We start from the raw sequence: 230,686 nt of genomic DNA, 5'->3' as shown, positions 1-230,686 counted from the left end.
TTATTTTAAGATTCCCATGGTGAATATATCCATCTATGAGCTCGCGAAGGTAGTAATGCATCAATGCACCACTACTAACATGTTTTCGTGATTTTAATAAAATTGTCTGATCTTTGTTCCTAACAATCGCATAAGATTTCTATAATTCTTAAACCTTTTATGCTACAACTGCTGCTATAATGCAAGATTTAATTGATGAAGACTCAGTGTTTTGCCCTTTCGAAGAAACAGCGGAAATAAATACACTGGCAGAAGGACTAGTCTTTTCTCTAAAAGAAGAAGTCGATCCACTTTGCTTACTTGCTGTAGATAAATTGCAATTTCACTTGCAGCATCAGCAAGATTGGATTCATAATTTTGGTTTATCTGAGGGGATTGAAGGAATGGTTATAGGAAAAATGTTTGGTGTATTAATTGTTCGGACAAAAGCTGGCAGACTTGGTTACCTTGCTGCATTTTCAGGGAAATTGGCTGGAAAAAATCATCACTCCAAATTTGTACCACCAATTTTTGATGGCTTGGAGCAAGGAGGCTTTCTAAATGCCGGAATGGAAATGTTGACACAGTTAAATGAAAAAATTAACCAACTTGAATCTTATCGGAATAATTCTTGTGAAGATGAGATTCATAGCTTAAAATCATTACGGAAACAGCACTCGCATTCGTTACAGAATAAAATTTTTGAACAGTATCATTTTTTAAATAAAGCAGGTGAATCGAAAAGTTTAATTCAAGCGTTTGAGAATACATCAGCCGGAAAACCGCCTGCAGGTGCCGGAGAATGTGCGGCTCCAAAATTATTGCAGTATGCTTTTAGTCATGAAATGGAGCCTTTGGCTCTCGCAGAATTTTGGTGGGGTTTATCTCCTAAATCAGCAAATTGGAAACACGGTCATTTTTATCAGCCATGTTTAGAAAAATGCGCTCCGATATTAGCTCATATGCTAAATTAATTGGTCTGATTGATTGTCTGATAATCGTTTTATTAAAAAAGAATCAATAAGTTTAAGTCTATTTGCCAGTATTCATTTAAATACATAAGAAATTAAACATTCCATAAAAATAAAGGTATTGCTACTGGTCTCATTTATGAGTGTCCAGGTATATGGCTATGGGCAAGTAATCGCATCCACAGATTCGGTTAAGAAGGATTCAACAGTAAAGGAGTATGATGTGGTTGACTTAGGCCGTAGTATTTTTCGCCCAGGGAAACCACCTAAACCAGCGCATAAAGCATCAGGTATCACTCCTATGCCAAGTATTGCTTATAATCCGAGTATTGGCGCTCAGATAGGGCTTAAAGCAGTAATTGGAAAGGTATTGGGACATGAACCAAAAACACTGATGTCGGTTGCTGCAACATCTGCTTCAATTACTACCAAAGGGATTATTTATTTTTACCTTAGCCACAACGTATACACTCCCGGCAATAGATGGAACTTACAAGGAAGTTTGGTAGCAGCTAAAACTGTTACTCCGGATTTTGGATTAGGTATTGGTAAACCCGCAACCGGTACGGAAGATGAAGTAATACTATCCAATCCAGACCGTAAAGGCTATGCTATCCATGGGGAGTACTATAATTTTAGAGAAAAAATTTATAAGCAAATTCAGGATCACTTATTTATTGGAGCTGGTGCATCATTTGAGATCAGAAGAAATCTTAAAGATCCGAATAATGCTGATGGCAAAACACCTTACCATGTGTATAGTGAACAACATGGTTTTGATAAAAACCACTATATGGCCAATGGCTTTTTAATGAACTTACAATACACTACTCGCGACAATCAGAACCGTGCCTTTAAAGGCATATATGCTGATGCGGGCTTTCGAGTGAACCAAACCTGGATTGGAAGTACAAAAAATGCAGTACAGGTAACAACTGACTTTAGAAAATACTGGAGCCTTTCTACCAGAAATCCCGAACATGTACTTGCATTTTGGAATTGGGGATCTTATCTGATAAGTGGTACACTGCCCTATCTGGAACTTCCGGGGACAGGAAAAGATGCTAATTTTAGGAGTGGCAGAGGGTATACCGTTGGTTACTTTAAAGGCACTCAGTACTGTTATTCTGAATTGGAATATCGCTTCCCAATAACTAGAAATAATTTTATTAGTGGTGTTACTTTCTTTAATGTTCAGACCGCTAACGATGAATCGGGCACTAAGCTGTTTCAAAAATGGCAACCTGCTGGTGGTGCCGGTTTACGTATCTTGTTCAACAAGGCTACCAGGACAAACTTATGCGTAGATTACGCTTTTGGTAATTTTGGTGCAAAAGGGTTATTTTTAGGGCTAAATGAAGTCTTTTAGCATAAATTAATCTTAAAAATCGATTTTGCACTTTAACTGAGGCAATGCTTTTGTTTTCTTCATAATAGAAAAATGAGAATAAAAAGTAAGTTTATGACAACCAGCAGGTTTATTTCTTTTCTATTGTTAAATACCTTTGAGTATAAGAGACCTGAATATTAATGCCGCTCACCTAATTAATTATCGCTGTTTCCTGCCTAGTATATAATATGCCATACATTGTTGAAACGTCCCTAGCGTTTGATCAAATGATTATTTAATAAAATAAAGTTATGGAACACAATGCCGGAGAAATTGTTGAACTTGCAGTTCGCAGAAAAAATGTAAACATCAGTGAGTTATCAAGACGATTACATGTAAACAGACGGACTTTATATAATTGGTTTAGCCAGAAGAAACTGCATACAGAAGTGATTGTGGAGATCGGAAAGGCTATTGATTATGATTTTTCGCGTGATTTTGAAGGAGAGCTTGTTGGTTTAACTTATATGGAAGACATGCCCGCATTCAAAAATGAGATCAATGCAGACCATTCGAATTCAGTATATTATTGGATGGAAAAATACATCGCATTACTTGAAGATTATAAAAAGTTGGTTAGAAAAATAGCATCCTAACTCGAATGGTCTTCCAACGTGCTTGATCGTAACTCAACAATGATGGGTAGCTATTATCCGAATTGTAAAACAAATCATAGGAAAAAAAGGTATACTACTTAGGTAATCTTTCTGAGTTAAATACGAATTAAAGTACTATGAAAATAAGCTCCTATTTCCATCTACTCTTTACAATTTTATTGCTTAGCTGTAACAGCAAATCGACTACTGATAAAGGCGATGCTATTTATTACGGCGGTTCAATTTTAACCATGGAAGATACGGATCCAACTGTAGAGGCTGTGGTTGTAAAAGCCGGAAAAATACTTTTTACCGGAAAAAAAGCTGAAGCCGACAAATTTGTCGGTGATAAAACGAAAATAATCGACCTTAAGGGTAAAACGCTATTGCCCGGTTTTATAGATGCACATGGTCACATTACCTCAAGGGCGGGGATGATACAGGCAGTAGATTTATCTCCTACACCTTATGGTACCGTAAATTCCATTCCGGACTTACAGCAGGCGATTAGAAAATATATCAAAGACAAGAAAATACCATCCACCCAGCCCATTATGGGGAATGGTTATGATGATGCTATTATGATTGAGCATAGACATCCAACACGCGATGAACTGGATGCAATCAGTACAACTAATCCTATAATTGTGATACATGCTTCTGGTCATTCCAGTGTTGCCAATTCAGCCATGTTGAAGTTAGTTGATATTGACGAAAATACAAAGGAGCCTGAGGGTGGGCATTTTGGGCGTGACCCAAAGACGAAAAAGTTAAATGGAAAATTAGAGGAGAATGCCAGTTTTGGGGCGCTCATTGCCTTGATGAAGAAAATGCCCGCAAGTAAGTCTGAGGGCGAATCTCAAGCGATTAAAGACTTAATGAAAGCGCAGGAAGAATGGTTGAGCTACGGACAAACCACAATCTGTGACGGAAGGACAATGGGCGAAAGTGTGTCACTTTTAAAAGAAGCTGCAGCTAAACATTTATTTAAAGCTGATGTTGTATATTTTCCTGATTACGAACAGTTCAAAAGCCAGCTGGATAAATTTAAGCCTGAATATATGAAGTACAACAACAGGCTAAAGTTAGGAGGTTTTAAATTCTCTGATGACGGCTCCCCACAGGCTAAAACAGCCTGGTTAACCAAGCCTTATTTTGTGCCTCCGGCTGGAAAAGGTCCAGACTATAAAGGTTTTCCAATATTCACCGATGATGTTCTGTATAATGACTTAAAAACCCTTTTCCAGAACAATATCACAGCTCAACTACATGTTAATGGGGATGCAGCTATTGATCAGGCAATCAGAGTAATTAAGAGATTAAAAGACGAGGGGATTTATAAGCCAGAATTAAGGGTGACGCTAATCCATGTTCAAAATAGCCGCCCTGATCATATACAGAAAATTAAAGATCTTGGTGTAATTCCCTCTTACTTCTCTACCCATGCTTACCTATGGGGAGATTGGCATTATTCCAGTGTTTTTGGTCCAGAAAGAGTAGCTTTCATCAGTCCTGCAAATTCTGCTCTAAAAGCAGGCATTCTCTTTACCATGCACCACGACTCCCCTGTTACGCCACCAGACCTCCTTACTGCTGTTTACGCTGCAGTAAATAGAAAAACACGGTCAGGAATGGTTCTTGGTCCTAATGAACGCATAAAGCCAATAGAGGCTTTAAAAGCAATTACCATTAATGCCGCTTTCCAGTACCATGAAGAGGACACGAAGGGGTCGTTAAAAGTAGGTAAATTGGCCGATATGGTGATTTTAGATCAAGACCCTACAACTATTGATCCAGAGAAAATAAGAGACATCAAAGTATTGGAAACTATAAAAGAAGGAAAAATTGTTTACCAGCGAGCAAATTAAAAGATTATTTTTTCGAGTATATTTATAGCCCAAAACATAAACCCTATGAATATTGAAATACACCAGGTTGGTGATGAAAAAATAGCAGAAGTAATTTCTGATGAAATACTGATAAAGAATGCTGAAGATGGTCTGCAAATAATGATTGACCTTTACTATCAGGATTTCGATAAGATTATCATTCTTGAAAAAAATATTACACCTGAATTCTTTGATTTGAAGACCGGAATAGCTGGAGAACTTTTACAGAAATTCTCTAATTATAGGCTGCGGTTGGTAATTGTCGGGGATTTTGCTAAGTACGATAGTAATAGCCTAAGAGACTTTATTTACGAAAGTAATAAGGGTAAACAGATTAATTTTCTGGCTACAGTGTCATTCCCTTAATTCCATTAAAGATTTCGTTTCATGTGTACCTCATTCGCTTTTTGTTAAATGAGGTACACGTGAAAATGATTTTATTTAGCCGGCGTAATCACTATTTTTTTGAATTCAATTGGGCCGTGATCTCCCTGTATATATATCGGTCCAGGTTCGCCCTCATTGCTGTCTAAGGCACCTCCTGTTATACCAGGGATTTCCTGATTGTTGATTACAGTTTTTCCGTTAACTACCACAGTAACCATTCGGCCAATTAAGGTAATGTCGTAAGTTTGCCAGGTGTTGGGGCCAAGAGCATTAATCTCGCTAGGTGTAAGAAAACCATAAATGCCGCTAAACAGTACATTTGATGGATGTTGGTCTTTCGGACTATCTTCAATCTGAACTTCATGACGGCCTCTTAAATATACACCACTGTTACTTCCTTTTTGGTATCTGAATTCTACGTGTAATTTGAAATCGTTAAATTTCTGGTTAGAAATTAAGTTGGCTCCCGATTTTGGACTGGTTAAAATGCCATTTCGTACTTCCCATTGGTTTTCTCCCATGGCTTTCCATCCGGTTAAGTCTTTTCCGTTGAACAGGTTAATGCTTTTTTCCCAAATCGGAGCAGCAGTTCTTTTTAAATATGGAGCCTTTACTCCTTTCCAGCTATATTTTTTTCCTTCACTTGTAGTCATAGTACCTTGAATTCCACTATTCACCACTTCTCCTGCTATAACGAAATCCTGATCTCCGGCTTCCCATTGTGGAGGAATAGTGAAACTGAATTTCCCATTGTCGAAATTTACTTTTGCAACTGGCCGAGCACTTCCACTGGGTGCCACAAAGTAACCTACTAATGTTTTGATTCCTGAAAGCTTTACTTCTAACCAGCCTGGTGCCGATTTTCCATTTTCATCAATTGTGATGTCCCAGCGACCGATTAAATCTTTAGGAGTTACTTCTGTTTTAGAGCTTAAAGCGGCATTGATTCCTGACGCTAATAAAGATTCAACCGAACCCAGCATCAACAACCAACTCATACCAAATACAAAGAGATTTTTACGCATAATTTTCTTTTAATAATATTATTTCTAATTATTTTAAAGTTAGTTTAAAAAGTTTAGCTTTTAAAATTAGGTTGGTTTTGGGCTTGAAGGTTTGCGCTGCTAATTAATCAGTCTTGTTGTTAGCATTCAAACTGATGTTTCAATTCTGTGTTTAATATTAGCTATCCTTTAGCAAGAATCGGGTTGAATACCTTTAATTTAACCGGTTACTTTGCTTTATAAACATCGAAAATATGAAATCAATAAATGAAAGAATTGTTGATCTTGACTGGCCAAGCATAAGGCAAGAGTTGCATGATAAAGGTTTTGCTATTGTAAAGAATGTACTTACAAAAGAAGAATGTGACAATCTGATCGCAACTTATAATAAAAAAGACACCTATAGGAAGACAATAAAAATGGAGCGTTATCGCTTTGGATTAGGAGAATATAAATATTTCAGCTATCCCCTTCCTCAAATCATTGTTGAATTGAGAGAGAGTGTATACACTCAAATTGTTCCGGTAGCCAATGCGTGGATGCAAGAATTGAGACTTGATAAGCGTTTTCCTTTAACTCACCACGAGCTTAAGGATATTTGCCGGGATCACGAGCAGACTAAACCTACCGTACTGATACTGAAATACGGTGAAGGTGGATTTAATACCCTTCATCAGGATTTGTATGGTGAAATCTATTTCCCCATGCAAATGGTTTTTATGCTGGATCAGATAGACGAGGACTATAAGGGAGGTGAATTTGTGATTACTGAACAAATTCCAAGAGCGCAATCTAAGGCAAATGTGTTAAAACCACTGCGAGGTGAGATGGTTGTCTTTACTACCAATTTCAGACCAGTGAAAGGAAGTGCTGCCTATTATCGTGTAAATATGAAACATGGTGTTAGTCCGGTTCATAGTGGCAATCGTCATAGCCTTGGGATCATTTTTCATGACGCCCTTAGCTGATCACAGAATCTGCGTTTTTGCGCAGTTAATCAGTATTTCTTGCTGAAATAATAGGTAGGAAAGCTAAACAAAGACTATCTTCACGGAAATATTTGATTCCCTATAAACCAAATACCTGTGATCGAAGAAATCAAACAGACCTATCCGAAGGCCTATGTGGCTATCAATGAGGCAACAAAGAATTCTGCATTTTCAATGGCATCTGATACATTAACTTGCTCCTTATTAAGAACACTGGCTTGTACTAAACCAAGAGGTAGTTTTTTAGAGTTAGGGACTGGAACAGGACTGTCAACTTCGTGGATTTTGGATGGTATGGATAAGGATTCGACCTTAATTTCAATCGATAATGACTATCAGTTTTTATCAATTGCAGCTCGTTTCCTTATTCAGGACAAACGCTTAGATTTGCATTGTATAGATGGAGGTGAATGGGTTGAAGAGAATAAGGGAAAGAAATTTGACTATATCTTTGCCGATACCTGGCATGGCAAATACCTAATGCTTGATGAGGTAATGGATATGCTAAATCCTGGTGCTTTGTATATTATTGACGATATGTTGCCACAGCCAAACTGGCCAGATGGACATCAGGAAAAGGCAACTAAATTGATTGAGGATTTAGAAAACAGAAATGATTTGATAATCACCAAGCAATGTTGGGCAACGGGAATTGTGATCGCCACAAAGAAAGCTTAACTGAATTAGCTTGATGAGGATTATAAATCATCAGTAAAATGCCGCTTCCCTTTCTCATTTGAAAATTTCTGTGCATTATAATCTGTAGATTTATTTCGGGCAATAGATAAAGTTTTCCATTCTTCATTTTTTCTCATCTTGGCTATAAATACAATTTGGCCGATATGGTAAGGATAATGGGCAAGTTGTCTATTGAGTGCTTCTGTGACAGTATGGCCATCATTCCTAATGTAGATAATGATACTGAGATCTTTATTGTCAAGCTGATTTATCGCACTCATCAAGCAACCCCATCCCTTATCCCAATTATTCATTAGCGCTTCCCTACCCCCTGCGTGTATTTCAAATTCAGCATCTCTGTTTCGCCATGGTTTTTCTCCATCTGAAGTTAAAAAATCAGTAAAGCGAGACAACATATTTCCTGATAAGTGATTAACTATGGTAGCGATGCTGTTGCTCTCTTCATTATACTGCCAAAATATATCCTCATCTGATAGTTGTGCTATGGCTTGTTCCCCTAGTTTTTTATAGTAAAGAAATTGCTTTTTTATACTTTCTAGATAATTGTCCATATCTCTATATTTTTCAGTAAGTTTTTGCTGGTTAAAACATTTAAATTCCCTAATAGTTCTTTCTTTCTGTGATTTATGAAGAGCTGGTTTTCTATTTTTGGATTAATAAATATGCACAATCTATGATGCATTAGGTAGTTTGTTTCGATATCTAAGGATTTAAATAAAAAACATTGCTTTAGAAAAACCAAAGCTCCATTGGTTTGCGTAAATGTTTTCAAATCAAAAGATAAAAATGAAAAAGATAATTCTATCTGTATTTGCTGTAACAGTTATGGCATTTTCAACACAAGTTTATGCGCAAAAAAATCCAATGGTTGGCGGAGCAGCTATGTATTCTACGAAAGATATTGTAGATAATGCTGTCAATTCAAAAGATCATACTACACTTGTAGCAGCTGTAAAAGCTGCAGGTTTGGTTGAAACGTTAAAAAGTGCAGGGCCATTTACGGTGTTTGCGCCAACGAATGAAGCCTTTGATAAATTACCGGCTGGAACAGTTGAAACATTGGTGAAACCAGAAAACAAAGCTACGCTAACTAAAATATTAACTTATCATGTGATTGCCGGTAAAATGGATTCTAAAATGATTGCTAAAGCTATCAAATCCGGTAATGGTAAAGCAGAACTTACTACTGTTCAAGGAGGTAAATTGTGGGCATGGATGGATGGTAAGAAATTAGTTCTTAAAGATGAAAAAGGTGGAATGAGCACTGTTACTATAGCAGATGTTTATCAGAAAAATGGAGTGATACATGTAGTAGATACGGTATTAATGCCTAATTAAGACAAATCAGTCTACCTTCGACGAAAAAACCGTCCATAATTTATTATGAGGCGGTTTTTTAGCTTTTTGTACTAGCTTTTTAAATGCACTATAACACGAATTGTATTAGCCAACGTAGTTGGAACGCTGTATCAATTTCATAATATCTAAAATCTGAATGATGCGACCAGTTGTGGAAATAATTCCTTCAGACTTGAAGTCTTTTAACAAGCGAGTAACATTTTCTGTTGCAATTCCAGCAATTCCTGCAAGATCGTTTCTGGATATATCTATTTGAATGACTTTATTTTCAATGGTGTCAATTTTAAACTTTTCACGAAGTATAATTAAGGCAATTGCCAATCGCTCTACGGCTGTTCGCTGACCAAATATTGAAATTTTATTGGCAAAGACTGCTAATTCATTACTTAAAACTTTAAGCAAACGTTTACTAAAAAGTGGTGATCTGTTTAGGATAGTTAAAAAGTCTTCTTTAGGGATAAAGCTAATTAGGCACGATTGCAGAGCTGATGTCGAATCAGTATATCTTTCTTCCGCCAGAATGGGATGATAACCCATCAATTCTCCTTTATTAATAATATAAAGAATTTGCTCTTTGTCATTTTGATCGGCTTTATACTTCTTTACTTTGCCATAATGGATGAAAAATAGTCCTGATGGGAAAACACCTTCTTTATAAATGACTTCTCCCTTTTTATACTTCTGTTTTTCTTGTCTTGAAATAAGAAAAGCATAATCCTCCTCAGAAAGTGAATCGAGAACAGACTGCGTGCTGAAATACCAATTTTTGATGGGAAAAATTGCATCGAGGCTCATTAGGCAAATGTACAAGATTTATATCTTTTCCGTGTATTCGAAAATAGAAGAAATTGTGTATCTGGAGAAATTGAATTTAGCATTGGCAAAGCCAAATAACCTCTTTAAAGTAGTTTCACTAACATTTCTGCTGGTCGCTTTATTAATTTCCAGAGATATTCTTTTGCAGTCTGCGGGAGTAATTGATCTAAGGCCGGCTTTAATACATATTTGCGATCTCAGTTCAGCTAAATCTAAATCACTCATTAAAATTGAAAATGTGGGTTTGATCGGTAATGCAAACACAAAATTGCATAGCGGAAACAACTCCATTGAGTGCTGCTACATTCCAATGGTGATAATTGCTCCAAATTCTTTTCTAACTCCGAAAAATACTCTTGAATAGAACGCTTATTACTTATACGCTCTATAGATTCATTAATTATAGAATCTACTTGCCCGTAGTTTTGTGCTTTCTCTAATTTTAGTTTAGTGAATGACACATATTCCTTTAACACCATTGCCGTTTAATTGATGAGGCAAAGTTACCGCTAAAATGATTTAGGTATTATAGAAATAAGTCAAGTGGAAAACTGATATATGTCAGTTTTTGGGACTTAATTAGGTTTTACTGAATGATGTACTGCATGTGATAATAGGTTCCGCCCATAAATTGTCGCTCATTAACGATTTGAAATCCCAACTTTGTGTATAGTCTTTCTGCATTTGGGTTATCTTTACTAACCAATAGTCCAGCTCTGGTATGTTTTGTTGTTTTTAATTGTTCAATTAGGCTATTGATTAACTTCTTACCAATACCTTGCCCCTGCTTGTCTGCTGCAACACTAATACAATCAATATAGTATTCCCCGGGTTGGGTTTCATCTTCAGGTTCGCCTTTAAAGCCATAGTTTAAAGCAATATATTTTAAGAATGGGGCTCTAAGAAGGTTGAGGTCTGCTCCATCATAACCACTTATAACTCCACATATTCCTGACTCATCTTCATACAGCAGTATGTTCTCATAGCTATATTGATTGCCTGGCAATGCTGCGAAATGTTCAAACAGCGGTATGGCTTTTAGCGGACCCGATTGTCCAACAAATTTTAAAGCCAAATCTTCCATAGCATGAATAATTAATCTTGCTATCTGAGCTGCGTCGGTAGGTATAGCTGGTCTTATCATATTGTAAATTTAAAAATAAAAAAGGTTACCTTTTAATGAAGGCAACCTTTATATTTCTGTAAATAAGTGTTTGTAAATTAGTTTCCTATGCCGATAACCTTATAAGTTACTTTATCTCCGTCCGCAATTTTTTCATAGTAAACACCATCCTCTGAAACGTAGTATTGAGCTCCTTTAATCATCACATCTCTAGTTCCGTCTGGAAGCTGATCAACGATATCTCCTACCTGAGGTAAGTTGCCTGCATCATCTGCCACGGTCGCATTGTCGGTATCTAATACTCCATCTTTACCTGCTACTGTATAAACTGTTTTGCCATCTGCATCAACCGATGTGCTGTAATAAACTCCTTTATACTCGTAATAACTTTGGCCATTAATAACTATTTGTTTTGCCTCTGAAGGGATGCTAGGTACTTGGGCACCTACGGGAGGCACCACAACTTTATATCCGTCGTCATATTGTCTGTAAAAGAATCCACCTGAGTAATAGAACTGATCAGATCCAAAATAAAACGGATAATATCCATATGGCAAAACACTTAAACTAATGCCTAAAAATGGTCTGTAGTAGTTATAAAAGCCATAGTAAGGTCTGCGGTAATTATACCCGGGTCTGTAATGATAGCCCGGACGGTATCCGTAGCCTGGCCTGTATCCATAACCCGGACGATTTGCCGGACGTGTTGGTCGGTTAGGCCTGTAATCAGGACGTGAGCCTGTTCCTATTGATGGTCTGGAAGGTCTATTTCCGGGAGATATCGCTCCCTGAGAAGGTCTGGAAGGCCTATTTCCTCCTCCAGCAGAAACATGACTACCTCCGCCTCCACCACCGCCTCCTCGTGCAGATCTTTGAGCCCAAACACTATCAGCAGTAAAACCACTAATAAGGATGATGGCTCCTGCTATAATTAACGATTTAAACTTTGAGGTTTCCATAATAATAAATTATATCAATTTTTACTATATGACATGATATAAACGAAAAGGATTATTCCTTATTTAGCAATTGCTTTAAACTGACAAATAAATGATAATCCTTTTCGTTCGGGTGAGTTTAAAACTCTCCTTTAATTTCCCAGCCTTTTCTATATTTTCGACGAAGATACTTATCGGCCTCAGGATAATTAGGAAATTTCATATTAGCAGCATCCCATTCTAAAAGTTGATTTGGAACTTTAATGGCTACAGTGCCAAGAAGTATTGCTTCAGTCATTGGTCCCGACTGCGCAAAATGAGACTCTGTTTTTTCTCCCCCTAAGCATGCATCTACGAAGTGATGGTAATGGTTGCGACTTTCAAATTTTTTGAAAGGTTTATCTTTAAATTTAGCTTCAGGTAAAAGTACTGGCATTTCACCACCATGCGGTATAAGCAGTGCACCCTCAGTTCCGATAAGCATCGAACATTCGCCAGGATAATTATCCAAGGAATAGAGCGCGCGAACTTCTGCTGGTGGATATATTTCTCCATCAAACCATTCTAGTGTAAGCTTATTTGATTCTGTGTAAGCATTACCGGGGAAAATCCAGGTCATATGATCTCCTTGTGGCCAGGTATCTCCTCTTCGTTCGGGAGAATCCTTCCAGCTTTGCTGAACTTCAGCAATTACAGAAATCGGTGCTTTTAGGCCCAAGCCCTTCCATACCGCATCAAATATATGACATCCGATATCGCCAGACCATCCGGTTCCAAAGTCCTGCCAAGCTCTCCATTTGGCGGGATGATAGATGGCTGGTGCATATGGACGCATTGGTGCTGAACCTATCCATAAATCCCAGTTCAGGTTTGCAGGAGCCTCCTGGCTTTCTGCTGGTCGAGGGCCAGCAAGACGATAATCTATAGCGCCAGGACGATTGGAACATAAATAAGCATGTTTGATTTTACCAATTACACCGTCTTTTATTAACTGAACCCCAGTGCGATCGCAGGCGGTAGACGCAATTTGCGTTCCGAGTTGAGTGATTACTCCTTTTTTTATTGCAGCATTAGTAAGTGAACGAACTTCAGCAACGTTATGGCACATTGGTTTTTGACAATAAACATGTTTCCCTGCTTTAATGGCTTGATAGGCAACAGAAAAGTGGGTATGATCAGGGACCGTTACATTAACCGAATCAATGTTTTTTCCTTCTTGCTTAAGAAGTTCGCGCCAATCTGTATAGGTTCTAACTCCAGGAAGACCTTCTGCGGCAGCTTTAAGAATGTTACTATCAACATCACAGATAGCAACAATTTCTACATCAGGATGAGATTTGAAATTGCCTAAATCGTGAGCTCCCATTCCTCCAACGCCAATACAGGCATGTCTGAGCTTACGAGCCGGGATCTTTGCCGAGGCTACAGTGTTCATTAAAAAAGATGGTGCGATAGCCGCGGCTGCGGCCGACATCAGGAAATTTCTACGCGAAAATTGTGGGTTTTGTTTGTTCATGTCCATTACAGATTTAGGATCGTTTAAAGCCAGTGGGGCTGGCTTTAAATCAGGGTTCATTTATATTTGGTTTAGGCTACTGTTTGGTTATTAGCGGCTTAACAACAAATATATATTATTTTGCTTCCTGTAAAGCACCACAATTACTATACTTTGTAACAATTTAAATCGATTGTTCAGCCGTAAAATATTAATTCTATTTACATTTACTTTCTTATGATACATGCAAACCTACTTCTAATCCTGGCATTATTTTTCGCAATGGCGCTGCTTTATCTTTTAAGTCAGCGTTGGAAAATATCTTATCCAATTTTTCTGGTTATAGGTGGTTTAGCAATTAGTTTTATTCCCGGGGTACCTTCAATAAGTGTCAACCCAGATATTGTATTCCTAATTTTTCTTCCTCCGCTCCTATTTGAAGCAGCGTGGTACACTTCATGGAATGATTTTTGGAAATGGAAACGTTCCATCTTTTTATTAGGCTTTGGACTGGTTTTAATTACCTCACTCGCTATCGCCTACTTCTCAGTAAGTATTATTCCCGGTTTTACCCTTGCGTTTGGTTTTCTCCTGGGAGGGATTATTTCTCCTCCTGATGCAGTAGCTGCAACCTCAGTATTAAAGGGATTAAATATGCCAAAAAGAGGGTTGACGATGCTGGAAGGTGAAAGCCTAGTAAATGATGCTGCTTCATTAACAGTGTTTAGATTTGCTATTGCAGCCATTCTGACCGGACAATTTGTTTTACAGGAAGCCGTAACCGATTTTTTCGTTTTAGCATTTATGGGAGTTGTAGTAGGTCTTGCGATTGCTCATATTCTTTATTTTGTGTTGCGCTACTGGGCTAAATCTTCAAGTATCACTACACCAATTACCTTAATTGCACCCTATCTGATGTATATCGTAGCTGAGGAGTTTCATTGGTCAGGTGTTTTGGCTGTTGTGAGTGGTGGACTATTCTTATCGTTCAGATCAAATGACTTTCTCAACTACCATACCCGTTTGCAGACTAAAGAAGTATGGGCTACAGTAGGCTTTTTACTCAATGGTTTTGTTTTTATTTTGATTGGATTAGAGCTGCCTGTGATTGTTCAGGGGCTGGAAGGTTATTCAATGGAAGAAGCAATAAAGGATGCATTAGTTATAAGTGCCATCGTGATTTTGGTTAGAATTATTTTGGTGTATGTTGCCGGTTATCTTCCAAGATTTTTGAGTGCAAAGATTAGAAAAAAGGAAAATAGTCCCGGTTTAAAATTGCCTTTTATTATAGGATGGGCAGGAATGCGAGGAGTAGTTTCTCTGGCTTCAGCACTTGCAATTCCTTTAACACTAAATACAGGTGAAGCATTTCCTCATCGAAACATGATTCTCTTCATCACTTTCGTAGTAATACTAGTCACACTTGTTTTCCAGGGGTTAACCTTGCCTTTGTTTTTGAAATGGTTAAAGATTGAGGAAACCGAAGAGCGTGTACCTGAGGATGAGCAGATTGAATCTATTCGTTTACAGCTTGCCAAAGATTGCGTCAACTATCTTAATGATAAATATGATAAGGAGATGAATCAGTTCGAAACCATTGCAAGAATTAAAGAGCAACTTGAGCGAAGTATCAGAGCAACAGAGCGAACATTAATTGAGCAAACTCAAAAAGAAGAGGTGGGATCCGTAAGGAAATTATACAGGAAGATTATGCTTGAGCTAGTTACACTGAGAAGAGTTGGCCTTGAGAGACTTAAAGCTACAAAGCAGTATGATCACGAAGTTCTTCGTGATATGGAAGATAACCTGGATTTAGAAGAAGCAAGATTGAATAAACACTAATTAAGCGTTAAGGGAAAAGATCATTCTTCTATCACAATTTTTGTTCTCTGAACTCCCAGGTTTTGAAGACAATCAACCATGGCAGCTGTAAATGCATCCGGGCCACAGATGTAGTACCATTTATTTTGATCCCCAATATATGCTTTTAGTAAAGCTTCATCAATAGTTTTACTTTGGTTTTCGGAATGTAATGGGGCTTTTAATACATTTATGTAGTTTTCACCAAGTATATATTTTAGCTCGGTTTTATTGATGATATCGTCCTCATTATGATTGGCAAACAACAACGTGTTGCCTGATAAGGAATTTTCAACCTTCAGCTGTCTGAGGATCGCTAAAAATGGAGTAATACCAGCTCCTCCTGCGATAAAAAGACCTGGCCCTCTATATTGTATTGTGCCAAATATATCATGAACAATCAGTTCATCCATTGGATTTAATGTAGATAGTTTTGCGGTAAGACCATCATGTTCTTTATAGATTTTAATGGTAAATTCGAGATACTCCGATTGATTAAGGGAAGTAAAAGTGAAAGGACCAACGTTAGATTCAAGACCTGGCTTGTTAATAGAAATATCAGTTGCCTGTCCAGGTATAAATTGATAGTTCAACGGTTTCTCAACAGTGAAACGTTTTACATTATGCGTTATATCTTCAATACTTAGTATTTTAACGATATGTCTGTCTTCCTTATTTAAATCTTCCATAACAATGGCTATTTTCTTATATTAGAGAGCAGTAACCAATAAAGGGTTACAAATATTGTGCTGCTTTATGATTAAAATTAAAAGAATTTATGACCCAGTGCAAAATGAAGATGGTTTCCGAATTCTTGTAGATCGATTATGGCCACGTGGATTAAGAAAGGAGAACGTTAATATTGATTTATGGCTTAAAGAAATTGCACCTTCAACAGCGCTACGTAAGTGGTTTAACCATGAGCCGCAAAAATGGCAGGAATTTAAAAATAAGTACTTAGATGAGTTGTCAGCTAATAAGGTAGTACAATTGATTCTTTCTAAATGTGAAAATAATGCTCCAGTTACACTTCTTTATGCAGCTCATGATCATCAATTTAATCATGCTATTGTGTTAAAAGATTATCTACTAAATGAGATTGGCTAATAGGGCCTTGGTTTAACTATTCAGAAATTAATGAATAAAAGAGCCGACTTAGAAGAGAAGGTTCATCAGACAAGTGAAAAGCTCACCAAATTAATTCAAGAATCAGAGAAACTACTCCATCCCGAAAAACGATCTGACCAAGCTTAAATTAGTTCATTCCTGTGCATTATGTGATTTTCTCCTGTACTGTGAATGAACGATATCGTCATGCAATAGCAATTTGTACCTTGTAAAATGATATATGAAACAAAGATCCTACTTGAACATTGGAATAGTTGTTATATTGTGAAGCAGATTAATTTGCATCTGGATACAATTGAAAAAGAAAACTAGATTAAAGAAAGGACTTGTTACCTCGTTTATTTTTGCACTCATTTTTTGTTTTGCACAAAGTGCTGTTTTCTTTGATTCAGGAATCATACCACAAGATCTAATTTCTGAAACTTGTTCTCATGATCCATTTTTTGAGGAGATCCCTATGGATTTCGGATACTCATTTTCTGTTAAAAAGATAAACCATTTCAAACAGCATCTCCACAGAATAAATGCTGATAGATGGTATTATAAGCATCTTTTTTCTATCTCAAAAGTAACTATAGCATCCTGGAGCTGGCCCCAGCATGGCGAGTACAAGTTCTTATTTAGATTTACTCCTTTTTAATTTTCTGAATGTAAAATTAAGGCTATTCTAGTCTTGTCAGCGCTGTTATTTTCAGCGAAAGAATTACTGTATTTAAAAACTACAGCAGAAGTTAATTAACTATTTTATATACAAAGAGATAAATTGAATTATGAATTGTCCAAACTGTCAGGAAACTTTACTAATGACTGTAAGAAACAACGTTGAAATTGACTATTGCCCTAAATGCAGAGGGATATGGTTAGACCGAGGTGAATTAGATAAATTGTTATCACAAGAAGGTACTAAAAGCGGGTATGTAAAAGACCATGAGTCTTTCAGACCACAACATAGCGATCAGCATAATTACCGGAATGGTCATGGATACCCTAAAAAGAAAAAATCCTTTTTAGAGGACCTCTTTGATTTTTAGTTAATTAAGCTTAAAGTTGTTTATTGAAGCAGGTTATCTAATTAGATGCCTGCTATCATCTTTAATTTATATAGAAATCTTCGAATATTTAAGCATAGAAATACACAAAAAAGCATATATATTTGGGCTCAAATTTTTAGAAATATATTTTTATGGCAAAGGCATCCGAAATTAAAGTTGGAAATATCTTACGTTTCAATAACGAACTGGTAACGGTTACAGAGATTTTACACCGTACACCAGGTAAAGGTGGTGCATTCTATTTGGGAAAATTTCGTAATATTAAAACAGGGAAAATTGTAGAAGCCCGTTTAGGAACTGATGAGCAAGTTGAAATTTGCCGCGTGGAAACTAATGATTTTCAATATTTATATGAGGAAGGTGATTATTTTGTAGTAATGGACAATGTTACTTTTGAACAATTCAATGTTCCTAAAGCATTATTTGGACCATCAGCTAAATTTCTAAAAGAAGGAATGGATGTAATCGTGTCTGTTGAAAGTGAAGAGCCTATTATGGCACAAGCACCGAACTTTGTGGAATTAGAAATTACATACGCTGAGCCTGCAGTTAAAGGTGATACTTCTTCAGGAGCGTTAAAATATGCAACTACAGAAAATGGTATTGAAATAAAGGTTCCTTTATTTGTGAATCAAGGAGATAAAGTAAAAGTTGATACACGCACTGGTGAATATGTTGAACGTGTAAAATAACGTGTACTAGTGAATAAGAAAACGGCTTAGAGAAATTTAAGCCGTTTTTTTTATTTCATTTTATCCTACATTTCCCAAGCAGATTTCATTTGGTAAACGTCGAGTTTTTTAACAGGCAAGATTTAAACTCTTATGGTATGTAAATGATGAATACTGACCGGAAGTTTCAAATTAACCTCCATATGTTTATTAAAACGACTTTTTATCTGACTGTTTACCTGACCGATTAACCCATTTAGTTTATCAATTTGTTCACGAAAATGTTTTTTTTCTTCTGGCGTTTTAGGGAGGTCAATTGTAGTCTCAAAATAAATGCTGGCATTTTCTTTAAATACATTTATATCATGATATGGGTTATTGCTTTTTAAAAAAAAGAGAATATGATTTACAAGGTGGTTATAGTGATAGTTAACAATATTATCATCAGGCATTGAAGAAGGTACGCTAAAGATCGAATGCGTATTTAACTTGACTTCGTTCTCACTAACTAGTTGATCGTTGAAATCTAATGTGTACAATTCTCTTTTATCATTAACTTCTTTAATGACAGTATAAATTTGATCACCTTTTGGGGTAAAATATATTACCCTGGTTGATTTCTTAAGTTTCATTTCAATACCTCCTTTAGAGGTAAAATAAAATAAACCGGAAAAAGTTTTAAATAAAAAAGAAAAGCTTCAGAAAATCTGAAGCTTTTCTTTTTTAGTACCCGCCACCTCCATTGTTTCCACCATTACCGCCTCCGGTACTGGCAGCAACTAGAACAATGTTACCTCTCATTTCGCCACTTGTAAAATTTGAACTATGAATATTAACATACCATTTGCCTGACAAGAGCTGACTGATCTCTGTTGAGTTTAATGCTCTTGTTGTTCCAGTTAGTGTGCCGGAACTGCCAGTACTAAAACCAGTGATTTCAATTACAATCGGAGAGCTTACCGAATTTGATCCGTTGTCTGCACCATGAAAGTGCATTCCTGTTGTAGTTGCAGTTGAAGAACCGAGTTGCCAGTTAATGGTATAGGCAATAGTTTTAGATTGTTCACTATAAGTAATGTTTGCTGTTCCCATACCAGTTGTGGTAACCATAGGCACCTCATTTCCACCAGTTAACTGAACCGTTGCTGAATAAGTCCGGTAGGTAATTTCAGGCATGTTGTTTTTCTTTTTACAACCTGAAAACACGGATAAGAAGATGGCTGCAATTGCAAAAATTGCAGTAAGGGGTTTGACTGAATAAGTTTTCATTGCGGATAAATTAAATTATCTATTAATTACTCCGATTGACAGTACAAGAAGGGCGATAATTTTAGCTGACTTTAAGGGCTGTGCTGTCATCCTCGCTTCACAATACAATACGGGATACCTTGTAAAAAGGTTGCCTGGAAACAATATCCATTTAAATAATTCTACAACAAAAGCCATATTCGCTTTTATTGTAGAATTATTTGGTAGTACCAGTTAGCTTTAGTCCTTTAAACTGTATACTACAATCAAATGTTCCGGGTACCTCCCACCCTAAATTTGTGCTTTCTATACTCATGTCACTGATGGAAGAAGTTTTTAAGTATCCTTTTTCTTTTGCCTGATTGAAAGCTGCCAGCAATTGAGGATAGATGTCTTTATTAATGAAAATCCATTGTTTATCATGTAAAGATCCGGAAAACAGCGTTTTTGACGCAACATTCAAAATATATTTTTTGGTAGCGTCTTCTTTGCCTAGATCTTGTGCGCCATACTCCTCCAGATCCCGATATCGGTAGTCATATAAAGGAAGACCAAACCAAAAATAGTCACCATGGCCTGTGGATTGATTATTAGTGTTTTGGATTAACAGATACACTGTGATATGGCAGGTGTGTAAACCCGGATTGTAATCTTCACCCATTTTATTGAGGACATAATTTAACTTGGCACCAATGCTATAAGTTAACTTTTTTAGGTTAACAAGTTTGATGGGATTGGTTTTTTGTTCTAACAATAAATGCGGCCATGATTCACCTTCTTTCCGAGGGGCTAAATATTCTTTTGAAGCATAAACTTCCATATTAACAATTGCCTCTCCATTTTTCAATAAAAAGGATACCTTTTTTCCTTCATTTTTATAGATAACACTGTCATTTTTCATCTCTGGTTTTACTCCCTGTAAGTTAAATCTACTAGCCCATTGCGGCATTTTCCATACTGGTTGTAAATTAGCCTTCCCAAAAGGATAAAGCACTTCAATAGGTTTTGGATCAGATGAGCTTACCCCAACCAAATTTATACCACCTGTAAAAAGATTATCAGTAATAATTTTTACGGTGTCAGTATTTTCATAATTAGTATCGATAGTAAACGACTCACTTTTGCAATTGCCTACTATTAATAAATTGATAAGAAGTATGAGGGAGATAATTTTTAACATGATGAAAGTTAGTGTTTTTCTCCATTCAAAGAAACCATATAAGACTTCAGGCTTCATGAAGCCTGAAGTCTTGCTTGGATGTAATTAGCTAAATAATTCTTGCATATCACGATCCGCTGTAGGTATTTTCTTAAGAAAATCATCAAATCCGGCATTTTCCTGCGAACTATACATCCCATAAGCATCCAAAATATAGCCTATCTGCTTATCCTTATCTTCCAGTAAATAAAGAATAGAGTTGTCAGCGGGATCAGAATCTCCTTCAAAGCGATAAGTCTTAATTATTGTAAGATCATCAGGATTATAAATTTTATTAATCCCTACACCTTGCATTTTACCGTGATCCGTCATCTTTATTTCGTTGTCTAAACCTTTGATCCTTAGTTTCTCTAAGATCTGACTAAGGGTGTTCATTTCTATCGGGTTTTCCATAATAAATCTTATTTGTTGCAAGTAGAACAAGAACCATTACAAATGGTTTTCTTTTCTTACCACCAACCGGCGTTGAAAACTATTAATATAACTTTATCCATATCTTGCAGGCATGATCCCCAGAGGCAAACTATACATCAGCAATAAAGATTTATTTACCGGCATTTATTATTGTTTTACTGATTATTTTAAACCTCAAAAAGTAGACATCGCTGAGCAAAATACAAGTAAGCTGTTCTGTCTTTCTTTACGCACAGGTTTCGACTTGGTTTTAAGTGCTTTAAATTTCCCTGATGGCTCTGAAATTCTAGTAACGGACATCAATATTCCGGATATGTTTAGGATCATCACCGCTCATAATTTAATCCCGATTCCTTTACCGGTAAATAAGCAAACATTAAACGTATCGCCAGCCAACCTGGAATCAGCAATAACACCAGCAACCAAAGCCATATTGATTACCCATCTTTTTGGTGGAATTATCGAAACTGATGAAATAAATGCTATTGCCAGAAAGCACAACCTAATTGTGTTTGAGGACTGTGCCCAGGCTTATGCAGGAAGTGCCTATGAAGGTAATCCTACATCAGATGTAGCAATGTTTAGCTTTGGCCTCATTAAAACTAACACTGCCATACGTGGAGCCGTAATTAACATAAAAAACCCTGCTTTATATGAAGATGTTTTAAATAGAAGTGAGCAGTATAAAAAGCAAGATGTTTCAAGCTTTTTAAATAAACTGTTTAAGGTTTTATTGATAAAGCTGATTAATACTAAAACGGTGTATACCGCTTTTTATCATCTTGTAAAAGCCGCTGGGAAAGATTTTGATGAAGTGCTGGCTAGCTTTACCAGGGGTTTTCCAGGTGATGATATTTTTAAACAAATTCGTTATCGCCCTTGCTTGCCAAACAATAAACTACTCCGTAAAAAACTGAGTAACTTTGGCATGAATAGCATTGTTGCCAGAAAGCAATTAGCGAATGATATTTTACCACATCTTCCTGACAATTCCAAAATTGGGATGCTCAATACAAAACATACCTATTGGGTTTTGCCTATTGAAACCGGAGACCCTCAGAAACTTATCAGTTTCCTACGCAGTAATGGTTTTGATGCATCACAAAAAGCATCCAGTTTAATAAAGCTGAGCGCGCCATCGACTATCCCGAATCCTGAAGATTTGTTGCTGGAGAATATTGTTTATTTGCCAGCCTACCCTGCTATGCGCAAGAAAGACAGAAATAAGCTAGTTCAACTATTGATCAGTTACGAATTGACTGCAAATTAATTTCCGAATGTCTAAAAAGTGGTCAGCTGAAAAAATTCATTTATCGCTTTTTTATCTTTGAAGATTTCCCCAAGCTGAAAATGTAGGCACTAATGTCTGCCAGGTCATTTTTGGAAAGCGCTAGTCCTCGTGGATCTGGCATAATGCTGGTGGTCAACTGTTTCTTTTCCTTCACTTTTTGAACATCTAAAACGTGCTGTTTCCCTGCCAGGTCTTTAATCACCAAGGTATTTCCTTGAGATAACATAAATCCAGAAACAACAGTTTCATCTTTCATTGTAACTACCCATGGTTCGTAACCAAAAACTATAGCAGCACTTGGATTAATGATGGCATCCAGTAAACTACCCTTATCATATTTCTTATTAATGTTAGTCAAGTCGGGGCCAATGGTTTTTCCGAAATCACCCACCTTATGGCAAATTGCACATTTGGTATTGAAAATAACGTTACCTTTTTTAATATTCCCGGCAATTTTATTGATCTCTGGTATAGAAAAGGTCATACTTTCATGATCCTTAGGCGAAGATCTTGTTTTTTCAAGATTAGCCTGCAGCTTCTCCAGTTCCTTATTGGTTTTTGAGTCAGTATCCTTCTTTTCAGAAATTTTCGACCAATCGTATAACGAAAACCAGTCATTGCTCTTCCGGAAATTGATCCAGTATCCTGCATTTTCTTTTACATCTGCAAGTGTGCTCTTCTGAAGTTCCAGCATAGATTCTACGCTTTCTGTTGTATTGATAAAGGCCAGCGCAGTTATTGCCCTCTTACGTTCTTCCTTACTTATTTTCAGACTCCCTGCCCTTGCAGTCAGGTCTTTGATAGCCGTAGCCGGATGGATCCTCCAGGCGATTTTAGCGAATTTATTACTCCATTGTAAGGGATCATCATTCCCAATGGCTTTTTTTATTGCGGTATACACCAGGTCTTCTTTTCCCGTAGCAGCAATCCCCAAAGCATTTAAATACCAAGGGTCATTTCCATCAGATCGGGTAGCAAGACTTACAATTAACTTTGTCGATTCAGCTGCAGGTAAATCCCTTAAAGCAATAGCTACTTCACGTCTTACAGCTGCAGAAGTATCGTTTACTGCAATCTTTAATAAGGCTGGTAATGTGGCTTTATCTTGCTTTAAGGCCCGGAATGCAGTCAAACGAATAGCTGCATCCTTATCATTTAATAACTGCTTTACTTCAGCTTTACCACTTTCACCTAACTGTGCCATCAGCCATACTGCACGGGCTCGGTGAAATGCATTAGTTGATTTCAGAACCTCTCTTACCTGATCAATCACCTGAGTGCCCTGAGCTTTTAATGCCACAAAGCCAGCATTTCTAACATTAATGGCGGGATTTAATAAAGCTTGAATTTGACCATTTACCGAGTTTAAATCGATATGAGGAAGCTTAAGGTTTTTTCCGGTTGGAGTAATTCTATAAATTCTGCCAAAACCTTTTGGGTCATCCATCTTATGTCCGCCTACAACCGGGTCATACCAGTCTGCGATATACAGCGCGCCATCTGTACCAACTGAGATATCACTAGGACGGAACCATTTACTTTCACTGGTTACTTTTTCATCCCATTTATAATTATCATCCACTGTTTTTAGTGTAGAAATGAAATTCTTCCTTTTGAGTTCAAAACCTGCCCCTTTAGGCTTAGGCTTGTATCCATAAATTACGTTTTTACCAGCTTCACAACTTAAAAGCATACCCCGGTATTGGTTACCAAAGGCGTCTCCCTCGTAAACTACCATTCCAGTTGGTGATCCGGCTCCTGTATTGTCACCAGCAGGCATTACTCCCGGATCTTCCTGATGCCAATGTGCTGTAAAAGTTGATTGTCCCGGACGTTGGTCTGCCTGCCAGTACCGATTGCCATCTGCGCTAAAATAACCGGCATTACCACCCTCCATTACATAACTAGTGCGACAGGTAACTACCTGATCATCGTTGTCACTTTGCCACATATTGCCATAAGAATCGAGGGCCAGCTCATAAGCATTTCTAAAGTTATGGGCCATAACCTCAAGTCCTTTTCCATCTTGCCCGATACGCATAGCCAATCCTCCTACCCAGATTTTGCCATCATCACTTTTTTGTCCACCTGTATTTTCTTTGTTATAAGGGCTTCCTCCAGTATAAAGGCTTCCAGAACGAAGGTTCCATCCCGCTTTGTCTTTTACCTCATGTGGACCAGCATTCCCGACGTTAAAATACCATTTTCCATCAGGACCGGCTACCAGAGAATGAAGACTATGGTCATGGTCTTTTCCGCCAAACCCGGTAAGAAATATCTCCTTTGAATCTGGTTTGTCATCCCCATCATTATCCGTATAAACAATAATTGAAGGTGCGCATGAAACGATTACTTTATTACCTATTACGGCAATTCCTAATGGCGACACTAAATCCTTATCCTCAACAAAAACTTTAGATCGGTCACTCTTCCCATCACCATCGGTATCCTCAAGTATCATTACCCTATCCCCTTTAGCATGATGAATGAACTTAGTAGAATCGTTGTTGTAATTACGATAATTTACCGCCTCAGTTACCCAAACGCGTCCTTTGGCATCTACATCCATATTTGTTGGGTTATAGAATTGTGGTGATTCAGCCCAAACTGTAGCCGTAAAGCCTTTAGGAAGGTATAGACCTGCATGAAGATTAGTCGAATCCAGGCCGGGAATATCCGAATGATCATCACGTTCTAACTTGAAAAATAGAAATGAGATGGCAATCAAAATCAGTAACAGATATTTTATCATAATAGTTTATTTCTTATTCGACCTGATAGTGGTCTCGTTTTATTTTGTTTCAGGAAAAATGGAATGTAAATAATCAAGGTTCTTTACATAGCTTTCAAAAATGGGCTGATTAGCCGGAACAGCACCTTCAATCTGGATCCATCCATTATAGTCAATGTCTTCAATAGCCGAGCGGACCTTTTTAAAGTCAACCTTTCCGGTCCCTAGCAAAAACCCATTCTCCTTCATGTGGAATTCACAGATCTGACCCTGATTACCTAGCCAGCGTATCTCTTTGTAGATATCATATCCCATTTGTTCAGAATTACACACATCATAATATACCTTTATACTTTTAGAACCGACAGCATCAATAATCCTCATGTGCTCTTCAGCGCTTAACCATGATTCTATACCAAGGACAATGCCCGCCCGTTCTGCTTTTTGAGCGACTCTTTTAAGCCGGTTTATCACCTCTTTTTGACCAGCGGCATCATTTTTTAAATCTCCCTTGTTAAAAAATGCCAATAGTACAACTTTAACTCCCAAATCTTTGGCAACATCAATGCTGTCGCTTACCCATTCTTCTGCTCGAGGATCAGATTTATAAGGAACCTCATTCAATTCTCCCAATGCCAGACCGGAAAACTGCATATTTAATTTAGCAGCAGCAGTCTTGTAATTTTGCTGCACAGCCTTTTGCCGTAAATGCATTTGATTGTCTGTATTCCCCATGCTCAATTGTACGCCATCCAGACCTATTTTTTTGCCCAACTCCATTGCCCCAACATCATTTGCCTTACCAATAGACCAATCGCAGGCACCTATTTTGATCACGTTTTTACTGGCTGCAAACAATTCAGCCAGATTGCCAAACGTACTCATACTAAATCCCGCTGCGCTCAACTTTAAAAGTTCTCTCCTATTCATTTTTATCTAGGAATTATTTTACATTAACAACCATTTGCCGATAGTTTTGCTTCAATAAATGCTTTGGCACGTGGCACATCACTTTCATCAAGGTGTTCTATAATCAAAGGAATGTCAGGATGATCATTACTCAAACGACGCAGGTACAAGTCATAATTCAACGACCCTAAACCGGGCGCAGGTAAATCTATCAAACCTACTCCCCTTAAAGCATGCGCTTCACTTGCATCAATGTCGGCCATCTTTACACCATTCATTCCTGAAGAACGTTTTACATCTTTTGCATGAGAAATTTTAATCTTATCAAATAGTGCATCGAAGATCTGGTTTAACGTAAGATCCATTTGGTCAATATTATGATCCTCAAAATAATTGGTAGGATCCATCAGCAGTCCCAGATGCGAATCATCAACATCGGCAAATAATCTAAGTGTTTCCTCAACAGAGCCAATCACATTGTTCACATAAGTTTCAGTCAAAAATGTAACCCCATGTGCTCTTGCATGCTCAACAAGATCAGCTATCACTGCCCTGCATTCTTCATATCCCTCCTCAGTTTTGTTTTTAGGATGATGTACCCAATCACTGTCAGGATCAAAGGTCCCCGTTTCACTGATCACATAAGGAGAACCCAGTTCATTTGCAAAACGGATGATCTGCTTCAAATGATCCAGATTTTTCTTTCTTTTAGCCAAATTTGGATGAACCAGGTTTGTATATCCCGAAATGCAGCTGATAGGCAGATGATATCGTTCAAAAGTATTGCGGATCAGCATACACTTTTCCTTAGTAATACTGTCAGTATCCAAATCCATATCTTTAAAACTCAGGTCGAGCTGAACGGTGTTAAAATTGAGTGCTTTTATCCGTTTGGCAGTCTCTTCCAAAGCGTAAGGGAAATACCCTGTAAATATGCCAGTTTGTATCATTAATCAGTTATTTCGTTTATTTCTACCGCCCTATGTTCTTTTGCAGAAAGATAGCAGGCGTCTACTAAGGCCATTGTTTTTAGATTGTCCTTTCCACTGATTTCCGGTTCACAATTTTCTTCTACTGCACAAAGTAACTGTGCCATTGGACCTGCAAATGCATCTGGAAACCATACTTCATCCCATCTGGGCTGTATCCATTGGCCAGGGAACTGAGTTGTTGTGAGGTCTAATGTACTTGGCACACGGTCAGGGTAAAATGGCCAGCCTATCGACCCCTTTGCCGTTCCTTCCGTACCTTCAACACGCCAGTTGATATAGTTGTCCTGCATTGCTCCCTCTCTTGAAGGACCTGTCCAGACATCGTCCCACGAAGATGCCCTGAATCCATTTTCATACTCTAAGATGTAAAGCGCTATTCCATCTTCATGATCAAACTTTTTGCTTGTCCTCGGGTCTTTACATACACTGGTAAAAACTCTTTCCGGATCACCAAACAGATATCTGAATGTATCCAGATGATGAATGCTCATGGTACGTAAGGTAACAAAGCCCAAAGCTTCCTGCCACGGTGCCCAGTGTGGTATAGCCCGCATATCAATGGAAGCAAATACCGGAAGACCTAAAAAGCCTTGATCCAAAGCCGACTTACATGCCCTGATGGACTGATCGTAACGCATATTTTGGTTCACACCAAGTTTAATTCCTGCTTCCTCACAAAGTGATACGATTTCCTTCGCCTCGGCATAACTTGTCCCCATAGGCTTTTGAATTAAAATTCCTTTGATGTGGTCAGCATATTTTACTGCATTACGAATCACTTCCAACTGAATATCAGGTGGCACAGCAATGTCTAAAACCTCCACTTCAGGATCTTTAAGCAGGTCAATATAAGAATCGTAAATTTTACTGATATCGTGACGTGCTGCGACTTTGCGTGTGTTTTCCGGAGAGCGGGATGAAATAGCAACTGGGTTAAATCCTGCCTGCCTATAAGCGACCAGCTGACAATCGGCCATAATAAAACCAGCACCGATACATCCAATTCCAAAATGTTTGTTTTTTGGCAATTGTGGCAGGTAATTTAAAACAACATCTGATGCAGAATGGATCATTAATTTTCTTTTAAAGTGATTTCGTTCTCTTTTTTAAGGAAGTCTGTATCGGCTGATAATCCGGTTGTACCTGATGCCAAAAATGCACCATCTGCTACAACCTTTACCGGAGTGATGCAGGATGTATTTTTTTCCCTGAAAGGTACATTATAACTTAAATTATACGCGGAAATAAGTGACCAGCGCGGCTTTTCTGATAAATTTGCTTCAGACATGTGCAACAGATTACTATGAAAAAACAAGACATCTCCAGGCTTTAGTACCACTTCTACCCTTTCAAACCGTTCAAGTGCCTGTTCTACAAAATTCATATCAGCACCTTGTTGTTCGCCTGCAAAAGAATGTTCCAGACGTCCCATTTTGTGCGAACCTTTTAAAACCTGTAAACATCCATTTTGACTGTTGGCTTCGGTGAGCGCAAGCATAACGCTAATCATGGCATCAGGATATAAAAATCCGTTCTTATACCAATATCCATAATCCTGATGCCATTCCCATGCACCCCCAACCTTAGGTTCCTTCTGCATCAATTTAGAATGAAAATGGCATACTTCGCCTTCACCTAGCAAAGTTTGTACTGCATTTATAATTCTTTCACTTCTGATTAGCAAACCATAAACATCATCACCAGGTGTAAACCATAAGGTCAGTTTGGTGCTTTTGTTCGATTGATCGTTAAAGTCCATTGCATTGGAGCGCATCACCTGATCTTCGGTTGCAATACTGTAAAGTAATTCTACACCTTTTGTACTAAGAAAATCCGGTATAATCAGGTATCCGTCATTCAGATACTGTTCCCGTTGTTGCTGCGTTAAAATTTCACCGGCCATCATTCAGGGTTTAAATTATAATTTAAACGAATATAAAGATACACCATCCTTGATTCTGATACTTTCTGATCAGTTGTTGCAATTTTCTTGCGCATACCTACCCGGCGCTTTCGAATCAGCTTGTCACTTTTCCCCGGTCTGATCTGCCTATGGCAAACTAAATAAAATATATTCGTAGCTTTAGCCTTAACCAAATATCCATTTTACAAGTCGTCTGAGTGTTACTCTTATGAAACCATTGCATGAAAAGTTAATTCTAGAGCCAAAGAATTCTTTTGTTCTACAGAAAGATATATACCCCTATTATCCTACACCATGGCATTACCATCCTGAATATGAACTGGTGCTTGTAGTAAAAAGTTCGGGAATGAGGACGGTTGGCGATCATAATGAACATTTCACAGATGGGGATTTGGTATTTTTAGGTCCAAACCTGCCACATTCATATCAAAATGATGCTATATATTATCGAGACGATTCTTCGCTTAAGGCTGAAGCTATAGTTATTCATTTCAAAGAGGACTTTCTGGGGAAAGACTTTTTTAATCTTCCTGAGATGATTCAAGTAGTGCAACTGTTTAATAAAGCTAAATATGGAATAAAGATTACAGGAAATACCCGTCAGCAGATTTCAGACATCATGCTTCAAATGCATACTGTGACCGGGCATAAAAAAATACTGCAATTACTTTCTATCCTTGAAATACTTTCCAATTCGGATGAAATTGAGCTCCTTAGCAATCCCGGGTTTGTTCAACAGCATCTGGTTTCGGATGATGACAGGATCACAAAAGTACACGAGTATATCATGAAAAATTTTCAAAAAGATATTTCATTGTCCGAAGTAGCTGAGATTGCAAATATGTCCATCCCATCTTTTTGTCGGCTCTTTAAGTCCTCTACCAGAAAGGCCTTCTCTAATTTTGTAAATGAGATAAGAGTAGGTCATGCCTGCAGATTGCTTCTCGAAGACAGGGAAAGTATAGCTCAGATCTGCTACAAAAGTGGCTTTAATAACATGTCCAATTTTAATCGTCAGTTTAAACGACTAAAAGAACGATCACCCTTGCAATATAGGCAAAGCGTATCCCGATGAGTTAAGGTTTGTTATTTTATGGATTTATAGGAAACCGCATAGGGTCAATTAAACTCAGGAAATATTCCGTTATATTTACAAGTAGATTTTTAACCTTTATGATCCCGAATGCCTCTAAATTTAAGGCCGTTGAACAAGCTTCAGCTAGTGCTGAAAAATTGCTGTTGACAAAAATTTCCTTAGGTGATGAACAAGCATTCCGGATTTTGTTTGACCGACATAGAAAAAAGGTATATACTTATGCGCTAAGAATTGTAAAATCCGAGGATTATGCTGAAGAAATTCTGCATGATGTTTTTATGAAAATTTGGCAACATAAAAATATTACCGAAATCGAGAACCTACAATTCTTTCTAAGAACAGTTACTAAAAACACCACATTTAAGGTACTACGAAGAATTAAGCTCGAAATAAGAGTAAATGATGAGTGGGGACACGATTGGGAAGAAGTCCATAATGAAACAGAAGACGCAATTCTCTTAAAAGACACAGCAGAAATTCTGAATCAGGGTATTAATCTCTTATCTCCACAACAGAAACTTGTTTATACCCTTTGCCGGGAAGAAGGTTTAAAATATGCTGATGTAGCACAACGATTGTCCATTTCTACCGAAACAGTAAAAAGCCACATGAAACAGGCTCTTAAATTTTTGAGAACCCATGTAGGTAAACACAACGATCTATCGATGCTGATAATTTTCTTACAAATCATTAGCGAAAGAAAATAATTAAAATTATTTTTCATTCCCCTCCCCCGAACCTTTTTCTCAAGGGTCTATGTAATAAAGGGGCAGGTACTGATAACCCAGTCTAGTTTCTTAAACCAATTATAAATGATGAACGAGTTACGACTGACCTATTTATATCGACAGTATATATCAAACCGTAGTTCTGCTGAAGAATTGCAGGAATTGGAAGCGCTGTTAAAAAACTTGGCCAATGAAGATGCTATTTCAGGATTACTTGATACAACATGGGATGATTTAGATACACTTAACGCTAAAGACATTTCCCAAGAACAAGCCGATCTGATCTATAATTCCATTATCAAAAGTAAACCTCAACAAAAAAGAACCTATAAGTTATGGGCCATACGCATCGCAGCAAGCATTTTATTGTGCATGAGTATTGGATTGATCATTTACCGTAGTTACACACCACAATCACAGCAAAAAACTGTAATCAATACAACAAAACCTAAAGTTCAAGACTTTTTGCCTGGGAAAAACAAGGCTGTATTGACACTTTCAAACGGCAATGAAGTAATTCTGGATGATACTCAAAGTGGAAGAATAGCCAATCAAGGCGGGGTCGTAATCAGTAAATTAAATGATGGACAGATTGCATATAGCTCGGCGCATTCCGGTCAAAAAAGTACATCTTCAGCCGATCAGTTAAATACATTAACCATACCCAAAGGCGGGCAATACCAGTTAACCCTTCCAGATGGCACGCTGGTTTACTTAAACTCTGCCTCTTCGCTAACTTATCCAACAAAATTTGCAGGTACAGACAGAAAAGTTACCCTCAGTGGAGAGGCTTATTTCGAAGTGGCTAAAAATCCTAAAATGCCATTTATCATTAATGTGAATAATAAACAGGAAATCCAGGTATTGGGAACTCATTTTAATGTAGAAGCGTACACCGACGAACGCGTTATCAATACTACATTATTAGAAGGCTCCGTAAAAATCCTATACAAAAACAAACAAGCCATACTCAAACCCGGACAAGTAGCCATTAATAGTATGGGCACTGATCTGGATATAAAACCAGCAGATATAGATGAGGCAATGGCATGGAAAAATGGTTTATTTATTTTTAACAACGAGAATATTACCACTGTGATGAAAAAAATCTCAAGATGGTACGATGTAGAAGTTGTATTTAAAGGGAACATGGAAAATGTGAACTTCCTTGGGAATTACTCCCGTACAAAAAGTCTGGCCAGCTTACTTAAAAATATAGAATTAATGGAAAATGTAAATATATCAATTGAAGGAAGGAGGATTACCGTTACCCGTTTGTAATAACCGGGTAGGCTCTTTAAAGAGCAAAAAAACGAGATGATCTAAAAAACCGGGAGTGTTGGAAGCACCCCCGGAGTCGACCGGCTTATCAAAGCTTGTCTGGATCAAAAAAATATTAATACGCTAACAATTTTCAACCTAACCAAATGTATAAAATTTTTACTGCACTTAAATGCGGCGAACTGCCTTGTGCTGCGCATAAATTCATTTTAACAATGAAACTAATTATTCTGATTTTAACACTAAACCTTTTGCAAGTTCATGCATCGAGCTATGGACAGCAAGTGAGCATTAATGTAAAAAATGCCACTGTTAAAGAAGTGCTTAGTCAGATTACCAAACAAACCGGCTATAACTTTATCTGTGATGCAAACATCATAAAACCAACAAATACCATCACCATCAATGTGTCCAATGTAGCGCTTAAAAAGGCACTGGATCAGTGTTTTAACAAACAAACTGTCGATATTATTTTCGGGACTGACAACACTATACTAATCAAACAAAAGAAACAACTAGCTGTAATCCCTTCATTACAGGTAATTAATGTAACAGGAAAGGTAATAGACAATCATGGTCAGCCTATTCCTGGTGTAAGTATCAAAGTAAAGGGTACTGCTGTTGGGGCCATGACGGATACAAACGGCGCATTTGCGCTCAGAGTTCCTGATGCAAAAAGTGTCCTTGTTTTTAGTTTTGTAGGCTATGTAAATCAAGAGGTTGAGGTAGGAAACAATACAACCTTTACCATTACACTTATAGAGCAAAGTCAAACCTTAAGTGATTTAGTTGTTGTGGGGTATGGTAAACAGTCAAGGGCTACAGTTACAGCATCTATTACCAGGGTTGATGGCCAAAGCATCGCGAACCAACCGGTAAGTACCGCAGGTGAAGCTTTAGCTGGTTTAGCTGCAGGTGTGCAAATTCAATCAGATCAAGGTGCAAAACCAGGTGCTGCCCCTACTGTACGGATACGTGGGGTGAGCTCTTTAAGTTCATCCAATGATCCTTTATATGTAGTAGATGGATATCCTTTGCAAAATCCGGCTAATTTCACCCTAATCAATCCAAGTGACATTGAATCTATTGAAGTATTAAAAGATGCGGCATCGGCAGCTATATATGGCTCTCGTGCTGCAAATGGTGTGGTACTGGTTACTACCAAAAGAGGCAAAGCCGGTAAAACTACGTTTGGTGTAAGCGCCTATTCCGGCATACAAACCGTAGATAGATATATTGATGTTTTAAGTAAGGATCAGTATGTACAGCAAGTTAAAGACCTAAGCCGTATTAAAGGCTTGCAATATCCTAGTATTTTAGATGGTGACATCTCTGGCCTTCCAGATGTCGACTGGCAAAAGGAAATATTCAGATCTGCACCAATCAGAAATTTGGAACTGAATGCTTCTGGTGGTAGCGAAAAAGTGCGTTACAACGTTTCAGCTGGTATTTTTAAGCAAAAAGGTGTACTAGTTGGTACTGATTACAGCCGCTACACTACCCGAGTAAATCTGGATGCAGACATTGTTAAAAATGTGAAATTTGGATTTTCAATTTCTCCATCTTACGCTGAGCAATTCAGACAGCCCTCATCGGGACAGGCTAGCGGTGCAGGTGCCAATCCTAGTGATTTTATCATGGGGGTACCGGGCTTAGTGGCTAGTTTAAATTTACCAAGTCCTCTTAACCAAGCTTTAACATTTCAACCGATAGTACCTGTTTACCGCGCTAATGGCGATTTTGCTCAACCTTACGATCGTGAACTGGGTTATAATCTATCACCGACTGCAGTTTTTTCTGCCAGTAACTTTTACAACCCTGTAAGCATTCTAAGCCAATCAATTAACCGCTCCAGAGCATTCCGTACTTTAAGTAGTGCTTTTTTGGAGTACAATCCAATACCAGCGTTAAAAATAAAGAGTTATATAGGCGCTACCCTGGAGAATGAGCAGGTGCACGGTTACATACCCGGCACTATGGCTTATAGCTCAGCACCTACTGCTGCTGCTTCAAATCCTCAGTTGGCTGGTATTTTCGCCTCAGACAATGTGCGTAATAGTTTTGACTGGGTTTGGGAAAATACAGTTACCTATGATAAACAAGTAGGAAAGCACCACTTTAATGTTTTGGGTCTATTTTCTGCCCAGAAATATGAGTCACAAATCAATTATACTGCAGGCTTACCTGGTACCTTTGTTACAACCACCGTACAAAGCCCATTAGCCTCACCAAATACCGTTGGTACAGAAGCGTTTGATGCCAATACGTTCCTGTCGTATGCAGGTAGGTTCACTTATGATTACAACCGTAAATACCTATTCACAGCAGCAGTTCGACAGGATGCCTCATCCCGTTTTGGCCCTAACAACAGATATGCCATATTCCCTTCATTTTCTATGGGTTGGCGTTTAGCAGAGGAAGCTTTCCTTAAAGAGAATCTCGCCAAACTCAGTATTAATGAATTGAAACTAAGAGGTGGTTACGGCCGCACGGGTAATGCCAACATTGGTAGTTTTACCTATGTAAATGCCATTGCCTTAAATAGAAACTATGCCTCTGGAAACAATCGTGTATTTGGCACGCAACAAACAGGCTTTGCAAACCCCGATCTGACCTGGGAAAAGAATGACCAGACGAGTATTGGTGCCGACATTGGTTTTATGCAAAACAAAATTGCACTTACCTTCGACTACTTTATCCGTAATTCAAACGGAATGTTATTGAATAAAGCACTGCCACTTGTTGTTGGTTATGCCACATCCAGCCAGCCTAACGTGGGCACATCCTATCAGGCAAACTTAGGTAAATTGCAAAACAAGGGCTTTGAATTTACGGCCAGTACCAATTTTAAAATTGGCGAGGTTACCTGGAACACGAATGCCAACTTCTCTACCTATAAAACTAAAGTACTGGATTTAGGTGGTCCAAAAGCATTACCTGCAGTTCAGGCTATTAACGGATGGAACAATGTTTATCAGGTACAAGTAGGTCAGCCTTTGGGTATTATGTATGGCTATCAAATTGCAGGTGTGTTTAGAAATGCCGACGATCTGGCCAACAACCCCAAAGTTGTATCAGGAAACAAAATTGGTGATTTAATGATCAAAGACCAAAACGGCGACAATAAAATAGATGTCAATGACGTGACTGCTTTAGGTCATGGTCTACCCGATTTCACTTATGGTTTAACCAATACTTTACAATACCAAAACTTTGACCTGAGCATATTGGTACAAGGCGTACAAGGCGTTAATATCATTAATGGTAACAACAGGCAAACCTTAACAGGTAACCATAACCAAAATTCATTAAGCAAGTATTTTAACAATTACTTTGACCCCGCTTACCCAACCAGAGATGTTTTATACCCTAGCCCTATTTCTACGGCCTCACTTCCGGGCCCTGCGTTATCGAGTTTAAGTGTAGAAAACGGATCTTACTTAAGGGTAAGAAACATTACACTAGGTTACCGTTTAAGCGATAACCTGTTGAATAAGCTTTTTGTAAAATCAGCAAGAATTTATGTGACAGCTCAAAATCCTTTTCTGATTACTAAATACACCGGCTATAACCCGGAGGCTAACATCATGGGAAGTGATCCCACTACTCCTGGTGTTGACCAAGGGACTTATCCTACAGCGCGTACAATTATTTTAGGTATCAATTTTGGATTTTAATTGCCTTAATACTAAAGATCATGAAAGTTAAAAAATTAATTATATATAGTGTTTCCATACTTATTATAAGTGTGGGTATAGCTTCCTGCAAAAAAGCATTTGTTGACATTACGCCAAAAGGCATCATTCCTGTAAGCACCTATTACAATACTGAAATAGACATCAAAAATGCACTTATAGGCACTTACAGTAGCCTTAGACCTATTTACAACGAGCAATATGGCTTTGGTGAACTCCCTTCAGATAATGCCCAGACTTATGGCGAAAGCGAAGTGCTGTATGGAGAACAAGATAAACTCACCTGGCAACCTACCTCAACAAATTTACAAAATGCTTGGACCCGTTTTTACGCCACTATAGCCTATGCCAACATTGTTTTAGAACACGTTAACACCCCTATTATGACTCAGGCCAACCGAGATGCTTATACCGGACAGGCCAAGTTTCTCAGGGCCTTAATGTACTTTAACCTGGTACGTATGTATGGTGGCGTTCCTCTGGTACTAAACGAAATCACTTCTGAGCAACAAGCTTACACATATAACAGGGCTAGTGCTGCCGAGGTTTATACCCAGATAGAAAAGGATTTAACAGAAGCTGCAGCGGTATTGCCGCCAAGCTATACTGGATCTGATATAGGCCGGGCAACCAGTATTGCAGCCAATGCACTTTTAGGAAAGGTTTACATGTTCCAAAACAAATTTCCTCAGGCAGAAAGTATATTAGCAACAGTTGCGGCTACTGCCGGTACACTGCTACCTTACGATCAGATCTTCGGGCTGGGTAAGGATAACAACAAGGACATTATATTTTCAGTACAATATCTTGGCGGTGGTTTTGGCGAGGGTAATACTTTCGCAAGGAGTTTTGTACCACAGCCATCAGGCACCACAATTACAGCCGTTACGGGCAATAGTAATAATGCCGGCACGCCTGATCTTTACAACTCTTTTGAAACAGGCGATAGCCGCTTAAACACTGCCATTGGGGTATACAGTGCCGGTACACTGATATATTATTATCCTAAAAAGTTCATCTATCAAAGCGTTGGAGCCAACAGTGAGGGAGATAATGACTGGCCAATACTACGTTATGCCGATATTATTTTATTGTATGCAGAAGCTTTAAACGAGAATAACAAAACACCTGATGCCCTTACTCAACTTAACCTGGTTCGTAAACGATCAAATCTTGCTGAAAAAACAGATCTATCACAAGCTGATGCAAGAACTGTTATTCGTCACGAACGACGTATAGAGCTTTGTTTCGAAGGAGAAAGATGGTTTGATCTTAACCGATGGAATATTATGGTGGAAGTTATGCAGGCACATAAAGCCAATTACACCCCGGCAAACGGAAGTATTGGTAACATTGTACCAACTTTAAGCCTATATCCAATCCCACAAAGGGAGCGTACGTTAAATCCAAAACTAACGCAAAACCCAGGATATCAATAATATATTACAAATCCTATCTGGAATCTATATCCAGGTAGGATTTTTCATTATTTTCAAAAAATATTACCTGATCAATTATGCGAAATACCCATTTTACCTTACGTTGTATCCTGAGCAGTTTCCTGCTCTTTTCTCTATGTTCATCAGCAAAGGCGCAAGACCTCGTACAATACGTACAACCATTGGCAGGTACTGCTGCAAGTACCACTACTGGCGCACTAAAACATGGAAACGGAACAGAACTGAACGCAAACACCATCCCTGCTGTAGGACTACCGTTTGGCATGACACAATATTCCCCGCAAACACGTCAATCAGAAACAAAATGCCAGCCACCTTATTTTTACAAGGATAACGTACTTACAGGTTTCCGTGGCACCCACTGGCTTAGTGGCTCCTGCACACAAGATTATGGAAGCTTTACCATTATGCCACTCATGGGTAGTTTAAAAACAACGGTTAAGAATTATGGAACAGGTTTTTCACATGAGCAGGAAATCAGCACTCCAAACTATTATAAAGTGACTTTATCCGCTTATGAGCTGGATGCAGAAATCACCGCTACCCTTCGTGCTGCAATGATGCAATTTACAGCCCAACGGGCAGATAGCCTGTACCTGCTGATTATGCCAAATAGTGATCAGGGCAAAGGTTACATAAGCGTAGATAAAAAGAATGGAGAAATCTGGGGCTACAACCCTGCTCATCGAATTTACCAGGGCTGGGGAAAGCCAGCAGGCTTCAGTGGCTTCTTTTACATCAAAATTCAACAGACTGTTAGCCAAAGCGGAACATTCAATGAAACAAAAGTATTTACAACAGATAGCATCAGCAATCAAAAAGACATTGGTGCTTACCTCGGATTTAAAGTTAACAAAGGAGATGTCTTACGCATCAGGATTGGCACCTCTTTCAGCAGTCTGGAAGGTGCAAAAAAGAATCTGGAACAAGAGATCAACAACTGGGATTTTGAAGCCTTATCTGCCAAAAACAAACAAGTCTGGCAACAGGCCCTAAGTCAGATCAAGGTAGAAACCAGGATTGAAAAAGACAAACGCATATTTTATACCGCATTTTATCATGCCATGCAACATCCCCGTTTATTTAGCGATATAGACGGCACCTATCCGCAGTTCGCTGGAGATTATAAGTTAAAGAAATTGACCAATGGCAATTATTACGATGACTTTTCAATGTGGGATATCTACCGAGCTCAGTTGCCGCTATTTGAATTGTTAAATCCCAAGCTCATCAATGACGCAGTTCAATCTATGGTTTTAAAGGGAACTCAAGGTGGTTGGCTACCCATTTTTCCCTGCTGGAACAGTTACACTGCGGCAATGATTGGAGATCATGGTACTGCATTTATAGCATCTGCCTACACCAAAGGTATCCGAAACTATGATGTTAATGAGGCTTATCGATTAATGCGACAAAATGCTTTTGAATTACCTAACCATGAAGATTATGTGAACGGAAAAGGCCGAAGAGCACTGGATACCTATTTGAAATACGGTTACATCCCAATGGAAGACAGCGTGCCCGAAGCTTTTCATAAAAAAGAACAGGTAAGTCGTACACTGGAATATGCTTACGATGATTATGCACTGGCAATGGTAGCTAAAGGCCTAAATAAAACGAGTGACTATACTACATTATTAAACAGAAGTAAGAATTACAGAAATGTATTTGATTCCGAAGTAAATATGATGCGGGGCAGGTATGTCAATAAAACCTGGTATCAACCCTTTAAAGCCAATACCAAAGAGCCTTACATTACCGAAGGCACTCCTCGGCAATATACTTTTTACGTGCCGCATGATGTTAGTGGATTGGCTACATTAATGGGTGGAAAAGCCAAACTGGAACAATCGCTGGATGAACTTTTTGAAACAGGCGAATATTGGCACGGAAACGAACCAGGGCATCAGATTCCCTTTATGTACAATTATACAGCCTCACCATGGAAAACGCACCTTAAGGTTAAGGAAATCCTGGCAAACGAATATAGTGACGGTCCGGGTGGTTTAAGTGGAAACGACGATGCAGGGCAAATGTCTGCATGGTATGTTTTTGCTTCTCTTGGTTTTTATCCAGTTGATCCGGTATCGAACAATTACCAGCTTACCAGTCCTTTGTTTGATGAGATTACCATTAAACTACCTTCAAATAAAACGCTAAGGATTGTTACGCACAAGAAGACCCAAACTTCAGGCCATATATCCGTTGTGAAATGGAATGGCAAGGTTTACGCTAAAAACTACCTTACTTATGAAGGCATACATAAAGGAGGATTAATAGAGCTATTTCTGCAGGACGAACCCAATAAACAATGGGGAGTTTTAAACTAGAAAAGAGCGTGTCCAGAAAAGTTTAATTACATAATCCTCGTCATCCTGACCTGCGTCCGGATGACGAGGATTTATCTGTTTTATGCATTATAAGCAAGAGCAAACTGCTTTGCAAAATCCTCTAGCTTTATCTTACCAATTGGAGCATTGTTATTCAAATCAAAATCTTCCCAAAGTACACCACTTCTAATGGCCGTACCCATCTCTTCATAATTCTTTGCTATTTCTGCAGGAAGTCCCGCTCCTACCATTCCTTCAAATGCCTGAGTATCATCAAATGCTATCCAAGGTAGTTCTGGCTTACCGATAGCTTTTCCTATCTGCTCAGCAACCTCTTTAAGCAAACGCCTGTCGCTTGCAATGTAAACAATGCTTTTTCCGCTAAAACCTTCCTGAATTTTACTTGCAGCAACGGCAGCGATATCTTTTGGATCTACCATAATAATCGCCTGATCTGCTCCATAGTTAGCACCAATGATTCCAGCATGTTTAATCATATCTATATTCCCATACAGGTTATTGTAAAAATAGGCCGGACGCAAAATCAGGATATCGATATTTTCAAGTTTAGCAAAGGTCTGCTCAACATCATAAAGTCCGGCAATGGGGCCTGTACCTTTAGGAAGATGCGCTCCTATACTACTCAATAAAACTACTTTTTTAACACCTGCAGCTTTTACTGCATTGGCATAATGCTCACCAATTTGTTTAATATGCCCCCTAAGGTCATTAGTAGAAAAATCATTGGGCACCATTAAATACACTACGTCTGCACCAGTAAAAACATCAGTCAAAAAGCGCTCATCAGTCACAGATCCAATTGCCGGTATACCGCCAAGATTTGTAATTTCATCTGCTTTATCTTTATTACTGCTAACTACAGTTACCTGATGTCCTTCAGAGATCAAGTTAATTGAAAGTGGTTTGCTGATATTTCCCAGCGATCCTGTTATAATTATTTTCATGATTATTCTGTTTTTATTTAATGACAAAGTTATATTTGTACTTACTTTTATACAAGTACTTACCCCAAAGTATGTAACATGACAGCAATCAAAGAAAGTTCAACATTAAACGCCAACAGAGAAAATAACAAGGCTACCTGCCCTATCAGTTTTGTAATGAGCAAAATTGGTGGTCATTGGAAACCGATTATACTTTACCACCTCATGAGTGGTCCAAAAAGATATAGCGAGTTAAAGAAATTGATCCCAGCAATAACCGAGAAAATGCTGATACAGCACCTAAAACAGATGCAGCAAGAGGATTTGGTTATCCGTAAAGCCGAAAACATTGTTCCTCCTTTTGTAACCTACAGCTTAAGCCCTGAAGGAGAAGAATTGAGGCCTATCCTGGATGCAATGGTTGAATGGGCATTTGCACGTGATTTTTTTGCCGCTTAAAATATTAACTGCAGCATATTCAGATAAACTTATTAAATAATGTACATTTTGGTAAAAGTGGGAAGAATGATTTCCGACGAAACACCAACACGAACTATTTAACTGGAATTGAAAATTCAATGGTTTGCTTAGGAAGACATCGAGTGTCATCACATACCATAAATTCAACCTCGCCCTTCACCGTCAAGGGAGCATTCTTTTTTAGCGTTACTTTTTGCTGAAAAACAACTGAATTTTCGTAATAACTTACATTTAAATCGAGATTCTTATCAAATTTCGTTACAGGTTTAGGCTGAGCGGTCTTGCCAATCACCTTGTAATCAGAATTAGACTTGAATGAAAAATTAGTCTGAATACCATCTCCTTTTGGTATATTCTGAGCATAAACGTGCCAACCCTGCTCAATATTAGCCTTGATATATAAAGTAGCTTCTTTAGCAGATGTCTTTTTTGCAAGATAACTCCAAGTAACAGGTTTAAGAATTTGACCTTGGACTGTCGCTGTTATGAAAAGGGCTAAGATGATAGAAAGTAAATTTTTCATTCTCTTTATTTTTTAATCTAAAGTTACAATTAGAATTGAAACCTCGAAGTAACTTAGTGATGGAGTATCTTAGTTTCTATAAAATCTTTACAATGCACAATAACCCGCCTAACACAACTACCACCAATATGATGAGATAAAAAATGGAGGGGTAAAATAGGCTGTATAGAGTCGGTTTTTCTTCAACAGTTGACAATGCACCAGTCTTGGTTTTTTTCTTCGCTAGAAGCCTTTGTTTGATTGAGTGTCCTGTAATTACAGATGGAGAGCGGTGTTGGAGCATTATCTAAATTACCAATATTTTTTGGTATCGATACGGTTTTGCCAATTTTAAACAGACAAGTATCTCATAAAAACCATTAGGGAGCACCCTTAGTAGGTAATGCTATCGGACTTAGATTACTAATGGTTTCGAAACTTTTCAATTTCTTGACTTGTTGCAGGAATCATTTCTGCAACTTCAGCTTGATTGTCTTTATAAACCTTCACCTTAACCGGAACATCAGCCTTATTTGCTTTTTTAATCAAATCGATGTATGAATCACTATTCTTTAATCCAAGATCAATATAGAAAAAACGGGCATGAGGATAAAGAGCTAACATAACAGTGTCATTCTTTGCGGTTCTTACTTCAGGAAAAACAAGACCAATTTCAATGGTTTCCCCCTCCTTTATCCGCTTCTCTTTTGCTTTTCCATTTTGCTTTGCACAAGAGAAAAATAACGAAAGAAAAACCATACTTAAGGCGCTAAAAATAAAAATACTAATTGTTTTGAACTGAAGCATATGACAAGCGTTTATGCCCCCAATTTATAAATTATTTATTGATCTGCATATAGGTAAAATGGAAATGTATATCACTCAAATTTGTTACAATAAAACAACTTGCTAAAGCCATACTCTTATACTTTTTTTACTAATTTAGAACGTTGCTAAAGAAGTTCCGGGAAATAAAGTAATGACATTTTCCAACACAATTATAAAATGTAACCAGCGTTTAGACTGATAATAATTAATGGGGAAACCCGATTCAATAACTTACAAAATCAGAATTCAATGAAAAAACTAAGGTCAAAAGTAGTAAAAGCACTGAAAAGAGAATTTACCTTCGAATGTACCATTTCATCAAGAATGAATCAGGTTATTCTAAACGTTAAAAACATTGATTTTGAACAGCACCTTGGGCAGTTGATACAACAGACTCAGCAAATCATCGACAAATACTTCCCTCAACGAGAAGAGCACCTTTGCCTGGTTATAAGGGAGATTGGTGGGAATAATCAGAATACATTTAAAATCTGGAAATCAGCATATTAAAAGAAAACGCCTGTAGCTTACAAACAAACTACAGGCGTTAATAATATTTGCTATGCTTTCTTTAAGCGGAAAACCTTGGTTTCATGAGCGCTTACTTTACCGGCCCATTTATTGCCTTTTCCAACAACCTTATGTTGCCACAAATCTCTGATTTCATATTTATCAGATAAGCCCAAATCGCTGAAAGCAACTTTTGCATTTTGAGTTGTTGCAGCCTTATTAAGTATCGCAACTGCAAAATCACCATTGGCAAGCGGACGAACAAACACATCCCATGTATCGTTTTTAATTTTTCGCTCTCCTTGTTTGCCTAATGAATCCTGATTCAAAGCAATAACTTCTTCGTTTAATAAAATCCGTTTAGTGGTTTCATTCATCGTTCTGATATCGCTGCTTGCATATAATGGCGAGTTTAACATACACCACATACTCATTTGACTTTGGTATTCTGCATCAGTACAGCCATTGGCACCAAACGCACCCGATGGACCCTTCACTCCTTTTAAACCTACATTTAGCATATCGCCATCATTCCAATGTCCGGGGCCGGAAAAGCTTGCCAAACCAGCATTTTTATCAATCACATTATAAATACCAACTCCACCCTTACCATCTGTATCGTTCCATTTATCTCTGATATCAAAAGTGGTACGCCAGCTTTGTCCACCAACTTCAGCACCCCAGTTCCAAGCCTCACGAGGTCCCCATTCGCAAATACCCAAAGTAATATCCCTGCCAGAGTTGCGTAAAGCCTTTGCCATTTTTCCGTAGCGCTGCTTTGCTGTAGCCACATCTTCTGGCGCGTTACAGTAATCGTATTTTAAGTAATCGATATCCCAGGAAGCAAATGTTTTTGCATCCTGCTCTTCAAAGTTTAAGCTCGCCGTATATCCTGCACAGGTTAACGGAGCCGCATCTGAATAAATACCCATTTTCATTCCTTTACTATGGATGTATCCTGCTAATGCTTTAATGCCTGAGGGGAATTTTTTAGGATCAGCGATAATGTTATTCTGGTTATCCCTTCCACCCTGCCAGCAATCATCCAGAAATATGTATTTGTAGCCGGCTTTTACCATACCGGTAGACACCATCGCATCCACCATTTCTTTAATGTCTTTTTCATTCGGGTTCTCAGACATAATGTTCCAGCTCATCCATCCCATTGGTGGTGTTGCTGCTAATTTTACCTGTTGAGCAAAGGTTGTTGCGCTCAATAAAAGCAGGGCAATACTTAATTTTATTTTCATTTATTGTTTATTGGTTTATTCTGAAAATAAAGGTAATGCTATTATCTATATAGTTATACATAATACTGAAATAGTCCGTAGATCATACTGAGTAGAATTAAGTAAACGATGTTTATCCGTAATTTAAAGATCAGTAGTATAGAAACTACAATCCACAACAAGGTCATTAAATCTATTTTTCCGAACGAAAGACCGTGAGGAAATAGTACATCTTTTCCTAAATAAAGTGCGAGATTTAAGATCACGCCAACAACTGCCGCAGTTACAAAAGTTAATACATCGCTGATCATTACACTACCTCTGGAATGCTCTAACACTGGTCCGCCGACAAAGATAAACAGGAACGAAGGTAAAAAGGTATAAAACGTAGTTGCAAAAAGCCCTACAGTCCCCATCAACAAAGAGCCATCAAAATGATTGAATCCAGCCATAAAACCAACATAACAAACCACAATGATTAAAGGTCCTGGTGTAGTCTCGGCAAGGGCAAATCCATCTACCATCTGTGATTTACTTAACCAGTTAAACTTTGAAACACTAAATTGGGCTACATAAGGTAAAACCGTATAAGAGCCGCCAATTGTAAAAAGCGCGGTTTGTGTAAAAAACAAGATTAAACCTTTCCAGAAGGAAAAATCTCCGCTAAAAAGGTAAAACAACAACAATGGCAATCCCCAAATCAGTAGAAAGATTAAACCTTGTTTGGTTAACAGCCTGGCATTGAAATCCTTGCCTAACCCTTCGGTATTCTTGTTAATGTAATACCCCTCCTCATTCAACTCCTCTTCAGCTTGATCCGTACGCTTTCTGTAAACAAGGGCAGGCCAGAAATACCTGAACAGCAAGGCCAAAATGATAGTGCCGACAATGATATAAGGCATCGAGATGTTAAAGAAAAAAATACAGGAAAAAGCTACTGCAGCCAGTAAATAATGTAAAATACCATGAAGCGCCTTATTACCCACACTCCAAACTGCATGAAAAATAATGGCTACCACCGCGGGCTTTAAACCACTAAAAATAGCATCCATCCAGCCCTGATTTCCGAATGTTACATAAAGTAGGCTAAGCCCCAGCAGGATAAACATAGATGGCAGAATAAAAAACAAACCCGCCAACAGCCCTCCACGCTTACCATGAAGCTGCCAGCCGATGTAAATCGCCAGCTGCTGTGCCTCTGGTCCCGGTAAAAGCATACACAAACTGAGCGCATGAAAGAACCTGCTGCTGCTAATCCATTTCTTTCTTTCAACCAGAAAATCATGCATAATGTTGATATGTCCAAGAGTCCCTCCGAAACTGATCCATCCTAATTTAAACCAAAATTTTAAAGCTTCTATGAAAGTGGGTTTGGATAAAGTATCTTCTTTTTGCATACGGGGATTTCGTGTTCAATAAAGCTTCCTTTTTAAACATAGAAATGTTTAAAGGATAGAAAAATAGATAAAATTTGTAGTGATTTTCTTGATGCTAAAGATACGAAAACTATTACTTACATGGTTGCTATTGCCTTTAGGAAGGATAGGAAATACATACATTTTAGGTCTAAATTTGAAACCAATTGACTTCCGGTGAAAATTTTATTTGGTTTGTAGTGAATACTTTATTGGTTTAAGCGGGATTTTAATTTGCAGATTCCCCTTAACTGTGACATATTGCAATACAATAGATTGCTGATGATAGATGTTACGGTACTTCCAATGATTGATGTGATGCCAAAACCAGGGACTCCTTTGGTGAAGGTAATGAATGATCGCCTTGCTGTTATGGCAGAAGAGCTTCAAAAATCTTTACAAAAGGAATTCTCTCATGAAAATACTTGCGAAGATTTGGTAATCTATATGAGTTATAACAGTAAGTATGCAGTGCGCTGGAAGATTGTTAATGATGTTCCTTCGTCAATTCAGAATAATGTTGCAAAGTGCTGTGGCAATTTAGGCTATATTCAGTGGAAAGAGCTTGACTTGTATAGCTATAAAGTGAAAAGGTAATGAATTTTAAGATCCTCCACCTTTTCGAAAGCGCTAAACTGGTGATTATTGAGATTAAGCGCAATGACTTACCTGAAGATGCAGTAAATGCGGAGATTTATCATTGGCTCTATCTGGATAAACAAAACGGGGCACTGTTAAAGCTATGGTTTCGTTCATTGGATTCTTCGGGCGAAATTGAAGAAAGATATTTCGAACAAGGTTTTTTAAAATTCAACAGCACTCAGGCTACCTTTATAGAAAAGTACAATTCCGCTCAGCATACATTAAACAACCATAGTATTAAGGAGCTCTCTGCTGAATTGGCAACGGTATTGGAAGACTATTTAAAGGAACCAAACCTCCAAAGTTTATAAACCCACTACTTTAAAGTTCTTATTTGGCTTTAATATAGCTCTTATTATAGCCTAATGCCTTTCTTTTTTCTTTGTAAGAAATAAAAAAAGGTATATAATGAAATACAAGTTTTATAAAAAGAAAGAACTGGGTGGAATATCAGCAATAAAGAATAAGCAAATCTATAACCTATTGCCTATGTTTTTCTACAATCCCCATACGCTAAAGTCACTTTCAACCGCTGTCAGCATTCATAATTGGGCTTACCCTAATGAGCATGTGGATGTGAAGAATAAAGTAGGGCAAATTATCTTAAAACTTTATGGGGAGAAAGGCAAAATGCTTATCCCCTTAATTTGATAATGAGGATTTACTATGTTAGAAGGCTTTATTTTAGTATTTTGGTTTTACTAAAGAATGTTATTATAGAGCCTATTTCATATGCACACACTTCTACCCTTTCTACTGGCTATGGTAGCCGCAATAGTACTATTGAATATGTGGGCTACGAAACTGAAAATCGCCTACCCTATTCTATTGGTTATCGCTGGGTTATTGATCAGCTTTATTCCTGGGCTGCCAGTCGTAAAAATCGATCCTGACCTCATCTTTTTCCTATTTCTTCCACCTTTACTGTTTGAGGCTGCCTGGTCAATCTCTTTTAAGGAAATGAAAAAATGGTGGCGGATCATAGGTAGTTTTGCCTTTCTGGTGGTATTTTTTACGGCACTCTCTGTAGCATTGGTTACAAATCACATCATTCCGGGCTTTACAATTGCCTTAGGGTTTTTATTAGGTGGTATTGTATCGCCTCCCGATGCGGTGAGTACTGGAGCAATTACAAAGTTTGTAAAAATTCCGAAATCCACTTCAGCCATTCTGGAGGGAGAAAGCTTATTGAATGATGCTTCTTCACTCATCATTTTTCGCTTTGCTTTAGTAGCAGTTGGGACAGGTCAATTCATTTGGCAAGAAGCAACACTCAGTTTTTTATGGATGGTAATTGGCGGTGTGGGCATTGGTTTATTATTGGGGTGGATATTTGTTCAGGCTCATAAACGCCTGCCGACGGATGCACCCTCAGACATTGCACTTACACTGATTGAACCATACTTTATGTATTGGATAGCCGAACAGGTTCATAGTTCAGGCGTTCTAGCCGTTGTAGCAGGTGGTTTGTTTATGTCTTCGAAAAGGTTGATTTTTTTGAACAGCGCCAGCCGGATCAAAGGCTACAGTGTATGGGAAAGCTTTGTGTTTATACTCAACGGTATCGTTTTTTTAATCATAGGACTTGAACTTCCGGAAATCGTAGATGGACTACGCTCAAAAGGCATCCCATTAGGTACGGCCATCGGCTATGGCTTATTGGTAACAGGCGTATTAGTCGGCGCCAGAATCATCAGCTCTTATGCGGCAATGGTGACCACCTTTATTTTTCGGCCTAGTGTAGCCCCACGTGCTACTTCCAGGAAAAGGCAAATGCTCATGCCACTCCTATTAGGCTGGACAGGAATGCGAGGGGTGGTATCTTTGGCTGCCGCATTAGCTATACCGGTTACGCTTGCCGATGGTACTGCTTTTCCGTACAGAAACCTGATCCTGTTTATCACCTTTGTGGTTATATTAGTCACCCTGGTGGTACAGGGGCTTACACTTCCCTATTTCATATCAAGAACACAATTGTTTGTAGGACTTAATGCAGGGAAGGAAGACGAAACGGGTCATGAAATAAAACAAAAACTAAGGCAACATATTTATCAGTTCCTGAAAAGCAAATATGACAATGAATTGCAGGGGAATAAGGGAATGGAGAAAATGTTACATCATTGGGAAGAAAAAACTAAAGCAGCTGATGACGATTGGATGAATGACAAGACCAAAGCTATATTTGTTGAGATGCTCGAAAGCCAAAGACAATTTCTGGCAGAACTAAATAAAGACCCTTCCATTAATGAAGAAACCATTCGTCAGCAATTGTACCAGATCGATCTGGAAGAAGAACGATTGAAAATAATTTAGTAAACAAGGTAAAATGGTATTGATAACATCAGCATATATATCTGAAATTATAAACAAGCTAACAGAGAAAAAGGCGTACGATAAAATATCGGGGCACTCAGATCTTAAAAGCTACATTGGCACCAAGTATGACCTCATTGGTCTGGCGGTACCAATGCAGCGATCAATTTTTAAAACCGGCTATACTTTCAACATCTTGTCTCTTGAGGATCAACTGTCTGTTTGGAATGCAATCTGGGAAAGTGCAGACGTATATGAGGTATTGAGCCAATGCATCTACTTTATCGAAAAAAACTGGTTGAGATTTGATACGAATAAACTCTGGGCGATCCTAAGAACCTGGGTAAAAAAGATTGACAACTGGGCACACTCTGATGGACTATCTGATATCTATGCGCATTTGATGGAAAAGATGCCAGAGGAAATATACAGTCAGTACCAAGTATGGAACAAGTCAGAAAATCCCTGGGAAAGAAGGCAGTCCTTAGTGGGTATGCTCCTTTACAGTAAAAAACGTAAGACCTTACTCCCAGCAATAAAACTACTGGATATGGTTGAACCTTTAATTACTGATAAGGACTATTTTGTTCAGAAAGGACTGGGCTGGGCACTCAGGGAAATTGGAAATGTTTATCCATATGAAACAATGGCTTTTTTAAGTAAATACTGTACAATTCTTCATCCCGTAGCATTTGCTACCGCTGTAGAGAAAATAAACCCCGAATTTAAAAACACGTTGAAGCTTCAGCGGAAACACAAAAGAAGTTTGACTACTTCTTCTGTGAAATTGGTTTAAATACAAAGAAACTGATCAGTGCCAGGGAGATTACCCCAATCCCGCTGGACAAAGTCAGCAGTTTAAAGCCGTTGGCCAATGCCTCATGTGTAATATCACCAGTTGGGTCTGCAGCTGCAATACCGGGTATTTTTTCCAGAATGTCTGTGAAATTGCCGGCTGCGATTTTTTCGGCTGCTAAATGGAGCTGAAGGGTGCTGAAAGTTTCCACAAATGCAAGCTTTAAATGGATGAACACACCTTTGCTTAACAAAAGTCCCATCAAAGCAATATTGATTGCAAGAGTGATCAGTCTCGCACTCATGTCTATCCCCGAGGCCATACCTGCACGGTCTTGACTTACTGAGCCTGTGGTGGTATTCGTAACTGTAGTATTGGACAATCCCAGGCCGATGCCGGACAACAGCATACCTGGCATCATACTCCAGTGCCCAAGATGCGCAGCATGAATGCCAAACCACATCAGTATAAATCCCAATCCGATGATAAAGAGGCCTAATGGAATGACAATACCAGGACGATATTTCAACAGAAGCCGCTCAGCCAGAGGTGGAATCACTAATGTAGGCAAAGTATAGGCCAGCAGTGCCGTACCAGCCATGAGGCTACTATATCCCAGGACGCCCTGAAAATAGATGGGAAGGTAGATCATAAAGGGCCAAAAACAGAAATTCATTCCAATAGAACCAATGATGGCTCCGGAAAAGTCCCGTATTTTGAATACGGTAAAATCAAACATAGGCTGAATACTTGTCTTTTCTGCATATAAAAAAAGTAGAAAGCAGACTGCAGATGAGCCAATGATCATTAGGCCGTGGATACTTGTAAAACCCACTTCAGGTCCTTGGGTAATGAAATAGATCAGTGTGAAAATGCTTATGGAAAGGCTAACCATCCCTAAGGTATCCAATCGCTGTATTTGAATGGACTTTGATTCCCGTACACCGGCCCATGCAAGTGCTATTGTAAGGATACTTAGTGGGACGTGTGCTAGGAAAACCCATTTCCAGCTTAAAAATGTGAGGATTAAGCCGCCAATTAGCGGTCCGAAGCCCAAGCCTATCCCAAAAACAATACCCCAGGCGGCAAAGGCGAAACTGCGTTCGCGCCCATCCTGAAACTGATGAGAAAGAATCGCAACCTGGCAAATCAGCATAATCCCCCCTCCGAGTCCCTGCAAGAAACGTCCGGCAATGAGTAAAGGCATTGCAGAAGCCAGTCCGCAAAGCAGGGAGGTTATACCAAAAAGTACAAGCCCGATTATGAAAACAAGTTTGCGGCCATAGCGGTCGGCAAGCGTGCCGGACGCCATCAGTACCGTGGTACAAGCAATAGTATAGGCATTCATAATCCATTGTACATCACTGAAATTACCCTTTAATATTTTTTCTAGTGTAGGCAGCAATATCGGTACACTTGAAATTTCCAATCCAAACATCAGTGAGGAAAGGCAAACGGCGGCCAGGGTTAATGTATTCTTTTTGTCTTTAAGCATATTCTTCTTCGAGGTAATTTTTAACAAAAATAGACCGAAATACTGACGTATGTTCGGTTCATTTCTATGATAAATAGGTATGTTTGCATTATGGTTCAACAGAATATGCACCAGCATGTAGAGCTGGAATACCTCAAAACTGATCATTGCCCGTTAAGTGATCGCCAGTATAGTTTTTTCGAAATGGTGTACCTTATTTCCGGTAAGGGCACCGTTAGCATCAACGGCAACCGCATGGCTTATCGTGATGGGAATCTGTTGTTGCTTACTCCCAACGACCGTCATACCTTCGAGATTACTGAAGTAACGGAGTTCCTGCTGATCCGGTTTAGTGATAGTTATATTCGAAGTTACCCCTGGAAAAGTATTCATCACCTGGAATGTCTGCTCTTTTATGCCACTCATTTGTCGGGTTGCGTAATGCGTTGCAAGGACGACAGCCGCTTGGTTGAAATGATTGTTGAATCACTCCTGTTTGGAATGAAGGTTGGCGGTGTTTATCAGCAGGATCTTGACATGAACCTGGTGAACGCGCTGATTGTTATTGCGGCAAGGAATATTTCAAAGGTAAGGCCTGAAAATGTCCGTACCAATACGGATAAGCGGATACTCCAAATCATCAACCATATTGAACGTCATATTTTTATGCCAGATCAATTGACTGCCGCTGCAATAAGTAAGACCTTTGGGATTTCACAGGCTTACCTGGGTGTCTATTTTAAAAAGCAATGCGGAGAAACGATTCAGCAGTTCATTTCCAGCTACAGAATCCGGTTGATCGAATGGCGGTTAAAGTTTAGTGACCTAAGGATTAATGAATTGGCAGATGAATTCGGTTTTGCCGATGGCAGTCACCTGAACAAATTCTTTAAGAAGCAGAAAGGCATAAGCTTAACCGGATATCGACAGCGCTTGGGCTAAAGCTTGGCAAGCTTTTCTTTCCGCCTATCGCTTAAATATTTCCTTACAGGAATATCATAAATTACCATAACTAAATACGCAGCGCCAACCAGAAGAATAAGTCCGACTACAATGATAAGAGTCAGTTGCATAGCATCTGGTTTATGACTGAGGTAATAATTACCGAACATCCATAACACGGCATAATGCGTCATGTACAATGGGTAAGAGATTTTTCCGGAAAATATGCAAAGCTTTTTTAAGCCAGGTGTTAAAGCAGCTCCGGCACCCAAAGCGATCAGCAAGGGAAAGTAAAACAGTACTACCAATGGTTCTGATAACCAATTCCATTTAGAGGATGGCATGATAAAGGCCAGCAGCAATAATATAGACAGCCCAACAAAACCCAGGTTATTTTTGATGATCCAGTTGGAACGATAAATAAGTAAGCCTGCTAAGAAAGAATAGGATATCCGGGCGCTCCCATCCCAAAAGGTCGGACCACTCCAGCCGCCTAATAAATTTCCTGAACGGTAAGCTACGAAGCAAATGGCCACCGCCGAAAGTAGCGTTAACAGCAGCAGATAGTTGCGTTTGATACGGTAAAGAATAAATGCGTAAAAGATATTGGCAACATATTCCCAAAATAAGGACCATGATGGTGCATTGAAGCTGAATAGGTTAAATCCACGGTCTTCTATTATTGGCAAGGGAATAAGTAATACTGAGCACAAAAATGTTAGAGCGATCTTCCCGGCGCTGTACAATTCAAGATGGCCGCCAAATGGGTCGAATAAAAATGCCAGCAATCCTAGTACCGATCCTGCTATAACCAAGGGATGCAACCTAATGATCCTTGATTTGAAAAATTCAAGAACGCCTATTTTTGCAATACGATCGTCATAGGCATATCCGATTACAAATCCCGAAAGACAGAAAAAGAAATCGACAGCTAAAAAGCCATGTCCGATAAAGTTCTGGCTGGGATCGGTGTAAACCCATTCCATGAAATGAAATACTACAACGGCGAGGGCTGCAACGCCCCTTAATCCATCTAGAAGTGTGAAATGCTGTTTTGTTTGAAGAATTGTGGTGGTAGTTTTGTTCGTATCCATTTAATGTGTATCCTATCAGGTTAAATTTAATGTAGCAATAGCCTGATGTGTTGGTGCGGCAAGATATTTAATATTAATAAAGCTGCCAAATTTATAATGATTGTTTAGGTAGATTCTATTTTTTTACAAAAAAGCTGAACTTTAATTTGTCAATCATCCATTCTTTTAATAGCTAATTTATATTGCACGGGGCTCTCGCCGGAGTGCCCTTTAAAGACATGACAAAAATGTGAACTCGATTTAAATCCGCAGAGATAGGCAATGTCATTAACTGATTTGTCCGTCTGAATTAACAATTCTCGGGCATGGGCAATCCTAAGTTCATTCAGAAATTGTGAGAAACTTTTCTTAAGCCTCCTTTTAAAGAAGCGACAGAAACTCTGTTCCGTCATACAGGCAATGTCAGCCACTTGATGCAAGGTAATCTGATTGTGAAGGTTATCTTTGATAAACTTAATTACATTCACTAATCTGTCAGGATAAAGGTCATCATAGTGGTCAGTATCATCATTAACAATAAAGCTCTTTTCTTCCGAAACAGAGATTAAGTTCATAATCTGCAATAATCCCTCTATTTTACTGAATCCTTGAAGTTCAGAAAGTTCCACTAACTTGTTTGCAATAATATTACGGGTCTCACCGCAAATCCTGATTCCCTTGGAAGATTGGCGGATCATATCCCTGATCTGATGAAATTCCTTAATGGAATCAAACATCTGGGTGAAGATTTTTGGGTTAAAATAGGTCACGATCACCCTAGATTGCAGGGTCGAATGCTCTTCATAAAAAACAGGGTCACTCAGCCACAAATGAGGGACATTTGATCCGATAAAGACCATATCTCCCGCCTCAAAAGGCTCTACAGTATTTCCAATTATCCGCTTTCCGAATCCCTCGATCACAAAAACAAGTTCAAGTTCCGGGTGCGAATGAAAAGCAGGTTGGTGATGAAATGGAGAAGCTAGAAAAGGCTGACTTCTCAGGTCAACCTTCATTAGATCATCTATCAAAGGCGTTAATTCCGTTTTCAATAACCTCATTTACATTTGGTTAAACATTAATCTCTTTACCTGTGATAAGTCTTCATCACTAAAAATACTTAAATTGGCCATAACGTCTTATTCCTTATTCAAAACTACTAAATATTCTAGTAAAAGTTACAAATCTCGGGACATCATGGCTGCATCTATGCCGGGCTGCTCTACATCACCGGCTTTCAGCTACTTTACTATTTAATTTTATTGGCTGCTGAATTGAAATAAGCCAATGCTTCTTTAACATCCTCAAGGTTATCACTCATGTTCTGTTCGCATTCAACGTTAATAAAGCCATCAAACTTTTGTTTTTTAAGTTCCCTAATCACCCCTGAGAAATTAATAGAACCGGTTCCAAGGTCAACATCTGTTCCAGATGGATCTACATCTTTAAGGTGCACTGCAAAAACATGACCAGCAAGAATTTCCAGGCATTTAACAGGATCTAAACCACTTCTAACCCAGTGACCCAAATCCGCACAGGCACCAATATTTGGATGTCCTTTTGTTGCAGCAAGCACTGTATCAGGATGCCAGTACGGACTACTTCCTTTAACATGCTGATGAATGGCAACTTTAATTTTATATACCCCTGCCAAACTATCGACCATATCGAGAAGATCCTGCCTTGGTTCACAAACCAGAAATTTCAGACCCAGTTTGCGGCCCATTTCAAAATATCTTTTCCATTCGGCTTCATTATTGGCATCACCAACATACATTGAGGACATGGTGAGACCTTTATCTTTCAGCATTTTTTGCATTAAGGCCGTTCCTTGTTCATCCAGATCCCCCATTGCTTTATTCCTGAAGTCGGGACCCAGGTTATAAAAAGAAAATCCCTCGACATATTTTACGCCACTTTGAGCAGCCATGGTCAATGCTTTATTCAGGTCATGCTGATTGAAAGAGTAAAGAGCCACTCCCGTTTTCCATTTTACATTTGCAGGTTTACCCACAAATTTGTCTTTATAAGTAAATGCCATAAAGGCGAATGCTGCCAATACCAGCAAGAGGTACTTAGATGTTGTTTTCATTGTTTTTTTAGGTGTTTATGAGTTAAAATTATTGTTCATGTAACCATTATTTTCCTGGCAAGGCAAATGCAACATAAGCATCACTTGAATTGCCACCCCATTTTGAACCTCCGCAGGCGATTACAACGAATTGTTTGCCAGCCACTTCGTATACCGCGGGAGTGGCTACTCCAGGAGCAGGAAGATCAGTCTCAAAAAGTATTTTACCGTTCTTCTTATTGATTGCCCTGAATTTACCATCAGCGGTTGCGCCAATAAAGATCAGCCCTCCGGAAGTGACAACCGGACCGCCATAGTTTTCACGTCCCGTAGTAGGTATTCCCTTTTTCTTCAATTCTTCAAACTCCCCAAAAGGAACTTTCCATACATACTTACCAGTTTGAAGATTAATCGCATTTAAAGTTCCCCATGGTGGGCTAATGGCAGGATATCCTTCTTTAGTAAGGAATTTATTATAGCCAGTTGACCCAAATGACGGTTTGGCTTTTTTAGTCGATTTCACATCTGAAGGTCCAGTATAGGGTTTCTCCTGCTCAGATTTCAGATCCAGTATAAAGGAGCCAATTGCAGTTTTTTCCTCTTTTGTCAGGTGGTTAAAACCAGGCATCATCCTTCTTCCTGTTGACAGCAATTCTGTGAACTGATTCAGGTTATATTTCTTGCCAACACCAACTATGGAAGGATAATCACCTGCTCCCAAACGTTCGGGGCCATGACAAACCATACAATGCTTGTTATAAAGTGCAGCTCCAGCTTCCAGATTTGTGCGTGCAGCAGTCTTCGGTGCCTCGTTCTCTATGAGGTTTAGCACCCAGGCCATTTCGTTCGCATTGACATATAAAATATTTGACTCAGGATCAAAAGCAGGCCCTCCCCACTCCCCGCCACCATCATATCCCGGAAAGATAATTGTTCCTTCTTTGGTAGGTGGCGTATATATACCTTGAGAGCGATAGGTTTTAAACCTTCTTTTTATATCCTGATAAGAGGAGTCACTCACCAGGGTGTTTAAATCATTTTCAGTTAATATCTGCCTTGCGAATGGCTTTGGTAAAACCGGAAAGGGTTGAGTTGGCCAAAGTTTCTCTCCTGGAATTGGGGTATTTGTCATAACCTTTCTTTCAACAATAGGAAACAGCGGCTTGCCTGTTGCACGCTCAAAAACAAAGATTAATCCCGTTTTGGTGGTTTGTGCAACGGCATCTACTTTTTTACCATTATGACTTATCGTTGCCAGAATCGGAGGGCTTGAGATATCCATATCCCATACATCATGGTGAACAGTTTGAAAATGCCACTTTAATTTCCCGGACACCGCATCAATTGCAAGCACACTATTTGCATAAAGTCCTTTTCCTAAACGATCACCACCGTAAAAATCATTAGTAGGGTTTCCTGTGCCGGCAAATAGAAGCCCTCTTTTCTCGTCCAAACTGAAACCCGACCAGCTGTTTGTTGATCCCATGCGTTTATAAGCCGTCTTATCTTCCCAGGTCTCGTAACCTGGTTCTCCTGGGTGAGGAATGGTATGAAAGACCCATTTCTGCTGTCCGGTCTTCACATCAAATGCACGGATATAACCGGGCGTTTCTTCTCCAACGTATCCGCTTAGAAAGAACAAATTCTTAAAGATCATTACCGGGGAAGTTGGGGCAATAAAAATTTTACTTTCATCCCTGCCCAAACCTTTTCTCAGGTCTATTCCTCCATCCTTTCCAAATGAGGAAACCAGCTTTCCTGTAATTGCATTTACGGCAAAAGCAATAGGACCCACCGTATAAATGATTCGTTTATCTGCCCCCTCTTCCCAGTACGCTACACCTCTGTTCATGTTCACGCTATTGCGGTGCCAGGTCTTATTCGCTATGGAATCCGCAGGATCGAAATGCCATTTTTCCTTACCGGTTGCTGCGTCAATGGCAAAAAGTTTCAGTTTGGGAGAAACACCATATAAAACATTATTGATGATAATGGGATTGCATTGAATGGAACCAAACCGGGATTTATCGTTATTTTCAGAATGGTAAACCCAGGCAACTTCCAGCTTACCTACATTGGTGGTGTCAATTTGCCGTAGATTGGCATATTTAATATTTTCCCTGCTCCCGCCGGTTACCTTCCAGCTTTTATACTTACCGGCGGTATCTGCAAAAGCAGTGCCGTAAGAAGAAATGGATATGGACCTAATTTTATCATTTTTATAAGCCAGGAGAACTCCTGAAAGAACTAGCAATCCCAAAAGATGCTTTTTACTAACCTTCATTTTTAAAATATTTGTATGTCAATGATCCAAATATATCCCAATACAAGCTCCTACATTATCGTGTAGTTACCATACAGTATAAAATTATTATCCTGTTTGAGTTAGAGCGCCGGTTTGCAATAATCGCCTACTCAATCAGGAATTAGTGAAGCGTAGCATCAACCTGGATATTCCAAATATTTTTGATTAGTTTTATCAAAAAAAACAGATATGAACAGAAAGAGTTGTCTTCCTCCCCCTACACCTTAATTATTAACCTACACTGTAAGGTCAAGGTTTTTGCGGGTCAATCGATTTGCAGCTATTGCCTTGGTATGCACATTTAGTTTATTTATTAATTTTTAGTTCCTGTTTTTAAGAACAGGCAGACAATTCTTTTATGAAAAAATCATATTTGGTACTACATTTCGCTGTATTACTTGCGGGCTTTACCGGGGTATTCGGTAAACTCATCTCACTTAACGAAGGACTCCTGGTTTGGTATAGAGTATTTTTCTCTTCTATTATCCTCTTATTGATTTTAAAACTGTTTAAAATCCGGTCTGCCATGACCTCCAAAGAGAAATTTGACATTGCAAAAATTGGGGTTTTCATTACCATACACTGGCTGTTTTTTTACGCTAGTATCAAGTACGCTAACATTTCTGTAGGTGTGGTATGTTACTGCCTGACCAGTTTTTTCACCGCTATTTTTAGTCCGATGATTAACCGGCAAAAAATCAATCTCAGGGAGCTTTTATTAAGCCTGTTCACCCTGGCTGGGATAGCCCTGATCTTCCATTTCGATTCTTCCTATCAGTTAGGAATAGTTCTGGGCATCATCTCCTCTGCTTTTGCCGCCTTGTACACCATTTATAATGAACGGCTGGTCAGAAAATACGACAGTAGGATCATCAATTACTACCAGATGATTGGAGGTACTGTTGCGTTAGGCGTTTCTCTTCCCCTGTATCTGCATTATTTTCCGGCACCCTCACTCCTTCCTAGTCTGAAAGATACCGTCTACTTGTTATTACTGGCTTCTTTTTGTACAGTAGGCCTTTATGTGCTATTTGCTGAAACTTTAAAACGCCTCTCTGCATTTACAGTTAACCTAAGTTTTAATCTGGAACCGGTATATGCGATCATCATTGCCTTTCTCTTTTTTAATGAGAGTAAGGAACTTAACATTTCTTTTTATATAGGTTTACTGTTCGTTATGGCATCAGTAATCTTACAGACGATATTTTCACTTAAACGATCTACCAAAGCAACTGAGTTTATTCGTATCGAGGACAGCTAGGTGTAGCTCATCACTTAGGCTGGTTCTTTTTCTCAAATTCTTCAAACGAAATTTTAATATAGTTCGCCCGATCGTAGTCCGACCATTTCTTCAGTTTGTCCAGCTTGGGAGTATAGTTCAGTTTGAACGCTTCTAGCTGACCGCTGTCTATTGGAACAGCCTGCTGAATAATAAGATCATTAAAGTATCTGTCAATTTCCTCTGCTTCTGCAGCTTGTTTTGCCAGCTGATTTAATCGTCTTACCCTGCGCCCGTCCTTGCCTAAAAGCTCGTAAAAAAAGGTAATAGGACTGCCGCCGAAAGGTAACAAGAGCCCTATCGGCGGCTTTCCACCATAGAATATCCCTTTTTCTTTACTATAGGCAGTGCTGATCTCCTTAAAGTTTTGTGAAGCAAGTTTACTAGTAATTGCAACTTCTCTAAGCTGATTGGTGAGTTTAAGATGAATAACCACATCAGTAAAATTCTGAACACCTATTTTTTGCGACTGGTATCCAATCCTTTCAATTTGCAGGGTGTCGCCTATTTTACAGATCAACACAAACAATCCAAGTTTATCAGAGTAGACCATCTGGCCACTGCGTTGGTTGCGAACTTCTACTTGCTCTATTCTTGCTTTTGTGCCGTCTTGTAAAATAACACCACGTATCCGATTGGCAGTTTGTGCCATGCTGTAAACAGAGACAAACATTAAGATAAATACAATCCTGAGTGCGAAATTTAGATTCATCACAGCCAAGTTACCAATCAAACTAACTTCAAAACCGTTATTTAACTTTTTTTAACATAGTTATTTATTTCTGGACATCCAACCGCTGTGGAGAAATGACGCCAATTGGAGAATTTAAAGATAATTTTGACTAATTTTAAGGTTAGAGTTCCTGTGCCAAAACTCCTTAAGTAAATGATTAGCCTATGGCCACTAAGCCGGTTAAGTACCAACTTAAATCTATTCTTGGAGTAGCTTTTGGAATAGCAGTAGGCATTGGAGGAACAATTGGTGTTGGTATTTTACGAACACCTGGAGATATTGCCGGGCTTTTAAATAATCCATGGCTGATTATTGCCTGCTGGGTATTAGGTGGCATTTATGTACTATTAGGTGTCGGTTCTTATGCAGAATTGGCAGCTATGCTACCAAAGGCCGGCGGAGCTTACAATTATGTAAAACGGGCATTTGGAGATTATGCGGGCTTTTTAACCGGCTGGTTTGACTACATTATAAATGCGATCAGTCCGGCTTATTTCTGTTTGGTAATTGGTGAATACCTGGTAATGTTATTTCCGCCGCTTAAAGATTTAAAGTTAATCATTTCGTTAACGCTCTTGATACTATTCACTTTAATTCACCTAAGGGATATAAAAACAGGAAGTATTATACAGCAAATCGCCAGTTTTACAAAGGTGATCTTATTTGCTATTCTTATCTTTTCACTTTTCGTTTTTTCAGGAGTAAAGTCTCATAATTTTTCTGATCAGGATGTATCCGGTTCAATAGTAAAAGGTGGAATTTTAATCGCTTTTCTAAAATCCCTGCAATTGATTGTAGGCACTTATGATGGATGGATGGGGGCTTGTTTTTTCGCAGAAGAAGATAAAAATCCTGGAAAAAATATTCCAAGATCTTTATTCTTTGCGGCACTTATTGTGATGTTTATTTATGTGTCTCTTAACCTTGCTTTCTTACATGTTAAATAGCTCTTGCAAAATAAGAAGCATAAGTGATCTGGCTCTGACGAGATGATACACCTGGCTTATCTGCCTGTCCGGCACCAAGATTGTAATACGAAATGGCATCTGATATGAAGTTCTGGTTACTGGCAAACAGACCACCGTTATTTTGCAACTGATAAGTATAACCTGCTAGCGCATCTAGCGATTGCTCTTCGCCAAGTGGTACTTTATAATTTAAGGTATAATCAAACTGTTTGGTATTCGAATAGTCGTTAGTAAGGCTCGCTATTCCATTTACCTGGGCGCCGTAAGAAAAAGTGGAAGGCAGGTAATTGTTGCGTTTTGCCGTAGCCTGGTCATAACTGAAGTTTGCTTTAGCCGTAAGCCCCTTAATAATTTCCCATGAACCATAAGCAGCTGCCAACAGACGCTGATTAATTATCTGATCAGTAATTGTAGTAAAAGAAATCGGGTTAGGCGTATTGGCATAGGTTGGGTTTAACGGATAAGAACCATCTGGTAGTTGAAGTGGTAAATTTGCAGGGTAGTACATAGCAGCAGTTATGATTCCCCCGTTCTCAAATGATCCTCCTGTTACCGCATTCTGTGAAGTGCCATTAGAGCCGATCAGGTTAATACCGACCTTGACTTTATCAGAGATACTCTGATCTAAATTTACTTTTCCATTCCACCTTTTGTAATTTGTGCCCATGATGCCCCCTTTTTGATCGTAATAATTACCAGAGATAAAATAAGAGGTTTTACCATTAGCTGCCGACACCGACAAATTGTGCTGTTGTGTATAGCCGCCCTGGGTAATCGCATCCATCGCATTTGGCTGTACCTTTGTATTGTCTATCTCCTGTTGTGTATAGAATGGCTTGAAGGGTGTTGTTACACTGTTAATGTCTACAGTTCCGTAATATGGGGCGATTTTGTTTTTGAACATCCACATTTCCTCATTTATCAGATTGCGCTGCTCCATATAGTCGCGTGTTCCTAGCACCTCATACATTTTATCAACTTTCTGTGTAGCATAATTTCCGGTATATTGAACAGTCGGTTTTCCGGTTTTCCCTCTTTTGGTTGTTACCAAAACCACTCCACTCCCAGCCTGGGCGCCATATATTGCCCTTGAACTGGCATCTTTTAAGATTTCTATACTTTCTATGTCATTTGGATTTATGAAGTTGAGAGGAGATTGGCTTACCCCTCCGCTGCCATACTTGGCGCCGCCAGGAGTACCGGGGTCATTGCTGACCACCACGCCATCAATAACAAACAAGGCACCCTGGTCTGCGTTTGAAGGATTACTCCTTATTTTTATGTTTACAGCTGCACCCGGTTGGCCGGTTGTTTGCATCACCTGGATACCCGTAGCCTTGCCCTGAATTGCCTGAAGAAAGTTGGACGAAGTACCTAGGTTTATGTCTTCGGATTTAATAGAGGATACAGCTCCGGTAACATCCCTACGTTTCTGACTGCCGTAACCAATAACCACAACATCATCCAGATTTTTAATCTGTTCTTTCATGGTTATTTCTAGTGTGGTCTTGTTACCAACCTGCAACTCTGTGGTTTGATACCCAATGAAAGAAATGACCAGAGTTTGTAACGGACTGGCATTAATGGAAAAATGACCCATTGAATCTGTCTGTGAAACTATAGTAGTTCCCTTAACCGCGATCGAGGCTCCGGGAATTCCCATTCCACTTTCATCAATGATTCGTCCTTTTATCAAAACAAAGGCAGACTTTTGCCAGGCATTTGGATCAAAAGGAACACGGTTAATAATAACTACATTCTGGCTAATGGTATAGGTAACCGGTTGGTTGGCGAAAAACTGGTCCAAAACATTTCGGACATCAGTGTTTTCTACGGTTATGTCTTTAGATTTTATCTGCTCAAAAATTCTGGAATCGCAAAGAACATTCAAATTGCTTTGTTTTCTGATCTCTTTAAGCAATTGCTTAAGCGATACATTTTTCCTTGACAGTGTAATTTTTTGTGCAAAGCTGTTTGCGTTTACCTGGAGCAGTCCGGTAATCATCAAAACTATTATGAGTCTCATAATTCTTAGAACTTTATGATATAATTCAGCTTTTTTACCGCGCTCAAATTGCGTATAAAAATTCATACATTTGGTTTGTTTAGGTCGTGAATATTTGGTTGACTAGATTAAATTTTAAAGGCCTGAATATTTGTCAGGGGCGTTACGAGCGCTCCTGGCTTTATATATTCATTTCTTTCTGTAGATTTCCATAATTAGTTTTAAGGCATTACAATAATCCTCCTTCCTTCAATTTTAAAGTGTACGGCATGGGTAAGTTCAAGCTGCCCGAGAACCTCCGATATATTTTTGTAACGTGAGATATTTCCCCAAAGAGAAATCTTTGAAAAGTCTCCCCTGTATTCTACATCTACATCATACCAGCGTGCCAGTTTTCGCATAATACGTTCTATGCTTTCATCTTCAAAAAGAAAATAACCGTTTTTCCATGCGATTACATCACTTGCGTCAACAGGAATTACATTTATCTGGACATTATTTTTATCAAACTGTGCCTGTTGATTAGGTTTTATTTTAACCGATCCCGATGGGCTCGAAACACTTACTGACCCCTCCAGTAGTGTTGTTTCCATAAAACGCTCGTTTGCATAAGCATTGACGTTAAAATGAGTACCTAGAACTTCTATGGTGCTGTTCTCAGTTTCTACCTTAAAAGGCATTGCTCGATTTTTAGCTACCTGAAAATAAGCCTCACCGGTTAACCGGACGTTTCTTTCCGTTCCTTTGAATACAGCAGGGAATCTTAATGAAGAAGCTGCATTTAACCAGACCTCCGTACCGTCTGGTAAATTGATTTTAAACTGTCCCCCGGAAGGTGTTTCAATGACATTGTAATCCGATGATGATGCCGTTGGTACACCAGTCACTTTATAGACTATTTGTCCATCCGCTGTTTTCGTAATACTTATCCCAGTCTGCTGAACGAGTTCTCCACTTGGCGCATCAGTCAGTGAGATTTTTTTTCCATTGGAAAGTGTTAATGTTGCTTTGTTTCCTCCCGATACAATCTCTTGTTTTTGGGTATACATTATTTTAGACTTGGTATCCTTTTTAAGGTAAAAAAAAAGCCCAACGCAACAAATCAATATTGCAGCAGCCGAAACAGTCTGTAGCCAGAGGCGGCGCCTTTTTACAGAAAGTGATAGCTTTTTATCCAGTAAGACCATCTCTTCCTGAAGTTCTGATTCCGAAATTTGGTACTCAGCAAACGTGCTGTCCGATATCCAGTTCTGTAGTAAATGCAATTCTTCGGAACTACATGTCCCCATCCGATATTTTTCTAATAATTCCGTTAACTTTTGTTCCTTCATACGAGTTCGTTTGGGATGATCTTGTAGTAAGACGGACAAGTGGAGAGGAAGGGTTAAAATATTTTCACATTTTTTGGATAAAACCCTTTTATTGTAATGTTGTACGTTTTATCATTTCTCCTTAATACCAGGTTCGAACAAGTGCTGACAGTAGCTGATGCGGATCATGTTGCACGATAAAAAGTAAAGCGGGCATCGCTTGGTGCGAACATCCCGCTTAATTAACGCTCTCATTGACTAATATAAAACAATATTTTCCTTATTGCCAAGTTCAGTTTGTTCAGTTTACAACTACAGGTTATGATCATTCCGAAATTTGAATACAATATGTATTTTTGATCCTTCCCTTTTTGCCAATTTTAGGTAGCGAAGGTGTTGATGGATTCAGGCTATGCAAGTATTCTACGATCAGGTATTTAATAAGACAATTGACATCCATGCCAGCCCTACGGCAGTATGGGAAGCACTCACAAACGTTAAGCTTATGCAACAGTGGATGTTTGATTCCGAAATTGTGATCCTCACCGATTGGGGAATTGGAAATTCAATCACCATTCAAATTGAGCCAGATGCCTACAAGAAGGGATTTGAGAATAAAGGGATAGTTTTAAAATATGAACCTGAACGCTTGCTTCAATATAGTCATTTGAGCTCATTGTCGGGACTACCAGATCTGCACCAAAATTATTCTCTGATCACATTTGCCTTAGTGCCAAATGAAGATCAGACCATATTAACACTCACGCTGAGTAATTTCCCAACGGAGATTATCTACAGGCATCTTGTGTTTTACTGGGAGGTCACGCTGGAATTATTTAAGCAATACACCCTTAGGGCGGTATAATTCACTTAGGGCATTAACCTTGATCAACCTGACTTTGAATATTCGTTAATTCCTCATCAAACAGCTCAAAAAACAGGTTTTGCAATTTATGAACATGCTGTAATGTTTTAAAATCACCTGTATCATCATTTGCCGGAACCTGCTTGTAGCATTCAAAATACTGATCTTCTTCAATATGGTATAAGAAGAAATTGTAATCCGGGTGTTGAAAGTAACCACCACCTTTGTCCTTAAAGCCAAACGTGTTCACCAGCCAATCTGAGGTCAATAAAATTGGTTCGAGAATTTCACTAGTGTCAATGTCCAACCCAGTGTTTACGGTATAGATCCTTGTATTCTGAGTAACGTAATTCCCTATCCTTAATTCGTTTGGCTTCATGTTTTATCTTGGTTTAAAATTACAAATAAATGCTGGTTGACTATTTTTTTCTGCCCAGAAACCTGATCACAGAACCAGTTCCATTATGATAAAGCCCCTCACTGAGCTGAACTTCAACTTCAGCTAATTCGAGGATTTCAAAATCAATGAAGTCATTCTTAATTTCCTCAATTGAAAACAGCATATCGGCATCTGTGGGACCACCCACATCCTTGTTTTTCGCAAGATAGCTGAGGTGATTTTTGCTGAAAGCTTCAAATATAACGTGACCTCCCTTGCGCAATTTTTCGCTTAATAGCTCGTGATATGCAGACTTTATATCAGCAGGGAAATGGGCATAGATTAGTGCTATGGCATCAAAATGCGCTTCTGTATATCCCAGATCCGGTAGAAAACCAATCTGATAGTCGATCTCTACATGATTTGCTTCTGCAAGTGACATCGCTTTTCTCTTCCCTTCAATGCTAATATCAAAAGCAGCAACCTTCCAGCCAAGACCTGCAGCAAAAACTGCATTCCTGCCCTCTCCTTCCGCAGCAAACAGGATTTTACCAGGCTCCAACTTTTCCAGCTGCGATTTTAAATAATTATTTGGTGCGATACCGTAGGCAAATTCATCCTGCCCATAGCGCTCTTCCCACTTTTGTAACCAGACCTCTTTCATATTTTAAACTGATGTCGCCCCTTTTTGGAACCATACTGACCTATATGCATTCCAACGATTGATGAACAAATGTATCTTAATTAATTTAAGAGACTGCCATTGCGTTGTCAGTAGTCAGATTTTTTTTGGATAAAAAATAAGAACAGCCACGAAATCTACCTCTCCGACTTTAATAAGACTGCATCTGAAAAATTGAGGACTATCTTAAGTGAGCCTGTTGTGGAAACCTAAAATTCTTATCCAGAGCCGGCGAAATGATATCGTTTTATTTACAACCGATACCGAAGTTTGATGTTTCTTCCTATAGCTTTAAGTAATTCAGGATGATCGTTTACAGTAGCATCAACAGCATCCCAATCTCCTTTTGAGTTGCAGGCAAGCTCATATTCCATGTCTTTCAGGTTAATCCGGATTGCATTGGTTTCTCTTGTTATGCCCTTCGTTAAAACAACATAGGTATAGTCTTTTTCATCAAAAGTGATGCGCATTTGTAAATTCATAATGCAAATATAGCGTAGGAAATGGGCTTTTATTGTGCTTGGTGCTATTTTCCAATACAATCTATTTAATATTAACCCTTCTGGTATATGTGATAATAGCTGTAAGATAGCTGTTAAAACAAAAATAAGTTAATATAGCTTATGAAATGGATAAACATGCTTGATGAAGCAAGCTTTTAAATTGCTTCTTTTGAATAACCATTATTGACCAAATCTTATGAAAAGAAGAAATCTGATTAAAGGGCTTGCAACTGTTATTCCAGCAATGGCTCTATCTAAATCAATAGCTGCGACCATTTATATTTTAGATCCTACGGGAAGTAAGGAATTCACCAAGGTGCCTTTTTCGCCGACCTGGGATTCTCTTAAAAAATACGTCGTTCCCCAATGGTACAAAGATGCCAAGTTTGGCATTTGGGCTCACTGGGGTCCGCAGTGTGAACCTGAACGCGGCGACTGGTATGCCCGAGGAATGTATGAAGAGGGTTCTGATCAGTACAACTATCATGTGGAAAAGTACGGACATCCAAGCGAATTTGGATTTAAGGACGTCATCCATAAGTGGAAAGCTGAAAAGTGGGACCCTGACTACCTGGTTGCACTCTACAAAAAGGCAGGAGCACAATATTTCGTCGCCCTGGCCAATCACCACGACAACATGGATCTTTACGACAGTAAATACCAGGAATGGAATTCTGTGAATATGGGGCCCAAAAAAGACCTCATCGGCGGCTGGGCCAAAGCTGCAAAAAAATATCAATTGCCATTTGGGGTAAGCGTTCATGCAGCACATGCATGGAGCTGGATGGAGACTGCTCAGCGAACAGACAAACAGGGTCCAAAGGCAGGTATTCCCTATGATGGAAAAGTCAAAACAGAAGATGGTAAAGGCACGTGGTGGGAAGGAAAAGATCCACAGGATTTATATGCACAGAACCACCCAATGAGCAAAAACAGTGAAAACAACAGCACCATACATAGCCAGTGGAGCTGGGGTAACGGAGTGGCAGAACCTTCAAAGGAGTATATTGAGAAGTTTTACAACAGAACCATAGATCTTATTGATAAATACAACCCTGAATTGGTCTATTTTGACGATACGGTCTTGCCATTGTGGCCAATCAGCGATGCCGGACTAAGGATTGCCGCCCACCTGTATAACAAAAGCATAAAGAAGAATGGCAAAGTTACCGCTGTCATCAATGGTAAGATTTTAGATGAACAGCAACGTAAGTGCATGATCTGGGACATCGAACGCGGGCAAAGCAATGAGATCGAACCATATACCTGGCAGACGGATACCTGTATCGGCGCCTGGCATTATGACCGGAGAATTTTTGACAATCACCATTACAAATCGGCTAAAACCGTAATTCATACCCTCTTGGATGTAGTCAGCAAAAACGGTAATTTGTTGCTGAATATACCTGTACGAGGTGATGGAACCATTGATTCTGATGAGCTCGCTGTAGTAGAGGAAATAGGAGAATGGATGAAAATCAACAGTGAGGCAATTTATGCGACTAAACCCTGGAAAATCTTCGGAGAAGGACCTGCAATAGAAAATGTTGCCCCACTAAGCGGCCCCGGATTTAACGAAGGCAAAGGAAAACCTTTTGAATCCAAAGATGTCAGATTTACCGCTAAAGGAGATGATTTGTATGCGACGGTACTTGGTTGGCCGGAGGACGGAAAAATCAACATAAAAAGCCTTGCAAAAGGAGGTCTCCTGTATGCGAAAGCCATAAAAAAAGTAAAGCTGCTAGGAACAGGAGCTATATTGAATTTTCAACAAACAACGGAGGGACTGGCGATTAAGGTTCCGGGTGTAAAGTCGAAACTGAGTTATGCGCTGGTATTCAAAATTTCATAAACCAATATTTTGCAAGTTCAAACGGTCTTGATCAATCTAAAAAATGAAGAAAGCCCAGGGTTAAAAAATGAACCCTGGGCTTTCTTCATTTTAGCTGTAGCCGAGAAAATAGTTGTCTATTTCAAACACCGTTTTAGGCTCTGTAAAGGTTGTTTAGTAGTGTAAGCTTATTTGTTCTGATTTTCGGATCCGATTGCAGTTTTGTTTGAATCGGGAACAGTAGGTGGTATGGTATCGGTACGTTTCTTATTTTTCTTTCTGAATAAATTATTCAGTTTTTCACTGGCCTTATTTAATGCTTTGTCGGTAACACCGTCAGCGGTTTTATTTACCGCCTTATCCACAACTTTGTCTGTTGATCGGTCAACCGAATTCCCTACAGCAGTTTTTGTTTTTGCCTTCAGTTTACTAAAGATCTGTGCTTGCGCTATCCCTCCTATACCAAGGGTAAGGAAGAGGATAAAAATAATTTTTTTCATAGTTTTACTTTTTTTCTAATAAAAGTAGCCTAGAAATACATGTAGGTCAATCATTAAAAAAGATGATTTTTTATCCAAACGGAATAATGTCCCTATCTACAAACCATTTACTGTAATCTATACCGTACGCACCACCATAATTAATACATATTTCGGTATGTGCCTTGATATTTTCGTGAGCAGTAAATATCATTTGTCTATTCTCTCTGTCGAGTAGATATACGGCATTGGGATATTGCATGTGGTTATAAATTGAACCAAAACCCATGGCTAAAGACAATGTATTATCCTCCTTATTAAAATAAAAGCTATAATCCATAAGAGCTGTGGTACTTAGTGCAGAAAATTCTTCAGCAGGAATAATAACAACAGGACATGATTCTATAACTTCTCCTTCAGCAATGTCTGTATTACAAAAAACACCCCTGCCCTTTCCCTTTACTGTTTTTAAGTACAACTGTCTATTCATGATTCATCCGAATTAGGAAAATAGACTTCACTATTATCACCTAGCCTGCCATTGTAGTTAATGGTTATTTCGCAATCCGGTTCAATGGTTTTGTAAGCGTAGATATTAATGGTATTTCTCTTTCCTGAAAATGTATAAAAGGCATTTGCTTCTGGAGAATGATTGTAAAACGAAGCATAGCCAAAACTAAATGCTGCAGGGTTTTCTAGGTTATCTAGTAAGAAATAATAATTAAAGAGCTTGGTAAACCGCAATATTTCCTTTTCCTGAGGAGATAAAAAAATAATGGGAGCCTGTTCTATAAGGCTCCCTTTTATTATTTTGCTTTTGGCAAATACACCCCTACCATGAAGTTGGCTTTCTCTTACTTCAATGTGCAGTGGTTGCTGAATCTTTACATTAAACCACATTAGTTCCCTTTTTGCTGTGTGTTCGCATTTTTGGCAGCTCTTTCTGCTGCTGCTTTTTGAGCTGCTTCAACTTTAGGATCAGCATGTGCGACTTTCGGATCTTTTGCAGGGATTGTTTTAGGATTAACCTGTTGCGCAATTTTTGCATCTTTCGCTGCTCTTTCTGCTGCTGATTTTTGAGCTGCTTCTACTTTAGGGTTAGTATGTGCGGCCTTCGGATCTTTTGCAGGGAGTGTTTTGGGGTCAACCTGATGGGCAATTTTTGCATCTTTCGCGGCTCTTTCTTCCGCAGCTTTTTTAGCCTCTTCTGCTTTAAGGTCAGTATGTGAAGCCTTGGGATCTTTTGATGAAGTAGCGGTGCTGGTTGTTTGACTACTGCCTGGATTTGTTGTTTCTTTTTTTACAACGGTTTGCGCTTTAACTGCTGTTATAAACAGCAATGAGCCTAAGATGGAAATGATTTTTTTCATGGTCAGGATTTTATAGTGTAAATTTTATAGCATGTTTCTCAGGGCATCAAAATCAAAATTTTCTGTGAAATTTTCGACAAGACTTTGGCCAAGTGGAGTTTTTACATACCTGTAGGTAAGCTCTATCATAAAAGGCTTTGCCGGATTTTTCTCAGCTCCTTTAAAATAGTCTGGATTATACTTATTTAGCATTACGCCTCCTTTATTGTCCCAAAAACCGCTAAAAGTAAATGAACCGGTTTTTTGGGCATCCTCCTTAGTGTCGGCATTATAGGTATCAATCCACACATTATCATTCGGGCCTGAACCATAGCTGCTTTTCCAGGAGAAGGTTTCAGCTTTAGGTTTCACTATTGCAGCTTGCGCCAACCAGGATACGGTGTTTTCTTTCAGTACTTTTAGTACAATGGCCTTTTTTGTTTCTATTTTATGTTGCCAATCGGGATATTTGGCTTTTCTAACCACAAGGTTTTTTTTGCCATTTTCATACAACTGAGGATACTTTTGAGGGTCTTTCATCACCCCTGCGCATTCAATTTCAATCTCCTTTATTTTATCGGCTATTAAAAGTTTTTCTCTTTCATAATAAACCAGCAGTGCTTCGAGGTATTCTTTACGTGTAACTGGTACATACACTAAAGCGCCTGGTTTTGTACAATACCAATGACGGGTCATATATACACTCCGGTTGCCTTGTTTTACACCCGCTTCTGGAATATCCTGAAAAAAGCCTGGATCAAAGTTGGTGTTTTTAGAGGTATCCATTTTTATGAAATTATATAATGCGATATACTTTCCATTATATTTTTTGGGTGTTTCATAATAGTAAGCTTCATCGGGAAAGGAAAAAGCATTTTCTATTCCTGTATAATGGTTTACATAGGCTCTAAAAACATTTTCGTATTCACTATTTACCATTAACTTATTTTTGATACAGATGTATTCATAGCAACCCATGTTAAGGTCATAAATTGCCAATGGATATTTGTTAGCTATGGTAGTTAATACCTTGCCCGAAAAGGAAGTTTTGAGAACACAGCCTTTAAGATTATAATTGGCTCGGCTTTGTTTTTCGAGCGTTTCTATTTTTGTAAGTACCGCATAAGCAGCAGATCTATTAGCCGCAGTACCCAACTCGTCTAACCAGTTTGACTTTTGCTGAGGCCATTCAAAATGGGCAGCATCTATTAGTTTTCCCTGAAGATTTTCGAGGTCTTTTGCCGACTGGCAATCCTGCGCATATAGGTGTTGCGTTAAAACAAGCAGTGCAATAACTGTTTTAAATGAAATTAGCTGTTTCATGATTACAAGGTTCTCTTTGTTATTGAGATAAAGTTTTATTTCAATTTATAAACACCTTTTAGCGTAATGCCATAAATAGCACCATCCTTATCAATGGTCCACATAGGAGTAGTGTCATTTACATTCTCAATATCCCATCCCGTGTTAGCATTACCCAGGCCTAAGTAATAGTCGGGATAGCTACCCGTCCAAAGTAAAGTTCCTGTTAGTCCGTCGAAACCCTGTAGCTGGTGGTCTTTATAGTTGTTATTGTCATCCGGAATTCGCTCGGCTACGTAAAAGGCGCCACCAGAGGAAGCCATAAGGCGGGCGTTTTTAGACACAGGGCGGCGCCAGGCAACAGTTCCATCACTAAGCCGGTAACCCCAAAGTTCCCTTTTGTTATTTAGCTGCACTTCGGTTACCAGTATGCTGCAAGCAGCTACACGATTAAAAATCTGTTGATCTGATACAGGTTTGGTAGTCCATAGAATTTTTCCGGTATTAGGATCTAATGCTTGTAGACCTGTAGTCCATGACCTGGGCCAATTCATTGACTGCACTCTGATGATGACTTTTCCGTCGGCTACCATAGGTATACCATCATCTGAGTAATAGGATTGTCCACTACGCTTTAATATAACAGCTTGTTCATTATGCTGCCAAAGGGTCTTCCCTGTTTTAAGGTCTATGGCATATAAATGGCGAGAGGGACCACTTTGATTCAGCCCCCTGGCTGTTTGAAACAAGATACCGTTGTACGATGCGGGTGCGGTAAAAGTGGGTGTATATAATGGATCAAGTTTGTCGGTCATTGCCAATCCAAATTCTTTATTTTGCCATAAAACCTTACTCAAATCGGCACTTAGGGCACTGATGTAGCTATAACCTTCCTTTGAACTTTGGTTCAGCACAGTAAATATGCCACTCCTATAGCGCATAGGACCTGTTTTTACAGGGCTAAGTGTACGTGTGATCTTACCTTCTTTTACATTCACTACATAGTAGTCGGTAGGCCCTCCATCTTCCCGAGGATATATCATTAATACTTCGCCTGATGGAAGTTCGTAAATCGCCACAGCACCCATCGAACCGCGACGGTTGCCAATAGCACAAATATTATCGATACGCCAAACAATTTTTCCCGTTTTTTTATCAATGGCCGAAAGCCCTGCATTAGTCTCGTTATTGCAACTGCCGGTAAGTATAAAATTGCCAATCGATACAGGCTTCCAGATACTCCACCAACCGGGGTTTAGCTCCCATTGGATTTTAGGAGTATTCAGTACCGGAGGAGCCTGAAACTCCCGACTGTTGCAGCTTGTGCCATAAGGCATAAACACTGCAGGAATATCATTGCACAATTTGCAGGGGCTAGCTTTTTGCAAGCGGGCAATCGCAGCTTCTCTTGCATCTACGTTGTCATTAGGGAGTTGTGCGTATAACCTAGTACCTGCACACAATGAGACGAACAGGATAAAAATTACCTTCTTCATTTTATTTGTTTTTACTTTCCAAACCCATTGATCGCGCCCGACATATTTCCAGAAATCAAACTCATACGACCAGAAGCGGAAACATTTGCCACCGATGCTTCGCCGCTTACATACACATCTTCCACACCATGGCTGGTAAACTCCATGCCCATACCTGCTTTGGCAGAGGCTTCTAACGGGCCTACGCCTATCGATTTGTCAATCACGGTTGCTTCTAAAGTGCCTTTTATAAACTTGGCATTTCCATTATTATCCATATTCCAATTTAGATTACCCGACAATTTTCCTGCAGTAAATTCTGTACGCATTTTACCACATTCCACTATTTGCTTATACATTACAAAATCCAAAGTAGAAATATGAGTGCAGTGCGTCTCGTCAAAATCAGCCAACTTATAGCGCGAGCCCTTGTTTTGAGGTGGTATACAATTGTTGCCGTATTTATTGGTAGCGATGTATCTTGTACTGCTGATGATCCCAAGCCATTCTTTCTTTACAGCTATTTTTGTCGCTTCAAATGCGGCATCATCTATTGTAAATTGTTGCCAATACAATTCTTCAGTAATTTTTAAATACGCCTGGTGCAGGTAGTTTTGATAGGCCGCTTCTAGCGGTTTATTATAATTTTCGTATACCCACTCACTATATTTCTGTTGTACTTTGCAGTTGTCATAGCCAGTATTTTCTCCTTTTTTAGCTAGCTCTGTTTCCTTGTCGGCGATGGTGCTGGTTTGTTTTTCCAAAGTTTTTCTTTGTGCCTCATCTTTCGCCATAAAATCTTTCATCAAGGAGTCAATTTGTGCTTTTGCTTTTTTTAAACGGTAACCTAGACCACCATCTTTATTCATTTCTTCCAGGTTTTTTTCAGCAACAATTCGATAAAGGTTATCAGGCAATATTCCATTTGCTTTCATTCCACTAATCTCTTTTACGCCTTTATTGTCGAATTTTTTATAAGCTTGTGCTGCCTTTGTTGCGGCCGCCTGTTGGTACGGAATCATTTCTTTTGCCAAAGCCATTGATTGATCACCTGCCTGTTGTTGAAAGGCATCCCAATCTACTTTCAGCCTTATTTCATCTTCATAGTTTGCCGGAACATCCGGACGTACAAAATTTCGCAAACCCAAAGGGTTAGGATCCGGGCGAAAAGGTTTCCGCATATCGCTGGCTTTAAGTTTGTAACCCAATTTGCGCAGCATGTTTATTTTATCTAATGAAAAACTATACGCTAAAGAGTTTTTCATTTTCTCAATAGCCTTTGGTGTATTGCCCTTGCTTTGCTGAATAAGACATTGGGTATAATTTGCCTGTGGATGATAGGCAAATGCTTTTACCACCTTTTCCAAGTTGGCATTGGCCTTATCCGTTTCGCCCAAATAAAACCAGGCCTGCCCTAAATTGTTCAGAATGGTTGTATTATCAGGATATTGTTTATTAAGATATTCCAGCAGCGGAATGGCGCGATGCGGTGCACCACCCATGCTTAGCATAGCAGCGAAGTTGCTGAGCAGGTCTGCATCAGAACCATTGTCGGCACAAGCTTTCCCCATGATGTACACCGCAATTTCAGGTCGACCTACTGTCCAAAAACCGACACTTTCATTACCTATTAATTCAGCTTTATATTTGTTGGTTTTAAAATAGGAGTAAACATTTTGTCCTATCTGCTTTTCATCATTTGCAATACCCTTTTCAATATAATCGTTTAAGGTTTTGATATAAGCGGGAATCCTAGCGGCAGTCAATGTGATTTGAGGAATAGCACCAATAAGTGTATTGTTTTTTGACGGCACATCAAATGCTCCACCTCCACTTACCGCAGCCTTCACATCTGCATCTGTAGCCCCATCAGACATTGAAATAACTTTGGTGGAGATGCCCATCTGCTCCATCATCTTTTTTTGCTCTGGTGTTAGCTTGTCCAACTGCTGTTGAGCTTGCTTTACTTTATCATCCAATTCCTTTTTATTGGTTGGATTTTTCGACTGGCCAAAAGCAACCGTTGCAATTACAGTAGCAATAATCAATATGTTGATCTGTTTCATAGGTGGAGGTTGTTTTTAAAGTTTAAACCCCGGAGGGTTATCAATTAATGACCCGAATTTTTCCCGAAGTGAATAGTGAAATTCATAAGGGTCATTGGCGTTATTGAAGCTTCCACCATCCCGTTGCGTTGGCTTTAGGGGTTTAAGGATGAGGGTGTGATCCTGGCTACCCGAAAAATATTTTAGCTCAAATGCATACGTTACTTTTTCCATTTTATAGTCGGCTGCTTTAAGCCGCGTTCCCCATGCATCAGATTGTTGGCCTGCTTTGCTCCACCATTCGCCCATGCCTTTTTTAGGATTAATAGTCAGCTGGTTGCCAGCCAAGGAGTAAGTGCCGGTTTCATAAACGAATAAAATTTCTTTCATACTGGTCATCCATTGTTTTCTGCGAAACAAATAAGTGCCATTGGGATAAAAAGCATATTCTTTTCTTGTATAACCTGCAGTGTATTGTGGATTGCCATTAACATAGTTCCCAGTTGTTTCTGCATTATAATCTATCCACAAACCTACCATAGCAGGATTTACAACATTAATTTTAGTTGCAGCTATTAAATTACCGGTTTCACTTTGTGTTGGCTTTGCCAGCTCCAATGAATTAATAAATGCCAAAATTTCTTCTTGAAATTTATTGTTGTTAGTCATCAATACCACACTTATGGTTTGCCTGCCAGCTGTTGCAGTAAGCAGAGTTGCCATACCGGTATTTGCACCATCGGTATAGTTTGCCTCGCCTGAAATTACCGCCCAGCCGTTTTGCTTTGTGGATTCCTGCATCATTGGTTCGGCATTTACCTGCACCGAGCCTTTTACCAGCCGGAGCCAGTCATTATCGAAATTTTCGGTTGTTGATGCATCTGATGCTTTTACTTTGGTAATAACCGCAATTGCATAATCGCCTGTTTTTTTATCGGTAAAGGATAATTGTATACCAGCATCGTTTTTTAATTCCTGCCAGCCTTTGGGCATGGCGTATGAAACCACGTCGAAAGTTTGTTTTTGGGCGAAGCTTGTGCAGCTCAATACGAACAACAGGGAAAACAGAAATAAAAATTTCAGCAGTTTCATATCAATTTTACATTTACAAATCAGCCACTTATAAGTATAATCTGAATTACTGAACGTCAATATTATCCATTGTAAAATGTATCACATTGTTGCTTAGGTTTTGATCGCCAATTTTATTCAAGGGATCAATTTTAATGCTATACATTCTGTGTGCCCCACCAGCACCAGTAGCTTTATTCCAAACTGCCCTATCAATTGCTAAAGCATAAGCAGATTCTCCTGGTTTAAGGATAGTATTAGTGTATATCATTTCACCAACGTTAACATTTGGGTCTCTGCTAAACGACGAAAACCAACTGCTTTCTTGCAATAAAAAACTTCTTCCATTTAAAGTATAAACCCCGCCACCTGGCAGCTCCGTTTCTAAATCGAAAGGGAAGTTTATATCGGGAGGGTATGTTGACGTATTCCACAAATAGGGATCAGTATTGGTTACTTCTGTAAGTAAGTGATTGGGTGCACCTGCAACAGCATACTTCAAAAGATTTAAATCTATATCGGTAGTACCGGAATTAAAAATTCTACATTTAAGAATATAACGCTTGTTTGCAGGCTCAAAGGCAATAGAAACTAATTCTATAGCAATGTCTTTTGCGAACTTTTGATTAGCAAGTATCTGAGCGTTCACTTTCATTTTTAAGGATTGTACCGGGATAACCTTTGCTTCTACTAGTCCAACCTTCATCGTTCCTACTGGCACCCTAATATCAATGGTTTTACCTGTATTTTGCCCCTTTGTTAAAATAGTATTTGTTTTTGTCTGTGCGCTTACTGCTATTGTATTTACCACAAACAAGCATAAAATGAGTAGTTTTTTCATTGTCTTAAGTTTTATGATATAAAAGTAGACCATTCAAACAGCCTATTTAATCGTTAAAAAGGATGATTTTTTGTACTTTTCTATTTCAAAAAATCGCTTCCAAATGCCGGTATGGATAACCCTTTAGGCAAGGCGTATGAAACCACATCGAAAGTTTGTTTTTGGGCGAAGCTTGTACAGCTCATCGCTACCATCATATTGAACAGTAAAAATATTTTTATAGGTTTTTGCCTATCGGATTATTGTAACAGTTTCCTAAACTCATCCAGGTTAAGTTGGTTGATAAAGGATTCATTTACTCCCGTTAAAAATTTGTCGCTTGGTCTAAATCGGAACATTACATCTATCAATGTCGGTTTGGCACCATTGGGCGGATATTTTTTCAGGTATTCCGGATTGATCTGGTATTGGCTGGAACCTTCGCTGCCGGTATAAAATTCGGTGAAGTAAAAATTGCCATATATTTCCTTTGAATTGATGTTGCGGTTAGAAGGAACGGTAAAAGCTTTATTATCCCCCTGAACAATTGCCTGCTGGTTTAACCATTTTTCATCTTTGGATTGCAGCAATTTAGTGACTGTTTGTTTTTTCTGTTCACTTATTCTAAGTATATCTTTGGCAGCTTGTTCCTGAACAACCTGCCTGTTTTTCTGGTCTTGCAAATAACTGCTGTTGTTCTTCTCCGATTCGGCTATTGTCTTTGCAAGGTTCTTTATTCTATTCTGCATATTCGCTATCAGTTCGGGTTTTTCCCGATCATAAAATTCAAGCAGGTCTGTAAGGAATTTTTTCCTTGTAATGGGAATGAAAAAAGGGATATCAGTATGCGCAATAAATGCATGGCGATATACCAAATCGTTATTTACTGTAACGAAGCCTGAATTGGGGAATGTGATCCCATATCCTTTGCCCGGTTTATTCTCAACTACCGGGTGATCACTCATGTTGCCGCCTACTACTTCACCATTCAGATCAATAAAGCCATCTCCTTTATTGATAGCATTTACTACCCTGCTATCTGCAAAACCATAGTAATTATATATGGCAATAAAAGGGTCATTGTTATTCTGTGTATTTGCAGGTATCCTGTAAGCAGCGACATTGCCTTCCATAGAATGAAATGACGTACTAAACCCCGGATTACCATTAACCCTAAGCACGCCATCGTATTCATCTACAATGGCCAGCTTATGTGTTTGCACATTACAAACAAACTTATGAAAGCCGAGATTGTATGTATAGCTGTTTACTAACTCCTGGTTATAAAATGGCTTTGAGTTTAATCCAAAACTGGCTTTTGCCAACCCGCCGGTAAATTGCAGTTTTGGCTTGCAAACGTTTTCATAAGCCTGCATCATTTTTTTTGCATTGGCAATTTCCACTGCAGAAAAACCCTGCTTGGGTCCACCTGTAGCACCACCGGTATGATTATCCCAAAACCTGCCCGGTTCTTTTAATACACTTTCTGCGGTACAATTATCTTTATTGATTTGCGCCTCCCATGCTTTAAAACTGGTCTGTGACTGAGCAACAAAACCATAAAACAACAAGCTGATAAAAAATATTTTTTTCATTTTTAATACATATTTCATTGTAAAAATAGAAAGGTTATCAAAGCATGTCAATCATTAAAAAGAATGATTTAACAGGCCATGAAATTTATAATCAACAGCGTGTCAACTGTTTAATTTTTCAAAAAACTGCTACCAAAACTTGTAAAGCCGGGACCAGCGGAATTGAAGCCACCATTTACACTTACTGTTACGGAACCTAAATCTGCAGAAGCACTTCCAAATCCGCCATCATTAATTTCTGCTCCTGCAGATCCTGTCACTATCAGATCTACCGGGTTCATATTGCCATCAAATTTTATAGTAGTCTCTACAGAAGCACCAACTTTTCCTCCAATATTCTTGGTTATCTCAAAGTCTTTGTCTTTACCTGCTTTTGCAGACAAACTATGCCCGGTAGTTTCCCATGTTACGGGGTCATAGTTTTGACTATAGGAAAATTCTCCGGCTTTAAAATCAGCTTTCATCTTCAATCCTTCACAATTAAACTTTCCGGCAAACACCATGGCATCAAATCCAAAATTCACTTCGCAATGCTCCCTTTCCCATACTTGTATTTTACCTTTTGTTATATTATCTGTTTTTAAATAATCTCCGCAAGGTTTTGACAAACCTCCATCAACATACACCGGAAAAAGTTTACGGAAACTATACAGATCGTTGAGGTATCCAACATAAGCCTGATAATTTACAGCTGTAGGGTCTTGCATAGACTGCATTATTATTGTATTCCAAAACAGGTATTCCTGCAAACGCTGATTCATCAGGTTTTCCATACTGCGGATGTATTGACTGTATATCTCCGCAGATTTTCTCAACCAGGTACTTTGTCTTTCTTTTTTTAGATTACAGAGTTCATTGTCAATTTGAACAGCCCTTGTATTTGCTGCACCTTTTCCTTCTCCGTCATCCAGTTTACTTTTCTCTTTTACAAGTGCATCAATTTTATTATCAAAACCCGTTGTTAATCCCTGTTTCAATTCTTCAATGCGTTGATTCGCACTAGCTGCTTCTTTTTTCATACGGCTTATATAAGAAACACTGTATTGTGAGTTATCAATAGCATTGAGCATAAGTGCGGCCTGAGCCATAAACGGACTGGCAAGTCCTGCCTTCATATCCTGAACCATTTTAGCGGCACCAGGTTTACCCACATTGGCAGCTACTTGTTGTGCTTGTGCCATTCGTTTATTCACGTTGTCTGTCAATTGTTTTTCATAATTCTTTTGAAATTGTGCACCTGCTTTTTTTGCTTCAGCAATAGTAGCATCGAGGTTCAAAAAAAAGCTATTTATAGCAGGATAAGCGGCTACTGCACCTTCATAACTATCCGGTATATCAGGTATAATAAATCGTTTGGTAATGCTATGGTCTTTGTAAAATTGTTTAAAATTATTGCGTATAGCCCGATACATAGCTGGCTTATCGGCTGTGGGCGATACCTGCTGTAAAAGGTTAATATTTTGTGTAGTAGCACCACCATGTGCAATGGCTTTCTCGAGATAACCAGCGCATAGCGACTTATCACCTTGCTTCTGTGCAATCAATGCCAATGACCTATATGCCTCGGAATTGGTCGAATCTTTTGTAACTGCAGCAACTAACATTGTTTTTGCTTTATCTACATTCCCTACACTAAGCAAAGCCTGTCCCGTGTTGTTGAGGACGGTGCCGCTATTGGGTAGCAACTTTTGGGCATACAATAAAACAGGAAGCGATTTATGTGCATAGCCCGAAATGGTAAGCAGGCTCCCCAGGTTATTTAAGGAAACCAAATCATCAGGATTGGTCATGCAGGCATTCAGCAAGAGATATAATGCTTTGTCCAATTCATTATTTGCCCAAAATACCATGGCATACTTTCCGGTTTTTTCGCCTTTGTTCATTAGGTTTTTTAGAGCGCCTTTACTTTCAGGTTTTATCAGTTTATCCGTTTCGGTAAAAATGGATGTAAGATAAGCCGTTAGCTGTGGCTTGGTCTGTGGTGTGGCGGCAATTTTAAGTTCAGAAATTTTATCCGGAACAAGATTAGGATCGGTACTCCGCAGCATTACATTCGTATTTCCCTTTGCATTATAGTCCAAACCCTGCTGTGCACTTTGCATGGCCTTATTGGCACCCATTTTCTCCATCATATCTTCAAAATTCTTTCTGGCCTCTGGGCTCATGGATGCTTTTTTGGCCTCCAGTTGTTTTTGGGCTTCGGCCATTTTTTTTCTGTCTGCCTCCATTTGCTCTTTAGAAGGCTTTTGGGCAAAAGAAATGCTGCTAATGAACATCAGCATGACTGCGATTAAATATTTCATACCTTGGTTTTGTTTTTATCCGATTAAGGAAGAATTAATTTTTTATTGCTGCTTTCCTGTTTCAAATTGGCATAGTAATTAAATCTTTTGAAAAGGAAATACCGTTTCTATTTTGTTTTGATCATAATCACCCTTATACAAATTCATTAAATTTCTCCATTCATTATTACCATATTTCTTTGAATAAAATCTAATGAAGTATTTACTTCCTGCACCTGAACTAGTTTTTCTTTCCAGTACATTTCCTTTAAAAGTAAACACACCCTCACCTTTAAATTGTTTGCTTTTAATTAGGTCATTGTAATAGTCATAACCCACCGTATAAGAAGATTGTGTTAACACATAGTATTTTCCTTCTGCGGTGTAACTGGTAGCAGCAATTAAACTATTTCCGTACGACCCGCTGCTTGAAGCCCAAGTGCCTGTCAGCTGTTTTTTATAATCCACATTTTTATCGGCAACACCATTTATTTTCAAAGTGAACAAAAGAAAATTTAGAGCCATTTCAGATTCACTGCCCAGTATCTTATCAGCAGTATTAATGATGGCTACGTTTGCACCTACCTGTATAATCAGCACGGTAGCTTTTATAACGTCACCCCCAGGTTTAGTAATGCTATTGCTTAACATATAATAGGGCAGCCCCTGGCTGGTAACCCCTTTTTCATGATCACCTTTTTCGAATAACTGGTTGTTAGAACTGTTATACAAACTCCAACCATCAAAAACCTCAAAGAAAATATGCTCCATATCATTTTCTAAACTCCCCGATGATTTTACCATGCTCATGAACTCAATGATTCTTTTTCCGGTATTTGTCGTTTTTTCTAACGTTAAACTATTTTGCCCCGCATTTAAACTCCAGGTGGGCGGAACAGTAATTGAATAAATATTTTTGCTATCTGAACCAGTTGTATAGCTTGTAGGCGAAGCTGTATTTTCAATAACAGGTTTTTCAGCTGCCGTTTCGTTTAGGTTGAGGGTTTTTATAAAATCCAATAGTTGGTTTTGATATTTATCGGTATTGGTCATGATTACCACATTAGCCATTTTGCCATTTCCTGTAGCACTTATCAGCGTTACCCATCCTTTATTGGAACCATCGGTATAACCCGCCTGCCCCGAAATGACACTCCATCCTTTTTCAGTAGCAGGTGCCTGCATGGTTGGTTCTTCAGAAACAGATACGGTGCCTTTTACTAGTTTTTCCCAGCTGGCAGTAAAGTTTTCGCTTGCCGGGGCTGTGCTTGCGACTGAACGCAGAATAATAGCAACTGCATAGTTTCCTTTACCATCGTTTTTGGTGGACAACTGAATACCGTTTGCCATTTCTGTTTTATCCCAACCACTGGGTAAGGTATAGTTTACTGCATCAAAAGCCTGCTTTTGGGCAAAACAAGTATAACTTACCATCAATAGCAGGTTAAACAGGAGCATGTTTTTTATAAGTTTCATCTTTTTAAGGTTATCATTTCTGAAAAATCATTTCAAAGTACCAGCAGTTATACATTAATAATAATAACATCAATCTTTTACACAGCGTACGGAATAGCCATTATATTTAAATCCAGATGAGATATCAACTTCTATATATGAGTGATACAATCGAATTTCATCGCCGGCTACTCCACCAGGTACTCCACTATCCTCTGTAGAAGCCCAGTAATAGCCAATCAAAGACAAGTTATCAAAGTTCCCATGGGCGAAACGGTATCCACCCGGAAGAGCCGAAAACCCGCTGCTGTTGGTTGCACCCACATTGGGCGTACTCCAATAAAGCAAGTCTTTTAAGGCCCCCCCTGCTGAGTATTTGCCATTTAAGAATGTTATCAATGTTATCCATTCATCCTTTGTAGGTACATGCCATCCTGCAGGTGCTATATTGTCGCTGTTGTTCACGGCATACCAATTATACAGTTTACCATAAGGATTATTATTTTTACTGTCATTGTTATAGTAACAATAGGCTCCTTTTGTAAAGGCATCCCATGTTTGCGAATCAGGAGCAGTTAGTATCTCAGCGCCGTTTCGGTAATGCGTAGTTTTCAGATTCTCCACCATCCAGCATTGTGTACCGATAGTAACGGTATGATACACGTTACCGTCCACATCAGTGACAGTTCCGCAATTAGCCAAGCCTGTTGTGGTAAAACTTATTTCATTACCATAAGCGGTACCAATGCTGTTGGTTGCATATGCCCGTACATAGTAAGTAGTATTACTGTTTAGGCCTGAAAGGTTGCTTGTAAAATTGCCTGCGCCGCTCCCATCTGTTGTTTTATCATTGGCAATAGTAGGATTGTTGTTTGTACTCCAACACACACCTCTTGCGGTAACGACACTATTGTCTATGCTACTGACCGTGCCGCCTGAAACGGCTGTCGTATTGGCAATGCTGCTGATGGCTACGGTGCTTACCATAGGCAACTGCGGCGCTACACTTACTACAATATAGCCGGTTTTTGTTTTGGTATTGCTGCCGTCGGCATTTGTTACAGTAAGCGTTACATTGTATGTTCCCGCAGCGTGGTATTGAATATTGACCGGATTTTGCAAAGTAGAAGAAGACGGCGTACCTCCCGCAAAGCTCCACGACCACGATGTAGGATTGCCGGTAGATAAATCTGTAAAGCTGGCCACCGAATCTGTTTTAATACTAGTAACACTTGCAGAAAAATCTGCTGCCGGTAAGATTGCATTATCCTTAATCTTGGTGCAGGAAATAATTAGCGTACTGCATAACATCAAAACAAACGGCAGGAATTTTAAATCTCTCATGATTTCATTTTTTATGGAGTAAAAGTAGATAACTTACCAAACCGACGTAATCATTAAAAAAGATGATTTTTTATTATACGCTTTTAAAAAATCATTAAAAAAGACGATGGAAAATATGGATCCACAACATTTTATTTGCGTTGTAGAAAAATGTAAATTAGTGTATGAGAAAATCACTGCTGATATTATTTGCAGGCTTTATAAGTTTTGCCTCTCAGGCACAAGGATTGAATAGAAACAGTCTAAAACGAACTATTAACTATAACAAAAAAGATAGCAATACTGTAAATGTTTTATATCAATATGGAGAAACGTACAGGCAAGACAACCCTGATTCTGCCACTTTTTACTATAACAAAGCAAAAGAGCTTTCTCAAAATATAGGATATAAAAAGGGTGTTGCAACTTATGCAAGCTATCAAATAGTAATATTGAATAACAGAGGTTTATTTAAAGAGGCTTTGTCTCTTACTCTTGATGCCCTTGATATTTTTGAAAAATATGGGAACAAAAAAGACTTGTCGGTTGCCAATTTAAATGTAGGTAGTGAGTGGGAATATCTTTCCGATTTTTCTACTGCGTCGGAATATTATTTAATTGCAAAAAAATATGCAGAAGAAATTGACGACAAAAAAATGTTACGAATAGCAAACAATAATTTGGCTTCTGTATTTATAAATTTACAGGAATATGCCAAAGGTCTTGAGTATGCAGAAAAAGCATACAAACTCGCTGTAGAATTAAATAATAAAACTGCGCAGGCTAATACACTCTGCAATATCGGAACCGCCTCTAATAACCTTAAAAATTATGATAAAGCCATAAGCGTATTTCGGGAAGTAGGAAAAATAGGTAAAGAAGAAAAGGACAACATTAACATTGTAAGTGGGTGGTTAGGTATAGCAGATGCCTTAAAGGGTAAACAAATGTATGCATTGGCAATAAAATATTATGATACAGTACTTTATTTTTCAAGACATGAAGAGTTGCCTGAATATACTTTGTATGCCAATATGGGCATGGGACAAACTTTAATTGAATCAAGAAAATATTTAAAAGCAGTCCCTTATCTCAATGAGGGAATCAACTTAGCTCATAAATTTGGTTCAAAAAATGAGTTAAGCAGCTTATACGAATATCAGTCTAATTTGTACAAAGGAGTAGGAAAACTTGATAGCGCATTGGCATATCGTCAAAAGTTTGAGTTACTACGAGACACTATATTAGGAGAAAACACCAAAAATACTGTAGCAAACCTAGCAGCCAAATACGAATTTGAAAAAAAAGAAGCACAGATTAAACTGCAACAAGCGCAGCTTCGCCAAAAATCTATCCTCAATTATATTCTTGTCGGCAGTGCGCTTGCCTTATTAATTATTTCACTGCTAGGTTATCGCAACTATACTCATCGCCAGAAACTACAGCAATTAAAAATTGATGAATTAGAAACCGAAAAACAACTTACCGCTACAGAAGCAGTACTAAAAGGTGAAGAACAGGAACGTACCCGCCTGGCCAAAGACCTGCACGATGGATTAGGAGGCATGTTAAGTGGAATAAAATTTTCATTAAATAATATGAAAGAGAATTTAATAATGACCCCGGACAATGCTCTTGCTTTTAATCGCAGCATCGACATGTTAGACAGCTCTATACAGGAAATGCGCCGCGTAGCACATAACATGATGCCCGAAATACTGGTAAAATATGGACTGGATGTTGCATTGAAAGAATTTTGCATGGAGATGGATCGTAGTGCTGTGTTACATGTAAACTACCAGTCGGTGGGGATGCAGCAAGCAGGCATACCGCAAACTACATCAGTCGCCATTTATCGTATTATTCAAGAGTTGCTTAACAATACAATTAAACATGCCAATGCCAAAAATGTACTGGTACAGCTCCATCAATCAGAGCAGGGAAAATTATTGGCAATTACGGTAGAAGATGATGGAAGTGGATTTGATGCCAGCCTGTTGAAACAATCTAATGGAATGGGCTGGCTAAATATTCGAAACCGGGTGGAGTTTTTAAAAGGCAGAATAGATTTGCAATCCGGTCTCGGCAAGGGCACTTCAGTAATGATAGAGATTACTATTTAAACACAGGAGATGAAAATAGGCGTTTTCGTAGTAGACGACCATTATATGGTAATAGAAGGTATTCGTTCTTTGTTGCAAAACGAAAAGACACTTGACTGGATGGGGCACGCTACCAATGCCGAGTCTTGCTTGAGTTTTCTTAAGCTATACGAACCTGATGTGATCTTAATGGATGTAAACCTTCCCGATAAAAGTGGAATAGATTTATGTAAAGAAGTCAAACAACTATATCCTGCAATAGCTGTACTGGGGCTTAGTACGTTTAATCAGCAGGCTATTATCAAAAACATGATGGACAATGGTGCCCTAGGCTATGTATTAAAAAATGCCACAAAAGAAGAACTGATGGAAGCGATAATCAGTGTACAGAAAGGCAAAGTATATTATAGTTTGGAAGTTCTAAATTCGTTGAGAAAACCAACACCCAATCAGCTTTTGATTACCCGAAGAGAAAAAGAAGTGCTGTTGCTAATAGCCGAAGGACTAACCAATGCAGAGATATCTGAGAAACTTTTCATCAGCATTCCAACGGTAAATACCCATCGCAAAAGCCTGTTAGAAAAATTTGAGGCAAAAAATACAGCGATGCTCATCAGCAAAGCTACAAAGCTTGGCTCCGTCTAATCGTCTTAGGTCACTCTAGTTTTTATTTTAAAATTATAGGTATTGTATAGCTATACCTGTATAAGGCCAGATCTGTCGTTTTTTTTATTTTGTGATTAATTATATTCTGTCGATTCCCAGGTGCCGCTTGTACGCAATGTCCAAAAAGCCTCACAATAAACAGGATCTATCATCATCTTGTATTTAATCCAAAAGTGCCCCTCCATACACCAATCGGGACCATGAGAATTACGAATTAAAAAAGCTTCTTTCTCATCATCATAACCAACACAGCATAGTGCATGTCTACCTTTATGATTTCTGTACCGTTCCGGGGTTTCAGTCAAGAAACCTGTTTCATGCAGTCCAATGTCATTTTGTAGCGGCCAGTAAACCATTAAAGCAAATAGAAAAGGGAAACCATCATCCAGACAATGTTTTAATGCTTCCAGTCTTTGAGCTATATAAGCATAATACTGAAATTTATTATTTGCCGCAACCGCATAACACTCATCAACAGGTTTTACAAACAATAAGTCTTTATTGTAATCCCACATGGATTCACTACAGGCTCCAGTTTCGTAAATACTGTTCAACATATCTCTGAAACAACTCCCCTCATCTTTGTCTGCATTTCCATTAAGTAAGCGGGCATTATAATAAAGGAACATTCTCGATGGGGACATAAATTCAAGTCCATCCTTTTTTCTAACAAAATCAAGGAGTGCAGCGGTAGCATTTGCAGTGCAGGAATTAAGGCCTCCCTGACTGTAAACAGGTGGTGCATAAGGCCGTAAATCGACTGTAGTAGCTAATCGCGGAGAATCAACAGGACGATCTGGTAATTTATAATCTCGGGGATCCGAAGGATCTGATTGATGTTTAAGAGCTGACATAAGGTAAATATAGTTCTATTTCAATAGAATATAAAGGACACGCTATTGCTTATTAAAGTAAAACCAATTAAAGTCCACATATCCGGCTATACCGGAATCCTCAGTACTATAATTGAACAAGGCAAAGCGATTGGCAGTCCAATCCAATCCTAGTCCCATATTTAAAGTATTTCCAATAGGCCGGAATTTTTTCCCATCTGTACTATAAGCAAAAGAAGCGGTGTACCCAACGTGGGTAGCACTCGCCTTAACCCAGATTTTATTCCCTTTAAATGGAATAGAACTGACTGTACTATCAGTATTTATCATGACAATTGATTTCTGTCCACCTTTTTGCAGAACTGCGACAAAAGCATAAGGAAATTGAAAAATTCCGAACCCGGCAACATTACCATCTTTCAAACCGCTTACCTCCATTTCGACAGTACCACTTGAAGTTGGCCCTTGTACTCTTTGTGTAAGTGTATTTCTGGCCTCTGAAAGTTTTGTCGCTTTACCCGCTTTCAAGCGTAAATAACCTTTACGCTCATTAAGAGACCATTTTTGATCATCTGGATTGTGGTTCCATTGCCACTGCAAGCCAAGTTTAGCGGTATTAAAGTCATCGGAGGCTGCAGGAACAACAATAGGATAAGTTTTGCCCACATTTGGTTTCTTATAAGTTTCTACTCCTTTTCCCTTCTCACCCAACATCGGCCAACCATCTACCCAGGTAACCGGTTCCAGATTAGGCACACGACCAATAGGGCCACGATCCTGCATAATGATAAACCACCAGCTGCCATCTTTTAATTGTACCATCCCACCCTGATGTAAGCCATTGCCAGGGTAAGTATGGTCATCGTTCATCACTTCTTTTGACTCATAAGGACCATATATATGATCTGCTCTCAAACAGATCTGCCTACCTTGCGTCCCTCCCGTAGAACCCATGATGTAATACTTCCCATTAACTTTATATACGTGAGACCCTTCCAGATATGGGAAACTACGATTATTGTAAATTTCTTTTTGAGGGGTTTTCACAGATAATGCATCTGCATTTAATTCCGTGATAAACAATCTTTCTTGTCCATGAGCAACATACACTTTGCCATTGTCATCAAAAAACAATCCCGGATCGTACATGTATTCTTTAAAAATGGTTCTCGTCCAAGGGCCTTTAGGGTCTTTTGCTGTGGCTATTGAAAAATTTCCAGGTTCAGTGCTAGAGCTGCGTGGTGTACAAAAGCCAACATAAAAAGTTCCATTATTGTAACGAATTGTATTTGCCCATGAGCCTCTTAAATAGGCATTGCCAGCCTTCATATCATAGCGTGAATCTTCATCATATCGCGACACTGCATAACCCATCATTTCCCAGTTAACCAAATCTTTAGACCTTGCAACAGGACTACCCGGGACATAATGCATACTGGTAGAGACAAAATAAAAATCATCTCCAACGCGAATAATATCTGGATCTGGCCAATCTCCCCACATTAGCGGGTTAGTAAATGTTCCATTACCGTTGTCAGGGGTATAAATTAAAGGGTGTTGGTTTTTGGTTTGGGCGACCAGTACATGGGACCCCATCAGTAATAACAAAAGTAAAAGATGTTTCTTCATTTATGTTTAATTGCAGGTATTTTATCGTTTTGTTTCTTAAATTATACGGAGCATGACTTGTTTACGATTAAAGACTGTAGTTTCTAATCAAATCCTGCAAACAAAATTTTCTATAAAACAAAAGTCATCTGGAAAACAAACTTCTAAATTTGAAGTAGAGAAAACCACCACTTTTTACACAAATACTGATACTTTTTTTGCTTAAACAAGATTGTCGACTGGTAAACCTTATCTCATTTTATAAAAAACCGAATCGCTCTGCTGAGCGTAAATACCCATCAATCTACCGAGTAGTAAAAGAAAGAAAAAACTTAAATCATGAGCACTTGTTTGCTAAATAAACACAACTAAAATGAAAACCTATCTCACCTGGCTGTATGGAGTTCTAATGATTGTTGCCGGAATAAACCACTTTGTGAAACCCCATTTCTATAAAGCATTCATTCCAGGCTGGCTGCCTTTACTCCCGGTAAATTATATTACAGGTGCTGTTGAAGTTGCTTTAGGTGCCTGCCTGCTCATCCCTGTCTTCAGGCATTATGGAGCCCTTGGATTACTCCTGCTTATGATCATTTTCCTACCCCTTCATACCCTTGATGTTTTCAAAGAAAACCCGGCAATCGGTTCCAAGTTACTCGCTTACATCAGGCTGCCATTACAATTTGTTTTGATCTGGTGGGCATGGAGCATTTGGCGGAATCACTAGGTGTTATTTTCATACTGCAATACAAGATCCAGGTAAATACCGGGGAAAGTACAGATGGAGGATCTAGTTGAAGAAACCATTCCCCAATGGCCAAAAATCATATAATTGCTTTTTGAATTCCTTTTACCCAAAATTCAGCTAAAGCTTTAGAGCCTTCAGCATTGGGATGCAAATAAAAAACTCCGTGCTTGCCATTTTCAGCTTTAAACATTTTTTTATGATTCTTCTGAAAAAAACTGAAAACACCTTTACTGCCTAGATAAACTTTATTTGGATGGCTAACTTTATACGCTGCATATAAGGTTTCTATTTGTGAAGCGTAACTGCTTAAGCGATCGAGCCCTTCCTGCATGTATCCTGCATTATTGTGTGTATTTGGACTGTACCAAAGCGGATATTGTATGACAAATCTGGCCTCCGGATATTTGTCGATCAAGGTATTGATTAAAACACTCAAATTATCCTTGTACTGAACTGCCTGCACAGGTGCACCGTTTGGTCCGAACATGGCACTATCATTTGTACCCAACATAATAGAGAACAATAACACAGCTGTTTTATCTTGTGCAAAGGCATCAGCTGCCTGCACTACTTTTGGGAAATCAATGTTATTCTTCGGCAAGAAATCGACAGTGGTGTGTCCACTAAACCCGCTATTGTTAATGTTCACTGAGCTGATATTTTTACGATGTCTCAATAGTTCTGCCACATAGATTGGTGCAGCTTCGATTTTTGGATCAGCTAAAGCACTGCCCTCTGTGATGCTGTCACCAATAAAAACAATATTTATTTTTTGCTCTTTTTTCCCTGAAAAAGAAGTCAAAACAAACAGCAAAAGCAAACAGGTATAGTTAAAGAAGGGTTTCCACATATTTTAAAGGTCAATAATTTTAAGTCACGAAAAATCTAATATAAAATTAATAATGAGCTATTCAAATTACCCCTCAATAGTTGCTGAAATTTCAGCATGAAGCGATACGGGAATTTCATATATTTAGGTGAATTTTTAATACTATCCCGCTATGAAGTCTCTATCTATATTTCTTGTGATCTGTACTGCCCCATTTTTGTTAACATTTTTCGGCGATAGAAATCCAGCCCAGGGCAAATGTGGAATGGCCGTAACCTATGCCGAAATGGCTTTTAAGGATTTTAAAAAAGCTTACAAAGCAACTTCTTTAGATGACGCGAAAAAACTGATTAAAACTGGTGTAAAGAAAGCTACCCAGTCATCCGCATATTCAATAACTCCTGACTGTAATTGCGGCAATGCTAAGAACTATGCCCTCAATGCCGTTACTTTCGGAAATAAAGCAATTAAATCAAATGATCTGGATTCTTTAAAAGAACTGGTAAAAAAAGCCATGGATGCCTCATTGGACGTATTGACAGCAGTTCCGGATTGCAAGTAGTTTTCCTCATCAACCCTGGCTGACCTTTCCTTTTTTAGTAAATTTTGTAATTCGACTAAATTTATTTACTATTGCATTGAGAGCGTTAATTTTGAAAGCGGTACTTGTCTTCCTGACGGGTATCGCTTTCTCTTTTTTATATGACCTGAGGGCCTTTGAGGGTGACCAGGTATTTTGTTTTGTACGGGAGCCTGAATTCAAAACTGGTAAAATTGTATCTTTTACAAAAATTATTAGTATTTTAGATCATGCTCCATCACCGCTCCTCATCTGTAATTAGTAGTCACCCCATCAAACAATGGCTTCTTACTAGAAAACTGGCCAAGACCGGGGCATTCTCAACTGTTGAAGAAAAACCGACTTTATACAGCCTATTTTATCCATCTGTTTTTTACCTCATTATATTGGTGGTGGTGGTCTTAGGCGGATTATTGAGCATTTTAAGGATGATGTAAAAGAATAAAGGCCGGCTGGTTAAATCGTCTTTCCAGTCTGGAGCTGCAATAAGTTTTTTAATTAAATTAATGTACTCACTAGCCCAACTAAATGAAAAATAACACCATGATAAAACATTTGCTGAAAGCAACACTGCTTGGCTTTGCTACCTTCAGTAGTATTATTGTTGCGGCCCAGGGCAAGTTAGCTTTGCCGACTGTCGCGCATCAAGAGTGGTCGGATGCCGAGATTGGTGCAATCTTCCACTTTGATATGCCCACTTTTAAGCCTGACTACAATTGGCGGGTTTATGGTTCGCATCCTCCGGCATCGGTTTTTAATCCTTCGAAAGTGAATACAGATCAGTGGATTGCTGCGGCTAAGGCCGGGGGCGCGAAGTACGCGGTGCTGGTTGCAAAGCATGGGTCGGGTTTTAGTTTATGGCCTACAGCTGCTCATGCCTACAGTGTGAAAAATAGTCCATGGAAAAATGGTAAGGGAGATTTGGTGAGGGATTTCGTCGAGTCCTGTAAAAAATATGGTCTGCGTCCTGGCATTTATGCTAGTGCATCGACAAATGGCTATCTATGGGCCGATAATCCAGGCGTAGTTCAGAAGGGCGGCCCAGTTGACCAGAAAACGTATAATAAGATTGTAATACAGCAACTAACGGAATTATGGACTAATTATGGGAAGTTGTTTGAGATTTGGTTTGATGGAGGGGTGATACCAGTTAATGAAGGTGGGCCTGATGTAGGTGCTTTGCTTAAAAAACTCCAGCCTGATGCGGTTGTCTTTCAGGGGCCAGCCTCCGCTAAAAGCCTGATCAGGTGGATCGGAAACGAAGATGGATTAGCGCCATATCCCAATTGGAGTACGACCAATGGTATTGATGCCACTAAAGGATTTAAGGAGAATGATTTTTCCGGCGTTCCGGGAGGTAAAATCTGGTGCCCCGGTGAAACTGATTTTCCATTGAGAACTGGTGGTTTCCAGGGTGGCTGGTTCTGGGTTGATGAGAATCAGGACATGATTAGTAAAGAAAAGTTCCTGGATAATTACATCACCAGTGTAGGTCGTAATTCCAATATGCTAATTGGAATTGTAGTGGATAGCAGCGGACTGGTTCCAAAGAAAGATATAGCGTTGCTGAAGGATTTTGGTGATGCAGTAAAAGTGAAATATCACCCAATTGCAACAACCTCTGGAAGCGGCAAGGAGATTTTACTGGATCTGGGCAAGATGCAATTGGTGAAAGGAGTGCTGATTAAAGAAGACATCGCAAAAGGGGAAAGAATCCGGGAGTATCGTTTAGAAGGGTTTAACGGACAAAACTGGAAAACAATTGGTGGCGGTAGTTCGGTTGGGCATAAAAGAATCGAAATGTTGACCAGGCCTTCCAGACTTTCTAAAATTAAACTCATTTTGCAGAACTCAGCAGGTACACCGATCATTAAAGAACTTGGGGCAATTGAGTAATAGTTTTATTCATCTACGCGTCTTGAAGAATTAGAAGAAATTATGTGCTACTCAAACATTGATTTATTTGAAATTGGGTTAGCTTTTGTCGGCGGATTTCGGAACAGTGAGTGATTGGTTAGTAATTTAAGGTTAATCCGGCACCATAGCCCATGTCACTATCATAGTGAGTAGACAGACCAAAATATTTAGTAACAATGTACCTGAATCCGGCCGTATACTCCTTGTCGGTATTGACCATAAATTGAAAACGCAATCTCTTGGAAATCGGAACATCTTCTCTCATCAATTGAAATCTGACATTCCCTTTATGATCAACCGAAGCATCGGCAACGACAAGCATGGGTAAAGTATACTGTAGTCCTAAATGAAACACCTGCCTGAAATTTTTAGTATTGCCTTGCCCAAAAAGATTGTTTCCAGGAGATAGGGATTGTCCAAAGATATTCTTATCCATGGGATCGACCGTTCTTTTCCGAAAGTCCCAGCCAACATAAGGGAACAGCCATTGATTTCGTCCTAGATATCTTCCAAAATGACTTTCACTTTCATACCCCATCTCTTTATCAAATCCCACTCTCCATTCAGTTGTGAAGCGATAGCGGGTATTGGCCAGCATGATTTCTCCATCGCTACCATTGGTTTCAATACCTATTCTGGCCATAGAATGGATCATCTTATCATCCATTTTAAGCATTTTAAAAGCATGCTCAGGATTCGGTAATTGAGGGTTTGGAGGGGAGTTTTCATAGCTGAATACCCTACCCATACCACTCATCATGTGGTACAGGATGTGGCAATGAAAAAACCAATCACCACTTGTATTTGCAGCAAATTCTATCGTATCTCTTTCCATTGGCATAATGTCCAGTACATTTTTTAACGGGGCATACTCAGCTTGCTCATTCAATATTCTAAAATCGTGGCCATGCAGGTGCATCGGATGTCGCATCATACTGTTGTTAAATAAAATGACGCGTACATTCTCACCCTTTTTAATCAATATTTTATCACTTTCGGAAATGGTTTTATCATCCAACGTCCATACATAGCGGTTCATGTTCCCGGTAAGATCAAACTTCAACTCTTTCAAAGGTCCATTGGGCAAAGTTGTTTTTTTGAGGCTACGGAGCATTCCGTAATTTAAGGTAACAATATCCGGCTTGTCAGTACCCATGTCCATTCCTGCCATGCTTTTATCATTTGACATTTGCATACCTGACATGGCTGTTTTTTTACTTTCTACTTTCGGGCGCTCCTCACCAGTTATTTCCGGGTACATTACAGTATTCATATCCATAACTTGATTTTGCATTTTCATGCCTTCCATCTCGACCATGTTTCCACTCATATCCATCATATCGTTCATCATTTTCATTCCGGCAAAGTATTTAAGTTTAGGAAGTTTCTGAGCTGGTACTTTTTCTCCTTTGCCCAGCCATAAGGAAGCAAAGCCGGTACGGTCTTCAGGCGTTACCAAAAATTCGTAGCTCTTATTTTCAGGAATGGTCACTACTACATCGTAGGTTTCGGATACAGCAATGATCAGCCGGTCCACCTCTACTGGCGCTACATCATTTCCATCGGAAGCTACCACGGTTATTTTACCGCCTGAATAAGTCAACCAGAAATAGTCCGAGGCCCCACCATTGGCTACACGCAACCTTACTTTATCGCCTGCTTTAAATTCTGAGTGTTCAATTTGGTTTTTGTTATTGATCAAAAAATTATCATAATATACGTCACTTACATCCATAGCATTCATACGCTTCCATTCGTTGGTAAGTTTTGTTTTAAAATGCCCTGTTCTGATCGCCTCAGCGTAACTTTGGGTGGTTCCCTTTTTAATAGCAAACCAGTCGTTAGCACTCTTCAGGCTACGTTGAATCTCTTCTGGCTTCATGTCTGCCCACTCCGTTAGCGTAATTGGGATTGTAGGTATATCCCATTCGTTTCTTTTCTTCATGATGAACATACCATTCATACCAATCTGTTCCTGCAACATAAAATGGCTGTGATAAAAATGGGTACCACTCTGGGTGATTGGAAACTTGTAAACGTATGTGGTATGGGGCGCGATGGGCATTTGCGTAAGATAAGGTACCCCATCATATTGATTGGGTAAAAATACGCCATGCCAATGCAGTGCCGTAGGTTCATTCAGATTATTGTGTACATGTATTTCTGCAGTATCACCTTCAGTAAAGGTGAGTGTGGGCATTGGAATCTGTCCATTTACAGCAATTGCTCTTGTTGGTTTTCTCCCATAGGTTACAATCGTATCAGCAATATAAAGATCATAACGAACCGTACGTGGTGACACACTATTCCCACCCATATCCATACCGTCCATATCTTCCTTTCCATCATTTTTTTTGGAAGTATCCTTCATAGGCATTTCCAGGTGGTCAGGCTTGGTTGTACTCAACTTAGCTTTTTCGGGCACGAGTTTCATCCCGCATTTAGGGCAATTACCCGGCTTGTCGGTATGAATTTCGGGATGCATAGGGCAGGTATAAGTAATGGGTTCTTTCTTTTGATCTGACGGTGTATGTCCTTGATGTTGGGCAAATACCAACTGACCGAAGCAAAACACAAACACCAATGTTAATATCGTTTTCATAAACTAATGATTTAGAGATAAACTGTCCCTGGTATTTTTAACCCAGTCCAGAATCAGGGCCTTTTCATTTTCTGAAAGTCTCGCGTTTTGATGAATAAAAGTATATGAACTTAAGGGCATCTTCCCATCCTGAATACTTTCGCCAATTGACTTCAGTTTACTGAGCTGCCTTCTTTTGGAGTACGCTGCAAACTCACTAAAGTTCAATTCCTCCTCCCCTTCTCTGATATGAGAGTTCATCCACAAACCAACAGGCTGGATGTAAGTATACCATGGATATTCCGTTTGGTTGCTATGGCAATCGTAACAGGATTTTTTGAGTATTCCTTGCACCTGTTCAGGAACTCTGGAAATCTTGCTGATATCTTCATTTACAGCCTGCCCATTATAATTGCGGGCAGGCTGTATCAGTTGAATAGCCAATAAAATAATCAAAAGGGCCAAAAGCCCTGCTTTTATCCGGCTCATGGCTTATTAATTTAGTTCTTCTTTAACAGTACCACAGGTAGCCATAGATTGTCCCAGATATGGATTGCTGATCTCTTTTCGCTGGCTGACCCAATTGGCTCCTTTGTTATTGTTATACATTGGACAATGGTCAACATAAAGCGTTTGTCCTGCACCAAATGCTTTTACCAAATCGTAAATGTCCTCGCTTAATGTTTCAAAATGTTCACGCTGGTGTTTGATATTACCTGCATTTGCGCCAATGTGTTCTGCATGTTCCTTTGCATCATTTGCAATGTCCTCAAAAATCTTAGCCTTATCGGTTGCCAAGGAAGCCTGATTAACATTTGCAAATGCACGCTCCAATGCCTTGCCTGATGAAGCCGCATCTTTGTCGTTATCTTTGGTTAATGCATCCTTAAGTTCAAAATAAGCGGATAGGATTGCACTTATTGGAGTACCAGTTGCTGCTTCTACTGCTTTGATATCCGTTTTAGCTAAATTGGAAGTATCACTGGTACGCTCCTGCTTTTTTGAGGTACTGTTACACGCGGTAAAGAACAAAACTGAAGATAGCAGGCTATATATTAATGTTTTCATTATCTTTTGATTAAATGGGTAAAGTGTAAGTTGAATAGGATTTAAAGCTTATTTTAATGTTTCCATAACTTTCCCGCAGGTGAGCATGGCACTTCCATAATAAGGGTTTTTGATGGTGGATTCCTTACTGAGCCAGCTTGCTTTTTTCATTGGGCAATAGGCTTTATAGATTGGCTCAGCACCTAATTTACTGGTTTTAGCCAATTCATATAGGTCATCAGAGAATTTCGCAAAGTGTTCTCTTTGCTTCTTGATGTCTTTTGTTTGGGCAATAGCATCTGCATCTTTAGACAGCGCTAACCTGCTGGCTTCGGGAAGTTTTTTAGCATCTTCAGCGGTAATGATTTTTACAAATTCCGTTGCTTTAGCTGTTGCCGTAGTGGAATTGCCGGTAACCAGTGCATCCTTAATGTTGTAGTAAAGACCTAACAGATCGCCAGACTGGGCATCGTTAGATTGGTTTTGTGCAAAGCTGTACTGCACAAATGCAGTTGCGAAGAACGCAACTAAAAGAAATATCTTTTTCATGATGATTTGATTTTAATGTTTTAATATAAGATATAGGCATAGAGGTAAAACCCTCACGCAAAAAATTATGAACACATTAAATCAAATCTGAAAACTTTGAATGCTGATCCGTATATCCCCAATGGGCGGATGATAGCTTCGTACAAAATACCTGATGCTTGGCGCAGATCTCAATAACGCCAAGGTATCAAACTGATAAAAAGATACAGGAACTGTAATAAAAACCATTGGTTGTAGATTTACAGCACTTTTAGCAGCAGCTAACTTATCTTCCTTTAATAACTTAGCGACCTCGTCTTTACAACAGTTTTCTTTATCTTTTTTCGCAGAATGGTGATCGGCTGCCAAACCATCATGATGATGTTCGGCCTCCTCATGGTTGTGCTTGTGCGGGTTTGCTACCGAAGCATTGTGAAGATGATGATCATGATTCTCTTCCAAACCAACAGTACATGCAAAACCGACCACTGTGTTTAATAAAAACACGACCAGTAAAAACACTGCTTTTAAAGGTATGGAACGGTTTCTTTTCATTAATTATAAATATAGCATTATCACCGTGAATAATTTTAATGCTAAAAGTAAGTACTCAAACATGGAAGGATTTACATAATTCCAACCTTATTTTACATTATTCCTACCTGCGGATTCAGCGAATAGGAATAAGGATTCCATCGCATAACAGTTCAAGAAAAATATTGTTTGTTTTTTCACCCATGTACGCTCAGGAATTCATTGGATCAGGAGCTGGCTCCACAGTTTTATTTTACATTGTTCTTTGCTTACTTTTGATTAGATTCAGCCATCAGCTATTCATCTTAGCAGACAGCCCCTCATCAAAGAAATTGACATGAAATCATTTGGACTTACCTTAATACTGATTCTTGCCCTTGCGGTAATCAATGTTCCAGCTGCAATTGCTAATGCCCCGATCAGCGGACAGCAGCCCAACCTTGCGGTTGACTCCAAAGGTACAATACGAATGGCTTATGGTGCAGGGGAAAAAATCTACTGCGCTTCCTCTACTGACAATGGGAATACATTTTTAAAACCAGTACTTGTTGCCACATTGCCGGGTATGCAGTTAGGCCATTCACGTGGGCCGCAAATTGCCTCTTCTACCAGATTCAGCATGATTACTGCCATGGATAAAGAAGGCAATATAACGAGCTATAAACTTGACCATACTAAAGGTATCTGGACAAAAACAGGGACGTTGAATGACGTTCCGCGATCTGCCCCGGAAGGTTTGATGGCCCTTACCGCAGACAAAGAAAATAATTTTTATGCAACCTGGCTGGATGTAAGGTTAGCTGATAAAAACAACATCTTTTTTTCCTCATTTGATGCCAAACTACAAAACTGGACTAAGAACACATTGGTCTATCAATCACCGGATGAGCATGTGTGCGAATGTTGCAAACCTAACATCGCCTTTAATGGGAATAAACTGGTCATCAGTTTCAGGAACTGGTTACTCGGCTCGCGTGACATTTACTACACTTCTTCATCCAATAAAGGCAAAACCTTCACAAAACCACTTAAATCCGGGAATGGTACCTGGAAACTGGATGGATGCCCAATGGATGGAGGTGGATTGTCAATCAGTGATAAAGGGTTGATTTCTGCAGCATGGCAACGTAATGGTGATATCTATTATTGGACAGAAAATCAGACTGAGAAAAAAGTAGCTACAGGAAGAGGTGTGACGATGACCCAAAATTCCGATAACCCGATGATTGCATGGCAGGAAAAGGGAAATGTCATGGTGATGAATTTAAACAAAAACACTTCAAAGGAGATTGGAAAAGGAAGTTCTATCCGTCTTTATACATTGAACAATGCTAAACTTTTATGTGTATGGGAAGATGATAAAAACATCCATTACCTTACGCTATAACCGTCTACTCCTCATTACAGCAATAAATTGACTGATTTTTCTGTAAACAACCAGACAGAGCAATACTAGCTAAAATATAAAAGATATCTTTGTTTTTTATAAATTAAGTCCGAGACTCTGAATTATTACTGTAGATTTCTGGTCAGTTGATCATTTTTAAACTGGACACTAAAAACGTGCTGCTGGTCTTTGAAATCATAATGGATGATGATCCCGGAGCACTGCGCAATTTGCTGGCCAATAGCCAGCCCAAGTCCATTATTTTGGCTGAATGGGTCTTGTTTATAAAACCTGTTAAATAATTTTGCCGTGTCCAGGGCATTCAATTTAGCAGTATTTGAAATACTCATATAGTGTTTCCTGAGCACGATCTGAATCCCTCCTTTCTCTACGTTATGCCGGCTCGCATTGCTAAACAAGTTATTCAGCAGGATGTCAATGAGTTCTGAATTTGCAGTAAGCGTTGCCGCTTCCAGTTCAATGTTTACCGAAATATCTTGTCCCGCCCACAATTCATTAAATTTAAATCCTCAAGTTAGCACCTGATTATGGAGAAAAACTGGATTGTTATAAAAGCAGAATGGAATCCCAATAAATGCCGACAACATTAAAGCACTAGAAATAATTATGTTATTTTTCATCAGGAAACCGAGCCTATACTGCCAAAAATCCCCCAGCAAAGCATCAAACTTGCCGGGGGATTGTAATTTTGGCCTATCTTTTAGTAGCTTAAATCTATTAGTTAAAGAACGTCTCTTGTTGCATTTTTAATTCTAACAGTTACCTCATATGTTCCCTCCTGATAGATTCGGAAAGTAAACCTTGGATTAATACTATATCCCCTATCCGGAGTTGGAGTAAGTCCAGCATCGAGTTTCGCAAAGTTACCTGGAATTCTGTAATAAATGGTATAACCCTGTCCCGGAGGCCCTGCAACAAGTGGGAATGGGGTTACCTCAAAGTTACAGGCCATTGTAGAATCCGTTAATACAAGAGGATGGAATCTGGCGAAAGTATCAAAGCTATTTCTATCTCCGCGCTTAATAAATTCATTTTTCTTAGGATTAAATGGAGTACCATTTTTATCTACTATTTTAAGAATAATTAGCGTACCCTCATTGGAAGTTTTTTTGATTTTAACTTCCGGCTCTCCGATATCACCTGATTGACTCGATCCATCTTTAAACCAGGCGCCGCCACCGGCAGACTGCTCTGCTACAGGTCCATCATACAGGGAAAACTGGCCGATGTTTTTGAAATCTTTTGAGCCATTCTCATTGGTTGCCCGGATATCAAATTCATAGGTTCCCACCGCTGCATTCGCTGTAGTTCCATAAAAAGTAAATGCTCCTGTGTGCGTATTAAATTCTACTGGAGGTGCATTTAGCAGTTTTCTATGCTTGTTTAGTAATTCCACTGTGGTATCTCTATTCACATCGAACTGAGAGATGAAAATATACCGCTCGAAATTTGCATACAGTAAATCAGCATGCTTTTTTGTTACAGCATCACGTATATCCAATAGTTCATAAGTTACAGGTGCACTGGAGCCATCATTGTCGACCGGCTTAGTTTGAACCGTTATACCTTTTTGAATTTTTATCGGGCTATCTCTGTATCTGATCTGATTGCTGAGAAAACCGTTTTCTACTTTTTTACAAGAGAATATGATGCCTATCCCTACAAAGCCGAATGCTATAAGTTTTATATATCTTTTCATATTATTAGCTTAAAATCATTAATTCTTAATGTCACCGAAAAAGGTAAAGGTGTGATTGTTGTTTACCACATGTACCACACCTGTGTTGGTGATGATTCCTGAAGTCTGCACGCGTGCCTGTAGCAATTGTGCAGGATCAACCAATGGGAGTTGAGTGGAGTCTGTGGGGATGGTTCCCGTTCCATCTTCTTTTTTAACTATTTTGGTGAGGTAAACATACTTTGGTTTGACAGGAAAAATGTTAGGGTCAGTATAATCTGTTGTTGGAATAGCCTGAATTAACCTGAACTCCCCATCGTTAGATTTTCTTAATTTTCCGATTTCACTTAATGCTTCTACAGGAAGTCTGTCTTTAAATAAGTAAGCCCTCAACGAATCCTTAAGTTCAGGAAGCTTTAGGGAGTCGAATGTAAAAACAAGGTTCTCGTCATTCAGTTTAATGCGCAGATGCGCTTGTTTTTCCTTAACATAATTACTGATGGTGTAATTGGTTAAAGCAAAAACTGTCCCGCTCGCATTTACTTCATCTTTTAAGCCCATGCGATCCACCATGATGATGAGTGTATCAAATAATTTTTTAGTTTTTAGGTAATCGTAAGTGGTCATATCAACCTTAGGGTTATAAAGGCTACCCCCGATCACATAATCTTTTTTGCAAGAGTAGACCGTAATTATGGTGACTATTGCAATGCATATCATAGTTAATTTTTTCATGTCCGTTTCTTTTAATATTTAAAGTCTTCCTTGCCAGTATGGAGTTTGTGTTAACGTAAAATCGTCCTTGAACATCCCTGGGTCTACCGGCCATAACCAGCCGCCCTCTGGAGCACCATTCATGAACTGGTCTTTAAAGCGTTCGTTATAGGCAGGAAGTGTTTTGGTTCTAACCATATCGTAGTAAGATTGGCCTTCGAAATATAGTTCACGAAGTCTTTCTTCCAGGATTGTTGTGCCCAGAGCAGTACCTCCTCCTGCATAATCTGCGATTTTAGCTCTTTTCCTGATGGCATTGAGTAGTATTACCGCTTCGCCATCACGGCCAAGTTTATTAAGTGCTTCTGCACGGAGCAAATAAATATCGGCCAAACGGAAAATAATCAGATTGTTCGATAACCTAGGATCATTTTTAGCTGAACCATCAGCATAGGTTACATTCGAAAATTTGATGGTTTGCCCTTCAGATGACTGCGCCTGGAAGAAAAAGGTTTTATACCTGATATCAGCGGTATCTTTATAGATTTTATTGATATAAGAGGTATTTACCGGCCATTGGATGTCTGCCTTATTGGCTACATAAGGTCTTCTAAGTGTCGGCGCATATCCTCCTCCATTTAAAGAAATACCTTCGCTTTGTCCATAGCTAATATTAATCTCAAAAATTCCTTCCAGTGATTTACCTATAAATACTTTTGAATACTGCGAGGAATCACTTAGCGCATATCCTCCATTTTTGATCACGTCATCAGCAGCGATTTCGCTCCCCGCATAATCTCCGGTCCATGCTTTTATGTGTGCCTCCAAAGCAAGGGCACTTCCTTTGTTTGCTCTTACAGCTCTTTGATTCTCATCACTGTAGCCAAAAACAAGATTGGCTTTGGCAAGTTCAAGATCCTTAATACACTGTGCAAGCACTTGGGCTGCAGGTGTCCGCGGAATATTTTTCGCCTGGTTAATGTCAAGATCAGGTTCAAGTCTTAATGGAACATCTCCCCATATTCTGCTCATATAGAAGTAGGTAAAAGCGCGAAGAAAATAAGCTTCGCCTATGATGCGTTTCTTGTCATCCTGATTGGTGAATTTTTCGATTCCGATACCTGGAACCTTATTGATTATCAAATTCAGCTGTTGTAACAGTTGGTAATAGGATTGCCAGTTCCAGTTCCCGGAACCTACGTTTAATCCGGTAAATTCTCCATTTGAAATGTTATAATTTTGATTATCCCTGTCAGATCTGATACTGAATTCACCTGAAGGTGCATCCCCATACACATGCCAGGAATAATTGTTTAAGAGTACCCGCCTTACAGAAGAGTATGCTCCGGAAATGGCACTATTTGCATCTTGTCCATTGGTAAAGTAAGCTCCGGTAAAGGTCGAATTATGAGGTTCGAGGTCCAGAATTCTCTTGCAAGCAACAGCGCTGATGACTAGCATAAAAAGCAAAAGCCCTGCAATATGTTTTTTGAAATGTATTTTCATGATTTCATATTTAATAAATGATAAAACTATTAAAGCCCTATTTCCAGACCTATCGTATACTTTTTAGGTATGGCGTAACCGCTACCATTGTAAATGCCAAAGGCATCTACCTGTTCAGCATCTGGTAAATTGGCCGATTGGAAAATATGCAGGTTATCTGCCATAGCATATACCCTTAGTCTGCTTAATGAAAGTCTTTGTAGTACTTTTGGCTTAAATGCGTAGGCTAAAGTGGCCGTTTTTATACGGACATACGACCCGTTTTCAACCCATCTTGAGCTTACTGCAGCATATTTGTAGCGGGTACCGGAGAATGAACTTAATGAAGGGTAATTCGCATTGTCTCCCGGATTCCTCCAATAATTAATGCCATTTAAGTATGGAAATGCATTGTTGCTTAATGCGTGCAAAGGATCAGGATCACCATCATCTGTAGGCACTAAATGCGAAAGCTTTCCTACCAGGTAATCATTGTAAATATCTCTACCTAGTGTAAATGTGGCAAATACCGAAAAACTAAAGTTTTTATAGCTAAAGGTATTGACCATACCTCCTGTCATTTTTGGATTCGGATTTCCGGCTGGAACATAATCTGTAGCATCAAGAATCCCGTCTCCGTTCTGATCTTTCCATATAGGGTCTCCGCCCTTAAATGGATATCCATAAAAGCTAAGCACACTTCCATCGATAGGGTTCACAGGAACATCTTTGTCAGTGGCATATATGCCTGTTTGTTCGAACACATTGTACTGATTGATAGATTGCCCTTGGCGCAAAAGGAATTTATCTAAATAAATATCACGGCCACCATTTGGCAGCGATGTGATCAGGTTTTTATTGAAAGCAAAATTGAAATTGGTTTCCCACTGAAACGCTTTTGATGGATTGAAATAATGCGCAATAAACTGGGTTTCAATACCGCTATTTCTGGTGCCAATAGCATTTGAAGTTATGGTGGAGTAACCGGTGGTAATCGGCAATGCAAGTGTAAATATGCCTTCAGTCGTGTTTCTGACATAAGCATCGGCCACAAAATTAAATCTGCCATTTAAGAAAGTAAGGTCGACACCAATGTTTGCTTGTTTTGAATGCTCCCAGGTAAGTTTGCTGTTTGAGAGACCCCCTGAAAAGTTTGGAGATACTGAAGGAACCCCGTTATAAGTATTCGACTCATTTTGACCTGTAGATGGATTGGAACTGCCTGGAAAACTACCAGCTCCTACATTATAAGTGTTGAATGATAGGTAACTATCGCCACCGTCCGGCTGTCTGCCTGTGATGCCATAGCTACCGCGAATTTTAAATAAGGTTAACCAGGAGCTCGCAGCTTTCATGAACGGCTCATCACTAACGATCCATCCTGCAGAGAATGAAGGAAAGAAGCCAACGCGATTGCCTTTACCAAATTTGGAGGAGGCATCGGCATTTATTACTCCTGAAAACAGGTAGCGCCCCTTAAAATCATAGTTGGCTCTGAAAAAAGCAGTCTGGATACCACTTTCAATCAAATCCGAATAGGCATAAGATCCCATCTTGTTGATGACTTTTACTACGCTAATCTGATCGTTTGGTATGCCATCGGCCTCCGCATAAGTGGCCCTATATTGATGGAACTCCGTGTTCTGTCCTGCAAGTAAATTTAAATGATGGGTATCATTTATGGCGGTCGAAAACTGAATGGTATTGCTCATTAAATAGTTGGCAGAGTTATCTACAAAACTTGTTGCATACCCTGTTCCACTTCTGCGAACCGTTCCCGGGGTAAAAGTATCTTTCCTGCTATTCGCAGTTTCATAAGATATAATGGTGTTAAATAGCCACTTGTCCGAGATTTTCCAATCGATGGTCGGGCTTATACTTAAACTATTATTGGTATTAGCGTCTGTTTGGATGTTGGTATTCCCAAAGATGAAATCTCTATTTGCATCGGGAAGAAAGAGATTTGAAGATGGCAGCGGGCTGCTTGCGTAGTAGCCACCATTAAATGGGCTATTGCCTCCACTTAAATCACTTACGGACCTTGGCCTGTCAAGACGGTTATAGCGAATTTGAACACCTACCTCTAATTTTGGGGCAAGCTTTACCCCCATTCTGCTGTTGATGCTATACCTGTCGAAGCCGGATTTTTTAATGATACCGTCTTCTGAATAATAATTTAAGCCATAACGATAAGTAAATTGTTCCGTACCACCGGTAAATGACAAATCGTAATTATCTACTTTACCAGTCTGGTAAAGTTGGCCTCTATAGTCATTGGCGTTGTTAAAAGCACTATTTAAACTATCAGTAAGTATTTGAGGAATGTTTTTTAGGTTATCATACGTTCCGTAATGGTTGATCAGTTCCATTTTTGCGCGCCCTTCTTCTGCTCCTATCAATACTTTGTCAAGGTTTGGACGTTGGGTAATACCATGATAGGTAGAGAAATTAATCTGCGTTTTTCCGGTTAATCCTTTTTTTGTGGTGATGAGGATAACGCCATTGGCCCCACGGGATCCATAGACCGCTGCAGCTGATGCATCTTTTAAGATATCGATGTTCTCAATATCACTAATAGGGATGCCTGCTAAGACATCTGTACCAGTACCACCCCCAAAATTTAAGGCAGCAATATCTTCTGTGCTCTGCATTACATTATCCACTACATACAGCGGTCCGCTAATTGCTCTTGCCAAACTGGCTTTACCAGAAGCAGAATTGGGATTATTGTCAATGTTCCTGCTCACGGCAGTATTTCCGCGTAATACAACTGTACTTCTTACGCCGGGTTCACCTGAGAAGTTTTGTACATTTAATCCCGCAACACGCCCCTGTAATAATGTACTCAGGGATGGTGCCGGAACATCTGCAATAGATTTAGGATCTACTGAGGTAATGGCAGCACTCGCCTTTCTTCTGGAAACTTTTTGGTAACCGATTACAACTACATCATTTAATGTCGTTTGATCAGATTCCAGATGGATTTCGATATCGGTATCGCCCGACTTTACAACAATTTCTTTTGCCTTATAGCCAAGCATACGAAACACTATTGTAGCTCCAACAGGTATATTGATCGAGTAACTTCCTTTATTGTCAGTTGAACCTCCCTTGTTGGTAAGCTTATTCACTACGGAAACCCCAGGTAATGGCTGATTGTCAGTTGCATCTTTAACGATTCCGTTAATTTGGATTGTGGTGGTGGATTGGGCATAGCCACTAAATGTAGTCCCTATTGCTATCTGCAATAGCAATAGGATACCCAGTATTTTATTCTTATATAAAATTGCATTCATGAATTTTGAATTAAGACCTGCTCCTGCTTTCAGTGCAGAAGTCTAGGAGTTTCAGATTGATTGGTTTGGTTTTGAAACATTGAAGTTTCTTTTAGTTGATTTAATCTTAAATGTTAGGTTATTCCATAGGCTAAATTGTTTTAGTTGTTTATGATCAGTTGTTTTTTTATTTCTCTCTAGGTTTCAATATGTTTTTAGGTAAATCGTTTTAGCTTTTTGATTAAATTTTCTCGGTATTCGGAAAAATGAACAAAAAAAGCTTGGTTATTAATTAACAGAGATTAGAATCAGGTGACTCAAGTCGTACCTGCTAATATTTTAATGATTTATTGAGACTAAAGTAGTATAAATTTAAATTAATGGGTATTATATTTTAATTTATTTATTAAATAAACTAAAATACCCTTCTATTTAGAGTTATTTAGTATAAATATTCTCAATAATTGTTATTTTACTTAGTTTTTAATGAAATATATCTTATTATTTTGTTGTTTGTGTCATTTTTTTACAGCTACCATATTCATCTTGATGATAAAACAGAAGAAATCGATGAAAAATGCACCCAAACACCCTCTCCTTATCTCTCGAATACTAAAAATAGCTCGATAGATAATACATAAATCTTAGTAAAGAAAAGTAAGCAGCATCCTTGATCCTAAATCCATAAAATGCAGTAATTTGATTTTCATTGTAGTAAAATCAAGAAGTATTATGGGTTTCGCAGTAATTTATCTACCAAAGTATCATCCACTACCATAAGATTTGATAAAATTTTACCTTATGATTCTCATCCGTAAACCTTTCCCAACAGCCTCTGTACCATTTGCTACATGCATTTTTTGATAGATGTTTTTAAGATGTGTTTTTACAGTTTCAACAGAGATTCCTGTTTGGATAGCAATTATCTTATATGGTAAACCTTGTGACAACATAGCGAGCAATTCCACTTCACGATCGCTCAGGTTATGGGTAATGGTAGCTTTTTCTTCTTTGAAAAGCCGCATTACCTTACGGGCAATTTCTGGGTTCATAGGCACCCCGCCACCATACACATCCTTTATCGCGGCAACAATTTGTGAGGCACTGTTCTTTTTCAGTAAGTAGCCATTTGCTCCTGCCATCAAACACCTGAATAATTTTTCATCATCCTCGTATACGGTGAAGATAATTACTTGTACATCAGGAATAATCGATTTCGCTATTTTCACCCCTTCTATACCTCCAATACCAGGCATATCAATATCCATCAGGATAACATCTGGTTTTATCCCATCTTCAATATTGATTTTAATGCTATTACAATTGCTATGGGCACCAACAAGCCACAGGCTGTCATCCTGAGCGATTAAAAGCTGCAGTGTTTGTCTTAAACTGTTGTTATCCTCGTACACCAATACCTTTATCATATTACATTTTTTTTTGAACTCTAATTTCCGTCCCCTTATTTTCGACCGTACTGATTGACATGACAGCGCCTATTTCTGAAGCGCGTTCCTTCATCCCGCTAATACCGTTACGTTTATAAGTCTTGTCTTCGGCTATTCCCTTGCCATTGTCAGTTACAATAATTGATATCCTGTTTTTATCAAGGCTGATGGTAAACGATGCTCTTGTTGCAGTACTGTGTTTGGCAATATTATTTAGTGCCTCTTTTACCAGTAGGTATAAGTTACGGTTAATTTTGTAGGGCAAAAAGTAATCTTTCTGAACACCGTCAATACGATGCTCAAAAACAATATTTTTCGCATCAAGAATGGCATATCCATAATTCACAAGTTTGGTAAATATCTGGTGCAATGAATTATCTTCTTTTTTTAAGCTCCAAATAATTTCATCAAGCTTTAACTGTAGTTGCTGAACATCCGTATTAATTCTCTGGAGGTATAAGGAAGACTTTTCAGGCAGTTTGGTTTGTTCAGCAAGCATTGCCGAAAGGATATTTATACTGCTCAATGTTGCACCCACATCATCATGCAGGTCCTGTGAAACGGACGAACGGAATGCACTAAGCTTTTTCAATTGCCTAAGTCGGAAAGAAAAAAGCAACCAAATAATTATGACAATAATAAATATAACCACAATGATGAACCATATGGTTTCGTGAAAAGCAGGTAATGCGACCAAATTAAACTGTAATTGTTTTGGTTGCCATTGATCCTGATTATCAGAGACCCTCACTTTAATCGCATAATCTCCTGGCTTAAAATTAGAGAAAACTAAAACTGGGCTGTGTCCTAGCGTTAGCCATTTTCCTCCATTTATACTGTATTGGTATTCTATTTTACCTGCATTGCAAAAGTTAAGGGTTGAGAACGACATTTGCAGGTTACGTTCATTCGGATTTATGGCGATTTGGTTGGCAACAATTTTCCGATTTTCGCCATTTACCTGTAGTGATGAAAGCACCAGCTTATTTTTCAGACTGCTTGTTAATATTTTATCCGTATTTAAAAGGCTGATTACTTTATTAGAACCAATAGCAATCGTGTTATCATTTAATACATCAAAACCGTAAGTAACGTTATTGGAAGGCAGACCATTTAGCGAAGTAACCAGAGTCAGTTGATTTGTTTTGGGACTCCAAACCTGTATCCCTTCTTCGGTACCAAACCAAATGCTGCCGTTGGGCATTTCAGCTATTCCTTCTACATGGTCATTGGCTAAATTATAATGATCAGCAGATATCATTTGTGTTACTATACCTTTTTCATTTACAGTATTAAAACCACCATAACCAGAAAACAACAGATGGAAATTCTTTGAATCGGCAATACGGTTGTAGTAATCACCAATGAAAAGGCCTTGTTCTTTTGTACGCGCGGAAATGGGAATGAAAGTCTGTGCTTTTTTATCATAAACGGCCAAACCATAACCGCTTCTCATCCATCCCGCCAGGTATACAGTTCCTGCCACATCTGAATGAATGTCTTTCCATAAGTTCTCTTGAATAAAAATTGGGCTATCTCTTATGAGTAGATCACTGGCTATAGAATAGCTTGTTTTGTCTAACACCAATGGTTTATTCTTAGTTAACAGCCAGATGTGTTTTTCTGTAACCAATACCTTTTTTATAAAAAGATTTTGAATTGCCGATAAACTACCCACTTTGCTTACATAACTTCCATTGTAGGTAAAAAGTCCATTTGATGTCCCTGCGATCAATTTATCATCAGCCAGGGCGATATGATTAACGTGTGATGGGATAGGTAGTTTTTCCCAATAACCATCCAGATAAGTAAAATAGCACTCACCAATAGATGTATTCACAAAATAGCCGGTCCTGTATTTTATCACTTGCGTAACCGCGTTTTCACCAGGCCTGCTCAGAAGTGGTGTCACCATTATATTTTTCACGGCATTAGATGATGGGGTAAGTTTTATTAACCCCTGAGTACTGCTTATCCAGATGAAATCATCCTGTCCTGAGCAGAAAAGACTGTTGATCATTCCCCCATTAGGGCCTACAGTGAATATTTCAGTCAATTGGCCAGATGACATACTTAAAGTATACACTTTATCTCTGGATGCTATTAAAATGCATTTTTTACCACTTATAAGCGTAGTGGTTATGGAGATTACAGCATCATTAAATCCTATGTTTGTCTTTGATAAGATGGTTTGTGAAGATGGCTGAACAAGTATTAAATTGCCTTTTGCTGCAATTAAAAGTGAGTCGCTACCAATTCTGGCAGATGTTGAGCAGTTTAATTTACTAAGCAGCGTATCTTTACTAACACTTAATTTGTTCGTCTGCTCATTCCATGTATAGAGACCAAATAGGCTGGCTACCCATATCTGCCCTTTTCTGAACTGCGTAAAAGTGGCAAGCCTGTCTGTAGGGCTGTCATAGTTAATAAGTGCGAAACTTTTAAACTTCCTTGGTTTGCCGTTGTAAAATTTAATATGAGAAAAATCGCAGCACCATATCCGTCCTGCATCATCCACAAAAATATTGTTATAGTGGTCATTCGAGGGATCGCTATCCTTGAATTGAGTAGATGCTATTGTACCTTTCAATTTGTGATAAGGGTCGAATTCTGCCAATCCACCAGTATTTGTATAATAAACAAACTTTTTATTTCCAACATTAAAAAGACTCAGGATGTTACCGCTAACCGTGGGATATGACTGAAAATTATAACCATCATAACGGCATATGCCCCGTTTTGTCGCTACCCATAAAAAACCTGTACTATCCATGGTACATGCCTCGATATGGTTTGAGGGTAAGCCAAGCTCCGCATTGTACAGATCAGCCGTGAATTTATTTTGGGCGAATAAAATAGAATTAAAACACAGGCAGTTGCAAACTAGTAAAAGTAAAATGCGCTTGGTAAGGTTCATGTTTATATATAGCAATATACAAAACCTTTTACGGATCTATTACAACTGTGATTTCCAATTCTTTTACATTACTACCTGGTAAAAACATCCCTGCACATTTACCTGCACCGTAACCTGTAATGCAGCCCTCTGAAGCGCATATTTCTCCATCTAGTCCCATAAAATTTCCCTTACAATCATCGGTTCTTGGTAGTAAATGGCTATTCTTTAACATCCTGTTGATAAAAATCTTACCCTTGTACAAATATGCTTTAGTGATTACAAACTGCTGCCCGGCTCTTGATCTGTCGTTGTAAAGGTTGCTGTACGGTTTCATTTTTAAACCTGCCGGGATATCATTTTTTTGCAACCTATAATATAAATTGGTATCTGTAACTGCCGGTTTGTTTTTCTTGCCGCTATCTTTAAGTGATAAGGACAACATCCAGGTTTTTTGGAGCAACAATAAAATTCGTTGTTTTAAAGGTTGATTTTGAAGAAAAGCTAGATTAAGGGCATTGTCAGCAATGAAATCAAATGAAACAGGGAGCTCGTACAAAAAATCAGATGAGTTAGCTGTGTTGGTGATTTGTATTTTATACCTTTCTGGGTATAGTACCATTTCGGTCAGCATATCATCGTCACATAACCAGGCGTATACATTGGGTGGAATGGATACCGGAATCTGTACTTTGCCAACTTTTTGAGTCAGTCCTGAGCTATAAGAAAATGAAGACTGAATGTTTGTTTTCATCCCGCCTATTAAGCGGGATTTGGGTGAAAGCAATTTACCTTTATATAGGACATTAGCTTTAATAAATCTGTTTCCCGATAATGGAGGAGGAAGCTTAAAGGTAAAGACCATGGTTCCTGCCCAATTCCTTTGTTTTCTGAAAGGTGTATTACCATAGCAAAGTATAAGCAAGACAAATAAAAAACTTCTCATCTTAGGTTTGTTTATATTGTTTGGTTTTTAACATAGAGCATTTGCCAGCCAATAAGAACAAGTAATAAACCAAATAGCATTACGAATAGACTGCCCGGCCATTCGCGCCAGCTTAATATAACAGCCCCAGATGGATCATCGCTATTATAGCTCACCTTAATGTCCTCAGCCAGACTATAGCTTTTCCTTACTATTCTAAATGACATGGTTTTGCTTATCCCATTTATGGTATCCCCATTTGGTAATATAAATGAAAATGCAGGATGTGTTTTACCTGCTCCGCTCGTTCTTTTATAGCCTGTTATACGACCTGTCGTTTTTATGCCTGTCACAGCAACAGCTGTATAATTACAAAATTCAGCGGCGCTAAAAACAGCTATTCCTATACCTGAAATCAGGGCGATAGCAGCAATAAGCTTCTTGTTTTTAATAATCATTTTGCTTAATTCTGGAATTTAATCATTTATGCGGTAGTATCGCTTTACAGCGTTAATGTCTTTGATGTCAAAACCTTTTGCCTCAGCAGTTGAAATGCCGCCTGGTATCACTATAAACCGGTATTGCAGGACACCCGAAAGGGCAATAGAACTGGAGTTATCATGTGTAAAGCGATAGATAATTATCTCCTTTGAGGTAGGAATAAACGCAATGGTATTTACTTTCCCCCCGGCATTACTGGTATATGGCAGCGGTGTCGACTTCCCATCATAGGTAAAATAAACCAGTACTGCTGCAGTCTTCAGTAAACTAGAATTGAGTATCCCGGCACCTACATGGGCTACCTTAACATTTGAATTATCAATAAGACTGTCCGTGTATCTATAAGCATAAAGCCAGCCAGAATACCATACATTAGCTGTTCCCGGAGGCCCCTGTAATGAAATAGCTGTTCCCCATCCCTGATCAATTTTAGGGCCGTATAAAAGATAGGTTGTTTTATTAAGATAGTAGTCACCGGGGTTCCCCAGATCTGCGGCCGGAACAACAGTTCCTGTCAATATTTGACTTCCCGCAACACCATTCGCTCCGGCGGCTCCAGTTGCGCCCTTTACGCCGTTGGTACCTTTTAATGAGAAGCCAGTCCCCCAGCCATTGGTAGTCTTTGGGCCATATAATAAACCTGTAACACTGTTCAGGTAAAAATCACCTGTACTGCCTGTTACTGCATCAGGCACCTTGGCGCCACTGTAAATAATGCTACCATTTTGTCCGTTTGCACCTGCTGGTCCAGCGGGCCCAATTACACCACTCGCTCCAGAGGCACCGATATCGCCCTTAGGCCCCGCTGGGCCATCCTTCCCACAAGATGTGATCATAAGTAATCCGCCGAATAGTGCAATTAAGAAAAGATTTGTTGTTTTCATGATATTAATGTTAATAGTAATCACTGTGGTATATTAAGGTTTTTAAAACTGCCACTTATTTTACCTGATGCCACTACATTTGCTTTTGATTTACCATTAGGTATCTCATATATAAGCCCAGTGAACGTTCCGCCAATTGTTTTGCCTGAAACCTTTAACATTGCTATACCTTTTATCTGATATCCCGTGCCATTTATGATCGCTGTCGCATTAGCATCTTTATTTTGAGATATCGGCTGGGTACCGCTTTGCATTTTTGCAAAAAACAGATGTACCTGTGAGCCGTCACCTTTACCGGTAAGCATACTTGAACCAAGGACATAAATGCCTTTAGCATCTTTTATCAGCGTAGCATTATCGGTAACCGAGGTACCTTTTGTTTCAAAATGAATCGTCCCTTTACTATTTTGGTTGCGCATCTGTTTAAGAATGGCATCCATTTTAGCATTTCCGCTTTGGCTGTATGAAGCCGCGTTTATCAGGCATAGGCCTAATACCAATATTATTGTTTTCATAAGAGTTGTTTGTTAAAAATTATTCGAATACCAGTTTGAAAGTAAGTTTATACGTAGATCTGTCTCCGGAGTTCTCCTGTGCCGTGTAATCTTTTGTTAAGGGTTGTCCAACTTTTGCCATTAACACATCGCCCATAGGAATATCTACATAATAATGTTTACCGCTATGCCCCGGTCTGGTCGTGTAAGATTGTTGGCTATAGCCCTGAAGTGGACTGTAATTGCCTTTTGAGCTATTGATCCAAAACCATAACCTTACTTTTCCGGCGGCTCTATCGGCAGCACCAATATTTCTAAACACGTTTTGATATATTGGAGACGTTGAAACCTCATTGGATGATACAGCTGCGCTTTTGCCGAAATCAAAAATAGTTTGATTAGCAATGCTTATCCCCTCTTTGTCCAAGAGCTCAGCATCAACCCAACCCCACATGTCTCTATTTGAGTTTTTAATCTTCATCAAAGCGATGTTCAGGTTCATAGGACGATCGTTGTTTACCCTGCAGTTTTGCTCAGGAATATTTTCAACTTTGCAAGATGTTGCAGCTATTTTTCCATCTAAAAACCTTAGTGAATAACTTATTGGTTCTCCGAGCTCCTGCGGATTTTTCTTATTGCCAGCAACGATCGCTTTTAACAGGTCGTCTGTTTTGCGTAGCATGGCTGTATAACCTTTGGCATTGGTCGATATGGGCTGCCTTGAACCATAAAGAAATATCTTAAAAATGGTGTTCTCCATTTTTTTTGCAACCTTGGCATCAATAGTTAAATGTGCACCCCAGCCATCACCTTTAAAATTATTTTCAATTTCGCTTTCTTCCAATTCGGCTTCAAAATATACCATCAATTTTACCCCATAGGTAATATGATCTATATATACCAGGTTGCCATTTATATTATTGGCATCGCCTGTATTAAATAAGCTGTCCGTTTTCGAACCTGCAGAAATGGTGTACATGGGGTTAACATAGTTCAGCAGGAACTTCCGCTTTTTTGTGCTGGTATTGTAGTTGAATTTATCTTTTAAACTGACTCCATAACCCGTGTAAGAAGCACCTGCTGCAATGTTTAAGGCAGCTTCGCTGTTTATCATACTGGATTCGAGGTATTGGCCAAAGCCCAGGGGTGAGGATGCAAAAGGCTGTTTACGAAATTCCTCCACCTTACTTTTAAGATTAAATTTATCAGGCACAGGAATTTCAATTAGATTGTCTTTATTCGACATGGTGAAGACCACTGCAGTACGGTTATGGTTAATGGCATTAAAATTTCCTTTTGCCAGTTCATTTAAATCATAAACTCCACCTAACCATAAGTTAGCCATGGCTTCGGGATTTAGAATTTCCTGATTCATATTTTCTACCGAATAACTCCTATACTCAGTTTTGCATAAAACCGAATCATTCTCAGACTTCTCCACCGTCTCTCTTACCTTCTTGGGGGTGGAAAACTTAGGTGAAGAGCTGATGTCCTTGTCGGTCCTTTTCACAATAGACATTTGCAAACCACCAATGTTTCTGATTGATGTTGCTGGGGTAAAGGCGGAGATACTGACTTTGACTGGCGCAGCGGCGGCGAAACGGCTTGTTTTAACAACTTCGGTTCTGCCATCGTTCCAGTAAATTGTACCCTTGTCAAATTTAGCCATGCGCTTAAAGCTGCTTTTGTCCGCAATAGTCTCGTCACTTGCAGGAAAACCAAGCTCACCCGTTTCATAACCTGTAGCCCCCCATTTGGTCATGATATCACCGGTTACTCCAAAGGCTTGTTTTAACAAAGGATTGTAATAGACCCAACCTCTTTCATAACGTAAAAAATATCCGCCTGAACCAGCTGTTGGCCGCATAACCGAACTTTCACTATGCACATTGCCATAGTTTAACAATCTTGATTTTTGTTTAATTAAGTTTGCAATGTCATTTTGATTTCCAGCTGCGACACCTATCACCCTACTTCCTCCAAGGCGGTTAATCTGTGCGTTGACATGTACTGATACCATTACAAGCGTAGCTAATAATAGTATGTTTGTTATTTTTCTCATGGTAAGCATTTGATTTTTATTGGTTATAACTATTTGTCGTGAACTTGCCTGTTAATTACGAACTCCAGTATCTTATTGCTGTCAGTTATCTTAATGTAAGGGCAGCCATAAGTGTTAAACTGTTTATAGGCGCACTCATAATTATCCTCGAAACCAAAGTTTAATGGTATTTTAATATAGCCAATGCAGGTGTTCATATTGGAATTGTTAAAAAAACCAAGTGAGAGATTCTTTTCTGCTAGAAAATCTTTGTTAACTGCTACCGTCACCAAAGCGGCAGATGGGATAAATATGGTTTTTACCCTTTTTATAGCAACCTTGTATTTTAGGGTGGTAAAACCGCTCCTGATAGACACAGGACCACTGAGCGGATTTATAAAATCATGTATGATTCTTGCATCTGAGGACATTCTTTGCTCGGACAGTAAGTTACCCGTAGCCGTAGTTACAGAATACTGCAGCTTAAGCAATTGAGGTGACGAGCTATAGAGGCCTATAATTTCTTCTTTTGAAAGCGTACCATTGGCGATGTTTATGTAAACATCCAATGTATCGGCAAACAAGGAGCCAGCAAGCCCTCCGGCTGAGCCCGAACTTTTCGTTTTGGGAATGGGATTGGGTTGAGGGTGCAACTGCGCCTGCACACAAGTAACAGTACCGAGCATTAGCATGGTAAGTAACGATCCGATTAATAGAATTTTAATTTTCATAGGTCATTTACAATTGTTATAGTCGTTTATAATTTGGAGCAATACTGCCTTGCGGCGCAATTCCCCATTGTTTACAATAAAAGGATAGAAATAGTCTCTGTCTTTTTCTTTGATTTTTACTGCAAGTACAGGGCAATCTTGTACATAGGAACTCATTTTAATGTTGAAATCGGGAGTGAATTTTTTACTTTCCAGGTTATAGATCTCATTACGGTTATCACCAGGTAGCTGCAGGTAATACTCGGTAACGGTTTCGGATTTTCCGCTTTGACTATTCTTATTTACTACCTCATTTTGATACAGATCCATTCTACCGCCGGGTTGGGTAAGCCGCTTCACAAAACGCACTGCGCTGCCACCCCAGAAATTGCTGCCTATGATTATTTTAACACAATACGTACTGCCATTGATGTAAACTGACTTGATGTCCTTTACAAAATAATCCTTGTAAATATTACTTGCACCTTCGCTAAACTGAATGCGACTTACAGAACTGTAGTTATCAAATGTGCGCACGCTTATTTTACCGTTTAGCTTACTGCCGTTTGCCAGTACAAGCGAAGCTGGTTGCTCATTCATGTTGTTGACAGTACTGTAGTAAGGAGTGCTGCAGGATGTGAAAAAGAAAATCAGTAATAAAAAACCTGCATAAAAAGAATACTGCTTTACCTTAACTGTTTTTAAGAGTTTAAGCGGTTTTTCTGGTATTGATAATTTAGATGCCTCCATGGTTATAATAGCTGACACTAAACTACGGCTATCCTTTATCCAGGAAATACCTCATTTGGGGGATGCAAATTAATTGCTATGATTGAGATCTAACTATAAGAAATAATGATCTCTTGGTTAAAATTGCTGCTGCTGTAGCTGCGCTCCATCAGTCAAATTCAGATAAAAGAGGAAATTTGTAGACGACAAACAATAGGCTCCCGCTAACCAAACGTCTTGAAAATAAGAAACCGCCTCATAATTTTACTTATGAAGCGGTATATTCTTAACAAAGAACTGTCTGAAGATGCGTATATTGTTAGCTATCTAAACTCATATGCACTATGCTGCATCAATTGCTTCACGCAATTCCTTTGCCGCTTCTGCAGGATTTTCTGCCCCATAAATTGCAGCCCCTGCAACAACCACTTTTGCTCCCGCTTTAACAACAGCGGTCACATTATTGATATTTACGCCACCTGCTACTGAAACAGGAACGCCCACTCTTGCTGCTTCGTCTATCAATACCTGGATAGAGTAACCAGCGGTCCACTGTTCATCTAATCCTGCATGTAGCTCTACAAATTCTACCCCAAGTTTAGTCACTTCCTGCGCACGTCTCACACGATCCGGATAGCCGATTGTATCTACAACAACCCCTTTGTTGTGGGCTTTTGCTGCTTTAACAGCCCCAATGATCGTAGCATCCCCCGCTGCCCCCATTACAGTGACCAAATCCGCACCAGCCTTAAAGGCAATATCAGCTTCCAGTTCACCTGCATCTGCGGTCTTAAGATCGGCAAAAACCAATTTATCCGGATGCGCATTTTTCATGGCAGTAATCACTGCTGAACCCATGTTCTTAATCAGAGGGGTTCCCAATTCAATAATATCTACATAAGGAGCTACCTTAGCCGCTAATGCCAATGCCTCTTCTGTCGTTAATAAATCTATTGCTACTTGTAATTTTGCCATAATGATAATATATAAAATGATTAATTGTATTTATTCAAGATTTGCATGTCTTTCCCACAGCTCTGCAGCTGGTATACCTTCAACTTTCCACAGTGACTGAAATACGGAATCCATTAATAGCAGCAGAAATTGTTCAAATAAACTTCCTGCATATTGCCCCGAGCGATTACGCTCAAAATCTTGTTTTCCTGCTGCAGGGATAAGTATCAAGTGATCAGAAAAATCAGAAAGTAAGGAGCGCCCTTGCGTTGAGATCGCAACAACCATGGCATTCACTTCTTTAGCTTTCTGCGCTGCCTTTACAATCGTACTGGTTGTACCAGATCCGGAAGCTGCAATTAACAGATCTCCTTTTATTATAGCGGGCGTCGTGGTTTCTCCCACAAAGTAAACTTTCAGCCCCAGGTGCATCAACCGCATTGCTGCCGAGCGCATCGCAAAACCAGAACGCCCGGCCGCAATAATAAAAATATGATTCGCTGCCCCTATATAATTAACCAGAGCAGCTACTTCATTGAAATCCATTTGTTTTAACAACCAGGTGTTTTCAACTAAAATCATCTCCAGATTGGCACGGATATCATTAGCAATCTGCTGCTCACTTATGTTTTTAATCTCCATTTTCTTATTGTTTAATCCGCTGTAAAAGTAATAAGGGCTGATCGGTTCAGGCTTACACAATCAGCGCATTATGTGGGACAAACAGGAAATTAAAGGGTTAAAAAGTCATAAATAAGCCATAAAAAAGAATGAGTTTCCGAATAGTCCACCATAATTTCCCAATCATCCAACTCATCAAATTCATAGCGCGTATCTTTATGTGATGATGAATGCAGCACCTAGACCGGCACTTGAAGAATCGTTGATATATATACGGAATTTAAGTAATTGTCCCCCTAGTTATCTCAATGATCCGGGAAGGAAGGATTTTTTTGAAATTGTCTGGCTGAAAAATGAAGATGCCCTGCACGCATTAAAGGACACACAACTGGAGTCGAAGGGTGATTGGATCTACTTAATTCCCCCATATAGAGTTCATCAATTGAACAAAGCTGGGAAAAATGGCGAACTGATTTCTTTTAAAAGAAGTATGCTAGAAGAAGAAGATAAAGAATTTCTTCTTGATCTTTTTAAGATATTTAATGTACAAGGAGAATTCTCTTGTCTCAGGCTGAATGAAAGCGCGGCGGATGAACTTTCCGGAATATTTCATTTACTGGAAAAGGAATACACAAACAGTAACTTCGTTATCGTAAGGGCGCTGCTCAAAGTTTTCCTACTCAAACTGATCCAGGTAAAAGAGCATGAATTCACCAGTCATGATATCCATCAAAAAAGAATATATGAATTTTTAATGCTGCTCGAAAGCAACTATCAGCAGGTCCGCAACACAGATTTCTATGCCGGAAAACTGGGAATTAGCTCTAAAAGACTCAACCAGATTCTGAAAGACAAACTAAATAAAACAGGTATGCAACTGATTCATGACAGAATTATTTTAGAGGCAAAACGAAGTATTATTCATAGCGAAAACACAATCAAGGAAATTGCTTATGATTTAGGCTTTTCAGACCGCCCGTACTTTAGCCGGTTCTTTAAAAAACAAACCGGACAAACACCTGAAGAATTTCAGAAACAAGCCAAAACCCATATTAAAATAAAGTTCAATACTTTAGTCGGTGATATGGAAGACTAGAAATGGCTTAAATGATAACGGCAGGATCATTGACTTCGTGCATCACAACATCAGGGAGCCCATCTCACAGTTGAACACCTCATTGCAGGAGGTTATAAACGAATTGCAGATATTGCCGGGCCAAAGCACCTTGCTTTGCTATTGCAGTGGAATCGATGCTTTGTCCAAATTCAATCTCGCTATAAATGAAGATCATTCCTATCCAATTTTTATTTGCCATAAATCTATCCTTAACCCGGCTTGAATTGGTGAAATACCGTTTTAAGTTTTACTTTTCAGGTATTTGCTGAACTGCGCTGCGGAAAGAATCCCCTTCAGTGTTTGATCGAAGTGCTCTTGATTGACCAGTAAGGCATCTTTTTTTTCTTTTTCAGAGCCCTTACCCATCCGGATCTCATCCACTGATTTGACATTACCCATATACGAATTGAATACTTTTTTTGTGGTCGGTTCGTCCAGTTGTAAAGACTTTTGCAGCTTGTCAGCAAAGGTCTTCGCCCGCAATAGCACATCTTTGGGCATCTGCCATTGATTGCCAACTTTTACCGGTTTGCTACCAGGCTCCTGAGTCTGTGCAAATACCCGGGCAGCACCCAGGGCTAAAAAAACAACACTGCATAAAATTACTTTTTTCATGATCCTTGATTTTATTGATATAATTGTTAAATAATAATCTATTCTTTTCGGAGTGAGGTCACAGGACTTGCCCGTGCTGCCTTGATGGCCTGATAACTCAGGGTCAGCAGTGCGACCAGCATGGTCCCTCCACCCGCCAGTGCAAACCGCCACCAGGACAAAGCCACCCGGTAAGGGAAATGTTCGAGCCAGGCCTGCATTGCCAGCCAACCCAGAGGAAAGGCCATTAGGAAAGAAAGTAGTACCAGACCAGAGAAGTCCCTGCCCAACATCATCGCCAGAGAACTCACTGAAGCGCCCAGTACTTTACGAACACCAATCTCTTTTTCCCGCCTCTTCGCTGTCAGCATAGTCAAGCCAAACAGACCGATACAGGAAATAAAAATCGTTAAACAGGCAGCAAAAGAGATGATCTCTTTCCACTGCGCTTCGAGGCGGTAACTATTGCGGTTGTATTCTTCCCGGAACTGGTATTCAAAAGGATGATCCGGACTCAGCCGATGGAAAACCTTTTCCAGTTCGGCTAAAGTCTGCATTCTGTTTTCAGGTCGGATCCTGATGATCATTTCCCCTAAAGGCAGCGATGGTTCTCCGGTAAAGACCATCGGCTGAATCCTTTCCTTTAAAGATTCATTATGGTAATCCCGCACTACCCCTACCACTACCAGCTTTCGGCTTCCCCATCCGGGCAGGTTCATGTAGTCAATGGTTTGCCCCAAAGGATCCCTCCATCCTGCCTTTTTGACCAGGCTTTGATTCACCAGAACCGCAGACAGGGAATCCGAGGCAAACAGTGTAGAAAAATTCCGGCCCTGGATAAGCTGCACACCAAGAACAGAAAGGTAACTTTCATTCACATGCTCATAAGTGGCCGTAAACTGTTTACCTGCAGCCTGAGTCTTGCCTCCAAAATGTCCGATATTTTTATAACCCACACCATTAATCCCGGAAATCCTGGAAAATGCCACCCTATAACGCTCCATCACCTGTCTGTTTCTGATTCCTTCAGGTATTTTTAAGCTTAGCAGGTTTTGATCCGGATAGCCGACCCAGGTTTTTGTCAGCAGATTAAATTGGGCATAAATGAACAAAGTTGAAATGATCAGGAAAGTAGCCAGTGCAAACTGAAATACCACCAGACCCTTAGCCAGGTAGTTCTTGCCAATCAGTCCGGTTTTACCGGCAAGGGCATTTATAGGACTCAAGGCCGAAAGCACCAGTGCAGGATAGAAACCGGCAGACAATCCGGTAATCAGCAACAAAAACAGTAAACCCAGCCCCGTTTGCCAGTTCCATAGTCCGATTAAACTGATGTTTTTACCACATAAATGGTTGAACACCGGCAAGACCGAACCCGCTAAAAAGATCCCAAGGATAAATGCCAGCAAACAGATGAGCAAGGCCTCAGCTAAAAACTGGACCAGCAATTGCCTTCGACTGCCTCCAATGACTTTCCGCATGCCAATCTCCTTGGTCCTTTTCAGGGACTGTGCGATGGTCAGGTTGATGAAATTAATACAGGCAATGACCAGCGTAAACAGTGCTACCCCAGCCAGAATGTAAGCATACAACGGATCGCTAGCCATGGGTGTCCCCTGGTAATCTGTATTGAGGTGCATACTGGTCAGTGGCTGTAGCCCCCAGCTGAACTGATTCCCATAGCCTGCCAAATGGTTCAGGTCAATCTCCTCTTTGGCACTGGCCGCGTAAATCTGGTTCATCTTGTGTTCCACCTGAGCGATGTCTGCACCTGCAGAAAGCAAAAAGTACGTTGGGAAAGAAACCCACATCCATCCGTTATCCGGATAGGCGGTCTGAAAATAAGAAAAAGGAAGCAGTATGGAAAACTGAATGCTCGAATTTTCCGGTGCTGGCATGGCTATACCTGAGATTTTAAAAAGTTCAAACTTACCATTCACCTCAACGCCAAGTGACTGACCAAGGGCAGCCGAGGCTGAACCAAAATATTTTTTGGCATAAGGCTCAGTCAGTACCATTGAATGCGGATCCTGCAGTACATTTCGGGGATCCCCTTCCAGCAGTGGAAAAGTAAAGACCTGGAAGAAATGCGCATCTACCCAGCTGATCTGTTCATTGGCCACCTGTTGACCTTTCTTCAGTACCGTCTCCCGGGTATTCACCCGGATAAAGTCCAGGATCTCCGGAATACGCTGTTTGAAGGCTGGTCCCTGCACCAGTGCCGAAATGGCGAACTTTTCACTGGTCCCGTCCTGCTCAGTCCGGAGGCAGGTCAGCTGGTAAAGCTGTGTACGCTGCCGGTGAAAGCGGTCAAAACTCAGCTCATCGCTAATGTACAGTAAGATCAGCAGGCAGCAGGCCAGGCCTATACTTAAACCCAGAATATTGATCAAAGAAAGTGAAAGCTGCTTGTGCAGGTTCCGGATTGCGACCGTAAAATAATTCCTAAACATGAGCTGATGAATTAAAAAAATGAGACAATGGCCAGCCAGAGACACCATTTTGGTGTGCCAATACGAGCAAATAAATTTTAAAGATTTGGGAAACTATCCCTGTCTTCGCTAGCCTAAAGATTAAGGAGCAGGATGTCGCCCCGTTCGGCGGAGGGCATCGGCTTCGGCCCTTTTTTTATCCTCCAGCGCTTCATGGCTAGATACTGCGTTGGGTTTGCCAAGTGATAATGGGGCTTTAGCAAGGGAATGGATCTGATTTTCCGGACGACGTACCATAACCAACAGCCCCATCACCAGGATCAGCACAATAGCCAGCAGGTCCAGTTTTCCGGGCATGCGGTTTTTCCCGGTCAGCAGTCGCTCCATCCTCAGGGCGAGTCCCGCTCCGGTGGTTGAAAAAGCCAATGCCAAGTTTAGCTTCCGGTCACGATAGTGCTCAAAACATACCATTGCGCGCATGAGCACTACCGGGCTTTTTAAGTGTTGAACGGCTACCTCATCACAACAGTTTTCCCGTTCTGCCCTAATCAGTGAGGACAGCCACCAAACTGCCGGATTAAAGAACAACAATGTTTCCATCAGGGTCTGCATCAGGTTGATCAGCCCATCTTTACGGCGGATGTGCGCGAGTTCATGCAAAAGTATGGCCTCTACCTGGTCCTGATCTAAAGCGTTCAGCAATCCTACAGGGATCAGAATCAGCGGCTTAAAATACCCGAGCACCATCGGTATCCGGGCAATACCCGATTCCACTAGTCTTACCGCATGGTGAATCCTCAAATCCCCTGCCAATTCATTTAAACGCTGCTCCCAAAATGGGTCTGCAGGTGTTGCTTTAACTACCCTCATGCGTTGCAGGACATAAAAGCCCAATGACAAACGGCAAATTTGTATCCCTATAGCCAACAGCCATAGCAGAACCACAAGCCCGGCGTGTTCATGGATGTATTTTAAGGAAAAGTTTAATTGCCGCCAAAGTTCCACTGCAAAACCATCAGCACCTGAGTTAAGTAAACCAGAGCGCTTAAAACTGCTGTCAGGACCTGCAGAAAGTTCCAGGGTAAAAGTCAATCCCAGCACCAAAGCAAACACAAATAAAGTTCCGGTCAACAGGCGATAGCGCCATACCGGAGCAGTCCGTTCAGTCAGACGCAGCATCAGCGACACAACAACCATCAACAACATTCCCTCCCATAGACTATGCAGTAAGGTATAGGTAATTGCCTCGGTTACATTTACAGGTAAATAACTGCTGATCAGCTTTTCCATATTCCCATGTATTAAAGGCCGCTTTCCCGCTCCGCCTGATCCAGCAGTGCCCTCATTCTAGCCAGTTCTTCTTTTGTCGTTTTTTGATTGCCCAACAATTGCATCACCAGGCTGGCTGCAGAGCCCTTGTACAAAGTATCCAGGAATTTATCCAGCAAATGCGCCTTGGTTTTCTTCTCCTCTTCCACCACATGATACACATGCTGCATCTTGCGCTCATCGCGCTTTAAAATTCCCTTGTCCACCATGATCTGCATGAGCTTCAATGTGGCGGTATAATTCAACACCCTGATCTTATTGAGTTCTTCCATCACAAAACGCACCGGTGAAGGCCCATGTTCCCACAAAACTGTTAAAATTTCCAGCTCCGCTTTGGTCGGTTCTACCTTCCTTTTTTCCTCGGGTTGATTCGTTTTCATACCTAAACCTACGAATAATTTTGTACATACAAAAAAATTCGTAGGTTAATTTTTAAGCTCAGCTTCATTTTGACATTTATTCTTCATTTACAGAGGATTGATGAACTTAAAAAGGTTTAACAGACCCCACGTGTCTTCCGCAGACGGTGGCTCTTCATCAGATAAAAAGACCGATATCGTTAAAGCAGTCAATTGCATATTGAAAACGGAAATGCTACTCAGAACCTCAATTGAGTTGCGATCCGAACCAGGGCAGCAGTGTTCTTTGCGGCTAACTTGGTAAGCAGATTTTTGCGATGGCTGCTAATTGTGGTTACACTCACGAATAGTTTTTCAGCGATTTCATTATTGGTCATTCCATCAACAATAAGCGCTAGCACTTCTTTTTCTCTTCGAGTTAAAATTGGGGCGACAGTATTTTGGGATAATTTAAGTGTTTCGACCACTTCCCCGCTAAAGTACTTTTGACCCTTATTCACGGCTTCAATAGCTTCCAGGAGTTCTTCTTTTGAAGCATTTTTTAACAGGTAGCCCAAAGCGCCATTATCTACCATTTTTTGAATGAAGCTTTGCTGGTTAAAGGTACTTAACCCAAGAATGGAAATGGAAGGGTATTTCTCTTTTACTTCCCGACATAAGTCTATACCACTTTTATCTGGCATACTGATGTCCATTAAAATCACATCAGGCTGCTGGCCCTTCAAAAAGGCCATACATGAACCTGCGGTCGTAGCATGGCCCAGCCATGCAATATTTTTCTCATGTTGCAATAAAGACCGAATGCCCTCTATCACCATGTAGTGATCATCAACTATAAATATGCTCGTTTTCATTCTATTGTAAATTCGATATGTACAGAAGTTCCTTTTCCTGGTTCAGATTGTACATCTAATTTGCCCCTTAAAAAATCCACCCTGCTTTGGATATTACTCCAGCCGACACCTTTGGTCCGGTCTAATTCATTGATGTTAAATCCAACCCCATCATCTTCTACTTCTACTACAATCTGTTCATCAGTTTTACTGATTTGTACCAGCGCTGTTTGAGCCGAAGCGTGTTTTAAGCTGTTATGAATTAGTTCCTGCACAATGCGATAAATACCAATGGATTTAGTTTGGTCTAACTGTACATCTGTTAAACCAATAGATTGGTAGTTCACCCGCAAAGGAGTACTGGTACTAATATCTATGCAAAAATCCCGAAGGGCAATGTCCAGGCCAAATTTAAGCAGGTTTTCAGGCATCATATTGTGAGCAACTCGACGCATCTCTTTGATTGAACTGTCAAGCATATCCATACTCCGCTCAAAAGCCTGATGATTATCAGGCGTCATAATTAAGTTTTGTTTCATATTACCAAATGAATGTTTAATACCAGCGAGCATGCCACCTAAACCATCATGTAAGTCTTTGGCCATACGGGTACGTTCCTGTTCTTCTCCTTTTAGTACAGCCTCTGTGGCAGTTAACTGCTTTTCGGTCTCCAATTCACTAATGCGTACCTGTTGCAGCTTTTGCTTATGCTGATAATTCCTGTATCCCAGCGCTGAAATAATTACCAGGACTAACGCACCACCCATTAAAATATAGTTGAGCGTGTTTTTTTGACGGATAGAGAATTGGTTGATCTGATCCTGTGCTTTAAGTTGTTTTATTTCCTGTTCTTTGTTTTCAATTCTAAATCGTACTTCCATCATAGAAATTTTTTCTCTGCTCTCTTCAGAATTTAGGCTGTCTGAGAGTTTTTGAAACAGCTGTAGCTGCTCATAAGCCTTTTTAAAATCACCATTTTGTGCATACCATGCTGAATATAATTGTGTTGCATCTGCTTTTCCCTTATTCATTCCATTGCTATCCGCCATTTCCGACAACTCTTTGATCAGTGGTAAAGCATCTTTTTGATTGATGTCAATTTTAAACTGTGCAAGTGGAACAATGGCTCTGGCTACTTGCCACACATCGCTATTTTGTTTAGCATAATTGTAAGATTGATGGTAATATTTTAATGCACTTAATGTGTCTTTTTTATAATACGCCTCTATGTCGCCTTTGTTAAAAGAATAAGCAAACAGACTTTTAGTATTCTGCAATTTCTCTACTATAGGTCGTACAATATTTAAGATGGAATCTGCTGATTTATAATTATGAACATCCATTAATCTTGAAGATTTGTTCATTAATGTAGTCGCGAGCAATCGTTTGTCCTCAAACCTTCGGGCTGTGGCAATTGCCATATCATCAAACTCAAATGCTTTTTGGGTATTACTTAATTCTGAAAAACAATTTGCTATGGAGGAATAAATACTGGCGAGCGTTTTGAAATTTTGTTTTTTTAGGATTTTTTCCGCCTTAAAGTAATCATCCAATGCTTTTTTAAAGTCGCCAATAACATAGTATAAATTGCCTCTGTTGGTGTAAAGGTGACCTTTGTTTAATAATAAGTTGGCAGCGTTATCATTTTTCAGCAGTACTTCGGCAGAATCGGCAAATTTTAATGCCAACTCGTAATTGCCAATATTTTTATAATAGGATAATGATAAAATATAGCCGGTACTGAGCCCCCATTTAAAGTGTATTTTTTTACTCAGACGCACCATTTCTTTTGTGTACGGTTCAAAATCGGATGTGTTGTCATTTAAAGTTGCCCGCATGTATTCGAACATCGCTTCTATACGCGTGCTATCGGTTTTGGCGGCGTTAATCCCATTTCGTAAACTATCAATAACGCTGTTCGATTGTGCATTGACCAGACCCACGATTAGAAAAAAGAAAAGGAGAATTGAATATTTTTTTTTCATAAGGAAATGATCTTACTATGAAGTTATGCAAATTACCACTGATCTCTAACACTTTAGCTCCTCTTTTTCTATGATTTTTCATGGATACATAATATCCTCTTTTTAGGGGATAGGTTAACGATTTAATCCTTCCCAACTTTAATCTATCACTTGCTAAAACAAAAACCTTTAATAAAACTGATCATCATGAAGCCACATTTAACCCTACTCTTCATTTCTATATTAATCAGTGTCGTTTCTCTTGCCCAGCCAGCAAAAAAACCAAAACAGACTGCAGCACCCAATATGGATAAAATGATGCAGGATGCCATGAAAGGGATGAGTAATGAAGAACAAGCAGAAATGCAAAAACTGATGAAAGGCATAATGCCGACCCTTACAGATAAGACGGCAAAAACAGCTGATTATGCGGATTTTAACCGTAATGAAGAATTGGTACCTAAAAGAGATATGGTAAGAATTGCCACAATTTCAAAGAAAAGATTAACGCAAGCGGATATCGCAACCTATGCGGCTAACCTTTACGCTAAACTAATGGCCAAAGGAGAAGCAGCCGAAAACACCTTGGTAAAATCGGTTATTGCAAAAGCCCAAAAAGCGAATGATATCTCAAATGGAGCGGTGTTAGCCATGATGCAGGGGCATCAGCAAGCTGCTATGGCCTTGAGCATGAAAGCGCTTCAGTTGGATCCAGCTAATGTAAACATGCAAAATAACATGGCCGCAATGTTAACGCAATATGGCTACCCCGAGCAAGCCTTGCCTGTTTTAAACAAACTGAAAAATGAATTCCCGGTCAACAGTACTGTATTGAATAACTTATGTCTGGCCTGGTTTAGCTTAGGCGAACTGGACAGTGCCAAAAAGTTTGCCCGCCTTACCATGCGGGTCAATCCATATCACCCTGAAACAACAGTATGTGGAGGTTTGATGGAAGAATTAAATGGAGACCCAATCAAAGCGGGGAAAGATTATACAGCAGCAATGGAAAACAATCCCAATTCACTGATAGAAAAAATAGCGAAAAACAAAATGGGTGATAAAGGCTTTGAAAAAATTGACTTTGATAAAATAAAGCGCAGCATTACCATTTATGAATACTTCCCGAAAGACTGGATTAAAATCCCTGCATTATCTGATCATGTTTCGGAATATGAAAATGACAGAAAAATACAAAATGGGCATTCAAAAATGTTTACTGAATTAAAAGAAAAAATAGAAACCCTTCTGGAAGCTAGCAATGCAGAAGCAAGCAATTTAGCAGAAAAAAACCAGGATGATTTTATAAAAGAAATGGGATTGGCCTCGGTGAAAGGCTACAATGTAATGAGCAAAACAGCAGTTACCGTACAAATGATATTACAACAATACATAGCCAAATGGAACGAGGATAATGTAAAAGAATATGCTGAGTTACAAAATGAAATTGATGCCAAAAGAGCAGTTATGACCAAGACTGGTGAGCATGATAAATGCGCCGATTTCGATAGAAAAAACAATGAATTCCTGGCCTATATAAACCCTGTCATACGAAAATTTCATGCAAAAAAAATAGAGGAATTTCGCAGCTGGCTCAATGCCTATTGTACCTGGTCCTGGTATACAGCCGGCAATCCTAAAAATACGATAATGACCAGTTGTATTGCCTGGACAGCTGCCCTGGAAACGCTTTATGAAAATGCTATTAATGACCAGCAAGTTATTGCAAAATCATGTGTTGCTCAAAATGGTGATCAAGCAGTGTTTGTACCTACACCCGAAATCCCAAATTTTAGTTGCCCCACATTATTGAAAGTGCCAATTGGCAAGGATTGGCAGGAACTGAGCAACGCTACTAAGAATTTTGATACCAACAGTTTGGGAATAACCAGCAAGTCTAATCCGATACCCAATCAGACCCTAGCCTTTGGCGGCGATAATAAATCAATAGCGCAACCAGGAGTAGCCCCATTTGTAAAAACGACTAATGGAAGCGTAACACCTGGAATGATAAACGACAGTGATGACGATCTAGCGCCTTTATCAGTTATTCCATTAGATGAGTTGACCCCATTGCCAAACTTACCGGACAATGACTTAACACCATTGCCCGACTTACGCAAAAGCAGGTTGCTTAAAGACCTGCTGAATAAAATGACAACGGCAGATTGCAACAATGTAAAAAGTCCGAAAGATAAATTGAATGAACAGTTAGACCGAATGATGAAAAGTGTAAAAGAGATGGATGCTTACGGTGAATTACATGAGAAGATAAAGGACTTTGATCATGCAGTTAAAGAGATGGACGCAACAATGGCACAAAAGGAACAGCTAAAAAAACAAATAGAAAAAATACAACAGGAGGCAGACAAAATGGACAAATACGAAACCATGCAGCAATCCAAAAAAGAAATAGAAAAGATAATGAAAGAAATAGATGCGATGGATGCCAAAAAAGCGCTGAAGGAAAAACAAGTTAAAATTCAGCAACTGGTAGATGAAATGGATAATGCCTTGCCTGTATTGCAAAACATAAAACAGAATGGACTGCAACCAAGCATCAGCAATGGGATACAAACACCCGGAACAATCACCCCTATAAAAGGTTTATTTCAATAAAAAATTAAAGATGATGAAATCAATTACTTTCTTACTCCTGCTCACTTTCTTTTCGGACTGTTTGTTTGCGCAAAAGGAGACCTTTGATATAATTACTTACACTCCACCGATAAATTGGAAAAAAGAGGTGACCGAAAATGTAATCAGTTATACCATAACAAATGAAACAACCCAAAACTGGTCCCGTATTAATATCGTAAAAAGCGCCACTAGCAAAGGAAGTATTGAACAGGATTTTGAAAGCGAATGGCAGGAACTGATTGTGAAAAATTACAAACCTACCCAGGCTCCAATGCTAAATGAGCGCTCAGAAACCAAGGGCTGGAAAATAAAAGCAGGTGCTGCAAAATTTGCTTTTAATCAAAATGAAGCGATCGTATTTCTTACTACTGCGACTGGATACAACCGCTGCACAAGCATTGTAGCTACCACCAACAGCCTGGATTATCTAAAAGATATTGAAACATTACTGGCATCAGTTGATTTAATCAAACCCGACATTGTTGCTGCACAAACCCCAAACACTAACAACGATGAAAATTCTATCCTTGGAACCTGGGGAAAAACAGGAAGTGTAAATCCATCTTACCATGATGCCTACGCCACCTCTATTGCAGGTTACACCGCTGACCAGTACTCATTTAATAAAAATGGTACTTATCATTTTGTTTCCAAAACTTTCGGTATGTCGATGGCTAAAATTCTTTTAGTAAAAGAAACCGGTACTTACCAGATCAGTGGCAACCATATGACCATCATACCGCAAGAAAGTGTGATTGAAGCCTGGAGTAAAAAAGATGGAGGTGATAAATGGGGCCAGCTGATCTCCTCTCAAAAAAGAAACCTGGAAAAAACAACTTACCAGTTTACCAAACATTATTTCTCTGGGATTCAAGTCTGGAATCTCGTTTTACAAAACAATACATCAACACAAAGAGACGGCCCCTACAGCAATAATAAAACTTTTGCCAATGCCTGGTATTATTCCCCCATTTCTACAAACAATATAGTTATCACATTGCCGAACCAATAGGAAACTCCAGCAATAAAAAATATGCTCAAAAAAAATAGCCATGTACAAAGCATTTAAAAACCAGTTAATTAAAATCCAATGAAAACATATTTAACAGCCATACTGATCATGTTAATGGCAACAATCCATTTAAAAGCGCAGCGCAGGTTTGAAACGGACCTGATCAAAGAGCCTGGTATCTGGAAAAACAGAGCCTTGGGTAATTCCATCAGCGGTACAGCGGCAGAAGTTGCCAAAGAAAAGACCATCACTGCTGCCATACACAACATGGTTAAACAAAGCTTCAGCCCCATGGGCATGCTGGCCGATTACAGTTTTTCCTATGTTAAAAACAATCCACCAAATCCTTGCAATTATTTCAGTTACCAGGTTTATTTTTTAAAATACAATTTAAATGAAGCAGGTAGCGCAAAACCCTATCAACCCACTACATCCAGTAACACCAACATTCGTATAATTGCCAATGGTTCTGAGGCTTTCACTTTGAACGAACCCAATGAGCCATTGGCCTATATCACAGAATTTCCGGTTCAGAAAGAGGGCTATTACTTTTTTAATTTAAGAGGAGGCGATGACCGGAATGCATATTCATGGTTGATTACCTATGATGGCAAATTGCCCTTTAATTATTTAACCAAACAGGCTTATTTAGAATGGCGGCGAGCAGCCATTTTAGAAGGAATCAAGCTTCCCTATGAGAATGTGTTGAATAAGGACCTGCTGAAAAAAAATGAAGAACTATTAAACAGCCTTTCTGCAAAGGAGCGCGATGAAATAGCCGTAATTGAAGGTGCACCATTTGCCAATGAATTCAAGGGATTTACGGATAAAGACAGCAAATATAAAACAATACCTATTGTCCCTAATCTTAACTATTTCAACACCAAACTACCGAAATCCTCAGTCCAGTTTTTTGAAGTATGTGTCAACGTGGATAAAACAGACAAAGTGTACATCAGCAATATAGCGGCAATGCTGAAGGCCATTCAGATTTCAACATTAAAAAATATGCTCGGAAAATAGTCCTATACAAAACATCTAATTTAAAAAGACATGAAAAAATCGATATTGGCAATTGCCTGTTTGTTGATGTTAAATACAGCACAAGCACAAATATTTAAAAAACTTGGTGACCAGATCAAAAAGAAAGTAGATCAGGCTGTAGATAAAAAAATAGCTAACGAAAAGAATAAGATTGATGCTAAGGTCGACCAGGAGCTCGATAAAAAAGCAGATGAGGTGGTTGACAATATAAAAGGAGTTGCTACGAAAGCTACAACAACCAACAGCGAGCAGTCAATGGCCATGCCTGTCGATAAATCTCATGAAGAAACGAACGTGCCGGCAGCACCCAGCGGCCCTGTCAATCAAAAAAGTTATCGCTCCAAATTTGATTTTGTACCCGGAGAAAAAATAATTGTTTGGGACGATTTTGCTTCAGATGCCATTGGCGATTTTCCAGACCGCTGGTACACCAATGGTTCGGGTGAGGTGGTTACGGTGGATGGCAAACCTGGCAACTGGTTAAAACTTGGAACGCAATCCAATTTTATGATCAAGGAAATAGAGAAAATGCCCGAAAATTTCACCATACAATTTGATCTACTCGTCTCATCGCCTTACCCAAAAGGTTTTCCCTTTAGTCTGGCCTTAGCAGAAGTGAAAAATGGCAATTCGTTTTATAAAGATAACAACAATTCAAATTTAGGTGACCCTAAAAATGCTGTGCTCTGGCTATATCTTCAACCAGGTTCGGCAGAATATGAAAGCCTAAAAGCTTATGGCAACTATCAATATATTTCTCCGGGACAGCCGGATGCAAAAGGGGATTATGCCATTCCAAATTTCAGGTCTACTCCAGAAGAAAGACTGGCAAAAATATCCATCTGGAGGCAAAAACAGCGCGTCAGGGTATATGTAAATGAAAATAAAATCTTAGATCTAAATGCTATTCTGGCCGACAATACGAACCTAAATGCCCTGCTCTTTAAAGCTCCTTCACTGAGTTGGGGTGGCTTGTTATTTATCTCTAACATCCGTTTAGCAATTGGCAACCCCGATACCAAAAGCAAACTTTTAACCCAGGGGAAACTGGTAAGCACAGCTATTTTGTTTGATGTGAATTCGGATGTGATTAAACCCGAATCATTTGGTGCGCTAAAAGAAATTGCGGGTGTATTGACGCAGGCTGGAGATATAAAAATCAGAATAACTGGCCATACTGATAACGATGGAGATGCTGCGACCAATTTAGAACTCTCTAAAAAAAGAGCCATTGCAGTAAAAAATACCCTTAGTAAAGACTTCGGTGTAAATACAGCAGCTTTTGAAACAGATGGCAAAGGTGAAACAATGCCACTTTTAGCCAACAGTTCTCCGCAGAACAAAGCAAATAACCGCCGGGTAGAATTTGAGAAAATGCCTTAGCGTTTCCTCTTTTTTTAGCGGGAGGTTTTACTTTAAAATACATTCTGCTTTAAATAGATCATTTAGAATTTCCTGGATGAACCCATCGTACGATGCTATCCTACTGATACTCAAAAAAGGGTTGCTCCATAAACAGCAACCCTTTAATTTTTCTTTAGACTTCGCGTCTGGCGGGTATCTGGGAGTCCATCCTTTTACTTTTTTAAATCTGTAAATACAGCTGCTTTCTCTTTATTCGTTTTTTTAAGACTAAAAGAGTCAAAAACCTCTCCGGAAGCTTTATAGGCAGTATAGACCAGTTTATCATTGTCAACCGATATAATTTGGAACAGTTGGGTATTTTCTGCAAATACGTCCATCCACCTTGGTGACACATCTATTTTGTACATTTTTGGCCCGGCCACTGAAACCACATACATCGGGCCTCCAACCTTTCCTGATACACCAGTAGGTAAATTCTGCCCACGACTGTAAGTATGGTCATGTCCCTGCATCAATAGGTCTACATGGTATTTATCAAACAAGGGCTTAAATAAGTCCCTGAATTCCTTATTGTCTCTGCCTTTTGCTGTTGAGTAGATTGGGTGATGATAAGTGATCATGGTCCATTGCTTTGGATTGTTCTTTAATACCCCTTCCAACCATTCAGCCTGAATCTTCATGGAGTTGGAATCAAGTACGATCATCTGAGAGTTCAATGAAATGAGACGAACATTGGCATAATCGATGTAGTAAACAGATTCTTCCAAACCTTTAGGGCCGTTCTCTGGCAAAGTATACTGAGACCGCCAATGGGGATCAAGGGTCAACACCTTTTGTTCATCTCTAAAATATTCATGATTTCCCGATGAAGGAATACTCGGAATCATTCCATTAATGAAACCAGCGCCAAAATGCCATTCTCCCCATTCATTGTCATTATTTGAGCGATTGATCAGGTCGCCTGCATGAACAATAAAGCGCGCATCACCATGAGTAGCAAAGGCCCTTCTGATTACCCTCGACCATTTTGACTTGATGTCATTTTGAGCATCACCCAAATAAATGAATGAAAAAGGTTTCACCTTTGCAGGTGCAGTACGGAACTGAAACCATTCGCTCCAGTTCTTGCCATCCCCTACGCGGTAGGTATAAACCTGATCAGGTTTCAAGCCCATCATGGTGGCACTATGATAATTCGCTTTTTCGTATTCGGCCCCCTGCAGGGAAGTTGTAAGGGCAACAAATTCTCCGGAATTGTCTTTTTCAAGATCAGGTGAGCTGTCTTCCATCAATACCTGCGCATAACTTTTATGTACAGTAGTGTCGGTGCGCCAGGTAACCGACTGAGTGGTCGTAGGATCCGCCGACCAGGTCAGAATAATGCGATCAGGAAAAGCTGACGCTTTGAGTGATTGCCCTTTAGCTAGTTGAAAGCCTAGAAGGACTATAATGACCGTGATAATTTCTCTGGTAATGTTCTTCATCATTAAAAAGGATTGTATTTAAAGCCTGCATTGGCCCATGTAGAAAAGTATTTATGATCATTTGGTCTTCCATCACCATAATCCAGGATAGTTTGGGCATTATTGATGTTGCTAATCCCCATAAAAATGGTAAACTTCTTATTAATGCGCTGCGAAGCGGAGAAGTCAAGCTGCATTCTGCCTTTTTCCATCAGGTCATTGGCCTGTTCCTCTGCAAGCTCACTAATAAAAGTATCATAGAAATTCAGCGATATACGGCCGGAAAAACCATATTTCTCATAAGACAATGATGCATTACCTACCTTAGGTCGCATAGACGGCAAACGTACAGTACGCTCACTCACAATACCAGGTACCTTAAACTTCGACTGAATTTGTGTAAAGTTTCCATAGATACCCAAACCATTCAAAAATCCAGGTAAGAAAGTTAGCTGCTGCTGCCAGGCAATTTCATAACCGTAGACATGTGCGTTTGCACCGTTTACAGTCTGCGTTACCTGATACTTATCAAACTGACCACCTTGTTGGGTATAAATACTTTGATAAATGTAATTTTCTATGTTCTTATAAAAGATACCTCCTGATAATAAACCAAGTGATTTCAAGTAGTGCTCAAATATGAAATCCACATTGGTGGAAGTAGCCTGATCCAACTCAGGATTTCCCATCTTCATTCGCTTTCTTCTTGGCTCCACTTCCTGCCATGGTACCAAGTCATAATAACCGGGACGGGAAAGTGACCTCGTAACTGCTGCCCTTACATTGGTACGCTGATCGATGGCGTACTTCAGGTTCAGACTAGGAAAGAAGCCATCAAATGCCGACTTGGTGTTCACTTTATTGGTGCTTACATATTTACCCTGATTGTCAAACGATACAATGTTACCTCTGTAGTCAAAGCCTGTGCGTTCATACCTCAGCCCGGTAATGATGTCAAGCTTATCCAATGTCAATTTACCCATTACATAACCTGCTCCCATAGTTTCCTTACCACTATAAGAATCCGGATCTGTATTTTGTCTGATATAGGTCTCGTCACTTTCAAAAAGTGACAGGTTTTTCTGATAATAGTCTTCCATCAGGTAACCATTGGCAATAGCCCCAGAAAGGTCATATCTACCATTGAAATAATCCTTTCTGGAATAATCAGACAAGAAATTATCCATTGATACTTTACCTGTCTTCAATATATACTGGAAATAATCTCTGGTATGATCATCTTCCTTATACCGGTAACGCCCGCCAAACTTAAGCATCAGTTTGTTTTTTTGGCTGAGGTTAAAAGTTCGCTGCACATTAAACGATCCCTGACCATCCTTGTCATGAGCGATCTGATGTCTGTTTACATAAGAAGAGGTGGTGTAGTTAGCAGCATTGTTTACATCACCATTGGTAAAAGCAAATTGCGGAGCACGTGGATCGCTGATATCGATACCCGCATTTAAACCACCATAAGTAAAATATCCGTCATAGTAGATTGGCTGATCGTATAAACCACTAGCATAGGTGAGGTCCAAATTCATCCTCCAGTTATTCACAATCGCTTTAGTCCCAACTGAAAAACTAAGCAGATCTCTATGATAGTCTCTAGGTGAACCACTAGCGCCTATACTAATGCCTGTAGCAGTATTTTCATCTGTGTACTCCCCAATGTTATAACTTTTCGTTCCCCTTGTTTGTAGTTCATAAAACTTGTTGTAAGAAGTTCTTCCATAAATCTGGATCTTCTCCGTAGGGAAATAGCTCAGTTCAGCTTGCAGTCCAAGGTTCTCACGATGCAGATCTGATCCTTCCAGTTCAAGGTTAGATAGCTTCATTTTCTCTACCCCTGCAATCTCGTACATATCATAATCTTTCTGAACCCTGTCTTCCCCTCTATAGGTATTGCTATAGTTTACGCCAATCAGGTAAGCCCATTTATTATCTCTGCGGCCAAAATCAAATGAGCCATCAAAGTTTTGCTTGCCTAACAGAAAATTATTACCAAAAGAACCTTTCACCTGCATTTGCTGGCTGCCCGATTTTGGTGTTTTAGAAATGATGTTAACCGAACCTGAAGTTCCATCAGCATCCATATCAGGAGTCAGTGTTTTATTAACCTCTATGGCCTCAACTGTCGACGATAGAATACCGTTGAGGTCAATATCCCTGGAGTTGGTTTGTGTAGAAGGTAATCTGTTTCCGTTTAGTGTGATAGAGCCCATACTCTGATCCAGCCCCCTGATGATGATGTTTCTTGGTAAACCATAGCTATAGTCCATCGCAATACCCGGTACACGCTGCATCGCTTCACCAACAGTAGCATCAGGAAAACGCTCAATCTGCTCCTGAGAAAGTACATATTTAATGTTATCTGCATTGCGCATATTACTCAAAGCAATGGCTTCCCCTCTCCTAATCCCGGTTACCGAAATGCCTTTCATGTCGTTACTCTGGCTCTCCAGTTTCAACTCCAATTTTGCAGTTTCACCATCTTGTATATCCACCGGAAACGATGTTGCTACGTAACCAATATAGTTTACCAGAAGCGTTGCTTTTCCGGGCTTTAGGTTGTTGATTACAAAATAGCCATTGGCATCGGTAACATATTTTTGGTTGGTTTCTTTCAATATCACAGTTGCATAAGGCAAAGTCTGGTTAGTTACCTTATCCTTTACATAGCCTACAGCCGCACCTGGCTTTGCAGCACGTACCTGCAATTCTGCTTTTTTAAGTACAACCATTGTTCCGTCTTCAATAAGTCGCAGGTTGTTTTTTTGCAATAAAGGAGTCAATATCGTCCTTGCAGTTTTGGTCTCATCGTTAACAGTTACTTTTGTATCTATAGTTTCCTTGTTGGTATAAACAAAACTGACCCCTGTTTTCTTTTCAATTTCCTTAAGCAGGTCTGCGAAAGCCACATTACGCATGTTGATACTGATGCGTTTATCCAATCCGCTTTGACCACGTACTGCAGAAGCCACTACCAACTGAATGGAGATCAATGAGATGACACTAATTATTAAGCTTGTACGCATAATTATTTTCATAAGGCGGTTAGCCTCATTAATTTTTTTCATAAATTTGAGTTGTTTAAATTTTAACGATTTAAATAATAAAATGATAGTCAACGGTTCGCCGCAGTTTGGCTAAGAATTAAGGCCGTCCCTGGGCAAACAGGAACGGCTTTTTTATTTGGTACTACTGCATGGTGCTCCTCCTTCTATGTAAATGGTTTGTCCAACAAATTTTGATTGTATGTTCATAGAGAGATTTAGTGTTTTCAGCACTTCATGTATAGATTTGTTTCTGAATCTTGCAGTCAGCTTGCAATCAGTATAGTTAACCTTTCCTGTCTTGATCTTCAGGTTATACTTTCGGGCTAAAGTTTCAAAAACTTCATTGAATGGGGTTTGTTCAAAGATTAGTTCACCTGACACCCAGGAATCTACATCGTTTTTACTCATGATGGTCTTTTCAGTTTTAGCCTTTTTCCTGTCGTAGGTTAACTTTTCACTTGGCAATAGGAACACTGCTTTTTTATTTTCAGTTGTGGTTACCCCCACTTTACCCGAATTAACCGCAACTACCATTAATTGTTCACCACCATAAGCCCGTACATTGAAACTGGTTCCGTAAACCGTAGTGTTCATTCCGGAGCTGCTCACCACAAAAGGATGCGACGCATCATGCGTAACTTCAAAATATGCCTCTCCGCTCAACTTCACCAAGCGCAGCTGATCTTTTTTGAAGTCATCCTTATAGCTAATCTCACTTCCCGAGTTCAACCATACAGTGGTACTGTCTGGTAGTAAAACCTTAATGATCTTACCGGCTCCAGCACTTTTCAGTACCCACTTTTCAGGTTGAGTTGAAATTTGTGCGGAGCGATAATAAAATAGCCCTGTCAGTAGGAAGATACCGGTCATGGCTGCGGCCAAACCATACTTCCACCATAGACCAGCTTTATTTGTTTGGGCAAGCTGTAGCACCAGACTGGTTTCGGAAATTTGATCCTTAACCCACCCAAAATCTAACGGTTCTTGTACCGGTAGCTTTTCCGACAGCGCCCAGAGCTCCTGTATCTTTATATATTCTTCCAGGTGTGCTGCATCTTCGGCAAGCCAGGCATCCAGCATGGCTGCTGTCTGTGCTGTTTCTTCAGCAGACAAGCGCTTGGTGATGCAATCCCATAATTTATTATCCATAACTATCCTCATTCAACAGTAAAGACAATTGTGTGCGCAAAAAATACGGGTTGGGATCAGTTAAGCTTCTGTTAACTTTCTATGAATTAAATGTTGGGACTGATCATAGATAAACTGCATACTTTTCGAAAGATGGTCTTCCACAGTTCTAACAGAGATTTGGAGTAAGTCCGCAATCTCTGCGTAACTAAAGCCCTCTATTCTGTGCATTTTAAAAACCAATTGCCTCCGTTCAGGAAGTTTGCTAATGAGAAAATGCAGAAAAGCCGATTGCTCAGATTCATTCGTAATTTCATCGCCAAAGGAAAGATCAGAAATTGCAGTCAGGTCCTCCTGATCAAGTAAAGTGAGTGATTTGTTCTTATGCTGCTTCAGGTAATTGATGGCGGAATTCTTTATTGCCCTAAACAAGTAGCCCTTAAGGTTATCAGGTTTTGTTTTATTAAACCAGAATTGTACAAATAGATCATTCACCAAACTGGCTGCAGCTTCTTCATCCTTTACAAAATAACAGGCATACTGATGTAGCATGCCACTCCAGCGTTTATAGAGCAACTCAAAATTAATAAGCTCTTTGTTTGACCCCATGATATTAATCTCAAAACTCGACAAGGGATATAAATAAGATATTAAGTGTGTATTACGTTTTTAGAGATAACACATATCAGATCGTTTAAAATACTACATACAATTCCGTTTTTTTATCAAGATTCTGTTCATAGAGAGCACTAGTTCCTCGCGCTTGCCTAGTGCAAATTACTCAGGCATAAAGGAGACTTAAGCCAGGGGTATATCAGGCGATTTACCTCACTTAGGCCTGAGGGGGGCCTGAGAAGAGCCTGAGAAAAGCCTCATTATTCCAAACCGGGTACCGAGCCGGTTCCGAAGCGGTACCGAAAAGATTGGTGTAAAATGAAGTGATATTTTGTGGGAGATCCCGGCCTTCGCCGGGATGATGTAAAGGTTACTTAATTTTTCTTTTCAGGAACAAATGATATTGCACCTTCCCTGTTTGCTACACTCACAATTGCTTTGTAAATATATTCGCAAACCAGTTTTTCGCCAGCGATATTGATATGGGCAATGTCGTCTTCCGGTGTATGATATTGCGGGTGACCGCCGGTATGAAAACCAAGCACGGAGATATTCTTTTTATAAAATGAAACATGATCAGAACCACCAACATCATAAGGAATCACAATCGGGTTAATACCTACCTGTGGTCCAAGGCTTTTCATTAAATCCATACCGCCATCAAAGGAGGCTGCGCCGCCCATGTACAATTGCTTTTCTGAATTCATACGACCAACCATGTCCATATTCAACATCAGTTTAATAGATGATAACGGAATTAAAGGGTGCTCAACAAAGTAGCGCGATCCTAATAAACCTTGTTCTTCAGCACCAAAAGCAATTACAAGCACGCTGCGCTTCAAATCTTTTCTATTGGCCGATAGTTTCTCAGCAATTTCCAATAAAGCAGCTGTTCCGCTTGCATTATCGTCAGCACCAGGATGAATACCCACCGTATCAGGCTTTTTAGAGGATGGCCCGCCCATTCCCAAATGGTCATAATGAGCACCAAGAACAATAAATTCATTCTTTAAAACAGGATCGCTACCCTCAATAACACCAATTACATTCTGTGTTTTAACTCTAGGCGTATCCGTAACCCCTTTTTTTACCCTTATTTTGGCAACAAACTCCTGTAGGTAACTGTCATTAATTGACTTAATACCAGCCTTTTTAAAATCCTTAATCAGGTAATTAACAACCTTTTTATTCTGTTTAGTTCCAGGAAAACGACCTGCCATTTTTGGTGAGGAAAGAAACGAAATATGGCCTAAAATCTCTTTCTCAGTAACATCTGTTTGCGCAATAGCACCAAACCCGACAACAGAACAAACAGCCGTTAGTAAACAAGTCTTAATCTGCATATTTCTAACCCTTTAGCAAACTTTCGATTGCCAATCTATACCCATCCATACCAAAACCAGTTAAAACGCCCTTACAGTTCTTGCCGGTAAGCGAAATGTGCCTATACTCTTCCCTTGCGTAAATATTAGATATATGAACCTCAATTACAGGAGTTTTGATAGCTGCAATTGCATCAGCAATAGCTACAGAAGTATGCGTATATGCACCGCCATTTAGTACAATACCATCATAGTCAAAACCAACCTCATGCAGTTTATTTACAAGCTCACCCTCAACATTACTCTGATAATAATCAATTTCAATGATGCTGTACATTTCGCGCAATTGCGGAATATATTGATCAAAGCTTAAATTTCCGTAAATACCGGGCTCTCTAACCCCTAAAAGGTTTAAATTTGGGCCATTAATAATTTGTATCTTCATCAGTTCAAACTTAAAGCTAAAAACTTACATCAGAAAATTTTTGTGTGATTAAAAACCCCTATTTAAAATCGTTTAAAGACTATCTGAAGCTGGAGCGCTCGCTATCAGCCAACTCTATTGATGCCTATTTAACTGATATCGATAAGTTATCGCAGTATCTCGAATCAGTTGATAAACCAGTTAATTTTAAGGAAGTTACAAAAGATGACTTAAAGCTATTCATAACATGGGTAAATGAACTAGGGATGCTTCCAAGTACGCAAGCAAGGGTAATATCTGGGCTCAAATCCTTTTTTAGCTTTATGTTGCTTGAGCAGATTATCTCTGTAGATCCGACGGAACTACTGGAATCGCCAAGACTATCCCGCAAGTTACCTGACACACTCAATACCATAGAAATCAACCAGTTAATTGATATTATTGATGCTTCAAAGCCTGAAGGGATGCGAAATAAAGCCATGCTCGAAACGCTTTATGGCTGTGGCTTAAGGGTTACAGAGCTTATCAGCCTGAGAATATCCAACATCTATTTCGAAAACGAGTATATTAAAGTAATAGGAAAAGGCAATAAAGAACGTATTGTGCCAATTGGAGCAGCTGCACTTAAGTTCATTAAAATCTACATTGAAGAATCAAGAGTTCATATTAGCATTAAGAAAGGATACGAGGATTACATCTTTTTAAATCGTGGAGGAACTGGTTTGTCAAGAATTTCCGTTTTTACCACTATAAAAGCCTTGGCGGTAAAAGCCGGAATAAGCAAAAGCATTAGTCCGCATACCTTTAGGCATTCGTTTGCTACACATTTAATAGAAGGTGGTGCCGATTTAAGAGCTGTACAGGAAATGTTAGGCCATTCGAGCATTACTACCACCGAGATTTACACCCACCTGGACAGAGATTATTTAAAAGGAGTAATTACAGAATTTCACCCAAGAAGCTAAAGTATAGCAATAAACAACTAATTAGGATGTGAGCAGATAATCATCCTATCCTTACCTTGCATATCTTTTCTTAACTCTATATTTATAAATGACTTATCAATTAACATCTGCATAGTTTCTTCACCTAAATACTCATTAATCTCAAAACATAAAAGACCATTACTATTTAGGTTGCTAAGGGCAAATTCTGCAATTGCTTCGTAAAATATAAGCGGCTTTTCATCAGAAACAAACAATGCCAAATGAGGCTCGTTTTCCAATACATTGTGGTGCATTTCCTTTTGCTCTTCCATTGTTATGTAAGGAGGATTGCTTACAATCAGATCGTATTTTTCGTTGCTACTATAACTCAGAATATCGGCATGAATAAAGTTAACTTGAGCATTATTTAACAGTGCATTTTCAGTTGCAGTGGCCAAAGCACCCTCCGACACGTCAATAGCACTTACCTTAAAGTCAGGTCCCAGATTCTTTTTTAAGGAAATAGCAATGCAGCCGCTTCCCGTTCCAATATCAAGTAGGCTCCCTCGTTTTAATGAAGCTGAATTGCATCTTTCAATAATCCAATCAACAAGCTCTTCGGTTTCCGGGCGAGGAATTAATACAGCGGGGTTAACCTTAAAAGTTAATCCATAAAAAATGGTATCGCCAATTACATATTGCGGAGGCTCTCCCGTCTTCAATCTATCTAATGCCTGCAGATAGGTATTGTATTTAACCTCTTCTACCTCAGCACCCCCGTTTAACATCAACTGACTCCTGTTGAAACCCGAAATATGCTCCACAATAATATTGAAAATAGAAATTATTTCCTGTTCGTCGTAAATCTCTATTAACTCTTTCGTAAAATGATGCAATAATTGCTTTAAATTCATGCTATGCAAAAGTAAGTAAATCGAACAATATACCTTACTTTTGCTTTAATGACAGATGAACTATATATGCAGCGTTGCCTGGAATTGGCAAAAATGGGGATCGGAAGTGTTAGCCCAAACCCTCTAGTTGGCTGTGTAATAGTAAATAATGATAAAATAATTGGCGAGGGATACCATAAAAAATTTGGTGAAGCCCATGCCGAAGTAAACGCCATAAATGATGTGCTTAAAAACCATGGCGATAAAGCCGCGGAATTACTGGCAAACGCAACCGCATATGTAAGTTTAGAGCCCTGTGCTCATTTTGGCAAAACCCCTCCTTGTGCTGATTTACTGGTTAAACACCGATTAAAAAGGGTTGTTATTGGCAATACAGATCCTTTTGCTGATGTAAATGGGAAAGGAATTGAAAAGCTTAAAAATGCTGGCATTAAAGTAGAAACCGGTGTTCTGCAAAATGAATGTAGTTACTTGAACCGCCGTTTTTTTACCAGAATAAAGCAACAGCGTCCTTTTATTATACTCAAATGGGCAACCACAGCAAACGGTTATTTTGCACCAAAAGATACTGCACAACAATGGATAAGCGGTCCGCTGGCAAAAAAACTAGTGCACAAATGGCGCACTGAAGAGGATGCCATACTTATTGGAAAGCAAACCGCAATTGCCGATAATCCTCAATTAAATGCCAGAGAATGGCCCGGTAAAAACCCGGTAAGGATACTTATTGACCGCGATTTGCAGGTTCCAGCAGATAATCATATTTATAACGACAGTGCAAAAACCATCATTATAAACGAAGTAAAAACGGAAGTACAAAACAACATTCACTTCATCCAAATGGAAGATATGCAGTATTATCTTCCTCAGAAAATAGCTTTCCAGTTGTACCTCATGGATATACAATCTGTTATTATTGAAGGCGGAGCAAATATTCTGAATCAGTTTATTCAGGCCAATTTATGGGACGAAGCAAGGGTTTTTACCTCAGCCACATCATGGCAAGATGGTATTGCATCGCCCGCAATCAATGGCATAATAACAGACCAACATTACCTAGAAAACGACAAATTAACAATCTACCAAAATACCTAAACAAATGATTTACCTGCTCATAAGCATTCTCTGCAGTGTTACTGTCGGAGTACTTTTAAAGCTAGCAAAGAGATATAAAATCAATATCCCTCAAGCAGTTACCTGGAATTACCTTTTTGCAATTGGTTTAAGTATTTTCTTTTTCAAACCCAGCTTCAAAGACCTTGCTTCTACTGCGCACTATGATATTTATTTAGGTCTTGGCGTTTTGCTACCTGTTATTTTCTGGTTCTTAGCGGGTTCCGTTAGAAACATCGGTATTGCCAGAACAGATATTGCACAACGGTTGTCGCTGTTTATTCCCATCCTGGCCTCCTATTTTCTCTTTAAAGAGCATTTTACCATCACTAAAATCTGTGGACTTGCGTTGGGTTTTATAGCTATATTTTTTACTTTATATAAGAAAACTAAGCAAAGAAGCACAATAGGCAGCTGGTTTTACCCACTTATCGTATTTGTTGGTTTTGGGCTAATCGACATACTTTTTAAGCAGGTAGCACAAATCAAATCAATCCCCTACACAACCTCTTTAACCATCGTTTTTATCCTGGCTTTTATCATTTCAATTGTCTCTATCTTATACCTTAGAGCGTTTAAAAACCAAAAACTGGAACTGGTTAACTTTATTTGTGGATGCGTATTGGGCTTTTTCAACTTTTTTAATATCCTGTTTTACCTTAAAGCGCATGGTGCGATGGCCGAGAACCCATCAACCGTATTTGCCAGTATGAATATGGGCGTAATCATTTTAGGTAGCGTAATAGGTATTTTTATTTTTAAGGAGAGCCTAAACAAACTAAACTACTGGGGGCTGTTTTTAGCGCTTGCCGCCATTATTTTAATAACACTATCCAAAATCTATGCTATTTGATGATACTTATAAAACCATATCCGCTGCTTCCGAAGGGGTTTTTAAGGATAAAGGAAGCAAATTTATTGCTTATGCTTACCCTATTCGTACAGATGAGGAGGTAAAAACTATACTTCAGAATCTTCGTTCTGAACACCCAAAAGCCCGACATTTCTGCTGGGCTTTACGCTTAAGTCCTGACAGAAGCATATTCCGGATTCAAGATGACGGAGAGCCTTCAGGCACCGCTGGTCGCCCTATTCTAAATACCCTGCTTTCGGCAGACATTACAAATATCCTTATTGTAGTGGTAAGGTATTTTGGCGGAACGCTGCTTGGTGTTCCAGGTTTAATTAACGCTTACAAAACAGCTGCTGCAGAAGCAATTAAAGAAGCTAATGTAATAGAGAAAACGGTAAACGATGTTTACGAAATCACCTTCGATTACCTGGTTATGAACGATGTAATGCGCTTAATGAAAGAAGAGCAACTGAACATTCTCGATCAAAACTTCGACAATTCTTGCGTTATTAAGTTTGAAGTAAGAAAAGCAAATTTAAATGCTGTGCTGGGGAAATTGGAAAAGATTGACAACCTAAAAACTAAGTATCTTTTCACAGCTTAAAATTGATAAGCTCGTGCAGGTTTCATAGGTTTGCTATATCAATCTCCACTTTTATGGGAAACAAAATATCAGAAGCAGACCTGATCATTAATCAGGATGGCAGTATTTATCACCTGAACCTCCTGCCCGAAGATTTAGCTGAAACCGTAATTACTGTTGGCGACCCCGACAGGGTTTCTGAAGTATCTAAACACTTTGATAGTATAGAGCTTAAAAAAGGGAAACGCGAGTTTATCACGCATACCGGATACTTGGGTAAGAAACGCATTACCGTAATTTCTACGGGTATTGGTACTGATAACATCGATATTGTTTTTAATGAACTTGATGCGCTTGCAAACATCGATTTTGATAAGCGGGAAGTTAAAAAAGACTTAACCTCATTAGATATAATTCGCATTGGCACCTCGGGTGCAATACAACCGGACATCCCTATGGGTACTATCCTTGCTTCCTCTTTTGGCTTAGGATTAGATGCCTTAATGCAGTATTATATTCATGAGCTATCTGGCGATGAGCATAGCATTTTGGATGCTTTTAAATCGAGATTTTCTCACATTAAAGGTATCAACCCATATCTGACAGCGGCAGATAATACCTTACTAAATACCATAGGCAGTGAGATGGCAAAAGGAATCACTGTAACCGCCCCAGGTTTCTACGCCCCCCAAGGCCGACAAGTGAGGGCAAAAAATGCTGTGCCTGATTTTATCAATTTGTTAAATAATTTTCAGCATGGTAACAATAGAATTACTAACTTAGAAATGGAGACAGCTGGAATTTACGCTTTGGCAAAAGCTCTAGGTCATAAAGCCCTGTCAGTAAATGCGATACTTGCAAGTCGGGTAAATTTCGAATTCAGTAAAAACCCTGCAGCAGTTGTAGATAAGGCAATAAAAATGGTTTTAGAGAAAATAAGCAAACAAAAATAGTATCTCTAATGTTCATTCGGTATGATTAATGTAAGTTTCATTAGAAATAATGTTTTATTCAAAAGGATTAATATTATTTCAACAGAAATATGCGTTCAATGAGAGAGAGTGTACATTTCATAGGAATGAGATACTATAAATAGAATTAAATGAAGTAATATGTTTGGGAAAATAAAAGAAAGATTAACACTATCAGCTATAAATTCTTCGCTGGTAGGATATGAAGCGAAAGAACTGGACACGGGAAAAAGATTGATATCTGTATTAGCAGGTGTATATATACTACAAAAAGGAATCAGAAATATCCGTAAACATCCGTTTATAGCCGTTGAAGAAGTAGCGCTGGGAAGTATTCTGTTGTATAACGCAGCAAGCGGTTTGAATAAGAAAATAGTTAAAAAACCAACCGAGATATCGGATATGAGAAGAAACCAGATTCAAGGGAATGATCCAAGATCGGATGTTCCGGCGTTTGTTTAGGAGCTAAGTTGATGCTGTTATGCACAAATAATTGATGCTGATGACAGACAGCGAATTCGTCATGCTGAATTTATTTCAGCATCTCTCAAGAGAAAAAAAGCCTTGCTAGTGCGAGGTCCTGAAATAAATTCAGGATGACGAGCGGTTAAACAAATGGCTAGCGGTTAAACAATAAAGGTCGATACTTCTGTATCGACCTTTATTGTTTAATTGTTTTAATAAGCTACAAACCAACTATTTCTTAACCGGCTTAGAAGTCATGTAAAACGTTAATTTGCCGCCTCCTGTAATATCAGAATGCTTTATAGTATTAGAGGCTAAAGCCTTTCCATTTAACATAACCTTCTGAACGTAAACGTTCTTATCGCTCTGATTCACTGCTTCAACAGTAAACGTTTTTCCATTTTCAAGAGCCAGCACTGCGTTTTTAACAGCAGGACTACCCAATGAATAATCTTCTGAACCTGGAGATACCGGGTAAAACCCTAAAGAAGAAAACATATACCAGGCACTCATTTGTCCGCAATCATCATTACCACCAAGTCCATCAGGAGTAGGTTTATATTGCATTTTTAAGATCATGCGTATCTTTTCCTGTGTTTTCCAAGGCTGACCAATCCAATTGTATAAATAAGCAACGTGGTGAGCCGGCTCATTACCGTGCACATATCCTCCAATAATGCCTTCTCTGGTAATATCCTCTGTTTCAGCAAAAAACTCATCAGGAAGGTGCATAGAGAATAAAGAATCCAATCTCAACCCAACCTTCTTATTACCACCCATTTGCTCAACTAAAGCCTTAGGATCCTGAGGAACAAAGAAACTATAGTTCCAGGTGTTACCTTCAATAAATCCTTGTCCATGAGTACTTAAAGCATCAAATTCCTTTTTGAATGTACCATCAAGCATTTTGGGTCTCATAAAGCCAATAGACTTATCAAACACATTTTTCCAGTTTCCAGAACGTTTGGTAAACTCATCGTAAACATCCTTTCTATTCAGTTTTTTAGCTAATTGAGCAATACACCAATCATCATAGGCATACTCCAATGTGTTAGAAACCGAGGTTCCGCTGCGTTCTGCCGGAACATATCCCATATCTATGTAATCACCTATCCCTTCGTAATCGCGATGATTAGCGGTAGCTATACAAGCGTCTAGCGCTTTATTAGCATCACCATTGTACACACCTTTAATAATTGCATCCGTTAATACCGAAACACTATGGTAACCACTCATGCACCAATTGTCGTTTGCATAGTGAGACCATATTGGGAGCATTTTAAGCGCACTCTGATCGTAATGAGCCATCATAGACTTAACAATATCGTTATTTCTTGCAGGCTGCATAATGTTTAAGAAAGGATGCAGTGCGCGATAGGTATCCCATAACGAAAACGTGGTGTAGTTGTTAAAATCAGCAGCCTTATGCACGTTCTGATCTAAACCTTTATACTCTCCGTTTACATCGCTATAGTTTGTAGGATTAATGAACGCATGATACATTGCAGTGTAAAAATTAGTCTTATCATCCTCAGAAGCATCAATTTTGATCTTATTCAGCTCTTTATTCCAATCGGCCTGGGCCTGTTGCTTTATCTTATCAAAATCCCATCCCTGAGCCTCTGCCTGCATATTCTCTAACGCATTTGCCTGACTAACCGGAGAAAGGGCGAATTTCACTTTAATCTTTTCCTGATCTTCAGTTTTAAAATCGAAATACATTCTAATACGTTTACCAGCTATATCCGGAAAGTTCTTAGTCTGATCAAACTTTCTCCAGAAACCTTTATAAGCCTGAGCTTTATCGAAGTTCTTTTGTCCGTAAGAAGCAAAGGGCTTTGAAAACGACATGGCAAAATAAACCGTACGTGTGCGTGCCCAGCCATTAGTTTGTCTGTAACCGGTAACCAAAGTATCATTTACAACACGTACAAAAGTCCAAACAGATTTATCGTCGTAATTGTAAATACCCGACATCAGGTCTAATATGATATGCGAATCATCTGACTTTGGAAACGTATACTGATGCACACCTACCCTATTTGTGGCGGTAAGCTCAGCTAAAATATTGTCGTCGTCTAATTTAACCTTATAATATCCAGCTTCTACAACCTCATTATTATGAGAAAATGCCGATCTAAAACCTGATTTAGGGTCATCGGCAGTACCAGGGTTTAATTGGAGTTTGCCTTGCGTTGGCATAATCAGGAAATCACCCAAATCTGAGTGTCCCGTTCCGCTAAAATGCGTATGACTGAACCCTACAATCGTCTTATCTTCATACTTATACCCTGCACAATACTTGTAAACATCACCATTATACTTACCATTCAGTTCGTAGGACAAAGTATCTGTATCAGGACTTAACTGAACTGCCCCAAAAGGAACCGTTGCCCCAGGATAAGTATGTCCCATTTTCTGTGTTCCAATAATTGGCTTCACATATTTTACCAGACTTTGCTGCGCATTTACTAGCACTGGAGCCGATAATAAACAATACAGTAGGAGTTTTTTCATATTTAACTTTAGTTTCTTTTTTTTATGAGTGTCTAAGGTATAAAAAAATCATACAAAAAACAGCTTTATTGTCTTGCTATAACGTTTGACTTAAATAAAGTATTGAACAGTAACTATACTTTATTGTGGACGCTTTTCTAAAGCTTGTCTTATACTCAATAAGCATATTTCCTATCGTTTTTACTGAGCGTCAAGCTTTTTTACAAAATCACTTGCGTAACCCAAAAGTTACTTATATATTTACGTAACCTTTAGGTTACTTATTTATCGAAACCATTTAAAAGCTACTTAATTATGGCAAAACTTATTAAACACCAATTTTCCTTCTCTCATCCAGTTGAGACTGTGTGGGAATACCTAACTAAATCTGAATTGATGGAGCAATGGCTTATGAAAAATAACTTTCAGCCCATAGTAGGTTTTGAGTTTGAATTCAGGACAGGCCCAATACCGAGCCTTGATTTCGATGGCGTCTTCTATTGCAAGGTGTTAGAAATTATTCCCTTTAAAAAACTCTCCTACTCCTGGAGAAGTGGGCCTGGCGAAGGTAAAATTACACTTGATTCTGTTGTGGTATGGCAATTACAACCAACAGACAAAGGCACTGAGGTATTTTTAGAACATAAAGGTTTCGCAAAAAAAGAAAACCTAGACTTCTACAATGGTCTAAACCAGGGCTGGATAGAAAAATTAAACAACATTGCCGATCTTTTAAACACTGCACAACATGGCAACACCAGCTCTTGATACATTTCAGGTCATAGGAGACCCAAGCAGAAGGAAGATGCTGATGCTCCTTTCTGAAGAGAGTTTAACAATTAACAATCTGGCAGACAATTTCGAGATGAGTCGTCCTGCTGTTTCAAAGCACATTAAAATACTGCATAACGCTGGGTTTATTTCAATCGAGGACATCGGCCGTGAACGTTATTGCACCCTAAAGAAAGATGGCTTTGAAGAGTTACAAGCATGGCTCTCCTATTTCGACCAGTTCTGGGCTTCGAAACTGACAAAGCTAGAAACCTTATTAAACAAAAAATTACCAAACTAAATATTAAACAACAAAATGCCCTATTAAAAACCCAAGACTATGACAACTTCAGATTTTAACACGACGTTTTCGGTGGATGAAACCCCGAATACCGTATTCAATGCTATTAATAACGTACGCGGATGGTGGTCCGAAAATATTGATGGCGGTACACAGCAGCTTAATGATGAGTTCACCTATCAGGCAAGTAACCTTCATAAGTGTACCATGAGATTAATTGAGGTTATACCCGATAAAAAGGTCGTTTGGTTAGTGCTTGATAACTATTTCAGCTTTACCAATGATGAAACAGAGTGGATTGGTAACAAGATTGAGTTTGATATCTCAGAAAAGGATGGCCTAACTCAAGTTCATTTTACCCACCATGGCCTTGTTCCATCCTATGAGTGCTATGACATTTGCTTCGATGCCTGGACTGGTTATATTAACGACAGTTTGCGCAACCTAATTACAACAGGAAAAGGTCAGCCAAACCCCAAAGAACACGCTACAACATAAAATTCTGCTTTTTTACCTCACAATTCGGCTAAAATTCAGTGTCTGGAAGAGGGCCTAGGAACCATTTGCGCCCTTCAGCGCAATTTGTTCCAGCCCGAAAACAGATCACTGAATTTTACTTTGACAACACACTGACCTCCCAAGCAAGAAACTTTCATTAAAATCCCTTACTTTTGCACCTTATTTCTAATCACCGGGCTTTGAACCCGAGGCAGTATTAAATAACATGAGTAAAAAAGGAAGAATTTTGGTAGCCATGAGTGGCGGTGTTGATAGTTCAGTAGCAGCAGTAATGCTACACGAACAAGGTTATGAAGTTATTGGACTAACCATGAAAACGTGGGACTATGCCACTTCAGGTAGCAGTAGCAAGGAAACAGGATGTTGCAGTCTTGACAGCATAAACGATGCTCGTACACTTGCGGTAAACTATGGCTTCCCTCATTATATCCTGGATATACGCGATGAATTTGGCGATTTCGTAATCGACAACTTTGTTGATGAATACCTTGCCGGACGTACACCAAATCCTTGTGTATTGTGCAATACCCACATCAAATGGGAAGCACTGCTAAAACGTGCTAACAAACTGGATTGCGAATTTATTGCAACCGGACATTATGCAAACATCAGACAACAAGATAGCGGTCGTTATGTAATTTCTAAAGGAAAAGACGAGAACAAAGACCAATCATATGTATTGTGGGGCGTTTCTCAGGAAAACCTTGCGCGTACGCAATTCCCTTTGGGATCATTTGCTAAATCTGACATCAGACAAATGGCCTTAGATATGGGACAAGAAGAACTGGCTAAGAAAAGCGAAAGCTATGAGATCTGTTTTGTACCAGATAATGATTACCGTGCTTTCTTAAAACACAAAGTTGAAGATTTAGAAGACAGAGTTGCCGGTGGTAACTTCATCACTAAAGACGGAATGGTAGTTGGTCAGCATAAAGGTTATCCTTTTTATACCATAGGCCAACGTAAAGGACTTGGAATTGCCTTTGGCGAACCAATGTTTGTAACCCAAATCATGCCCGAAAGCAACACAGTAGTACTCGGCAGAGCGGAAGATTTAGAAAGAAACGAAGCCTTAGTACGTAATGTTAACCTTGTAAAATACGGAAGTATTTTAGAGCCATTAGATAATGTGGTTACTAAAATCAGATATAAAGACGCAGGCATGCTAAGTACTATCGTTCAGGAAAATGACAAAATGCGTGTAGTATTCGACCATAATGTATCAGCAATTGCACCGGGCCAATCAGCAGTTTTCTATGAAGGAAATGACCTGCTAGGTGGTGGTTTCCTTTGCTAATCAACAAAAAAACTAGTCTAGGATGAGGTGTTTAAGTTTAACGCCTTATCCTTAGGCTTCTAATTGATTAGAAATCAAATAGGGCGAAGCCGTTTTCACCTTCTTGCCTTTATATCTTTCAAAGTAATAATCAATTCTGCCTAAGTTAATACCGGCAAAACCCACCTGATTTATTGTAGTTATGCCCCCGCTCAGGTTCTGCACATCTTCTGGCTGAGCCATAAAAGTATGCGTATGCCCTCCAATTATCAGGTCAATGCTCTTATTATTTTTTGCTAAAACCTGGTCTGATACTTTATCTGTAGTATACTTATAACCTAAATGAGACAAGCAAATTACTAAATCGCACTTTAAGTCATTCTTTAAAAGATCGGCTACTTCATTGGCTTTAACCACCGGATCAATGTAAACCGTATCACCATAGTTTCTCCCTTCTACCAAACCTTTCAATTCTACGCCAATACCAAAAACACCAATCTTTAATCCGTCTTTCTTAAATATCTTATACGGCAGCGTCGATTTATTTAATATCGTATTTGAGAAATCATAATTACTACACAAAACAGAGAAATTGGCATGAGGCAATTGCTTATAAAAACCCTCCATGCCGTTGTCAAAATCATGGTTTCCCATGGTTGCTGCATCATATCCCATAGCAGACATCAGCTTAATTTCTAGCTCGCCTCCAAACTTGTTAAAGTAAAGCGTACCTTGAAAAATATCACCTGCATCAAACAACAGTACATTCTTCTCTTCATTTCTTATTTTCTTGATAAGCGCAGATCGCCTCGCTGTACCGCCTAAGCCCTCATATTTAGATCCATCAATAGGAAATGGTTCTATCCTGCTATGAACATCATTGGTATGTAAGATGGTCAACTTTGTTACCCCTCCGGCAGCTTCTGCTTCAAATGCGTTTAGATTTAATGCCAAAGCTGCAACAGCAATACCACCGGTTCTAATAAAATCTCGTCGGTTAGTTTTTAGTAATTCTTCCATCTAATTTTGGATTAATTGTTTTGCCTTCAGCCTCAGTTTCTTTAACGTAATTCATTAATGCATCGCGCACTTTAAGGCCGATAACCTTTTGTTCTATTGCATTTTTGAAAGCAGGAACATTGTCGCCACCACTCCCGATATAGTCAGAAGTAAGTACCCGGTAAGTTTTAGTTACATCAAATGTTTTACCATTTACCTGTACATCTACAGGTTTTTTATCTACTATTTTCATATGTAAACGGGCAACTGGTTGTCCGTTTGTAGATGCAATATAATTTAGTATTTGTTGTACATCAGTGCCTTTCAGTGTAAAAACAACGAGCTGACTTTCAAAAGGCATTAGTTCGAATACATTAGAGACGGTAATATTCCCTTTTGGAAAATCTACGCGTAAGCCTCCTTTTGTAGCCGGCAATGCAAAATCAATATCCTGATCATACTTGAGCGCCTGTTCTAAAACAGCATCAGAAAAGAAATTACTCAATAAGCTTTCAGGTAAGGTATCGCTACTTTTTTTAGACATCCGCGATGCTGAATGCCCTATTACTATGTTCATATCAGCTTCAAGCTGAACCTTATAAGGCAAATAGGTTTTAATGATAGAACTATCAACTGCAAGTTCTTTATTGACATTGTATTCAGCACGATTGGCCCTAACTAGTTTGTATCCTGAGGAACAGGATGCCACTAAAAGAACCACTGATAGTGCTAAATAATTCCGGAATAACTTGGTATAATCCATATTTATTGTGCCTACAAAAGTACGGCAAACATTAGAATATGGTGTTAAAAAAAAGAGAAATCCCTATTAAGGATTTCTCTTTTTTTACATTCTTACGTTAAAGAAACTTACAAATTCTTTGTAATAGCTTCGTCTAAAGGTTTCACTTTTGAACGGAAACGGTGCACTAACTGACCTTTTTCGTTAATTAAAAACTTTTCGAAGTTCCACTGAATATCACCAGTAAAATCAGGGTTTTCCTGACTGGTTAAATACTTAAACAATGGGCTAATGTCATCACCTTTAACGCTGCTTTTTTCTGACAACATGAAGGTAACGTTATATTTTCCAGTACAGAATTCTTTAATCTCGCTATTTGTAGCCAGTTCCTGACCACCAAAATTTCCAGCTGGAAAACCTATCAGTACTACATTTTTACCGTATTGTTTCTGTAGCTTCTCAAGATCTTCATATTGAGGCGTAAAACCGCATTTTGATGCTGTATTTACAATAAGGATTTTCTTACCCTTAAACTTAGAAAGCTTAATTTCTTTACCATCAATGGTTTTAAAAGAGAAATCGTAAACACTTTTAGCAGGAGGCGTAAAGAAAAGGCTTAACAGGATGAGTAATGTATTCATGGTTTTAAGTTTTTTTTATACTAACGAAGTTAAGCACAAAAAACTTAGATAATTATACTATTTAAGTAAAATGTTTTACGCTGCATATTTCTTTTACTACTGGCAATGGAAAAGAGTTCTCAATAGTGTTTCCATAGGCAGAATTAATTTAATGTCATAAGATTAGCTGATTATTATTACCCAAATCCAATAGCGTTTTGGCTTGCAATTCATCGGGTAAAAGAGGTCATTTTTAAATAAATTTGTTAGAAAAATAGGATCGGATTTTGAAATTAGGCTTATTTATAGCTTTATTTGCAGAAAAACGTTCTGAATGGCGAAGAATTTACTAATAGTTGAGTCACCTGCGAAAGCGAAAACCATAGAGGGGTATTTGGGCAAAGATTTCCTTGTTAAATCTAGTTACGGTCACATCCGTGACTTAATTAAGGGGGATATGGGGATTGATATCTCTAATAATTTTGCTCAAACCTATGAAGTTCCTTCAGATAAAAAGCAAGTTGTTGCTGAATTAAAGAAACTAGCTAAGGAAGCCGAAATGGTATGGCTAGCATCCGATGAGGACCGCGAGGGAGAGGCTATTTCATGGCACCTATTTGAAACTTTAGGACTTAAAGAAGCTAAAACAAAACGTATTGTTTTTCATGAGATCACTAAGCCAGCTATATTAAAGGCTATAGAAACTCCACGTACTATTGATTATAACCTTGTTCATGCACAACAGGCCCGTCGTGTATTAGATAGATTAGTGGGATTTGAACTTTCTCCTGTATTATGGAAAAAGATTAAACCATCACTTTCTGCCGGTCGTGTACAATCTGTTGCTGTTCGTTTAATTGTAGACAGAGAACGAGAAGTAAATAAGTTCAATGCTTCGGCAGCATTTAAAATAACTGCTCAGTTTTCAACCGGAAACGGAAAGGAAATTGTAAGAGCAGAGCTACCTCAGCGTTTTGAAAAAGAAGCAGATGCAGAACAGTTCTTAAACGACTGTATCAGCGCCGGTTTCTCGGTTGATAGTTTAGAAACCAGACCTGCAAAACGTAATCCGGCAGCTCCGTTTACCACTTCTACCCTACAGCAAGAGGCTTCCCGCAAACTGGGTTACTCAGTTTCGAGGACTATGCAAATTGCACAAAGGCTATATGAAAGTGGAAGAATCACCTATATGCGTACCGATTCGGTAAACTTATCGGAAACTGCATTACAGGCTGCTGCAAGTGAAATCAAATCTGCTTATGGCGATAAATATCACCACTTAAGAGTATATAAAACTAAATCTGCAGGTGCACAAGAGGCTCACGAGGCCATCCGTCCTACATATTTTAATCACCATACAGTACCTGGCGATAGTTCTGAGCAACGTTTATATGAGTTGATCTGGAAACGTGCCATCGCTTCGCAAATGAGTGAGGCTTTGTTTGAAAAAACTACCGCTCAGATTGGCATCAGCACTCGTAAAGAGAACTTGATTGCTGAAGGTGAGGTATTAAAGTTTGATGGTTTCTTAAAGGTTTATCTTGAATCTAGTGACGATGAGGATGTTGAAGACTCAGAAGGTAACAGCATGTTGCCGCCGTTGGTTAGAGGTCAGGAATTGACGTTAAAAGAGATGAATGCAACTGAGCGTTTCTCAAGACCTCCTGCAAGATATACTGAGGCTAGTTTGGTTAAAAAACTAGAAGAATTAGGTATTGGTAGACCATCTACTTATGCGCCAACTATCTCTACCATCCAAAATCGCGGTTATGTGGTTAAGGAAGACCGCGATGGCCGTCAGCGTTCATTTAGCGCTATTGTTTTAAACAATGGTTCAGTTAAAAAGCAAATTAAAACGGAAATAACAGGCGCTGAAAAGGGCAAATTATTTCCAACAGATATAGGTGAGGTTGTTAATGACTTTCTGGTTGAACACTTTAAAGGAATCGTAGATTTTAACTTTACTGCTAACGTAGAAAAGGAATTTGATGAGATTGCGCAAGGTTTGCAGGAATGGACAAAGATGCTTCACTCCTTCTACACGCCTTTCCATATTGAGGTTGAAACTACTTTAGAAACTGCCGACAGAGCTAATGGCGAACGTTTATTAGGTGTTGATCCGGTAAGTGGTAAAAATGTTTATGCTAAGGTTGGTAAATTTGGGCCATTGGTTCAGATTGGTCAGAATGATGATGAAGAGAAACCTCGTTATGCGAGTTTGTCTAAGTCACAATCTGTGGCAACCGTTACTTTGGAGAGTGCGCTAGAGCAGTTCAAACTGCCTTTCCAACTTGAAGATTATGAAGGCAAAGAGGTTTCTGTTGGTGTAGGTCGTTTTGGCCCTTATGTTAAATGGGGCGATGCTTACATATCAGTTCCTAAAAATGAAGATCCTTTATCTATTGACAGGGATCGTGCGATTGAGATTATTGGCGAGAAAATTACTGCTGATGCTCCTGTTGCTCATTATCAAGAATTGCCTGTTACTAAAGGAAAAGGCAGATTCGGCCCGTTTATTAAATGGAACGATTTGTTTATCAATGTTCCTAAGGCTTATAATTTTGATAACCTTAAACAGTCGGACATTGAAGAACTGATTGGCAAGAAGTTAGAGAAAGAAGCCAATAGGTTTATCCAACAGTGGACGGATGAAAAAATTGCAATTGAAAATGGCAGATGGGGACCGTTTATTCGTTTCGGCAAAGACATGCTTAAATTGCGTAAAAATCCGGTAACTAATGATAAATATACTCAGGAGGAATTAGAAGTGATTTCTTTAGATGAGGTTAAAAAATTGATAGTTGAGCAAGTGCCTAATGCTTTTGAGCCTAAAACCAAGAAAGCTGCAGCTAAGAAAACTGGAACTACTGTAAAGAAAGCCGCAACTAAAGCACCTGCAAAAAAGAAAGCAGTAGCGAAGAAGTAGGTATTATGAAAAAAGACCTTCCTGAAAACATAGTTGAAGATGTAGCAATGGCCGTTGTGCTGTTAAATGAGAGTCCAGAGGTGAAAAACTGGACTGTTTACCTCATTAATCTTAAAGATGAGCCATTAAACAATGTGCTCATCAGCTCTAAAGGATATGGTGAAAAAGATGGAAAACTGGTAAAAACATCAGTGCTAAGACATTTTCTGGGAGATATTGAAGCAAAATCCTTTAAAGGAGTAGAGGCAATCGATACTGAAGTGTTTGGTTTAACTAATGAATACTGGTTAAGTTATTACATGAACGGTGTTATCTATGATAAGAAGTTTATATTTCTTCCGGAAAGCATCGTAGACGAAAACTTAATCCGAGTTCCCCTGGTTAATATGCCGGGTGTAATGATTAAGTAACCGCCCCCATAACAGTGATTTTCTTCTGTTGATAATAATTATTTTCGTTTCCGGTGATTTTTGTTGATTTTCGTAAACATCTTATTATGAAAAATCTTTGTTATGGAATCATCCCGCTCTTCCTTTGTTCAAAGGAATAAAAAACCCCTAATTATTGGTTCTGTTGCTGTTGTGCTGCTTGGCATTGCATCAATTTTCTTCCTCAAAAAGGAAAAACCTAAGGACTACAATCAAAAATATTCTAAATATATTGAGGCTTATACCTCTGGAACGATCTCTAAAAAGAGTTTTATCAGAGTGCATTTGGCCAGTGAAGTAAAAACAATGAGTGATGTTGGTGTGGCCGATAACAGAGATTTGTTTAGCTTCTCTCCTTCTGTAAAAGGAAAAGCATTCTGGATCGACGCGCAAACTGTCGAATTTAGACCGGATGAACCTTTAAAATCAGGCGAGACCTATGAGGCCAACTTCGATTTAAGCAAGGTTACTGAAACCGAAAAAGACCTCGAAGAATTTGAGTTTGGCTTTAGGGTCATTAAACCCGGCATGAGCTTGAGTCAGGATGGTTTGGTATCTCAAAACAATACTTCTCTTGATTACATGAAGCTTAAGGGCGAGATTACAACTTCAGATCAGGAAGACCCAAAGGCAATTGAAAAAGCATTGGCAATTGACTTCCCTCAAACTTTAAAGGTAAAATGGCAGCACAATCCAGAAAAAAACACATCTGCCTTTACAATTGATAGCATTAAGAAAACTGGTCAGGATACGAAGTTGACTTTAAAATGGTCTGGCGACGCTATTGATGCAGACAGCAAAGGCGAAGAAACGGTTGCTGTTCCAGCCAAAGGTGTATTTAAAATCCTGAACATGAAAGCAGTGCAGGATCTGGAAGATTATGCACTAATACAGCTTTCTGAACCTGTTGGCGTAGCTCAGGATTTGGCAGGCTTAATCTCATTAAGTGGTTTATCAGATTTGAGGTTCACTGTAGATGCCAGTCAGGTAAAGGTCTATTCGGCCTTGGCTTTGGAAGGTAATTATACGTTTACAGTAAATTCAGGCATTGAAAACATCAATGGCAAAAAGCTTGGAGCAGGAAAAACGGCTAATATCGTATTTGAAAACAAACTGCCATCGGTAGTTATTGCTGGTAGTGGCACCATCCTTCCCAACTCAGGAAAACTGGTATTGCCATTTGAAGCAACCAATTTAAAAGCAGTTGACGTTACTGTTGTCAAGATTTACGAGAACAATATCCCTCAGTTTTTCCAAACTAACAGCTATAAAGATGGAAGTGAAATTCGTCGTGTTGGTAAGCCTGTAGTGCAAAAAACTATTCGTTTAGATGAGGATAAAGCGCTTAATCTGCATAAAAAGAACCGCTTTACTTTGGATCTGGATAAGCTGATTAAAACTGAACCGGGTGCGATGTACCGCATAACAATCGGTTTCAGAAACGAATACAATGTATTTAAGTGCGCTGAAGTAACCAGCGAAGATGGTAATTCTGATGAAGATGATTATCGTGGTTATGGCGAAAAGATTGATGAGGATGATGAGTTTTGGGAGCGTTACAATAGTTACTATCCAAACAATTACAGATGGGAAGACAGAGATAATCCTTGTACCCCATCCTATTATACCAACGATAAATGGGCCAGCAGAAATGTAATGGCTTCGAACATTGGTATTATTGCCAAACGCGGCAATGACAACAGCATGCTTGTTGTAACTACCAATTTGCTTACAGCTGAACCAATGAGCGGGGTTACTTTAGAGCTGTTGGATTACCAGCGTCAGATCATCCACACGGTTAAAACCGATGGTGATGGTATGGCTACTTTTGACCTGAAAAGAAAACCTTTCTTATTAATAGCCAAAAATGGTGATGAGCGTGGTTACCTGAAAATGGATGATGGCAGTTCACTCCCTTTGAGTCGTTTTGATGTTGGTGGCGATGTGGTACAGAATGGATTGAAGGGCTATATTTATGGAGAGCGCGGCGTTTGGCGTCCGGGTGATTCTATATTCGTATCCTTTATTCTTGAAGATAAGCTAAAGAAACTTCCTGGTGGATACCCGGTTACATTCGAATTATATAACCCTCAGGGACAATTAATTAAAAGAATCATCAATGGTAAACCATTAAATGGTTTCTACGCCTTTAAAACGGCTACAGAAAACACTGCTCCTACCGGAAACTGGCTTGCTAAAGTAAAAGCAGGTGGTGCGGTGTTCAGTAAAACCATTAAGGTTGAAACCGTTATGCCTAATAGGTTAAAGATTAATTTCAATATCGGTAATGCTACTTATTTAGGAGTTGGCGGAGCGTCATCAGCTACGCTTTCGGCAAACTGGCTATTTGGTTCAGTTGGTAAAAACCTTAAAGCTAAAGTTGATGTGAACCTGAATACCATGAAAACTACGTTTAAAGGTTTTGATGAGTACACTTTCGACAACCCTACTGTAGTATTCCAATCGCAGGTTAAAACCATATTTGAAGGCACTTTAAATGAAAATGGAACTGCTGTAGTAAATACCAGTTTAAACGAAAATAATACTGCTCCGGGGATGCTTAAGGCCAATTTTACCACTAAAGTATTTGAGGCTGGTGGTAATTTCAGTATCGACAACTTTAGTATTCCATATCATGTTTACAACAACTATTACGGTATTAAAACACCAGATGGCGATAAACTGAGCGGAATGCTGGTAACTGGTCAGGATCATAAAGTGAATATCGTTAACGTAGATAGAAACGGAAAACTGGTACGTGGTGGCAAAACTGTTGAGGTTGAATTGTACAAAGTACAATGGCGTTGGTGGTGGGATCAGGACGATCAGAACTCGTATGCAAACTTCACTCAAAACTCTTATAATAAACTGGTTAAAAAAGAAAACATCACCTTATCAGATGGTAAGGGAAACTGGAATTTAAGAATAGATGAACCTGAATGGGGTCGTTATTTAATTCTTGTACGCGATGTTAATGGCGGGCACGTAACCGGTAAATCTGTATACGTAGACTGGCCGGGATGGGCACAGCGCGAACAGGCGAACAACCCTACCGAAGCTTCGATGCTTTCGTTTACAGCCAATAAAACCAAGTTTAATGTTGGCGAAGATGTGGTATTAACCATTCCATCTGGTAAAGGCGGCAGGGCATTAATCTCTATAGAAAACGGCAGCAGGGTATTAAAAACCTTCTGGACAGACACTAAACCCGGACAAACACAATTTACCTTTAAGGCAGAAAAGAACATGGCTCCTAACGTATTTGCAGTTGTTACTTTGCTTCAGCCACATGCACAAACGGTAAATGACTTGCCAATAAGGATGTACGGTGCTATTCCATTGCTGATTGAAGATCCGGAGACGATACTGAAACCGGTAATTAAAATGGCCGACAAGATTAAGCCTGAAACCGAAAACAGCATCACCGTTGCAGAGCAAAATGGTAAGGCAATGACTTATACAATTGCAATTGTAGATGAAGGTTTACTTGACCTGACCAGGTTTAAAACTCCTGACCCTCATAGTGCATTTTATGCTCGTGAAGGCTTGGGTGTTAAAACCTGGGACTTATTTGACTATGTACTTGGTGCATGGGGTGGCAATCTGGAGCGTATTTTAAGTATCGGTGGTGATGGTAGCATCAACAAGAATCTAAATCCTGCAAAGGCCAACAGGTTTGTACCTGTGGTTAAATACTTAGGCCCATTTGCATTGGGTAAAGGAGAAAGCAAAACACATAAGTTTACGCTTCCACAATATATTGGTGCGGTAAGGGCGATGGTTGTTGCCGGTCAAGATGGTGCTTATGGTTTTGCAGAGAAATCGGTACAGGTTAAAAAACCTTTAATGCTGCTGGCAACTTTACCACGTGTTATTGGTCCGGGCGAAAGCTTTACTTTACCTGCAACCGTTTTTGCAACTGAAAACAACCTTAAAAACGTTACCGTACAGTTACAGGCGCAGAATTTACAAGTAGTTGGTAGCAAAACACAACAGCTTGGGTTTAAACAACCGGGCGAGCAAATGGCCTATTTTGAAATAAAAGCTCCTGAGATAACAGGTATTGCCAAAGTTAAGATCATCGCTCAAAGTGGTTCTGAAAAAGCGGTTTACGATGTAGAAATGGACATCCGTAATCCTAATCCGTTTGTTACCAATGTGGTATCGGCAGTTGTAGAACCGGGTGCCAACTGGTCGTTAAACTATGCGCCTATTGGTATGGCGGGTACAAATTCGGGAGCTGTAGAGCTTTCGTCTATCCCCCCTATCGACCTTAAAAAGCGTTTGAGTTATTTGATGCAGTATCCGCATGGTTGTGTTGAGCAAACTACATCGGGTGTGTTCCCTCAGTTGTTCCTCAATAAATTAACCGCAATGAATGAACAGCAAAAAGCAACTACAGAGAGAAATATAAAAGCGGGTATCAACAGGTTAAAAGGCTTCCAGACTACAGATGGTGGTTTAAGCTACTGGCCGGGCGAAGGCTCTTCTGACGAATGGGGAACAAACTATGCAGCGCATTTCTTGGTAGAATCGCAAAATGCAGGCTATACCCTACCTGTGGGAATGATGGAAGAGTTGGTTCGTTATTTAAAAACTAAGGCCAATAACTGGGCTCCAAACAGCAGTAATTTCTATGGTGGCGATCTTTCTCAATCATACAGATTATACGTGCTTGCATTGGCTAAGCGACCGGAAATAGCGGCTATGAACAGATTAAGAGCATTTGAGTATCTTTCGGTTAGTGCTAAATGGCGTTTGGCTGCTGCATATAAACTTGCCGGACAAGCAGATGCAGCGAATAAGTTAATACAAAATTTACCTACCGAAATAAAACCATATAATCAGCTTGGGGGTACTTATGGTACTGAGTTAAGAGATGAGGCCATGATACTGGAAACACTAACGTTATTGGGCCGTAAAGGTACAGCAGCGCAATTATTACAGTCGGTAGCAGCCAGATTGGGTAAGGATGACTGGTACAGCACGCAAACAACCGCTTATAGCTTATTGGCTATCGCTAAGTTCTGTGGGGTAAATTCATCATCAAATAACCTTAAATACAGCTACACTATTGATGGTAAAAAAGGCAATGTAAATTCAAATCAGTACATTATTAGTACCCCATTAGCGTTTAAAGGCAATGTGAATGTTACCAATACCAGCGACAGGGTGTTGTTTGCCCGTTTGATTTTACAAGGTCAACCTTCGGCCGGACAAAATAACTTCCAGCCGAACAACCCTGATGTATTGGATATGAGCATCAGCTATAAATTGTTGAACGGCAAAGTGCTTGATCCTACTGTATTAAAGCAGGGCACCGATTTTTATGCAGAGGTTGTGGTTAAAAATCCGGGTAAAAATGGATACTATGAGCAAATGGCGCTTACACAGATTTTCCCATCGGGGTGGGAAATCATTAATACCCGCGTAAATGACAATGAAAGCATCATTGCTTCGTCGCCATATACTTACAGGGATATTAGGGATGACCGTGTGTTCACTTATTTTAACATGAGAGAAAATGAAATGGTTACCTACAAGGTGCTTTTAAATGCATCGTACATCGGTAAGTATTATTTGTCGGCTGTGCAGTGCGAAGCCATGTACAACAACAACATTAGTGCTACTGAGGGAGGTAAATGGGTTCAAGTAATTAAATAGATGTTTGGCCTGGGTTTATAACCTGGGCCAAACATTAATTAATAGGTATTTAATGAAGCCAATAGAGAACCGTAAGAACATAGTAAACTTTTCCATAATCGTTGATTTGCTTATATTGATGATTTAGTTGATTTGTTATATATCAGCTGGTATCAGAAAATGTTACCTTTCATAATACATCCGTATCAGTCGTTCTTTTTTAATCGATCGTCATTCTGAATTGTCATGCCGGCGCAGGCCGGTTTCAGGACCCCGCACTAGGAAGGCTTTCTTTCTCTTGTGAGGTTCTGGCCTTCGCCAGAATGACGAGCGCTTTAGGGGGCCGCTAAAACCTGTATATCATCAGTAATTCACCTCAGGATGAGGAAACAAAAAAATAATGCTTAATAACTTAAAAGCCGTTTTAATTTCAGATCTCGTTTGTGGCGTATTGCTACTGGCTTTTCTATTTGCTTTGCCCTCAAAGCTATTCATTAGCCCAACCTCTTATGTTGTAGAAGCATCAAACGGCGATTTATTAAGCGCAGCCATTGCTAAAGATGGGCAGTGGCGGTTTCCAGTAGCTGATACGATACCTGAAAAATTTGCACAGTGCTTAGTTGCTTTTGAGGATAAACGATTTTATCAGCACCCAGGTGTTGATCTGGTTGCTATGGCCAGAGCCATGCGACAAAATTTTAAAGCCAAAAGCGTTGTAAGTGGCGGAAGCACTATTAGCATGCAGGTAATCAGGCTTTCAAGACGCGAAAGTAGAACGTTGTGGCAGAAGCTCATAGAGGTTATTCTTGCATTAAGACTTGAGTTAGGCTATTCAAAAAAGGAGATAATAAAACTCTATGCCGGTAATGCGCCTTTTGGAAGTAATGTGGTCGGTTTAGATGCTGCTGCCTGGAGGTACTTCGGTCGTAGTGCCGAAAGTTTATCATGGGGTGAGATGGCTACATTGGCTGTCCTTCCAAATAGTCCTTCTTTAGTGCATCCCGGTAAAAACTCTCCAAAGCTGATAAAGAAACGGAACGATTTACTGGATAAACTGGCCGTGTTAAAGGTTATAGACCAATCTACCGCTAATCTATCTAAGCTAGAGCCTATTCCCGGCAAGCCTCAACAGCTTCCTCAAAATGCTCCACATTTGTTAAACAGGTTTAAAACCGAACGATCTGCACTAAAAACAGGCTCTACAAGGGTCACTTCTACCCTTGATTATGATTTGCAACTGAGGGTAAGTACTTTACTTAAGCGTTACAATAACCGATACAGGGCAAACGACATCAACAACATAGCAGCTCTGGTTCTGAATGTTAAAAAAGGTACCGTGCTTAGTTATGTAGGGAATATCTATCAACCTGAAAATACTGAACTGGAAAGTCATGTAGATATGATTAAGGCGCAAAGGAGTCCGGGGAGCACTTTAAAGCCTATTCTATATGCCAGTATGCTGAATGATGGCTTTATACTGCCCAAAACTTTAATACCAGATGTACCAACTCAAATAGGCGGCTATTCGCCTCAAAATTACGACATGGGCTACGATGGTGCAATACAAGCAGATAAAGCCCTTAGCCGCTCTCTAAACATCCCTGCGGTTAAAATGCTGCAGAACTACAAGTACCAGCGGTTTTACGATAAACTGAAACAACTTGGCTTTACTACTTTAAATAAACCGGCAGATCATTATGGACTTTCGCTTATTCTTGGTGGCAGTGAGGTAACCATGTGGGATCTGGCAAGAACTTATATGGGCATGGCAAGAACGCTGAACCATTTTAATGATTACAAAGGCAGGTATAATCCGCATGATTACGATGAGCCTTTGTATGTGAATGAGCAACGCGACAAGCGTTTTGATCAGTTTGAGACAGAAGTAAACTCGGTTATAGATCATGGTTCCATCTGGAACGCCTTTAATGCAATGGAAGAACTGATGCGACCGGGCGAAGAAGGTTTATGGGAGCAGTTTTCCTCTTCGCAACGACTGGCATGGAAAACGGGTACAAGTTTTGGCTTTAGGGATGCCTGGGCTATTGGACTTAATCCGAATTATGTAGTTTGTGTTTGGGTTGGCAATGCCGATGGTGAAGGCCGTCCGGGTTTAACCGGTATTGACGCTGCAGCGCCGGTTATGTTTGATATTTTCAAGCTCCTTCCAACTGTTAAATGGTTTAAAACTCCAGAAAATCAGCTAAAGAAGATAGTAGTTTGTAAAGAAAGCGGCTATAAAGCAGGCGAATATTGCAATGATAAAATGGTACAACTGGTTTCTCCGGCAGGAGAAAAAACTGGTCTTTGCCCCTATCATAAAATGATCCACCTGGATCGTACCGGAACTTACAGAGTTACAGATGAGTGTGAGGCTCCATCAGAGATGGTGCATAAATCGTGGTTTATTTTACCGCCATCCATGGAGTATTATTATAAGATCAAAAATAGCGATTATAAGGAATTACCTCCATTTAAACCCGGTTGTAGCGATGCTGGAAGTAATTTTGCCATGGAAATGATCTACCCTAGAAACTATGCTACAGTTTATATCCCGATAGAACTGGATGGCACCAGAGGTAAAATTGTGCTAAATGCTACCCATCGAAATGCAAATGCGAAGATTTACTGGCATATCGATAATGAGTATGTTGCTACCACTAAAAACTATCATCAACTAGCTGTTAGCCCATCACCAGGTAAGCATACTTTAACCCTCGTTGATGAGCAAGGCGAAAGGCTGGTGCAAAGTTTCACAGTATTGGAGAAGGAAAAGAACTAGTCTTCTCTTTTTATAAGCTTACGTTCTATGCCTCCAATGGTAATTAAATACTGTGCAATCATGTAAGTTCCCATTATCAACAATCCTGCAAGGTCGAAGCTATTAACAAACTTATTATAAGCAAGTATTGAGTCTGAAATCAGGAAAAACATTGCACCAAACAGGATAAGATTAAAGCTCATTTTATTTACCCTCATGTTTCTAAATGCCGCCATCATCATCATTAAACTAATGATAAAAGTGTAAACCATTACCGGGAGTTTCATGGCACCAAGGTCCTGTCTGATGTAAATATAATAACCGATGGCAAATACCGCACATATGGCAATGGCTATCCTGGCTCCTTTTTTATCGAGCTCAGGTGCCGATTGAAAATCAAGGTAAAAAGCACGGATGTAAAAGATATGGCAAAGTAAAAAGGCAATCAGGCCATACATAAAGTACGATTCGTTTTTCCATACAAACATCAGCAATACATCACCGGCAAGGCCAAAAACTAAACCTGTAAACAATCGCTTATGAAAGCGCCCCTTTAGTTTGGTTCTCATCGCAAATATGACAAGCAGAGATATTACGATCAATGGCTTAGTAACGTACCTTAACCTTTCAAGCTGATAATACTCAGCAACCAATTGGAAGATGAAGATCAGGACAAATATGAGGTTAAACTTCAGGTATTTCTTGAGCATGTGCATTCGGTTTGTTTAGATTATTAAACCAGACTAGTGAAACGATCTGTAAGCCAGCGAATATGACCTGATATCCTACAGGGAATTTAAGCAGCAAAACTATCAAAATACCTGATACGAGTCGGAAATATTCAAAATAAATTAGCCATTTCTTTTCTTCCAGCAGTGCACCACAGGTTAAGAGTGTGAGTATTGAAAAGATGGAACCACAAATTAGTGGGGTTACGGGCAAAGTTGCATTTAAAAAAAGAATTGCCGATCCCGTAGCTAGACTTACCAGAAATTGCAATAAAACATATCCAGAGAACTTTTGATGAAACTGAGGGTTGTATTTTGCATAGCTCGCCGGATTAATATCAGGAGCCGGCTTAAAGCCTCCTAAATGTGCAGGAAACCATCCTGGTGGCTTAAGAAATACGTTTATCTTATCACTCCATCTAGGGCTTTGTTTTGCGGTATTCCATAACTCGGCCCAGTAATGTACGTTGGCCCAAACAGGATTCCAACTGGCCAACGGGGTTGTGATGCCATAATACACCTCATCTTCTTCTTTTTGAAAAGTGCCGAAGATTTTATCCCAAATAATTAAAGTGCCTGCATGGTTTTTATCAATGTATTTGGGATTGGAGCCATGATGTACGCGATGGTGTGATGGCGTGTTTAGTATCCACTCTAATGGCCCCATACTTTTTATTGCTCTGGTATGAATCCAAAATTGATATAAAGTATTGAAAGCACTTAGTGTAAGGAACATAACTGGATCGAAACCAATAAAAGCGAGAGGCAGATAAAACACCCATGAAAACCAGCCCTGAAACCAGGATTGCCTTAATGCTACGGTGAGGTTGTATTCCTCGGATTGATGATGAACAATGTGTGCCGCCCAAAGTGCGTTTATCTGATGGCTCATTCTATGAAACCAATAGTAGAAAAAATCGACACCTATGAAAAGTATGATCCAGGTCCAGATAGTTTGCGGAAGATCAAATAGTCGCCAATACTCAAAAATATACATATAGCCGAAAAACAAGGCGGTTTTCATAAAAACTCCGGTTACTTGCTGGCCTATGCCTTGACTAAGGTTGGCTATAGAATCATTTAATCGGTAGTAGTTTAGTTTTTTGTAGAAAGTATAGGCAAGCTCTATCCCGATTAGGATAAAGAATATTGGAACCGATAATGCGATATAGTCCACTTTCATTTCACTAATCTAATGAATTAGCAAACAAAGTTTTGCATAAAGCAACATCAATTGATGCTTTAATTATATTTTAACAATCATTTTACCTTCGTTCTTACCTTCAAATAAGTCAAGAAAAGCTTGAGGAATATGATCGAAACCATTAACAATAGTTTCTGTATAAGTTAATTTGCCTTCCTGTAACCAGGAGGTAAGTTGTTTAATGGCCTCAGGAAATTTTGCGACATAGTTAGAAACCACAAACCCCTGCATTAATATACTATTTTTCACCAATGTTGTCTGGATTCTTGGTCCCATAGGCACTTCAGTTTCATTATATACAGAGATTGCACCGCATACTGGTACGCGGGCTAACTGGTTTACATTTGCAAGTACCGCATCAGAAATACTACCGCCAACATTGTCAAAATAAATATCGACACCATTAGGGGCAGCATTTGCTATCGCCGCTTGCACATCAGTTGTAGTTTTGTAGTTAATCGCTGCATCGTACCCAAACTTAGAAGTCAACATCGTAGTTTTTTCATCAGAGCCGGCTAAACCGATAACCCTACAGCCTAAAATTTTACCGATTTGTCCTACAACACTACCTACAGCACCAGCCGCACCCGAAACCACCAACGTTTCGCCGGCTTTTGGTTTCCCAATTTCAGTTAAGCCCAAATATGCAGTTAAACCGGTCATTCCCAAAATACCTAAATATACAGATAATGGAGCTGCACTTCCATCAACCCTGAGGAGGTTCTTTCCGTCCGAAACTTGTAATTCCTTCCAACCCATTATTGCTGAAACAAAATCACCTACCTTGAAATTCGGATTCTTAGATTCTATAACCTCAGCAATAATACCGGACTGGATTGGTTTATTTAATTCAAATGGAGGAGTGTAAGACTTCGCACTACTCATTCTTCCTCTTAAATAGGGATCGACAGAAACATAAAGAGTTTTCAATAATACTTGCCCTTCTTGTGTAACTGGGGTTTCTTCTTCTATAAATTTGAAATCATCCGCTGTAGGTTTTCCAACGGGACGTTTATTTAACAAGATCACTTTATTCATATCGATAGGCTATTTATTTTATATAAACACCGTACTGACCATTAGTGTTTTGCTTAATTAAAGTTTTAAACCCCTATTGCTACTGAATAATAAATAAAAACATTTATTTTCCATATAAATCATTGTCTTGAGGATACAATAAAATAAACGACCTAAGCAGATTGTAAATTTTGAATTAAATAAAAAAGCAGCAATAGATGACGCATATCACCACTGCTGCTCTAGTATATTAAAATAGAATCAGTAACTAATTTTAATAAGAAAAAGCTAATTAATAGCTTTTTTCTGTACGGTTGTTGCGTTTAAAGCCACCTCCACCAGCACCACCGGTGTTTGGTTTCTCTTGTGCTTCAGCAACTTTAATACGGTTACCATTGTAATCGCCGCCATTCATGCGTTTGATTGCTTCTTTTGCCTCTTCTTCTACTGGCATTTCCACAAAACCAAACCCACGACTCTGACCAGTTTCGCGATCTTTGATAATCCTTAGTGATTTTACTTGACCGAAATCACCAAATACGGCTGTTAATTCATCTTCCCCTACTTCTAAAGGAAGGCCTGTAATAAATATCTTCATTAATTTCTAAAAATTTGCACAAAGTTAAGCATTTTTCGCTTAAATTCCAATGCTAGTGTCAGTTATAAGTATAATTATCTAATAAATCTCACAACAGGCAAAAGAAAATTTTGTTTTAGAAATCGTTTAAATACTGTTCTTTTTTGTTAAAAAATTATATTCAACTGAGCCGAACTAGGCTAATTTAGCTTTAAACAGTGATATGGTTCTTTTCCATGCTAATTTCGCAGCCGCTTCATTGTACCTTGTCGGTGAAGTGTCATTATTAAACGCGTGATTTACGTTCTCATAAATATATACCTTGTAATCGATATGATTTTGTTTTAAGGCAGCCTCATATGCCGGAATCCCTGCATTGATACGCTCATCAAGCCCACCATAATGGAGCATTACACTTGCTTTTATTTTAGGAACATCTTCTGCTACCGGTTGAGCTCCATAATAAGCAACAGCTGCCAGTAATTTAGGATCGCTTACTGCAAGTTTATTCGCCATACCTCCACCCCAACAAAAGCCGATGCATCCCGTTTTCCCATTTCCGTCTTTTCTACTCCTCAAATACGCCAATCCCTTTAAGTAATTTTGCAGGTTCTTTACCGGATCCAGTTTCCCAATCAACTCTCTTCCCTTGTCTTCATCAGACGGTGTTCCTCCAAATGGCGATAGTGCATCAACCCCTAAAGCAATAAAGCCTTCGGCCGCCACTCTTTTGGTCACATCAATAATATGCGGGTTTAACCCCCTGTTCTCATGAATAACAAGTACACAGCCGAGGTTCTTTTTATCTTTAGGTTTGGCCAGTACTGCTTTTACATCCCCATCAGCTCCGGGATAAGTAATATGTTCCGTCAGAACACTATCGTCGTTAAAGCTGGATGCTGATGCATAATTATTTTCAAGCAAGGGCAATACCGTTAACGCCAAGGCTGTGCTACCTGTAATTATAGCCAGCTTTCTCATGAATTCCTTCCTATTTAGCTTACTGTGAGTGTATTCATCATAGAGATTGATGATTTTCTGATCCATAGGTAAATAATTAAAGTATGAATAATATATACTAATATAATGCTTTCTGACCATTATTTAGGGTTTTCATCAATTACGTTACAAGAGAAAACCTTATTGAATAATGGAGATTTGTCATGAAATTGTTTTTATTTTTTTCGTTGAAAACAAATTGACAATATCCCTCGTTATGTGTGTAGTTTGTTTGGTTTAGGTTGGTCTGTGGTGGACCAACCATCTAATAACAGGGATAATCGCCAGATTCATCCCTGTTTCTTTTTACTCCTTTTTCATTTACTTTAAGAAACGCTACAATTTAATATTTGCGCCCTCTCCCCCTTGTTTTTAATTCTATTTTCACCATAGGAGCAGTATAATACTCAGCTGGAAGACATTTAAAAAACATGTTACAAAAACTCCTTGTCGTAAAAAAAGAGTTTCATTTGACTAAAATACTGCTGAAGTCAGAGTGTAGGATTATAAAAATCATTATCTTTGGCGGGCAAAATCAATTTTATTCTTGCTAATTCGATGCTCTCCGAATTAAAATTATAAGAAAATTGTAATTTTTGTTTTAAAAATTAATATATTCAAACTTGGTTGACTTCAAGTTTTGTTTTCTGTTTTTATGATCTTAGATTTGAACAGTTTTTTAAATTGGCATAGATGTTGATTTTTTAAACCAATTACAAAAGGGGATTATACAGATAAGGAATCATTTCTTGAAATATAAACCGACATCAACAATAACCAACCCTGTAATCTAAACATATAGTACTAGCATGCGCAAAAAATTACACGATAGGATAGCAGCATTTAAAGATGCTACAGCAATTAAGGAAAAGGGACTATATCCTTACTTCCGAGCAATAGAATCAGCACAGGATACTGAAGTGATGATAGATGGGAAGAGAGTACTGATGTTTGGTTCTAACTCCTATCTGGGATTAACAAATCACCCAAAAATTAAAGAGGCTGCTAAAGCTGCTGTTGATAAATACGGTACAGGTTGTGCCGGGTCAAGATTCCTAAATGGTACACTCGATATTCACATTGAACTGGAAAGAAGATTAGCTGCCTACGTTGGCAAAGAAGCTGCCGTTCTTTTTAGTACTGGATTTCAAGTTAATTTAGGTGTAATATCTTGCCTGCTTGATAGAAACGATTACCTTATACTTGATGAATACGACCATGCCTCTATTATTGATGGTAGCCGGTTGTCGTTTTCACGTTCGATAAAATATGCCCACAATGACATGGATGATTTGCGAAAGAAATTGAGCAGATTACCTGAGGATGCTGCTAAACTAATTGTTGCAGATGGCATTTTCAGTATGGAAGGTGACTTGGTTAATTTACCGGAGATCGTAAAAATTGCTGATGAATTTGGCGCAAACATCATGATGGATGATGCGCATAGTTTAGGTGTAATTGGCTTAAACGGTTCTGGAACTGCTTCTCATTTCGGTTTAACTGATAAAGTTGATTTGATTATGGGTACTTTCAGTAAATCACTTGCATCTCTTGGTGGTTTTATTGCCGGTTCTGAAGAAACTATTGAATTTGTGAAACACAGAGCACGCTCATTGATGTTCAGTGCCAGTATGCCCCCTTCAGCTGTTGCCAGCGTTATCGCAGCATTGGATATTATTGAGTCGGAGCCGGAACGTATAGATCAGCTTTGGGCCAACACCAATTATGCAAAGAAATTACTTGTAGAAGCCGGCTTTGATATCGGTCATACTGATAGTCCAATTATTCCGGTTTACATCAGAGATAACGATAAAACCTTTATGATTACCAATATTTTAAGTAAAAACGGAATATTTGTAAACCCTGTGGTTTCTCCTGCTGTGCCTTCAGATTCTTCTTTATTAAGATTCTCTTTAATGGCTAATCATACATTTGCTCAGATAGAAGAAGCTGTTGAAAAAATTGCTGCTGCTGCAAAAGAAGTACAAGTTAACTTTTCGCAGGTAGCTATATGAGAAAAATAGTTGCAGTTAGCAATAAAAAGGAATTAGCTCAGTTTATCGATTTCCCTCATGACCTTTATAAGGGAGATTCTAATTATGTTCCGGAGCTTTTTATAGCTCAAAGGGATTTGCTTACAACGCATCCCTTTCATAAACACTCTTCATTGCAGTGTTTTTTGCTTTTTGATGGAGACAAGATTATAGGTAGAATTGCAGCTATTTTAAACAATAACTATAATACTTTTAATGGTGCTAATGATGGCTTCTTTGGTTTCTTTGACTGTATTAACGATCCTGCGGCGGCTAATTTACTACTAGATACATCGGTCAAATGGCTAAAAGATAAAGGCGTTACGGGTGCTATTATTGGTCCTGTAAACTTCTCGACCAACGAATCGTGCGGTTTATTAATTGAGGGTTTTGACTCTCCTGCTGTTGTAATGATGCCTTATAATGCTACCTACTACCCTGCTTTAATGGAGGGATGGAACTTGAAAAAGAAGGTAGATCTTATTGCCTGGAAATTTAATGGCGATAATTATGATGATCGTTCCGTAAAACTTATGGACAGATTGGAAGAGCGTTTAAATAGAAACAACATTACCATCCGTAAGATCAACATGAAAAATTTTAAACAGGAAGCTGCAAACCTGCGTGAAGTTTATAATAAAGCCTGGGATAAAAATGCTGGTTTTGTGCCTCTAAATGATGAAGAGTTTGATTACCAAGCTAAAGATTTGAAGCTGGTTCTTGATCCTGATTTCTGCTTTGTAGCTGAACAAGATGGTAAACTTGTCGGTTTTGGCGCTGCCATTCCTGATATGAACCAGATTCAAATTAAAATAAAAAAAGGAAGACTTCTTCCGACTGGTATATTTAAACTCTTATTTGGTAAGAAAAACGTAAAAGGTATCAGAATTTTATTGCTTGGAGTGGTTGATGGCTATCGTAAAATGGGTATTGAAGCTTGTATTTATGGTAGTATCATTAAATCTTACCGCGCTAAGAATTTTGAATATGCTGAGGCTGGCTGGACATTAGAACACAATGACCTTGTTAATAATGCAATTATTGCTATTAAAGGCGATCCCTACAAAAAATACAGGATCTACGAGAAAGCTGTATGAGTAAAAGGGTATTAATAACCGGTGCTACAGGTTTTGTAGGATATCACCTTATTGAAAAAGCCCTAAAAGCCGGTCTGGAGGTTTATGCAGCTGTTCGTAAAAGCAGCAACAAGAGTCACCTAAGCGAATTCGACATCAAGTACATTGATTTAGATTATAGTTCTGTGGATGCTTTAAGAGCCCAGCTTGAAGAGCATCAATTTAGCTATATCATTCATGCTGCAGGTATTACTAAAGCTAAAACCAAAGCCGAGTACAATAGGATCAACGCAGAACACTCTGAAAATCTTGCTGTTGCAACAATCACAGCCAGTATTAGGCTTGAAAAATTTGTTTTCGTAAGTAGTTTGGCAGCTCTAGGTCCCTTAAATGATCTGAGCAAGGAGATTAAAGAGGACACTCCCGGACATCCGGTAACTAATTATGGCGCAAGTAAATTGCTTGCTGAAAAATACTTAAATGAAATTCCTGGTTTACCATTAATCACCATTCGTCCTACGGCGGTATACGGCCCAAGAGAAAAGGATATATTTATCTTGTTCAAGAGCATAAGCAGAGGTCTAGAACCTCACATAGGTAGCTTTAAACAACAGCTAAGCTTTATTTATGTAAAAGACTTGGCTGATGTTATCGTGAACTCACTATTTGTTAAAATTAATGGAACGCAATACAATGTTTCAGATGGCAATGTGTACGACCGTTATGCACTTGCAAAGCTTGTAAAAAAGGCTTTAAATAAAAAAACCTTTAAATTCCATTTGCCGGTACCTGTTGTTGGTGCTATGGCTTCAGTTATGGATTTCATTTACAAAAACCGTAAAGATACACCTACCCTAAATAAAGAAAAGATGGCAGAGCTTACTGCTATTAACTGGGCCTGTAATATTGACCAGGCAAAGCTCGATTTGGGCTATTCGCCTAAATTTGACCTGGAAAAAGGACTAAATGATACCGTTAAGTGGTATAAAGACAATAACTGGCTGTAGGCCGGTTATTGGTTCTCCATTTGTTTAATAATCTTGTTTACTTCTGTTTCTGTTGCACGAAGTTTGGTTTGACAAAACTCGATTAGTTCTGATGCACGCTTAACTTTTTCGGCAAGTACATCTACTGAAACAGATTCATTTTCTATTTCCTGCGCTATCTCTGTTAGCTCCTTATAGGCAGCCTCATATGTTAAATTCGTTCCCATTGTATGTGGATTTAGATGTTACTGTTGTTTTTATTTCCGCTTCGGCTAGTCTGACTGTTAATTCCTGACCCACCTCTACGTGATCGGCATTGCTTACGATCTTTCCTTCTATTTTTATTATTGCAAAGCCTTTATTGAGTATACTTTGCGGACTCATCAATTTAACCAGCGACTGGAAGTGCCCGATATAGCCTCTTTTATTAGCAAAATACATTCTGCTGTACGATTGCAGGTTGCTATTCAGGTTACTTAAGTCCTTACGCCTGTTTGAGATAATTATTTTAGGGTTGGTAAGTATTAGCCCTGACAAGTTCAAAATACTTCTGTGATGCTCATGCAACAGGTTTCTTGTGGTATTTATAGTAATCTGATTGAGATGATTAAGCCTGTCTTTATGATGATTGATCATTTGGTAGGTTTTAATCAGCATCATCTTTTGAATGCTCAAAACCGATTCTTCAAAGGCTCTATTGTGCGCTATAATTAGTTCAGCTGCTTTAGTTGGCGTTTTAGTAGAAGTGTGTGCCATCAAGTCGGCTATGGTTTCATTCTTTTGGTGTCCAATTCCCGTAATTACAGGGATAGGGAATTTAGCAATGGCCCTGCTTAGATCATAATTATCAAATATCAAAAAATCAATTTGCGAGCCTCCACCTCTGATAATAACCACTGCATCATATGGCTTGGCAGACTGATATACTTCGATGATCTTATTGAGAATCTGTTTTGCATTAACATCGCCTTGCACCAAGGTAAAATAGTTATCAATCTGGAATTTGTAACCAAATGAATTGTTTTCAAGTGTATGCATAAAATCCGTATATCCTGCAGAAGTATCTGAGGATATGATCGCAATATGCTGCAGCACTTTATTTAACTGTAAGCTACTGTTTTTGGTGAAGTACTGCTCACCCCTTTTTTGTATGAATTCAGGGTTTTCTCTTACTAATTTCTCAAGTGTTTCTTTTCGCTGTTGCTCAAATAATCCGAGTGTAAAGTTGGTGTCTATATCTATCAGGTTTAACTGAAGGCCAAAAGCAGGATTGTATTGTACAGAAACCTGTACCAATACATTGATGTCGTTTTTAAACTTCTGTCCGGTGGCTTGCTCAAAGTTGGCAATATTTACTGAGGCGTTCCCCCATGCCCTTCCGGCAATCTTTGCCAGTATTCTATTAGATGACTTTTCTTTCTCTACCAGTTCAAAATAATGGTAGTTGCTTTGTGGTTTGTAAGTATAGTTGGTTACATCGGCTATTACCCAAAAGGTTTTTTGCCCAAATACCCCATCCATTGCCTGCTGGATTTGACCGGTAAGCTCTGAGAGTTTGATGGAAGAAGGATTAGATGGATACAAGGGAACTTCCATTATTATCTACATTAAGGATATGCTTAGCGCCACATTTGAGTGCAAAGTTGTTGATTTGATGCCCTACAGGAAAATCAAAACACACCGGATAATTATATTCTTTTACTTTTTCAGTAACGATATCATAAACTGTTTTACCAAATTCTTCGCCCGGAGTTTCTTCTTCCAGGCTAAAGCCTCCAATTATCAGCCCCTTCAGTTTGTCTAGCTTACCACTACGTTTAAGGTTCCAAAACATCCTGTCAACACGATAAAGTTCTTCATGTGTATCTTCTAGAAATAAGATTGCATCATCTGTTTTTAGGTCGGAGCTACTTCCTGCAAGAGTTTCAATAATACTAAGGTTTCCTCCTACCAATATACCCTCAGCTCTACCTGGTCGATTATAACTTACAGGTGGAGCGCTATATTTTACATCCTGTCCGCTTAGCACTTGTCTAATGGAAAGCAGGGTTTCTATTTGCATAGGTTTAGCCAAAGCCCAGTCGCTCGGAAAACTGTTGCACATTTTAGAATGGATGCTCGCAATGTTGTAATTACTATTTATATGTGCATGAAGAACCGTGATGTCACTAAATCCTATAATCCATTTTGGATTTGCTTTGAACTTGTCAAAATTCAGTTTATCAATTATCCGCACTACTCCGTAGCCACCTCTGGCACACATAATTGCTTTGATATCCGGATCATCCAGCATCTGTTGAAAATCGGCTGTTCGTTCTTCATCTGTTCCTCCGAGTGAAAAATCCTTTGCTCCTATTGTTTTACCTATTTCCGTATTAAAACCCCAGCTCTGTATCACTTGAGTAGCCGGCTGAATGTCTAACAATGAGATATAGCTAGCGGGACTTGTTATCCCTATAGTGTCGCCGCGCTTAAGGTATGGTGGTATTTTTGATTTGGCCAGCTCAGCAGTAAAACTACCATTTATCCCTTTATAATTACCCCATACGTTTGATGATGAAGCAGATACTCCAGCTGTTACAAGAAAGGACAGGAAATGTTTACGGTTCATTTAGGATAGTTTTTTCTATGTACAATTATAAGGCTAATTGCTGAAATCTTTAAGCATTCCTCGCAATCGTTTTCGTAATATTTCAATACCAAAATGCATTTTTCTGGGGAGATTGTATTTCAAGAGCGGTATATTAGTTTACCAAATATGTTTTACCCCTATACAACCTGAATGAAAAAATATCTGATTATTGCCTGTTGTTACTTTAGCTTAAGTGTCAATGCACAAACAAAAAAAGTGGCTTTTGTAAGAAATGATCAGGAGCGTAAAGTTGATGTATTAATTGACGGCAAACCATTTACCAGCTTTATTTACCCTCTTAACATGGAAAAGCCAGTGCTCTATCCAATACTTGCTGCTGATGGTGCAATTGTAACCAGAGGCTTCCCCCTTGATAAGAGAGAAGGTGAACGGGTGGATCATCCTCATCATGTGGGCTTATGGTTTAACTATGAAAGTGTTAATGGGCTTGATTTCTGGAATAATTCGTTCGCTATCCCTGCCGATAAAAAAGCAAAATACGGATGGATAAGAAATGTAAAAGTAGAAAAAATTGAAAATGGCAAAGCCAATGGCAAACTAAGTTATGGTGCTAATTGGGAAAATCAAGCCAAAGATGTGTTGCTGAAAGAGCAAACTACATTTGTTTTTTCTGGTATTGAAAATGAAAGAACTATTGACAGAATAACAACTTTAACGGCCCAAAAAGAGACTGTAAATTTTAAAGATGTTAAAGATGGAATGCTTGGTATCAGGGTTACCAAAGAGTTGGAATTCCCTTCAGATAAGGTAGAAGAGTTTACTGACAGTCAAGGCAATATAACAAAGGTTTCTGCGTCAGGTAATGGCGCTAACGGAACTTATTTAACGAGTGAAGGTAAAAAGGGTAACGACGCATGGGGGACCAGAGGTAATTGGTGTGTACTGTATGGAGTTAAAGAAACTAAACCACTTTCGATTGCCATAATTGATCATCCGAAAAACCCCGGCTACCCTACTTACTGGCATGCCCGTGATTATGGCTTGTTTGCTGCAAATCCGCTTGGACAGGCTATATTTAGCGAAGGAAAGGAAACTTTAAATTTTAGCTTAAAACCTGGAGCGTCAGTCACCTTCCGTTACAGAATTATTATTACCTCAGGCACGCAGGTTTCTTCGGAATCGCTGAACAAGCAAGCCGCTAATTTTGGAAAATAAACTTGAACATAGACTAAAACAAAATACACTAATGAAAAAAACAAAGTTACTGATTGTTGCTGCCCTAATGTTTGGAACCACTCCGTTTACATTACAGGCGCAAACAGGGAAATGGCAAAGTCTTTTTAATGGAAAAGATTTAAAGGGATGGAAACAGTTAAATGGTAAAGCTAAATATGAAGTGATTAACGGTGAAATTGTAGGTACTACAGTTACAAATACTCCTAACTCTTTTTTAGTAACCGAAAAAAATTATGGTGATTTTATACTTGAAGTAGATTTATTGGTTGACAATACTATGAATTCGGGTATTCAGATAAGAAGTGAAAGCAAAGCAGATCATGAGAACGGTAGAGTTTTTGGCTATCAGGCAGAGGTGGATCCATCCGAAAGAAGGTGGAGCGGTGGTTTGTATGATGAGGATCGTCGCGGATGGCTGTATCCTTTAGATATTAATCCTAAAGGTCAAGCCGCATTTAAAAAGGAACACTGGAATAAATACCATATTGAATGTATTGGAACTTCAATAAGAATTTGGGTTAACGGTATCCCTACAGTTAATGTTGTAGATGACGCGACTACTTCGGGCTTTATTGCTTTGCAGGTGCATAGTGATGAAACTGCAGGCAAAAAGATCCGCTGGCGCAACATACGTATCCAGACAGAAAACCTTAAGCCTTCTAAACCCGACAACATCTACGTAGTAAATATGATTCCTAACGACTTATCTAAACAGGAGAAGGCAGAAGGTTTTTCTTTATTATGGGATGGAAAAACCACGAATGGCTGGATTGGTGCTTACAAAACGAAATTCCCAGAAAAAGGATGGGAAATTAAAGATGGTGTGCTTAGTGTAGTAAAATCTAACGGCGCGGAATCTACCAATGGTGGTGATATTGTTACCGTTAAAGAATACGGGGCTTTTGAAATGAAGTTTGATTTTAAACTTACTGAAGGCGCCAACAGCGGTGTTAAGTTTTTTGTAACGCTTTCGGAGAAAAACAAAGGTTCTGCTATTGGTATGGAATATCAGATTCTTGATGATGAAAGACATCCTGACGCTAAACTGGGCAAAAATGGCAACCGTACACTTGGTTCACTTTATGACCTGATTGCAAGTAAAAAAATCCCTCATGCCCAAAAAAGAATTGGCGAATGGAACAAGGGCTTAATCAGGGTATTTCCCAATAACAAAATTGAATATTGGTTAAATGGCTTCAAAATAGTAGAGTTTACCAGAGGAACTAAAGAATTTTTGGACCTTGTTGCAGGTAGTAAATATAAAGACTGGAAAGATTTTGGTATGGCTCCAAAAGGCCACATCCTACTTCAGGATCACGGAGATAACGTTTCATTTAGAAGTATAAAACTAAAACAACTTTAAACTTAGATCAATGTTAGAATCAAGAAGAAAATTTATTAAGCAATCTGCTATTGCAGCTGCCGGAACCTATCTGGGTACCATGGGTTTAAGTGCAAAGAGTTATGGAAATATTATCGGCGCCAATGATCGTGTAAGAGTTGGTGTTGTTGGCTTCTCTGACCGTTTTAAGGATTCGTTATTACCTAGTTTTTTAAATCACCATAAAGAACTCAATTTTGATATGGTTGCGGTATCTGATCTTTGGAATTATCGCCGCGGGTTGGGGGTTGATCATTTAAAGAGCAAATTTGGTCATGACATTACTGCTTGTCGTAACAATGACGAGTTATATGGGTTAAAAGACATTGATGCGGTTATTATCAGTTCTCCTGATTTTGCGCATGCTTCTCATGCAATTGAGGCGGTTAAAGCAAAGTGTGATGTGTATTGCGAAAAGCCTTTTGCCGAAACAATGGAAGATGCAAGAGCTACTTTGAAAGCAGTGAAAGCTTCTAAACAGATTTTACAGATCGGTTCCCAACGTAGAAGTGGCACTAATTACAAAGCAGCATCTCAATTTATAAAAGAAGGTAAGTTTGGCGATGTAACCATGGTTGAGCTAAGCTGGAATGTAAATCAGCCAGGCCGCTGGCGTAGACCAGAACTCGTAGCTAAACTAAAACAAGAGGATACTGATTGGAAACGTTTCTTGTTAAACCGCCCTTTTGAGGAGTGGGATCCCAGAAAATACTTAGAGTATCGTTTATTCTGGCCATTCTCGTCTGGAATGCCCGGACAGTGGATGTCACACCAGATAGATACTGTACACTGGTTTACAGGTTTAAAACACCCAAGAAGCGTTGTTGCCAATGGTGGTATTTACCAATGGAAAGACGGCCGCAGAAACTGGGATACTACCACCGCTGTATTTGATTATGGTAAAGAAAACGATCCTACTAACGGATTTCAGGTTGTGTTTACTTCAAGAATGCACAACGGCGATGAAAACCCTACTGAGATATATTATTCTAATGGTGGAGAAATGAATTTGAACACCAATACTGTATCTCCTAAAGGTGGTCTTACAGCTAATGCTGCCGCTGCCATGAATATGAAACCAAATTTGTTGCCAGAGCTTAAGCTCACTGATCTTGTAGAAAAGGTATCTGCTTCGGCTAATACAGGTGGTGATAAACTAACGTCAGCACATATGCGAAACTGGATGGAATGTGTGCGAAGCAGACAGGAAACCAATGCTCCGGTTGAAGCCGGATACTATCATTCAATAGCAAACATTATGACTAATGCATCAGCAAGAACCGGTCAGAAGGCTACGTTTGATGAGACCAAACAGGAAGTAATGGTTGGCGGTAAGGTATTTAAATACTAAAAGGTTTGCCTAAGTTTTAACCTAATCCGTCATCCTGAATTAAATTCAGGATGACGATTATACAAAAAAGGAGCATTGAATCATCAATGCTCCTTTTTTTTACTTATATTCTTTAAATGCTACCAGAAGGCACTGTACAATGCAACTAACATTGCTACAATTATTAACGAACCAACTGCAAAAGATGTAGACACCTTAAACATTTTGGCATCAACTTCTAATCCATTAGTTACCACGCCTTTTTTGTTTTCATAGATACTGATGATGTACATTCCGATAATACAGATTGCAAATACGATCAACATTCTATCCATAAATGGCATTTCAAATACTCCTTTAGCATTAGCTACAGACCATCCTAAATCATGCAATGAAGATAAATCTATCCATCCTGGTAAGAACTTCAATACTACTGAGGCTACGAAACCACCAATAGTCGCAAACAATGCTGCATTTGATGTGGTTTTTTTCCAGAAGAAACCTAAGATAAACATGGCAAAAATACCCGGAGATACAAATCCTGTATACTCCTGAATGTACTGGAACCCTTGTTTACCCTCTCCCATTAATGCATCACCAACAATTAGAGACAATACTACTGCAAGCAACATAGAAACTACTACAGTAATTTTACCAACGTTTACTAATGTTCCTTCGCCAGCCTCTCTATTGAAAGCTTTCTTGTAAATATCCAATGTGAAAATAGTTGCAATACTATTTGCTTTACCAGCTAATGAAGCAACAATTGCAGCAGTAAGTGCAGCAAATGAAAGTCCTTTTAAACCAACTGGTAATAATCCTAACAATGCAGGATAGGCTTTATTTGGATCCTGAACACCTGAAGAAGTTAATAAGCTCTCAGGACTAATGGCAGGTATCTTTTCTTTAATGATATAGTAAACAGCAATACCCGGTATAACCACGATTACCGGCATTAGCATTTTTAAGAAAGCGGCAAATAATAGACCTGCTCTTGCTACCGGTAATGAAGCACCAAGTGCTCTTTGAGTAATGTACTGGTTACATCCCCAATAACTCAAGTTAGCGATCCACATACCCCCTATTAATACACTTAAGCCCGGAAGGTCCATATAGTTAGGATTATCCTTTTTAAAGATCAGGTGGAAATGCTCCGATGCGCCATTAGTTAAAATAGAGAACCCTTTTACAATACCTTGCTGACCAGAGATAATGTTCAATGCAATATAGGAAGCAACCAAACCACCCAGTACTAAGAAGAATACCTGAATAACGTCTGTATAGCCAATAACCTTCATACCACCCAAAGTGATCAGAATAGCAAATACAGCTAAACCAAGTATACAGAAGGTAAGCGGAAGATCGGATATACCACTAATGGCCAATGCACCAAGATATAGGATAGACATTAAGTTTACCACAATGTAAAGCATTAACCAGAATACAGCCATAATCATAGCTACTTTCTCGTTGTAGCGCTGACTGAGAAACTGAGGCATGGTAAATATCTTATTCTTAAGGTAAACAGGCATAAAGAATACAGCTACAATAATTAACGTTGCTGCTGCCATCCACTCATAAGCAGAAATTGCAAGACCGAGTTTAAATCCAGATCCGCTCATGCCTATCATCTGTTCAGCTGATATATTTGAAGCTATAAGAGATGCACCAATTGCCCACCAGGTAAGGGAACCTTCTGCAAGAAAATAATCTTTTGAATCGGCAGTTTTGGTTTTCTTTTTATAGTAGATCCAAAAGCCATAAGCTGATACGATTATAAAGTATATAAAGAATACAATATAATCGCGGTAGTCTAGTTTGTTCATTGTTTACTTTGGTTTTTTAAAATGAGGTACTAAAATATAAATTAAATCGGCATTCCCCACAGATATTCAAGGGAAATGCCGATTTAATTTATTGGACAATAGTTGTTAGCGCTCTTATTATTTCAAAGAGTTGATCCAGTTAGCTATTTTGATACCGTCTTCTTTAGTTACCTGAGGCATTGGCGGCATTTCTGTCGCGTAACCTGGCCAGTTTTGAGGCTGTGGATTGTGAATTAAAGAAAGGATCTTTTCTGCAGTATATTTACGTTTTGCAACGTCAACAAATGCAGGTCCGATTTGTTTTTTTGTTGGGTTATGACAAGCGGTACAAGTGTAGCTAGTTAATAAACCTTTAACCTGAACGTAAGTTGGGGCTGCAGTAGTTTTTGCACCACCTTCTACAGCTTTCTCAGTAGCAGTTGCTTTAGCACCTACAGCTGCTTTTTTACCAGTTGCTTTTCCAGGAACAGCATTAGCTACCGGATCATTTGAAGAGTTTCTGGTACTTACACCACTCATCGATAATTTCTCTCCGTTTGGAATACTGTTTAAAGTATAGTAAGCAATCGGGTGAACTAAATGATAAGAATTCTCTTGTGAACGAACACCTTCAACAGTGATGGTATGGATATAATACTGACGAAGATTATCAACGATAAGTCTTGCTTTTAAACCGTCAGCAGATACCTTAACACCTTTAATTTTTAACTTTTCTTTGTTAATTGGAGGTGAACCATAAACCGGGTGATATTTATACAAGTAGCTTTCTACATCGTAAGAAGCTAAATCTTCAGCAGATTTTACATCAACAGGTTTAGTGAATTCGATTTCAAAACCATCAGGCATTGCTCTAACAGCTTTCATTTCGAAAGGCATTTTGTTGTTGTAAACTAAACGCTCAAGACCTTCGTTTGCATCACCTGCTGATCCCCAACCACGGTTAGTTTCTCCAACAAATAATGAATTGTCAGTACCCCAAGCCATTCTTAATACTCCAGAACGGAAACCGCTTCTGAACATGAATGAAGCACCTTGTTCAACTCCATTTACAGTTTCAAAGAATACCCTTGAAATGATACTCATACCTTGATCACCTACTAAAATCTGACCTTCGAAAGGACCAAAAGCTCCTTGAGGAATTTTAACAGGTTCTGAAGTAGAGATACCCAAGATACCATAAGGTAACCATACAGATGGTAATCTTAATTCAGGGAAGTCTTTTTTCATTTCCCATAACATCTTGAAGTTTTCGTTCACTCTGTTTTCAGGTTTGATAGCTCTTCCTTGAGCATCTTTATCTCTTCTCTCGTCGATTTTAGATCTGAAATATTCTTCAGTAAGTTTAACTGGAGAATCAGCTCTTCCAGTCCATCTTAATCCCGCAGGGTGACCTAAGAAATCTCCTTTATCTACTTTCCAGATTGCACCAGAACCGAACCAATCGCCTTGGTTATCTGTATAGTAAAGTTGTCCGTCAATTACATTCGGACCTGCAGGAGAACGCATACCTGTTGCGTATGGTTGCATTTTTCCATCTTCAGTAATGTTCATAGTCCAGCCGCGCATTGGTACACGACTTTCACCACGGTACCACATTTCATCACCAAAAGCTACGTTACCGGTTACAAAGAATGAACCGTCTTTAGCAATCTTTGGTCCGAAGCTGTACTCATGATAGTGACCGCTCAATGGCCATGCATAAACAGTTTCATAAACATCGGCTTTACCATCTTGATTCTTATCGATCAATTTGGTTAACTCACCTCTTTGTGCACAATAAAATGCACCATCTTTGTAAGCAAGACCTAATATTTCGTGTAAGCCTGATGCAAATTTACGGAAGTAAGGGTTTTTGCTTGTAGGGTTTTCTACAATATAAACCTCTCCTCTTCTGGTTGAGATACCAAGATCTCCGTTTGGTAAAGTAACCAATCCACCAACCTCTAAAATAGGTCCTTCAGGTACCCTTACCTTATTTATTTTGAAGAAATCTTCTTCTTTTGGTGTTTCCTGAGCAAACACCGTTGTAAAACTAAAGCTTAAAGCCAGCATTGCCAGCGTCTTAAAAGTGTATTTCATTATCTAACCCCTTTTTAAAATAAAATAGAATAATTTAACTTGCCACGTACAGGAACAACAAGTTGTTTTCTGCCGTCTACATCCCTGATAACAGGTTTGTCTTTGGTATCGTCAAATTTTAAATAAAAAGATTGTCCGTCTACAAGGTAAAGTCCTTTAGAAACTTCTTCAACGCTTGAAGCATCAGCTATTAATGCATAAATGTTATCAACCGGAGTTTCAAGAACAATCTCTCTGCTTAATCCCCGTCCGTTCTCAAGAGCTTTGATTGCGTCAGAAACTTTAGTGCCGTAGATGTTGTAGTTAAATGTAGGACGCTCCTGAGCATCTAATGTATAACCTTTAGTTTTAAATCCTGTTCCGGTAGTATCAACTAACCATGCTCCCTTAGGATCGGTAAGTTTAGCTAAAGTAGGAACCGGTTTTTTAGTGAATGCTGTTACACTTCCACGAGGTCTTGAGGTACCATTACCTCTATCATGCCACATTGGAGTTGCATCAACAAACTCACCATGCCAAGCCTGAAACAATGCACCATTGTCCAAGTCATAGCTAAAGTGAACCTGAGCAGGGCTACCTACAGAAATAGCGTGAACTACTTTAGGTCCTCCCGGAACATCAACAAAACTGCGGATGTTTGGAGTGGTAGTGACATCAATATAAATAGGATCAGTATCACTACCGTTTCTTTGACCACCGTTTAACATTTCAGCAGGCAATTTAGAAGTTTTAATGTTTCTGAAAGCTACAGCACCGTGATCGCCTTGTAAGCGTAAAGAACCGATTGCTTTTTCTTTATCATTTGCACCTCTTGTTGCGCCAAACAATTCAACGTTATCTTGTATAAGTACACCATTCAATTCTATTCCTAAAACTCTTGCGTTAGCTGTTTTGTTGCCTGATGCATCAAAACGCGGAGCTTGGAATGCAATTTTAATATGTTGCCATAAACCTGGTGCTTTACTTGCATTTTGGCGTGGTGCATATCCTTGGTATCCTTTTTGTCCTTCTGGTTTTGAATCATCCCAACGTTGGTAAATACCACCATTGTTAGATGATGTTGGATTTAATAAACCCCATGAATCTTCTAACTGGATTTCATAAACTCCTTGAAGATAAATTCCTGAGTTCGATCCTTTTGCTAGTAAATAATCTAACTCAAGAATAATGTCACCATGCTCTCCAATTGTTAAAAGGTCTGATCCATGATCTTTTTTGGTTGGTACATTAACTAAAATTCCAGTACCTTTTGCAATGTTTAAAACGTTTGCTTCGTTTAAATTGGCTGTAACGCCACCAGCAAGAGTCCAGGTCTTTCCCGGAGTCTTAAATGAAGAAAGATCTTTCAGATCAATTTCTGACTGATCGGCTAATTGCTGACCAGACACAAGTGCAGTTCCTAACAACCAGATAAAAGCGGTTGTTCCAAACCTTAAATAATTAAGCTTCATGTTGTGTTTTTTGGTTAAAAAAAATTAAATGTATATAATTTCATGTTGGTTTAAAAGGTTTGCAAAATAATGATTTTGTTACAATAAACAATACCCCCTTAAAATCAATAAATAAGCGCTGAAAGTTTTGCTAAAACTATTTATCAACATTTTATGAAAGTGGATGAAAATACCACTTTTTTCGGAAAACGTCATTTTTTATCGGATGTCCTCAAAACAACTTGAATGCTAAATTTGCTAAAAAAGTAAGGGATTTTTGTTTACCATATTCAATATGTGTATTTGTAACACTAAGAATTGTGTGTATTAAGCACACTAACATGGGCAATAAGTGGGCTAAAAGCATCACAAAATGAGTTTTAAAAAAAGTTTGGAAATCGATTGCGTAAAATTTATTAGTTTTATCAAATATTCATTTATATTTAGTGCTCCAAACAACACACGATAATTATAATATTTAATGAAAACTTCTTTTGCATTGTTAATTTCTGGTATTGCGCTAAGTTTATTACCGCCGCTAACCAGAACAAAAAAAACAGATACTTTGCTGCTAAGTGACCTACAGCAGAGTAAGTTCAAATCAAAACTTAGAATTGATACTCCTGATCAGAATAGGTTTGTTAAGGTAACCCTTCTTCAGGGTCAGCTTACAGAGCCCACTGAATTAGCGGTATTACCTAATTATGATATTCTGGTGTCGCAGCGTCGCGGCGAGATCATGCTATATAAGAATAGCACTAAAACACTTAAAGAAGCAGGTAAGCTAGAGGTGTATTCTAAAACTTTAAATACTCCTGATGTAAATGCTGAAGAAGGATTATTAGGTATTGCCCTTGACCCTAACTTTGCAAAGAACCAGTACGTATATGCATTTTATAGCCCTGTAAAACCTTCAGTAAATAGATTATCACGTTTTAAACTGGTAAATGATAAAATAAGTTTGGCTTCAGAAAAGGTTGTCCTTGAGTTTTACTCTCAACGCGAAATTTGCTGCCACACTGGTGGTTCTATCGCTTTTGGTCCAGAAGGCTACCTATATGTATCAACAGGTGATAACTCCACTCCTTTTGATGCACCGAAATCTAAATATGTAAACAATGGTTATGCGCCATTAGACAACCGTGAAGGGTTTCAGCAATATGATGCCAGAAGATCAGCAGGTAACACCAATGATTTAAGAGGTAAAGTATTAAGAATTAAGGTTAATGAGGATGGCACCTACAGCATTCCTGACGGCAACTTGTTCCCTAAAGGTCAGGAAAAAACCAAACCTGAGATCTTTGTAATGGGAAATAGAAACCCTTACAGAATATCAGTGGATCAGAAAACGGGCTTCCTCTATTGGGGTGAAGTTGGTCCTGATGCATCGAATGATGATGCTTTAAGAGGCCCAAGAGGATATGATGAAGTGAACCAGGCTCGTAAAGCAGGCTTTTATGGTTGGCCATTATTTATTGGTAACAACTACCCATACAAGGCTTATGATTATACTGATGGTAAAAACGGAGATGCATTTGACCCTAAAGCTGGTTTAAATAACTCACCAAACAACACTGGTTTAACTACACTACCTCCTGCTAACCCTGCATTTATATGGTATCCTTATGGAGAATCTAAAGAATTTCCACAAGTTGGTGCAGGTGGCCGTACAGCAATGGCCGGTCCGGTTTACTATTCAAGACCAGGTGCTTCGCCCTACCCTTCTTATTATGATGGTAAACTTATCATTTATGAGTGGATTCGTGGATGGGTAAAAGCGGTAACCATGGCGCCAAACGGTGATTACTTAAGTATGGAACCAATGTTAGGAGAGATTTCTTTGGCTGCTCCGATTGACATGGAACTTGGTCCCGACAATAAATTATATATCCTAGAATATGGTAAAGGATGGTTTTCTAAAAACCCGGATGCCGGTATTGTAAGAATTGATTACATGGCAGGAAACAGACCTCCGATAGTAAAAAACCTGGAAATTGAAAAAACCAGTGGCTTACTACCATACAAGCTTATAGCGAAGGTAGATGCTTCAGATCCAGATGGAGATGCATTAACTTACGTTTGGAACTTAGGAAAAGGTATTAAAAAGACTACTACAACTCCTGAATTGCAACATACCTTTATTACTGCCGGAGAATATGCTATTAGTGTTCAGGTATTAGATAAAGCTAAAGCTTCTTCAAAAAGCAATACTGTAACTGTTTATGCAGGAAATGAAGAACCTAAGGTTGATATTGCATTAACGGGTAACAAAAGCTTCTACTTCCCTGGAAAACCGATCAACTATCAGGTGTTGGTTTCTGACAAAGGTGCTGCAGTAAATAAAAGCAGAATCTATGTATCAAATACCTATACTGAAGGATTGGATATGGCAGGCGCAAAATTAGGCCATCAGCAGGCTGCACAAACGCTTGTTGGTAAAGCTATAATGCTTAAAGCTGATTGCAGTACCTGCCATAAAATTTCGACCAAGTCAATTGGCCCTGCATTTACTCTTGTATCTTCTAAATATCAGACAAAAGCAAAAGCAGCCGATTACCTTGCTTCTAAAGTGATTAATGGTAGCAAAGGTGTTTGGGGCGAAGTTCCAATGCCAGCTCACCCTACAATGAAGCCATCTGATGTTAAAGAAATTACGGAGTGGATTATGACTTTAAGTGCTAAATCTACTACTGGTCCTTCTTTACCTGCAGTTGGTAAAATTGTTCCTCCATCAGAAACAAATAAAGACAAATCTGTTTTAAACCTTAAAGCTACTTACTCTGATTTAGGTGCTGCCGGATTAAGACCATTATCGAACACTAAAGTTGTGAACTTAAAAAGCAATGTTATCGATGCAAGTGATCTCAAAGATATTTCTGATTTCGGACGCAAAGATGCTGATGGAGTTCAATCTTTGATTTTCCCTGAAAAAAGTGGATGGGTTAAGTTAAAAGGTATTGACTTAACTAACGTAGCTGCCTTTAACTTTGGATTAGCTAATGCAGATGCAGATTACACTGTAGAAGTTAGATTGGATAGTAAAGATGGACAAGTTATTGGAAAACAAGGCTCTCCTACAACAGGTGTAACTATTAGTCCTGTTACTGATGGCAAATTCCATGATGTATATATAGTGGTTAAAGCTGCTCGTGAAGACGTGAAAGACAGACCACTGTTAAAATCAGTAACTGTGAAGCCTATTTAAGCTTCATAAATATTAAGCCTAAGCTTAGTAACTATATATTTCAACAAAAAAGCGACCATGGTCGCTTTTTTGTTGAAATAACTATATCCTATTCCATTTTTTTCATATGTTTTTCCTTGTCCATTTTCCAGGCTTCGTACTTTTGTTTTTGAGCTTCCGTTAATTCTGTCATAATCTTAGCATCCGACTCGCTATGAATTTTCATCATAGCAGCCTTTTTTGCCTCTTTATCACCAGTTTCATCTTTGCTTTCGTTAGCCATGGCTGTCGACTCTTCCAAGTAGATATCCTCCACCCTGGTTCTCTGATCTTTGCTCAAATCTAACTTTTTGGCCAACTTTTCGGCACTCATTTTCGCCCTGGCCTCAGGACTTTCCATTTTTTTGTGATGACCACTCTGTGCTTGTGCTAATGTTACTATACTAAATAACAATCCGCAAACAATTAACAACTTTTTCATCTGATTTTAATTTGTTTTTGAAATCCATAGTATACCATATAACTACTTCACAAATAAGAACATTGCGACCAATATTTTGTTTTCATTTTTTTAAAACCGTATAAAACCAAGCTGTAAAAAACACATTAATAAACTAAACGTCCTAGTAAAATAAAAATAAAGCAATCGATTGCTTTATTAGATCTTTTTTATAAATTAGTTGTACCAAATAAGCTGTGATCCTTTTCAGATAATCAACCACATTTGAATGTAGGATTACTTTAAACCGTAAAAAGAATGGCTATTAACTTTACCAGAACTTCTCTGTTCGCTACCAAGATTATCTTTGTATTGTTTCAACCTGTTTTGCTATTTAAAACGTGTAACGCGCCTGCTAGTGAACAGAATTCAAGACTAAAGGTTCAAATTGATTCCCCATTAACGGAGTCTGCAAAACACCTCCCCGGCAATAGTTTAGCCGGTTTACATACCTTTCCAGGCTTGCATGTACAAACCATGGCTACTGAGCCTACATTAATTAACCCAACGAATATTGATGTAGACGAAAAAGGCAGAGTTTGGGTTACTGAGGCTTATAATTACAGATTCGAAATTAACAACAACAAACCTAAACCAGAGGGCGACAGAATCTTAATACTGGAAGATAAGGATGGCGATGGAACTCTGGAAACCAGCAAAACATTTTACCAAGGCGCTGAAATTAATGCCCCTCTAGGTATTTGTGTGCTTGGCAACAGAGTTATTGTTTCCCAAAGTCCTTATGTATGGGCTTTTTATGATGATAACGGTGATGACAAAGCCGATCGTAAGGAAATTCTTTTCCAGGGAATTGGTGGTGAGCAGCACGATCATGGAATCCACTCCTTTACTTTTGGTCCAGATGGCAAGCTATATTTCAACTTCGGGAATATGGGTGAAACGCTTAAAGATAAAAACAACAAAACAGTATTGGATCAGGATGGCGATGAAATTGGGCCAAAAAAATATAAAGAAGGTATGGCTTTCAGGTGCGATCCTGATGGTTCGAATGTTGAAGTTCTTGGACACAATTTTAGAAATCCATTTGAGGTTGCAGTGGATAGTTACGGTACCGTATGGCAAAGCGACAACGATGATGATGGCAATAAAGGAGTTCGGATAAACTATGTAATGGAGCATGGTAATTTCGGTTTTAAAGATGAAATGACAGGAGCTTACTGGCCTTCAGAACGAATTAACATGGAAGACTCTATACCACTACGTCACTGGCACTTAAATGATCCGGGTGTAGTACCTAATCTTTTACAGACAGGTTCAGGATCTCCTACAGGAATACTCATTTATGAAGGATCACTATTACCAGCACAATTCCACAATCAAATCATTCATTCAGAACCAGGGCATAATGTTGTAAGGTCATATCCGGTAAAGAAAAACGGAGCAGGATATACTGCTGATATTGTTAATATATTAAATAATGACAGAGATCAATGGTTTCGCCCTGCGGATGTTTGTATAGCACCGGATGGTTCATTGATTATTGCAGACTGGTATGATCCTGGAGTTGGTGGACACAGAGTTGGAGATCTTGAACGTGGGCGTATTTATAGAGTTGCTCCTACTGCATTGGCATCTAAATATGTGGTTCCTAAGTTTAATTTCGATACTCCTACTGGTGCTGTAGCCGCCCTTCAAAATCCTAATCTAGCTGTCCGCAGACATGCTTATTTAGCATTGATTGGTATGAATGAAAAAGCCATTCCTGCACTAAAGAAATTATGGAATTCAACAGGCAATCAGCGCATGAGAGCCAGAGCTTTATGGATTCTATCTAAGTCAGCCGATTCAAAGAAATACATAGATGAAGCCATTGCCGATAAAAATCCGGATATCCGTATTACAGGTTTAAGGGCTGCAAGACAAACAAATTTAAATACTGCCACCTATGTGAAGCAATTGGTAAATGATCCAAGCATGGACGTTTTAAGAGAATGCGCAATCACCCTTAGACACAATAAAACAGCAGAGGCGGCTGAACTTTGGGCTAAACTAGCAGCTAAACACAATGGAACTGACAGATGGTATCTGGAAGCCTTAGGTATTGGAGCAGATAAACAATGGGACGCTTTTCTTGCAGCCTATTTAAAGGAAATTAAAGATCCATTAGCTACCGCTGGAGGAAAAGATATTATTTGGCGCTCTAGAACTGCATTGGCTCTACCCCTTCTAGAAAAACTTGCATCAGACCAAAATACACCATTAGATAAACGACTAAGGTATTTCCGTGCATTTGACTTTATTAAGGGCATTGAGAGGACTAAAGCACTCTTATCGATGTTAAATAACAATACCGACCTTACTACTACTTCTATTATACTTAGTCTAATGGATGCCCAGGAAGTATCAAGTTCACCGGTATCTTTAAATGCAGTAAAAAAAGTGCTCAATTCAAAATCAGGAACTTCTGAATATATTGGCATGATAACAAAGTATCAAATAAAAACAGAAGGTGCTAAATTATTGGATATGGTTATTGCCAATGGAAATAATTCTATTGGAATTGATGCTGCGAGACTTTTAATTGAATCTAAGGACAGCCAGCGAATCAAAGATGCGATAAAGGCTAAAGACCTTAATAAAACGACACCAATTTTTGAAGCGCTTGGAACTATAGGCAATAAAGAATCGATGAGCATACTTTCAAGTGTGGTAACCAACAACTCTTATGATAAATCCATACGTCAGAAAGCAGTAGAGATGATGGGCAAAAGTCGCACTGGGGAAACAGCCGTATTAGGCATGCTAAAAACCAAAGCGCTAACCGCTGAGCTAATTCCATTTGCAGTGAAGGGATTAAGCGGATCAGGTGTCAAAGGTCTGTATGATGAAGCAAAAACCTACTTACCGGACGCTAAAGCAGATGAGGCTAAAAAGGGCACAATGGTTAATTTCAATGAGATAATTGCTTTTAAAGGAAGTGCATTAAAAGGAAAAGCTGTCTATAATAAAGCATGTTTCATCTGCCACAAGGCAAATGGGCAAGGTATGGATTTTGGACCTAATCTATCTGAAATTGGAGCTAAACTACCAAAAGAAGGTCTCTTTGATGCCATAGTAAGGCCATCAGCGGGAGTAAGCTTTGGATATGAAACTTCTCAGTTAGATATGAAAGATGGATCGAGCCTTGTAGGTATTGTATCAAGCAGAACAGAATCCGACATTCAATTGAAATACCCTGGTGGGGCCATTCAAAAGCTGAAGTCGGCAAATGTTAACTCAATAAAAGAAGTTCCCGGATCAATGATGCCTGAGGGATTGCATGAAAGCATGACTAAACAGGAATTTTCTGACCTGTTGGAGTTCCTTTCTTCACTAAAGAAAAAAGAGCAATAGTTATTTGCTCTTTTTTCCACCAACACTTATGACAGCGCCAATGGTAAATATTGAATTACCGGCGCTCATAAATTTACGGCTGTTAAGGCCAAAGTTACCACTTGATGTATATTGCAGCTGTACAGCGTCACTTAACTGCATTCTGGTAAAGAAAATTGGTTCCAGAAAAGTATTTCCTTCTCTGGTTTGCCCAATAGAATTGCGCATAAATGTTTTCATTTGCACACTGCTGATGCGCAATGCCGTTCCATAATTTATAGGAAAATCTGTACCAAAAAGCCTTAAGTTGTTCTTTTTCTTAGAACTGTAATTTACCTGAAGAAAGGTTTTATTGTAGGTAACTTCCTCCAGATCTGTATTTGTTAGTATGTCATTATCATCAAACGTCCTGAATGCACGGTTCGTTTTTCCAGCACCAAATCCGGCATATATTTCTATGATCCTGTTATTGTCCGGACCAAAAGTGTCAAAATATCCACCGCCGATCTCTACTAATTTATGTCTATAATCTTTGCTGTTCTTTTCATTGTTCATATACGAACCACTAAACAGTACACCAATATGATCCGAAGCAGCGTAGGCCCCGTTTAAGCTCATATTACCACGAAGTGAGATATGTCCACCCCCGCTAAATTCCCCTTTTTGGCTTAGCATCGGTGTATTAGGCACATTGGGCATATAAACAGAAGAACAAGAGGCGAAAAATACAAGAGATAGATATAATAGGAGTTTGTAGTTTTTAATCATATAAAGGATCACTTTTCACGTAATACTTTGGAGCCTATCAAATTTAAAGCCAAGGTACCACAGTGAACATCCACTTTTCCGGATTTTGCCAATCTTTGCCTTTAAAAGACCCTACAGGCAGCTTAACTAAAATAGTGTTCCATCCTTTTTTTAGCTGAACCTTGGTAGGTTCACGGAATTCATATCCCTCGTCAATAAGTGGCAGTTCTAAATTGCCCTTAGCTCCTGCCTGTTTCCAGTGCGGAGGTGCTATGAGCTTCCCGTTAACCAATACTTCGCTCTTTCTATTGTCCCAGGTCCCCTCATCCGGAGAATCTGAACCATACGATCTGGAAATATTATTAAAGCCTATCCAGAAATTTTGTAGCTGATCTTTATCGCTCCATATTTTAGTACTTGCATACCAGGTTGTGTTTTCTTCGGGTTTTTCTATTAATCCTGTTACTACAGGCCCCCACCAGTGCCTTAAAATAAAAGTGCCACCAATAGCCGTTAGTGTTGCTTTGTTGGTGTCTATTTCTGTTGCTTCTTGCGGATAGAACTGCTTAGAAAGATCGCCTTGATTATTAAATGGGCCATAAAACTGCCATTTCAAATGTGATTGCGCCTGGTATGGGAATGGCATTTTTGAAAAGTAGCGCTGTTTATGGTTCAGTAGTCGATGCTCAAATTCTTTAAAAACGCTAACCTCTTTTGAACCATCCAACCCTACATAGGTTAACCAGCCCGGTTGCCCACCACCACGCCAGCTTCTTTCGGCAAAAGCCAACACTGCCGGATATACAGCGGTTTGCATAAATACATCCTCAGGTTTGCTTACCCTACGATCTGGCCATACGCAAAGTGTTCCACCTAATGCGGCATCATTTCCTTTATCCAGATTGGCAATTTTCCCTTTAAATATAGACACCACACTTTCCAGTGGATCCATATGATTAATGTACAAATGACGTGAGTCTATGTATTTCACATTATGATTGGCACTAACTTTTGTAGCGTCTTCCATCCATAATTGTCTGATGGTACTTTCTTTAAATTTCCCTCCTGGCTCCCATCCTATCACTTTTTTACCGCGCTTTTCCAGTAAAGCAATTACTTCCGGAAGAAAGTTATTATTAGTGATTTTAACCTCGTCAGCACCGATATGGATATAAGGAACATCAAAAGTATCGCAAAATTCATTTAAGATATTCTTTACAATAACCAAACCGCTATCGCTTTGCATATCCATTTTCATAGCCCTTTTAAACGCGGCACTATGGCCAGGCATATCTATCTCAGGAACCAGAGTAATGTGGCGTTCTTTACAATAGTTTATTAATTCTTTAAGGTCATTCTGAGTATAAAAACTTCCTTTATTACGAATCATTGTTTCCGGATTGGTTAACTGTGGATACAGCTTACTCTCCAGTCGCCATGCAATATCTTCTGTAAAATGGAAATGAAAAATATTGAGTTTATATGCCGCAATCACATCAATTTGCTGTTTCAACAAATCCATAGGTTGAAAATTGCGTCCAGCATCAATCATATACCCCCTCCACGAAAAAGCTGGCCAATCAGTAATGCTACAAGCCTGTACATTATTCGCTGCACCAATAAGCTGCTTTAAGGTTTGCAAACCATAAAACACACCCGAATTACCGGAGCCTTTAATTGTTATTGCCTTGACATCTATATTGAGTTTATAAGCTTCTGCTGTTGAATCCTGCGTTTCAATCTTTCCCAATTCAAGAACAATTTTAGGTTGGTTAGAATTGTTATCCACCCCCTTTTTAATTGGAACCACTAGTCCCAGTTCCTTTAGCTGCTTTTGCAATAACTCAGCTTCCTGATAAAGAGAAGCATTTTTAACCACAATTTCCTTATAGTTTTTAAGTGCGAACTGACCATTTTTCCACTCCAATTTCTGAGGTAACGGAATTAATGATGGTTTCTCCTTAACAGCCGTTTGTGCGCCTGCATTTATGCCTAATACAAGCAGTAGCACTAGAAATCTTTTAATCATGTTACTTCGTTTTTCTCCAATTAACAGTTGTAAAAACTATTTTACCATAATCATTAAATTCATACAGCACCCCTATTTTACTATCATCAAGCTTAATTAAATCTGAGTAAGCTGTGTAATCTGATTTTGTATCAGAAGGATTTTTATTGATAACGATGTTTTTAAACCAGCTTTTACCTTCATTATCGCTAATCCTTAAAGTCAGATTGTCTCTGTATTTTGTGTCTGCAGCATTACAAAATGCAAGAAGCAGCTTTCCATTTTTATCTTTAAAAGATAAGATACTACCCTGATTAACAGGATCAGGAAGGTTGTGATCAAAATATGTAGTATCCCATTTGACCCCACCATCAGAACTTACAGAAACAATTCTCTCACGAACGTCACCTTGCTGATTGCGACTATTCATCATCAATTTACCCCCATCCAATTCAGCAGCCATAGACTCATTACTTCCAGGAAAACTCACATTCTCACTAATCTTAAAGGTTTTCCCATGGTCGTCGGAGTAAAACCCGTGCGCATTATAATCTTCAAATTTGTTTTTCGGATCGCCTGTCGTATGATTGGCAGCTACATATATGCGGCCTTTGTATTTACCATACCTAAATTGCAAGGCATGGCCGGGCGTATTGGCATAATACCTCCAGTCCTCACTAAAGTTCCACAACGGATTGATTAAAGGTTGTTTTAAACGATGAACCTGAACGGTAATATCAACTGCTTCAGACCATGTTTTACCACCATCTACAGAGGTTTTATACCAAACCTGCTTATAGCCATTGGCTTTTCTAATGTCTGCTTCATGATTGTTTCCTGTGTTATAAAACAGGAAGATTCTGCCTTTCGGGTAAAGCGGATCTGTTAAATCAACTACCGGTGCAGGGTTGCCTGCTTGCAGCTTATCATAGTCGGCAACGAGTTGCAGCGGCCCCCATGTTTTTCCTTTATCGCTACTACGTTTAAGTACCACATTTACATCACCAAAGTCTCCTGCATTGTTTACTCTTCCTTCTGAAAAAGCAAGTATTTGTCCATCAGGAAGATTGATCATTGCTGGGATTCTGAAATTCTTATAGCCATCTTTTCCAGATTCAAACACCGTAACCGGTGTATCCTGAGCAAAGATTAAGCTTGAGGTAAACGATAATGAAAGAAAGAGAAGACACTTTAACATAGCTTAGTTTATTTACTTATTTTCAGTTAATTATATTATTTCAAATGATCTGTCAATAAAGACAGACAATACCATTCTTGCCTAGGTAAATGGAAAGGCCCTTTAAATAGATTCCCTTTAGCTGTTTGCGCTAAACTACCATCACGGTGCAAATAACCAAACCACTCCCCATTCTTTGGATCATGGAAATGCTGATAAGCATAATCATGCACCATTTTATGCCATTTGGCATATTTCTCGTCCCCTGTAATTGTATAAGCTAATAAGGTAGCTATAATCACCTCATTGTGAGGCCACCAAAACTTCATATCCTGCCAATATTCCTGAACGGGCTTATTGTATACATCTCTAAAATACAGGATACCACCATGCTCTTTATCCCATCCACGTTCCCACATATAATCAAGCATTTTGCATCCTAATGCAATTAAATGAGGATCGTTATTTCTGTATTTAGCCTCGTGAAGTATAAACCACGCACCCTCAATTGCATGGCCCGGATTTAAGGTTCGTCCATCAATATGATCTACAATACTTCCATCCGGTGCTACTTGCTCCATAACACATTGAATGTCATCTTTAACAAAGTATTGCTCTATTTCGGCAATCCATTTATCAATCCATTCATCACAACGCGGGTCGCCAATAGTTTCCCTTAATTGCTGTGCAGTATTCATCATAATCATCGGAACACCGATTCCTTTTGTTGGTCTGGTACCTGCATATTTTGTTGGCAATAAGCCTGGAGTGGTTGAGTACTCTATGCATTTGCCAAACAAATATCTTGCTTTAGCTGCAGCTTCCTCATCGCCACTGGCTTTAGCATAAGCTGCATTGGCAATTACGGCAAAGGTTTCCGAAAAGTAATAACGTCTTTTACGAATAGGATGTCCCTCACGGGTTACATGAAAAAACATCTGCCCATCCGCATCAAAGCAATGATTGTTTAAGAAGTCTATTCCTAACTTAGCCCCCTCCAACCATTCCTGTTTTGGTTCTATGGTATTATACAAAGTTGACAATAGCCAAGCTGCCCTACCTTGTATCCAAACGGCTTTATCATCATCAATTAAACTTCCGTCCTCATCACGCATTAATAAATAGCCCCCATACTCTGTGTCTATTGATCTTGGAAACCAAAAAGGCACAGTATCGTTTAACAATTGATTGTTGTAAAATGTTTTAAGGTTCTGTAAATCCTGGGTGGTATAGCTCATAATGTAGTGTTTTAATTTAATGGGATTGAAAAAGTTGAAGCTGGTAAACCTGCCTCATTAACCAGGTTGGCACGGGTAAATGGTTGATATGCGTATTGCACTTCTCTTACAATTTCGCCTTTTGGTATTTTTAGTATTATCTGCTTTTTAACAATACTGGCTTCTGCCGGTAAGCAATAGCCTTTCTTGTTAATCAACTGAAAGCCAACTAAAGCAGTTCCTCCTTGTGTAGAAAGACTTCTAGCATTGGTAAAAGAAAGCACAATGTTATTATTCTCTTTTTTAGCATTTAAAATAACAGGACCATTGGCAGTTACCAATTTATGATAGGTATTTTTTAACGCAAGAAGTGCAAGTCGTTGCCCTACCTCCATTTTTCTGTTGGGATGAACATTCAATGAATCACCAACATCAGAACTCACTGCCATACCACTGTTAGGTATAACCTGCAGTAATTTACGCTGGGCATCTCTGAAATATGGCCACGATTGACGATCTATACTTGACAGTTGCACATAATAAAATGGAAAATTATAGCCCCACTTTTTACGCCAACTATCTACCAATACGGGCATTGTATGCTCATACAAATCTACATTTTGAGCATTGCTTTCGCCCTGATACCATATTACACCCTTAATTGGGAAGTCAGTTAGTTTAGCCACACCCGCTTCATAATTGTATATTGGCTCGTAAGGATGGCGTTGTTTAGGATTTGTTGCTTCTTTTAAATTAACATCTGCACGACCTCTGGCCCATTCTTGTATAAAATCAGATTTGCGCCAATCAGTAAGCACATCAACTAACTGTTCATCATGTTCCATAGTGTACCTGTCTATCCACGATTCTATAGTTGAACCACCAACTGCAAGTTGTATTAAGCCAACAGGCACTCCAGATTCAGCGACTATTTTTTTCCCGAAGTAATAGCCAACTGCCGAAAAATCAGCTGCAGTTTCTGAAGTAGCTGCAGACCACTTTCCTGAAAAATAATTAAGCTGATTTACCTGTTGCAAAGTCTGAGCATCCCAGGCTGCATCATTTGTTTCTGCATACTGGCTAAGCTTAAACAACCTTATATTCTTATCAAGCTTCATTCCAGCCAGTTCCGACTTTCCGGTTTTAGCCGCACTTAAGGGGAATGACATATTTGACTGACCCGAACATAACCAAACATCACCAATAAGAATATCAGTTAATGAAATGGTTTTATTACCCGATTGTACAGTTAACTCATATGGCCCACCATGTTGCATTTCTGGAAACTGAACCTTCCATTTGCCATAACCATCAGCCATAGCATTTAGGCTTTTATGATTAAATACAACCTTTACTTGCTCGTTGCTATTTGTTATACCATAAATTTTTATGGGTTTATTTCTTTGAATTACCATATGATCTGTAAAGATCTCTGGAAGCTTAAGTCCACCGTAATTACCTGTTAAGTTCCCATAAACAGTTTTTGCAATAATAGCCGCTCCTTCTTTATCAGGATGCAGGTTATCAGCAAACAAATCAGGCCGATTGTACAAAGCGGCTGTCAGGTTAATTAAACCTGCATTGTTATTTTTAGCAATCTCCACAATGCGTTCCTGAATTTGCCAATACCAATCTCTTGTACCCGATTTAAAACGTGGATGACCATTAAATATGGGCGTAAGCTTACATACAAATAACTTTACCTTAGGGTTCTGCTTTCTAAGCGTATCCAATAACCATGCATAGTCAGCCTCAAAATCGCCTTTAAATTCCGGCCAATCCCTGGGATCAGTGTCATTTAAACCAAGGTGTACAATGGCAATGTCTGGATTAAAAGCCATTGCATCCTCAAATTGCTTAGTTTTAAAATAAGGCCTATGCCCCTTTTTTAAAAGCGTAGCACCACTTAATCCAAAGTTTTTAACCTCATATTTCTGTCCTAGCAACCCCTGCAATACCGAAGGGTAAGATTCTGTAGCAGGGTCTTTTAAACCATAGCCAAAGGTTACAGAGTTTCCTATACACGCAACTTTTACTGTTTGGCTGTACGAAAACAATCCAAACGGCAATAGCAGTACCAATAGGAAGATTAATCTTTTTGAGTACATAATTATTTAATAATATCATCTACCGGAACCCTAACAAATAGTAAACTACTGATGCCTTCGTACAAAATACCAATCGTATTGTCGTCAATTTTTGTAAGTGCAGAATAGCCAAAAGATTCACGTTCATCAATTAATAATTGATTTGCAGGTTGCCATGTTTCGCCCATATCTAAACTAGCTTTTAGGGTAATATCTCTTCTTGGCCCTTTTGAAACATTTGGGTTGCTAAAGAACAATACGTCCTTCAACACGCCTTTCACCTTAACTTTTGCTTTAATAAAACTGCCCATACAAACCGGATCTGCAAGTGTATTGTACGAAGTTGAATGCGCTGTCCAGCTTTTCCCCATATCAGTTGTTGTAGCAACACTTCTAAATTTGCCCCTATTATCTCTCATATTAAGCATTATAGTTCCAGCAGTGGTCTCTACCAATTGACTTTCGGTAGTATTAGATTTCGCACCAATACCACTTTTCCATGATTTACCATGATCATCACTATAAACCAATGTTGAGTGCGGCATTTTTTGAGCATCCCAGTATTGCGCCGGAAAAACAATCTTACCATCAACCATTGCAATACCATTTCCGGGACCAGGGAAAAAGATTCTCCACTCAGGGTTCTTTATCTGAGCAGTTATGCTATAAGGTTTGCTCCAGCTAATTCCATCATCAGTACTGCTGGTCACCACAAACTGCCCTGTTTCATCAGGCGTAAGTCCAGGCCCTGAACCGGAGATAGAGCGGTTTCCCTTACTCCATAAGGCAGCAACCCATATAGTTTTAGTAGCTGGATCAAACAGTACAGAAGGATCGCCAATACCACTATTTTCATTAGGGCCTCCCATATCCATAATGTTTTTCATGGCATCCCATGTTTTTCCTCCATCTACGCTACGGCTCATCCCAACATCAATATTTGCAGGAAGATCGCCACTATGGTCATAACGGATATCATATACCGAAATTAAAGTCCCCTTATCAGTAGTAACCATTCCCGGAATGCGGTAGGTATGCACATTTTCATCTTTGGGTTTACGCAAGGCAATACCAATAGGCTTTGCTACAGTCTTACTTTGATTAATTTTATAAACCATACCTGATAAATCGGTAAAGGCATCTGCCCTAACAACCAATCGATCATCAATATTGGCATCGTCTTTTAAACTAACACTTAACCAGAAATAATAAGTCCCTGACTTTAGTTTTGCATCAAGTGGAACGCTAAACTTATCACCTGAAGGAACAATGCTTCCAATTGATGCAGCACTACCAAAGTCAGGTTTTTCATTACTCTGATAAACTTCGAGTTTAGCGATATCTTTTAATGATTCTTTATTTAAAGACCCGGAAAGGGCTTTATAAGTAATTTCTTTGTCGCTTACAGGTATATTTACCTCAATGCGAAGATAGGAGTTCGACTCCATCCTTTTGAATATTGGATTTACTGTTGAAACAGCGCTTATTTTTACAGCATTGGCACCAGTTTCCTGGTATATTTTTTTACCACAAGAGGTAATAGCTAAGGCGATGGCCATAGCTAAAAAGCCTTTCTTTATATCTCTCTGTATCTTCATCTTATATAAATCTATTTAACTAAAAAACTAAGCATCTACAAAATCATTATGCTTTGGCCGTAAAAAATAAAGCTGAACAGCTAATGCAATCACTACAATTCCGGCAAGCATGGCGAAATCCTTACCAAGATTACCTTCGTCTGATGACTTCCCTAACAGATCAGTTATAAAAGCGCCAAAGAACACACCGGTCATGTTCATTAATCCGTATGCTGTAGCCCTATATCTGGCCGAAACAAACTGACACAAAATGGGCATATTGTTGGCATCAAAAATTCCAAAACCTATCCCAAAGCAAACGGCTGCCCCTACAACATGAAAGAGGGAATGGCCAAAACCTAGTAATAATAACGATGGAATGGTTAATGCCAAACCAATAGCACTGGTATAAATACGCCCTTTAATATTTTTCTGCACCCATTTATCAGACAAAATCCCTCCAAAAATTACCCCTAAAAAAGAAGAAGCGGCTATGGTAATGGTTGATAGCGGACCTGCCGTTGCCATAGGAATATTGAGGTTTTGTGCAAATAGTGTAGGTAACCAATTCTTTGCTGCCCAACCCGGTAAACTTGGAACCGCGAAATAAAACAAAATAATCCAAAAGGAAATATTGGTAAACAGCAAGGCTAATCCTTTAAAAAGTGAGGGCTTAATTGTTAATTTTATCGTATCAGAGGCCACTTCGCCATCCCCTACTTTTTTCTCTCTTAAAAAGAAAACTAATATAAATGAATAGAAAACACCAGCAATTCCGAACCAATGAAACGTTGACTGCCAGGAGAACATGCTTGCAACAGTAGCACCAAAACCACCTAAGGCCTGCCCCATATACAACCCTGTCATGTGAATACCTATGGCTAATGATCTTGTTTTTGGCGAATGGAAATCGGCTATTAGAGACAAACCAGCTGGAATATACAATGCCTCACTTACACCCATAATCGCCCTTAGCCAATAAATTTGATTAAAAGTTTCGGCATACCCCATTAAAAAAGTAACGCCCGACCAAACAAATAAACTACCTACAATTAACCATTTCCTGTTAAACTTATCTGCAATAATTCCTGAAACAGGGCTCATCAAGCCGTATATCCATAGGAAAATAGCCATCAGATAGCCAAAATTGGTAGCCGACTGCAGTTCGGAAATATCAACCTGCATTGCTGACTTCATTGTCGACAACATTTGTCGATCCATATAATTTAATAATGCCACCACCCACAGCAATCCAACAACCACCCAGGCATAACTATTTGTATTTTTCTTTAGCATATCATTATTGTTTTGAAGCCCAATGAAACCATCATTGCTTATTTCTTTATGTGACCAATTTTGATCGTGCCAATCATTACCGATGGTGTTCTTACACCGGGTTTTATTTCTCCGTTAGATAAAACAATATCACTTCCCCATTTTGTTGCAGTAGTAGTAACATGAGCGGGAAAAGGCAATTCGCCTATTTTACTCCATTTATTTGTAGTAATGTTATACACCAATTGCTCTTTATAAAACCCTTTGTGATTAACATTTAACTTGTTCTTTTCCTTAGTAAGTTTATCCTTTTCTTCCTGGGATGTTGTCTTTGAAATTTGCGAAATGTAGTGCTCTATCTTATGAAAAACCGAACCATTATCGCCTCCAGAAACCAATATTAAATTGTTACTTACAGCAACTCCGGCACCGGCCGAAAAGGTTGTTGTATGTTTGCCATCAGATATATCAGCCATTTTTTGCCAATTACCTTTAGCTATATCATAAGCAAAAGTAGTATTGTTTAAATCACTAATTCCTGATGGAGTTTTAGTGCGACCACCTATTACAAAGATCCTATCAGATTGAGCAATTACCAAGGCATTTGCCAATTGAAGTGGCAGGCTTGGTAATTGCTGCCATGAAGCATCTTTAGCATTCAAATCAAGCTTATAAAAAGCACTAGAAGAACTCTTTTCCATATCACCACCAACCAAATAAACCACATTACCAATATGGGTTAGCCCGGTATTGGTAATTGCAACAGGCAGATCAGGTAATGGTTTTATCCTGATATTTATATCCGCAGCATTCCAACTAACGAGGTAAGCCTTGTTAGATAAGCCATCTTTACCCTCTCCACCAGCATATACAACCCCCAAATCAGTGGATGTATTGCCACAGTAAGCAATTGGATGAGGTAATTTTGCAGATAAGGTTTTGGTACTCCAAACATAACCTCCATTTTGCTTAAGCAGGATGTGAATGTTATTGGAATAAAACTTACTCCCTCCTTCCCAGGGCATTTTATCAGGAAAATTAGCCCCGCCGGCTACCAGTAGTGCATCATTAAAAACAGCATTAATTGCACCTGCAAAACCCAATGATGTACTGCCATCTGCATTTTGCAGTTTTGCAGCAGTACGCCATTGTACCTGCTCTATAGTGGTTTCCTGGGCAGAAACATCAGTAAACATCAGCATAAAAGGGATTGATAAAGAAAATAAGTATTTGTTCATAAGCCTACGTTATTAAAAACTAATGAGGCGCGTTTGATTTAAAAGTATCAAAATCAAGCCCGGCAACATCAGATTGGAACAGTTCAAACTGATCATTATCCATATTCTTAACCGGCAACCTAAATTCGCCGCAATCTACTCCTACAACTTTCATATAGGCTTTTCCTGTCGCTATACCACCGTATTTACCAAGTAGCCTAATCATATCAATCGACAGCTGTTGTAATGACTGCGCCTTTTTAAGATCGTTATTTTCAAATGCTTCAATCATATCGTAGTACAATGGTGCGGCATAATTAAACGTACTGCCAACCGCGCCCTTAGTACCCAATACCAAAGCAGAAAGCATATTTTCATCACGGCCCCAAAGCATATCATATTTTCCATCTTTAAAGCTCATACAAGATAAGAAATCCATAAAGTCTTCGTGCGTATATTTTACGCCAGCAAAGTTTTTAATTTTACCGTCTACCGCTTTTAATAAATCATACATTGCAAAACCTACTCCTGTTAATACAGGGATGTGGTAATAGTAAAATGGCATATCCGGCACTACCGCAGCAATTTCAGCACAAGCTTTAGCAAGCATATCTACATTTGCTGGTTTAAAGTAAAACGGAGCTGTAAATGAAATGGCATATAGCCCAATCTGTTTAGCAAACAAGGCTAAATCCTTACAATCTGTAATGCTTGTGCCACCTAAAAACAACATTACTTTAAAATCCGGATCATCTTTAGTACATGTAGCCCATGCTTGTGCAACTTGCTTTTTCTCTTCGGTAGACATTGAAACCCCCTCTCCGGTAGATCCGCAGATGAAAGCACCGGTAACCTTATTGTGTTTTAAAAATCTATAATAATCTGGAATAATATTTAAGTTGATGGCTCCACTTTCAGTCATAGGAGTAAAAGGAGCGGCAATTAAGCCTTCTAGCTTATTGAAAATCATATGTGTATATTATTATTGTAGTGTGTAAAATTAGTGGTAGAGGGTGTCCGAAAAAGGAGCACCCTCTTAAAATTATCAATTAAAACGCGGGATAACCATCAGTCTGAGTAAGTGCCCTGTTATTAGTTAAAGATGTTCTATCAATTGGCCATAATAATTTATAAGCCTCCGATGATGACAAACCTGTTTTAGCGAACACATAGTTGTTACCCATACGTCTTAAATCATACCATCTTTTTCCCTCTCCAATAAACTCTAATAAACGCTCCTGAAGTATCGCTTCTTTAGGATCACTATCTATAGCCTGATTAGGATAACCATACACCGCTTCACTGTAATTAGCGCCATAAGCTCTTAACCTCACACGGTTAATCTCGGCTGCCGGACTTTCACCCAAAGCTACCTTAGCCTCTGCTAAGAGCAACAACAGATCAGCATAACGATAAATCGGGAAATCATTAGTAAACGCTCTGCTTCCTGCATTTTGTTCCCCCTGATATTTTTTCAAGAATGCACCGGCAATTTTAAATGTACCTGCCGAAGGCTGAGAATAAGCAGCCTGAATAGTTAAGTTTTTACGAACATCTTTATCATCAAACTTTCTGTAGGTAGCTATTTTAGTAGGAACTCTTAATAATCCACCGTAATTATCAGTAACTACATCAAACTTTCTGTTGGCTAAAGAATCGTAGAAGTTAACAATTAAACTTGTCTGCGGCACAAAGTTTCCGATAAATGGCAAAGTAGCTTCGTTAAGCTTATTTCTTGAAGCAAAAATAACCTCATTGTTATCTTTACTGGTCGATGAAAATACATCGGCAAAGTTAGGCAACAATGTTAATGCCGGAGCGCCAGACTGAATACTGGTCAATGCAGTTTTTGCAACATTTGCATCAGCAGTACCACCACCTCTGTAGCTGGTCCATAAATAAACCTCTGCATTTAACATCTGAGTAGCAGATTTAGACCAGAATCCTTTTTTGTTCTTAGCAGAAAAAGAATAGTCTGATCCAAAGTTTTCATTTGAAAGGTTAATATCCGATTTAATCAGGCTCATTACATCTGCCTCAGAAGATGCAGGTTTAGCTAAATTTGAAATATCAATATTAACGGTTGGATCTGTTACAATCACAACCTTACCCCAACTTCTATACAATTGGAAGTAATAGTAAGCACGCATACCGTAAGCTATACCTAAATAATTCTTCTTTGTAGCATCAGATACTATGGCGGTAGAGTTTAATTTACTAATCAAAAGATTGATCTGATTAATGTTGTTATAAAACCCTCCAAAATTACTTACTCCCGAATTATCTGCATCCAAGGTATGCAACCACATGCGCTCCATACCTTGGGTCGCTTCACCTGTAAATGCAGCTGTTGTACCCGGATCCGTTCCATATATATCTGAACGTACCTCACCAAGAAATTCAAAATTGTTGGTATGCTCACGAAAACGTGTATGTACACCACTTAGAAAAGCATCAAACTGATCAGCAGTTTTCCAGTAACTTGCATCACTCAAGTTACTTATCGGACTTAAATTTAGATCTTTTTTACAAGAGCTAAAGGCTATTGCACTAATCCCTAAACAGATTAGAATATTTTTTATGTTCTTTTTCATATCGCTAAATCTTAAATATTAGAAACCAACTTGTACACCCATAATAAATGATCTTGCAGTTGGATACGTACCTGTGTAAATACCGGTAACTACACCATCTGTATTAACAGGAGGCTCTGGAGAAGGCCCCGAGAACTTGGTAATGTAAAACAAATTACTACCGGTTATATAAACCTTCATATTCGAAAGAACCTTTGATCTCTTCACTAAATTTTCAGGTAATGTATACGCAAGTGTAACCTCTCTTAAAGCCAGATAATCGCCTTTCTCGTAAAATCTCGAGTTGTTACCGTTCAATACACCATTAGCATTGTTTGCTCTGGTATAGTTTTGTTTTGAACCACCAACCTGATCTGCATAATAAACCTTTGGAATATCGGTAACCGTATTCGTTGGCGACCAAGCCTGTTTTTGTAACTCAATGTAGTTAAACGTACCTTGATAGTTACCCAAAGTTCTTGAGACTAAATCATTATAAATGGTATGACCGATTGCAAAATCCCATCTGTTATACATTGATAAGCCTTTGTAAGAAACACTGGTATTAAAACCACCAGTCCATTTAGGGAAAATGTTACCCAAATAAACCTGATCTCTTGAATCGATAATGTTATCACCGTTTACATCTTGCCAGTTCACATCACCAGGAGTAATGCGGCCATTTTTACCTGCAGCTAAGTTTGGCCCGGTAATACCAGCTACAGCATCAGTACGGTTTCCTGCAACCGCAGCAACCTCAGCGTCATCTTTAAAAATAGACAACTGTTTGTATCCATAAATATCACCTAAAGCCTGTCCTTCCTGCAAACCGCCTACCCACACAACCTTTCCTGATTTAGGATCAAAAACCTGCAAACCACCCTGTCTGTTATTCTCATTACCATTGTAAGGCAATTGCAAAATCTTGTTTTTAACAAACGAAGCATTTACTCCGGCATTAACTTTCCAATCATTTTTATCCAATATGCTGGCATTAATAGCAAACTCATAACCTTTATTCTGATAAGTACCAAGGTTAGTTCTTAGTGATCCGAAGCCTACATAACTAGGTAAATCAAGATTAGTTAACAAATCGCTGGTTCTTCTGTCGTAGTAATCAAAAGTTAAGCTCACTTTGTCTTTAAATAAGCCTAAATCTAAACCTGCGTCAGTAGTTTTACTTTTTTCCCATCTTAAGTTTCCGTTTATTACTCCTGTATTTAAGAAACCTGCAGCACCATTATAGTTGGTTTGCAATGCATAAACACCTTGAACCTCATAACGACCTAAACCTGCAACGTTACCATTTTCTCCATAACTGATACGTGGTTTTAAAGAAGAAATGTAATTGCTGATACCTGAATTCATGAAGAAGTTTTCTTTATGTACGTTCCATCCTGCAGACATACCCGGGAAAAACCCATTTCTATTATCAGCAGCTAAACTAGAAACACCATCTAATCTAAATACAGCAGTGAACAAATATTTGTTATCATAGTCATAAGCAAGGCGTCCTAAAGCTGAAAGGATTTTATATTGAGATTTATTAGAAAAATTGCTTCCCGCAGCAAAAGTTGTCGAAGCATTTGCAGTAGGAATATCATCTGTTGGTGCATTCTGACCAAAAACCTGCTGTGCAAACGAATTCACATTGAAATACTCACCGCCAGCCATTACATTGAAATTATGCTTGCCACCCAAGGTTTTGGTATAATTTAAAATACCATTGTATTGAGTCTGAAAATCTCTGGTAAAAGCATAGATTGAGTTTCTTGTGCTATTTCCTATAGTTCCGGAAAAAACGTTGGCATAGGTTTGGGTAGACTTCTGAAAAGATTGATCCAATTTTTCATTTAGATAAGCATTTCCGGTAGCTTTAAAGTATAAACCAGGAATGATATCCCATTTTACGGCTCCATTAACTACTACCCTATTTACTTCATTGGTACGATCTAAACGATTTAACCAATACAAAGGGTTACCATCAGTAACACCATTACCTGGGTTTGGAACTGTCTTAGCCTCATCTAACCAAGGATTGAAAGTTGGCCAGATGGCCATGTTACGATATAAAGTATTTACATCGCCACCAATAGCACCTATTTGCGATGAAGTTGATAAACTTACACCACTGGTTACTTCAACATTAGGTTTAACTTTATAAGAACCATTTATATCACCAGTATATCTTTTGTAGCTAGAACCTACAATTACACCGTTTTCATTGTAAGCATCAAATGCGGCAAAGTATTTTCCTTTATCATTTCCGCCGCTAACATTTACATAATGATCTTTGGTGTAGGTGTTTCTGAACAATACATTCTCAACCTCACCACCGTGATCTCTATACATAATTTTACCACCATAAGGATCATCAAGCACTCCCCATCCCGAAGGCAAAGTTGTAGTACCTTCTACATATTTTTTAATATCAAATGTTGCAAGGTCAGCAGCATTTGTAGAAAGACCTAAGCCTCTTGCAGAATTCACCTGATCTAGTGACCTTCCGGCATTTAAATAACCTAAACGGGTATAATAGATGTAATCTTTAGCATCCATATATTTATAACCCTCTCTGTTTTTGTTGTAGCCACCAGTAAACTTATAAGAGATCTGAGCTGATCCTGCTTTTCCGGTTTTAGTGGTAATCAAAATTACCCCGTTGTTAGCACGTGCACCATAAATTGCAGTAGCAGATGCGTCTTTAAGTAACTCTATAGATTCAACATTCTCTGAAGCGATGTCATTGTATGCCCTAACAACCCCATCTACAATAACCAATGGAGCACCCGGACTATTAATTGAAGCGCCACCGCGCAATAAAATTAAAGGAGAGGCACCCGGCTGACCAGTGGTATTAACCACCTGTAAACCAGAAACAGTTCCTTGCAATGCACTACCTATATTAGAACGAGGTGTACTTGCCAGAACCTCTTTGTCCAGCTTAGCAATAGAGTTGGTTACATTTCTACGGTTTTGAGTTCCGTATCCAACTACCACTACCTCATCCAGTCCCTGTGTATCTTCTAACAGGCCTACATTTATAGTACTTTGATTTCCAACTATTATCTGTTGGCTGATAAATCCGGTATAACTAACTACTAATACATCTCCGCTTTTTGCAGAAAGTGTGTAGTTACCAGACTCACTTGTTGCAGTTCCGATTTTTGTTCCTTTAATCAAAACACTGGCCATAGGTATACCCTGCCCTTTGGCATCTGTTACCCGTCCAGATATTTTAATGTTTTGGCCTAGTGCAGTAAGCATTGTCATGCTTGTAATTAACGTTAGTAGGACTTTGCTAACGTACTTTTGGTAAAGTCTTTTCATTACTATATTGGTTAGGTTAAGCATTATGTATAACATAATGACTCTAAGTTGTGACTTATTTTTCTTTAATGCAAGAATTATTTTCAAATTTTTTATTAACATTGTATTGAAATACAAGCTAAATCTTTATTTTTAGCTATTCTAACCAAGAAAATTATATGTAATACATAATATGACAACTGACGCTACCGAATCATTAATGCAACTAGATACCAGCTCGCTGGTTGATAAAGTTGAAGCCAACCTTGTAAACCTCTTAGTAGAGAGGAAATTAAAAGTTGGCGACCTTATCCCTACTGAACTAGACCTATCAAGAAGTCTTGGAGTAAGTCGCACTGTTGTGCGCGAAGCTTTACTAAGAATGAGAATGATGGGACTAATAGAAACAAAGAAAAAGAAAGGCTCTATAATTACCAGCCCAGATATCTTTGGTATTATGAGCAAAAGTATGAATCCTCATATTTTAGATCAGGGTACACTTAAAGAGATATTTGAATTAAGACTAGTACTTGAAATAGGAATGGCCGATTTCCTTTTCCAACGTGTTACTCCAAAAGACATAGAAGAGTTAAAAGAAATTGTAAAGAACGAACCTGATACAGCAAAAGACCACATCTTTAATATAGACCACGAAATAGTATTTCATGGCAAGCTATATGAAATAGCAGGTAATGAAACGCTAAAACGTTTTCAGAAAATGCTCTTACCTGTTTTTGACTATGTGCACAACAGCGGTTTATTAAAAAAACAAGCTCAAATACAGAAATTTGTATCTCATAAAGGGCTAGTTGACATCCTCGAAAATGGCTCTCCTGAACTATTTAGAAATGGTATGAGGAATCACCTCGAAAACCACTTCTTAAGAATCTTTAGTTAATTTATTAAAACAATCAAGCTTCGTCTTGGTTGTTTTAGTATAATATGCTAACTAATAACAAAACAATCATTCTATCAAACCGTTTACCAGTTAAGATTACAGAACAAAACGGTGAGTACATACTTCGATCAAGTGAGGGTGGCCTGGCAACAGGATTAGGCTCCGTTTATAAGCAAGGAAACAATGTCTGGATCGGCTGGCCCGGCATCGACATACCAAAAGAAAGGCAAGGAGAAGTCAAAAAACTACTTGCCCCTCTTAATCTTATCCCTGTTTTCTTAACTACCGATGAAATCAATTTATACTATGAGGGGTTTTCTAACGAGATATTATGGCCAGTATTCCATTACCTCACCACTTACGCAAACTTTGAGCAGCAATACTGGGATTCCTACAAAGCTGTAAACGAAAAGTTTAAAGATGCAGCAATAGAAGCAATTAGCGATGGCGATACCATATGGATACACGATTATCAGCTGCTCCTTTTACCTTGCCTCATCAGAAGAGAAAAGCCGCTGGTTACCATAGGCTTCTTCCAACACATCCCATTTCCTTCTTATGAAATATTCAGACTAATACCCTGGAGAGAAGAACTCATCTCAGGAATGCTTGGCGCAGATTTACTAGGCTTCCATACGTTTGATGATGTGAGGCATTTTCTAAGTGCAGCATCCAGATTATCAACCAGCAAACTATCAGACAATGTGATTATTCATAAAGACAGACAGGTTGTTGTAGAAGCATTCCCTATGGGAATTGATGCCGATAAATTTGAAAGCTTAACCAAACACGCAAAAGTAGCTAAGCACTCGGCTTCATTTAAAGCCAGTCAGAAGGACCTTAAAATTATGCTTACCATCGATAGATTGGACTATAGCAAAGGCATAACTCAGCGTTTACAAGCTGTAGAACTATTACTACAGCTCCATCCAGAGTATAAAGAAAAGATAGCGCTATATATGGTGGTGGTGCCATCCAGAGATACCGTACCCAAATACAAGGAGTTAAAAGATCAGATAGATCAGCTGGTAGGTAATATCAATGCTCGTTTCCGTACCATGGACTGGCAGCCTATCCACTATTTCTACAGGTCTTTCTCGGTTGAATTCCTTTCGGCGCTATACAGCACTGCCGACATTTGTCTGGTTACGCCCATGCGAGATGGAATGAACCTGGTGAGCAAAGAATATGTAGCCTCACGCACAAATAACGATGGAGTACTGGTTTTAAGTGAAATGGCGGGCGCATCTAAAGAGTTAAACGATGCATTAATAGTTAACCCAACCAATATTGGCGAGACCATGCGCGCAATTGTACGCGCAATAGAAATGCCGATGGAAGAACAAATTACGCGTATGACCAGTATGAGGCATATTGTTAAAAAGTTCAACATCAACCTATGGGTTAAAAATTTTATGGATAAACTAAAAGAAGTGAAAGAACTGCAAGAATCTCTATTCACAAAACATGCGGTACAATCAGTAAAAGATCAAATAGCTGCGGACTATAAAAAATCAAAGGACAGGTATATATTTTTAGATTACGATGGAACCCTTGTAGGTTTCCAGGGTGACATTGATAAGGCTTCGCCTGATGAAGACCTATACAAACTGCTAACTAAATTAAGTACCGATCCTGCAAACCGCGTAGTGATTATCAGTGGACGCAGGTATCAAACCCTGGAACAATGGTTTGGCCACTTAAACATTGATATGATTGCAGAACATGGAGCCTGGCAAAAACAGCTTAGCGAAGAATGGAAAGCACTTCCGCTATTAACCGATAAATGGAAACAAGAAGTTAAAGCTGTACTGGATACCTATACCGATAGAACTCCGGGCTCTTTTATTGAAGAAAAAAGTTACTCCTTAGTGTGGCATTATAGAAAAGTGGAAGAAGGATTAGGCGAATTACGCGCAAACGAAATCACCAATCACCTGCGTCTGTTTATTGCCGATAAGGGTCTGCAAATGATGGAAGGAAACAAGGTTATTGAATTTAAGAATATAGAAGTAAACAAAGGCAAGGCAGCACAAAACTGGCTATACGGGCAACACCCTGATTTTATAATCGCACTTGGCGATGACCACACGGATGAAGACATCTTTAAAGCCCTGCCACAAGAAGCCTATACTATAAAAGTGGGCAGCACTATTTCAGCTGCCCGATATTACTTAAGAGATTACAAAGAAGTAAGAGAGCTACTTAAATCTTTGTTTTAATTTACAAAAACACTGGTCTATCTAATTTAATCGCAATGCGATGAGCTGCATTCATCAGGCCAACATGACTATAAGCCTGTGGGAAATTGCCCCACTGGCTTCCATCCTTTTCATCCACATCTTCACTAAACAAGAGCAAGTGATTGCAATAATCTATAATAGATTCAAATTCTCTTATCGCATCATCTAACCTGCCCACACAAGCCAGCGCCTCGATATACCAGAAAGCACAGATCAAAAAGGTTGTTTTAGGCTTACCAAAATCATCGGTATGCAAATACCTGTAGAACAATCCATTTTCTGCTTTCAGTTCTTTTTCCAAAGCAATCAAATGATCCTTGGCTCTTTGAGAATGCGGATCCAGATAATTCATCAATATCAATTGCAAAGTACTGGCATCCAGATAAGGACTATCAACCGCGTGGGTATACACCTTTCGCTCAGGATCATAGCAGTCTTCTATATGCTTGGCCGCTTTATCGATCAGCACTATTGCCCTGTCCTCAAAATCCTTATTCTCAATCATCTTAGCCATTTTCAAAGCAGCATTTGCACCAGCCCACTGAAACAAATTGGTATAACAGTGTACATTGGCAATATTGCGAAACTCCCATAATCCGGCATCCTTTTCATCAATAGTCCGCTCAATTTTGCCCAACAAATAATCTAACCACTGAGCCGAATCCTGTCTTTCTTTAAAAACAAACCTATAGTCGGTGTAAAGCGGCAGCATAGAAACCAGAACTTGTCCGTAAATATCATTTTGAATGTGTTCATATGCCTGATTACCTACTCTGACGGGCTTATTTCCTTGATAACCTTTAATATTCTTCAGTACCCGTTCAGTAAGCACCCTTTCTCCGGCAATACCAAATAAAGGTTGATACCTTACATCATCTCTAAAAGAAATATCGGTGATGTAACCAAAATACTTCTCCATTTCTTCAAAATGGCCAATGTGGTTTAAAGAGGTGATTACATAATAAGTATCCCGCATCCAGCAATATCGATAATCCCAATTTCTTTTACTCCCCGGCGATTCCGGTAAACTTGTAGTACTGGCGGCAATTATTGCCCCCGTATCTTCATACTGATGTATTTTTAATACCAGCGCAGAGCGGATCACCATATGCTGATAAAAACCTGCGATTGTAGAATGTTTAATCCATGTTCTCCAATACCTAGTTGTTTCCCTTAAAAAGCGTTCGGCAGTGCTTACTATAGGGGCATCAAGCTCATGGCCATAGGTTAATATTAAATATTTAGGCTCATTTAAGGCAAAGAATTTCTCATCTTCAATATAGCTGAGCGAGATATTAGTGCTCAACTGCATATCCTCGTCGGCCCCGTTAAATTCTATATGATTGCTTCCGCGATGTCCTTTTTGTTTTGTAGAACCATAATTATATACGGGTTTACATTTTACTCTAACTCTTGGATTTCCTTCAATTGTTTCTATTTTTCTAATCAGCATTAAAGGTTTATAATACCGCTCATGCTGATAAAATCTGGGCGAGAAATCGGTTATTCTGTATCTGCCTTCGGTATTGGTTATTTCTGTGCAAAGAATATTGGTGTTCTCCAGATAAAACTGTTCCGAAGTAAATTCGCCACTTGGGCGGATAGAAAACTCACCGCCTTTGTCTTCATCTAATAATCCGCCAAAAACGAATGAGCTGTCAAACCTTGGCCAGCAAAGCCAATCAACATTAGTGTTTTTATTAATATGTACCAGGTAAGCACAATTGCCAATAATCCCCGTATGATATGTGTGTCTCTCTGTCATCTATTTTTCTATTGGTGTATTTAGTAAGAACACTAAAAACTACCTAATTGTTTGCAGGAGTCAGTACACAGTCAGTCCACGGTGAGTCCACGTTTTGCTAGGAAAAAGGTGGACTAGACCTGGATTCAATGTTTCCTCTTTGTGCACTAAGTACAGCGTCCAATGTGCTCCCTTTACAACTGACTTTCTTGTCCGTATCTGAACATACATTGTTCATATTCGGACAGTTAATATTGTTGTTTAATTGCCCTTTAGTATATTAGATCACATTTTTGGAATGGCATACCGATTGAATTAACTGTCAAAACAACCAAGCCATGTTTAAGCATCATCTGTTACTGATCTTCAGAAACTTTAAAAAATATAAAAGTTCTTTCTTTATCAATCTGATAGGACTAAGCGCTGGGCTATCCTGTGCCCTGTTTATCTACCTTTGGGTAAATTCTGAAATGAGTATGGACAAGTTTCATACTAAAAACATTTACCAGGCGATGGAAAACCAGCGCACCTCTGATGGGATCAATACCATTGATGGCACATCAGGACCTTTAGCTGAGGCTTTGGCAAAGGAAATGCCTGAAGTAGAAAACGCTGTTACAGTATCGCCAGATTACTGGCTGGCCAAAAGCAAGGTTGCCATAAATGGCCAACCAGCCCTTAAAGCCGGAGGCAGATTTGCTGGTCCTGACTTCTTTAAGGTGTTTTCCTTTCCTCTTGTTACCGGTAGTGCAGACAAAGTACTTAAAGAAAAAAACACAATTGTTATCTCAGAAAGCCTGGCCAAGAAATTATTTCAGACAACTGATGTAGTTGGAAAAGAAATGACCTGGAGCAATATTGAGGTCAATAAAGAAAATCCGGTTTTAATATCCGGTGTTTTTAAAGACTTACCTGCAACCTCTTCAACTCAGTTCGACTTTTTAGTATCGCTTGATGCAATTATGAGCCCTGGCTCTAACTTTGCAAATTGGCGTAATGTTGGACCTAATACATTTGTAACCTTAAAAAAAGATGCCGATCCTAAGCTATTTAATACAAAGATTCGTGATTTTATAAAACAAAATAATAAAGATGAGAAAAACCGCGAACTATTTATCAGGCCATATGCCGATAGCTATTTATACAGCAATTACGAAAACGGTGTTCTTGTAGGTGGCAGAATAGATTACATAAAATTATTTTCGCTCATCGCTGTCTTTATTCTGGTTATTGCCTGCATCAATTTCATGAACCTCTCTACAGCAAAAGCCTCCAGGAGATTAAAGGAAGTTGGAATAAAAAAGGTAATGGGTGCACAGCGTGGTACACTTATACTGCAGTACATGGCCGAATCTATGTTACTCACCTTTATGGCGCTGTTTATCTCGCTCCTAGTTGTTGAGCTGCTGTTACCACAATTTAACCAGATAATAGGCAAACAGGTAACGCTGCATTACGATGCAACGCTTATTGCTGCCTTATTGGGAATCGCTATTTTTACAGGTCTTATCTCGGGTAGTTACCCGGCATTATACCTTTCAGGATTAAAACCATCTGCTGCACTAAAAGGAAAGCTCAACCTCAGCTCGTCTGCATTATGGACACGTCAGGGTTTGGTTGTGTTTCAATTTACCCTTTCGGTTGTACTTATTGTTGCCGTATTTGTGATTTACAAACAAATTGAATACGTACAAACCTCTAACCCTGGTTTTAAAAAGGACAATGTATTGTATTTTGAAACGGAAGGAAAGCTTAAAAACAAGGCAGACTTTTCTATAGAAAAAATTAAAGAAATACCAGGTGTACTTAATGCATCCAGTATAAACAGGGAATTACTTGGCGATTTGAATTATACTTTTGGAGATTTCAGCTGGGAAGGTAGAGATCCTAAGGAGAACATTAAATTTCAAAATGGGGATGTAAATGCAGGCTTTATTGAAACCGTTGGGATGGAAATGGCTGCAGGCCGCAGCTTTTCTAAAAAGTTCGGTTCCGATACTTCAAAAATTATGATCAATGAAGCTGGCATAAAAGCAATGCGACTGAAAAACCCTGTCGGCAAGACATTTAAATTATGGGGCAGCGACTTTGAAATTATTGGGGTAATAAAGGATTTTCATTTCGAATCCATGCATCAGCCGGTAAGGCCAATGTATTTAAGGTATAAACCTGAGTACACCAACAGGATTATGGTAAAAGTTGCTCATGGAAAGGAAAAAGAGGTTATTGAAGCACTTAAAAACTTTAACACTACTTATAATCCAGGCTTCACTCTTGACTTTAAATTCCTTGATCAGGATTTTCAGGCTCAGTATGCTGCCGAAAACAGGGTAGCGCTGCTTTCTAGATACTTTGCTATTCTGGCTGTTGTGATTTCTTGCCTGGGGCTATTTGGCCTGGCTACATTTACTGCCGAAAGAAGGTTAAAGGAAATCGGCATCAGGAAAATATTAGGTGCCAGCAATTATAACGTGATATACACCTTGTCGAGAGACTTTACCAAACCTGTAATTGCGGCTATATTAATAGCCTTACCGCTGAGTTATGTACTTACACAATACTGGCTAAATACTTTTGCTTACAGAATAGATTTAAAACTTTGGTTTTTTATAGGCGCAGGATTTACTGCGTTGGTGATTTCACTTGTTACGGTATTTTATCAGGCATTTAGAGCCGCAAGAATGAGCCCTATTACAGCGATTAAAGAAGATTAAAGTCATGCTTCCACTCACTATAAAAATAGCTTTGCGAAACCTTTGGAAAAACAAAGGTTTCTCGCTAATCAATATCGGGGGATTGTCCATCGGCTTAACATGCTGCCTGATGTTGCTGCTATACATTAGCTATGAGTGGAGTTACAATAAGCACTTTAAAAACATAGACAGAATATATTCTGTTTATGACAACGACATTATGAGCGATCGCATTACCACCAATAGCTCATACTGCACCCCTAATCAGCTTGCTTCAACCATTATACAAACTGTGCCTGGTATTGAGCAGGTAAGCAGAATGGCCGAAAGATCTGATAACTTAATAAGATACAAGCAAAATGCATTTAACAGAGACATCATTTTTGCAGATCCAACTTTCCTGAAAATATTTGATTTTACCTTTATTAAAGGAGATCCGTTAAAGGCATTATCAAATCCTAATTCAGTAATTATTACTCATCAAACTGCCAGTATATTGTTTGGTAAGGAAGATCCTATTGGTAAAACTATAACGTACGAGAATCGCGCTGAGTTGATGGTTACTGCCGTAATCGCCGATCATCCTGAAAATCAAACCTATCGCTTTGATATACTTATTCCCTGGAGGTTTTTAGAAAATGAAAGTCCATGGTATAAAAAAATGGATTGGTCGGATGGGGCATTAAACACTATTGTAATGCTTAAGGATCCTCAGCAGTTTGCCGCAGCCGATGAGCAGGTAAGGAAAATATTTAAGCAAAATACAAACGACAGTTATATAGAGTTCTTTCTATTTCCGTTTAAAAAAACTCACCTGTACGATCAATTTGAAAACGGAAAACTTGCAGGTGGTCGTATAGATCAGATAAAACTATATCTCTTACTGGCAGCTTGTGTACTCGTTATAGCCTGTATAAACTATATGAATCTTTCAACGGCACGTTCCGAAAAACGCGCAAAAGAGATCGGTATCCGCAAAACACTGGGTTCTAGCAGGCAAGCACTTGCCTGGCAATTTATAGCAGAGTCGTTACTCCTATCTTTTATTGCACTCCTTACAGCATTTATTTTACTGGAAACTGCGCTTCCCTATTTTAACAATCTATTGGCTGTTAACATGGCTATTGATTATGGTTCTTATAAAGTTTGGGCTATGCTTATTGGACTTACCTTAATTACAGGTGTATTGGCAGGCAGTTATCCGGCTTTGTATTTATCGTCATTTATGCCTGTTAAAATACTAAAAGGCATTAAAGGATCGGGTAAAGCCTCATTACCGGTTCGTAAAATATTAGTTGTAGTTCAGTTTGGATTTTCTATTTGCATGATCATTTGTGCAATTGTGATACACAACCAAATTGGCTATATGAACAGCAGACCACTTGGTTTCAATAAAGATAATCTTGTTCAAACTTCACGACTTGGTGTTTTGAAAGATCCGGCAAAACTTGATTTGTTTAAATCGGAGTTAATTAAATCAGGAGCTATAGTTTCTGCTACAGAAACTACAAATGGACTCACCAATAACTATGTAAGCACTGAAAAGATAAAATGGCCAGGGCAATTAAAAAATGAACAGGTAGCTATGCAAATTCGATTTTCGGGCTATGATTTCACCAAAACTATTGGCGCAAAAATGTTGCAGGGCAGAGATTTCAGTAGATCGTTTGGAAACGATTCGACCAAAGTAATTTTGAATGAAGCTGCTGTAAAAGCAATGAACCTTAATAACCCTATTGGCTCCTTAATTAGAAACGACGACTGGAAAGAGACTTTTACAGTTATTGGGGTAATGAAAGATTATAACTATTCATCGCTCGGAACAAAGGTAAGCCCCTTGTTGTTTTTTTATAACGAAACCGACCCAAGTACTATTGTGATGCGCTTAAACCCATCACAAAATATTACTGCTTCTATGCAGAAGATAAAGGATTTAGCTTTAACCTTAAATCCTGATTATCCTTTTCAGGCTGATTTTGTAAGCGAAAGGGTAGCTGAAAAATTAAAAAGTGAGCGGTTATTGAGTATATTTTCGAACGTGTTTGGTGGCTTCGCCATTTTTATATCTTGTTTGGGTTTGCTAGGGTTGGCATTATATATTGCTGAACAAAGAAGCAAAGAAATAAGCATCCGTAAGGTAATTGGCGCCAACCTAAAGGATATCCTTATTTTACTCAACAAAGATTTCATTAAGCTTGTTATTTTCTCAAATATAGTAGCAATTCCCCTCGCCTATATTATCGTAACCAACTGGCTGCAAAAGTATGATTACAAGGCCAGCTTAAATGTTTGGCCATTTATAATTGCATTTGTTTTGTCGCTACTCATTGCCGTGTTAACAGTAAGCCTCCAAACTTTTAAAGTTGCCAGAGCGAACCCGGTTGATGCATTAAAATACGATTAGTATTTCACTTATTTTTTCTTTCCGGGATGCAGTTCACTAAGTAAAAACTACAATTTACTAAGCTGATTTTGCTGCTTGCATACTCTCTAGGCAGCTCAGCTTTACTAATATGTAATTTTGATTTATATCTACAATTAATCCCTCTCCCGATGAAAAAAAGATATTTACCATTTTTGGGTATGCTCGGTATTTCTGCCGTAGCCAATGCCCAACAAGTAGAACTTCAACGCTCCGTTGTAGCCAGCACAGGAGGCTCAGCTACCATAAACAACACCATTTTTCAGTACACTATTGGCGACGTTTTAGTAAGCGCTATAGAGAACTCTCCCCTGTTGGTTACTCAAGGTTTCCAGCAACCAGAGGTGAATGGCAGCACTCCCACGCCGCAAGCTCCCTTAATAACCGGATTTATTGTTTATCCGAATCCGGCAAGTAGCCAAACCAAGCTGGAATTTGATCTGGTAATGGACGATTTGGTAAACATCCAGCTGGTAAATAATGCAGGGCAAACAGTCAGAAACATTTCTTTAAAAATGTTAGCAGGCAGGGCAAATTACATTTTGCCTTTAGGCGGCTATCCTTCAGGCCTATATTATGTAGTTCTGACAGCTAGCAGAAGAACCTATTCAGAGAAACTGGTTATACAATAAGCTTATGAAAACAAACATTTACCTTGTTGCAGGCCTAATGGTCTGCCTGGTATGTTGGTACCAGAATGGTTTTGCACAGCAAGACAACAGAGTAGTTCAAAGTGGCGCGGCTTTCCTGATGCTAAGTGCAGATGCCAGAAATTCGGGAGTAGCTGAAGCGGGTACAGGATTGGATGTTGATGCCAATTCATTATACATCAACCCGGCAAAAATCACTTTTGGAGAACAAATAAGCATCAGTGCTTCTTATACGCCCTGGATGAAACAGCTTAGCAAAGATTCTCATTTAGGTTACCTTTCTGCCTACAGAAAACTAAATGATCGAGAAGCAATTGGCTTATCTGTAAAATACCTTGACTTAGGGTCTATTTCATTTAGAGATGATGCGGGCGCACTTATAGATCAGTATAAGGCCAGCGAATTTAGCATTGATGCCAGCTACGCCCGCAAATTTGGTGAAACTTTTGGTATGGCTTTAACGGCCAGATACCTGAGAAGTGATATAGGAAATGGAACCTATAACAATTTTGAACTTAATCCAACTGATGCTTTTGCAGCCGATATTTCTATTTATTCGAACAGAGAGTTACAAAGTGGCCGATATACCAGAAGTTTTAGCTGGGGGGTAAACTTAAGTAATATTGGCACTAAGCTTAAATATTCGGACAATCAGACTTCCTTTTTACCCATGAACCTCAGGATTGGCGCTGGGTATAATTTTTATGCAACTCCGGAAAGCAGACTTACCCTTTTACTCGACATCAACAAGTTAATGGTGCCTACGCCACCAAGGTACAAGAAAGATGCTGAGGGCAATTTTACCACTGAAATAGAAAAAGGTAAAGATCCGAACAGAAGTGTTACCAGTGCTTTGTTTACGTCCTTATTTGATGCACCGGGAGGTTTTAAGGAAGAACTATCGGAATTCACCATCGCCGGAGGTTTAGAGTTTTCTTATTACAACCGCTTTTTTATCAGGACAGGATATTTTTATGAAGATCCGGAGAAAGGCAACAGACAGCATCTTGCAGCCGGCTTAGGTTTCAATATCAACCCTATCCGAGTAGATGTAAGCTACGTATTTCCAACTGCTGATCGCTACGTACTAAGAAATTCAATGAGGTTTACGCTAAGTTTTACTCCGGGAGCAGGCAAAGTACCTGGTAATTAACAATATCATTTACAAAAAGACCCAACAACTAATAAAATAGAACGCATTTAAAATCATAAGCCATGAGAAGTACATTTTTTACTCTAGTATTTATTCTTTTTGCAGGACTGCAATGGGCCAGCGCTCAGGATGGTTTTAAAGGGATAAACTATCAGGCTGTTGCCAGAAATACAAATGGTACAGTCCTTTCAAATCAGCCTGTGAAGGTTAAAATCTCCATTTTAGGAGGCTCGGCCAATGGCACTGTTCAGTACATGGAAGAGCATTCAGTAAATACAAATCAACTGGGGCTATTTACTTTACAAATTGGTAAAGGAAATCCGGGCACTGGTACGTTTGCTGCTATCCCATGGCAAAATGCTAATCAATTTGCTAAAGTTGAATTGGCAGTTGGTGGTGGTTCTTATAATGCTCTCGGCAGTATTCAATTAATGAGTGTTCCTTATGCTTTATATGCAGCATCGGGTAATCCGGGGCCTGCTGGGCCTGCCGGACCACAGGGTGTTCAAGGTACTGCAGGAGCAAAAGGTGATAAAGGTGATGCTGGAAATGTTGGGGCCGCCGGTGCGATGGGTGTTCCTGGCCCCCAAGGTGCTCAAGGTACTGCAGGAGCAAAAGGTGATAAAGGTGATATTGGAAATGTTGGGCCTGCTGGTGCCATGGGGATTGCAGGCCCTCAGGGTGCTCAAGGTATCGCAGGAGCAAAAGGAGATAAAGGTGACGTTGGAAATGTTGGGCCTGCTGGTGCCATGGGTGTTGCAGGCCCTCAGGGTACTCAAGGTATCGCAGGAGCAAAAGGAGATAAAGGTGATATTGGAAATGTTGGGCCTGCGGGTGCCATGGGTGTTGCAGGCCCTCAGGGTACTCAAGGTATCGCAGGAGCAAAAGGAGATAAAGGTGATATTGGAAATGTTGGGCCTGCCGGGGCACAAGGCCTTCAAGGTCTGAAAGGAGATCCCGGACTTGCTGGTGCAATGGGTAATCCAGGTGCAGTTGGCCCGATTGGTCCCGCTGGGCCGCAAGGTATTCAGGGTCTGAAAGGAGATCAAGGTGATCCCGGACTTGCCGGTGCCATGGGTAATCCAGGTGCTGTTGGTCCAATTGGCCCTATTGGGCCACAAGGTCCTCAGGGAATTCCCGGAGATATTAATGCAGTACCAGCCGGGGGAGATCTTACAGGTTCTTATCCCAATCCCACAATTGGCAACAATAAAGTGACTACACTTAAAATAGCAGATGGATCGGTAACACTTCCTAAACTTGCTGTTGGAATTATACCCACCACCCTACCTCCAATCGGCCCTGCCGGTGGTGATCTTTCAGGTACTTATCCAAATCCGGTAGTGGCAGCGTTACAATCTAAACCTATTGATCCGGTGGCACCAATATTAAATGATGTACTAAAGTTCAACGGCGTGTCATGGGCACCTAGTGCAATTGGCGGTGGTGGTTTTGCATTGCCTTTTAATGCAAATGAAAACAATGCAGCCACCTTGTTTTCTATCAATAACGCAGGAGATGGAACCTCAATTGAAGGTACAAGCGGGAGTACAAGTAGTAGTATAGCTGCAATAAGGGGTATTGTTTCTGATGTTGCTCCAGGCGGTTTCTCAAGTGCAGTACGTGGTATCAATAATGGAACAGGCGGCCTAGGTATTGGTTTATGGGGTTCTCAGGCAGGATCTGGCTGGGGAGTTTATGGCACAACTCCAAGCGGTCTTGGTGTATATGGAAATTCATCTGGCGCAGGAACAGGGGTTTTTGCCAATAGCAATACCGGTACAGGACTTACTGCCACTAGTAACAATGGTATCGCTGCCGACATAAAGATATTGAATAATGCCAATCCTAGTACTGTTTTGAATATTAATACACTGGGCAGTGGCATTGGTGTTAATGTGACTAGTGCAGACGGAACGGCTGTAAATGCAGGCAGTAATGGAAGTCATGGCGTCAGAGGTACAACCGCAGTACAATCAGGGGCTGGAGTAATTGGCTTCAATAACGGAGCAGGTGAAGCTGTTGTGGGAATTACTACCAGCGATATTGCAGGAGCTGTAGTTGGCCGTAATGATGGAGGCGGTTATGGAGTAAGAGGCTTTGTTGCTACAAATACCACCGGCACGGGAATAGGTGTATTCGGACAGGTTGGACAAAGCGGAAGTACTGGTCGTGCCGGAAGATTTCAAAACTCGAATGCAACCAACACTCAAGGGAATACGTTTGAAGTGGAAACAAATGGAAACGGTAATATCCCAGATAATACACAGGGTAATGCAGCCTCCTTTCTTGTAAATAACACGAATAGTGTTGCTGCAGGTGTAAGGTCAGAGGTAAACACCATCTTCGGCAATTTCGGTGCCGCCGGAGTATTTGGTATTGCTTCCGGCACCGGTGGTTTTGCAGGGCTTTTCCATGCCTCCAATGTTGCAGGTAATGCCCGGGCACTTGTTGCCATTACTGACGGTAATGGTAATGCTATCACCGCCAATGTTAAAAAGGATGGGAATGCGGTGGAAGCTAATGTTAATGGCAGTGGTAACGCCATTTATGGCTGGGTACCCACTTTTGCAACCGGTAAAGCGGCAAGGTTTGAAAATTACAATGATGCCAACAACACAAGTGTGCTCTCTGCTAAAACAGTGGGTAATGGTATTGCAGGAGAGTTTAAGGTGGATAACACAAGCGGTACTTCCCCCGCCGTGAAAGGAGAAGTGAATTCTCAGTTTTCCAACTTTGGTACAGCGGGCATATACGGAATTTCCTCAGGCACCGGCGGCTTTGCTGGTTTATTCCATGCCTCAAACCCAGTAGGTAATGGCCCGGCACTTCTTGCAATTGCCGATGGAAATGGCAATGGTATTACAGCTAATGCAACCAATTCGGGCGATGGAGTTGAAACCACTGCTGATGGTAGCGGAAATGCACTATTCGCATGGACTCCAAATTTCAGTACTGGAAGAGCGGCCAGGTTTGTTAATTTTAATGATGCAAATTTTAATCCGGTAATGACTGTTGAACAACATAGTACCGGATCTATTGCAGTATTTAAAGCCGGTAACCCGGGTACGGTTAATGTAGCGCGTATTAATGCCGCAGGAAGAGGTTTCTTTAATGGAGGCACACAGGTTGGTGGTGCCGATTTAGCCGAATCTTTTGAAGTGACAGGTAATGTTGCTCATTACGAGCCAGGTGACATATTGGTTATTTCAACCGAAAAAGATAGATCTGTCGAAAAATCAAATGAGCCATACTCTACATTGGTTGCAGGCGTTTACGCGACAAGACCTGGAGTGCTGCTAGCCGAAGAACACATAGATAGTGACTTAAGTGGGCAGGTTCCAATGGGTGTAATTGGAGTAATTCCTACCAAAGTATGTTTAGAGGGAGGTGTGATTTCAAGAGGTGACCTATTGGTTACCTCTTCTATCCCTGGTGTTGCAATGAAAGCTGACCCTGATAAAGTTAAAATTGGACAGGTTCTAGGCAAAGCCCTTGAAGGCTATAGTACTTTCGGAGTAAACAAAATCAAAGTTTTAGTAAGCATCAAATAATAACAAATATGAAAACAATATATAAAATCAACATCACAGCCATTATTTGCATCGCTTTATTTAGCTATTCTGCTGCGCATGCACAGGAATTTAAGACTAATGAAAGTATTAAAGATCAATTAAAAAAAGGTACTGTTCCCGGATTGAAATACGGAGCTGAATCTCGTGCGAATATTAATGAGAGTACAAATGAAAAACCTAAATCGTATACAAAAGAAAACTTCAGAGATCTGATATTTCAAGATTATAGTAAACAGTCAAGTCCAACAATAGCTCGTAAAAGTAATATAAGTGCTAAAGTGTCAAATTCGGGTTCCGCCTCATTACCGAGCGACTCCAAAGCACCAGAGCCAGGCAAAACTAAAGTTGATTCAGTAAAACTACCTATAATGCAGGGCGGCATAAAAGAGCCGGTTAATGAGGTTAAAAAAATTGAAGTACCAAAGGAAGGCAAAAAAAAGGGATAGCGCCTGTTCAGGCTTATGGTTAGATGATACCCGGTTGCAAATCTTGTAGCCGGGTTTTTACTTTTTTTTTCCCCGAACTATTATTTTATTTTTACCTTCATCAAAAATTTAATATCATGGAACAACATCAGTCAGCACACGGTCTTCAAATAACAATTGTACTAGTAACTTTATCAGTGATTATTGCAGTTGTAGCATTTTATTTAACTTTTCGTAAACAGAGAGACACCGCAGACGCAGCACATCACTAAGCATAATTAAAACACACAAGGGGATTAAGGTTCTCAAAGAACTAAATTAAAGCATTTAGCTGTCGGTTCTTCATCTTTAAACCCATCCCCTTTTTAACAAACACATCAAAACCTCTTTGTTGTTTGATTGCTTTAATGCCCTCATAGCCCGCAGTAGTGCTTCTGATCTTATTAAGCAAATAAGTATCATCTTTAAAAAGATCACTATGTACCAACTCATTTCGTTGTAGGCCAATTTTAATTAGCTCTGTAAGCCTTCTATTTGCATAAACATGCAAAGGAAAATTAAAGACCTCCTCAATTAGCTTCTTGTATAGATTATTGATCCATTCGGCCTTTTCGGGAGTTTCAACTATAATAACTCCTTTTTCAATGGTAAGACTGCTAATGAAATCCTTAACCTCTTTTCTTGAAACAAGACCCGCATGGTAAGAGTCTCTCAAGGTATAATCCAAACGATCTGCACAAAGCTTAGGCATTGGCTGTTCCAGAATATTAAAAGTTCCTTTAATAACTTCATCAACATGATAGCCATGCCAAGATAGGATTTCGGGAATATCAGATGATTTCAATACCTCCTCAAAAATCTGTTCATGATAGTTTTCTTCAGTATTGTCGAACACGTAATCGCCTACATGCGAAAATGCAGTATGCGATATATCGTGCAACAAACCGGCGACCTGCTCAATTTCAGATCCTCCAAGCTGTCTGATCAACAGCATCACTCCTATTGAATGTTCAAGCCTTGTATGGCATATATCTGGATTAACCAGAAAAATAGCGCCGCTTTGGTGAATACGGCCAAGTCTCTTAACCCAGGAGGAGTTAATTAAATCATCAAATATTCCTGGAAGCTCAACTTTACCAAAAAAGATATCATTAATTAGTACCATAATACATTTTATTAACGCACAATAATACTAATAATATTAGTTTTTACTAAATAAATATGTGAATATTTTTAGCCAATCCCACCAATAATACTAAACAAATTAGCTTACAATAAGTTACCCCTTTTTTGTAAAGCTATCCATTAACTGCATAGATAATATTGCTTGTTCTGAAGAGCAGGGGTTATCTCCCTTACCTAAAAAATAATTCGTCACTTTATCTATCATTGGTTGCTGAACATGTTGTAATGCTTCAAAAACAAATTCTTCTTCGTACCCATCTTTTTTTATTGATACCTTATTTCCGAATATTGGGAAGCTAATTGTTCCGGCAGAACCGGTTATTTCACAAATATCCTTTTTATCATTTTCTGATACGGTAAAGCACCAGGTTCCATTAAATACCACTCCGCTTTCGAATAAAATTTGCCCAACAACAAGATCGTCTGCCGGATATTCTCCAGATTGATTTATTGAAATCCCTGAAGAACTGCTTACTTGTCCAAAGTAATAAATCATTAAGTCTAATTGATGTGGTGCCAGATCATGAAATAACCCGCCTCCGGAAATAGAAGGATCTAGTCGCCAATTGTTTCCCGTACTAGCTATTAAATTACGAGCAGGAGATTGTAGCATTTGCAATTGTACAAATCGAACCTCTCCTATTACATTCTTATCCAATAGTTCCTTAACCTTTAAAAACATTGGCTGTGCCCTGCGATAATGAGCTACACTTAATTTAACATTATACTTTAGTGATGCGTTCTGCATCCTTACGGCCGATTCAGCATTTAAAGTCATGGGCTTCTCTACATAAACCGGCTTACCTGCTGCTAATGAGAACAATGTATACTCTTCGTGCTGTAAAGGTGGTGTTGCTATATAAATAGCATTTACATCAGGATCGTTAATTAATTTTTCTGCGTCGTCATACCATTTAGGAACTCCATGTCTTAACGCATAATCCTCAGCTTTCGCCGCATCTCGTCGCATTACTGCTACAATTGACGAATTTGGCACTTTATTAAAGGCAGGGCCACTTTTAACTTCAGTTACATCACCGCAACCTATAATACCCCATTTAATTTCTTCCATAGATTGATATTGTAGCTTTTATTTTTCCAAAGCTACAATATGCATTCCTATTTCATCAACCAATTCCTGACTTATATGATCTGTTGTTTTCCATTGTACTGAACTGCTTCCCTTAATACAATAGATATGCCCTGTTCTTTCGCCATTAATATATACGATATAGTCCCCTCCTTTTGGCATTTCAATACGAATAGCGCTTGGCTGGCCGCTAATCTCAATCGTAAATTCATATGGGTTCAAGTCCTTCTCCATAATAATGTCTTTATTTTATTTAAAAACACATAAACTACGTTATTGTTTACCAGTTGAAATACATTTGTAAATGTTATGCCTAAATTTAAACTGTGATCAGAAAAATTATCCATATTGATATGGATGCATTTTATGCATCAGTTGAACAGCGTGATTTCCCCGAATACATGGGTAAACCAATTGCTGTCGGAGGCTCTCCTGATGGTCGGGGTGTTGTAGCAACAGCAAGCTACGAAGCACGTAAATTTGGTGTTAAATCGGCAATGCCTTCGATACAGGCACTGCAACTATGTCCAGAAATTATATTCGTCAGACCGAGATTTGAAGCTTACAAAGCAGTTTCAATACATATTAGAGAGATCTTTAGTCGATATACCGATCTTATTGAGCCTTTATCACTGGACGAAGCTTATCTTGATGTAACAGAAGATAAATTGAATATAGGGTCGGCACTTGAAATTGCCAAACAGATTAAACAAGCCATAAAAGATGAACTTAATTTAACTGCATCTGCCGGTGTTTCCTCAGGTAAGTTTGTTGCAAAAATTGCTTCAGACATGAATAAGCCCGATGGTTTAACATTTATTGGCCCCTCGAAAATTGAAAGCTTTATGGAGAAACTTCCGGTAGAGCGGTTTTTTGGCGTTGGTAAAGTAACTGCCAAGAAAATGAAGAGCATGCAACTTCATACGGGCGCTGATCTTAAAAGACTCACTGAACAAGACCTTATCAGGTATTTCGGCAAAGCAGGCAAATTCTATTTTACAATTGTTAGAGGTATTGACAACCGGGCTGTACAACCTGAACGACAAACTAAATCTCTTGCAGCTGAAGATACTTTTGAGCATGACTTGATTACGATAGAGGAAATGCATACCGAATTAAGCAAACTGGCCGATAAAGTAGCTATTCGCTTAAATAAACATCAGCTAAAAGGACGAACCATTACGCTTAAATTAAAATACAGCGACTTTAAACAAGTTACCCGAAATCAATCATTCCCTCATCCTGTTTCTGATTACCAGATAATTATAGACACTGCCAAACAACTTTTGGAAAATATTGATTTAGTAGATAAAAAGGTAAGACTACTTGGAATATCTCTTTCTAATTTCAATGAAATCCAGCTTCATCCCCGTTCCGGAGACCCATACCAACTGCAACTATTTGATTGAGCTAACCTAACTAGGCTTTAATATTTTAAGTCCACATTTCCATTTCGCAAACAAAAAACATCCGGATTTGTTAACTTATTATATAATTAAAAAATCTAGCTATGAAAAAATTAACTTTAACTCTTATTTTAGGTATCGCGGTGTTATTTGGAGCAAATGCACAGATACAAAAAGGCAATGTAATGATGGGTGCTAACCTCTCAAACATTTCTTTCGGATTGGATAAACCAAATGTATTCAGTTTAAAAATAAACCCTAAAGCCGCATGGTTTGTACAAGATGGTTTGGCGTTGGGTGGTGATGTTTCATTTGGTTTGGCAACTGCTAAAGGTGCCGGTACTGACATCAGCTACGGGGTTGGCGCTCTTGGTCGTTACTACGGTGCTACCGGAGCTAATGAAGTGGTTAAAAACTCAAGATTCTTTGGTGAAGCTACAGTTGGTATTTCAGGTATAAATCCTTCCGTTGGTGGCTCTACTAATGGCTTAGGTTTTAGTTTCGGACCAGGCTGGACATATTTTGTAACACCTAGTATCGGTTTGGAAGCATTACTTAAATACAATGGTGTTGTAGGTTTTGGCAGTAGTGCCTATGCGCATAACCTTGGTCTTGGGGTAGGTTTTCAAATTTACTTACCAGGAAAAGGTACCGCACGTAAAGTACAAAGGGATATGCAATAATCGCTACTCATAAACTTTGAAAAGAAGCCGTATCATTAATCAAAAGATGATACGGCTTCCTTTTTTGTTTGTTGTGAGATCCGTCCTGAGTATTTCCTTACTATGCCTTTTTTCTTTGAATATTTCTTGAAGTGTACAA

The 230,686-nt window shown here is 39.1% G+C and carries 188 protein-coding genes; 75 read left to right on the top strand and 113 right to left on the bottom strand.

Annotation, left to right across the window (positions count from 1 at the left end):
- The first annotated feature begins 179 nt into the window (after positions 1 to 179).
- The 5 genes from HQN83_RS15820 (at position 180) to HQN83_RS15800 (ending at position 5,191) form a co-directional block, all read left to right on the top strand.
- Positions 180 to 953: a pseudouridylate synthase gene (locus HQN83_RS15820; protein WP_173091290.1), complete on the top strand. Its 774-nt coding sequence runs from the start codon at positions 180 to 182 to the stop codon at positions 951 to 953.
- Between the two features lie 118 nt (positions 954 to 1,071).
- On the top strand, positions 1,072 to 2,319 hold the full coding sequence (locus HQN83_RS15815; RefSeq protein ID WP_246254522.1) for a BamA/TamA family outer membrane protein: 1,248 nt from the start codon (positions 1,072 to 1,074) through the stop codon (positions 2,317 to 2,319).
- Between the two features lie 272 nt (positions 2,320 to 2,591).
- Positions 2,592 to 2,936: a hypothetical protein gene (locus HQN83_RS15810; protein WP_173091289.1), complete on the top strand. Its 345-nt coding sequence runs from the start codon at positions 2,592 to 2,594 to the stop codon at positions 2,934 to 2,936.
- A gap of 137 nt (positions 2,937 to 3,073) precedes the next feature.
- Positions 3,074 to 4,804: an amidohydrolase gene (locus tag HQN83_RS15805; RefSeq protein ID WP_246254521.1), complete on the top strand. Its 1,731-nt coding sequence runs from the start codon at positions 3,074 to 3,076 to the stop codon at positions 4,802 to 4,804.
- A gap of 45 nt (positions 4,805 to 4,849) precedes the next feature.
- Positions 4,850 to 5,191, top strand: coding sequence for a DUF4180 domain-containing protein (locus HQN83_RS15800; RefSeq protein WP_173091288.1), 342 nt, complete (start codon positions 4,850 to 4,852; stop codon positions 5,189 to 5,191).
- Positions 5,192 to 5,262: 71 nt separating this feature from the next.
- On the opposite strand, the gene HQN83_RS15795 is transcribed toward HQN83_RS15800, so the two are convergent.
- Positions 5,263 to 6,237 (bottom strand): 3-keto-disaccharide hydrolase, encoded by a 975-nt coding sequence (locus tag HQN83_RS15795; protein WP_173091287.1) that lies wholly within the window; start codon positions 6,235 to 6,237, stop codon positions 5,263 to 5,265.
- 233 nt (positions 6,238 to 6,470) lie between these two features.
- Between HQN83_RS15795 and HQN83_RS15790 the strand changes: the two genes are divergently transcribed.
- A complete protein-coding gene (locus tag HQN83_RS15790) occupies positions 6,471 to 7,184 on the top strand; it encodes a 2OG-Fe(II) oxygenase (protein ID WP_173091286.1) in 714 nt (237 codons plus the stop codon).
- A gap of 117 nt (positions 7,185 to 7,301) precedes the next feature.
- Entirely contained in the window at positions 7,302 to 7,883 is a 582-nt protein-coding gene (locus HQN83_RS15785; protein ID WP_317172513.1) for an O-methyltransferase, read from the top strand.
- A 20-nt stretch (positions 7,884 to 7,903) separates the two neighbouring features.
- Here HQN83_RS15785 and HQN83_RS15780 read toward each other — a convergent pair whose 3' ends face one another.
- A complete protein-coding gene (locus HQN83_RS15780) occupies positions 7,904 to 8,455 on the bottom strand; it encodes a DUF1572 family protein (RefSeq protein ID WP_173091285.1) in 552 nt (183 codons plus the stop codon).
- 235 nt (positions 8,456 to 8,690) lie between these two features.
- On the opposite strand from HQN83_RS15780, the gene HQN83_RS15775 reads away from it, so the two are divergent.
- Complete coding sequence (locus HQN83_RS15775; RefSeq protein WP_173091284.1) at positions 8,691 to 9,242, top strand: fasciclin domain-containing protein; 552 nt, start codon at positions 8,691 to 8,693, stop codon at positions 9,240 to 9,242.
- Between the two features lie 105 nt (positions 9,243 to 9,347).
- Here HQN83_RS15775 and HQN83_RS15770 read toward each other — a convergent pair whose 3' ends face one another.
- Positions 9,348 to 10,058, bottom strand: a complete 711-nt coding sequence (locus HQN83_RS15770) for a Crp/Fnr family transcriptional regulator (RefSeq protein ID WP_173091283.1) — start codon at positions 10,056 to 10,058, stop codon at positions 9,348 to 9,350.
- Positions 10,059 to 10,089: 31 nt separating this feature from the next.
- Here HQN83_RS15770 and HQN83_RS15765 point away from each other — a divergent pair, with 31 nt between their 5' ends.
- Complete coding sequence (locus tag HQN83_RS15765) at positions 10,090 to 10,443, top strand: hypothetical protein (RefSeq protein WP_173091282.1); 354 nt, start codon at positions 10,090 to 10,092, stop codon at positions 10,441 to 10,443.
- Between the two features lie 222 nt (positions 10,444 to 10,665).
- Here the strand turns inward: HQN83_RS15765 and HQN83_RS15760 are convergent, their stop codons facing one another.
- From HQN83_RS15760 to HQN83_RS15750, 3 genes are all read right to left on the bottom strand, one after another.
- The gene (locus tag HQN83_RS15760) at positions 10,666 to 11,223 is read right to left on the bottom strand and encodes a GNAT family N-acetyltransferase (protein WP_173091281.1); all 558 of its coding nucleotides are present in this window, start codon (positions 11,221 to 11,223) and stop codon (positions 10,666 to 10,668) included.
- A 77-nt stretch (positions 11,224 to 11,300) separates the two neighbouring features.
- The gene (locus tag HQN83_RS15755) at positions 11,301 to 12,161 is read right to left on the bottom strand and encodes a DUF6515 family protein (protein WP_217277400.1); all 861 of its coding nucleotides are present in this window, start codon (positions 12,159 to 12,161) and stop codon (positions 11,301 to 11,303) included.
- 118 nt (positions 12,162 to 12,279) lie between these two features.
- Positions 12,280 to 13,716 carry a Gfo/Idh/MocA family protein gene (locus tag HQN83_RS15750; protein ID WP_217277399.1) on the bottom strand — a complete coding sequence of 479 codons (1,437 nt, stop codon included), beginning with the start codon at positions 13,714 to 13,716 and terminating at the stop codon, positions 12,280 to 12,282.
- Positions 13,717 to 13,872: 156 nt separating this feature from the next.
- Here HQN83_RS15750 and HQN83_RS15745 point away from each other — a divergent pair, with 156 nt between their 5' ends.
- Positions 13,873 to 15,477 carry a Na+/H+ antiporter gene (locus HQN83_RS15745; RefSeq protein ID WP_173091280.1) on the top strand — a complete coding sequence of 535 codons (1,605 nt, stop codon included), beginning with the start codon at positions 13,873 to 13,875 and terminating at the stop codon, positions 15,475 to 15,477.
- Between the two features lie 20 nt (positions 15,478 to 15,497).
- Here the strand turns inward: HQN83_RS15745 and HQN83_RS15740 are convergent, their stop codons facing one another.
- On the bottom strand, positions 15,498 to 16,184 hold the full coding sequence (locus HQN83_RS15740) for a ferredoxin reductase domain-containing protein (RefSeq protein WP_173091279.1): 687 nt from the start codon (positions 16,182 to 16,184) through the stop codon (positions 15,498 to 15,500).
- Between the two features lie 67 nt (positions 16,185 to 16,251).
- On the opposite strand from HQN83_RS15740, the gene HQN83_RS15735 reads away from it, so the two are divergent.
- From HQN83_RS15735 to efp, 3 genes are all read left to right on the top strand, one after another.
- A complete protein-coding gene (locus tag HQN83_RS15735) occupies positions 16,252 to 16,602 on the top strand; it encodes a DUF488 domain-containing protein (RefSeq protein ID WP_173091278.1) in 351 nt (116 codons plus the stop codon).
- Positions 16,603 to 17,426: 824 nt separating this feature from the next.
- The gene (locus tag HQN83_RS15730) at positions 17,427 to 17,654 is read left to right on the top strand and encodes a TFIIB-type zinc ribbon-containing protein (RefSeq protein WP_246254520.1); all 228 of its coding nucleotides are present in this window, start codon (positions 17,427 to 17,429) and stop codon (positions 17,652 to 17,654) included.
- A 152-nt stretch (positions 17,655 to 17,806) separates the two neighbouring features.
- Positions 17,807 to 18,367: an elongation factor P gene (efp, locus tag HQN83_RS15725; RefSeq protein ID WP_173091276.1), complete on the top strand. Its 561-nt coding sequence runs from the start codon at positions 17,807 to 17,809 to the stop codon at positions 18,365 to 18,367.
- A 122-nt stretch (positions 18,368 to 18,489) separates the two neighbouring features.
- On the opposite strand, the gene HQN83_RS15720 is transcribed toward efp, so the two are convergent.
- From HQN83_RS15720 to HQN83_RS15705, 4 genes are all read right to left on the bottom strand, one after another.
- Entirely contained in the window at positions 18,490 to 18,978 is a 489-nt protein-coding gene (locus tag HQN83_RS15720) for a hypothetical protein (protein ID WP_173091275.1), read from the bottom strand.
- Positions 18,979 to 19,069: 91 nt separating this feature from the next.
- Positions 19,070 to 19,615, bottom strand: coding sequence for a CHRD domain-containing protein (locus HQN83_RS15715; protein ID WP_173091274.1), 546 nt, complete (start codon positions 19,613 to 19,615; stop codon positions 19,070 to 19,072).
- 196 nt (positions 19,616 to 19,811) lie between these two features.
- Positions 19,812 to 20,831, bottom strand: a complete 1,020-nt coding sequence (locus HQN83_RS15710) for a hypothetical protein (RefSeq protein WP_173091273.1) — start codon at positions 20,829 to 20,831, stop codon at positions 19,812 to 19,814.
- A 27-nt stretch (positions 20,832 to 20,858) separates the two neighbouring features.
- Entirely contained in the window at positions 20,859 to 21,206 is a 348-nt protein-coding gene (locus tag HQN83_RS15705; RefSeq protein WP_173091272.1) for a hypothetical protein, read from the bottom strand.
- 112 nt (positions 21,207 to 21,318) lie between these two features.
- On the opposite strand from HQN83_RS15705, the gene HQN83_RS15700 reads away from it, so the two are divergent.
- Entirely contained in the window at positions 21,319 to 22,497 is a 1,179-nt protein-coding gene (locus HQN83_RS15700) for a DegT/DnrJ/EryC1/StrS family aminotransferase (protein ID WP_173091271.1), read from the top strand.
- A gap of 40 nt (positions 22,498 to 22,537) precedes the next feature.
- On the opposite strand, the gene HQN83_RS15695 is transcribed toward HQN83_RS15700, so the two are convergent.
- The 5 genes from HQN83_RS15695 to HQN83_RS15675 are packed head-to-tail and all read right to left on the bottom strand — an operon-like array spanning position 22,538 to position 29,056.
- On the bottom strand, positions 22,538 to 25,270 hold the full coding sequence (locus tag HQN83_RS15695; protein ID WP_173091270.1) for a PVC-type heme-binding CxxCH protein: 2,733 nt from the start codon (positions 25,268 to 25,270) through the stop codon (positions 22,538 to 22,540).
- A 39-nt stretch (positions 25,271 to 25,309) separates the two neighbouring features.
- Complete coding sequence (locus HQN83_RS15690; RefSeq protein WP_173091269.1) at positions 25,310 to 26,179, bottom strand: sugar phosphate isomerase/epimerase family protein; 870 nt, start codon at positions 26,177 to 26,179, stop codon at positions 25,310 to 25,312.
- A gap of 23 nt (positions 26,180 to 26,202) precedes the next feature.
- Positions 26,203 to 27,108: a sugar phosphate isomerase/epimerase family protein gene (locus HQN83_RS15685; protein WP_173091268.1), complete on the bottom strand. Its 906-nt coding sequence runs from the start codon at positions 27,106 to 27,108 to the stop codon at positions 26,203 to 26,205.
- Entirely contained in the window at positions 27,108 to 28,223 is a 1,116-nt protein-coding gene (locus HQN83_RS15680) for a Gfo/Idh/MocA family protein (RefSeq protein WP_173091267.1), read from the bottom strand. Before HQN83_RS15680 ends, HQN83_RS15685 begins: the two co-directional genes overlap by 1 nt.
- Positions 28,223 to 29,056: a phytanoyl-CoA dioxygenase family protein gene (locus HQN83_RS15675; protein ID WP_246254519.1), complete on the bottom strand. Its 834-nt coding sequence runs from the start codon at positions 29,054 to 29,056 to the stop codon at positions 28,223 to 28,225. The genes HQN83_RS15680 and HQN83_RS15675 overlap by 1 nt, the downstream gene beginning before the upstream one ends.
- A gap of 226 nt (positions 29,057 to 29,282) precedes the next feature.
- Here HQN83_RS15675 and HQN83_RS15670 point away from each other — a divergent pair, with 226 nt between their 5' ends.
- The 6 genes from HQN83_RS15670 to HQN83_RS15645 all read left to right on the top strand — a co-directional run bounded on the left by HQN83_RS15670 (position 29,283) and on the right by HQN83_RS15645 (position 39,664).
- A complete protein-coding gene (locus tag HQN83_RS15670) occupies positions 29,283 to 30,149 on the top strand; it encodes a helix-turn-helix domain-containing protein (RefSeq protein ID WP_173091266.1) in 867 nt (288 codons plus the stop codon).
- 98 nt (positions 30,150 to 30,247) lie between these two features.
- A complete protein-coding gene (locus HQN83_RS15665) occupies positions 30,248 to 30,877 on the top strand; it encodes an RNA polymerase sigma factor (RefSeq protein WP_173091265.1) in 630 nt (209 codons plus the stop codon).
- 105 nt (positions 30,878 to 30,982) lie between these two features.
- Positions 30,983 to 32,179, top strand: coding sequence for a FecR family protein (locus HQN83_RS15660; protein WP_173091264.1), 1,197 nt, complete (start codon positions 30,983 to 30,985; stop codon positions 32,177 to 32,179).
- A gap of 146 nt (positions 32,180 to 32,325) precedes the next feature.
- Positions 32,326 to 35,856 (top strand): SusC/RagA family TonB-linked outer membrane protein, encoded by a 3,531-nt coding sequence (locus HQN83_RS15655; RefSeq protein ID WP_394353508.1) that lies wholly within the window; start codon positions 32,326 to 32,328, stop codon positions 35,854 to 35,856.
- 20 nt (positions 35,857 to 35,876) lie between these two features.
- Positions 35,877 to 37,313 (top strand): RagB/SusD family nutrient uptake outer membrane protein, encoded by a 1,437-nt coding sequence (locus tag HQN83_RS15650; RefSeq protein ID WP_173091262.1) that lies wholly within the window; start codon positions 35,877 to 35,879, stop codon positions 37,311 to 37,313.
- 77 nt (positions 37,314 to 37,390) lie between these two features.
- The gene (locus HQN83_RS15645; RefSeq protein WP_173091261.1) at positions 37,391 to 39,664 is read left to right on the top strand and encodes a GH92 family glycosyl hydrolase; all 2,274 of its coding nucleotides are present in this window, start codon (positions 37,391 to 37,393) and stop codon (positions 39,662 to 39,664) included.
- An 80-nt stretch (positions 39,665 to 39,744) separates the two neighbouring features.
- On the opposite strand, the gene HQN83_RS15640 is transcribed toward HQN83_RS15645, so the two are convergent.
- Entirely contained in the window at positions 39,745 to 40,629 is an 885-nt protein-coding gene (locus tag HQN83_RS15640; RefSeq protein ID WP_173091260.1) for an NAD(P)H-binding protein, read from the bottom strand.
- A 78-nt stretch (positions 40,630 to 40,707) separates the two neighbouring features.
- Between HQN83_RS15640 and HQN83_RS15635 the strand changes: the two genes are divergently transcribed.
- Positions 40,708 to 41,067, top strand: coding sequence for a winged helix-turn-helix transcriptional regulator (locus HQN83_RS15635; RefSeq protein WP_173091259.1), 360 nt, complete (start codon positions 40,708 to 40,710; stop codon positions 41,065 to 41,067).
- 94 nt (positions 41,068 to 41,161) lie between these two features.
- Here HQN83_RS15635 and HQN83_RS15630 read toward each other — a convergent pair whose 3' ends face one another.
- The gene (locus tag HQN83_RS15630) at positions 41,162 to 41,611 is read right to left on the bottom strand and encodes a protein-disulfide reductase DsbD N-terminal domain-containing protein (RefSeq protein WP_173091258.1); all 450 of its coding nucleotides are present in this window, start codon (positions 41,609 to 41,611) and stop codon (positions 41,162 to 41,164) included.
- 402 nt (positions 41,612 to 42,013) lie between these two features.
- Complete coding sequence (locus HQN83_RS15625) at positions 42,014 to 42,397, bottom strand: hypothetical protein (protein WP_173091257.1); 384 nt, start codon at positions 42,395 to 42,397, stop codon at positions 42,014 to 42,016.
- A 270-nt stretch (positions 42,398 to 42,667) separates the two neighbouring features.
- On the opposite strand from HQN83_RS15625, the gene HQN83_RS15620 reads away from it, so the two are divergent.
- A complete protein-coding gene (locus HQN83_RS15620) occupies positions 42,668 to 42,928 on the top strand; it encodes a hypothetical protein (RefSeq protein WP_173091256.1) in 261 nt (86 codons plus the stop codon).
- 50 nt (positions 42,929 to 42,978) lie between these two features.
- On the opposite strand, the gene HQN83_RS15615 is transcribed toward HQN83_RS15620, so the two are convergent.
- Entirely contained in the window at positions 42,979 to 44,178 is a 1,200-nt protein-coding gene (locus HQN83_RS15615) for a glycoside hydrolase family 27 protein (RefSeq protein WP_217277398.1), read from the bottom strand.
- A 53-nt stretch (positions 44,179 to 44,231) separates the two neighbouring features.
- Positions 44,232 to 45,554, bottom strand: a complete 1,323-nt coding sequence (gene chrA / locus HQN83_RS15610) for a chromate efflux transporter (RefSeq protein WP_173091255.1) — start codon at positions 45,552 to 45,554, stop codon at positions 44,232 to 44,234.
- Positions 45,555 to 45,833: 279 nt separating this feature from the next.
- Between chrA and HQN83_RS15605 the strand changes: the two genes are divergently transcribed.
- The 5 genes from HQN83_RS15605 to HQN83_RS15585 all read left to right on the top strand — a co-directional run bounded on the left by HQN83_RS15605 (position 45,834) and on the right by HQN83_RS15585 (position 49,323).
- A complete protein-coding gene (locus HQN83_RS15605; RefSeq protein WP_246254518.1) occupies positions 45,834 to 46,169 on the top strand; it encodes a hypothetical protein in 336 nt (111 codons plus the stop codon).
- The gene (locus tag HQN83_RS15600; RefSeq protein WP_173091254.1) at positions 46,169 to 46,525 is read left to right on the top strand and encodes a hypothetical protein; all 357 of its coding nucleotides are present in this window, start codon (positions 46,169 to 46,171) and stop codon (positions 46,523 to 46,525) included. The genes HQN83_RS15605 and HQN83_RS15600 overlap by 1 nt, the downstream gene beginning before the upstream one ends.
- Positions 46,526 to 46,622: 97 nt before the next feature.
- The gene (locus tag HQN83_RS15595; RefSeq protein ID WP_173091253.1) at positions 46,623 to 46,865 is read left to right on the top strand and encodes a hypothetical protein; all 243 of its coding nucleotides are present in this window, start codon (positions 46,623 to 46,625) and stop codon (positions 46,863 to 46,865) included.
- A gap of 81 nt (positions 46,866 to 46,946) precedes the next feature.
- Positions 46,947 to 48,527: a Na+/H+ antiporter gene (locus HQN83_RS15590; RefSeq protein WP_173091252.1), complete on the top strand. Its 1,581-nt coding sequence runs from the start codon at positions 46,947 to 46,949 to the stop codon at positions 48,525 to 48,527.
- 13 nt (positions 48,528 to 48,540) lie between these two features.
- Positions 48,541 to 49,323 carry a DNA alkylation repair protein gene (locus tag HQN83_RS15585; RefSeq protein ID WP_173091251.1) on the top strand — a complete coding sequence of 261 codons (783 nt, stop codon included), beginning with the start codon at positions 48,541 to 48,543 and terminating at the stop codon, positions 49,321 to 49,323.
- Here the strand turns inward: HQN83_RS15585 and HQN83_RS15580 are convergent.
- Positions 49,298 to 50,965, bottom strand: a complete 1,668-nt coding sequence (locus HQN83_RS15580) for an MFS transporter (RefSeq protein ID WP_246254517.1) — start codon at positions 50,963 to 50,965, stop codon at positions 49,298 to 49,300. The genes HQN83_RS15585 and HQN83_RS15580 overlap by 26 nt on opposite strands.
- Here HQN83_RS15580 and HQN83_RS15575 point away from each other — a divergent pair.
- On the top strand, positions 50,924 to 51,739 hold the full coding sequence (locus HQN83_RS15575; protein WP_246254516.1) for an AraC family transcriptional regulator: 816 nt from the start codon (positions 50,924 to 50,926) through the stop codon (positions 51,737 to 51,739). The two genes, HQN83_RS15580 and HQN83_RS15575, sit on opposite strands and share 42 nt — an antisense overlap.
- Here HQN83_RS15575 and HQN83_RS15570 read toward each other — a convergent pair.
- The 4 genes from HQN83_RS15570 to HQN83_RS15555 all read right to left on the bottom strand — a co-directional run bounded on the left by HQN83_RS15570 (position 51,736) and on the right by HQN83_RS15555 (position 57,167).
- A complete protein-coding gene (locus HQN83_RS15570) occupies positions 51,736 to 52,833 on the bottom strand; it encodes an acyltransferase family protein (RefSeq protein WP_173091249.1) in 1,098 nt (365 codons plus the stop codon). The genes HQN83_RS15575 and HQN83_RS15570 overlap by 4 nt on opposite strands.
- Before the next feature lie 149 nt (positions 52,834 to 52,982).
- Entirely contained in the window at positions 52,983 to 53,873 is an 891-nt protein-coding gene (locus HQN83_RS15565; protein ID WP_173091248.1) for an AraC family transcriptional regulator, read from the bottom strand.
- Positions 53,874 to 54,061: 188 nt separating this feature from the next.
- Positions 54,062 to 54,904, bottom strand: a complete 843-nt coding sequence (locus tag HQN83_RS15560) for a sugar phosphate isomerase/epimerase family protein (RefSeq protein ID WP_173091247.1) — start codon at positions 54,902 to 54,904, stop codon at positions 54,062 to 54,064.
- A 46-nt stretch (positions 54,905 to 54,950) separates the two neighbouring features.
- The gene (locus tag HQN83_RS15555; protein WP_173091246.1) at positions 54,951 to 57,167 is read right to left on the bottom strand and encodes an outer membrane protein assembly factor BamB family protein; all 2,217 of its coding nucleotides are present in this window, start codon (positions 57,165 to 57,167) and stop codon (positions 54,951 to 54,953) included.
- A gap of 379 nt (positions 57,168 to 57,546) precedes the next feature.
- Between HQN83_RS15555 and HQN83_RS15550 the strand changes: the two genes are divergently transcribed.
- On the top strand, positions 57,547 to 58,449 hold the full coding sequence (locus HQN83_RS15550; protein ID WP_173091245.1) for a DMT family transporter: 903 nt from the start codon (positions 57,547 to 57,549) through the stop codon (positions 58,447 to 58,449).
- A 10-nt stretch (positions 58,450 to 58,459) separates the two neighbouring features.
- Here HQN83_RS15550 and HQN83_RS15545 read toward each other — a convergent pair whose 3' ends face one another.
- Positions 58,460 to 59,179 (bottom strand): hypothetical protein, encoded by a 720-nt coding sequence (locus HQN83_RS15545; RefSeq protein ID WP_173091244.1) that lies wholly within the window; start codon positions 59,177 to 59,179, stop codon positions 58,460 to 58,462.
- A 185-nt stretch (positions 59,180 to 59,364) separates the two neighbouring features.
- Here HQN83_RS15545 and HQN83_RS15540 point away from each other — a divergent pair, with 185 nt between their 5' ends.
- A complete protein-coding gene (locus HQN83_RS15540; RefSeq protein ID WP_173091243.1) occupies positions 59,365 to 60,147 on the top strand; it encodes an APC family permease in 783 nt (260 codons plus the stop codon).
- Here the strand turns inward: HQN83_RS15540 and HQN83_RS15535 are convergent.
- Both HQN83_RS15535 and HQN83_RS15530 read right to left on the bottom strand, forming a co-directional pair.
- On the bottom strand, positions 60,140 to 62,194 hold the full coding sequence (locus HQN83_RS15535; protein ID WP_173091242.1) for a SusC/RagA family TonB-linked outer membrane protein: 2,055 nt from the start codon (positions 62,192 to 62,194) through the stop codon (positions 60,140 to 60,142). The genes HQN83_RS15540 and HQN83_RS15535 overlap by 8 nt on opposite strands.
- Positions 62,195 to 62,394: 200 nt before the next feature.
- A complete protein-coding gene (locus HQN83_RS15530; RefSeq protein WP_173091241.1) occupies positions 62,395 to 63,504 on the bottom strand; it encodes a FecR family protein in 1,110 nt (369 codons plus the stop codon).
- 391 nt (positions 63,505 to 63,895) lie between these two features.
- Here HQN83_RS15530 and HQN83_RS15525 point away from each other — a divergent pair, with 391 nt between their 5' ends.
- Positions 63,896 to 64,348, top strand: a complete 453-nt coding sequence (locus tag HQN83_RS15525; protein ID WP_173091240.1) for an SRPBCC family protein — start codon at positions 63,896 to 63,898, stop codon at positions 64,346 to 64,348.
- A 13-nt stretch (positions 64,349 to 64,361) separates the two neighbouring features.
- Here HQN83_RS15525 and HQN83_RS15520 read toward each other — a convergent pair whose 3' ends face one another.
- The 3 genes from HQN83_RS15520 to HQN83_RS15510 all read right to left on the bottom strand — a co-directional run bounded on the left by HQN83_RS15520 (position 64,362) and on the right by HQN83_RS15510 (position 65,891).
- The gene (locus tag HQN83_RS15520) at positions 64,362 to 64,727 is read right to left on the bottom strand and encodes a hypothetical protein (protein WP_173091239.1); all 366 of its coding nucleotides are present in this window, start codon (positions 64,725 to 64,727) and stop codon (positions 64,362 to 64,364) included.
- Between the two features lie 40 nt (positions 64,728 to 64,767).
- Positions 64,768 to 65,391 (bottom strand): class I SAM-dependent methyltransferase, encoded by a 624-nt coding sequence (locus HQN83_RS15515; RefSeq protein ID WP_173091238.1) that lies wholly within the window; start codon positions 65,389 to 65,391, stop codon positions 64,768 to 64,770.
- A gap of 269 nt (positions 65,392 to 65,660) precedes the next feature.
- Positions 65,661 to 65,891, bottom strand: a complete 231-nt coding sequence (locus tag HQN83_RS15510) for a hypothetical protein (RefSeq protein ID WP_173091237.1) — start codon at positions 65,889 to 65,891, stop codon at positions 65,661 to 65,663.
- Positions 65,892 to 66,108: 217 nt separating this feature from the next.
- On the opposite strand from HQN83_RS15510, the gene HQN83_RS15505 reads away from it, so the two are divergent.
- On the top strand, positions 66,109 to 67,764 hold the full coding sequence (locus tag HQN83_RS15505) for an alpha-L-fucosidase (protein ID WP_173091236.1): 1,656 nt from the start codon (positions 66,109 to 66,111) through the stop codon (positions 67,762 to 67,764).
- A gap of 167 nt (positions 67,765 to 67,931) precedes the next feature.
- Here the strand turns inward: HQN83_RS15505 and HQN83_RS15500 are convergent, their stop codons facing one another.
- The 13 genes from HQN83_RS15500 to HQN83_RS15440 all read right to left on the bottom strand — a co-directional run bounded on the left by HQN83_RS15500 (position 67,932) and on the right by HQN83_RS15440 (position 82,960).
- The gene (locus HQN83_RS15500; protein WP_173091235.1) at positions 67,932 to 68,243 is read right to left on the bottom strand and encodes a hypothetical protein; all 312 of its coding nucleotides are present in this window, start codon (positions 68,241 to 68,243) and stop codon (positions 67,932 to 67,934) included.
- Positions 68,244 to 68,313: 70 nt separating this feature from the next.
- Positions 68,314 to 68,712 (bottom strand): SET domain-containing protein-lysine N-methyltransferase, encoded by a 399-nt coding sequence (locus HQN83_RS15495; RefSeq protein ID WP_173091234.1) that lies wholly within the window; start codon positions 68,710 to 68,712, stop codon positions 68,314 to 68,316.
- Complete coding sequence (locus tag HQN83_RS15490; protein ID WP_173091233.1) at positions 68,709 to 69,122, bottom strand: SET domain-containing protein-lysine N-methyltransferase; 414 nt, start codon at positions 69,120 to 69,122, stop codon at positions 68,709 to 68,711. Before HQN83_RS15490 ends, HQN83_RS15495 begins: the two co-directional genes overlap by 4 nt.
- Positions 69,122 to 69,592 (bottom strand): hypothetical protein, encoded by a 471-nt coding sequence (locus HQN83_RS15485; protein WP_173091232.1) that lies wholly within the window; start codon positions 69,590 to 69,592, stop codon positions 69,122 to 69,124. Before HQN83_RS15485 ends, HQN83_RS15490 begins: the two co-directional genes overlap by 1 nt.
- 24 nt (positions 69,593 to 69,616) lie before the next feature.
- Complete coding sequence (locus HQN83_RS15480) at positions 69,617 to 70,894, bottom strand: hypothetical protein (protein WP_173091231.1); 1,278 nt, start codon at positions 70,892 to 70,894, stop codon at positions 69,617 to 69,619.
- 35 nt (positions 70,895 to 70,929) lie between these two features.
- Positions 70,930 to 72,369, bottom strand: a complete 1,440-nt coding sequence (locus HQN83_RS15475) for an outer membrane protein assembly factor BamB family protein (RefSeq protein WP_173091230.1) — start codon at positions 72,367 to 72,369, stop codon at positions 70,930 to 70,932.
- An 11-nt stretch (positions 72,370 to 72,380) separates the two neighbouring features.
- On the bottom strand, positions 72,381 to 74,414 hold the full coding sequence (locus HQN83_RS15470; RefSeq protein WP_173091229.1) for a tetratricopeptide repeat protein: 2,034 nt from the start codon (positions 74,412 to 74,414) through the stop codon (positions 72,381 to 72,383).
- Between the two features lie 15 nt (positions 74,415 to 74,429).
- On the bottom strand, positions 74,430 to 75,485 hold the full coding sequence (locus tag HQN83_RS15465) for a hypothetical protein (RefSeq protein ID WP_173091228.1): 1,056 nt from the start codon (positions 75,483 to 75,485) through the stop codon (positions 74,430 to 74,432).
- 46 nt (positions 75,486 to 75,531) lie between these two features.
- Positions 75,532 to 76,305, bottom strand: coding sequence for a hypothetical protein (locus HQN83_RS15460; protein WP_173091227.1), 774 nt, complete (start codon positions 76,303 to 76,305; stop codon positions 75,532 to 75,534).
- Between the two features lie 239 nt (positions 76,306 to 76,544).
- Entirely contained in the window at positions 76,545 to 77,879 is a 1,335-nt protein-coding gene (locus tag HQN83_RS15455; RefSeq protein WP_173091226.1) for a hypothetical protein, read from the bottom strand.
- A 110-nt stretch (positions 77,880 to 77,989) separates the two neighbouring features.
- On the bottom strand, positions 77,990 to 80,182 hold the full coding sequence (locus tag HQN83_RS15450; RefSeq protein ID WP_173091225.1) for a tetratricopeptide repeat protein: 2,193 nt from the start codon (positions 80,180 to 80,182) through the stop codon (positions 77,990 to 77,992).
- Positions 80,183 to 80,260: 78 nt separating this feature from the next.
- Complete coding sequence (locus tag HQN83_RS15445; protein WP_173091224.1) at positions 80,261 to 81,637, bottom strand: hypothetical protein; 1,377 nt, start codon at positions 81,635 to 81,637, stop codon at positions 80,261 to 80,263.
- Positions 81,638 to 81,706: 69 nt separating this feature from the next.
- Positions 81,707 to 82,960, bottom strand: coding sequence for an FISUMP domain-containing protein (locus HQN83_RS15440; RefSeq protein ID WP_173091223.1), 1,254 nt, complete (start codon positions 82,958 to 82,960; stop codon positions 81,707 to 81,709).
- Positions 82,961 to 83,124: 164 nt separating this feature from the next.
- Here HQN83_RS15440 and HQN83_RS15435 point away from each other — a divergent pair, with 164 nt between their 5' ends.
- Both HQN83_RS15435 and HQN83_RS15430 read left to right on the top strand, forming a co-directional pair.
- The gene (locus tag HQN83_RS15435; protein ID WP_173091222.1) at positions 83,125 to 85,062 is read left to right on the top strand and encodes a tetratricopeptide repeat-containing sensor histidine kinase; all 1,938 of its coding nucleotides are present in this window, start codon (positions 83,125 to 83,127) and stop codon (positions 85,060 to 85,062) included.
- Positions 85,063 to 85,071: 9 nt separating this feature from the next.
- On the top strand, positions 85,072 to 85,686 hold the full coding sequence (locus HQN83_RS15430) for a response regulator (protein ID WP_173091221.1): 615 nt from the start codon (positions 85,072 to 85,074) through the stop codon (positions 85,684 to 85,686).
- Between the two features lie 95 nt (positions 85,687 to 85,781).
- Here the strand turns inward: HQN83_RS15430 and HQN83_RS15425 are convergent, their stop codons facing one another.
- Together HQN83_RS15425 and HQN83_RS15420 are read right to left on the bottom strand one after the other, a co-directional pair.
- Positions 85,782 to 86,561, bottom strand: a complete 780-nt coding sequence (locus tag HQN83_RS15425; protein ID WP_173091220.1) for a C1 family peptidase — start codon at positions 86,559 to 86,561, stop codon at positions 85,782 to 85,784.
- A gap of 42 nt (positions 86,562 to 86,603) precedes the next feature.
- A complete protein-coding gene (locus tag HQN83_RS15420; RefSeq protein WP_173091219.1) occupies positions 86,604 to 88,169 on the bottom strand; it encodes a glycoside hydrolase family 43 protein in 1,566 nt (521 codons plus the stop codon).
- 352 nt (positions 88,170 to 88,521) lie between these two features.
- On the opposite strand from HQN83_RS15420, the gene HQN83_RS15415 reads away from it, so the two are divergent.
- Positions 88,522 to 88,875: a DoxX family protein gene (locus HQN83_RS15415; RefSeq protein ID WP_173091218.1), complete on the top strand. Its 354-nt coding sequence runs from the start codon at positions 88,522 to 88,524 to the stop codon at positions 88,873 to 88,875.
- A gap of 97 nt (positions 88,876 to 88,972) precedes the next feature.
- Here the strand turns inward: HQN83_RS15415 and HQN83_RS15410 are convergent, their stop codons facing one another.
- Positions 88,973 to 89,746 carry a GDSL-type esterase/lipase family protein gene (locus HQN83_RS15410; RefSeq protein WP_173091217.1) on the bottom strand — a complete coding sequence of 258 codons (774 nt, stop codon included), beginning with the start codon at positions 89,744 to 89,746 and terminating at the stop codon, positions 88,973 to 88,975.
- A gap of 151 nt (positions 89,747 to 89,897) precedes the next feature.
- Here HQN83_RS15410 and HQN83_RS15405 point away from each other — a divergent pair, with 151 nt between their 5' ends.
- Positions 89,898 to 90,287, top strand: coding sequence for a hypothetical protein (locus HQN83_RS15405; RefSeq protein WP_173091216.1), 390 nt, complete (start codon positions 89,898 to 89,900; stop codon positions 90,285 to 90,287).
- Between the two features lie 546 nt (positions 90,288 to 90,833).
- Positions 90,834 to 92,201, top strand: coding sequence for an alpha-L-fucosidase (locus HQN83_RS15400; RefSeq protein WP_217277397.1), 1,368 nt, complete (start codon positions 90,834 to 90,836; stop codon positions 92,199 to 92,201).
- 118 nt (positions 92,202 to 92,319) lie between these two features.
- On the opposite strand, the gene HQN83_RS15395 is transcribed toward HQN83_RS15400, so the two are convergent.
- From HQN83_RS15395 to HQN83_RS15375, 5 genes are all read right to left on the bottom strand, one after another.
- Positions 92,320 to 94,824 carry a multicopper oxidase domain-containing protein gene (locus tag HQN83_RS15395; protein WP_173091215.1) on the bottom strand — a complete coding sequence of 835 codons (2,505 nt, stop codon included), beginning with the start codon at positions 94,822 to 94,824 and terminating at the stop codon, positions 92,320 to 92,322.
- Positions 94,825 to 94,827: 3 nt separating this feature from the next.
- Positions 94,828 to 95,292: a heme-binding domain-containing protein gene (locus tag HQN83_RS15390; RefSeq protein ID WP_173091214.1), complete on the bottom strand. Its 465-nt coding sequence runs from the start codon at positions 95,290 to 95,292 to the stop codon at positions 94,828 to 94,830.
- A 6-nt stretch (positions 95,293 to 95,298) separates the two neighbouring features.
- A complete protein-coding gene (locus HQN83_RS15385; RefSeq protein WP_173091213.1) occupies positions 95,299 to 95,871 on the bottom strand; it encodes a DUF3347 domain-containing protein in 573 nt (190 codons plus the stop codon).
- 48 nt (positions 95,872 to 95,919) lie between these two features.
- Positions 95,920 to 96,399, bottom strand: a complete 480-nt coding sequence (locus tag HQN83_RS15380; RefSeq protein ID WP_173091212.1) for a DUF3347 domain-containing protein — start codon at positions 96,397 to 96,399, stop codon at positions 95,920 to 95,922.
- Between the two features lie 81 nt (positions 96,400 to 96,480).
- Entirely contained in the window at positions 96,481 to 96,933 is a 453-nt protein-coding gene (locus HQN83_RS15375; protein ID WP_173091211.1) for an HYC_CC_PP family protein, read from the bottom strand.
- Between the two features lie 316 nt (positions 96,934 to 97,249).
- Here HQN83_RS15375 and HQN83_RS15370 point away from each other — a divergent pair, with 316 nt between their 5' ends.
- Positions 97,250 to 98,299, top strand: a complete 1,050-nt coding sequence (locus HQN83_RS15370) for a hypothetical protein (protein ID WP_173091210.1) — start codon at positions 97,250 to 97,252, stop codon at positions 98,297 to 98,299.
- 125 nt (positions 98,300 to 98,424) lie between these two features.
- Here the strand turns inward: HQN83_RS15370 and HQN83_RS15365 are convergent, their stop codons facing one another.
- The 16 genes from HQN83_RS15365 to hxlB all read right to left on the bottom strand — a co-directional run bounded on the left by HQN83_RS15365 (position 98,425) and on the right by hxlB (position 117,696).
- Positions 98,425 to 98,811, bottom strand: coding sequence for an ATP-binding protein (locus HQN83_RS15365; protein WP_173091209.1), 387 nt, complete (start codon positions 98,809 to 98,811; stop codon positions 98,425 to 98,427).
- Positions 98,812 to 99,041: 230 nt separating this feature from the next.
- Entirely contained in the window at positions 99,042 to 100,019 is a 978-nt protein-coding gene (locus tag HQN83_RS15360; RefSeq protein WP_217277396.1) for a DUF5007 domain-containing protein, read from the bottom strand.
- 18 nt (positions 100,020 to 100,037) lie between these two features.
- Positions 100,038 to 100,733: a hypothetical protein gene (locus tag HQN83_RS15355; RefSeq protein WP_173091208.1), complete on the bottom strand. Its 696-nt coding sequence runs from the start codon at positions 100,731 to 100,733 to the stop codon at positions 100,038 to 100,040.
- A gap of 18 nt (positions 100,734 to 100,751) precedes the next feature.
- On the bottom strand, positions 100,752 to 102,218 hold the full coding sequence (locus tag HQN83_RS15350) for a RagB/SusD family nutrient uptake outer membrane protein (RefSeq protein WP_173091207.1): 1,467 nt from the start codon (positions 102,216 to 102,218) through the stop codon (positions 100,752 to 100,754).
- Between the two features lie 29 nt (positions 102,219 to 102,247).
- Positions 102,248 to 105,493, bottom strand: a complete 3,246-nt coding sequence (locus tag HQN83_RS15345; protein WP_173091206.1) for a SusC/RagA family TonB-linked outer membrane protein — start codon at positions 105,491 to 105,493, stop codon at positions 102,248 to 102,250.
- Positions 105,494 to 106,266: 773 nt separating this feature from the next.
- Positions 106,267 to 106,899, bottom strand: coding sequence for a response regulator (locus HQN83_RS15340; RefSeq protein WP_173091205.1), 633 nt, complete (start codon positions 106,897 to 106,899; stop codon positions 106,267 to 106,269).
- Position 106,900: 1 nt separating this feature from the next.
- On the bottom strand, positions 106,901 to 109,837 hold the full coding sequence (locus HQN83_RS15335; protein WP_173091204.1) for a sensor histidine kinase: 2,937 nt from the start codon (positions 109,835 to 109,837) through the stop codon (positions 106,901 to 106,903).
- 28 nt (positions 109,838 to 109,865) lie between these two features.
- Entirely contained in the window at positions 109,866 to 110,762 is an 897-nt protein-coding gene (locus tag HQN83_RS15330; protein WP_173091203.1) for a hypothetical protein, read from the bottom strand.
- 11 nt (positions 110,763 to 110,773) lie between these two features.
- Positions 110,774 to 111,199 (bottom strand): DUF3592 domain-containing protein, encoded by a 426-nt coding sequence (locus HQN83_RS15325; RefSeq protein WP_173091202.1) that lies wholly within the window; start codon positions 111,197 to 111,199, stop codon positions 110,774 to 110,776.
- An 18-nt stretch (positions 111,200 to 111,217) separates the two neighbouring features.
- Positions 111,218 to 112,126, bottom strand: coding sequence for a collagen-like protein (locus HQN83_RS15320; RefSeq protein ID WP_173091201.1), 909 nt, complete (start codon positions 112,124 to 112,126; stop codon positions 111,218 to 111,220).
- Positions 112,127 to 112,146: 20 nt separating this feature from the next.
- Complete coding sequence (locus HQN83_RS15315; RefSeq protein ID WP_173091200.1) at positions 112,147 to 112,641, bottom strand: hypothetical protein; 495 nt, start codon at positions 112,639 to 112,641, stop codon at positions 112,147 to 112,149.
- Positions 112,642 to 112,660: 19 nt separating this feature from the next.
- Positions 112,661 to 114,682, bottom strand: a complete 2,022-nt coding sequence (locus HQN83_RS15310) for a thiol-activated cytolysin family protein (RefSeq protein WP_173091199.1) — start codon at positions 114,680 to 114,682, stop codon at positions 112,661 to 112,663.
- A gap of 29 nt (positions 114,683 to 114,711) precedes the next feature.
- Positions 114,712 to 115,392: a hypothetical protein gene (locus HQN83_RS15305; RefSeq protein ID WP_173091198.1), complete on the bottom strand. Its 681-nt coding sequence runs from the start codon at positions 115,390 to 115,392 to the stop codon at positions 114,712 to 114,714.
- Positions 115,393 to 115,395: 3 nt separating this feature from the next.
- Positions 115,396 to 116,121, bottom strand: coding sequence for a hypothetical protein (locus HQN83_RS15300; RefSeq protein WP_173091197.1), 726 nt, complete (start codon positions 116,119 to 116,121; stop codon positions 115,396 to 115,398).
- A 321-nt stretch (positions 116,122 to 116,442) separates the two neighbouring features.
- Positions 116,443 to 117,075 (bottom strand): 3-hexulose-6-phosphate synthase, encoded by a 633-nt coding sequence (hxlA, locus tag HQN83_RS15295; RefSeq protein ID WP_173091196.1) that lies wholly within the window; start codon positions 117,073 to 117,075, stop codon positions 116,443 to 116,445.
- Between the two features lie 30 nt (positions 117,076 to 117,105).
- Positions 117,106 to 117,696 (bottom strand): 6-phospho-3-hexuloisomerase, encoded by a 591-nt coding sequence (hxlB, locus tag HQN83_RS15290; RefSeq protein ID WP_173091195.1) that lies wholly within the window; start codon positions 117,694 to 117,696, stop codon positions 117,106 to 117,108.
- A 202-nt stretch (positions 117,697 to 117,898) separates the two neighbouring features.
- On the opposite strand from hxlB, the gene HQN83_RS15285 reads away from it, so the two are divergent.
- Positions 117,899 to 118,771: a helix-turn-helix domain-containing protein gene (locus HQN83_RS15285; protein WP_246254515.1), complete on the top strand. Its 873-nt coding sequence runs from the start codon at positions 117,899 to 117,901 to the stop codon at positions 118,769 to 118,771.
- A gap of 261 nt (positions 118,772 to 119,032) precedes the next feature.
- Here HQN83_RS15285 and HQN83_RS15280 read toward each other — a convergent pair whose 3' ends face one another.
- The 6 genes from HQN83_RS15280 to HQN83_RS15255 all read right to left on the bottom strand — a co-directional run bounded on the left by HQN83_RS15280 (position 119,033) and on the right by HQN83_RS15255 (position 126,324).
- Complete coding sequence (locus HQN83_RS15280; RefSeq protein WP_173091194.1) at positions 119,033 to 119,407, bottom strand: hypothetical protein; 375 nt, start codon at positions 119,405 to 119,407, stop codon at positions 119,033 to 119,035.
- A gap of 38 nt (positions 119,408 to 119,445) precedes the next feature.
- Positions 119,446 to 121,839, bottom strand: a complete 2,394-nt coding sequence (locus tag HQN83_RS15275) for an ABC transporter permease (protein WP_173091193.1) — start codon at positions 121,837 to 121,839, stop codon at positions 119,446 to 119,448.
- A 120-nt stretch (positions 121,840 to 121,959) separates the two neighbouring features.
- Positions 121,960 to 123,108: a M56 family metallopeptidase gene (locus HQN83_RS15270; RefSeq protein WP_173091192.1), complete on the bottom strand. Its 1,149-nt coding sequence runs from the start codon at positions 123,106 to 123,108 to the stop codon at positions 121,960 to 121,962.
- Positions 123,109 to 123,119: 11 nt separating this feature from the next.
- Entirely contained in the window at positions 123,120 to 123,527 is a 408-nt protein-coding gene (locus tag HQN83_RS15265; RefSeq protein ID WP_173091191.1) for a BlaI/MecI/CopY family transcriptional regulator, read from the bottom strand.
- A gap of 218 nt (positions 123,528 to 123,745) precedes the next feature.
- Entirely contained in the window at positions 123,746 to 124,360 is a 615-nt protein-coding gene (locus HQN83_RS15260; RefSeq protein WP_173091190.1) for a response regulator, read from the bottom strand.
- Positions 124,357 to 126,324, bottom strand: coding sequence for a tetratricopeptide repeat-containing sensor histidine kinase (locus HQN83_RS15255; RefSeq protein WP_173091189.1), 1,968 nt, complete (start codon positions 126,322 to 126,324; stop codon positions 124,357 to 124,359). Before HQN83_RS15255 ends, HQN83_RS15260 begins: the two co-directional genes overlap by 4 nt.
- A gap of 186 nt (positions 126,325 to 126,510) precedes the next feature.
- Between HQN83_RS15255 and HQN83_RS15250 the strand changes: the two genes are divergently transcribed.
- The 4 genes from HQN83_RS15250 (at position 126,511) to HQN83_RS15235 (ending at position 132,382) form a co-directional block, all read left to right on the top strand.
- Complete coding sequence (locus HQN83_RS15250) at positions 126,511 to 128,922, top strand: hypothetical protein (protein ID WP_173091188.1); 2,412 nt, start codon at positions 126,511 to 126,513, stop codon at positions 128,920 to 128,922.
- Positions 128,923 to 128,932: 10 nt separating this feature from the next.
- Positions 128,933 to 129,955 (top strand): hypothetical protein, encoded by a 1,023-nt coding sequence (locus HQN83_RS15245; RefSeq protein ID WP_173091187.1) that lies wholly within the window; start codon positions 128,933 to 128,935, stop codon positions 129,953 to 129,955.
- Between the two features lie 78 nt (positions 129,956 to 130,033).
- Positions 130,034 to 130,978, top strand: a complete 945-nt coding sequence (locus tag HQN83_RS15240; protein ID WP_173091186.1) for a hypothetical protein — start codon at positions 130,034 to 130,036, stop codon at positions 130,976 to 130,978.
- Positions 130,979 to 131,008: 30 nt separating this feature from the next.
- Positions 131,009 to 132,382 carry an OmpA family protein gene (locus HQN83_RS15235; RefSeq protein ID WP_173091185.1) on the top strand — a complete coding sequence of 458 codons (1,374 nt, stop codon included), beginning with the start codon at positions 131,009 to 131,011 and terminating at the stop codon, positions 132,380 to 132,382.
- A gap of 194 nt (positions 132,383 to 132,576) precedes the next feature.
- On the opposite strand, the gene HQN83_RS15230 is transcribed toward HQN83_RS15235, so the two are convergent.
- The 6 genes from HQN83_RS15230 to aroQ form a co-directional block, all read right to left on the bottom strand.
- Positions 132,577 to 133,851: a purple acid phosphatase family protein gene (locus tag HQN83_RS15230; RefSeq protein ID WP_173091184.1), complete on the bottom strand. Its 1,275-nt coding sequence runs from the start codon at positions 133,849 to 133,851 to the stop codon at positions 132,577 to 132,579.
- Positions 133,851 to 136,907 (bottom strand): TonB-dependent receptor, encoded by a 3,057-nt coding sequence (locus tag HQN83_RS15225; RefSeq protein WP_173091183.1) that lies wholly within the window; start codon positions 136,905 to 136,907, stop codon positions 133,851 to 133,853. The genes HQN83_RS15230 and HQN83_RS15225 overlap by 1 nt, the downstream gene beginning before the upstream one ends.
- A gap of 111 nt (positions 136,908 to 137,018) precedes the next feature.
- Positions 137,019 to 138,035, bottom strand: a complete 1,017-nt coding sequence (locus tag HQN83_RS15220; RefSeq protein ID WP_173091182.1) for a FecR family protein — start codon at positions 138,033 to 138,035, stop codon at positions 137,019 to 137,021.
- Between the two features lie 60 nt (positions 138,036 to 138,095).
- Positions 138,096 to 138,623 (bottom strand): sigma-70 family RNA polymerase sigma factor, encoded by a 528-nt coding sequence (locus HQN83_RS15215; protein ID WP_173091181.1) that lies wholly within the window; start codon positions 138,621 to 138,623, stop codon positions 138,096 to 138,098.
- A gap of 380 nt (positions 138,624 to 139,003) precedes the next feature.
- Positions 139,004 to 139,972 (bottom strand): M20/M25/M40 family metallo-hydrolase, encoded by a 969-nt coding sequence (locus tag HQN83_RS15210; protein ID WP_173091180.1) that lies wholly within the window; start codon positions 139,970 to 139,972, stop codon positions 139,004 to 139,006.
- A 4-nt stretch (positions 139,973 to 139,976) separates the two neighbouring features.
- Positions 139,977 to 140,396, bottom strand: coding sequence for a type II 3-dehydroquinate dehydratase (gene aroQ / locus HQN83_RS15205; RefSeq protein ID WP_173091179.1), 420 nt, complete (start codon positions 140,394 to 140,396; stop codon positions 139,977 to 139,979).
- A gap of 44 nt (positions 140,397 to 140,440) precedes the next feature.
- Between aroQ and xerD the strand changes: the two genes are divergently transcribed.
- On the top strand, positions 140,441 to 141,340 hold the full coding sequence (xerD, locus tag HQN83_RS15200) for a site-specific tyrosine recombinase XerD (protein WP_173091178.1): 900 nt from the start codon (positions 140,441 to 140,443) through the stop codon (positions 141,338 to 141,340).
- Positions 141,341 to 141,357: 17 nt separating this feature from the next.
- Here the strand turns inward: xerD and prmC are convergent, their stop codons facing one another.
- On the bottom strand, positions 141,358 to 142,215 hold the full coding sequence (prmC, locus tag HQN83_RS15195; RefSeq protein ID WP_173091177.1) for a peptide chain release factor N(5)-glutamine methyltransferase: 858 nt from the start codon (positions 142,213 to 142,215) through the stop codon (positions 141,358 to 141,360).
- A gap of 48 nt (positions 142,216 to 142,263) precedes the next feature.
- On the opposite strand from prmC, the gene ribD reads away from it, so the two are divergent.
- The 5 genes from ribD to HQN83_RS15170 all read left to right on the top strand — a co-directional run bounded on the left by ribD (position 142,264) and on the right by HQN83_RS15170 (position 146,197).
- Complete coding sequence (gene ribD, locus HQN83_RS15190; RefSeq protein ID WP_173091176.1) at positions 142,264 to 143,310, top strand: bifunctional diaminohydroxyphosphoribosylaminopyrimidine deaminase/5-amino-6-(5-phosphoribosylamino)uracil reductase RibD; 1,047 nt, start codon at positions 142,264 to 142,266, stop codon at positions 143,308 to 143,310.
- A 4-nt stretch (positions 143,311 to 143,314) separates the two neighbouring features.
- A complete protein-coding gene (locus HQN83_RS15185) occupies positions 143,315 to 144,181 on the top strand; it encodes an EamA family transporter (protein WP_173091175.1) in 867 nt (288 codons plus the stop codon).
- A complete protein-coding gene (locus HQN83_RS15180) occupies positions 144,171 to 144,785 on the top strand; it encodes an IMPACT family protein (RefSeq protein WP_173091174.1) in 615 nt (204 codons plus the stop codon). Before HQN83_RS15185 ends, HQN83_RS15180 begins: the two co-directional genes overlap by 11 nt.
- Positions 144,786 to 144,838: 53 nt before the next feature.
- Positions 144,839 to 145,717 carry a nucleoside phosphorylase gene (locus HQN83_RS15175; RefSeq protein WP_173091173.1) on the top strand — a complete coding sequence of 293 codons (879 nt, stop codon included), beginning with the start codon at positions 144,839 to 144,841 and terminating at the stop codon, positions 145,715 to 145,717.
- A gap of 159 nt (positions 145,718 to 145,876) precedes the next feature.
- Complete coding sequence (locus HQN83_RS15170) at positions 145,877 to 146,197, top strand: hypothetical protein (RefSeq protein WP_173091172.1); 321 nt, start codon at positions 145,877 to 145,879, stop codon at positions 146,195 to 146,197.
- A gap of 234 nt (positions 146,198 to 146,431) precedes the next feature.
- On the opposite strand, the gene HQN83_RS15165 is transcribed toward HQN83_RS15170, so the two are convergent.
- Positions 146,432 to 148,717 (bottom strand): GH92 family glycosyl hydrolase, encoded by a 2,286-nt coding sequence (locus tag HQN83_RS15165; protein WP_173091171.1) that lies wholly within the window; start codon positions 148,715 to 148,717, stop codon positions 146,432 to 146,434.
- 294 nt (positions 148,718 to 149,011) lie between these two features.
- Here HQN83_RS15165 and HQN83_RS15160 point away from each other — a divergent pair, with 294 nt between their 5' ends.
- The 4 genes from HQN83_RS15160 to mnmA all read left to right on the top strand — a co-directional run bounded on the left by HQN83_RS15160 (position 149,012) and on the right by mnmA (position 151,584).
- On the top strand, positions 149,012 to 149,464 hold the full coding sequence (locus HQN83_RS15160) for an SRPBCC family protein (protein WP_173091170.1): 453 nt from the start codon (positions 149,012 to 149,014) through the stop codon (positions 149,462 to 149,464).
- Positions 149,445 to 149,768, top strand: a complete 324-nt coding sequence (locus HQN83_RS15155; RefSeq protein WP_173091169.1) for an ArsR/SmtB family transcription factor — start codon at positions 149,445 to 149,447, stop codon at positions 149,766 to 149,768. The genes HQN83_RS15160 and HQN83_RS15155 overlap by 20 nt, the downstream gene beginning before the upstream one ends.
- 39 nt (positions 149,769 to 149,807) lie before the next feature.
- Positions 149,808 to 150,266, top strand: a complete 459-nt coding sequence (locus HQN83_RS15150) for an SRPBCC family protein (RefSeq protein WP_173091168.1) — start codon at positions 149,808 to 149,810, stop codon at positions 150,264 to 150,266.
- Between the two features lie 226 nt (positions 150,267 to 150,492).
- Positions 150,493 to 151,584, top strand: a complete 1,092-nt coding sequence (mnmA, locus tag HQN83_RS15145; protein ID WP_173091167.1) for a tRNA 2-thiouridine(34) synthase MnmA — start codon at positions 150,493 to 150,495, stop codon at positions 151,582 to 151,584.
- Positions 151,585 to 151,635: 51 nt separating this feature from the next.
- Here mnmA and HQN83_RS15140 read toward each other — a convergent pair whose 3' ends face one another.
- From HQN83_RS15140 to HQN83_RS15130, 3 genes are all read right to left on the bottom strand, one after another.
- On the bottom strand, positions 151,636 to 152,583 hold the full coding sequence (locus HQN83_RS15140) for a bifunctional metallophosphatase/5'-nucleotidase (RefSeq protein ID WP_173091166.1): 948 nt from the start codon (positions 152,581 to 152,583) through the stop codon (positions 151,636 to 151,638).
- Positions 152,561 to 153,325 (bottom strand): 5'-nucleotidase C-terminal domain-containing protein, encoded by a 765-nt coding sequence (locus tag HQN83_RS15135; RefSeq protein ID WP_173091165.1) that lies wholly within the window; start codon positions 153,323 to 153,325, stop codon positions 152,561 to 152,563. The genes HQN83_RS15140 and HQN83_RS15135 overlap by 23 nt, the downstream gene beginning before the upstream one ends.
- Before the next feature lie 107 nt (positions 153,326 to 153,432).
- The gene (locus HQN83_RS15130; RefSeq protein WP_173091164.1) at positions 153,433 to 153,945 is read right to left on the bottom strand and encodes a glutathione peroxidase; all 513 of its coding nucleotides are present in this window, start codon (positions 153,943 to 153,945) and stop codon (positions 153,433 to 153,435) included.
- Positions 153,946 to 154,258: 313 nt separating this feature from the next.
- Here HQN83_RS15130 and topA point away from each other — a divergent pair, with 313 nt between their 5' ends.
- From topA to pbpC, 4 genes are all read left to right on the top strand, one after another.
- Positions 154,259 to 156,850, top strand: coding sequence for a type I DNA topoisomerase (gene topA / locus HQN83_RS15125; protein ID WP_173091163.1), 2,592 nt, complete (start codon positions 154,259 to 154,261; stop codon positions 156,848 to 156,850).
- 5 nt (positions 156,851 to 156,855) lie between these two features.
- Positions 156,856 to 157,260 (top strand): hypothetical protein, encoded by a 405-nt coding sequence (locus HQN83_RS15120; RefSeq protein WP_173091162.1) that lies wholly within the window; start codon positions 156,856 to 156,858, stop codon positions 157,258 to 157,260.
- A 102-nt stretch (positions 157,261 to 157,362) separates the two neighbouring features.
- Positions 157,363 to 162,942, top strand: coding sequence for an alpha-2-macroglobulin family protein (locus HQN83_RS15115; protein ID WP_173091161.1), 5,580 nt, complete (start codon positions 157,363 to 157,365; stop codon positions 162,940 to 162,942).
- Between the two features lie 379 nt (positions 162,943 to 163,321).
- Entirely contained in the window at positions 163,322 to 165,703 is a 2,382-nt protein-coding gene (gene pbpC, locus HQN83_RS15110; protein ID WP_173091160.1) for a penicillin-binding protein 1C, read from the top strand.
- Here the strand turns inward: pbpC and HQN83_RS15105 are convergent.
- From HQN83_RS15105 to HQN83_RS15085, 5 genes are all read right to left on the bottom strand, one after another.
- Entirely contained in the window at positions 165,700 to 166,392 is a 693-nt protein-coding gene (locus HQN83_RS15105; protein WP_173091159.1) for a lysoplasmalogenase, read from the bottom strand. The two genes, pbpC and HQN83_RS15105, sit on opposite strands and share 4 nt — an antisense overlap.
- Positions 166,367 to 167,593 (bottom strand): sterol desaturase family protein, encoded by a 1,227-nt coding sequence (locus HQN83_RS15100; RefSeq protein WP_173091158.1) that lies wholly within the window; start codon positions 167,591 to 167,593, stop codon positions 166,367 to 166,369. The genes HQN83_RS15105 and HQN83_RS15100 overlap by 26 nt, the downstream gene beginning before the upstream one ends.
- Positions 167,594 to 167,656: 63 nt before the next feature.
- Positions 167,657 to 168,652, bottom strand: coding sequence for an NADP-dependent oxidoreductase (locus HQN83_RS15095; protein WP_173091157.1), 996 nt, complete (start codon positions 168,650 to 168,652; stop codon positions 167,657 to 167,659).
- 271 nt (positions 168,653 to 168,923) lie between these two features.
- Positions 168,924 to 169,229: an RNA recognition motif domain-containing protein gene (locus HQN83_RS15090; protein ID WP_048905338.1), complete on the bottom strand. Its 306-nt coding sequence runs from the start codon at positions 169,227 to 169,229 to the stop codon at positions 168,924 to 168,926.
- A gap of 174 nt (positions 169,230 to 169,403) precedes the next feature.
- Positions 169,404 to 170,255 (bottom strand): dienelactone hydrolase family protein, encoded by an 852-nt coding sequence (locus HQN83_RS15085; RefSeq protein WP_173091156.1) that lies wholly within the window; start codon positions 170,253 to 170,255, stop codon positions 169,404 to 169,406.
- A 761-nt stretch (positions 170,256 to 171,016) separates the two neighbouring features.
- Between HQN83_RS15085 and spt the strand changes: the two genes are divergently transcribed.
- From spt to HQN83_RS15070, 3 genes are read left to right on the top strand one after another with little or no spacing between them, the layout of a single operon-like run.
- Positions 171,017 to 172,222: a serine palmitoyltransferase gene (gene spt, locus HQN83_RS15080; protein WP_173091155.1), complete on the top strand. Its 1,206-nt coding sequence runs from the start codon at positions 171,017 to 171,019 to the stop codon at positions 172,220 to 172,222.
- Positions 172,219 to 173,337: a hypothetical protein gene (locus HQN83_RS15075; protein WP_173091154.1), complete on the top strand. Its 1,119-nt coding sequence runs from the start codon at positions 172,219 to 172,221 to the stop codon at positions 173,335 to 173,337. Before spt ends, HQN83_RS15075 begins: the two co-directional genes overlap by 4 nt.
- Positions 173,334 to 174,323, top strand: coding sequence for an NAD-dependent epimerase/dehydratase family protein (locus HQN83_RS15070; RefSeq protein ID WP_173091153.1), 990 nt, complete (start codon positions 173,334 to 173,336; stop codon positions 174,321 to 174,323). The genes HQN83_RS15075 and HQN83_RS15070 overlap by 4 nt, the downstream gene beginning before the upstream one ends.
- A 5-nt stretch (positions 174,324 to 174,328) precedes the next feature.
- Here the strand turns inward: HQN83_RS15070 and xseB are convergent, their stop codons facing one another.
- Genes xseB through HQN83_RS15055 form a run of 3 tightly spaced genes read right to left on the bottom strand, consistent with a single transcriptional unit; the run spans position 174,329 to position 176,913 of the window.
- Complete coding sequence (gene xseB / locus HQN83_RS15065; protein ID WP_173091152.1) at positions 174,329 to 174,529, bottom strand: exodeoxyribonuclease VII small subunit; 201 nt, start codon at positions 174,527 to 174,529, stop codon at positions 174,329 to 174,331.
- Positions 174,507 to 175,898, bottom strand: coding sequence for an exodeoxyribonuclease VII large subunit (xseA, locus tag HQN83_RS15060; RefSeq protein WP_173091151.1), 1,392 nt, complete (start codon positions 175,896 to 175,898; stop codon positions 174,507 to 174,509). Before xseA ends, xseB begins: the two co-directional genes overlap by 23 nt.
- On the bottom strand, positions 175,873 to 176,913 hold the full coding sequence (locus tag HQN83_RS15055; protein WP_173091150.1) for a S66 peptidase family protein: 1,041 nt from the start codon (positions 176,911 to 176,913) through the stop codon (positions 175,873 to 175,875). Before HQN83_RS15055 ends, xseA begins: the two co-directional genes overlap by 26 nt.
- Positions 176,914 to 177,084: 171 nt before the next feature.
- On the opposite strand from HQN83_RS15055, the gene HQN83_RS15050 reads away from it, so the two are divergent.
- Genes HQN83_RS15050 through HQN83_RS15040 form a run of 3 tightly spaced genes read left to right on the top strand, consistent with a single transcriptional unit; the run spans position 177,085 to position 180,863 of the window.
- Positions 177,085 to 178,110: a DUF6807 domain-containing protein gene (locus tag HQN83_RS15050; RefSeq protein ID WP_173091149.1), complete on the top strand. Its 1,026-nt coding sequence runs from the start codon at positions 177,085 to 177,087 to the stop codon at positions 178,108 to 178,110.
- Positions 178,111 to 178,141: 31 nt separating this feature from the next.
- Positions 178,142 to 179,494, top strand: coding sequence for a 3-keto-disaccharide hydrolase (locus HQN83_RS15045; RefSeq protein WP_173091148.1), 1,353 nt, complete (start codon positions 178,142 to 178,144; stop codon positions 179,492 to 179,494).
- A gap of 10 nt (positions 179,495 to 179,504) precedes the next feature.
- Positions 179,505 to 180,863 carry a Gfo/Idh/MocA family protein gene (locus HQN83_RS15040; protein ID WP_173091147.1) on the top strand — a complete coding sequence of 453 codons (1,359 nt, stop codon included), beginning with the start codon at positions 179,505 to 179,507 and terminating at the stop codon, positions 180,861 to 180,863.
- 119 nt (positions 180,864 to 180,982) lie between these two features.
- Here HQN83_RS15040 and HQN83_RS15035 read toward each other — a convergent pair whose 3' ends face one another.
- From HQN83_RS15035 to HQN83_RS15025, 3 genes are all read right to left on the bottom strand, one after another.
- Positions 180,983 to 182,668, bottom strand: coding sequence for a sodium/sugar symporter (locus tag HQN83_RS15035; RefSeq protein WP_173091146.1), 1,686 nt, complete (start codon positions 182,666 to 182,668; stop codon positions 180,983 to 180,985).
- 117 nt (positions 182,669 to 182,785) lie between these two features.
- Positions 182,786 to 184,747, bottom strand: a complete 1,962-nt coding sequence (locus HQN83_RS15030) for a hypothetical protein (RefSeq protein WP_173091145.1) — start codon at positions 184,745 to 184,747, stop codon at positions 182,786 to 182,788.
- Between the two features lie 14 nt (positions 184,748 to 184,761).
- On the bottom strand, positions 184,762 to 186,198 hold the full coding sequence (locus tag HQN83_RS15025) for a 3-keto-disaccharide hydrolase (protein WP_173091144.1): 1,437 nt from the start codon (positions 186,196 to 186,198) through the stop codon (positions 184,762 to 184,764).
- 460 nt (positions 186,199 to 186,658) lie between these two features.
- Here HQN83_RS15025 and HQN83_RS15020 point away from each other — a divergent pair, with 460 nt between their 5' ends.
- A complete protein-coding gene (locus HQN83_RS15020) occupies positions 186,659 to 189,382 on the top strand; it encodes a PQQ-dependent sugar dehydrogenase (protein WP_173091143.1) in 2,724 nt (907 codons plus the stop codon).
- An 88-nt stretch (positions 189,383 to 189,470) separates the two neighbouring features.
- Here the strand turns inward: HQN83_RS15020 and HQN83_RS15015 are convergent, their stop codons facing one another.
- The gene (locus tag HQN83_RS15015; protein WP_173091142.1) at positions 189,471 to 189,842 is read right to left on the bottom strand and encodes a hypothetical protein; all 372 of its coding nucleotides are present in this window, start codon (positions 189,840 to 189,842) and stop codon (positions 189,471 to 189,473) included.
- Between the two features lie 276 nt (positions 189,843 to 190,118).
- Between HQN83_RS15015 and HQN83_RS15010 the strand changes: the two genes are divergently transcribed.
- Entirely contained in the window at positions 190,119 to 193,214 is a 3,096-nt protein-coding gene (locus HQN83_RS15010) for a PVC-type heme-binding CxxCH protein (RefSeq protein ID WP_173091141.1), read from the top strand.
- On the opposite strand, the gene HQN83_RS15005 is transcribed toward HQN83_RS15010, so the two are convergent.
- The 11 genes from HQN83_RS15005 to HQN83_RS14955 form a co-directional block, all read right to left on the bottom strand.
- On the bottom strand, positions 193,215 to 193,961 hold the full coding sequence (locus HQN83_RS15005; RefSeq protein ID WP_173091140.1) for a hypothetical protein: 747 nt from the start codon (positions 193,959 to 193,961) through the stop codon (positions 193,215 to 193,217).
- A gap of 43 nt (positions 193,962 to 194,004) precedes the next feature.
- The gene (locus HQN83_RS15000; protein ID WP_173091139.1) at positions 194,005 to 195,969 is read right to left on the bottom strand and encodes a beta-N-acetylhexosaminidase; all 1,965 of its coding nucleotides are present in this window, start codon (positions 195,967 to 195,969) and stop codon (positions 194,005 to 194,007) included.
- A gap of 1 nt (position 195,970) precedes the next feature.
- A complete protein-coding gene (locus HQN83_RS14995) occupies positions 195,971 to 197,146 on the bottom strand; it encodes a sialidase family protein (RefSeq protein WP_173091138.1) in 1,176 nt (391 codons plus the stop codon).
- A 35-nt stretch (positions 197,147 to 197,181) separates the two neighbouring features.
- The gene (locus HQN83_RS14990; protein WP_173091137.1) at positions 197,182 to 198,363 is read right to left on the bottom strand and encodes an AGE family epimerase/isomerase; all 1,182 of its coding nucleotides are present in this window, start codon (positions 198,361 to 198,363) and stop codon (positions 197,182 to 197,184) included.
- Between the two features lie 11 nt (positions 198,364 to 198,374).
- Positions 198,375 to 200,450, bottom strand: coding sequence for a GDSL-type esterase/lipase family protein (locus HQN83_RS14985; protein WP_173091136.1), 2,076 nt, complete (start codon positions 200,448 to 200,450; stop codon positions 198,375 to 198,377).
- 2 nt (positions 200,451 to 200,452) lie between these two features.
- Positions 200,453 to 202,027: a sialidase family protein gene (locus HQN83_RS14980; protein WP_246254514.1), complete on the bottom strand. Its 1,575-nt coding sequence runs from the start codon at positions 202,025 to 202,027 to the stop codon at positions 200,453 to 200,455.
- Between the two features lie 27 nt (positions 202,028 to 202,054).
- A complete protein-coding gene (locus HQN83_RS14975; protein ID WP_173091135.1) occupies positions 202,055 to 203,302 on the bottom strand; it encodes an MFS transporter in 1,248 nt (415 codons plus the stop codon).
- Positions 203,303 to 203,340: 38 nt separating this feature from the next.
- Positions 203,341 to 204,519, bottom strand: a complete 1,179-nt coding sequence (locus HQN83_RS14970) for a galactose oxidase (RefSeq protein ID WP_173091134.1) — start codon at positions 204,517 to 204,519, stop codon at positions 203,341 to 203,343.
- Between the two features lie 19 nt (positions 204,520 to 204,538).
- Complete coding sequence (locus HQN83_RS14965) at positions 204,539 to 205,468, bottom strand: dihydrodipicolinate synthase family protein (protein ID WP_173091133.1); 930 nt, start codon at positions 205,466 to 205,468, stop codon at positions 204,539 to 204,541.
- 79 nt (positions 205,469 to 205,547) lie between these two features.
- A complete protein-coding gene (gene nanU / locus HQN83_RS14960; RefSeq protein WP_173091132.1) occupies positions 205,548 to 207,092 on the bottom strand; it encodes a SusD family outer membrane lipoprotein NanU in 1,545 nt (514 codons plus the stop codon).
- An 18-nt stretch (positions 207,093 to 207,110) separates the two neighbouring features.
- The gene (locus HQN83_RS14955; RefSeq protein WP_173091131.1) at positions 207,111 to 210,401 is read right to left on the bottom strand and encodes a SusC/RagA family TonB-linked outer membrane protein; all 3,291 of its coding nucleotides are present in this window, start codon (positions 210,399 to 210,401) and stop codon (positions 207,111 to 207,113) included.
- Between the two features lie 172 nt (positions 210,402 to 210,573).
- Between HQN83_RS14955 and HQN83_RS14950 the strand changes: the two genes are divergently transcribed.
- Both HQN83_RS14950 and HQN83_RS14945 read left to right on the top strand, forming a co-directional pair.
- On the top strand, positions 210,574 to 211,278 hold the full coding sequence (locus tag HQN83_RS14950; protein ID WP_173091130.1) for a FadR/GntR family transcriptional regulator: 705 nt from the start codon (positions 210,574 to 210,576) through the stop codon (positions 211,276 to 211,278).
- Between the two features lie 44 nt (positions 211,279 to 211,322).
- Positions 211,323 to 213,500, top strand: coding sequence for a bifunctional alpha,alpha-trehalose-phosphate synthase (UDP-forming)/trehalose-phosphatase (locus tag HQN83_RS14945; protein ID WP_173091129.1), 2,178 nt, complete (start codon positions 211,323 to 211,325; stop codon positions 213,498 to 213,500).
- Position 213,501: 1 nt separating this feature from the next.
- Here HQN83_RS14945 and HQN83_RS14940 read toward each other — a convergent pair whose 3' ends face one another.
- Positions 213,502 to 215,286 (bottom strand): glycoside hydrolase family 15 protein, encoded by a 1,785-nt coding sequence (locus tag HQN83_RS14940; RefSeq protein ID WP_173091128.1) that lies wholly within the window; start codon positions 215,284 to 215,286, stop codon positions 213,502 to 213,504.
- A gap of 317 nt (positions 215,287 to 215,603) precedes the next feature.
- On the opposite strand from HQN83_RS14940, the gene HQN83_RS14935 reads away from it, so the two are divergent.
- From HQN83_RS14935 to HQN83_RS14910, 6 genes are all read left to right on the top strand, one after another.
- A complete protein-coding gene (locus HQN83_RS14935) occupies positions 215,604 to 217,979 on the top strand; it encodes an ABC transporter permease (protein ID WP_173091127.1) in 2,376 nt (791 codons plus the stop codon).
- A gap of 4 nt (positions 217,980 to 217,983) precedes the next feature.
- The gene (locus tag HQN83_RS14930) at positions 217,984 to 220,362 is read left to right on the top strand and encodes an ABC transporter permease (RefSeq protein WP_173091126.1); all 2,379 of its coding nucleotides are present in this window, start codon (positions 217,984 to 217,986) and stop codon (positions 220,360 to 220,362) included.
- Positions 220,363 to 220,511: 149 nt separating this feature from the next.
- On the top strand, positions 220,512 to 221,012 hold the full coding sequence (locus HQN83_RS14925) for a T9SS type A sorting domain-containing protein (protein WP_173091125.1): 501 nt from the start codon (positions 220,512 to 220,514) through the stop codon (positions 221,010 to 221,012).
- 4 nt (positions 221,013 to 221,016) lie between these two features.
- Complete coding sequence (gene porV, locus HQN83_RS14920) at positions 221,017 to 222,183, top strand: type IX secretion system outer membrane channel protein PorV (protein WP_173091124.1); 1,167 nt, start codon at positions 221,017 to 221,019, stop codon at positions 222,181 to 222,183.
- A gap of 62 nt (positions 222,184 to 222,245) precedes the next feature.
- Complete coding sequence (locus tag HQN83_RS14915; RefSeq protein ID WP_173091123.1) at positions 222,246 to 225,737, top strand: collagen-like protein; 3,492 nt, start codon at positions 222,246 to 222,248, stop codon at positions 225,735 to 225,737.
- 8 nt (positions 225,738 to 225,745) lie between these two features.
- On the top strand, positions 225,746 to 226,204 hold the full coding sequence (locus HQN83_RS14910) for a hypothetical protein (RefSeq protein WP_173091122.1): 459 nt from the start codon (positions 225,746 to 225,748) through the stop codon (positions 226,202 to 226,204).
- 292 nt (positions 226,205 to 226,496) lie between these two features.
- Here the strand turns inward: HQN83_RS14910 and HQN83_RS14905 are convergent, their stop codons facing one another.
- The 3 genes from HQN83_RS14905 to HQN83_RS14895 all read right to left on the bottom strand — a co-directional run bounded on the left by HQN83_RS14905 (position 226,497) and on the right by HQN83_RS14895 (position 228,692).
- The gene (locus HQN83_RS14905) at positions 226,497 to 227,348 is read right to left on the bottom strand and encodes an HD domain-containing protein (RefSeq protein ID WP_173091121.1); all 852 of its coding nucleotides are present in this window, start codon (positions 227,346 to 227,348) and stop codon (positions 226,497 to 226,499) included.
- Between the two features lie 114 nt (positions 227,349 to 227,462).
- The gene (locus HQN83_RS14900; protein WP_173091120.1) at positions 227,463 to 228,440 is read right to left on the bottom strand and encodes a Gfo/Idh/MocA family protein; all 978 of its coding nucleotides are present in this window, start codon (positions 228,438 to 228,440) and stop codon (positions 227,463 to 227,465) included.
- An 18-nt stretch (positions 228,441 to 228,458) separates the two neighbouring features.
- Complete coding sequence (locus HQN83_RS14895; RefSeq protein ID WP_173091119.1) at positions 228,459 to 228,692, bottom strand: hypothetical protein; 234 nt, start codon at positions 228,690 to 228,692, stop codon at positions 228,459 to 228,461.
- A gap of 95 nt (positions 228,693 to 228,787) precedes the next feature.
- On the opposite strand from HQN83_RS14895, the gene dinB reads away from it, so the two are divergent.
- Both dinB and HQN83_RS14885 read left to right on the top strand, forming a co-directional pair.
- Positions 228,788 to 229,867 carry a DNA polymerase IV gene (dinB, locus tag HQN83_RS14890; RefSeq protein ID WP_173091341.1) on the top strand — a complete coding sequence of 360 codons (1,080 nt, stop codon included), beginning with the start codon at positions 228,788 to 228,790 and terminating at the stop codon, positions 229,865 to 229,867.
- A 101-nt stretch (positions 229,868 to 229,968) separates the two neighbouring features.
- Positions 229,969 to 230,547 carry a hypothetical protein gene (locus HQN83_RS14885; RefSeq protein ID WP_173091118.1) on the top strand — a complete coding sequence of 193 codons (579 nt, stop codon included), beginning with the start codon at positions 229,969 to 229,971 and terminating at the stop codon, positions 230,545 to 230,547.
- Positions 230,548 to 230,686: the final 139 nt, after the last annotated feature.

This window comes from Pedobacter foliorum, from assembly GCF_013266735.1.
Classification (GTDB): domain Bacteria; phylum Bacteroidota; class Bacteroidia; order Sphingobacteriales; family Sphingobacteriaceae; genus Pedobacter; species Pedobacter foliorum.
This window is presented reverse-complemented; position numbering and strand designations above follow the sequence as displayed.

Bases quoted from the DNA above. Each gene is read 5' to 3' on its own strand.
- HQN83_RS15820 (WP_173091290.1), top strand. From the start codon at position 180: ATGCAAGATTTAATTGATGAAGACTCAGTGTTTTGCCCTTTCGAAGAA.
- HQN83_RS15810 (WP_173091289.1), top strand. From the start codon at position 2,592: ATGGAACACAATGCCGGAGAAATTGTTGAACTTGCAGTTCGCAGAAAA.
- HQN83_RS15805 (WP_246254521.1), top strand. From the start codon at position 3,074: ATGAAAATAAGCTCCTATTTCCATCTACTCTTTACAATTTTATTGCTT.
- HQN83_RS15800 (WP_173091288.1), top strand. From the start codon at position 4,850: ATGAATATTGAAATACACCAGGTTGGTGATGAAAAAATAGCAGAAGTA.
- HQN83_RS15795 (WP_173091287.1), bottom strand. From the start codon at position 6,237: ATGCGTAAAAATCTCTTTGTATTTGGTATGAGTTGGTTGTTGATGCTG.
- HQN83_RS15790 (WP_173091286.1), top strand. From the start codon at position 6,471: ATGAAATCAATAAATGAAAGAATTGTTGATCTTGACTGGCCAAGCATA.
- HQN83_RS15780 (WP_173091285.1), bottom strand. From the start codon at position 8,455: ATGGACAATTATCTAGAAAGTATAAAAAAGCAATTTCTTTACTATAAA.
- HQN83_RS15775 (WP_173091284.1), top strand. From the start codon at position 8,691: ATGAAAAAGATAATTCTATCTGTATTTGCTGTAACAGTTATGGCATTT.
- HQN83_RS15770 (WP_173091283.1), bottom strand. From the start codon at position 10,058: ATGAGCCTCGATGCAATTTTTCCCATCAAAAATTGGTATTTCAGCACG.
- HQN83_RS15760 (WP_173091281.1), bottom strand. From the start codon at position 11,223: ATGATAAGACCAGCTATACCTACCGACGCAGCTCAGATAGCAAGATTA.
- HQN83_RS15755 (WP_217277400.1), bottom strand. From the start codon at position 12,161: ATGGAAACCTCAAAGTTTAAATCGTTAATTATAGCAGGAGCCATCATC.
- HQN83_RS15750 (WP_217277399.1), bottom strand. From the start codon at position 13,716: ATGAACCCTGATTTAAAGCCAGCCCCACTGGCTTTAAACGATCCTAAA.
- HQN83_RS15745 (WP_173091280.1), top strand. From the start codon at position 13,873: ATGATACATGCAAACCTACTTCTAATCCTGGCATTATTTTTCGCAATG.
- HQN83_RS15740 (WP_173091279.1), bottom strand. From the start codon at position 16,184: ATGGAAGATTTAAATAAGGAAGACAGACATATCGTTAAAATACTAAGT.
- HQN83_RS15735 (WP_173091278.1), top strand. From the start codon at position 16,252: ATGATTAAAATTAAAAGAATTTATGACCCAGTGCAAAATGAAGATGGT.
- HQN83_RS15730 (WP_246254520.1), top strand. From the start codon at position 17,427: ATGACTGTAAGAAACAACGTTGAAATTGACTATTGCCCTAAATGCAGA.
- efp (WP_173091276.1), top strand. From the start codon at position 17,807: ATGGCAAAGGCATCCGAAATTAAAGTTGGAAATATCTTACGTTTCAAT.
- HQN83_RS15720 (WP_173091275.1), bottom strand. From the start codon at position 18,978: ATGAAACTTAAGAAATCAACCAGGGTAATATATTTTACCCCAAAAGGT.
- HQN83_RS15715 (WP_173091274.1), bottom strand. From the start codon at position 19,615: ATGAAAACTTATTCAGTCAAACCCCTTACTGCAATTTTTGCAATTGCA.
- HQN83_RS15710 (WP_173091273.1), bottom strand. From the start codon at position 20,831: ATGAAGCCTGAAGTCTTATATGGTTTCTTTGAATGGAGAAAAACACTA.
- HQN83_RS15705 (WP_173091272.1), bottom strand. From the start codon at position 21,206: ATGGAAAACCCGATAGAAATGAACACCCTTAGTCAGATCTTAGAGAAA.
- HQN83_RS15700 (WP_173091271.1), top strand. From the start codon at position 21,319: ATGATCCCCAGAGGCAAACTATACATCAGCAATAAAGATTTATTTACC.
- HQN83_RS15695 (WP_173091270.1), bottom strand. From the start codon at position 25,270: ATGATAAAATATCTGTTACTGATTTTGATTGCCATCTCATTTCTATTT.
- HQN83_RS15690 (WP_173091269.1), bottom strand. From the start codon at position 26,179: ATGAATAGGAGAGAACTTTTAAAGTTGAGCGCAGCGGGATTTAGTATG.
- HQN83_RS15685 (WP_173091268.1), bottom strand. From the start codon at position 27,108: ATGATACAAACTGGCATATTTACAGGGTATTTCCCTTACGCTTTGGAA.
- HQN83_RS15680 (WP_173091267.1), bottom strand. From the start codon at position 28,223: ATGATCCATTCTGCATCAGATGTTGTTTTAAATTACCTGCCACAATTG.
- HQN83_RS15675 (WP_246254519.1), bottom strand. From the start codon at position 29,056: ATGATGGCCGGTGAAATTTTAACGCAGCAACAACGGGAACAGTATCTG.
- HQN83_RS15670 (WP_173091266.1), top strand. From the start codon at position 29,283: ATGAAACCATTGCATGAAAAGTTAATTCTAGAGCCAAAGAATTCTTTT.
- HQN83_RS15665 (WP_173091265.1), top strand. From the start codon at position 30,248: ATGATCCCGAATGCCTCTAAATTTAAGGCCGTTGAACAAGCTTCAGCT.
- HQN83_RS15660 (WP_173091264.1), top strand. From the start codon at position 30,983: ATGATGAACGAGTTACGACTGACCTATTTATATCGACAGTATATATCA.
- HQN83_RS15655 (WP_394353508.1), top strand. From the start codon at position 32,326: ATGTATAAAATTTTTACTGCACTTAAATGCGGCGAACTGCCTTGTGCT.
- HQN83_RS15650 (WP_173091262.1), top strand. From the start codon at position 35,877: ATGAAAGTTAAAAAATTAATTATATATAGTGTTTCCATACTTATTATA.
- HQN83_RS15645 (WP_173091261.1), top strand. From the start codon at position 37,391: ATGCGAAATACCCATTTTACCTTACGTTGTATCCTGAGCAGTTTCCTG.
- HQN83_RS15640 (WP_173091260.1), bottom strand. From the start codon at position 40,629: ATGAAAATAATTATAACAGGATCGCTGGGAAATATCAGCAAACCACTT.
- HQN83_RS15635 (WP_173091259.1), top strand. From the start codon at position 40,708: ATGACAGCAATCAAAGAAAGTTCAACATTAAACGCCAACAGAGAAAAT.
- HQN83_RS15630 (WP_173091258.1), bottom strand. From the start codon at position 41,611: ATGAAAAATTTACTTTCTATCATCTTAGCCCTTTTCATAACAGCGACA.
- HQN83_RS15625 (WP_173091257.1), bottom strand. From the start codon at position 42,397: ATGCTTCAGTTCAAAACAATTAGTATTTTTATTTTTAGCGCCTTAAGT.
- HQN83_RS15620 (WP_173091256.1), top strand. From the start codon at position 42,668: ATGAAAAAACTAAGGTCAAAAGTAGTAAAAGCACTGAAAAGAGAATTT.
- HQN83_RS15615 (WP_217277398.1), bottom strand. From the start codon at position 44,178: ATGAAAATAAAATTAAGTATTGCCCTGCTTTTATTGAGCGCAACAACC.
- chrA (WP_173091255.1), bottom strand. From the start codon at position 45,554: ATGCAAAAAGAAGATACTTTATCCAAACCCACTTTCATAGAAGCTTTA.
- HQN83_RS15600 (WP_173091254.1), top strand. From the start codon at position 46,169: ATGAATTTTAAGATCCTCCACCTTTTCGAAAGCGCTAAACTGGTGATT.
- HQN83_RS15595 (WP_173091253.1), top strand. From the start codon at position 46,623: ATGAAATACAAGTTTTATAAAAAGAAAGAACTGGGTGGAATATCAGCA.
- HQN83_RS15590 (WP_173091252.1), top strand. From the start codon at position 46,947: ATGCACACACTTCTACCCTTTCTACTGGCTATGGTAGCCGCAATAGTA.
- HQN83_RS15585 (WP_173091251.1), top strand. From the start codon at position 48,541: ATGGTATTGATAACATCAGCATATATATCTGAAATTATAAACAAGCTA.
- HQN83_RS15575 (WP_246254516.1), top strand. From the start codon at position 50,924: ATGCACCAGCATGTAGAGCTGGAATACCTCAAAACTGATCATTGCCCG.
- HQN83_RS15580 (WP_246254517.1), bottom strand. From the start codon at position 50,965: ATGATCAGTTTTGAGGTATTCCAGCTCTACATGCTGGTGCATATTCTG.
- HQN83_RS15570 (WP_173091249.1), bottom strand. From the start codon at position 52,833: ATGGATACGAACAAAACTACCACCACAATTCTTCAAACAAAACAGCAT.
- HQN83_RS15565 (WP_173091248.1), bottom strand. From the start codon at position 53,873: ATGAGGTTATTGAAAACGGAATTAACGCCTTTGATAGATGATCTAATG.
- HQN83_RS15560 (WP_173091247.1), bottom strand. From the start codon at position 54,904: ATGAAAACAACATCTAAGTACCTCTTGCTGGTATTGGCAGCATTCGCC.
- HQN83_RS15555 (WP_173091246.1), bottom strand. From the start codon at position 57,167: ATGAAGGTTAGTAAAAAGCATCTTTTGGGATTGCTAGTTCTTTCAGGA.
- HQN83_RS15550 (WP_173091245.1), top strand. From the start codon at position 57,547: ATGAAAAAATCATATTTGGTACTACATTTCGCTGTATTACTTGCGGGC.
- HQN83_RS15545 (WP_173091244.1), bottom strand. From the start codon at position 59,179: ATGAATCTAAATTTCGCACTCAGGATTGTATTTATCTTAATGTTTGTC.
- HQN83_RS15540 (WP_173091243.1), top strand. From the start codon at position 59,365: ATGGCCACTAAGCCGGTTAAGTACCAACTTAAATCTATTCTTGGAGTA.
- HQN83_RS15535 (WP_173091242.1), bottom strand. From the start codon at position 62,194: ATGAGACTCATAATAGTTTTGATGATTACCGGACTGCTCCAGGTAAAC.
- HQN83_RS15530 (WP_173091241.1), bottom strand. From the start codon at position 63,504: ATGAAGGAACAAAAGTTAACGGAATTATTAGAAAAATATCGGATGGGG.
- HQN83_RS15525 (WP_173091240.1), top strand. From the start codon at position 63,896: ATGCAAGTATTCTACGATCAGGTATTTAATAAGACAATTGACATCCAT.
- HQN83_RS15520 (WP_173091239.1), bottom strand. From the start codon at position 64,727: ATGAAGCCAAACGAATTAAGGATAGGGAATTACGTTACTCAGAATACA.
- HQN83_RS15515 (WP_173091238.1), bottom strand. From the start codon at position 65,391: ATGAAAGAGGTCTGGTTACAAAAGTGGGAAGAGCGCTATGGGCAGGAT.
- HQN83_RS15510 (WP_173091237.1), bottom strand. From the start codon at position 65,891: ATGAATTTACAAATGCGCATCACTTTTGATGAAAAAGACTATACCTAT.
- HQN83_RS15505 (WP_173091236.1), top strand. From the start codon at position 66,109: ATGAAAAGAAGAAATCTGATTAAAGGGCTTGCAACTGTTATTCCAGCA.
- HQN83_RS15500 (WP_173091235.1), bottom strand. From the start codon at position 68,243: ATGAAAAAAATTATTTTTATCCTCTTCCTTACCCTTGGTATAGGAGGG.
- HQN83_RS15495 (WP_173091234.1), bottom strand. From the start codon at position 68,712: ATGAATAGACAGTTGTACTTAAAAACAGTAAAGGGAAAGGGCAGGGGT.
- HQN83_RS15490 (WP_173091233.1), bottom strand. From the start codon at position 69,122: ATGTGGTTTAATGTAAAGATTCAGCAACCACTGCACATTGAAGTAAGA.
- HQN83_RS15485 (WP_173091232.1), bottom strand. From the start codon at position 69,592: ATGAAAAAAATCATTTCCATCTTAGGCTCATTGCTGTTTATAACAGCA.
- HQN83_RS15480 (WP_173091231.1), bottom strand. From the start codon at position 70,894: ATGAAACAGCTAATTTCATTTAAAACAGTTATTGCACTGCTTGTTTTA.
- HQN83_RS15475 (WP_173091230.1), bottom strand. From the start codon at position 72,369: ATGAAGAAGGTAATTTTTATCCTGTTCGTCTCATTGTGTGCAGGTACT.
- HQN83_RS15470 (WP_173091229.1), bottom strand. From the start codon at position 74,414: ATGAAACAGATCAACATATTGATTATTGCTACTGTAATTGCAACGGTT.
- HQN83_RS15465 (WP_173091228.1), bottom strand. From the start codon at position 75,485: ATGAAACTGCTGAAATTTTTATTTCTGTTTTCCCTGTTGTTCGTATTG.
- HQN83_RS15460 (WP_173091227.1), bottom strand. From the start codon at position 76,305: ATGAAAAAACTACTCATTTTATGCTTGTTTGTGGTAAATACAATAGCA.
- HQN83_RS15455 (WP_173091226.1), bottom strand. From the start codon at position 77,879: ATGAAAAAAATATTTTTTATCAGCTTGTTGTTTTATGGTTTTGTTGCT.
- HQN83_RS15450 (WP_173091225.1), bottom strand. From the start codon at position 80,182: ATGAAATATTTAATCGCAGTCATGCTGATGTTCATTAGCAGCATTTCT.
- HQN83_RS15445 (WP_173091224.1), bottom strand. From the start codon at position 81,637: ATGAAACTTATAAAAAACATGCTCCTGTTTAACCTGCTATTGATGGTA.
- HQN83_RS15440 (WP_173091223.1), bottom strand. From the start codon at position 82,960: ATGAGAGATTTAAAATTCCTGCCGTTTGTTTTGATGTTATGCAGTACG.
- HQN83_RS15435 (WP_173091222.1), top strand. From the start codon at position 83,125: ATGAGAAAATCACTGCTGATATTATTTGCAGGCTTTATAAGTTTTGCC.
- HQN83_RS15430 (WP_173091221.1), top strand. From the start codon at position 85,072: ATGAAAATAGGCGTTTTCGTAGTAGACGACCATTATATGGTAATAGAA.
- HQN83_RS15425 (WP_173091220.1), bottom strand. From the start codon at position 86,561: ATGTCAGCTCTTAAACATCAATCAGATCCTTCGGATCCCCGAGATTAT.
- HQN83_RS15420 (WP_173091219.1), bottom strand. From the start codon at position 88,169: ATGAAGAAACATCTTTTACTTTTGTTATTACTGATGGGGTCCCATGTA.
- HQN83_RS15415 (WP_173091218.1), top strand. From the start codon at position 88,522: ATGAAAACCTATCTCACCTGGCTGTATGGAGTTCTAATGATTGTTGCC.
- HQN83_RS15410 (WP_173091217.1), bottom strand. From the start codon at position 89,746: ATGTGGAAACCCTTCTTTAACTATACCTGTTTGCTTTTGCTGTTTGTT.
- HQN83_RS15405 (WP_173091216.1), top strand. From the start codon at position 89,898: ATGAAGTCTCTATCTATATTTCTTGTGATCTGTACTGCCCCATTTTTG.
- HQN83_RS15400 (WP_217277397.1), top strand. From the start codon at position 90,834: ATGAAAAATAACACCATGATAAAACATTTGCTGAAAGCAACACTGCTT.
- HQN83_RS15395 (WP_173091215.1), bottom strand. From the start codon at position 94,824: ATGAAAACGATATTAACATTGGTGTTTGTGTTTTGCTTCGGTCAGTTG.
- HQN83_RS15390 (WP_173091214.1), bottom strand. From the start codon at position 95,292: ATGAGCCGGATAAAAGCAGGGCTTTTGGCCCTTTTGATTATTTTATTG.
- HQN83_RS15385 (WP_173091213.1), bottom strand. From the start codon at position 95,871: ATGAAAACATTAATATATAGCCTGCTATCTTCAGTTTTGTTCTTTACC.
- HQN83_RS15380 (WP_173091212.1), bottom strand. From the start codon at position 96,399: ATGAAAAAGATATTTCTTTTAGTTGCGTTCTTCGCAACTGCATTTGTG.
- HQN83_RS15375 (WP_173091211.1), bottom strand. From the start codon at position 96,933: ATGAAAAGAAACCGTTCCATACCTTTAAAAGCAGTGTTTTTACTGGTC.
- HQN83_RS15370 (WP_173091210.1), top strand. From the start codon at position 97,250: ATGAAATCATTTGGACTTACCTTAATACTGATTCTTGCCCTTGCGGTA.
- HQN83_RS15360 (WP_217277396.1), bottom strand. From the start codon at position 100,019: ATGAAAAGATATATAAAACTTATAGCATTCGGCTTTGTAGGGATAGGC.
- HQN83_RS15355 (WP_173091208.1), bottom strand. From the start codon at position 100,733: ATGAAAAAATTAACTATGATATGCATTGCAATAGTCACCATAATTACG.
- HQN83_RS15350 (WP_173091207.1), bottom strand. From the start codon at position 102,218: ATGAAAATACATTTCAAAAAACATATTGCAGGGCTTTTGCTTTTTATG.
- HQN83_RS15345 (WP_173091206.1), bottom strand. From the start codon at position 105,493: ATGAATGCAATTTTATATAAGAATAAAATACTGGGTATCCTATTGCTA.
- HQN83_RS15340 (WP_173091205.1), bottom strand. From the start codon at position 106,899: ATGATAAAGGTATTGGTGTACGAGGATAACAACAGTTTAAGACAAACA.
- HQN83_RS15335 (WP_173091204.1), bottom strand. From the start codon at position 109,837: ATGAACCTTACCAAGCGCATTTTACTTTTACTAGTTTGCAACTGCCTG.
- HQN83_RS15330 (WP_173091203.1), bottom strand. From the start codon at position 110,762: ATGAGAAGTTTTTTATTTGTCTTGCTTATACTTTGCTATGGTAATACA.
- HQN83_RS15325 (WP_173091202.1), bottom strand. From the start codon at position 111,199: ATGATTATTAAAAACAAGAAGCTTATTGCTGCTATCGCCCTGATTTCA.
- HQN83_RS15320 (WP_173091201.1), bottom strand. From the start codon at position 112,126: ATGAAAACAACAAATCTTTTCTTAATTGCACTATTCGGCGGATTACTT.
- HQN83_RS15315 (WP_173091200.1), bottom strand. From the start codon at position 112,641: ATGAAAACAATAATATTGGTATTAGGCCTATGCCTGATAAACGCGGCT.
- HQN83_RS15310 (WP_173091199.1), bottom strand. From the start codon at position 114,682: ATGAGAAAAATAACAAACATACTATTATTAGCTACGCTTGTAATGGTA.
- HQN83_RS15305 (WP_173091198.1), bottom strand. From the start codon at position 115,392: ATGAAAATTAAAATTCTATTAATCGGATCGTTACTTACCATGCTAATG.
- HQN83_RS15300 (WP_173091197.1), bottom strand. From the start codon at position 116,121: ATGGAGGCATCTAAATTATCAATACCAGAAAAACCGCTTAAACTCTTA.
- hxlA (WP_173091196.1), bottom strand. From the start codon at position 117,075: ATGGCAAAATTACAAGTAGCAATAGATTTATTAACGACAGAAGAGGCA.
- hxlB (WP_173091195.1), bottom strand. From the start codon at position 117,696: ATGGAGATTAAAAACATAAGTGAGCAGCAGATTGCTAATGATATCCGT.
- HQN83_RS15285 (WP_246254515.1), top strand. From the start codon at position 117,899: ATGATGAATGCAGCACCTAGACCGGCACTTGAAGAATCGTTGATATAT.
- HQN83_RS15280 (WP_173091194.1), bottom strand. From the start codon at position 119,407: ATGAAAAAAGTAATTTTATGCAGTGTTGTTTTTTTAGCCCTGGGTGCT.
- HQN83_RS15275 (WP_173091193.1), bottom strand. From the start codon at position 121,839: ATGTTTAGGAATTATTTTACGGTCGCAATCCGGAACCTGCACAAGCAG.
- HQN83_RS15270 (WP_173091192.1), bottom strand. From the start codon at position 123,108: ATGGAAAAGCTGATCAGCAGTTATTTACCTGTAAATGTAACCGAGGCA.
- HQN83_RS15265 (WP_173091191.1), bottom strand. From the start codon at position 123,527: ATGAAAACGAATCAACCCGAGGAAAAAAGGAAGGTAGAACCGACCAAA.
- HQN83_RS15260 (WP_173091190.1), bottom strand. From the start codon at position 124,360: ATGAAAACGAGCATATTTATAGTTGATGATCACTACATGGTGATAGAG.
- HQN83_RS15255 (WP_173091189.1), bottom strand. From the start codon at position 126,324: ATGAAAAAAAAATATTCAATTCTCCTTTTCTTTTTTCTAATCGTGGGT.
- HQN83_RS15250 (WP_173091188.1), top strand. From the start codon at position 126,511: ATGAAGCCACATTTAACCCTACTCTTCATTTCTATATTAATCAGTGTC.
- HQN83_RS15245 (WP_173091187.1), top strand. From the start codon at position 128,933: ATGATGAAATCAATTACTTTCTTACTCCTGCTCACTTTCTTTTCGGAC.
- HQN83_RS15240 (WP_173091186.1), top strand. From the start codon at position 130,034: ATGAAAACATATTTAACAGCCATACTGATCATGTTAATGGCAACAATC.
- HQN83_RS15235 (WP_173091185.1), top strand. From the start codon at position 131,009: ATGAAAAAATCGATATTGGCAATTGCCTGTTTGTTGATGTTAAATACA.
- HQN83_RS15230 (WP_173091184.1), bottom strand. From the start codon at position 133,851: ATGATGAAGAACATTACCAGAGAAATTATCACGGTCATTATAGTCCTT.
- HQN83_RS15225 (WP_173091183.1), bottom strand. From the start codon at position 136,907: ATGAAAAAAATTAATGAGGCTAACCGCCTTATGAAAATAATTATGCGT.
- HQN83_RS15220 (WP_173091182.1), bottom strand. From the start codon at position 138,035: ATGGATAATAAATTATGGGATTGCATCACCAAGCGCTTGTCTGCTGAA.
- HQN83_RS15215 (WP_173091181.1), bottom strand. From the start codon at position 138,623: ATGGGGTCAAACAAAGAGCTTATTAATTTTGAGTTGCTCTATAAACGC.
- HQN83_RS15210 (WP_173091180.1), bottom strand. From the start codon at position 139,972: ATGCAGATTAAGACTTGTTTACTAACGGCTGTTTGTTCTGTTGTCGGG.
- aroQ (WP_173091179.1), bottom strand. From the start codon at position 140,396: ATGAAGATACAAATTATTAATGGCCCAAATTTAAACCTTTTAGGGGTT.
- prmC (WP_173091177.1), bottom strand. From the start codon at position 142,215: ATGAATTTAAAGCAATTATTGCATCATTTTACGAAAGAGTTAATAGAG.
- ribD (WP_173091176.1), top strand. From the start codon at position 142,264: ATGACAGATGAACTATATATGCAGCGTTGCCTGGAATTGGCAAAAATG.
- HQN83_RS15185 (WP_173091175.1), top strand. From the start codon at position 143,315: ATGATTTACCTGCTCATAAGCATTCTCTGCAGTGTTACTGTCGGAGTA.
- HQN83_RS15180 (WP_173091174.1), top strand. From the start codon at position 144,171: ATGCTATTTGATGATACTTATAAAACCATATCCGCTGCTTCCGAAGGG.
- HQN83_RS15175 (WP_173091173.1), top strand. From the start codon at position 144,839: ATGGGAAACAAAATATCAGAAGCAGACCTGATCATTAATCAGGATGGC.
- HQN83_RS15170 (WP_173091172.1), top strand. From the start codon at position 145,877: ATGTTTGGGAAAATAAAAGAAAGATTAACACTATCAGCTATAAATTCT.
- HQN83_RS15165 (WP_173091171.1), bottom strand. From the start codon at position 148,717: ATGAAAAAACTCCTACTGTATTGTTTATTATCGGCTCCAGTGCTAGTA.
- HQN83_RS15160 (WP_173091170.1), top strand. From the start codon at position 149,012: ATGGCAAAACTTATTAAACACCAATTTTCCTTCTCTCATCCAGTTGAG.
- HQN83_RS15155 (WP_173091169.1), top strand. From the start codon at position 149,445: ATGGCAACACCAGCTCTTGATACATTTCAGGTCATAGGAGACCCAAGC.
- HQN83_RS15150 (WP_173091168.1), top strand. From the start codon at position 149,808: ATGACAACTTCAGATTTTAACACGACGTTTTCGGTGGATGAAACCCCG.
- mnmA (WP_173091167.1), top strand. From the start codon at position 150,493: ATGAGTAAAAAAGGAAGAATTTTGGTAGCCATGAGTGGCGGTGTTGAT.
- HQN83_RS15140 (WP_173091166.1), bottom strand. From the start codon at position 152,583: ATGGAAGAATTACTAAAAACTAACCGACGAGATTTTATTAGAACCGGT.
- HQN83_RS15135 (WP_173091165.1), bottom strand. From the start codon at position 153,325: ATGGATTATACCAAGTTATTCCGGAATTATTTAGCACTATCAGTGGTT.
- HQN83_RS15130 (WP_173091164.1), bottom strand. From the start codon at position 153,945: ATGAATACATTACTCATCCTGTTAAGCCTTTTCTTTACGCCTCCTGCT.
- topA (WP_173091163.1), top strand. From the start codon at position 154,259: ATGGCGAAGAATTTACTAATAGTTGAGTCACCTGCGAAAGCGAAAACC.
- HQN83_RS15120 (WP_173091162.1), top strand. From the start codon at position 156,856: ATGAAAAAAGACCTTCCTGAAAACATAGTTGAAGATGTAGCAATGGCC.
- HQN83_RS15115 (WP_173091161.1), top strand. From the start codon at position 157,363: ATGGAATCATCCCGCTCTTCCTTTGTTCAAAGGAATAAAAAACCCCTA.
- pbpC (WP_173091160.1), top strand. From the start codon at position 163,322: ATGCTTAATAACTTAAAAGCCGTTTTAATTTCAGATCTCGTTTGTGGC.
- HQN83_RS15105 (WP_173091159.1), bottom strand. From the start codon at position 166,392: ATGCTCAAGAAATACCTGAAGTTTAACCTCATATTTGTCCTGATCTTC.
- HQN83_RS15100 (WP_173091158.1), bottom strand. From the start codon at position 167,593: ATGAAAGTGGACTATATCGCATTATCGGTTCCAATATTCTTTATCCTA.
- HQN83_RS15095 (WP_173091157.1), bottom strand. From the start codon at position 168,652: ATGAATAAAGTGATCTTGTTAAATAAACGTCCCGTTGGAAAACCTACA.
- HQN83_RS15090 (WP_048905338.1), bottom strand. From the start codon at position 169,229: ATGAAGATATTTATTACAGGCCTTCCTTTAGAAGTAGGGGAAGATGAA.
- HQN83_RS15085 (WP_173091156.1), bottom strand. From the start codon at position 170,255: ATGGATCAGAAAATCATCAATCTCTATGATGAATACACTCACAGTAAG.
- spt (WP_173091155.1), top strand. From the start codon at position 171,017: ATGCGCAAAAAATTACACGATAGGATAGCAGCATTTAAAGATGCTACA.
- HQN83_RS15075 (WP_173091154.1), top strand. From the start codon at position 172,219: ATGAGAAAAATAGTTGCAGTTAGCAATAAAAAGGAATTAGCTCAGTTT.
- HQN83_RS15070 (WP_173091153.1), top strand. From the start codon at position 173,334: ATGAGTAAAAGGGTATTAATAACCGGTGCTACAGGTTTTGTAGGATAT.
- xseB (WP_173091152.1), bottom strand. From the start codon at position 174,529: ATGGGAACGAATTTAACATATGAGGCTGCCTATAAGGAGCTAACAGAG.
- xseA (WP_173091151.1), bottom strand. From the start codon at position 175,898: ATGGAAGTTCCCTTGTATCCATCTAATCCTTCTTCCATCAAACTCTCA.
- HQN83_RS15055 (WP_173091150.1), bottom strand. From the start codon at position 176,913: ATGAACCGTAAACATTTCCTGTCCTTTCTTGTAACAGCTGGAGTATCT.
- HQN83_RS15050 (WP_173091149.1), top strand. From the start codon at position 177,085: ATGAAAAAATATCTGATTATTGCCTGTTGTTACTTTAGCTTAAGTGTC.
- HQN83_RS15045 (WP_173091148.1), top strand. From the start codon at position 178,142: ATGAAAAAAACAAAGTTACTGATTGTTGCTGCCCTAATGTTTGGAACC.
- HQN83_RS15040 (WP_173091147.1), top strand. From the start codon at position 179,505: ATGTTAGAATCAAGAAGAAAATTTATTAAGCAATCTGCTATTGCAGCT.
- HQN83_RS15035 (WP_173091146.1), bottom strand. From the start codon at position 182,668: ATGAACAAACTAGACTACCGCGATTATATTGTATTCTTTATATACTTT.
- HQN83_RS15030 (WP_173091145.1), bottom strand. From the start codon at position 184,747: ATGAAATACACTTTTAAGACGCTGGCAATGCTGGCTTTAAGCTTTAGT.
- HQN83_RS15025 (WP_173091144.1), bottom strand. From the start codon at position 186,198: ATGAAGCTTAATTATTTAAGGTTTGGAACAACCGCTTTTATCTGGTTG.
- HQN83_RS15020 (WP_173091143.1), top strand. From the start codon at position 186,659: ATGAAAACTTCTTTTGCATTGTTAATTTCTGGTATTGCGCTAAGTTTA.
- HQN83_RS15015 (WP_173091142.1), bottom strand. From the start codon at position 189,842: ATGAAAAAGTTGTTAATTGTTTGCGGATTGTTATTTAGTATAGTAACA.
- HQN83_RS15010 (WP_173091141.1), top strand. From the start codon at position 190,119: ATGGCTATTAACTTTACCAGAACTTCTCTGTTCGCTACCAAGATTATC.
- HQN83_RS15005 (WP_173091140.1), bottom strand. From the start codon at position 193,961: ATGATTAAAAACTACAAACTCCTATTATATCTATCTCTTGTATTTTTC.
- HQN83_RS15000 (WP_173091139.1), bottom strand. From the start codon at position 195,969: ATGATTAAAAGATTTCTAGTGCTACTGCTTGTATTAGGCATAAATGCA.
- HQN83_RS14995 (WP_173091138.1), bottom strand. From the start codon at position 197,146: ATGTTAAAGTGTCTTCTCTTTCTTTCATTATCGTTTACCTCAAGCTTA.
- HQN83_RS14990 (WP_173091137.1), bottom strand. From the start codon at position 198,363: ATGAGCTATACCACCCAGGATTTACAGAACCTTAAAACATTTTACAAC.
- HQN83_RS14985 (WP_173091136.1), bottom strand. From the start codon at position 200,450: ATGTACTCAAAAAGATTAATCTTCCTATTGGTACTGCTATTGCCGTTT.
- HQN83_RS14980 (WP_246254514.1), bottom strand. From the start codon at position 202,027: ATGAAGATACAGAGAGATATAAAGAAAGGCTTTTTAGCTATGGCCATC.
- HQN83_RS14975 (WP_173091135.1), bottom strand. From the start codon at position 203,302: ATGCTAAAGAAAAATACAAATAGTTATGCCTGGGTGGTTGTTGGATTG.
- HQN83_RS14970 (WP_173091134.1), bottom strand. From the start codon at position 204,519: ATGAACAAATACTTATTTTCTTTATCAATCCCTTTTATGCTGATGTTT.
- HQN83_RS14965 (WP_173091133.1), bottom strand. From the start codon at position 205,468: ATGATTTTCAATAAGCTAGAAGGCTTAATTGCCGCTCCTTTTACTCCT.
- nanU (WP_173091132.1), bottom strand. From the start codon at position 207,092: ATGAAAAAGAACATAAAAAATATTCTAATCTGTTTAGGGATTAGTGCA.
- HQN83_RS14955 (WP_173091131.1), bottom strand. From the start codon at position 210,401: ATGAAAAGACTTTACCAAAAGTACGTTAGCAAAGTCCTACTAACGTTA.
- HQN83_RS14950 (WP_173091130.1), top strand. From the start codon at position 210,574: ATGACAACTGACGCTACCGAATCATTAATGCAACTAGATACCAGCTCG.
- HQN83_RS14945 (WP_173091129.1), top strand. From the start codon at position 211,323: ATGCTAACTAATAACAAAACAATCATTCTATCAAACCGTTTACCAGTT.
- HQN83_RS14940 (WP_173091128.1), bottom strand. From the start codon at position 215,286: ATGACAGAGAGACACACATATCATACGGGGATTATTGGCAATTGTGCT.
- HQN83_RS14935 (WP_173091127.1), top strand. From the start codon at position 215,604: ATGTTTAAGCATCATCTGTTACTGATCTTCAGAAACTTTAAAAAATAT.
- HQN83_RS14930 (WP_173091126.1), top strand. From the start codon at position 217,984: ATGCTTCCACTCACTATAAAAATAGCTTTGCGAAACCTTTGGAAAAAC.
- HQN83_RS14925 (WP_173091125.1), top strand. From the start codon at position 220,512: ATGAAAAAAAGATATTTACCATTTTTGGGTATGCTCGGTATTTCTGCC.
- porV (WP_173091124.1), top strand. From the start codon at position 221,017: ATGAAAACAAACATTTACCTTGTTGCAGGCCTAATGGTCTGCCTGGTA.
- HQN83_RS14915 (WP_173091123.1), top strand. From the start codon at position 222,246: ATGAGAAGTACATTTTTTACTCTAGTATTTATTCTTTTTGCAGGACTG.
- HQN83_RS14910 (WP_173091122.1), top strand. From the start codon at position 225,746: ATGAAAACAATATATAAAATCAACATCACAGCCATTATTTGCATCGCT.
- HQN83_RS14905 (WP_173091121.1), bottom strand. From the start codon at position 227,348: ATGGTACTAATTAATGATATCTTTTTTGGTAAAGTTGAGCTTCCAGGA.
- HQN83_RS14900 (WP_173091120.1), bottom strand. From the start codon at position 228,440: ATGGAAGAAATTAAATGGGGTATTATAGGTTGCGGTGATGTAACTGAA.
- HQN83_RS14895 (WP_173091119.1), bottom strand. From the start codon at position 228,692: ATGGAGAAGGACTTGAACCCATATGAATTTACGATTGAGATTAGCGGC.
- HQN83_RS14885 (WP_173091118.1), top strand. From the start codon at position 229,969: ATGAAAAAATTAACTTTAACTCTTATTTTAGGTATCGCGGTGTTATTT.